The 230,686-nt window shown below is 44.3% G+C and carries 197 protein-coding genes, 6 tRNA genes, 1 other RNA gene and 1 pseudogene (1 of these 205 running past the window's edge); 102 read left to right on the top strand and 103 right to left on the bottom strand.

Annotation, left to right across the window (positions count from 1 at the left end; all coding sequences use genetic code 11):
* Positions 1-634, top strand: partial view of a restriction endonuclease subunit S gene (locus FKQ60_RS04075; RefSeq protein ID WP_170906043.1) — the 3' portion only. Its footprint begins 509 nt before the window's first position; the window shows 634 of its 1,143 coding nt (coding positions 510-1,143); the start codon falls outside the window, past its left edge; the stop codon is at positions 632-634.
* Positions 635-644: 10 nt separating this feature from the next.
* Positions 645-3,707: an HsdR family type I site-specific deoxyribonuclease gene (locus FKQ60_RS04070; RefSeq protein ID WP_025503339.1), complete on the top strand. Its 3,063-nt coding sequence runs from the start codon at positions 645-647 to the stop codon at positions 3,705-3,707.
* A 56-nt stretch (positions 3,708-3,763) separates the two neighbouring features.
* On the opposite strand, the gene FKQ60_RS04065 is transcribed toward FKQ60_RS04070, so the two are convergent.
* The 4 genes from FKQ60_RS04065 to smpB form a co-directional block, all read right to left on the bottom strand.
* Positions 3,764-5,419: a reverse transcriptase domain-containing protein gene (locus tag FKQ60_RS04065; RefSeq protein WP_025503338.1), complete on the bottom strand. Its 1,656-nt coding sequence runs from the start codon at positions 5,417-5,419 to the stop codon at positions 3,764-3,766.
* A 625-nt stretch (positions 5,420-6,044) separates the two neighbouring features.
* Positions 6,045-7,289: an integrase domain-containing protein gene (locus FKQ60_RS04060; RefSeq protein WP_170906074.1), complete on the bottom strand. Its 1,245-nt coding sequence runs from the start codon at positions 7,287-7,289 to the stop codon at positions 6,045-6,047.
* 165 nt (positions 7,290-7,454) lie between these two features.
* Positions 7,455-7,822: a transfer-messenger RNA gene (gene ssrA / locus FKQ60_RS04055) on the bottom strand.
* 68 nt (positions 7,823-7,890) lie between these two features.
* Positions 7,891-8,376, bottom strand: a complete 486-nt coding sequence (gene smpB / locus FKQ60_RS04050; protein WP_004395790.1) for an SsrA-binding protein SmpB — start codon at positions 8,374-8,376, stop codon at positions 7,891-7,893.
* A 281-nt stretch (positions 8,377-8,657) separates the two neighbouring features.
* On the opposite strand from smpB, the gene FKQ60_RS04045 reads away from it, so the two are divergent.
* Positions 8,658-9,092 (top strand): SRPBCC family protein, encoded by a 435-nt coding sequence (locus tag FKQ60_RS04045; RefSeq protein WP_004395789.1) that lies wholly within the window; start codon positions 8,658-8,660, stop codon positions 9,090-9,092.
* Positions 9,089-9,412 carry an RnfH family protein gene (locus tag FKQ60_RS04040; protein WP_040904612.1) on the top strand — a complete coding sequence of 108 codons (324 nt, stop codon included), beginning with the start codon at positions 9,089-9,091 and terminating at the stop codon, positions 9,410-9,412. Before FKQ60_RS04045 ends, FKQ60_RS04040 begins: the two co-directional genes overlap by 4 nt.
* A gap of 139 nt (positions 9,413-9,551) precedes the next feature.
* Here the strand turns inward: FKQ60_RS04040 and bamE are convergent, their stop codons facing one another.
* The 3 genes from bamE to nadK all read right to left on the bottom strand — a co-directional run bounded on the left by bamE (position 9,552) and on the right by nadK (position 12,728).
* On the bottom strand, positions 9,552-9,911 hold the full coding sequence (bamE, locus tag FKQ60_RS04035) for an outer membrane protein assembly factor BamE (RefSeq protein ID WP_040904610.1): 360 nt from the start codon (positions 9,909-9,911) through the stop codon (positions 9,552-9,554).
* A gap of 147 nt (positions 9,912-10,058) precedes the next feature.
* Positions 10,059-11,723, bottom strand: a complete 1,665-nt coding sequence (gene recN, locus FKQ60_RS04030) for a DNA repair protein RecN (protein WP_004395786.1) — start codon at positions 11,721-11,723, stop codon at positions 10,059-10,061.
* A 120-nt stretch (positions 11,724-11,843) separates the two neighbouring features.
* Positions 11,844-12,728, bottom strand: a complete 885-nt coding sequence (gene nadK / locus FKQ60_RS04025; RefSeq protein ID WP_154168844.1) for an NAD(+) kinase — start codon at positions 12,726-12,728, stop codon at positions 11,844-11,846.
* A 144-nt stretch (positions 12,729-12,872) separates the two neighbouring features.
* Between nadK and grpE the strand changes: the two genes are divergently transcribed.
* From grpE to FKQ60_RS04000, 5 genes are all read left to right on the top strand, one after another.
* Positions 12,873-13,472 (top strand): nucleotide exchange factor GrpE, encoded by a 600-nt coding sequence (gene grpE / locus FKQ60_RS04020; RefSeq protein ID WP_004395784.1) that lies wholly within the window; start codon positions 12,873-12,875, stop codon positions 13,470-13,472.
* A gap of 304 nt (positions 13,473-13,776) precedes the next feature.
* The gene (gene dnaK, locus FKQ60_RS04015; RefSeq protein ID WP_004395783.1) at positions 13,777-15,681 is read left to right on the top strand and encodes a molecular chaperone DnaK; all 1,905 of its coding nucleotides are present in this window, start codon (positions 13,777-13,779) and stop codon (positions 15,679-15,681) included.
* Positions 15,682-15,890: 209 nt separating this feature from the next.
* Positions 15,891-17,039 carry a molecular chaperone DnaJ gene (dnaJ, locus tag FKQ60_RS04010; protein WP_154168842.1) on the top strand — a complete coding sequence of 383 codons (1,149 nt, stop codon included), beginning with the start codon at positions 15,891-15,893 and terminating at the stop codon, positions 17,037-17,039.
* A gap of 269 nt (positions 17,040-17,308) precedes the next feature.
* Entirely contained in the window at positions 17,309-18,595 is a 1,287-nt protein-coding gene (locus tag FKQ60_RS04005) for a DEAD/DEAH box helicase (RefSeq protein ID WP_158138020.1), read from the top strand.
* Between the two features lie 141 nt (positions 18,596-18,736).
* Entirely contained in the window at positions 18,737-19,357 is a 621-nt protein-coding gene (locus FKQ60_RS04000; RefSeq protein ID WP_004395779.1) for a LysE family translocator, read from the top strand.
* Positions 19,358-19,394: 37 nt separating this feature from the next.
* Here the strand turns inward: FKQ60_RS04000 and FKQ60_RS03995 are convergent, their stop codons facing one another.
* Positions 19,395-19,844 carry a type IV pilin protein gene (locus tag FKQ60_RS03995; protein ID WP_170905330.1) on the bottom strand — a complete coding sequence of 150 codons (450 nt, stop codon included), beginning with the start codon at positions 19,842-19,844 and terminating at the stop codon, positions 19,395-19,397.
* Between the two features lie 97 nt (positions 19,845-19,941).
* Here FKQ60_RS03995 and FKQ60_RS03990 point away from each other — a divergent pair, with 97 nt between their 5' ends.
* The 5 genes from FKQ60_RS03990 to FKQ60_RS03970 all read left to right on the top strand — a co-directional run bounded on the left by FKQ60_RS03990 (position 19,942) and on the right by FKQ60_RS03970 (position 24,869).
* Complete coding sequence (locus FKQ60_RS03990; RefSeq protein ID WP_040904604.1) at positions 19,942-20,451, top strand: GspH/FimT family pseudopilin; 510 nt, start codon at positions 19,942-19,944, stop codon at positions 20,449-20,451.
* Entirely contained in the window at positions 20,432-21,037 is a 606-nt protein-coding gene (locus tag FKQ60_RS03985) for a hypothetical protein (RefSeq protein WP_040904601.1), read from the top strand. Before FKQ60_RS03990 ends, FKQ60_RS03985 begins: the two co-directional genes overlap by 20 nt.
* A complete protein-coding gene (locus FKQ60_RS03980; RefSeq protein WP_170906042.1) occupies positions 21,034-22,326 on the top strand; it encodes a hypothetical protein in 1,293 nt (430 codons plus the stop codon). Before FKQ60_RS03985 ends, FKQ60_RS03980 begins: the two co-directional genes overlap by 4 nt.
* The gene (locus tag FKQ60_RS03975) at positions 22,316-22,726 is read left to right on the top strand and encodes a prepilin-type N-terminal cleavage/methylation domain-containing protein (protein WP_158138030.1); all 411 of its coding nucleotides are present in this window, start codon (positions 22,316-22,318) and stop codon (positions 22,724-22,726) included. The genes FKQ60_RS03980 and FKQ60_RS03975 overlap by 11 nt, the downstream gene beginning before the upstream one ends.
* A 583-nt stretch (positions 22,727-23,309) precedes the next feature.
* The gene (locus FKQ60_RS03970) at positions 23,310-24,869 is read left to right on the top strand and encodes an AbgT family transporter (protein ID WP_004395776.1); all 1,560 of its coding nucleotides are present in this window, start codon (positions 23,310-23,312) and stop codon (positions 24,867-24,869) included.
* Positions 24,870-25,015: 146 nt separating this feature from the next.
* Here FKQ60_RS03970 and fghA read toward each other — a convergent pair whose 3' ends face one another.
* On the bottom strand, positions 25,016-25,861 hold the full coding sequence (gene fghA / locus FKQ60_RS03965; RefSeq protein ID WP_170905332.1) for an S-formylglutathione hydrolase: 846 nt from the start codon (positions 25,859-25,861) through the stop codon (positions 25,016-25,018).
* A 59-nt stretch (positions 25,862-25,920) separates the two neighbouring features.
* On the bottom strand, positions 25,921-27,066 hold the full coding sequence (locus FKQ60_RS03960; RefSeq protein WP_161425927.1) for an S-(hydroxymethyl)glutathione dehydrogenase/class III alcohol dehydrogenase: 1,146 nt from the start codon (positions 27,064-27,066) through the stop codon (positions 25,921-25,923).
* A 309-nt stretch (positions 27,067-27,375) separates the two neighbouring features.
* On the opposite strand from FKQ60_RS03960, the gene FKQ60_RS03955 reads away from it, so the two are divergent.
* Both FKQ60_RS03955 and tadA read left to right on the top strand, forming a co-directional pair.
* Positions 27,376-28,248, top strand: coding sequence for a LysR family transcriptional regulator (locus FKQ60_RS03955; RefSeq protein WP_158138036.1), 873 nt, complete (start codon positions 27,376-27,378; stop codon positions 28,246-28,248).
* A gap of 159 nt (positions 28,249-28,407) precedes the next feature.
* Complete coding sequence (gene tadA / locus FKQ60_RS03950; RefSeq protein WP_170905333.1) at positions 28,408-28,920, top strand: tRNA adenosine(34) deaminase TadA; 513 nt, start codon at positions 28,408-28,410, stop codon at positions 28,918-28,920.
* A 94-nt stretch (positions 28,921-29,014) separates the two neighbouring features.
* Here the strand turns inward: tadA and FKQ60_RS17740 are convergent, their stop codons facing one another.
* Both FKQ60_RS17740 and mltF read right to left on the bottom strand, forming a co-directional pair.
* Entirely contained in the window at positions 29,015-29,146 is a 132-nt protein-coding gene (locus tag FKQ60_RS17740; protein ID WP_004395771.1) for a hypothetical protein, read from the bottom strand.
* A 319-nt stretch (positions 29,147-29,465) separates the two neighbouring features.
* On the bottom strand, positions 29,466-30,974 hold the full coding sequence (gene mltF / locus FKQ60_RS03945) for a membrane-bound lytic murein transglycosylase MltF (protein ID WP_158144153.1): 1,509 nt from the start codon (positions 30,972-30,974) through the stop codon (positions 29,466-29,468).
* Between the two features lie 342 nt (positions 30,975-31,316).
* Here mltF and purL point away from each other — a divergent pair, with 342 nt between their 5' ends.
* On the top strand, positions 31,317-35,213 hold the full coding sequence (gene purL / locus FKQ60_RS03940; RefSeq protein WP_170905334.1) for a phosphoribosylformylglycinamidine synthase: 3,897 nt from the start codon (positions 31,317-31,319) through the stop codon (positions 35,211-35,213).
* A gap of 244 nt (positions 35,214-35,457) precedes the next feature.
* Complete coding sequence (locus FKQ60_RS03935; protein WP_158144151.1) at positions 35,458-35,709, top strand: DUF3622 domain-containing protein; 252 nt, start codon at positions 35,458-35,460, stop codon at positions 35,707-35,709.
* A gap of 108 nt (positions 35,710-35,817) precedes the next feature.
* Here the strand turns inward: FKQ60_RS03935 and FKQ60_RS03930 are convergent, their stop codons facing one another.
* From FKQ60_RS03930 to tsaA, 4 genes are all read right to left on the bottom strand, one after another.
* Positions 35,818-36,009, bottom strand: a complete 192-nt coding sequence (locus tag FKQ60_RS03930) for a DUF4250 domain-containing protein (RefSeq protein WP_040904594.1) — start codon at positions 36,007-36,009, stop codon at positions 35,818-35,820.
* Positions 36,010-36,011: 2 nt separating this feature from the next.
* Positions 36,012-36,215, bottom strand: coding sequence for a YaeP family protein (locus FKQ60_RS03925; protein WP_004395765.1), 204 nt, complete (start codon positions 36,213-36,215; stop codon positions 36,012-36,014).
* A gap of 262 nt (positions 36,216-36,477) precedes the next feature.
* Positions 36,478-38,199: a proline--tRNA ligase gene (locus FKQ60_RS03920; protein WP_170906041.1), complete on the bottom strand. Its 1,722-nt coding sequence runs from the start codon at positions 38,197-38,199 to the stop codon at positions 36,478-36,480.
* Between the two features lie 92 nt (positions 38,200-38,291).
* Positions 38,292-38,987 carry a tRNA (N6-threonylcarbamoyladenosine(37)-N6)-methyltransferase TrmO gene (gene tsaA / locus FKQ60_RS03915; protein WP_004395763.1) on the bottom strand — a complete coding sequence of 232 codons (696 nt, stop codon included), beginning with the start codon at positions 38,985-38,987 and terminating at the stop codon, positions 38,292-38,294.
* 118 nt (positions 38,988-39,105) lie between these two features.
* On the opposite strand from tsaA, the gene FKQ60_RS03910 reads away from it, so the two are divergent.
* The 3 genes from FKQ60_RS03910 (at position 39,106) to FKQ60_RS03900 (ending at position 41,337) form a co-directional block, all read left to right on the top strand.
* On the top strand, positions 39,106-39,360 hold the full coding sequence (locus tag FKQ60_RS03910; protein WP_040904590.1) for a type B 50S ribosomal protein L31: 255 nt from the start codon (positions 39,106-39,108) through the stop codon (positions 39,358-39,360).
* Positions 39,361-39,363: 3 nt separating this feature from the next.
* Positions 39,364-39,489: a type B 50S ribosomal protein L36 gene (gene ykgO, locus FKQ60_RS03905; protein WP_040904587.1), complete on the top strand. Its 126-nt coding sequence runs from the start codon at positions 39,364-39,366 to the stop codon at positions 39,487-39,489.
* 258 nt (positions 39,490-39,747) lie between these two features.
* Positions 39,748-41,337, top strand: a complete 1,590-nt coding sequence (locus tag FKQ60_RS03900; protein WP_040904584.1) for an AbgT family transporter — start codon at positions 39,748-39,750, stop codon at positions 41,335-41,337.
* Between the two features lie 122 nt (positions 41,338-41,459).
* On the opposite strand, the gene FKQ60_RS03895 is transcribed toward FKQ60_RS03900, so the two are convergent.
* Both FKQ60_RS03895 and FKQ60_RS03890 read right to left on the bottom strand, forming a co-directional pair.
* Positions 41,460-41,906: a YaiI/YqxD family protein gene (locus FKQ60_RS03895; protein ID WP_004395760.1), complete on the bottom strand. Its 447-nt coding sequence runs from the start codon at positions 41,904-41,906 to the stop codon at positions 41,460-41,462.
* Positions 41,903-42,205, bottom strand: a complete 303-nt coding sequence (locus tag FKQ60_RS03890) for a hypothetical protein (RefSeq protein WP_040904582.1) — start codon at positions 42,203-42,205, stop codon at positions 41,903-41,905. Before FKQ60_RS03890 ends, FKQ60_RS03895 begins: the two co-directional genes overlap by 4 nt.
* A gap of 999 nt (positions 42,206-43,204) precedes the next feature.
* Here FKQ60_RS03890 and FKQ60_RS03885 point away from each other — a divergent pair.
* Positions 43,205-43,717: a GNAT family N-acetyltransferase gene (locus tag FKQ60_RS03885; RefSeq protein WP_040904580.1), complete on the top strand. Its 513-nt coding sequence runs from the start codon at positions 43,205-43,207 to the stop codon at positions 43,715-43,717.
* 18 nt (positions 43,718-43,735) lie between these two features.
* Here the strand turns inward: FKQ60_RS03885 and FKQ60_RS03880 are convergent, their stop codons facing one another.
* Positions 43,736-44,038: a DUF3301 domain-containing protein gene (locus FKQ60_RS03880; RefSeq protein WP_040904577.1), complete on the bottom strand. Its 303-nt coding sequence runs from the start codon at positions 44,036-44,038 to the stop codon at positions 43,736-43,738.
* Between the two features lie 10 nt (positions 44,039-44,048).
* Positions 44,049-45,095 carry a DUF3549 family protein gene (locus tag FKQ60_RS03875; RefSeq protein WP_004395758.1) on the bottom strand — a complete coding sequence of 349 codons (1,047 nt, stop codon included), beginning with the start codon at positions 45,093-45,095 and terminating at the stop codon, positions 44,049-44,051.
* A gap of 82 nt (positions 45,096-45,177) precedes the next feature.
* On the opposite strand from FKQ60_RS03875, the gene FKQ60_RS03870 reads away from it, so the two are divergent.
* Together FKQ60_RS03870 and truC are read left to right on the top strand one after the other, a co-directional pair.
* Positions 45,178-45,492 carry a YqcC family protein gene (locus FKQ60_RS03870; protein ID WP_072668682.1) on the top strand — a complete coding sequence of 105 codons (315 nt, stop codon included), beginning with the start codon at positions 45,178-45,180 and terminating at the stop codon, positions 45,490-45,492.
* The gene (gene truC, locus FKQ60_RS03865; RefSeq protein ID WP_004395756.1) at positions 45,492-46,232 is read left to right on the top strand and encodes a tRNA pseudouridine(65) synthase TruC; all 741 of its coding nucleotides are present in this window, start codon (positions 45,492-45,494) and stop codon (positions 46,230-46,232) included. The genes FKQ60_RS03870 and truC overlap by 1 nt, the downstream gene beginning before the upstream one ends.
* Before the next feature lie 23 nt (positions 46,233-46,255).
* Here truC and dxs read toward each other — a convergent pair whose 3' ends face one another.
* The 3 genes from dxs to xseB are packed head-to-tail and all read right to left on the bottom strand — an operon-like array spanning position 46,256 to position 49,290.
* On the bottom strand, positions 46,256-48,121 hold the full coding sequence (dxs, locus tag FKQ60_RS03860; protein ID WP_115152704.1) for a 1-deoxy-D-xylulose-5-phosphate synthase: 1,866 nt from the start codon (positions 48,119-48,121) through the stop codon (positions 46,256-46,258).
* A 20-nt stretch (positions 48,122-48,141) separates the two neighbouring features.
* A complete protein-coding gene (gene ispA, locus FKQ60_RS03855; RefSeq protein WP_040904572.1) occupies positions 48,142-49,026 on the bottom strand; it encodes a (2E,6E)-farnesyl diphosphate synthase in 885 nt (294 codons plus the stop codon).
* Between the two features lie 21 nt (positions 49,027-49,047).
* Positions 49,048-49,290: an exodeoxyribonuclease VII small subunit gene (gene xseB / locus FKQ60_RS03850; protein WP_004395753.1), complete on the bottom strand. Its 243-nt coding sequence runs from the start codon at positions 49,288-49,290 to the stop codon at positions 49,048-49,050.
* A gap of 415 nt (positions 49,291-49,705) precedes the next feature.
* On the opposite strand from xseB, the gene pomA reads away from it, so the two are divergent.
* The 7 genes from pomA to rlmM all read left to right on the top strand — a co-directional run bounded on the left by pomA (position 49,706) and on the right by rlmM (position 56,573).
* Positions 49,706-50,470: a flagellar motor protein PomA gene (gene pomA / locus FKQ60_RS03845; RefSeq protein ID WP_004395752.1), complete on the top strand. Its 765-nt coding sequence runs from the start codon at positions 49,706-49,708 to the stop codon at positions 50,468-50,470.
* A 12-nt stretch (positions 50,471-50,482) separates the two neighbouring features.
* Complete coding sequence (locus FKQ60_RS03840; RefSeq protein ID WP_004395751.1) at positions 50,483-51,427, top strand: flagellar motor protein MotB; 945 nt, start codon at positions 50,483-50,485, stop codon at positions 51,425-51,427.
* A gap of 230 nt (positions 51,428-51,657) precedes the next feature.
* Positions 51,658-53,106 carry a tRNA uracil 4-sulfurtransferase ThiI gene (gene thiI, locus FKQ60_RS03835; RefSeq protein ID WP_004395750.1) on the top strand — a complete coding sequence of 483 codons (1,449 nt, stop codon included), beginning with the start codon at positions 51,658-51,660 and terminating at the stop codon, positions 53,104-53,106.
* A 421-nt stretch (positions 53,107-53,527) separates the two neighbouring features.
* Positions 53,528-54,454 carry a transcriptional regulator GcvA gene (locus FKQ60_RS03830; protein WP_004395749.1) on the top strand — a complete coding sequence of 309 codons (927 nt, stop codon included), beginning with the start codon at positions 53,528-53,530 and terminating at the stop codon, positions 54,452-54,454.
* Positions 54,429-55,091, top strand: a complete 663-nt coding sequence (locus FKQ60_RS03825) for an alpha/beta fold hydrolase (RefSeq protein WP_004395748.1) — start codon at positions 54,429-54,431, stop codon at positions 55,089-55,091. Before FKQ60_RS03830 ends, FKQ60_RS03825 begins: the two co-directional genes overlap by 26 nt.
* Positions 55,081-55,485, top strand: coding sequence for a DUF423 domain-containing protein (locus FKQ60_RS03820; RefSeq protein WP_040904888.1), 405 nt, complete (start codon positions 55,081-55,083; stop codon positions 55,483-55,485). Before FKQ60_RS03825 ends, FKQ60_RS03820 begins: the two co-directional genes overlap by 11 nt.
* Positions 55,482-56,573, top strand: a complete 1,092-nt coding sequence (rlmM, locus tag FKQ60_RS03815) for a 23S rRNA (cytidine(2498)-2'-O)-methyltransferase RlmM (protein ID WP_170906040.1) — start codon at positions 55,482-55,484, stop codon at positions 56,571-56,573. Before FKQ60_RS03820 ends, rlmM begins: the two co-directional genes overlap by 4 nt.
* Before the next feature lie 27 nt (positions 56,574-56,600).
* Here rlmM and xni read toward each other — a convergent pair whose 3' ends face one another.
* The 5 genes and pseudogenes from xni to queF form a co-directional block, all read right to left on the bottom strand.
* Positions 56,601-57,374, bottom strand: a complete 774-nt coding sequence (xni, locus tag FKQ60_RS03810) for a flap endonuclease Xni (protein ID WP_004395746.1) — start codon at positions 57,372-57,374, stop codon at positions 56,601-56,603.
* Between the two features lie 77 nt (positions 57,375-57,451).
* Entirely contained in the window at positions 57,452-58,810 is a 1,359-nt protein-coding gene (gene ppnN, locus FKQ60_RS03805) for a nucleotide 5'-monophosphate nucleosidase PpnN (RefSeq protein ID WP_004395745.1), read from the bottom strand.
* A 281-nt stretch (positions 58,811-59,091) separates the two neighbouring features.
* Positions 59,092-60,408: pseudogene (locus FKQ60_RS03800) on the bottom strand (diguanylate cyclase); the annotation flags it as partial.
* 125 nt (positions 60,409-60,533) lie between these two features.
* Positions 60,534-62,801, bottom strand: a complete 2,268-nt coding sequence (locus FKQ60_RS03795; RefSeq protein WP_004395743.1) for a hypothetical protein — start codon at positions 62,799-62,801, stop codon at positions 60,534-60,536.
* A gap of 16 nt (positions 62,802-62,817) precedes the next feature.
* Complete coding sequence (gene queF / locus FKQ60_RS03790) at positions 62,818-63,663, bottom strand: NADPH-dependent 7-cyano-7-deazaguanine reductase QueF (protein ID WP_004395742.1); 846 nt, start codon at positions 63,661-63,663, stop codon at positions 62,818-62,820.
* Positions 63,664-63,759: 96 nt separating this feature from the next.
* On the opposite strand from queF, the gene syd reads away from it, so the two are divergent.
* Positions 63,760-64,305, top strand: a complete 546-nt coding sequence (gene syd / locus FKQ60_RS03785; protein WP_040904570.1) for a SecY-interacting protein — start codon at positions 63,760-63,762, stop codon at positions 64,303-64,305.
* Between the two features lie 4 nt (positions 64,306-64,309).
* Positions 64,310-65,101, top strand: a complete 792-nt coding sequence (locus tag FKQ60_RS03780) for a Zn-ribbon-containing protein (RefSeq protein ID WP_004395741.1) — start codon at positions 64,310-64,312, stop codon at positions 65,099-65,101.
* 96 nt (positions 65,102-65,197) lie between these two features.
* Here FKQ60_RS03780 and FKQ60_RS03775 read toward each other — a convergent pair whose 3' ends face one another.
* Genes FKQ60_RS03775 through metN form a run of 3 tightly spaced genes read right to left on the bottom strand, consistent with a single transcriptional unit; the run spans position 65,198 to position 67,730 of the window.
* Complete coding sequence (locus FKQ60_RS03775; RefSeq protein WP_004395740.1) at positions 65,198-66,001, bottom strand: MetQ/NlpA family lipoprotein; 804 nt, start codon at positions 65,999-66,001, stop codon at positions 65,198-65,200.
* 27 nt (positions 66,002-66,028) lie between these two features.
* Entirely contained in the window at positions 66,029-66,706 is a 678-nt protein-coding gene (locus FKQ60_RS03770; protein ID WP_004395739.1) for a methionine ABC transporter permease, read from the bottom strand.
* Positions 66,696-67,730 (bottom strand): methionine ABC transporter ATP-binding protein MetN, encoded by a 1,035-nt coding sequence (gene metN / locus FKQ60_RS03765; protein WP_040904568.1) that lies wholly within the window; start codon positions 67,728-67,730, stop codon positions 66,696-66,698. The genes FKQ60_RS03770 and metN overlap by 11 nt, the downstream gene beginning before the upstream one ends.
* A gap of 265 nt (positions 67,731-67,995) precedes the next feature.
* On the opposite strand from metN, the gene gmhB reads away from it, so the two are divergent.
* From gmhB to treC, 4 genes are all read left to right on the top strand, one after another.
* Positions 67,996-68,568, top strand: a complete 573-nt coding sequence (gmhB, locus tag FKQ60_RS03760; protein ID WP_004395737.1) for a D-glycero-beta-D-manno-heptose 1,7-bisphosphate 7-phosphatase — start codon at positions 67,996-67,998, stop codon at positions 68,566-68,568.
* Complete coding sequence (gene treR / locus FKQ60_RS03755) at positions 68,568-69,521, top strand: trehalose operon repressor TreR (protein WP_004395736.1); 954 nt, start codon at positions 68,568-68,570, stop codon at positions 69,519-69,521. The genes gmhB and treR overlap by 1 nt, the downstream gene beginning before the upstream one ends.
* A gap of 343 nt (positions 69,522-69,864) precedes the next feature.
* Complete coding sequence (gene treB, locus FKQ60_RS03750) at positions 69,865-71,289, top strand: PTS trehalose transporter subunit IIBC (RefSeq protein WP_154168774.1); 1,425 nt, start codon at positions 69,865-69,867, stop codon at positions 71,287-71,289.
* A gap of 61 nt (positions 71,290-71,350) precedes the next feature.
* On the top strand, positions 71,351-73,036 hold the full coding sequence (gene treC / locus FKQ60_RS03745) for an alpha,alpha-phosphotrehalase (RefSeq protein WP_170906039.1): 1,686 nt from the start codon (positions 71,351-71,353) through the stop codon (positions 73,034-73,036).
* Positions 73,037-73,185: 149 nt separating this feature from the next.
* Here treC and FKQ60_RS03740 read toward each other — a convergent pair.
* The 4 genes from FKQ60_RS03740 to FKQ60_RS03725 form a co-directional block, all read right to left on the bottom strand.
* Positions 73,186-73,270, bottom strand: a tRNA-Tyr gene (locus FKQ60_RS03740).
* Between the two features lie 91 nt (positions 73,271-73,361).
* Positions 73,362-73,446 (bottom strand) — tRNA-Tyr (locus FKQ60_RS03735).
* 90 nt (positions 73,447-73,536) lie between these two features.
* Positions 73,537-73,621, bottom strand: a tRNA-Tyr gene (locus FKQ60_RS03730).
* Between the two features lie 90 nt (positions 73,622-73,711).
* Positions 73,712-73,796, bottom strand: a tRNA-Tyr gene (locus FKQ60_RS03725).
* A gap of 412 nt (positions 73,797-74,208) precedes the next feature.
* Between FKQ60_RS03725 and FKQ60_RS03720 the strand changes: the two genes are divergently transcribed.
* Together FKQ60_RS03720 and vexH are read left to right on the top strand one after the other, a co-directional pair.
* Entirely contained in the window at positions 74,209-75,255 is a 1,047-nt protein-coding gene (locus FKQ60_RS03720; RefSeq protein ID WP_170906038.1) for an efflux RND transporter periplasmic adaptor subunit, read from the top strand.
* The gene (gene vexH / locus FKQ60_RS03715) at positions 75,255-78,365 is read left to right on the top strand and encodes a vibriobactin export RND transporter permease subunit VexH (RefSeq protein ID WP_004395732.1); all 3,111 of its coding nucleotides are present in this window, start codon (positions 75,255-75,257) and stop codon (positions 78,363-78,365) included. The genes FKQ60_RS03720 and vexH overlap by 1 nt, the downstream gene beginning before the upstream one ends.
* Positions 78,366-78,456: 91 nt before the next feature.
* Here vexH and FKQ60_RS03710 read toward each other — a convergent pair whose 3' ends face one another.
* Entirely contained in the window at positions 78,457-79,059 is a 603-nt protein-coding gene (locus FKQ60_RS03710) for a YitT family protein (RefSeq protein ID WP_170906037.1), read from the bottom strand.
* A gap of 377 nt (positions 79,060-79,436) precedes the next feature.
* Between FKQ60_RS03710 and glyA the strand changes: the two genes are divergently transcribed.
* Entirely contained in the window at positions 79,437-80,687 is a 1,251-nt protein-coding gene (glyA, locus tag FKQ60_RS03705) for a serine hydroxymethyltransferase (RefSeq protein WP_154168768.1), read from the top strand.
* Between the two features lie 112 nt (positions 80,688-80,799).
* Here the strand turns inward: glyA and lipA are convergent, their stop codons facing one another.
* The 12 genes from lipA to leuS form a co-directional block, all read right to left on the bottom strand.
* Positions 80,800-81,765 carry a lipoyl synthase gene (gene lipA, locus FKQ60_RS03700; RefSeq protein ID WP_004395730.1) on the bottom strand — a complete coding sequence of 322 codons (966 nt, stop codon included), beginning with the start codon at positions 81,763-81,765 and terminating at the stop codon, positions 80,800-80,802.
* Positions 81,762-82,424, bottom strand: a complete 663-nt coding sequence (gene lipB, locus FKQ60_RS03695) for a lipoyl(octanoyl) transferase LipB (RefSeq protein ID WP_004395729.1) — start codon at positions 82,422-82,424, stop codon at positions 81,762-81,764. Before lipB ends, lipA begins: the two co-directional genes overlap by 4 nt.
* 204 nt (positions 82,425-82,628) lie before the next feature.
* Positions 82,629-82,907 (bottom strand): DUF493 family protein YbeD, encoded by a 279-nt coding sequence (ybeD, locus tag FKQ60_RS03690; protein ID WP_072668655.1) that lies wholly within the window; start codon positions 82,905-82,907, stop codon positions 82,629-82,631.
* 170 nt (positions 82,908-83,077) lie between these two features.
* Entirely contained in the window at positions 83,078-84,253 is a 1,176-nt protein-coding gene (locus tag FKQ60_RS03685; protein WP_040904560.1) for a serine hydrolase, read from the bottom strand.
* Positions 84,254-84,380: 127 nt separating this feature from the next.
* Positions 84,381-85,178 (bottom strand): septal ring lytic transglycosylase RlpA family protein, encoded by a 798-nt coding sequence (locus tag FKQ60_RS03680; RefSeq protein ID WP_170906036.1) that lies wholly within the window; start codon positions 85,176-85,178, stop codon positions 84,381-84,383.
* Positions 85,179-85,183: 5 nt separating this feature from the next.
* A complete protein-coding gene (rodA, locus tag FKQ60_RS03675; protein ID WP_158138080.1) occupies positions 85,184-86,305 on the bottom strand; it encodes a rod shape-determining protein RodA in 1,122 nt (373 codons plus the stop codon).
* Positions 86,305-88,188, bottom strand: coding sequence for a penicillin-binding protein 2 (gene mrdA / locus FKQ60_RS03670; protein WP_154168762.1), 1,884 nt, complete (start codon positions 88,186-88,188; stop codon positions 86,305-86,307). The genes rodA and mrdA overlap by 1 nt, the downstream gene beginning before the upstream one ends.
* 6 nt (positions 88,189-88,194) lie before the next feature.
* The gene (gene rlmH, locus FKQ60_RS03665) at positions 88,195-88,665 is read right to left on the bottom strand and encodes a 23S rRNA (pseudouridine(1915)-N(3))-methyltransferase RlmH (protein WP_170906035.1); all 471 of its coding nucleotides are present in this window, start codon (positions 88,663-88,665) and stop codon (positions 88,195-88,197) included.
* Between the two features lie 2 nt (positions 88,666-88,667).
* Positions 88,668-88,985, bottom strand: coding sequence for a ribosome silencing factor (rsfS, locus tag FKQ60_RS03660; RefSeq protein WP_004395723.1), 318 nt, complete (start codon positions 88,983-88,985; stop codon positions 88,668-88,670).
* Between the two features lie 85 nt (positions 88,986-89,070).
* Positions 89,071-90,096, bottom strand: a complete 1,026-nt coding sequence (gene holA, locus FKQ60_RS03655; RefSeq protein ID WP_170906034.1) for a DNA polymerase III subunit delta — start codon at positions 90,094-90,096, stop codon at positions 89,071-89,073.
* A gap of 8 nt (positions 90,097-90,104) precedes the next feature.
* Complete coding sequence (lptE, locus tag FKQ60_RS03650) at positions 90,105-90,698, bottom strand: LPS assembly lipoprotein LptE (protein WP_158138084.1); 594 nt, start codon at positions 90,696-90,698, stop codon at positions 90,105-90,107.
* A 222-nt stretch (positions 90,699-90,920) separates the two neighbouring features.
* Positions 90,921-93,497, bottom strand: a complete 2,577-nt coding sequence (leuS, locus tag FKQ60_RS03645) for a leucine--tRNA ligase (protein WP_170906073.1) — start codon at positions 93,495-93,497, stop codon at positions 90,921-90,923.
* Between the two features lie 121 nt (positions 93,498-93,618).
* Here leuS and FKQ60_RS03640 point away from each other — a divergent pair, with 121 nt between their 5' ends.
* Complete coding sequence (locus tag FKQ60_RS03640) at positions 93,619-94,089, top strand: zinc ribbon-containing protein (protein ID WP_170906033.1); 471 nt, start codon at positions 93,619-93,621, stop codon at positions 94,087-94,089.
* Between the two features lie 69 nt (positions 94,090-94,158).
* Here FKQ60_RS03640 and lnt read toward each other — a convergent pair whose 3' ends face one another.
* From lnt to miaB, 5 genes are all read right to left on the bottom strand, one after another.
* On the bottom strand, positions 94,159-95,670 hold the full coding sequence (lnt, locus tag FKQ60_RS03635) for an apolipoprotein N-acyltransferase (protein ID WP_170906032.1): 1,512 nt from the start codon (positions 95,668-95,670) through the stop codon (positions 94,159-94,161).
* A 160-nt stretch (positions 95,671-95,830) separates the two neighbouring features.
* On the bottom strand, positions 95,831-96,730 hold the full coding sequence (corC, locus tag FKQ60_RS03630) for a CNNM family magnesium/cobalt transport protein CorC (protein ID WP_004395717.1): 900 nt from the start codon (positions 96,728-96,730) through the stop codon (positions 95,831-95,833).
* A 153-nt stretch (positions 96,731-96,883) separates the two neighbouring features.
* Positions 96,884-97,348, bottom strand: coding sequence for an rRNA maturation RNase YbeY (gene ybeY, locus FKQ60_RS03625; RefSeq protein ID WP_170906031.1), 465 nt, complete (start codon positions 97,346-97,348; stop codon positions 96,884-96,886).
* A 2-nt stretch (positions 97,349-97,350) separates the two neighbouring features.
* Entirely contained in the window at positions 97,351-98,436 is a 1,086-nt protein-coding gene (locus FKQ60_RS03620; RefSeq protein WP_004395715.1) for a PhoH family protein, read from the bottom strand.
* A 117-nt stretch (positions 98,437-98,553) separates the two neighbouring features.
* Entirely contained in the window at positions 98,554-99,978 is a 1,425-nt protein-coding gene (gene miaB, locus FKQ60_RS03615; protein WP_170906030.1) for a tRNA (N6-isopentenyl adenosine(37)-C2)-methylthiotransferase MiaB, read from the bottom strand.
* A 232-nt stretch (positions 99,979-100,210) separates the two neighbouring features.
* On the opposite strand from miaB, the gene FKQ60_RS03610 reads away from it, so the two are divergent.
* Positions 100,211-101,365 carry a 2-octaprenyl-3-methyl-6-methoxy-1,4-benzoquinol hydroxylase gene (locus tag FKQ60_RS03610; protein ID WP_170906029.1) on the top strand — a complete coding sequence of 385 codons (1,155 nt, stop codon included), beginning with the start codon at positions 100,211-100,213 and terminating at the stop codon, positions 101,363-101,365.
* 90 nt (positions 101,366-101,455) lie between these two features.
* Here FKQ60_RS03610 and crr read toward each other — a convergent pair whose 3' ends face one another.
* The 5 genes from crr to cysZ form a co-directional block, all read right to left on the bottom strand.
* On the bottom strand, positions 101,456-101,965 hold the full coding sequence (gene crr / locus FKQ60_RS03605; RefSeq protein ID WP_004395712.1) for a PTS glucose transporter subunit IIA: 510 nt from the start codon (positions 101,963-101,965) through the stop codon (positions 101,456-101,458).
* A 129-nt stretch (positions 101,966-102,094) separates the two neighbouring features.
* Positions 102,095-103,819, bottom strand: coding sequence for a phosphoenolpyruvate-protein phosphotransferase PtsI (gene ptsI / locus FKQ60_RS03600; RefSeq protein WP_170906028.1), 1,725 nt, complete (start codon positions 103,817-103,819; stop codon positions 102,095-102,097).
* 146 nt (positions 103,820-103,965) lie between these two features.
* Positions 103,966-104,223 carry an HPr family phosphocarrier protein gene (locus FKQ60_RS03595; RefSeq protein WP_004395710.1) on the bottom strand — a complete coding sequence of 86 codons (258 nt, stop codon included), beginning with the start codon at positions 104,221-104,223 and terminating at the stop codon, positions 103,966-103,968.
* Positions 104,224-104,520: 297 nt separating this feature from the next.
* On the bottom strand, positions 104,521-105,489 hold the full coding sequence (cysK, locus tag FKQ60_RS03590; protein ID WP_004395708.1) for a cysteine synthase A: 969 nt from the start codon (positions 105,487-105,489) through the stop codon (positions 104,521-104,523).
* A gap of 188 nt (positions 105,490-105,677) precedes the next feature.
* On the bottom strand, positions 105,678-106,451 hold the full coding sequence (gene cysZ / locus FKQ60_RS03585) for a sulfate transporter CysZ (protein WP_004395707.1): 774 nt from the start codon (positions 106,449-106,451) through the stop codon (positions 105,678-105,680).
* A gap of 222 nt (positions 106,452-106,673) precedes the next feature.
* On the opposite strand from cysZ, the gene zipA reads away from it, so the two are divergent.
* The 5 genes from zipA to cueR all read left to right on the top strand — a co-directional run bounded on the left by zipA (position 106,674) and on the right by cueR (position 112,285).
* A complete protein-coding gene (gene zipA / locus FKQ60_RS03580) occupies positions 106,674-107,549 on the top strand; it encodes a cell division protein ZipA (protein ID WP_170906027.1) in 876 nt (291 codons plus the stop codon).
* Between the two features lie 56 nt (positions 107,550-107,605).
* On the top strand, positions 107,606-109,615 hold the full coding sequence (gene ligA / locus FKQ60_RS03575) for an NAD-dependent DNA ligase LigA (RefSeq protein ID WP_158138097.1): 2,010 nt from the start codon (positions 107,606-107,608) through the stop codon (positions 109,613-109,615).
* Positions 109,616-110,083: 468 nt separating this feature from the next.
* On the top strand, positions 110,084-111,157 hold the full coding sequence (locus tag FKQ60_RS03570) for a porin (RefSeq protein WP_154168738.1): 1,074 nt from the start codon (positions 110,084-110,086) through the stop codon (positions 111,155-111,157).
* A 70-nt stretch (positions 111,158-111,227) separates the two neighbouring features.
* Positions 111,228-111,860: a DUF2057 family protein gene (locus FKQ60_RS03565; RefSeq protein ID WP_158138099.1), complete on the top strand. Its 633-nt coding sequence runs from the start codon at positions 111,228-111,230 to the stop codon at positions 111,858-111,860.
* 11 nt (positions 111,861-111,871) lie between these two features.
* Positions 111,872-112,285, top strand: a complete 414-nt coding sequence (gene cueR / locus FKQ60_RS03560) for a Cu(I)-responsive transcriptional regulator (RefSeq protein ID WP_170906072.1) — start codon at positions 111,872-111,874, stop codon at positions 112,283-112,285.
* Between the two features lie 131 nt (positions 112,286-112,416).
* On the opposite strand, the gene FKQ60_RS03555 is transcribed toward cueR, so the two are convergent.
* The 5 genes from FKQ60_RS03555 to FKQ60_RS03535 all read right to left on the bottom strand — a co-directional run bounded on the left by FKQ60_RS03555 (position 112,417) and on the right by FKQ60_RS03535 (position 117,195).
* Complete coding sequence (locus FKQ60_RS03555; RefSeq protein WP_040904551.1) at positions 112,417-112,884, bottom strand: NfeD family protein; 468 nt, start codon at positions 112,882-112,884, stop codon at positions 112,417-112,419.
* A gap of 3 nt (positions 112,885-112,887) precedes the next feature.
* A complete protein-coding gene (locus tag FKQ60_RS03550) occupies positions 112,888-113,811 on the bottom strand; it encodes an SPFH domain-containing protein (RefSeq protein ID WP_004395700.1) in 924 nt (307 codons plus the stop codon).
* A 257-nt stretch (positions 113,812-114,068) separates the two neighbouring features.
* Positions 114,069-114,923 carry a co-chaperone YbbN gene (locus tag FKQ60_RS03545; protein ID WP_040904547.1) on the bottom strand — a complete coding sequence of 285 codons (855 nt, stop codon included), beginning with the start codon at positions 114,921-114,923 and terminating at the stop codon, positions 114,069-114,071.
* Positions 114,924-115,444: 521 nt separating this feature from the next.
* A complete protein-coding gene (locus FKQ60_RS03540) occupies positions 115,445-116,272 on the bottom strand; it encodes an SDR family oxidoreductase (protein WP_004395698.1) in 828 nt (275 codons plus the stop codon).
* Positions 116,273-116,283: 11 nt separating this feature from the next.
* Complete coding sequence (locus FKQ60_RS03535; protein WP_170906026.1) at positions 116,284-117,195, bottom strand: TIGR01777 family oxidoreductase; 912 nt, start codon at positions 117,193-117,195, stop codon at positions 116,284-116,286.
* Between the two features lie 277 nt (positions 117,196-117,472).
* Between FKQ60_RS03535 and yfcE the strand changes: the two genes are divergently transcribed.
* The gene (gene yfcE, locus FKQ60_RS03530) at positions 117,473-118,024 is read left to right on the top strand and encodes a phosphodiesterase (protein WP_040904544.1); all 552 of its coding nucleotides are present in this window, start codon (positions 117,473-117,475) and stop codon (positions 118,022-118,024) included.
* Between the two features lie 34 nt (positions 118,025-118,058).
* Here the strand turns inward: yfcE and FKQ60_RS03525 are convergent, their stop codons facing one another.
* Genes FKQ60_RS03525 through FKQ60_RS03515 form a run of 3 tightly spaced genes read right to left on the bottom strand, consistent with a single transcriptional unit; the run spans position 118,059 to position 119,770 of the window.
* The gene (locus tag FKQ60_RS03525; protein WP_040904541.1) at positions 118,059-118,334 is read right to left on the bottom strand and encodes a SelT/SelW/SelH family protein; all 276 of its coding nucleotides are present in this window, start codon (positions 118,332-118,334) and stop codon (positions 118,059-118,061) included.
* Positions 118,335-118,372: 38 nt separating this feature from the next.
* Positions 118,373-118,903, bottom strand: a complete 531-nt coding sequence (locus FKQ60_RS03520) for a regulatory protein ToxS (protein WP_040904539.1) — start codon at positions 118,901-118,903, stop codon at positions 118,373-118,375.
* Positions 118,904-118,912: 9 nt separating this feature from the next.
* Complete coding sequence (locus FKQ60_RS03515) at positions 118,913-119,770, bottom strand: transcriptional regulator (RefSeq protein ID WP_004395696.1); 858 nt, start codon at positions 119,768-119,770, stop codon at positions 118,913-118,915.
* 401 nt (positions 119,771-120,171) lie between these two features.
* On the opposite strand from FKQ60_RS03515, the gene htpG reads away from it, so the two are divergent.
* From htpG to hemH, 3 genes are all read left to right on the top strand, one after another.
* Positions 120,172-122,076, top strand: coding sequence for a molecular chaperone HtpG (gene htpG, locus FKQ60_RS03510; protein ID WP_004395695.1), 1,905 nt, complete (start codon positions 120,172-120,174; stop codon positions 122,074-122,076).
* A 312-nt stretch (positions 122,077-122,388) separates the two neighbouring features.
* The gene (gene adk, locus FKQ60_RS03505; RefSeq protein WP_004395694.1) at positions 122,389-123,033 is read left to right on the top strand and encodes an adenylate kinase; all 645 of its coding nucleotides are present in this window, start codon (positions 122,389-122,391) and stop codon (positions 123,031-123,033) included.
* Positions 123,034-123,167: 134 nt separating this feature from the next.
* On the top strand, positions 123,168-124,130 hold the full coding sequence (gene hemH / locus FKQ60_RS03500) for a ferrochelatase (RefSeq protein ID WP_004395693.1): 963 nt from the start codon (positions 123,168-123,170) through the stop codon (positions 124,128-124,130).
* A 183-nt stretch (positions 124,131-124,313) separates the two neighbouring features.
* Here hemH and dtpA read toward each other — a convergent pair whose 3' ends face one another.
* A complete protein-coding gene (gene dtpA, locus FKQ60_RS03495; protein WP_004395692.1) occupies positions 124,314-125,801 on the bottom strand; it encodes a dipeptide/tripeptide permease DtpA in 1,488 nt (495 codons plus the stop codon).
* Between the two features lie 741 nt (positions 125,802-126,542).
* Here dtpA and rfaH point away from each other — a divergent pair.
* Positions 126,543-127,052 carry a transcription/translation regulatory transformer protein RfaH gene (gene rfaH / locus FKQ60_RS03490; protein WP_154168708.1) on the top strand — a complete coding sequence of 170 codons (510 nt, stop codon included), beginning with the start codon at positions 126,543-126,545 and terminating at the stop codon, positions 127,050-127,052.
* 85 nt (positions 127,053-127,137) lie between these two features.
* On the opposite strand, the gene asnB is transcribed toward rfaH, so the two are convergent.
* The 3 genes from asnB to nagA all read right to left on the bottom strand — a co-directional run bounded on the left by asnB (position 127,138) and on the right by nagA (position 131,469).
* On the bottom strand, positions 127,138-128,802 hold the full coding sequence (asnB, locus tag FKQ60_RS03485; RefSeq protein WP_004395689.1) for an asparagine synthase B: 1,665 nt from the start codon (positions 128,800-128,802) through the stop codon (positions 127,138-127,140).
* A 313-nt stretch (positions 128,803-129,115) separates the two neighbouring features.
* Positions 129,116-130,330, bottom strand: a complete 1,215-nt coding sequence (locus FKQ60_RS03480; RefSeq protein ID WP_154168703.1) for an ROK family protein — start codon at positions 130,328-130,330, stop codon at positions 129,116-129,118.
* A gap of 2 nt (positions 130,331-130,332) precedes the next feature.
* Positions 130,333-131,469 carry an N-acetylglucosamine-6-phosphate deacetylase gene (gene nagA / locus FKQ60_RS03475; RefSeq protein ID WP_040904534.1) on the bottom strand — a complete coding sequence of 379 codons (1,137 nt, stop codon included), beginning with the start codon at positions 131,467-131,469 and terminating at the stop codon, positions 130,333-130,335.
* A gap of 568 nt (positions 131,470-132,037) precedes the next feature.
* On the opposite strand from nagA, the gene nagE reads away from it, so the two are divergent.
* From nagE to purF, 9 genes are all read left to right on the top strand, one after another.
* Positions 132,038-133,510: an N-acetylglucosamine-specific PTS transporter subunit IIBC gene (gene nagE / locus FKQ60_RS03470; protein ID WP_040904532.1), complete on the top strand. Its 1,473-nt coding sequence runs from the start codon at positions 132,038-132,040 to the stop codon at positions 133,508-133,510.
* Positions 133,511-133,831: 321 nt separating this feature from the next.
* A complete protein-coding gene (gene glnS / locus FKQ60_RS03465; RefSeq protein WP_004395685.1) occupies positions 133,832-135,502 on the top strand; it encodes a glutamine--tRNA ligase in 1,671 nt (556 codons plus the stop codon).
* A 425-nt stretch (positions 135,503-135,927) separates the two neighbouring features.
* The gene (locus FKQ60_RS03460; RefSeq protein WP_170906025.1) at positions 135,928-140,427 is read left to right on the top strand and encodes a FimV/HubP family polar landmark protein; all 4,500 of its coding nucleotides are present in this window, start codon (positions 135,928-135,930) and stop codon (positions 140,425-140,427) included.
* A 95-nt stretch (positions 140,428-140,522) separates the two neighbouring features.
* Positions 140,523-141,317, top strand: coding sequence for a tRNA pseudouridine(38-40) synthase TruA (gene truA / locus FKQ60_RS03455; RefSeq protein ID WP_004395683.1), 795 nt, complete (start codon positions 140,523-140,525; stop codon positions 141,315-141,317).
* Between the two features lie 169 nt (positions 141,318-141,486).
* The gene (gene accD, locus FKQ60_RS03450) at positions 141,487-142,413 is read left to right on the top strand and encodes an acetyl-CoA carboxylase, carboxyltransferase subunit beta (protein WP_040904527.1); all 927 of its coding nucleotides are present in this window, start codon (positions 141,487-141,489) and stop codon (positions 142,411-142,413) included.
* A gap of 44 nt (positions 142,414-142,457) precedes the next feature.
* Positions 142,458-143,723: a bifunctional tetrahydrofolate synthase/dihydrofolate synthase gene (gene folC, locus FKQ60_RS03445; protein ID WP_004395681.1), complete on the top strand. Its 1,266-nt coding sequence runs from the start codon at positions 142,458-142,460 to the stop codon at positions 143,721-143,723.
* Positions 143,724-144,269 (top strand): SPOR domain-containing protein, encoded by a 546-nt coding sequence (locus FKQ60_RS03440; protein ID WP_154168687.1) that lies wholly within the window; start codon positions 143,724-143,726, stop codon positions 144,267-144,269. It abuts the gene before it with no gap.
* A 62-nt stretch (positions 144,270-144,331) separates the two neighbouring features.
* Complete coding sequence (locus tag FKQ60_RS03435) at positions 144,332-144,823, top strand: CvpA family protein (RefSeq protein WP_170904675.1); 492 nt, start codon at positions 144,332-144,334, stop codon at positions 144,821-144,823.
* A gap of 34 nt (positions 144,824-144,857) precedes the next feature.
* Positions 144,858-146,372, top strand: a complete 1,515-nt coding sequence (gene purF, locus FKQ60_RS03430; protein WP_170904674.1) for an amidophosphoribosyltransferase — start codon at positions 144,858-144,860, stop codon at positions 146,370-146,372.
* Positions 146,373-146,458: 86 nt separating this feature from the next.
* Here purF and FKQ60_RS03425 read toward each other — a convergent pair whose 3' ends face one another.
* A complete protein-coding gene (locus FKQ60_RS03425; RefSeq protein ID WP_170906024.1) occupies positions 146,459-147,787 on the bottom strand; it encodes a Na+/H+ antiporter family protein in 1,329 nt (442 codons plus the stop codon).
* Positions 147,788-147,798: 11 nt separating this feature from the next.
* Positions 147,799-148,455 (bottom strand): ribonuclease T, encoded by a 657-nt coding sequence (rnt, locus tag FKQ60_RS03420; RefSeq protein ID WP_158138120.1) that lies wholly within the window; start codon positions 148,453-148,455, stop codon positions 147,799-147,801.
* A gap of 205 nt (positions 148,456-148,660) precedes the next feature.
* On the opposite strand from rnt, the gene FKQ60_RS03415 reads away from it, so the two are divergent.
* On the top strand, positions 148,661-149,545 hold the full coding sequence (locus FKQ60_RS03415; RefSeq protein WP_154168681.1) for an OmpA family protein: 885 nt from the start codon (positions 148,661-148,663) through the stop codon (positions 149,543-149,545).
* 105 nt (positions 149,546-149,650) lie between these two features.
* On the opposite strand, the gene gloA is transcribed toward FKQ60_RS03415, so the two are convergent.
* From gloA to rsxA, 8 genes are read right to left on the bottom strand one after another with little or no spacing between them, the layout of a single operon-like run.
* Positions 149,651-150,067, bottom strand: coding sequence for a lactoylglutathione lyase (gloA, locus tag FKQ60_RS03410; RefSeq protein WP_072668601.1), 417 nt, complete (start codon positions 150,065-150,067; stop codon positions 149,651-149,653).
* An 8-nt stretch (positions 150,068-150,075) separates the two neighbouring features.
* Positions 150,076-150,717, bottom strand: a complete 642-nt coding sequence (gene nth, locus FKQ60_RS03405; protein WP_170906023.1) for an endonuclease III — start codon at positions 150,715-150,717, stop codon at positions 150,076-150,078.
* A gap of 23 nt (positions 150,718-150,740) precedes the next feature.
* Complete coding sequence (locus FKQ60_RS03400; protein WP_004395672.1) at positions 150,741-151,433, bottom strand: electron transport complex subunit E; 693 nt, start codon at positions 151,431-151,433, stop codon at positions 150,741-150,743.
* Entirely contained in the window at positions 151,434-152,063 is a 630-nt protein-coding gene (gene rsxG / locus FKQ60_RS03395; protein WP_170906022.1) for an electron transport complex subunit RsxG, read from the bottom strand.
* A gap of 8 nt (positions 152,064-152,071) precedes the next feature.
* The gene (gene rsxD / locus FKQ60_RS03390; RefSeq protein WP_158138126.1) at positions 152,072-153,118 is read right to left on the bottom strand and encodes an electron transport complex subunit RsxD; all 1,047 of its coding nucleotides are present in this window, start codon (positions 153,116-153,118) and stop codon (positions 152,072-152,074) included.
* The gene (gene rsxC / locus FKQ60_RS03385; protein ID WP_170906021.1) at positions 153,118-155,322 is read right to left on the bottom strand and encodes an electron transport complex subunit RsxC; all 2,205 of its coding nucleotides are present in this window, start codon (positions 155,320-155,322) and stop codon (positions 153,118-153,120) included. The genes rsxD and rsxC overlap by 1 nt, the downstream gene beginning before the upstream one ends.
* Positions 155,323-155,330: 8 nt before the next feature.
* Positions 155,331-155,918 (bottom strand): electron transport complex subunit RsxB, encoded by a 588-nt coding sequence (rsxB, locus tag FKQ60_RS03380; protein ID WP_170906020.1) that lies wholly within the window; start codon positions 155,916-155,918, stop codon positions 155,331-155,333.
* Positions 155,919-156,497 (bottom strand): electron transport complex subunit RsxA, encoded by a 579-nt coding sequence (rsxA, locus tag FKQ60_RS03375; protein ID WP_004395667.1) that lies wholly within the window; start codon positions 156,495-156,497, stop codon positions 155,919-155,921.
* A 300-nt stretch (positions 156,498-156,797) separates the two neighbouring features.
* Here rsxA and FKQ60_RS03370 point away from each other — a divergent pair, with 300 nt between their 5' ends.
* The 5 genes from FKQ60_RS03370 (at position 156,798) to FKQ60_RS03350 (ending at position 162,190) form a co-directional block, all read left to right on the top strand.
* A complete protein-coding gene (locus FKQ60_RS03370; protein ID WP_170906019.1) occupies positions 156,798-157,157 on the top strand; it encodes a hypothetical protein in 360 nt (119 codons plus the stop codon).
* 61 nt (positions 157,158-157,218) lie between these two features.
* Positions 157,219-159,330, top strand: a complete 2,112-nt coding sequence (locus FKQ60_RS03365; RefSeq protein WP_170906018.1) for a protein-disulfide reductase DsbD domain-containing protein — start codon at positions 157,219-157,221, stop codon at positions 159,328-159,330.
* The gene (locus FKQ60_RS03360) at positions 159,327-159,845 is read left to right on the top strand and encodes a protein disulfide oxidoreductase (RefSeq protein ID WP_170906017.1); all 519 of its coding nucleotides are present in this window, start codon (positions 159,327-159,329) and stop codon (positions 159,843-159,845) included. Before FKQ60_RS03365 ends, FKQ60_RS03360 begins: the two co-directional genes overlap by 4 nt.
* 136 nt (positions 159,846-159,981) lie before the next feature.
* On the top strand, positions 159,982-160,698 hold the full coding sequence (locus FKQ60_RS03355) for a DsbA family protein (protein WP_170906016.1): 717 nt from the start codon (positions 159,982-159,984) through the stop codon (positions 160,696-160,698).
* A gap of 253 nt (positions 160,699-160,951) precedes the next feature.
* On the top strand, positions 160,952-162,190 hold the full coding sequence (locus FKQ60_RS03350) for a dicarboxylate/amino acid:cation symporter (RefSeq protein WP_212752375.1): 1,239 nt from the start codon (positions 160,952-160,954) through the stop codon (positions 162,188-162,190).
* 102 nt (positions 162,191-162,292) lie between these two features.
* Here FKQ60_RS03350 and FKQ60_RS03345 read toward each other — a convergent pair.
* Positions 162,293-162,368: transfer RNA gene (locus FKQ60_RS03345), tRNA-Asn, on the bottom strand.
* Between the two features lie 483 nt (positions 162,369-162,851).
* On the opposite strand from FKQ60_RS03345, the gene uvrB reads away from it, so the two are divergent.
* The 5 genes from uvrB (at position 162,852) to FKQ60_RS03320 (ending at position 169,251) form a co-directional block, all read left to right on the top strand.
* Positions 162,852-164,882 (top strand): excinuclease ABC subunit UvrB, encoded by a 2,031-nt coding sequence (gene uvrB / locus FKQ60_RS03340; protein WP_040904511.1) that lies wholly within the window; start codon positions 162,852-162,854, stop codon positions 164,880-164,882.
* Between the two features lie 143 nt (positions 164,883-165,025).
* Complete coding sequence (gene luxO, locus FKQ60_RS03335; protein ID WP_158139024.1) at positions 165,026-166,387, top strand: quorum-sensing sigma-54 dependent transcriptional regulator LuxO; 1,362 nt, start codon at positions 165,026-165,028, stop codon at positions 166,385-166,387.
* A 7-nt stretch (positions 166,388-166,394) separates the two neighbouring features.
* Positions 166,395-166,742 (top strand): quorum-sensing phosphorelay protein LuxU, encoded by a 348-nt coding sequence (gene luxU, locus FKQ60_RS03330; RefSeq protein ID WP_158144094.1) that lies wholly within the window; start codon positions 166,395-166,397, stop codon positions 166,740-166,742.
* A gap of 51 nt (positions 166,743-166,793) precedes the next feature.
* Positions 166,794-167,747 (top strand): LysR family transcriptional regulator, encoded by a 954-nt coding sequence (locus FKQ60_RS03325; RefSeq protein ID WP_170906015.1) that lies wholly within the window; start codon positions 166,794-166,796, stop codon positions 167,745-167,747.
* Between the two features lie 301 nt (positions 167,748-168,048).
* Positions 168,049-169,251: a NupC/NupG family nucleoside CNT transporter gene (locus FKQ60_RS03320; RefSeq protein ID WP_170906014.1), complete on the top strand. Its 1,203-nt coding sequence runs from the start codon at positions 168,049-168,051 to the stop codon at positions 169,249-169,251.
* Between the two features lie 91 nt (positions 169,252-169,342).
* On the opposite strand, the gene folD is transcribed toward FKQ60_RS03320, so the two are convergent.
* Positions 169,343-170,215 (bottom strand): bifunctional methylenetetrahydrofolate dehydrogenase/methenyltetrahydrofolate cyclohydrolase FolD, encoded by an 873-nt coding sequence (gene folD, locus FKQ60_RS03315; RefSeq protein WP_170906013.1) that lies wholly within the window; start codon positions 170,213-170,215, stop codon positions 169,343-169,345.
* Positions 170,216-170,548: 333 nt separating this feature from the next.
* Between folD and FKQ60_RS03310 the strand changes: the two genes are divergently transcribed.
* Positions 170,549-170,625, top strand: a tRNA-Arg gene (locus FKQ60_RS03310).
* A 44-nt stretch (positions 170,626-170,669) separates the two neighbouring features.
* Here FKQ60_RS03310 and FKQ60_RS03305 read toward each other — a convergent pair.
* Entirely contained in the window at positions 170,670-172,226 is a 1,557-nt protein-coding gene (locus tag FKQ60_RS03305) for a PAS domain-containing methyl-accepting chemotaxis protein (RefSeq protein WP_154168651.1), read from the bottom strand.
* A gap of 221 nt (positions 172,227-172,447) precedes the next feature.
* Here FKQ60_RS03305 and FKQ60_RS03300 point away from each other — a divergent pair, with 221 nt between their 5' ends.
* Positions 172,448-173,233: an EAL domain-containing protein gene (locus FKQ60_RS03300; protein ID WP_170906012.1), complete on the top strand. Its 786-nt coding sequence runs from the start codon at positions 172,448-172,450 to the stop codon at positions 173,231-173,233.
* A gap of 226 nt (positions 173,234-173,459) precedes the next feature.
* On the opposite strand, the gene FKQ60_RS03295 is transcribed toward FKQ60_RS03300, so the two are convergent.
* From FKQ60_RS03295 to FKQ60_RS03285, 3 genes are all read right to left on the bottom strand, one after another.
* Complete coding sequence (locus FKQ60_RS03295; RefSeq protein WP_040904507.1) at positions 173,460-174,725, bottom strand: SLC13 family permease; 1,266 nt, start codon at positions 174,723-174,725, stop codon at positions 173,460-173,462.
* 411 nt (positions 174,726-175,136) lie between these two features.
* Complete coding sequence (locus FKQ60_RS03290) at positions 175,137-175,568, bottom strand: acyl-CoA thioesterase (protein ID WP_004395652.1); 432 nt, start codon at positions 175,566-175,568, stop codon at positions 175,137-175,139.
* 185 nt (positions 175,569-175,753) lie between these two features.
* On the bottom strand, positions 175,754-177,286 hold the full coding sequence (locus tag FKQ60_RS03285; protein WP_004395651.1) for a bifunctional GNAT family N-acetyltransferase/carbon-nitrogen hydrolase family protein: 1,533 nt from the start codon (positions 177,284-177,286) through the stop codon (positions 175,754-175,756).
* A gap of 267 nt (positions 177,287-177,553) precedes the next feature.
* Between FKQ60_RS03285 and FKQ60_RS03280 the strand changes: the two genes are divergently transcribed.
* Positions 177,554-178,327, top strand: coding sequence for a hypothetical protein (locus tag FKQ60_RS03280; protein ID WP_004395650.1), 774 nt, complete (start codon positions 177,554-177,556; stop codon positions 178,325-178,327).
* 86 nt (positions 178,328-178,413) lie between these two features.
* Here the strand turns inward: FKQ60_RS03280 and FKQ60_RS03275 are convergent, their stop codons facing one another.
* Positions 178,414-179,781, bottom strand: a complete 1,368-nt coding sequence (locus tag FKQ60_RS03275) for an L-serine ammonia-lyase (RefSeq protein WP_040904503.1) — start codon at positions 179,779-179,781, stop codon at positions 178,414-178,416.
* Positions 179,782-180,119: 338 nt separating this feature from the next.
* Between FKQ60_RS03275 and FKQ60_RS03270 the strand changes: the two genes are divergently transcribed.
* From FKQ60_RS03270 to pyrF, 14 genes are all read left to right on the top strand, one after another.
* Entirely contained in the window at positions 180,120-181,589 is a 1,470-nt protein-coding gene (locus FKQ60_RS03270) for a protein adenylyltransferase SelO (protein ID WP_004395648.1), read from the top strand.
* A gap of 569 nt (positions 181,590-182,158) precedes the next feature.
* On the top strand, positions 182,159-183,460 hold the full coding sequence (tig, locus tag FKQ60_RS03265) for a trigger factor (RefSeq protein ID WP_004395647.1): 1,302 nt from the start codon (positions 182,159-182,161) through the stop codon (positions 183,458-183,460).
* A gap of 109 nt (positions 183,461-183,569) precedes the next feature.
* On the top strand, positions 183,570-184,196 hold the full coding sequence (gene clpP / locus FKQ60_RS03260; RefSeq protein WP_004395646.1) for an ATP-dependent Clp endopeptidase proteolytic subunit ClpP: 627 nt from the start codon (positions 183,570-183,572) through the stop codon (positions 184,194-184,196).
* 83 nt (positions 184,197-184,279) lie between these two features.
* On the top strand, positions 184,280-185,560 hold the full coding sequence (gene clpX / locus FKQ60_RS03255; RefSeq protein ID WP_004395645.1) for an ATP-dependent protease ATP-binding subunit ClpX: 1,281 nt from the start codon (positions 184,280-184,282) through the stop codon (positions 185,558-185,560).
* Between the two features lie 120 nt (positions 185,561-185,680).
* Positions 185,681-188,032, top strand: a complete 2,352-nt coding sequence (lon, locus tag FKQ60_RS03250) for an endopeptidase La (protein WP_004395644.1) — start codon at positions 185,681-185,683, stop codon at positions 188,030-188,032.
* A 194-nt stretch (positions 188,033-188,226) separates the two neighbouring features.
* Positions 188,227-188,499: an HU family DNA-binding protein gene (locus FKQ60_RS03245; protein ID WP_004395643.1), complete on the top strand. Its 273-nt coding sequence runs from the start codon at positions 188,227-188,229 to the stop codon at positions 188,497-188,499.
* Between the two features lie 152 nt (positions 188,500-188,651).
* A complete protein-coding gene (ppiD, locus tag FKQ60_RS03240; RefSeq protein ID WP_004395642.1) occupies positions 188,652-190,511 on the top strand; it encodes a peptidylprolyl isomerase in 1,860 nt (619 codons plus the stop codon).
* A gap of 235 nt (positions 190,512-190,746) precedes the next feature.
* Complete coding sequence (locus tag FKQ60_RS03235) at positions 190,747-191,040, top strand: helix-hairpin-helix domain-containing protein (protein ID WP_004395641.1); 294 nt, start codon at positions 190,747-190,749, stop codon at positions 191,038-191,040.
* Between the two features lie 156 nt (positions 191,041-191,196).
* On the top strand, positions 191,197-191,877 hold the full coding sequence (cmk, locus tag FKQ60_RS03230; RefSeq protein WP_040904501.1) for a (d)CMP kinase: 681 nt from the start codon (positions 191,197-191,199) through the stop codon (positions 191,875-191,877).
* 104 nt (positions 191,878-191,981) lie between these two features.
* On the top strand, positions 191,982-193,652 hold the full coding sequence (gene rpsA, locus FKQ60_RS03225) for a 30S ribosomal protein S1 (RefSeq protein ID WP_004395639.1): 1,671 nt from the start codon (positions 191,982-191,984) through the stop codon (positions 193,650-193,652).
* Positions 193,653-193,783: 131 nt separating this feature from the next.
* Positions 193,784-194,068, top strand: coding sequence for an integration host factor subunit beta (gene ihfB, locus FKQ60_RS03220; RefSeq protein WP_004395638.1), 285 nt, complete (start codon positions 193,784-193,786; stop codon positions 194,066-194,068).
* 158 nt (positions 194,069-194,226) lie between these two features.
* Entirely contained in the window at positions 194,227-194,511 is a 285-nt protein-coding gene (locus tag FKQ60_RS03215) for a lipopolysaccharide assembly protein LapA domain-containing protein (RefSeq protein WP_004395637.1), read from the top strand.
* A gap of 3 nt (positions 194,512-194,514) precedes the next feature.
* Entirely contained in the window at positions 194,515-195,684 is a 1,170-nt protein-coding gene (gene lapB / locus FKQ60_RS03210) for a lipopolysaccharide assembly protein LapB (RefSeq protein ID WP_004395636.1), read from the top strand.
* A 105-nt stretch (positions 195,685-195,789) separates the two neighbouring features.
* Positions 195,790-196,491: an orotidine-5'-phosphate decarboxylase gene (pyrF, locus tag FKQ60_RS03205; RefSeq protein WP_170906011.1), complete on the top strand. Its 702-nt coding sequence runs from the start codon at positions 195,790-195,792 to the stop codon at positions 196,489-196,491.
* A 17-nt stretch (positions 196,492-196,508) separates the two neighbouring features.
* Here pyrF and miaE read toward each other — a convergent pair whose 3' ends face one another.
* Both miaE and FKQ60_RS03195 read right to left on the bottom strand, forming a co-directional pair.
* Complete coding sequence (miaE, locus tag FKQ60_RS03200; RefSeq protein ID WP_170906070.1) at positions 196,509-197,276, bottom strand: tRNA isopentenyl-2-thiomethyl-A-37 hydroxylase MiaE; 768 nt, start codon at positions 197,274-197,276, stop codon at positions 196,509-196,511.
* 222 nt (positions 197,277-197,498) lie between these two features.
* On the bottom strand, positions 197,499-198,263 hold the full coding sequence (locus tag FKQ60_RS03195; RefSeq protein ID WP_170906010.1) for a DNA repair protein: 765 nt from the start codon (positions 198,261-198,263) through the stop codon (positions 197,499-197,501).
* Positions 198,264-198,502: 239 nt separating this feature from the next.
* Here FKQ60_RS03195 and FKQ60_RS03190 point away from each other — a divergent pair, with 239 nt between their 5' ends.
* On the top strand, positions 198,503-199,741 hold the full coding sequence (locus FKQ60_RS03190) for a methyltransferase (RefSeq protein ID WP_170906009.1): 1,239 nt from the start codon (positions 198,503-198,505) through the stop codon (positions 199,739-199,741).
* A gap of 66 nt (positions 199,742-199,807) precedes the next feature.
* Here FKQ60_RS03190 and ald read toward each other — a convergent pair whose 3' ends face one another.
* Positions 199,808-200,932, bottom strand: a complete 1,125-nt coding sequence (gene ald, locus FKQ60_RS03185; protein ID WP_170906008.1) for an alanine dehydrogenase — start codon at positions 200,930-200,932, stop codon at positions 199,808-199,810.
* A 155-nt stretch (positions 200,933-201,087) separates the two neighbouring features.
* Between ald and lrp the strand changes: the two genes are divergently transcribed.
* Both lrp and FKQ60_RS03175 read left to right on the top strand, forming a co-directional pair.
* Positions 201,088-201,582, top strand: coding sequence for a leucine-responsive transcriptional regulator Lrp (lrp, locus tag FKQ60_RS03180; protein ID WP_115152709.1), 495 nt, complete (start codon positions 201,088-201,090; stop codon positions 201,580-201,582).
* A 182-nt stretch (positions 201,583-201,764) separates the two neighbouring features.
* Complete coding sequence (locus tag FKQ60_RS03175) at positions 201,765-204,608, top strand: DNA translocase FtsK 4TM domain-containing protein (RefSeq protein ID WP_170904663.1); 2,844 nt, start codon at positions 201,765-201,767, stop codon at positions 204,606-204,608.
* Positions 204,609-204,680: 72 nt separating this feature from the next.
* On the opposite strand, the gene FKQ60_RS03170 is transcribed toward FKQ60_RS03175, so the two are convergent.
* From FKQ60_RS03170 to cyoA, 8 genes are read right to left on the bottom strand one after another with little or no spacing between them, the layout of a single operon-like run.
* On the bottom strand, positions 204,681-205,208 hold the full coding sequence (locus FKQ60_RS03170; RefSeq protein ID WP_346009387.1) for a hypothetical protein: 528 nt from the start codon (positions 205,206-205,208) through the stop codon (positions 204,681-204,683).
* An 18-nt stretch (positions 205,209-205,226) separates the two neighbouring features.
* Positions 205,227-205,763: a copper chaperone PCu(A)C gene (locus FKQ60_RS03165; protein WP_004395627.1), complete on the bottom strand. Its 537-nt coding sequence runs from the start codon at positions 205,761-205,763 to the stop codon at positions 205,227-205,229.
* Between the two features lie 2 nt (positions 205,764-205,765).
* Positions 205,766-206,392 carry an SCO family protein gene (locus FKQ60_RS03160; RefSeq protein ID WP_004395626.1) on the bottom strand — a complete coding sequence of 209 codons (627 nt, stop codon included), beginning with the start codon at positions 206,390-206,392 and terminating at the stop codon, positions 205,766-205,768.
* Positions 206,389-207,306: a heme o synthase gene (gene cyoE, locus FKQ60_RS03155; protein ID WP_004395625.1), complete on the bottom strand. Its 918-nt coding sequence runs from the start codon at positions 207,304-207,306 to the stop codon at positions 206,389-206,391. The genes FKQ60_RS03160 and cyoE overlap by 4 nt, the downstream gene beginning before the upstream one ends.
* A gap of 12 nt (positions 207,307-207,318) precedes the next feature.
* Complete coding sequence (cyoD, locus tag FKQ60_RS03150) at positions 207,319-207,657, bottom strand: cytochrome o ubiquinol oxidase subunit IV (protein ID WP_004395624.1); 339 nt, start codon at positions 207,655-207,657, stop codon at positions 207,319-207,321.
* On the bottom strand, positions 207,657-208,265 hold the full coding sequence (gene cyoC, locus FKQ60_RS03145; RefSeq protein ID WP_158138158.1) for a cytochrome o ubiquinol oxidase subunit III: 609 nt from the start codon (positions 208,263-208,265) through the stop codon (positions 207,657-207,659). The genes cyoD and cyoC overlap by 1 nt, the downstream gene beginning before the upstream one ends.
* A 16-nt stretch (positions 208,266-208,281) precedes the next feature.
* Positions 208,282-210,342: a cytochrome o ubiquinol oxidase subunit I gene (gene cyoB, locus FKQ60_RS03140; RefSeq protein ID WP_115152710.1), complete on the bottom strand. Its 2,061-nt coding sequence runs from the start codon at positions 210,340-210,342 to the stop codon at positions 208,282-208,284.
* A complete protein-coding gene (gene cyoA, locus FKQ60_RS03135) occupies positions 210,332-211,216 on the bottom strand; it encodes a ubiquinol oxidase subunit II (protein ID WP_158144077.1) in 885 nt (294 codons plus the stop codon). Before cyoA ends, cyoB begins: the two co-directional genes overlap by 11 nt.
* 963 nt (positions 211,217-212,179) lie before the next feature.
* Between cyoA and FKQ60_RS03130 the strand changes: the two genes are divergently transcribed.
* Positions 212,180-213,184, top strand: a complete 1,005-nt coding sequence (locus FKQ60_RS03130; RefSeq protein ID WP_170906007.1) for a carbohydrate porin — start codon at positions 212,180-212,182, stop codon at positions 213,182-213,184.
* 52 nt (positions 213,185-213,236) lie between these two features.
* On the opposite strand, the gene dsbB is transcribed toward FKQ60_RS03130, so the two are convergent.
* Together dsbB and nhaB are read right to left on the bottom strand one after the other, a co-directional pair.
* Positions 213,237-213,755, bottom strand: coding sequence for a disulfide bond formation protein DsbB (gene dsbB, locus FKQ60_RS03125; RefSeq protein WP_158138161.1), 519 nt, complete (start codon positions 213,753-213,755; stop codon positions 213,237-213,239).
* A gap of 97 nt (positions 213,756-213,852) precedes the next feature.
* Positions 213,853-215,439, bottom strand: a complete 1,587-nt coding sequence (nhaB, locus tag FKQ60_RS03120; RefSeq protein ID WP_158144075.1) for a Na(+)/H(+) antiporter NhaB — start codon at positions 215,437-215,439, stop codon at positions 213,853-213,855.
* Positions 215,440-215,779: 340 nt separating this feature from the next.
* Here nhaB and fadR point away from each other — a divergent pair, with 340 nt between their 5' ends.
* Entirely contained in the window at positions 215,780-216,619 is an 840-nt protein-coding gene (gene fadR / locus FKQ60_RS03115; protein WP_154168618.1) for a fatty acid metabolism transcriptional regulator FadR, read from the top strand.
* Between the two features lie 132 nt (positions 216,620-216,751).
* Here fadR and FKQ60_RS03110 read toward each other — a convergent pair whose 3' ends face one another.
* Both FKQ60_RS03110 and FKQ60_RS03105 read right to left on the bottom strand, forming a co-directional pair.
* Positions 216,752-217,912, bottom strand: a complete 1,161-nt coding sequence (locus FKQ60_RS03110; protein WP_154168616.1) for a DUF1887 family protein — start codon at positions 217,910-217,912, stop codon at positions 216,752-216,754.
* A 270-nt stretch (positions 217,913-218,182) separates the two neighbouring features.
* Entirely contained in the window at positions 218,183-220,174 is a 1,992-nt protein-coding gene (locus tag FKQ60_RS03105) for a methyl-accepting chemotaxis protein (RefSeq protein ID WP_170906006.1), read from the bottom strand.
* A gap of 362 nt (positions 220,175-220,536) precedes the next feature.
* On the opposite strand from FKQ60_RS03105, the gene hinT reads away from it, so the two are divergent.
* From hinT to FKQ60_RS03070, 7 genes are all read left to right on the top strand, one after another.
* On the top strand, positions 220,537-220,887 hold the full coding sequence (gene hinT / locus FKQ60_RS03100) for a purine nucleoside phosphoramidase (RefSeq protein ID WP_004395614.1): 351 nt from the start codon (positions 220,537-220,539) through the stop codon (positions 220,885-220,887).
* Positions 220,887-222,308: a hypothetical protein gene (locus tag FKQ60_RS03095; protein ID WP_249374269.1), complete on the top strand. Its 1,422-nt coding sequence runs from the start codon at positions 220,887-220,889 to the stop codon at positions 222,306-222,308. The genes hinT and FKQ60_RS03095 overlap by 1 nt, the downstream gene beginning before the upstream one ends.
* Positions 222,308-222,697 (top strand): YcfL family protein, encoded by a 390-nt coding sequence (locus tag FKQ60_RS03090; protein WP_040904485.1) that lies wholly within the window; start codon positions 222,308-222,310, stop codon positions 222,695-222,697. The genes FKQ60_RS03095 and FKQ60_RS03090 overlap by 1 nt, the downstream gene beginning before the upstream one ends.
* A 26-nt stretch (positions 222,698-222,723) precedes the next feature.
* The gene (gene lpoB / locus FKQ60_RS03085) at positions 222,724-223,314 is read left to right on the top strand and encodes a penicillin-binding protein activator LpoB (RefSeq protein WP_040904483.1); all 591 of its coding nucleotides are present in this window, start codon (positions 222,724-222,726) and stop codon (positions 223,312-223,314) included.
* A gap of 22 nt (positions 223,315-223,336) precedes the next feature.
* Complete coding sequence (locus FKQ60_RS03080; protein ID WP_158138167.1) at positions 223,337-224,206, top strand: phosphotransferase; 870 nt, start codon at positions 223,337-223,339, stop codon at positions 224,204-224,206.
* A gap of 87 nt (positions 224,207-224,293) precedes the next feature.
* Positions 224,294-224,833 carry an alpha/beta hydrolase YcfP gene (gene ycfP, locus FKQ60_RS03075; protein ID WP_040904480.1) on the top strand — a complete coding sequence of 180 codons (540 nt, stop codon included), beginning with the start codon at positions 224,294-224,296 and terminating at the stop codon, positions 224,831-224,833.
* Positions 224,834-225,103: 270 nt separating this feature from the next.
* The gene (locus FKQ60_RS03070) at positions 225,104-225,859 is read left to right on the top strand and encodes a DUF481 domain-containing protein (RefSeq protein WP_158138169.1); all 756 of its coding nucleotides are present in this window, start codon (positions 225,104-225,106) and stop codon (positions 225,857-225,859) included.
* 88 nt (positions 225,860-225,947) lie between these two features.
* Here FKQ60_RS03070 and rne read toward each other — a convergent pair whose 3' ends face one another.
* On the bottom strand, positions 225,948-229,091 hold the full coding sequence (gene rne / locus FKQ60_RS03065) for a ribonuclease E (RefSeq protein ID WP_199249803.1): 3,144 nt from the start codon (positions 229,089-229,091) through the stop codon (positions 225,948-225,950).
* A gap of 610 nt (positions 229,092-229,701) precedes the next feature.
* On the opposite strand from rne, the gene rluC reads away from it, so the two are divergent.
* The gene (gene rluC / locus FKQ60_RS03060; protein WP_170906004.1) at positions 229,702-230,649 is read left to right on the top strand and encodes a 23S rRNA pseudouridine(955/2504/2580) synthase RluC; all 948 of its coding nucleotides are present in this window, start codon (positions 229,702-229,704) and stop codon (positions 230,647-230,649) included.
* The last annotated feature ends 37 nt before the right edge of the window (positions 230,650-230,686 follow it).

The following is a 230,686-nucleotide window of genomic DNA, read 5'->3' as shown; positions in this document are numbered from 1 at the left end:
TAACAACGCAGAAAGGTTAGAAGATTTAATTCTGTTAGATGCAGTTCGAACTTTGCCCGCTGAACAGATTAAAAAAACTAAGCTTTCTGATATTTGCGAGCAAATAACTGTTGGAATCGTAAATAAGCCGGCTGATCTTTACTGTGAAAATGGTATTCCAGCATTGAGGTCTCAGAACGTCAAGCGTGGGCGCATCTCATTAGATAATCTAGTTTACATAACTCAAGAAGGACATGAAGCTAACAAGAAGTCACAAGTTCATCCTGGTGATGTGGTTGTTGTTAGGACAGGTTACCCAGGTACAGCAAGTGTTATTCCTGAAAGCTTAGAAGTTGCTAACTGTGTTGACATTCTTATTATCAGACCAAATACAACTTTGGTAAATCCTGAATATCTAAGTGCGTATATAAACAGTCCTTTAGGAAAAGGCCAGATATTGGAGGGGGCTGGAGGTTTAGCTCAGCAACATTTTAACGTAAAAGCCCTGAAAGAAATGCTCATTGACTTACCTTCTATTACTATGCAAGAAACAATTGCTAATAGTGTTAATGAAGTTGTCAAATTAGCTTCTAAGAATGAAGAAAATGCTGCGAAAAGAAAGAAGATGGTAGATGCGCTAAAGAGTAGCATCTAAGGAGCTTAAAATGTTTAACGAACAAACCGTCACTGAAAATGGAATTATTGACCGTTTACAAGGCTTAAGCGGAGTGAAGTGGAATTACTGCCATGGTGAGAGCTTACCCAAGCAAACACACGATATCTTCGTTGATACTTGGCTTAAAGACGCGCTTTGTTCGTTAAATCCTGATATTGGTAACAATCCTGATTATGCTGATGAGGTTATCTACAAACTTCGTGGCTTGATGTTGGAAGCTAAGCATACTGGTTTAGTCAAAGCCAACGAAAATTTTCATGAATGGTTAATGGCAGAGAAAAGCCTACCGTTTGGTGAGAACGGCGACCATATCACTATCAAGCTAATTGACTTTGATACCCCTGAAAACAACCACTTTGTTGTTTCTCAACAGGTTCACTTCATTGCCGCGACAGAGGCGTTTTTCGATATCGTTCTCTATGTAAACGGTATTCCGCTGGTGGTGGGGGAAGTAAAATCCGCTACTCGTCCAAGTGTCACTTGGCAAGATGGTGCTGCTGATTTTATGGGCGGCCAAAAGCACTACTGGAAAAATGTTGAGCCTTTCTTTGTGCCAAATCTTCTGTGCTTTGCTTCTGAAGGTCGCACCTTTGCTTACGGTGCAATTAATGCACGAGTGAAAGACTGGGGACCTTGGCATAAAACCGATCAGCGAGATGAGATTCCAGCTAGCTTAGCCACGGTGCTTGATAGTTGTGAAGGCTTATTGAACCCAGAAACCTTGCTACAAATGCTTGAGTCTTTCGCGCTGTTCTCTACTGTGAAAACAGGCAAAGACACCCCACCTAAACGCATTAAAATCTTACCGCGTTACCCTCAATTTGAAGCCGCAAAGCAAATTGTTGAGCGTGTAAAAAAAGGCTATCCGAAAAAAGGGCTTATCTGGCACTTCCAAGGTTCAGGTAAGTCACTGCTGATGCTTTATGCTGCTCGCATGCTTCGTGCGGATAATAAGTTGAAAAATCCAACCGTGCTGATTGTGGTTGACCGCCGAGATCTCGATAGCCAAATTAATGAAACCTTCGGTGGGGCCGATGTAAAAAACCTCATCAAAGTACAAAGCTGTAAAAAGCTTGGCGAGCATATAGAACAGGATAGTCGTGGCATTTTAATCACCACCGTCTTCAAATTTAAAGACGTCGAAATTGATGAGAGCAATGAAAACGGCCTAAACAGTCGTGACAACATTATTGTGCTGGTGGATGAAGCGCACCGCACTCAAGAGGGATCTCTTGGCGACAAAATGCGCTGGGCGCTACCTCATGCTCACTTCTATGGCTTAACAGGTACGCCGATTTCTGGTATTGACCGTAATACCTTCAAACTCTTTGGTGCCGAAGAGGATGAAGGGCGTTATATGAACCGCTACAGCTATAAGCAATCCATACGAGATAAAGCGACAAATGCAGTGAAGTTTGAGCCTCGTTTGGCCGAGCTTCGTGTGGATCGTGCCGCAATTGATGAAGCCTTTGAACAAATGGTCAAAGACAACGACCTAGACGATGACGAGAAAATGGCATTGTCAAAACGTGCTGGCCGCTTAGCGATTATGTTGAAGGCGCCAAAGCGCATGGCGGCGGTAAGTGAAGATATTGCCAACCACTTTGTAAGCCATGTAAAGCCAAAGCAGATGAAAGGCATGGTTGTGGTCTATGACCGAGACGCTTGTGTGCAGATGTATTACTTACTTGGTAAAAAACTAGGTTTTGATGCGGTAGAAGTGGTCATGAACGTCGACCAAGCACCGATCAAAGATGAAGACGCAAGTAAGAAAGGTAAGGTTAACAAGGACTGGCGTAAATGGAAGCAAGACCTTGAGCTTCCTATCCTCGAGTCAGACTTTGAACGCTGGCAAGAGATTGATGGAAATGACCAAAAGCAGAAGAGCTTGATTGAGGATTACAAAGATCCTAAACAACCACTTCAATTGCTGATTGTGACCGCAAAACTGTTAACTGGTTTTGATGCACCTATCTGTTACTGCATGTACCTAGATAAGCCATTACGTGACCATACCTTGTTGCAGGCAATGTGCCGTACTAACCGTTTGTACGAGACGGACAATGTTAGCAAGCAAATGGGCCTCATCATTGACTATCTTGGCGTGTTTGAAAATCTACGTACCGCACTCGCATATGATCCTGAAGAAATCGACGGTGTTGTAGAAGGTATCGAGGCCTTTAAAGAGCTACTGCCAGCTCAGCTAGATAAGTGTTTAAGCTTCTTCCCTAACGTCGACAGAACCATCGACGGCTTTGAAGGGATTATGGCAGCGCAAGCTTGCTTACCGACCAACGAGAAGCGTGATGAGTTTGCAGCTTCTTTCGGAGTGTTAGCTAAGTTATGGTCTGCGATTAACCCAGACGCTTTTCTTACGCCTTTCAGAGCTGATTATAAGTGGCTGGTACAAATCTATGAATCTGTCCGCCCTGTAGGGCAAACAGGCTCACTTGTATGGGCTGCGCTAGGCCCAGAAACCATTAAGATGATTCATGAACATACTGATATTAATCGCATTCGTGATGATATTGATGAGTTGGTTATGGATGAGCACGCTATCTTCACGTTGACTGAGAAAGAACAAGAAAAGCGCGCAAGCCAGTTAGAAATCGATCTAATGGGCCGCCTACGTGGTAGTGGCAATCCGAAGTTCATCGCTCTCGGTGAGCGCTTAGAGAAATTACGCCAAGATTATGAAGCAGGTGTAATCAAAGCAATCGACTGGTTAAAAGGATTGCTTGATACTGCCAAAGATACGGTGCAAGCGGAGCGTGAAACGGGCGACTCACCAGTAACCCAAGAAGATAATAAACAAGCACTAACCAAACTGTTCTTAGAAACTCGCCCCGAAAGCACCCCTAAGCTAATCGGCGATGTTGTCGAACAGATTGATATGATTGTCCGCTCTACGCGCTTTGAAGGGTGGCAGTCATCCAATAGTGGGCCAAGAGAGATTCAGAAGGCATTACTGCTAACGCTTGCGCAGTTTGGTTTAGGGAAAGATAAAGAACTGTTCGCCAAGGCGTATGGCTACATAGAAAAGCACTATTGATTAATTAGCTGAAGTGATACTTAGCGCTCACCTGAGCGCTAGGAGAAAGTGTAGTGTTATGGATCTATTTTAATTCTTTTAGAAATAGTCTTTATTTGAAAGTTTATTTCTTTTTGGTGTCTGCTTAATTGCTTTCTAATCGCTGGAGACTTCATTACTTTTGCTGAACGATAAGCATAAGTAGGGAAATTACTTTCTCCGACATGGCTGTATAGTTCACGTAATTTTTGGCGTTTAAGTGAGCCTGTTGGGTCATACTTTCTTTTTAGTTGGAGATGATACTTTATCCCTCGTTTCAGTTTTTTCTGGTATCTAGATATAGAAGAAGAGCGAATGGTTACGTTTTCCCCGTCAAACTTAAAACCGAGATATTGTAACCGAGAATAGATAAGGTCTGTTCCTGCTATCCTTGCACATGCGATTCTTGTTGTTAACTTCTCCCTATTTTTTTCTGTTTTGTTGGGATACTTTGCTTGAAGGATGTTATCAGGCATGAAAGCATATTTTTCGGTCTTCTTTTTATTAACATCAAGTTTGAATTCATAGGCTAAATCATATACAAAATTTTCAAGGTTTGACGCCGTTTGTATGATTTCTATGTGCTCGTTAATTGGTAAAATACAAAGTAAATCATCACAGTAACGATAGTATTTTCCGTTTAAAGATTCAGCATAATTTTTTAGTTTGATGTCAAAATCAATCATGTAAATATTTGAAAGTAGCCCACTCATCGGTGATCCTTGTGGGATCCCTTGGCTTTCACGGTTTTTCTTTATTATAAGTTCTTTGGTCTTGACGAGTGTTCTAAAGCTCTCAGCTGAACAGAGTCTAATTCGACGATTATTTTTTGTTATAGGACGTTTCGTTTCAGGTAGGGAGTTATACGCCATCTCTTTTATTATGTTTCGAGAGACGTTTTTAGGGTTGTTTTTAGATATCTTAAAGCAATCATAAACTTCATCTCTGTCGACATATGAATATGAGGTTATTGATTGATAAACGTTAAAGTGATCAGCAGGAAGCCTGTCGATATTTGATGATTGCTGTAATACTTGTAGCCATTTGTTTTTTAATATCTCATGATCGAGAATATCGAAAAAACTACTAACGTCAAATGCTAGAACGACACACTTTTCACTATTTTTAATGTCTTTAAATGCTTTATAACTATGATCAATGTTACATGCTTTAGATCTAGATTGGGACTTTCTAAAGGCAAGGACATTTTCATCAAGTTTTTTAGCAGCAAGTAGCTTTTCGTAGTTATAGCTAAGTAACTCTGAGTAGTAAGAATATATCAAGCTATCAAAATGGCTGGCATAGCATATTGGCCTCAATTTCCAAGTTGCATATTTATGCGGATTACCTTTTGTTGATATTAAAGCTTTAGATATTTCTGGGTCTGAATTAATAATGTCTTTTATATTTTTAGGTAGGTTATTTTTATTACTCAGACTAGGAGGTAAGGTTAGATCATGTTTTGATAAAAGATCAGAGAGTAACTTAATCTTCTCAGCCTTAGCTTTGTAGAAAATAAAAGGCCAAAAGGAATGCTTCTTAATATAGGAAGGTTTAAAAATTTTCTTGCAAGCAGTTGTAAGTTCAGGCTTTACATCAAAGTGTAGATAGTTGGATCTGTGCTTGCCCCTTGGGTTGCCACTGCATTCAGAAAATCTACCTTTCCAAGCTAGTTGTATATGTGATTTTTTCATAGGAGTGACGAAACTGGAGAGCGAGGTTTCGGAAATCTCATATCAAATGTGACAATACTAAGTATCGACTATAGTCAGTTATCATACAGTCGCCTTTCGTATGCTCTCCAGTCCAGTGACGGTGTTACATCCCTATGGCATGCATAGGGGAATGCGTCTTAAGTAATCAATAAAGTTACCCTAAGCACAGACTACCGCATCCACCCAGGGGTTAAGTTCATTCCTGGGGCCGAATATTAAGTCATTATTCCAGTATAATTATAAATACATAGAAGTATTTAAACTAGTAACAGTTAAGATTCTTCTGAACATAATACTAACAATAGGACTCACATTAGATATGAGCATCACTATCGATACATTACAAACAGTTATAGAATTCAGCCTGTCCCTCCAAGTCAGCGTAGTGATTACACTTAGCCTCAAAGTATTGGTTAGCCTTCTTCTGGTTGAATCTCTTAATGGCAAGTCACACGAAGTGAGACTTGACATTAACTGTCTCCTTAAGCGTCGATGCAAGCGAGCTTGCCCACCTTAAGTTCAGTATCCTAAGATACTGCGATAAGCAATGATATGCATTATCTATTTATAAGTCAATAATAAGTAAGTGGAATGATGTGGTCTTTTAGCTCCTTACAACCCTTAGTTGTTTTGCGCCTGTAACAGAAAGGCTTCCTTGAGATGCCTTCTCAATATGCTCACTCCACCAATTCATCATTGGACGGCGACGTTCTAGGTAATCCGTTCGGTTATAAGCACTACGCACCTGGTTATCGTCCACGTGTGCTAACGCTGCTTCAATTAAATCGCGATCAAAACCTTGTTCATTAAGTGTGGTACTTGCTAAGGAACGTAGGCCATGGCTCACGAGCCTGCCTGCAAACCCCATACGTTTTAGAGCCATATTTGCCGTTTGGCTGTTACATGGTTTCTTCGGATCGCGATCTGAAGGAAATATAAAATCACGATGGCCACTTATCGGCTTGATTACTTCTAATATTGTCAGCATGTGCTCTGTGAGCGGGATGCGGTGTTCTCTTCTTTTTTTCATCCGTTCAGCGGGAATCGTCCAAACTTTCTCTTCCCAGTCAATTTCGTCCCAACGCGCGCCAGAGGCTTCAGCAGGACGTGTCATGGTGTGAAGTTGCCACTCAATTAAACAACGAGTAGTACGCATTATACTGGCATTGGCGATAGCTCCCATGAGCTCTGGTAGCTCATCAGGTGCTAGTGCTGCCATATTTTCTTTCTTGGGCTTTTTGAAAGCCGCACGAATACCGGTCAACGGGTTGGCTTGGATAAGGCCACAGTTGGCAGAATAGTTCATTACCTCATTCAGTCTTTGAACTAAGCGTTTAACCGTTTCTAGGCTACCCTTGGCCTCTATTGGCTTAAGAAGGTCTATGACTTGTGGTGCAGTAATTTGTTTAACCGGTGTATCAGCAAGGGAGGGGAAAATGTGCAAATCAAGAGAACGCCAAATATCAACGGCATAGTCAGGAGTGATATCGTGCTTTTTGATTTCAAACCATTCTTTAGACACATTCAAAAATGTATGTTCATGAATCGCTTTGTGTTCCTGTAACTTTTGCTCTTTGTGTTCCTGAGGATCAATTCTTTGTGCGATCAACTCTCTTGCTTCTAGAGCACTTTTTCGTGCTTGTACAAGAGAAACATCTGGATAGCGTCCTAAGTTGAGATTTGCTCGTTTGCCATTTGTTGGTCTGTAGTAATTGAGTTGCCATTGTTTAGAGCCACTTGGTAAAACTCGTAGTTTTAGACCTTGGCCGTCAACAAGGCTGTACTCTTTTTCTTTGGGCTTCGCATTTTTGACTTCTGTTGCGGTGAGCGGTTTCGTTTGTCTAGGCATGTTAGGAACCAAAAATAAGGAACATAATACTAAGGTTCCTACAATGGTTACTAAAAGTCAAAGATGTAGTGAAACGTCCTGAGAAACCATGACACTCTAAGTTGTTGATTTTGCGTTATTGCAGATAAGAAAAAAGACGTCCTGAGACGTCTTTAAACTATGAATTGGTGGAGCTGGCGGGATTTGAACCCGCGTCCGAAAATCATTCATCATTGGTACTACATGCTTAGTCGATCTTTAATTTCACCGTCAAACTGCGAACCGACACGCTATCTAATGGCTATCCTGAATTTATTTTAATGCTTTGTCTCTCAGGAGGGAGACGCGGCACGAGCTTGTTTGGTTTTGACTCTCTGTTATTCCCCGTCTTACGAGCGGAAGCTAGGGCAGAAAGGCTCTCAGCAGGGTATTAAGCTGCTAGTGCGTAGTTTTCGTCGTTTGCGACTATTTTTTTGCGGTTTGTTAACGAGGCCTACCGCACCTCGGCATGCACCTCAGACTTCAAAATTCCCGTCGAATCCAGAATCAGCCCCAGAGGTAGTTGGTGCATAGTACCAGAATCAAAGATTCTGTCTAGCATCAAATGGTTAAGTGGTTACAATTAGCGCAATGAACTCTTCATCACACGTGCTTTTTCTCTTGCCCAGTCTTTTTCTTTGAGATCATCACGTTTATCGTGCAGTTTTTTACCTTTTGAAACGCCGACTTTGATTTTGACCCAAGAGCGTGACCAGTATAACGATAGTGCCGTTAACGTCATCCCTTCGCGATTAATGCGGCCAAACAGGTTATCGAGTTCACGGCGGGAAAGCAGTAATTTTCGAACACGAGTTGGGTTGGCAACCACGTGAGTTGAGGCTTGTTGTAATGGAGTAATCGTCATACCCGAGATAAAGGCTTCGCCGTCTCGCAAGAAAACATAGCTTTCAGCAATATTCGCTTTACCTTGACGGAGGGATTTTACTTCCCAGCCTTGAAGCTCTAAACCTGCTTCCACTTCATCTTCGATAAAGTATTCATGGCGAGCTTTTTTATTGAGCGCGATAGTGCTACTACCCGCTTTCTTCGTTGATTTTTTCTTTACCATAGTGGATGCATTTTACGGATTGGTTAAAAGTTAAGGAATGTTTTTTCTTGCTGTAGCATAAGGATATCCCTAAGTAACTTCAAGCAGTTCAAGGTGCAATCTGTCAGTAAAGCGAGTCGTGAGCGGTATTTTGCGCTTTATTGACCCCATTGATTGGCATTGGCTCATGTTTAGACGGTGCTAAACGTTAACTTTGGTCAGAAAGCGCACTGAGCTTGAGGTGAGCTAGGGATAAACGTACAATTCGGACTATCGTAATCGCTGAGATAAAAGAGGAAATAATGAAGCAAGTCTGTCGCTCGGCTTTAGTATCGTTTAGTGCTGAGCAGATGTTTCATTTAGTCAATGATGTGGCGAGCTATCCCGAATTTTTGCCGGGCTGTTCTGGCTCACGCATTTTAGAGTCTTCAGCAGATAAAATGATCGCCTCGGTCGATGTATCTAAAGCGGGGATCAGCAAAACGTTCACTACAGCCAATGAGCTGCGTCCTGCTGAGTCGATCATCATGCATTTGGTTGATGGCCCTTTTCAAACTTTGCGGGGAGGTTGGTATTTTACCCCATTGGATGAGCATGCCTGTAAGGTTGAGTTGAAGTTAGAGTTTGAATTTTCCAGCAAAATGATTGAACTCGCCTTTGGAAAAATTTTTACAGAGTTGACCAGTAATATGGTTAATGCGTTTACCCAACGAGCGAAGCAGGTGTACGCCTTATGAGTATTGAGTCAGATAGGATTCATGTGGAAGTGGTTTATGCATTGCCTCATGAACAGCGGGTGATGACGTTAGTTGTCAATCGCCATATGACGGTAGAAGAAATCATTCAAACATCGGGCATTTTAAGTCTTTACCCAGAGATCGATCTTAGTAAAAACAAAGTTGGCGTCTTTAGCCGTAATGTAAAACTGGATGCGACGGTACGAGATCATGACCGAATTGAAATTTACCGTCCTTTGTTAGCCGATCCTAAAGACATTCGCCGTAAGCGTGCTGAGCAAGCCAAATTAGCCAGTTCAAGCGCGACTAAGAAAGCCTAGTCATGGTTTGAGGTTGGGTTTGTGATCGCTCGGTGAGTGATTGTTCGCCTTAACGACTAAAAAGCCCATCCAGATTATGAACAACTGGATGGGCTTTTTGTATAGTAATCAGTCTGTTTCAGATCATCAGTGAGTTGCTTTAATTGAGGGTTTCAAAAAAGGTGTCGCTAGGCTGAAAATCACCAGACAGTTCAATCAGTTGACCTGCATCATTAAAGTTTACGATTAGGTTTTTTTGCACTGATGGATTGTGACCGGGAGTATGATGGTAGATGTAGTACCAAGTATTAGGAAAGCCATTTTCGATCAGCATCGGTGAACCTAAAACAAAACGGACTTGTTCTTTGGTCATGCCAAATTTGAGTTGTTCAACAGCTTGTTGCTCAACGTAATTTCCTTGGTTTATATCAATACGATACACCAAACGTTCTAAAACAGAGCAGCCGGATAACATCGTCACGGCAAGAGGGATGGCAACAAGCCATTTGGTTAACTGCATAGGTAATATTCTACTACTGGTAAGTGTCAAAACTAGGGTGATAATAAACAAGCCCAGAGCAGAAGTAAAAACTTCACGCCACTCTGAGCTTGTTCAGACTACAAATTTTGAATTAGGTTGCAAACCTTAGCAGAAAAAATGTTTTTATTAAGCTGCAATCAGTAATTCTTTGGCATTCGCTAAAGTCGATGGTGTGATTTGACTTCCACCGAGTAAGCGAGCGAGTTCAGCGATTCTTTGTTCTTCACTGAGTTTGACCATTTGCGTTTCGGTCTTGCCGCCTTTGGTCTGTTTGGCAACAAACAGTTGATGATGACCACAACCAGCGACCTGAGGTAGGTGAGTAACACAAAGGACTTGGGTCGATTCGCCTAACTTACGCAGCATTTTTCCAACCACCGCAGCGGTTGGCCCAGAAATACCGACATCGACTTCATCAAATATTAAGCTCGGAGTATCAATTTTTTGAGCGGTAATGACTTGAATCGCTAGCGAGATACGTGATAACTCACCTCCAGAGGCAACTTTGGCAATCGGTTGTAATGGTTGTCCTGGATTGGTTGAGACTAAAAACGTTACATGATCAAACCCAAGCGGAGAGGGTTGCCCTTGATGCTGAACCACATCAATTTTGAATTGCGCTTTTTCCATACTCAGTTCATGCATACTAAGACTGATCAGCTTATCTAACTCCTTGGCATAACGACTGCGTGATTTATGGAGCTTTTCTGCGCAGCTTGCAAAGGTTTGGTAGTGGACAGCGACGTCATTTTCCAGTTCTTGAATTTTTTCTTCGGAGCAATCGAGCAAGGCAATTTGCTGTAAAAGTGCTTGATGATGTTGATACAATTCTTCTGGCAGAACATGGTGCTTACGGGCGAGCGAGAGCACCCGAGAGTAACGCTCCTCAACGTAAGACATGCGTTCTGGGTCAACATCAATGTGATCCAAATAGGCGCGTAACTCGTTGTTGGTTTCTTCAAGTTGAATCATGGCTTCGTTGAGCATAGTCGGCAGCGTGTTCAACTGAGCGTCCATTTCGGCCAGTTCAATCAAGGTATGGCTGACGGTCTGCAATAAGTTCAACGCATTCACTTCTTCACTTTCATACAGTAAGTTAATCGCTTTTTGGCAGTTAATAGCCAGATCGCCACTGTTGGATAATCGTTTATGCTCTTGTTCTAATTCGATGAATTCTTCTTCACCTAGCGCCAGTTCATTGAGTTCTTTGATTTGATATTCAAGAAGCTGTAATTGAGCTTGGTTCTGTTGGCTGTTTTCACGTAACTGTTTTAAATGGTGGTTAACTTGACGCCACTGTTGGTAGGCCAGTCGAGTTTGCTTGAGTAGATCAAGATGTCCGGCATATTGATCGAGCATAGCCAGTTGCAATTCGGGTTTCATCAGTTGCTGATGGGCGTGTTGACCGTGAATATTGATCAGCAGTTGGCCTAGCGATTTTAGTTGCGAAAGAGGGACTGGACTGCCGTTAATAAAGGCCCTTGAACGCCCATCTTTACTGATGATTCTACGCAAAATGCACTCTTTACCATCCAGTAAATCATTGTCTTCTAACCATCGTGTGGCGTGCAAATTGTTATCAAGAATAAAAGCGGCGCTGACTTCCGTCTTTTCTTCATCTTGACGCACCATGCTGGCTTCGGCTCGCCCTCCTAAGCATAAACTGAGAGCATCAATCGCAATGGATTTACCCGCACCCGTTTCACCGGTGATGGTGGTCATACCTTTAGACAGTTCAAGTTGCAGTGATTTTACAATCGCAAAATTATTTACACTAAGATGAGCCAGCATTTGTGCACCTGTATAATTAAACAATACTGTATATAGCAACAGTATATACTGTTTCTTTATACAGTAAAGTTGTCCAGGAGGAAAAATTTAACTCAGATCACGGCTGGTCAGTGGTAAACATTAAAACAACTTACTTGACCAGCCTAATTTATTACGTAATACACGATAATAGCTGTAATCTTTGGGGTGAATCAGCCTGAGTACATTTGGGCTTTGGTAAATATGGACTTCATCACCGGGTGAAACAGGCAACGAAACCTGCCCGTCGCAGCTGACTTCTTGAATCCCTCGGTTATCTGGTGATACAACTAACTTAATGCGTCGATTGCCATCAACCACCAAAGGGCGACAGGATAAGGTATGTGGAAACATGGGGACTAAAGTAATCGCATTTAAACTGGGCGATAAAATCGGTCCGCCCCCTGATAATGAATAAGCGGTTGACCCAGTGGGCGTTGAGACAATTAAGCCATCAGAACGCTGTGAAAAGGCGAAGTTATCATCGATATACACCTCAAACTCGATCATATGTGCGATTTTTCCAGGGTGCAGGACCGCTTCATTGAGCGCTGCATTATGGCTTTTTACTTGGCCATGACGATGAATTTCTGCTTCGAGTAGAAAACGGGTTTCTTCAATATAATCGCCAGCTAATACGGCCGTTAATTGCTCTTCAAAGTCATCCGGATTGAGATCGGTTAAAAAACCAAGGTTGCCACGGTTGACCCCAATCACCGATATATCAAAACGTGATAGCACGCGCGCGGCACCAAGCATGTTGCCATCTCCTCCGACCACGATGGCTAAATCAGCCACCTTGCCAAGTTCTACTAAGCTGGCAAAATGCTCGCTAGGGATATCGGTTAAAATTTCACGCAAACGATCATCAATCAGTACTGACTTTCCCATCGAGGTGAGCCAAGCGTACAGTTCGTTATGTGTCTGAATTGCTTGTTTATTTCTTGGTTTACCTATGATCGCGATCACTGTAAATGGATTTTTCATACGTTTTCCAACTGAATTGGGCTTGAATCAGAATTCTTCATCCCCATAATAAGGGCAAGTGACGCTTTTATGCGAATGTTTGTGTCAAGAAACCAAGATAATGTGGTTCTTTTGCACAATCTTGATAGGAATTCTGGAGAGATCATGAGCCAAGAAGAGAAAAAAATCCAAGAAGAAGAACTGCAACAAGCAGTAGAAACCGAAGCTGACGTTGTGGGAACCGATGCCGATATTGATTGGAACCACGAGGTTGACTCAGAAGAAGGCCAAGAAACGAAAATTGCTCAATTAGAAGCGGCGTTACTGGCCAGTGAAGCTCGCGCTAAGGAAAATCATGAAGCGATGCTGCGTGCCTTGGCTGATGTCGAGAACATGCGCCGTCGCTCCGAGCAAGAAGTCGATAAAGCGCGCAAGTATGCTCTTGGCCGTTTTGTCGAAGAGTTACTGCCGGTGCTGGATAATATTGAGCGCGCGATTGACGCGGCAGATTGTGAAAACGAGGTGATTAAACCTTTCCTTGAAGGGGTTGAGCTAACGCATAAGAGTTTTGTCGATGCGGTGACGAAATTTGGCGTGTCGGTCATTAATCCTGAAGGTGAAACCTTTAATCCTGAGTTCCATCAAGCGATGTCGATTCAAGAGAGCGCTGATCATGCATCGAATACCGTGATGTTTGTGATGCAGAAAGGTTATGAACTCAACGGTCGCGTTGTTCGTCCGGCGATGGTGATGGTTGCTAAATAACGTCGTTGATTAACAACGGGTTATTGTTGTTGAAGCGAAGTCAGTTAGGCTTCGCTTCTTGTTTTTAGAGTGTGGGGTTATACCCAGTTGTCGACGCTATGGCAGATAACTCGGTATATCGTCATTAAAAATTAGATTTTTTTACTATTCCCCCTTGAAATGCATGGGCTCGCCCTTATCTATGGGGCATAAGAGAAGCAAACATTCACGTTTTTGTTTGTGATCGGGGTTGAATCCCGATTCTCCACCCCCACATAAGGGGTATAGCAAAAAACGAACATAGAATTATTTTGGAGATAGCCTGATGGGTAGAATCATTGGTATTGACTTAGGTACGACAAACTCATGTGTTGCTGTATTAGACGGTAACAAACCTCGTGTGATTGAAAACGCAGAGGGCGAGCGTACAACCCCTTCTGTTATTGCTTACACAGATGGTGAAACCTTGGTTGGTCAGCCAGCCAAACGTCAAGCGGTAACCAACCCTGAAAATACGCTATTTGCAATCAAGCGTCTGATCGGTCGCCGTTTTGAAGATGAAGAAGTTCAGCGTGATATTGAAATCATGCCTTATAAAATTGTCCGTGCTGATAATGGCGATGCGTGGGTTGAAGCTCGTGGCCAAAAAATGGCGGCACCACAAGTCTCTGCTGAAGTTCTGAAAAAAATGAAGAAAACAGCGGAAGACTTTCTTGGTGAGAAAGTCACTGGCGCTGTCATTACTGTACCTGCTTATTTTAACGATGCACAACGTCAAGCGACTAAAGACGCTGGCCGTATTGCGGGTCTAGAAGTTAAACGTATCATTAACGAACCAACCGCAGCGGCTCTCGCGTATGGTCTAGATAAGCAAGGTGGCGATCGCGTTATCGCGGTTTATGACCTCGGTGGTGGTACTTTCGATATTTCTATCATCGAAATTGACGAAGTTGAAGGCGAGAAAACCTTTGAAGTATTAGCAACCAACGGTGATACCCACCTTGGTGGTGAAGACTTCGATAACCGTATGATCAACTACTTGGTGGATGAGTTCAAGAAAGAGCAAGGCATCAACCTGAAAAGCGATCCACTCGCGATGCAGCGTTTGAAAGAAGCGGCAGAAAAAGCGAAAATCGAACTGTCTTCTGCTCAGCAAACTGACGTTAATCTGCCTTACATTACGGCTGATGCGACAGGTCCTAAACACATGAACATTAAAGTGACTCGTGCGAAACTTGAGTCATTAGTGGAAGACTTGGTACAACGCTCTCTTGAGCCATTAAAAGTTGCACTTGCGGATGCGGATTTGTCAGTAAAAGACATTACCGATGTTATCTTAGTAGGTGGTCAAACACGTATGCCAATGGTTCAGAAGAAAGTGGCTGAATTCTTTGGTAAAGAAGCTCGTAAAGACGTTAACCCAGATGAAGCGGTAGCTGTTGGTGCTGCAGTTCAAGGCGGTGTTCTTGCTGGTGAAGTGAAAGACGTTCTACTGCTTGACGTAACCCCTCTGTCTCTTGGTATTGAGACTATGGGTGGCGTAATGACTAAGTTGATTGAGAAAAATACGACCATTCCAACTAAAGCGAATCAAGTATTCTCAACAGCAGAAGATAACCAAAGTGCAGTAACGATTCATGTTCTACAAGGTGAGCGTAAGCAAGCGATGTATAACAAGTCGCTAGGTCAATTCAACCTAGAAGGCATTAATGCTGCGCCACGTGGTATGCCACAAATTGAAGTGACTTTCGATTTGGATGCTGACGGTATCTTGCATGTCTCTGCTAAAGATAAGCAAACCGGTAAAGAGCAAAACATCACTATCCAAGCGTCTGGTGGTTTGAGCGAAGCTGAAATCGAGAAAATGGTTCAAGAAGCGGAAGCAAACAAAGAAGCAGATAAGAAGTTTGAAGAGTTGGCAACCACTCGTAACCAAGCTGACCAAATGATCCACGCAACGCGTAAGCAAGTGGAAGAAGCGGGTGATGCGCTACCTGCTGATGAAAAAGAGAAAATTGAAGCGGCAATTAATGAGCTAGAAACAGCGAAGAAAGGCGAAGATAAAGCCGAGATCGATGCGAAAGTTCAAGCGCTGATGGCTGCTGCTCAAAAACTAATGGAAATTGCTCAGCAACAGGCTCAAGCACAAAATGCGGGCGCTGAACAGCAATCTACACAAGACGATGTTGTGGATGCTGAGTTTGAAGAAGTGAAAGACGACAAGAAATAAGCGTTCTTGACTCGGTAGCCTTGTCTACCGAGAGTCTGAAACGGTCTGATTGCGGGCGTTTGGGGGAACTCTAACGCCCGTAAATTTGTGGTGATATCCGTGTCTATAAAGATAAGGGAACCATCAATGATACCCTTAGCACCTTTATCTATATTGATACAAACACCGAGCGGTGAACCCGTTGGTAGTAATAATTGGTGATTTAAAACATGTCAAAACGTGATTTTTACGAAGTATTAGGCGTTAGCCGTGATGCCTCAGAGCGCGATATTAAAAAGGCCTATAAGCGCCTAGCAATGAAATTCCACCCCGATCGCAATCCGGGTGATGCCAGTGCTGCGGATAAGTTTAAAGAAGTAAAAGAAGCGTACGAAATTCTAACTGATCCGCAAAAGAAAGCGGCCTATGATCAATATGGTCATCGAGCTTTTGAACAAGGCGCTGGTGGCTTTGGCGGCGGCGGTTTTAGTGGTGGCGGTGCCGATTTTGGAGATATCTTCGGCGATGTCTTCGGTGATATTTTTGGCGGTGGTCGCCGTGGCGGTGGTGCTCCTCGTCCACAGCGTGGCGCAGATCTGCGTTACAATATGGAGTTGACCTTAGAAGAAGCGGTTCGTGGCTGCAGTAAAGAGATTGAGATCCCAACTCTGGTTCATTGTGACTCATGTGATGGATCCGGTGCCAAGAAAGGAACCTCAGCTCAAACCTGTGGAACGTGTCATGGTCACGGACAAGTGCAGATGCGTCAAGGCTTCTTTGCTGTTCAGCAGACCTGTCCTACCTGTCATGGTAAAGGCAAAATCATTAAAGATCCTTGTAATGTGTGTCATGGTCAAGGTCGCAAGCAGAAGACCAAAACCCTTAACGTCAAAATTCCTGCGGGAGTGGACACTGGGGATCGCATCCGTTTAGCTAACGAAGGTGAAGCGGGAGATATGGGCGCACCAGCCGGGGATTTATACGTACAAGTTCATGTTAAAGAACATCACATTTTTGAGCGTGATGGTAATAACTTGTACTGTGAAGTCCCGGTGAGTTTTGCTATGGCTGCTTTAGGTGGTGAAGTTGAAGTGCCGACACTCGATGGGCGAGTGAATCTCAAAGTACCAGAAGAAACTCAAACTGGACGTATGTTCCGCATGCGTGGTAAAGGTGTAAAGAGTGTTCGTGGTGGTGCCATCGGTGATTTAATTGTCAAATTGGTGGTGGAAACGCCGGTTAAACTCAGTGCTCGTCAAAAAGAGTTACTCCGTGAGCTTGAAGACTCTTGTGGTGGAGATGCGGCAAATAAGCATAAACCGAAATCAGAGGGCTTTTTCAACGGTGTTAAAAAGTTTTTTGACGATTTGACCAGTTAACTAGCGCTATTTTATGTAATAAGGCTGGAAAGATGGATTTCCAGCCTTAACTCCCTTTCTGAGCTATGTCACACGGTCCTCTATCGTTATCGGGATTCGTTCACTTCGGTTTTCCAACCTATTACTTTAGACATTGAGACTATGCTTGTTGGTAACAAGAAGAGAATTTATCCGTAGTTACGATAAATGTGAGATAAATCACCCTAAATCCGCTATAGTGCTCGGCTAATATCAAGAATCATCGGCTGTCTGTTTAAGGAACCCGTTAAATGTCATTTTTATCTCAAGGTTTTGCCCCTGAATTGGTTAAAGCGCTAACAGAATGTGGTTATGAAAAATTAACCCCGATTCAGCAACAAGCGATCCCCGAGGCTCGCAAAGGGCATGATATTTTTGCAACGGCACAAACCGGAACAGGCAAAACAGCCGCGTTTTCATTACCGGTTATCCAACGCTTATTAGATAGTGGTAAAAAACCTTCTCCGCATACCGCGCGAGCGTTGATCTTAGCGCCAACTCGTGAATTAGCCGCTCAAATTGCCCAAAATATTAAAGACTACGTTAAATATACTTCGCTGAGTGTTACCGCCGTTTACGGTGGCAATAAAATGTCTTCGCAAGTGCGTCAGCTCGAGAGTGGGGTTGATATTTTAGTGGCAACACCAGGCCGTTTAGAAGAGCATTTAAGTGAAGGTAATGTCTCGCTGGCCAATTTAGAGTTTTTAGTTTTTGATGAAGCGGATCGTATTTTAGACATGGGATTTATTAATCCGGTACGTAAGATCATGCTGGAAGTTGAAACGTCACCACAAATCATGATGTTCTCAGCGACGACGTCTGCTCAGCTCAATCAATTAGCGGGTGATATTTTACGCAAGCCTAAACGGATTAATGCCGATCGTGTTAATACGACAGCAAGTACGGTTGCGCATGTGGTTTACCCTGTTGATCAAGAACGTAAAACCGAATTACTTTCTGAGTTAATAGGCCGTAAAAACTGGCAGCAAGTTTTGGTGTTTGTGAATTACAAAGAAACCGCCAATCAAGTGGTTAAAGAGCTCAAATTAGATGGCATTAAAGCCGTGATCTGTCATGGTGATAAAGGACAAAGTGCCCGTCGCCGTGCATTGGATGAATTTAAAGAGGGCAAAGCCCGTGTGATGGTCGCTACGGATGTTGCTGCGCGTGGGCTCGATATTGTCGATCTGCCTCATGTCATTAACTATGATATGCCTTTTTTAGCAGAGGATTACGTGCATCGCATCGGTCGTACTGGCCGAGCGGGTAAGCAAGGTCATGCAGTATCGTTTGTCAGTCGTGAAGAAGAGTTAACGTTAATTCAGGTTGAGAATCTTATCCAGCAACGCATTCGCCGTGTCGAACAGCCTGGGTATGAGCCGAAAAAACGCGATGCTTACCTTGAAAAATTGCACACCAAAGCGGCTTTTAAAGATCGTCAAGGCCGTCGTAACAACCCTAATGAAGACAAGCCAGATCAAGCTTCTGCTGAACGTCGTTTATCAATGATGAACCGTTTAAAAAACCGCAACAAGTAATCGTACCATGATTGATAAAAAAGCTACTTTAGGTAGCTTTTTTGTTACTTGAAATACGCAAGACAACTGCGGTAGATTAAGGGGTCAATACCACGCTGTGGTTTCTCTTTTCTAACTCTCTCTTTTTCATTTGGATCGATCATGACGAGTGCGCTACTTTTGGCCTTTGTGCCGACGTTCTTTTTTGTCTCTATCACCCCTGGTATGTGTATGACATTAGCACTGAGCTTGGGGATGAGCATTGGTTATCGACGTACTTTATGGATGATGTTCGGTGAACTGATTGGTGTTGCTGTGGTGGCGATGGCGGCAGTATTGGGGATGGCATCCGTTATGCTCAATTATCCTTGGTTATTTGCGGTATTTAAAACATTGGGTGCGGCATATCTTGGTTATATCGGGGTTCAAATGTGGCGCTCAAAAGGTAAATTAGCGTTGAATCAAAATGTTGAAACCCCTATTGTTCGTAAAGATTGGGATTTGATTGTCCAAGGCTTTGTCACTGCGATTGCTAATCCCAAAGGGTGGGCATTTATGATTGCGCTATTGCCGCCTTTTATTAATAGCCAAGCTCCGATTGCACCACAATTGTTCTGGTTGATTTCAATCATCATGATTTCGGAGTTTGTCTGTATGACGATTTACGCAACGGGCGGTAAAGGCTTGAAACGTGCTTTAGGTCATACCAATAACGTTCGCTTGATGAACCGGATTTCGGCAACGCTAATGCTCGCAGTCGCAGTCTGGCTTTTGTTGGGGTAATCTTTGCTATAGCTGATCTACGCTTGGCTCGTCTCATTTACCAGCATGCCCGAGGCAGCGCTTCACCATTACTTTTCAGTTCTAATTGATCATATTGTTTTCCGCGACAGGTATCGGTGTTTTGTCCTCTTTGTAGCAGTGGCTTAGCGATGATGGTGTATTGCCTGTTATCATTAATAGATTTAATGGTAAGTTCAAATCGTTCATTATCGTAGTCACAAAATGAACATACGCTATTGTTGTCAAATATTTCGTCTATAGGATAGCCCTCACTATGGCGATAATTCTCTTCTAAATAGAGTTGTATTTTGGCCATATCAGCCATTACTTGGCGACGATGCCCCTCTTTCACATAGTGGCTGTAAGTTGGGTAAGCAATACTTGCCAGCACACCGACGATCACCACGGCAATCATTAATTCGATCAGTGTCATGCCGCCCATCTTTTTGTGCAATTCATTGCATTTATTTATTCGAATCATGTCCATTCGTTCTGTTAACCAATCCTTGCCTAGTGTTGATTACTGTTAATATCGAGGCAAGTTGATTTACGACTATCTCTATGTTTGCAAAGGATTTTGGGAAATGGTTCGCGGCTTTACTCTTTTAGAACTGTTAATTACGGTCAGTATTGTGACGCTGATGCTTGCCTTTGCTGCGCCGAGTTATCGTCAGGTAAATCAGCAAATTAAAATGACGGCACTGGCCAATGATTTACATGGCTTTTTTATGCAAGCCAAATCTGAGGCGGTGTTTCGTAATCAAGGGCTTTGGGTTCATATTGAAGGAATGCCATCAAGTACGGGAGAGTGGCAATTGCGGCTTTCTTCAGACGCTTTATTGCCAAGCAATGAAGAATCGAACATTTCAGTTTTTAGTGGCGCCCGATACCGTAATTTATCGGTAAACCATACCAGCTCCATTAACTCGGTGAGATTTGATCATGTCATGGGTAATCCGACTCAAAATGGCAGTATCACCATCAAAGCACACGTTGAAGATAGCCAAGGGATTCGGGTCATTTTGCACAATCGTGCCGGACGAATAAAAGTGTGCACCATAGAAGGAGACCAATATGGCTTTTCCAGTTGCTAAACACCAGCAAATTGGAGCGAGCTTGATTGAGTTTATGATTGCCAGTTTAGTTGGTGTGATGGCTTTAGCGATTATAGGTAGTGTCTTTATCTCTAATCAGCGCGTAGCGTTGCAGCGTAGTCAGGAAATTATGCTTCAGCAACAAATGAGCATGGTGATGCACCAATTGAAACGCGATGTGCTGCGTGCTGGATATAATTATTTAGACAGTTATTCACTGCAGTTTATCGATAAGCCCGATCTCATATCGGTGACAGATCACTCGATAGGTTATGTCTATTATATCCACAATCATTCAGCAGAAAAATTTAGCCATACTCTATATCGCTTAGATTCGAGTAGTTTGAAGTATTGTCAGGCTAATTATCTGATCCCCCAGTCTACGGCGAGTATGACTCGTTGTTTTAACTTATTTGATCCTAAGCAGGTGCGAGTGACCCAATTTTCAGTCAAGCGTTTCCCTATTAACGGTCAGGCGGTACAAAGTGCAGTCATTTCGATTGATGTTAGTGCTTCTTTAGTCGCTAACCCTGCGGTGGCCCATTCGATGCAATTGCACATTACGCAAAGGAATTGGCAATCATGAAGCGTCATCAACAAGGCATCGCGACATTACTGATCACGGCGGTATTACTCTCGATTACCTTAGTGATAACCCTTGGCTCGTATAAAAATTTGTTTTATCAAATTAAGCGAGCGCAAAATGAAGTGAGTGCTCGGCAAAGTTATTGGTTAGCCGAAGGCGGCGTTGAATGTTTGTATGCTTATATCGCACAAGACCCGACTAGAATTACTGGTTTATCAAAACAAGTTTCCGGTGAAGCCAATCATTGTAAACAGCAACTTCAGCTCGATGAATTGCAACTCATACCATTAGAAAATAGCGTGTATCGTATCTATGCACGTCAAGGATACGCACAGGTGAATAAGCAGATTTATTCATACACGACAGGCACTGGCGCAATTCAAACCAATGCTAATCTGCGCCTAGTGGGGGATTTTGATATTCGACCAGAAGCGGTAGGAGAGGCTGATGAAAACGGCTTTTATGACTGTGTTGCGGTGCGTTATAAGTATCAAGTTGTATTTCATTCTGAAGCTAGTTCCCAACAATCAACGGAAACTGAATCAGAACCGAAGAAACCAAAACCGGAAAATGGCTTAAGAGTATTAGATGCTCTCGCTGAGAATAACTCGGAGTTGAAGTGTAAAGCAGAGAGTAAAACCTCAATACCCCGTGGTCAAGGTAAAGATTTTAATACTCAAGACTCATCAGAATTTAAAGCCGATTTTGTGCAAGATACTAAATTTAAGCCGTTTGAGTCGTACTTCGGCCTTGCCTATAGCACAGAAAATTATCACAAAGTAAAAAGTCAGCATCATGTTATTACACTCAATGGCACAGAATCTAAAGACTGTGCTAAGAAATTGCATCAGGCATTTGTTATGGATAAGCATGAGAAAGTTTGGTTAAAAGGAGACTGCTTTATCAACGGCTCTTTTGATGCTCCTAGCGGTCGCTCTTTAGTGGTAGAAAACGGTTTATTTGCCACTTCTGGAGCTAATGTATTCGGTGGCGCATTTTTCCATATGATTGATACTTCTTTGCCTAAGTTTACTAATCCAGAGATGTTGTCGAATATTTGGGAACAAGCACCGTTTTACAAAGCTATAGAGCATTTATTAAGGGATAACAAAACGACTGTCTATCTTGATCGTGGTGCGTTCCATCCCAAAGGAGGGATGGTATTTGATGCCGATGGTATGGATGTGGTAATTAATGGGGCGCTTAATTTACAGTTCCAATCGAATAAGGAGTCACATCAGCGTTCGCAAACCATTTCATTACAACAGGGGAGCTGGCATGGTTATTAAACAAAGAGGCTTTAGCCTGATTGAAGTGATGATTGCTTTTGTGCTCATCGGCGTTGGTGCGTTAAGTTTGGTTAAGTTACAAACCTTTGTTGAGCAGCGTGCAGATTTTGCGCAGCACAGCATTACTGCACTCAACCTTGCTGAGCAAAAATTAGAATGGTTTCGCACCCGCGGTGCTTCAGCCGCGACGGCGAGTTTAGTTGCGAGTTATCCTCATGACTTTGTTGATGGTGAGGATAGTCGTCATCCTCTCTACCTGTTGCAATGGAGCGTACCTTCAACCCAGTTGTCCGGTGCATTAAAAACCATCGTTGTTCAAGCCACTTGGAAAGACCGATATGGAAAAGATCAATCTGTCCAACTCAAAACGATGATTTCCCAACACAGCGAGTTTGATTAGAGGTTTTATTGCTTCGGGTTTATAGAGATCCAATCAATATATTTTTACATTATCTACCCTTCTTACTTGAAGCTGCAGCGGTGTTGGCTACTACGTTTTTTCACCCCAATTGCATAGTTTGCCTATCCTCATGGGGATTCACTCACTTGCCGCCTACCTGCAACTCCAAGTCGTTTGGGTATCGACGTTACGATTTATCGCGAGCTTTATAGGTTGATCACTCAATTGTAAAGAGTGTTGTGGGTAGTTTGTTGATGCAATGTTGCTTTGATATAGCAAGGTTGGGCAAAGTGTCTCTGGATGTTTCAGTTGGTTTGGAATTTTGTGCTTCGCCTTGGCTTGTTTTATAGAATCTCATCATGGGCTATGACTCACAATAATTGAGCGCAGATATCGATAGGATGACGTCAATAAGATCAATCTATCAAAATGCACACTGTGACTCTAATTAATAAGCTATCTCCCTAAACACTTTGGTGTGCCCAGTTAGTGACGAACGAAGATCCATGAATAGGATTGGAAAGAGTTTTACCTCGTCATTAGTCAGGAAGGGGATAGGCACAACATGAACTAGGAACTACGGATGAGTAATCAAGCGGTAAACTCAGCACCTACGCAACCATTGAGTCGTATGGATCGTTTTTTAAATTTAATTGAGCGGGTGGGCAATAAAATCCCAGATCCTGCGATACTTTTTTTCTGGGCTCTCATTATCGTTTGGGTCGCTTCAGCTTTACTATCGCAGGCAAGCTTCGATTTAATCAATCCTCGTACTGGCGAAGCGCTGCAAGTGAATAATTTATTAACGGGCACCGAGCTAGCTAACTTTTTGGCCAATATGGTCACCACTTTCACCAGTTTTGCTCCATTAGGCATTGTACTTGTAGCGATGCTTGGTGTCGGTGTTGCTGATTCATCCGGTTTTATCACCACTGGCTTGAAAAAAATGCTCAATTTTACTCCGGCGCAGTTATTAACGCCGATGTTAATTCTGGTGGCAATCGTCTCTCATACTGCGGCGGATGCTGGCTATGTGCTGGTTATTCCATTAGGCGGCATTATTTTTCATGCGGCGGGGCGTCATCCACTGGCTGGTATTGCGGCGGCCTTTGCTGGGGTATCAGGTGGTTTTGCCGCGAACTTCGTGCCTTCAGGAATTGATCCGCTACTCGCGGGCTTTACCCAAACCGCGGCTCAAGTGCTGGATCCAACTTATCAAGTGAACCCGCTTTCAAATATATTTTTTACCGGATTATCGTCGATGCTGATTGTCGGTATTGGTTGGTATGTCACGGAAAAAATCATCGAACCTCGCCTCAATAGTATGCCGATTGACGAAGATGCAGAAACTGCCCCTGATTTAGGTTCATTTTCCGCCATTGAGTCTAAAGCGTTTCGTTATGCTGGTGGTGCAATGCTGCTTGGTATCGGTTTACTGGTTGCCGCACTATGGCCAGAAACATCGGCGCTACGTTCCCCTGAAGGAGAATTAACCGCTTTTTCTGCGCCCGTGATGCGCTCTATTGTCCCTTTGATTTTCATCTTATTTATTATTCCCGGCATTGTTTACGGACGAGTTTCAGGAACGTTTAAAACCAATAATGATGTGATTAAAGCCATGTCCGCCACTATGTCGACCATGGGGGCGTACATAGTGATGGCGTTTTTCTGTGCGCAATTTTTGGCGGCCTTTAGCCAATCAAACATCGGTACTATGCTGGCGCTGTATGGCGCGGAAGGGCTAAAAGCGATGAACTTACCCGGACAAGCAACCATTGTCGGGATGATTTTATTGACTGCGATGGTTAACTTGTTGATAGGCTCCGCATCTGCAAAATGGGCATTAATTGGTCCAATTTTAGTGCCGATGTTGATGGCGGTTGGCATTTCCCCTGAACTGTCGCAAGCGGCGTATCGAGTGGGTGATTCGGTGTCGAATATCATTTCACCTTTGATGGTCTTCTTCCCATTGGTGGTAGTGTATTGCCAGCGCTATGTGAAGGGGGCGGGTATTGGTACTCTGGCGTCATTAATGATGCCGTACTCGATTGCCATGCTGATTGGCTGGACGGTTTTCCTTTTAGCCTATTGGGCACTGGGTATTCCTCTGGGTATTCAAGCGCCTTATACCTACTCTTTATAAGTCAACTGATAGCTGAGGGTTTGCTGTTTCGGCCATGAATAAGAGTAAATGATAATTAAAGCCTGCTGATATAGCAGGCTTTTTTACTATTGTTTAAGCAGGGATGGGAGATGAGTGTTAGCCATGGATACCCGTTCAGTCGTTAACTAGCCTTTAAGATACTGTTCGTGAAACTCAAGATGATCGTTGATAAAACTCTGAATAAAGTAGTAGCTATGATCGTAACCAGCATGCAGGCGAAGGGTAAAATTTAACTCATTATTAATGGCTACGGCTTGTAAGGTTTCTGGTTTTAATTGTTCTTGTAAAAAGGGATCCGCTTCCCCTTGATCAACTAAGATAGGCAATGAAGTGCTTTGACGCTCAAGTAACGCAACGGCATCATAGTCTTGCCACGTTAGTTGATCCTCGCCAAGGTAGTGTCGAAACGCTTTTTGTCCCCAAGGACAATCGCTGGGATGACAAATCGGACTCAATGCCGAAATAGAGCAATAGCGCTGTGGATTTTTAATACCGATAGTTAAAGCGCCATGCCCTCCCATGCTATGTCCGGCGATAGATCGACGTTGATTCACCGGAAAGTGCTGCTCGATCAGTGCTGGTAGCTCATCAACAATATAGCTGTACATTTGATAATGCTGCTTCCACGGTTCTTGAGTGGCATTAACGTAAAACCCAGCCCCCAGTCCTAAATCGTAAGCACCTTGTGGATCATCCGCGACAGACTCACCTCGCGGACTAGTATCTGCCGCAACAATAGCAATACCAAGTTCAGCCGCTTTACGAAAAGCGGCGGCTTTTTGCATAAAGTTTTCATCACTGCACGTTAGCCCTGAAAGCCAGTACAACACCGGAACCGGAGTTTGAGGTGAAGCTTGTGGCGGCAGGTAAATCGCAAAACGCATCTCACAATTTAGTACCGATGAGGTATGTTGATACTGTTTATGCCAACCAGAAAATACTTTGGATTGACTGAGAGGGGTGAGGCTCATGAATACGGCTCCTAATTAGCGATGACTTAATGTCGCCAACGGAATGGCGACGACTAAGATTAAGCGGACGGTTGAGAGTGAAAATGCACCACGGAACGAATGCTTTCTCCGGAATGCATTAATTCAAAAGCTTCGTTGATCTTATCTAATGGCATGGTATGGGTAATAAATTCTTGTAAGCCAAATTCTCCGGCTAAGTATTGTTCGACGATAGCCGGTAATTGTGAGCGTCCTTTGACGCCGCCAAACGCACTGCCTCGCCATACTCGACCTGTTACTAACTGAAACGGACGTGTTGCGATCTCTTGCCCTGCACCCGCCACGCCAATGATCACTGATTCTCCCCAACCTTTATGGCAGCACTCTAAAGCTTGACGCATGACATTGACATTACCAATACACTCAAATGAGAAATCAACCCCGCCATCAGTCATTTCGACGATCACTTCCTGAATCGGTTTGGAAAACTGTTGCGGATTAATGCAGTCGGTCGCACCCAATTGCTGTGCTAAGGCAAACTTTTTCTCATTAATATCAATACCAATGATTCGACTGGCTCCTGCCATTCGAGCGCCAATAATCGCGGATAATCCGATCCCGCCAAGGCCAAAAATAGCGACGGTATCTCCTTGTTGAACTTTAGCCGTATTCAATACCGCGCCCATACCAGTTGTTACACCGCAGCCGAGTAGACACACTTCTTCCAATGGTGCTTGTTTATTGACTTTGGCAAGCGAGATTTCAGGCAGTACGGTGTATTCAGAAAAGGTAGAGCAGCCCATATAGTGGTAAATCGGTTGCCCATCTTTATAAAAGCGAGTCGTCCCATCGGGCATTAATCCTTTACCTTGTGTTGCGCGTACCGCTTGGCATAAGTTGGTTTTCCCTGAAGTACAGAATTTGCATTCGCCACATTCGGCAGTGTAGAGCGGGATCACGTGATCACCGACTTCTACGCTAGTCACACCTTCACCGACCATTTCGACAATTCCGCCTCCTTCATGGCCAAGAATAGTCGGAAAAACCCCTTCTGGGTCTTCACCGGAAAGGGTAAAAGCATCGGTATGACAAACACCAGTGGCAACAATTCGTACCAATACTTCGCCTTTACGAGGCAGCATCACATCGACTTCTTCGATGCTCAGTGGTTGATTCGGGCCCCAAGCAATGGCGGCGCGTGATTTGATAAATTTATCTTGTGACATAATCTATTCCTTGCGATATATCCTTCCTACTTGAAGCGGCAGCGGTGTTGGCTACGTTCGTTCACCCCCAATCACATAGTTTGCCTATGCTCATGGGGATTCACTCACTTGCCGCCTACCTGCAACTTCAAGTCGTTTGGTTATAGAGAAAAAGCTCAATGGTGAGATAGGGATTCAAGTGGTCACCACGAACTTAAGCCGTTAGGGGAGCCTTGCGGCTCACAACAAGGTCAGTATAGTGCTTTATTTTATTGCTATAATTAGCTCAAAATATGAATGACTTTTACAAATAAGTAATAATGGAGTGGTATGGCAAGTTGGGAAGGAGTGAATGAGTTTGTGGCGGTGGCAGAGGTTGGCAGCTTTACTCAGGCGGCTGAGCGCTTACACACCTCAGTGGCGAATATCAGTCGGCGGGTATTACAACTTGAGGAGAGGTTAGGGATAAAACTCTTGCTCAGGACGACACGTAAAGTCTCGTTAACGGAAGCGGGAATGCTGTATTACCAACAATGTAAAGTGTTGGTTGATGGTTTACTTCAGGCTGAGCAAGCGATAACGCAGATCCAACATACCCCAAGTGGCAAAATTAAAGTGACGGCTCCGGTGACGTATGGGGAGCAAAAAATAGCACCACTATTGCATGATTTTTTATTACTTTATCCGCAGCTTGAGTTGGAGTTGGTGTTAACCAATCAGAAATTAGATTTGATTGATCAAGGGATTGATTTAGCGATACGTTTAGGGCAATTGGAGGATTCCAGTTTTATCGCTCGTAAACTCAGTGATCGTCGTTTATATGTCTGTGCCAGTGAGGACTATTTAGCGCAATACGGTACCCCCTATGCGTTATCTGAATTAACGCGTCACTCTTGTTTGATTGGTACCCACGATCATTGGCGTTTTAAGGAACATCAACAATCCAGAAGCATCAAAGTGAGTGGTCGAATTCGCTGTAGTAGTGGCATGGTACTGCTGGATGCTGCCTTGAAAGGTATGGGACTGGCACAGTTACCCGATTATTATGTCACGGAACCTTTAGCTCAGGGCCGTTTAGTCGAGGTGTTAGCGACTTTTCGAGATGATCGTGAAGGAGTATGGGCGCTGTATCCACAAAATCGCCACTTATCAACCAAGGTTCGTCTGTTGGTTGACCATCTAACTCAGCATTTATCGCTTTAAGCTTACCGGATAAAGCGGTTAACGATATACTTTCTATCCCCCGCGACTTGAAGCGACAGCGGTGGTGGCCACGTTCTCACATCGTTTATCTATATGGATGGCGACTCACGTACCCTAACGCCAGGTTGTTTAGGTATATCATTTGTGTAAGAGGTTTTTATGAGCGACAGTCCTTCTTTGTTTTCCCAACAAGATGAAGTCTTTATGCGTCGTGCGATAGCGCTTGCTGCCAAGGCCGAAGCGGAAGGCGAGGTACCCGTCGGGGCGGTATTAGTCAAAGATGGTCAAGTGATCGCTGAGGGTTGGAATCGCTCGATTGGTGGGCATGATGCGACGGCTCATGCTGAGATCCAAGTGTTGCGTCAAGCTGGACAAGTGTTACAAAACTATCGTCTATTAGATACCACTTTATATGTCACCTTAGAACCATGTCCAATGTGTGCTGGCGCTTTGTTACACAGCCGAGTTGCACGGATTGTTTACGGCGCGCCAGATCTCAAAGCGGGAGCCGCAGGAACGGTGCTGAATTTGTTTGCGAGTCAAGCGGCTTACCATTACGCGGTCATTGAAAAGGGGTTATTAGAAGAGCAATGCCGTACTCAACTGCAAGCTTTTTTCAAACGTCGTCGGCAAGAAATTAAAGCTCAAAAAGAGCAACAAAAACAAAGGTAAGATAAAAATAGTGATGGGATGTGTTTCTGAGAAGGGGGCTGGCAAACATCTACAGCCTGATTGAGTCTTTGTGTAGATGTTTGCTGATATCCGATCAGTCTATCAGTTGCACGAAGGCACGATGACGTGCGAGCACTTTCTTCTTTGTGTTCGCCAGCATGCGACGGCGACGATTGGCTGATACTGCTTTGTTCAGGAGTTTTGATTGACGTTTTCGTTTCAACATAAACACCCTCCTATTATTATAAAAAATAATTAAACTTATCGATCCCTTACCACTGGAAGTTGCAGCCATGCGGATGGACTTTTTCATGGAGGCTGTAACTAGAAGTAGTTAGGGGGGATTCACTCACTTTCCGCCTACCTGCAACCTCAAGTCGTTTGGGTATAGCAAGGTAGGAGTAAAGTGTATCAATACTTTATTACCGTTAAATTTCACACTAGATATTTATGATTTTTAAGTATAAAAATCAAGATATTTTATTAGCGAACACCGAATTTTGTTGGGTAGATGATGAGACCGGTCGCTGTTCGCTAATCAGGATTTACTCGACGTCGACGTGATGGTCATTACTCTCATCCGCGCTCTCTTCTGGCTCGATAGTAATCACTAACAAGTCATCGATTCCGAGATCGGTATCGCTGCTGTGATGTGGATCCATATGGCCGATAATACTTTGATAATAGCGACGGATGTTTTCAACATAAGCGCGAGCTTCATCTCCACGAGCATAACCATAACGCGTTTGCGAGAAATAGCGTTGTTGACGCAAAAGAGGAAGACGATCTTTAACATCGGCCCAAGCATCTGGCGACCCACCTTGTTGGCGAGTTAGACGGCGAGCATCCATCATATGCCCATAGCCAATATTATACGAAGCCAATGCAAACCAGATTTTTTCATGCTGCGGAACACTGTCTGGAATGCGTGCAACCATTCTGCGTAGATACTCGACACCACCTTGAATCGATTGCTCTGCATCGAGTCGATTGGTCACTCCGACACTGCGCGCCGTTGGTAAGGTGAGCATCATCATTCCGCGAACGCCGGTTGGCGAGCGAGCAATCGGATTCCAGTGTGACTCTTGATAAGCCACCGCAGCAATTAAACGCCAGTCAAATTCTTCTGAATATTTTTGAAACAGCGGTGCCCATTTAGGTAAGCGAGTTTCCAAAGCACGGATAAAGGCGCGAGTATCCACATAGTCAAAGTTACCAACATGACCAATGTATTTCTCTTCTAAAGAGGCTAAGCTTCCAGATTGTTTGAGATTACCGAAAAACTCAATCATTAACGCATATAAGCTTTCATCATCTGAACGCCGCATAAACCACGAAATAGGCTGGTCTTCGGTCATTTCAAAGGCCATCGCGATATCTGGATAAATACGTTGTGAGAGTGAAATTTCTACTGAGTCTGCCATGGTAAACAGCAGCTCACCTTTAGAGACCTGTTTCAATAGCTCACTCACATCACTATTATTATCAATCACGTATTGAAAATCAGGATAACGCTCGGCAACGCTGGCTAATGTCGTAGTAAAATGAGAGTCGTTGACGATTTTAAAAATAGGCTGCTGATCATTATTTGCCAACAGTTCATCTTGTCTGGCGATTAACTGATTAATGTTACGAGGTCGCCATTGGCCAGGTTTATACACCACCTGTTGCGATACATAGTAATAGGCTGGCCCAGCGCGATACTCTTTTAAGCGCTGTTCTGATTGACTTAACCCAGCAGCAATAATATCTATCTCGCCATTTTTTAACGCTGGAAAGAGACTCGATGTACGATAGGCCGGTTTCATTTCTAACCGTACCCCTAGTTCACGAGCAAACTCTCTTGCTAATTCATAATCAAGACCCGCAGGACCATCTGGGCCAATGAAATAGGACAGCTGATTATTCAACGTACCGACTCGTAATACGCCTCTCTCGCGGATTTTTTCTAGCTCACTTTTCGGCTCAGAGTCAATTTGGCAGCCGCTGAGAACGAGCAGGGTTAATGCTAGCCATAGCGCACGATAGAAAAACGTGAAAGAAAATGGGGTCATTGATTAGCGATCTCTTACATCCGGTATGTCTTTATACCAAACCCGAGGCGTTGAAGGCAAAGTTTATACACCATCGCTCAGGAATAGGAACTTAACGACCTTATTTTTCTGAGCTTCTTGAACAACCTTGTCGAGCGAGCAATGAGGGCTGGTGCAAAATATACGAAAAAATGGCGCAAACGGTTGCTTTTAGTGTTACGTCACAAAAAGAAATCCTCTATAATGCCCTCGCAATAATGAGTCGACATTGGTATTTGTTTATTAATTCATACATAACTATTTGTAATGTAATGAACTTATTCCAATTTCATCTTAATCACTTGTATATAGAGACCTAAGCTCATGAGAATTTTGCGTGGCTCCCCAGCGCTTTCTGAATTTCGCATTCAAAAACTGCTCGAAACGTGTCGTCAACAAGACCTACCAGTTACTGGTATCTATGCTGAGTTTATGCATTTTGCTGCTCTTAATGCTGAGCTCGACAGCGCTGAACAGAGTAAATTGCAACAATTACTCACTTACGGCCCAACGATTCAAGAGCACCAACCGCAAGGTTTACTGTTGCTAGTCACGCCGCGTCCCGGCACCATCTCTCCTTGGTCTTCTAAAGCCAGTGACATTGCTCATAATTGCGGCTTAGGCAAAATTAAGCGCTTAGAGCGTGGCACGGCTTATTATATTGATAGTCAGAGCCCACTGACTGAGGCTCAAAAAAACGAACTAAGTCAATTACTTCATGATCGGATGATGGAAGTGGTATTCAGTGATTTAGAGTCGGCGAGCGCCTTGTTTACTGTCGCCGAACCTGCACCATTGTTACCGGTTGATATCCTCACCGGCGGCCGCGCTGCGCTTGAACAAGCAAACGTTTCCCTTGGTTTGGCATTAGCCGACGATGAAATTGACTACTTAGTCGAGAGTTTTACTCGTTTAGGTCGTAACCCTAATGACATTGAATTAATGATGTTTGCGCAAGCTAACTCTGAGCATTGTCGCCATAAAATCTTTAATGCCGATTGGACGATTGATGGCGTAGAGCAGAAAAAATCGCTGTTTAAGATGATCAAAAATACCTTTGAAGTCACCCCCGATCACGTCCTTTCTGCTTATAAAGATAACGCTGCCGTTATGACCGGTTCTAAAGTCGGCCGTTTCTTCCCGGATCCCGATTCTCGTCAATACACTTATCATCATGAAGATGCCCATATCTTAATGAAGGTAGAAACGCATAACCACCCAACGGCTATTTCACCATGGCCTGGTGCGGCAACGGGTTCGGGCGGTGAGATCCGTGATGAAGGCGCAACCGGTATCGGTGGTAAACCGAAGGCTGGATTAGTCGGTTTCAGCGTGTCTAACCTACGTATTCCTGGGTTTGTTCAACCGTGGGAAAGTGATTTTGGTAAGCCAAGCCGGATTGTCACCGCGTTAGACATTATGCTCGAAGGTCCACTAGGCGGCGCGGCGTTTAATAATGAGTTTGGTCGTCCTAACTTATTGGGTTATTTCCGAACCTATGAAGAGCAAGTGATCTCTCATGCGGGAGAAGAGGTGCGCGGCTATCATAAACCGATTATGATCGCTGGTGGGATGGGCAATATTCGCGCAGATCATGTGCAGAAAAAAGTGATCCCTGTTGGTGCGCAGTTAATTGTGCTGGGTGGCCCAGCGATGAATATTGGACTTGGTGGTGGTGCGGCATCGTCGATGGCATCGGGTCAATCAGCAGAAGATTTGGATTTTGCTTCTGTACAACGTGAAAATCCGGAAATGGAACGTCGCTGCCAAGAGGTTATCGACCGCTGTTGGCAAATGGGTGACGCTAACCCGATTGCCTTTATTCATGATGTTGGGGCGGGGGGTATTTCTAATGCCCTTCCTGAGTTAGTCAATGATGGTGATCGCGGCGGTAAATTCCAACTCCGTGATGTGCCCAACGATGAACCGGGCATGAGTCCACTAGAAATCTGGTGTAATGAATCTCAAGAACGTTATGTGCTAGCGGTTGCTCCAGAAAACATGCCAGTGTTTGAAGCGATTTGTAAACGTGAACGCGCCCCTTATGCGGTGGTTGGCGAAGCGACTCAAGAGCGCCATTTAACCCTTGAAGATAGCCATTTCGATAATACGCCGATTGATATGCCGATGGATATTTTGCTGGGTAAGCCACCGAAAATGCATCGTCAAGCCACTACGCAACAAGTACAAAGTCCGGCGTTAGACCGCTCTAATATTGAGATGAATGACGCTATTGATCGCGTCCTACGCTTGCCAGCCGTGGCCGAAAAAACCTTCTTAATTACCATTGGTGACCGCTCGGTAACTGGATTAGTGGCACGTGATCAGATGGTTGGGCCTTGGCAGGTGCCAGTAGCGAACTGTGCGGTAACCGCGGCCAGTTACGATACTTATCATGGCGAAGCGATGTCCATGGGCGAGCGTACGCCAGTTGCGTTGCTCGATTTTGCTGCTTCAGCACGCTTGGCGGTTGGTGAAGCGATCACCAACATTGCCGCCACGCATATTGGTGATATTAAACATATCAAGCTGTCTGCCAACTGGATGTCACCAGCAGGACACCCTGGGGAAGATGCTGGGCTTTATGCCGCAGTGAAAGCAGTTGGTGAAGAGCTTTGTCCGGCATTAGGGTTAACCATTCCCGTCGGTAAAGACTCCATGTCAATGAAAACCCAATGGCAAGATGATCAAGGGCAATCTCAATCGGTGACGTCACCATTATCACTGGTGATTACCGCTTTTGCTCGGGTGGAAGATGTGCGCAAAACCATCACTCCTCAGTTGAGAACCGATAAAGGTGAAACAAGCTTAGTTCTGATTGATTTGGGTAATGGTAAAAATCGCCTTGGTGCAACAGCGCTGGCTCAAGTTTATAAACAATTAGGCGATAAGCCAGCAGATGTTGATAATGCTGCGCAGTTAAAAGGTTTTTATAACGCGGTTCAAACGCTGGTCGCCCAGCAACAAGTGCTCGCTTATCACGATAAGGGCGATGGTGGTTTACTGGTTACGTTAGCAGAAATGGCCTTTGCTGGGCATTGTGGGATTGACGCTAATATTGCGCCATTGGGCGATGACCACTTAGCGATTCTGTTCAATGAAGAGCTTGGCGCTGTATTGCAGGTGCGCAACGAGGCGCTGACTTCAGTACTGGCTACCTTAGCGAATCATGGATTACAAGCCTGTTGCCATGTGATTGGTACGGTAACGGACTCGGATACGTTACGTATTACTTCAAATCAGCAAGTTGTGGTTGAACGTAACCGCACCCAGCTACGCACTATTTGGGCAGAAATGACCCATAAAATGCAGGCATTGCGTGATAACCCACGCTGCGCTGATCAAGAGTTTGCGGCTAAGCAAGATAACCTTGATCCGGGCTTGAATGCTCAGTTAACGTTTGATGTCCAGCAGGATATTGCCGCGCCGTATATTGCTAAGGGAAGCAAACCCAATATGGCTATCTTGCGTGAGCAAGGGGTCAACTCACACGTGGAAATGGCTGCTGCCTTCGATCGCGCTGGCTTTAATGCCGTCGATATTCACATGAGTGATATTTTAACGGGGCAAGTCGCTCTTGATGAGTACCATGGTTTGGTCGCTTGTGGCGGTTTCTCTTACGGAGATGTGCTCGGTGCTGGTGAGGGATGGGCGAAATCGGTCTTATTTAACCCCCAAGCTCGTGAGCAATTTGAGCGCTTTTTCCAACGCCAAGATACCTTTTCATTAGGGGTATGTAACGGTTGTCAAATGCTGTCTAATTTGAAAAGCTTGATTCCGGGCGCTGAGTTATGGCCACGGTTTGTGCGCAATGAATCTGAGCGTTTTGAAGCGCGCTTTAGTTTGGTGGAAATTCAACCGTCGCCGTCACTGTTTTTTAATCAGATGGCTGGTTCACGGATGCCGATTGCCGTTTCTCACGGTGAAGGCCGAGTGGAAGTGCGTGATAGCCGTCATTTAGACGCGATAGAGCAATCTGGTACGGTGGCGCTGCGTTTTGTGGATAACCATGGTCAAGCGACTCAACAATACCCGAACAACCCGAATGGCTCGCCAAATGCGATTACTGGCTTAACGACCCAAGATGGCCGAGTGACGATCATGATGCCGCATCCTGAGCGAGTATTCCGTACGGTTGCTAACTCATGGCATCCTGATCATTGGGGAGAAAATGGTCCTTGGATGCGTATGTTCCAAAATGCGCGTAAAAACCTCGGTTAAGTTTACTCTTTAACGGAGCGATGCTCGTGCTCTAATACCCCATCAAGCCGCGGTTCGTCTGCGGCTTGATGCTATCGGTTGAGCGTAAAATTTTGCAAAAAAAGCGGAAAAATAGTGAAATTTGTGCTCTAATGCCGCGCTTACCAAGGGATGGTGTTCAACATATTCAGCGGCTAAGCCAGTCGGCTCTAAGCGCGATTAACGTTGATGAGTAATCCCTTCTTCTTCCCTTAGGAAAATGAAAATGTCAGACAGTAAAAAATTCACGATTAAAGTGACCGAAAAGAATAATGGTTGGGCGGCAGAAATTGTTCGTCAAGTTACCTCCCGTCGCACCGTCGTTTCAAAGCGCGAAATGGGTTTTGAGAGCGAAGCACAGGCACAAGCTTGGGCTGAAAAAGAGTTGATTGGTTTTATTGAAAGCCAAGCTAAGCGTAATGAGCGCAAAGCCGTTGCAAGAAAAGAAAAACAAGAGAAACAAGAGAAACAAGACTAACGCGTTTCGTTTCGTCGACTTGTTGGATGATAAAAAACCCACGTCAATTTGTGGGTTTTTTACATTTATGGCCCATACCATCTTGTCTATCAAGTCGAGCTATGCGTATTAGCGAAACTGACCAACCTCAGGTAAAAACTCAAACCCCGCATTGGCCAAGCGTGCTTCTAATGCCTGACGATCGATAGCAAAATGATCACTCAACTTATCAAGGTCACCAGCAAACTCATCGCGCAGCTTCATATTAACGATACTCATCAGCATGATGGGATCCATATTCGCAAAATTGTCGAGCATCATGCTTAGTCCTCAAAATCAGAAATGAGCAAATTGGCAGCAGCGAAAGCGGCTTTTTCTTGAGTGTCTTTAGGCAGAGTCGGATCGGCAGCAATATCATTTAAGGTTTTTACTGCGCAGGAGATAGCTTTAGGGATATAGCCTTGATCGCCACTGCCAATTTGTGCGTACAGCTCGCGGACTAAATCACAACAATCGTAAACTCGCATCTGGGTTTCCTATTGATAGATGATAACGGCTCGCAATGATACACAGGGTATGTTCAGAAAACAAAATCATTCTCTCGTTTCCGACTTGAAGCGATAAGGGCTCTATACATTAATGGTGAATAGATAGTCTTGGAACCCACATGGGATAGAACTGATTTTTGCCGTTTTTAAGGTGGAGCTTTTAAGCAGCATCGATAAAAAAGGCTGCCATTCAGCAGCCTTCATTGAGAATGAGTGATGGATGATCATCCACTCACATCGTTTAGTTATCGCCCAATTGCTCGTGAATAAAGCTCACCATATTGGCCATGGGGACGGCAGACTTTTCACCACTGCGACGATGTTTGTACTCAAAGTTGCCTTCATCCATGCTGCGATCACCGATAATGATCGTATGCGGAATACCGATCAGTTCCATATCCGAGAACATCACGCCTGGGCGCTCTTTACGATCGTCAAACAAGACTTCAATACCGGCTGCGGTTAATTCCGCATAGAGTGTTTCCGCCGCTTGTTGAACTCGCTCAGATTTGTGCATGTTCATTGGTACAATCGCGACTTGGAAAGGGGCGAGTGCATCTGGCCAGATAATGCCGTACTTGTCATGGTTTTGCTCGATGGCTGAGGCCACAACACGAGAAACACCAATCCCATAACAACCCATTTCTAAAATAGTGTGTTTACCATTGGAATCGAGTACGCCACAGTTCATCTTTTCCGAGTAGTTAGTCCCTAACTGGAAGATATGACCCACTTCGATACCGCGTTTCAGCATCAAGGTTCCTTTACCGCATGGGCTTGGGTCGCCTTCAACGACGTTACGCAGATCTTCCACTTTTGCTAGCTCAACATCACGGCCCCAGTTAATACCGAAGTAGTGTTTGCCGTCAATATTGGCACCCGCGCCAAAGTCACTCATCACCGCTACAGTGCGATCAACGATAAATGGTAGCTGAAGGCCGACTGGCCCAAGAGAACCAGGACCTGCACCAATCAGCGCGCGAATTTCTTCTTCGCTGGCCATTTCTAATGGAGCGGCAACTTCAGCGAGTTTCTCTGCTTTGATTTCATTGAGTTCATGATCACCGCGGATGATCAGTGCCACGATAGGGGCATCGATCTCATCAGAGGCTTTGACAAACAGGGTTTTAACGGTTTTCTCGATCGGTAGACCGTGCTGCTCAACCAATTCAGCAATGGTTTTTGCGTTTGGTGTATCAACCAGCGTCATTTCTTGGGTTGGAGCTTGGCGCTCGATTGCTGGCGCTACCGCTTCCGCTTTTTCAATGTTGGCTGCGTAATCTGACTCAGTAGAGAAAGCAATAATGTCCTCACCACTTTCAGCCAGCACGTGGAATTCATGCGAACCGTTACCACCAATTGCACCGGTATCGGCTAATACGGGACGGTAATCAAGCCCCATACGATCGAAGGCTTTACAGTAAGCGTCGTGCATCGCTTGGTACGATTTTTCTAGACCGTCTTTGTCGATATCGAAGCTGTAAGCATCCATCATAGAAAATTCACGGGCACGCATCACACCAAAACGAGGGCGGCGTTCATCACGGAATTTGGTTTGAATTTGGTACAGGTTCAACGGCAATTGCTTGTAAGAGCTGACCTCGTTACGAACGAGGCTGGTTATTACTTCTTCAGCCGTTGGGCTAAGAACAAACGGACGAGTATGGCGGTCAGTAAAGCGAAGTAGTTCCGGGCCCATTTTTTCTGAGCGGCCGGTCTCTTCCCACAGTTCAAACGGCTGGACAACGGGCATCAAGGTTTCAATCGCACCGGCGTTATCGATCTCTTGACGAACGATGTTTTCGACTTTACGCAGTACACGTAGACCAGTAGGTAGCCAAGTATAAAGACCTGAAGCCAGCTTACGGATCATACCTGCACGTAACATGAGCTGGTGGCTCACGACTTCAGCGTCGTTTGGAGTCTCCTTCAGAGTAGAAAGAAGATATTGACTGGTACGCATTCTATGGTATCCGTTTCATCATGATTGAAAAGCCCCTCATCATTATGAGGGCGTAAAATTAAGCCTTGTATAATATCAGCCAATCGGCTTTGTCAAAAGCGTTCAATGCTCGTTACTGTCACTAACTTATCGCTAACGGTAAATTTCACATTCAAATTGAACAAATTGACCGCATATTCCTTATTGTCAAGTTGGTTTTTCTTGTAGGCGGGACGTGGATCTTGCGCTAAAACCTGCTCAATCACTTGTTGTTCATAGTGATGCCCCGTAAGTCTATTGAGCTGTGTTTGTGCTTGAGGGGAGAAAACCACAGGCAACCGCTCTGGTTCATGGTCAGCATAGCCTCCTGTCGCTTGAGGAATTGCATCGGAGTATGGAATATAAGGCTTAATATCAATCACCGGCGTGTGATTGACCAAATCAACACTGCCTAACTCAAGAAACAATTGCTCACCTTGTTTGGTTATCCCTTTTAGTTCAACGGCAGACATACCGATGCCATTTGGGCGAAAGGTTGAGCGGGAAGCAAAGACCCCAACCCGTTCATTGCCACCAAGGCGAGGTGGTCTTACTGTTGGTTTCCAGCCTGCGGCTAAGTTTTTATCGAACAAAAACAGTAGCCAGAGATGAGAAAATTGTTCAATGCCACGCACGGCTTCAGGAGTATTAGCCGTCCCGAGGAGTTTTAAACGTGCGGTTGCGGCGGGCACTAAGCGAGGTTGACGAGGGACGGCAAATTTTTCTTGATAGGGACTTTCAATAATACCAATAGGATCAATTGTATACATAACCTAACGCTGAATAATAAGAATGAGACATGCCAACATAGCACATTTTTTACTTGCATTTTCAGTTGATAATGATTATTAATTGATATGTTATAATGTATCAATTTTCGGAGGGTCTATGAAAGCAGGAATTCATCCTGAATATCGACCAGTGGTGTTTCATGATACCAGTGTTGATAAATATTTTATGATTGGTTCGACATTAAAAACCGATCGCACCATCGAGTGGCAAGATGGAAAAACTTACCCTTATTTTACGGTCGAAGTCTCAGCAGAATCGCACCCTTACTACACGGGTAAGCAGCGTGTGATTCAAAAAGAGGGACGTGTGGCTAACTTTAATCGTCGCTTTGCCCAATTTACCAAGGAATAAACCATGAAAGTCTTAAGTTCATTAAAAAGCGCAAAATTACGTCATCCAGATTGCCAAATTGTCAAAAGACGGGGACGTTTGTACGTGATTTGTAAAACCAATCCGCGCTTTAAAGCCGTGCAGCGTTAAAAAATTGGATTGGGCCATGAGTAGCTAGGGAGTGTTGCTTAGATTCGATCACAAAACACGTAACACAGTAATGACTCATCAGATGATTGATTTACCGATTAATCATCTGATTTTTTGTTTAAAAGTGGTTAAAAATAAGACTTATTTTTACATTTAGTAACATCTTCAATTTTTACTTATTCGTTTCCTCAAGTAACCTGCGCTCGCTTTTGACATTTCTGTCACATATGCATAGGAATAATAACAAGGAGGGAACAGATGAGTTCATCTGCTTCGATTAATCAACCAGCACCGAAAAAACCGCGCTTTACGCGATTTTTAGATGCTGTGGAATATTTAGGGAATTTATTACCTCATCCCATCACACTGTTTGCCATTTTTTGCGTGGCAATTTTAGTCGCCTCAGGTATTGCTGGTTATTTTGAAGTGTCGGTTGTCGATCCTCGACCTGAAGGTGCAAGAGGTCGTGCTGCCGATGGTATGATCCATGTGGTCAGCTTACTGAATGGCGATGGTTTACAGCGCATTGTGACCAATCTCGTCACTAACTTTACCGGTTTTGCTCCTTTGGGCACGGTGTTAGTTGCCATGCTAGGTGTCTCTATTGCTGAGCATTCTGGCCTGCTGTCTGCTGCGATCCGTGGCATGGTCATGGGCGCTTCAAAACGCATGGTTACGTTTACGGTTATTTTTGCCGGTATCATGTCTAACACGGCGGGTGAACTGGGTTATGTGGTGCTTATTCCACTTGCCGCCATGCTGTTCCATTCATTGGGGCGTCATCCTTTAGCAGGCTTAGCGGCTGCGTTTGCTGGTGTTTCTGGTGGTTATTCTGCCAACCTACTCATTGGTACGGTCGATCCGCTGCTTTCTGGGATTACGGAAACGGCGGCGCGAATTTTGGACCCAGAATACATCGTAGGCCCAGAAGTAAACTGGTACTTTATGGCGGTTTCCACCTTCTTTATTGCAATTGCTGGTGCTTGGGTAACGGAAAAAATTGTTGAGCCTAAACTCGGTAAGTATGATGTGGCTGAAGCGGGCGATGATTTATCACAAGATAAAATGGGCTTTTTGACCGATGTGGAAAAGAAAGGCTTAAAATACGCTGGATTCGCCACCGTCGTTGTCTGCGGACTGTTGGCTTGGACGATTGTGCCGGAAAATGGCGTATTACGTCACCCTGAAACCGGGCTGGTTGCTGGTTCGCCGTTCTTACGCAGTATCGTTGCTTTCATCTTTGTGTTCTTTGCTGTTCCTGGCTTTGTATACGGTAAAGTCGTAGGCACGATGAAAAATGACCGTGATGTGATTGATGCAATGGCAAAATCCATGTCCTCAATGGGCATGTATATTGTGTTGGTATTTTTTGCCGCTCAGTTTGTGGCATTTTTTAGCTGGACTAACTTTGGTCAAGTGTTTGCTGTCGGTGGTGCTTCCTTTTTGCAAACCATTGGTTTGACTGGACCAATGCTGTTTTTTGCTTTTATTCTGATGTGTGGATTTATTAACCTGATGATCGGTTCAGCTTCAGCACAATGGGCAGTCACGGCACCTATTTTTGTACCGATGTTGATGCTTGTTGGCTATGCACCGGAGACCATTCAAGCGGCGTACCGTATTGGTGACTCTGTGACCAATATCATTACCCCCATGATGAGTTATTTTGGTTTGATATTAGCGATTGCGAGTCGGTACATTAAAAATCTAGGCATTGGTACGCTGATTGCGGTCATGATCCCTTATACGATTGTCTTTACATTAGGTTGGAGTGTACTGTTCTTTGTATGGGTATTTGTGCTGGGAATGCCTGTCGGGCCGGGCGCTGCAACCTATTATATTCCTTAATCTTTTCTCTTTAACGAAAGAGTAAAAACAGGCTTAACGCCGCTGCGATGATGAAAATGGCAGCGGCGTTTTTTGATCGTAAACAGGGCGATCTCGACATGACCAAGATTATCTGACAACGTTTAGCGTCGGCGAGTCAACCAGCGATCGAGATGGTTGGCGAATTCACGTCGCTCGGTTTGGGATAATGCATTTGGGCCACCCGTTTGAATGCCACTTGAGCGCATAGTATCGAGAAAGTCTCGTATGTTCAGCCGAGCTTTAATGGTTTCAGAGGTAAACAGCTCTCCTCGTGAACTCAGTGCTAATGCACCTTTCGTGATCACTTCGTCGGCTAATGGGATGTCTGAGGTGATAACTAAATCTCCCTTTTCGACTCGCTTAACAATTTCATTGTCGGCAATATCAAACCCAGCAGGAACTTGCAATGCAATGATATTACTGCGTTTAGGGAGTGGGATTTGATGGTTAGCAACAAACGTACATTCTACTCCCGTACGTTCAGCGGCTCTGATCAGGGTTTCTCTGATCACCTTCGGACACGCGTCGGCATCGACCCAAATTTTCATCTTGATTCCTTCTGATTGGTCAGTTCGGCGGCTAACTGTTCGACTCTAGTACTGAGCATCGCGAGTTGCTGTTCAAGTTGGGTAATACGTTGTTGATCCGTCAGTGGAGTAACGCTATTGACCTCAACCTTTGGGACTCGTTGGGCTTGTTTCCAACTTGTTATTGCTGCAATAAGGACGGGGATTGGCAGCGAGGTGCTAAGGCGAGATTTCACCAGAGCCACCGTTGGCGCTTTTCCCTGTTGTTGTAATTGCGTGAAAATAGCCTGTAATTCATGCGATAGATCTTTACTGAGCATATTCTGTCCTTGTGTCATGGATAGTGCCTATCTTACCCATAAATGATGGCTTCGTGTTGAGTTTTCTCTTCTCTCAGTCTTTGTTCTTTTGGTAGCAAAAGAGGGCGTTGCGTGTAAGAGATCGCTTACCTGTGATGTGCGAGAAAAGCGCTACGTTATTGAAGTCTTAAGATATGAAAATTCTAATAGATTGTTTTATAAGTGATTAAATTTAATGTTGAACTATTTGAGTGATATAAAACTTGAACTTGGGATTGAATCGTGGCCAGAAGTGAGTAGATTAGTAGCTGTCGCAGCGGAAGTGACAAGGAATAGGAATGACACAAGGAGTGTTGCTTCAAGGATGAGACGGTGAATCGGAACATCGCCGCAAGGATTAGGACTCATTAAGGATATGACCATTGACATGAGGTTGATGGGCAAGGAAAGCAGGACCCTATGGAATAGGTCGGGATCCCTTCAGGATGAGGGTAGGACACCGCTCAAGGAACAAGTGAAGGAAACTAATCAGGATCGGTTAGTGTCATGGATGAATAGGACACCGCCAAGGTGGCGATGCATAGGATAAGGTCACTGGATTGTACCGCTACTATTAGGGACGATGCAGGGAGCACGAACAAGTAGCTGGATTGCTATAAGTAAGACTTAAGCCCCGATACCATGTGTGTCGGGGCTTTTCTTAGTTCGGATAGGGCAGTGAAAACATGATGTTGCTGCCGGTAATGTCGAACGGTTTGAGTATAATGATAATTATAATAATGTGATGTTGAGCAAATGACATCAAGATCAATACGTCATCGTTGGGATTGGTTTACTTTCGCCTACTTCTTCAAGAAAACTCCGCAGTGGCTTAGCGCTGTTTATACCGTGAGACGGTGAAGTGGCAAGGTTGTCGTGATACCAGCGCTATCATTATGATGGCTGCGGAGTACGACGATTTGTTTCTTTACTCGTTTTAGGTATTGAGATAATTGATATTGTTGAGAACAAGGATGGCCCGTGACGATAGTAACACGTAGAACGTTAATAGTGCCTTATACCGAGACGTTTGAATCTGATTTTTTGATGCTTAATTGCTGTGCTAAAAATCGTGCCCAAATGAATGGCCCGAAAACGGTGGCGGCCGCGAGACAGCAATTTCAACGCATTTTACATGACCCTCACTTACATGCGATGGCCGTGCTGGATAATTATAATCGTGAATACATGGGGCATTTGTACGTTGAAGTCGACGAGCAGAGCGCTGAGTTGGGCTTTGTGTTCGATAAAAGTTACTGGGGACAAGGGATCGCTAATGAGGCATTGCAGGCTTTTTTTCCTAAAATTTGTCAACGATTACACCTTGAGAAGGTGATGGCTAGGGTTAACGCTCAGCATGCGGCGGCTCAATCTATTTTGGATAAATTAGGTTTTATTTCGATAAGAACGGAAGACGACATTTTTGGCGTGTTTTATGAGTATCAATGGCAACGCCAAACCGAGTTATCCTCATTTGCCAGTTACTCTCTCTGAGCAGTAACGGCGTTAAGTTTAAAGCATTCGGTGCGGCGGCAGATGAAAGCCCGAGGGGGTAAAGCCGACCATCATCAGTTGTCCTTGATAGCAATCATCACCGAGCGCAGAGAATTCAAAATAATAGACCGTATGCCAACGCCAGCGATGAGCTGGCGTTTTCCATTTATGCTGTCCAAAAGAGACACTGAGTAGCTGTAAATCTAACGCTGCGCATTTACGTGCTATACACTGTTTGGCTATTTCTGATTGACGACGCTGCTGCCAAAATAGATAACAGACTAAGCTCAGTAGAATGATGCCAATAAGGTTATCAATCATTCGCTTTCCTTTATGGCGATGAAGGTTTGGTGGCACGCTGTAAATTGACCAGCGCTTGAGTGAGTTCTGATGAAGGGCTGCTATGGAGTAGCGGTAATAGCACGACTCGCAGCTCTGGTAGCATGACTAAATCAGCAAAAATTTGATTAAATAGCGTTTGATCACCACTTTGTGCTAAGCGTAGTAAAAATCGTTGAGCGCGCCCGGGATCCTTGAGCGCTGACCAACAACGACCGGCGATAGCAATCAGCACTTCTGGGTGACAAAAAGAACAGTCATCCAACACTTGATCAATCCATTGAGCTAGCTGCTCTGGCGTCCCTCCAGAGAGTGCTCGGATCAACGCTGCCAATAAAAATAGGTCACATTCAGGTTGCGTGATGCAAGCTCGTAATTTCTCATCGAGAGCCTGTGCTAGGTCATTGGGTAATGAGCTGTGTTCAAGTGAGCCGAGCAGAGCATAAAGGACAGGCGAAGGTAAATGAGCGAGTGCGTTGATGATTAACCGACCATTGTTGCTATCATTAAGACGCGCGCAGATATCGCTAATGCCTTGTAGACCAACAGTTTGCCAGTTATCCCATCCTAAATCACCTGTTAAGTAATGTTGAGCATGTTCATAGTATTGACTACTAGATAATGAAAGCTGCTGGCGAATTTGGCTATGAATGACCGCCATTTTTTCTTCGCTTGGTTTAAAGGTATAAGGATTATTAGCAAGCTTTTGTTGTTGAGCTTCGGTTAATTCGCCAGTGAGCCGCGAGCCCATTGCTTCAAGAACGTAACTAAGAAATTGGCCTATTTCTGCTTGAGCCAATAACCCGCGTTCATCAAGAGTAAATTTTACAAACCATATCCACGGTTGTTGGTTCTGATGCCAATAAACAATGGCGAGATGAGCTTGACGCTGCAACGGGTAAGGATACGGTTGTCTTGCTTGTTCAACATGGTGAAATTGTTGTGCATCGACGGGTTGGATGCGCCGTCCCAGATCAAAAATCTGATAGTGTACTTCACTCTGTTTAAGTAAATCGGTGAGGGTATGAATCGGCTGCATAAGGGATTATTTGTTCCTAACTTTCTTTGTTTAATAAATGGTATCATTTGGCGCAAATTCAAGGCCCAACAAATAAACATTGATGATCTATCCAACACGTTTACCGATTTTACTGCAACAACTAACCACAGAGCTCAAAGCGGCGGCTTTATGGCAAGAACATTGCCCAACGGAGGATAAGCTCCTCAGTCGAGAGCCGTTTGCTATTGATACATTACATCCACACGAATGGCTACAATGGATTTTTTTACCTCGAATGTGGCAATTACTCGACACGAAACAACCTTTGCCTAAAGGTTTTTTGTTAACGCCTTATTTTGTTGAAGCGTGGAAAGATCAATCTGGCTACCAGCCATTGATTGAAGTGTTAATTGAGATAGATAGAGTGGCACAATAATGTTAGAGATCATTTATCAAGACCCGTATCTGGTCGCGGTCAATAAGCCTGCGGGTATGCTTGTTCATCGCTCTTGGTTGGATAAGCATGAAACTCAATTTGTGATGCAAACCTTACGCGATCAAATTGGTCAACATGTTTTCCCTTTGCACCGCTTAGATAGACCGACATCTGGCGTACTCGTGTTTGCGTTATCCAGTGAAGTTGCTTCAATACTGATGCCAATGTTTGCTAGTCAACAAATGGAAAAAACTTACCATGCCGTGGTGCGAGGCTGGATTGAGCAAGCCGGTGTTTTGGATTATCCACTTAAACAAGAGCTGGATAAAATCGCCGATAAATTTGCTCAGCAAGATAAAGAGCCGCAATCGGCGATCACCGCTTATCAGCCGTTAGCCAACGTTGAAGTGCCTTTTTCTACCGGCAAGTTTGCCACCACCCGCTACAGTTTGATGGAATTGAAACCGAAGACCGGCCGTAAACATCAATTACGGCGCCATATGGCTCATTTACGTCATCCGATTGTTGGTGATACCACCCATGGTGATGGTAAACATAATCGCTTGTACCGTGAGCAGTATCAAGTGCAGCGTTTGATGCTTCACGCTAGCCAATTAAGCTTTATTCATCCTTATACAGAGCAAATGGTCACCTTAAACGCAGGGTTTGATGACGATTGGCAACGCTTGTTTAGCGCTTTTTCATGGCCAGACCCACAACAAAAAAGCCTTCTCGATTGAGAAGGCTTTCCTTTTCTCTTTGATTACTTGGCTAAGTAATCACGAATCGCAGCTTCAATGCCTGCGCCATCTAAACCTAATTCAGCATGCATCTCTTCTTGCGTCCCTTGAGCAATAAATTGATCCGGCAAGCCAAGATTTAAGGTCGGTTTGAGGAGTTTTTGCGCCATCAAATACTCAACCACAGCCGCGCCAGCACCGCCAGCAATAACATTTTCTTCTAACGTGACCAGTACGTCATGGCTATTGGCTAACTCAGTGATCAATGCTTCATCCAGCGGTTTCACAAAGCGCATATCCGCGACGGTGGCATTAAGCGCTTCGGCGGCTTGTAAGGCATTAGGTAATAAGGTGCCAAAACTGAGGATCGCCACTTTTTCACCTTGACGGATCAGGCGACCTTTGCCAATTGTCAGTGGGGTGAAATCGGTTTCAATCTGCACGCCCATGCCGGTACCACGAGGGTAGCGCACGGCACTTGGACCTTGATGCTGATGACCGGTATAGAGCATTTGCCGACATTCATTTTCATCTGCCGGAGCCATGATCAATAAATTGGGAATACAGCGTAAGAAGCTTAAATCAAATGCCCCTTGATGAGTTTGACCATCGGCACCCACTAATCCCGCGCGGTCAATGGCAAACATCACTGGTAGATTCATAATTGCCACATCGTGGATCAATTGGTCATAACCGCGCTGTAAAAAGGTTGAGTAAATCGCCACAATCGGGTGATAACCGCTGATTGCCATTCCTGTTGCGAGAGTGACGGCATGTTGCTCAGCAATCGCGACATCAAAATACTGACTAGGGTACTCTTTGGAGAAACGCACCATCCCCGAACCTTCACGCATTGCAGGGGTGATGGCCATTAATTTAGGATCTTGCGCGGCCATATCACATAAAAAATCACCAAAGATTTTTGAGTAAGTAGGCTTACTTTCAGCACTCTTCGGTAGGCTGGTATGGCTTAAATCAAATTTGGGTACGCCATGATAACCGATAGGATCTTTCTCTGCGGGCGCGTAGCCTTTGCCTTTTTTGGTCATGACATGCAAAAACTGCGGACCTTTGAGTTCACGCATGTTTTTGATGGTTTTAATCAGTTCTAAGACATCATGGCCGTCAATCGGACCGATATAATTAAAGCCGAATTCTTCAAATAGCGTCCCCGGTACGACCATACCTTTTAAATGCTCTTCGGTACGACGTACCAGCTCTTTAATCGGTGGAATGCCCGATAAAACTTTTTTGCCGCCTTCACGTATCGAAGTGTATAAACTGCCAGACAGTAATTGCGCCAAATGGTTATTGAGTGCGCCGACATTTTCTGAAATCGACATTTCATTATCATTTAAGATAACCAGCATATCGCTGTCGACATCGCCTGCGTGGTTCATGGCTTCAAATGCCATTCCCGCGGTGATGGCACCATCACCAATCACACTGACGACTTTACGTCCTTTGGCTTCTTTCGCGGCGCAAATAGCGACGCCGAGCGCAGCACTGATTGAGGTTGATGAGTGGCCAACAGAGAGGGTGTCATATTCGCTCTCTTCTCGCCAAGGAAAAGGATGCAGTCCATCTTTTTGACGAATGGTCGACATCTGCTCGCGGCGGCCAGTGAGGATTTTGTGAGGGTAAGCTTGATGGCCGACATCCCAAATCAGTTTATCAAAAGGGGTTTGGTAGACGTAATGCAAAGCGACGGTTAGTTCTACCGTGCCTAATCCAGAGGCCAAGTGACCGCTAGAGCGACTGACGGAATTCAGTAAATAGGTACGTAACTCATCACAAAGCTTAGGTAGCATTTCTTTGGGCATGCTACGCAGTTCGTCAGGGGTATTTGCTAGGGCCAGTGTTGGATATTTCGAAATATCAAGAGTCATAGTTATGCGCGCTTATCGTGTTAGTTTTTGCGCTCGATGACGTATCGGGCGAACTCTTCGAGATGCTCAGTATTATACGGAATCGCTTGTAATGCTTCGAGCGCTTCTGCAAGCAGAACTTGAGCTTTATTCATGGCACCTTCTAAGCCCAGTAGGGCTGGATAAGTGCTTTTATGCAGTTGTTGGTCTGAACCTTGCGGTTTACCTAATGTTTCAGTATCGCTGATGATGTCTAAAATATCATCTTGTACTTGAAAGGCGAGGCCTACCGCTGCCGCATAGCGATCCAGTTGCGGTAAAATAGCCAAGCCCTTTTGGCCTGCAGCCATGGCACCCATTCGGATGGCACAACGCATCAGTGCGCCCGTTTTATTGTGATGAATGGTTTCTAATTCATCTAACGTTATACGGCGATTTTCCGCGGCCAGATCTAACGCTTGGCCTAAACACATTCCCTGAGCGCCAGACGCTTCGGCTAAAGCTTGAACCATTTTGATCCGATTCGTTTCACCATGAGTGGAGAGTTGACCTTCCGCCAAAATAGTAAACGCGAGAGTTTGCAGAGCATCCCCGGTTAAAATCGCCGTTGCTTCATCAAATTTAATATGACAGGTTGGTTTTCCACGACGTAAGTCGTCGTCGTCCATGGCGGGCAAATCATCATGAATCAATGAATAAGCGTGGACACACTCGACAGCGCAAGCTGGAGTATCGAGATCAGTCAGTTGGCAGCCGAGCATTTGTCCGGTGATGTAGACCAAGTAAGGGCGAGCTCGTTTACCACCAAGCAATAAACCGTAACGCATAGCTTCAATCAAAGGAAGATGCGGATAAGGTAAACGATGTAACCACTCGTCTAGTTGCTGATTATTTCTCTGTTGAAAAGAGGAAAGCGCCTCGATCATAGGATATGTATTACTCTCTGGTTATTCGGGAACAGCGGTGAATTCAGCTAACGGTGCATCGTCCGAGTTATCAAGAAGAATGCGCACTCGTTGTTCTGCTTCATCGAGTTTGGCTTGCCCGCTGCGAGCTAAGGCGATACCCCGTTCAAATTTTTTTAATGCTTCATCGAGTGCAATATCGCCGCTTTCTAATTGTTCAACTAAGTTATCTAGCTCTTCGATTGTCGCTTCGAAGGACATATTCTCCGGTTTTTTGCTCGCCATAATCATTTTGCCTCAAAAAAGATGCACGAAAGTTACCTTAGGGCGTACAGATGGTCAAATTTAACCAAGCAAATTTGTTATAAATAAGGCGCTTTTTTATCAGACCGCTAAGCTTATCTAAAAATAGTCAAACATAACCATTAATTTTAGGAGGGCGATGATGGTCAAGACTTCAGGGGAACGTGTTGCTGCTGTAGCGTTGTTTGACTCAGTGATAAGGTCACTTATGCTGTGCTAATAATCTGAAGTTTATTGAAAGCAAAATGTTTTTTTGCGATAACGAGTCAAAGAGCGGCACTTGGGGATAGTGGGTTTTGCGTATAAACTTAACCATAATATAAGTTAAAGATTTTGCTCTTGTGCCGATAAGAAGAGTAATCTCAATAATGCAGATGACAAGCATGAGGAGCGCTTCGTGGATTTAGCAACGCTAGTAGGCCTAATTGGTGGTCTGGCTTTCGTTTTGATGGCAATGGTCGTTGGTGGTAGCCTTGTGATGTTTGTCGATGTCACATCGGTTCTGATCGTCGTCGGTGGTTCAACCTTCGTTGTGTTAGTCAAATTTACCATGGGGCAGTTTTTTGGTGCGGCCAAAATTGCCGCTAAAGCGTTTATGTTTAAAGCGGAAGAGCCTGAAGACTTAATTGCCAAAATCGTTGAGATGGCCGATGCAGCGCGTAAAGGTGGTTTCTTAGCGTTAGAAGAGATGGAAATCTCTAATTCATTTATGCAAAAAGGCATCGATTTATTGGTTGATGGGCACGATGCTGATGTCGTTCGCACCGCATTACAAAAAGACATCGTTTTAACCGATGAGCGCCATGAATTAGGGACGGGTGTTTTTCGTGCCTTTGGTGATGTAGCCCCTGCGATGGGGATGATCGGTACGTTGATAGGCTTAGTGGCCATGTTATCAAATATGGATGACCCGAAAGCTATCGGCCCAGCAATGGCGGTGGCGTTATTGACGACGTTGTATGGGGCGATCATGGCAAACATGATCTTCTTCCCGATTGCCGATAAATTGGCGTTACGCCGAGGACAAGAAACCTTAAATCGTCGTTTAATTATGGATGGTGTCTTAGCGATTCAAGATGGACAAAACCCGCGAGTGATCGATGGCTATTTGAAAAATTATCTTAATGAAGGTAAGCGAGTACTTGATGTCGATAATGAATAGCGGGGGGCCATCATGGAGGATCTAAAACGCAAATGCCCACCGCCGGGCCTGCCTGCCTATATGGGAACCTTTGCCGATTTGATGGCATTGTTGATGTGCTTTTTTGTACTGCTGCTGTCTTTTTCAGAGATGGACGTTCTTAAATTCAAACAGATCGCGGGTTCGATGAAGTTTGCGTTTGGGGTACAAAACCGTTTAGAAGTCAAAGATATACCTAAAGGGACCAGTGTGATTGCTCAAGAGTTTCGTCCAGGTCGTCCTGAGCCGACTCCTATTGACGTGATCATGCAGCAAACAATTGATATTACTCAGCAAACGTTAGAATTTCATGAAGGTGATTCTGATAGAGCCGGCGGTAATCAGCGCGATGATGGTCAGCTAACGGGCGGAGAATCTCCTGAAACCTCGACTGAAGATAGTCAAGATAATGAAGACGCTGAGCAGGAGCAAGAGCAATCTGAAGCCCTCTCTGAAGAGATGGAAATTGTTTTAGAGAACATCAAAAAAGCCTTAGATCGAGAAATTGAGCAAGGGGCTGTTGAGGTGGAAAACTTAGGCCAGCAAATTCTGATCCGTATTCGTGAGCGGGGGGCTTTTCCTGAAGGTTCCGCCTTTTTACAACCTCAATTTCGACCCTTGGTTCGGCAGATTGCCGAATTAGTCAAAGACGTTCCCGGTATTGTTCAGGTGACTGGGCATACTGATAATCAACGATTAGATTCTGAGCTTTATCGCTCAAATTGGGATCTTTCAGCGCAGCGAGCAGTGTCGGTTGCGCAAGAAATGGAAAGAGTGACCGGTTTTGACCACCGACGTTTAGAAGTCAGAGGATTGGCTGATACCGCGCCGGTTGGCCCGAACGATACCGAAGCGCAACGCTCTCGTAATCGACGAGTCGAGATCGGTATCATGCAAGGAAAACCGCTGTTAAGTGAGGAGATCCCTTCACTACAATAGCATCAATCGTTGTTCTAGGTTCTCGATCCCAGAACCTAGAACCCAAATCTCCCCACTTATCATGCCATTCGCTTTTAAGCGAAGAGTCGTCATAAACCTTGCCTTTTATGATGATTTTCCTAATTGAGTAGATCGTGTATAATCCTGCCCCTTTGCTGATCTCTATCCTGAGCGTCACTGCTTAGCATGAAGCTCAATGCTTGTTTTGAACCTAATTTGCGAATAGCCCCATGAAATTTATTGTTAAACCCCATCCAGAAATTTTTGTTAAAAGTGAATCAGTACGTAAGCGTTTTACCAAGATTCTTGAATCGAATATTCGCAATATTATTAAAAAGCGGACCACTGGCGTTGCGGTTTTTAACCGCCGCGATCATATTGAAGTCAGTGCCAATAGCGATCAGTTTTTTCAACAAACATTAGAGATTTTAACCACCACGCCAGGTATTCAACAGATACTACAAGTCAAGCAATCGACGTTTACCGATATGCATGACATTTATCTGCAAGTGTTAGAAAACAGTCGTGAACTGATTGAAAATAAAACCTTTGCTGTACGTGCCAAACGTCGTGGTAAGCATGATTTTTCATCGCTTGAATTAGAGCGTTATATTGGTGGTGGACTGAATCAAGCGGTTGCTTCAGCAAAAGTGAAATTAACTCGTCCTGATATTATTGTTCATATTGAAGTGGCGGATGAATTACTCAATCAGGTGATTGCTCGTTACAAAGGGTTAGGTGGTTTTCCACTCGGCACACAAGAGGACGTACTCAGCCTTATTTCAGGAGGTTACGATTCTGGCGTATCGAGTTATTTACACATTAAACGCGGTTCTAAAGTCCATTATTGCTTTTTCAATCTGGGCGGGCCTGCGCATGAAATCGGTGTTAAGCAAGTCGCGCACTATTTATGGAACAAGTACGGCTCGTCAGCCAAGGTACGCTTTATCTCTGTTGATTTTGAGCCGGTTGTTGCTGAGATTTTAGAGAAAATTGACGATGGTCAGATGGGCGTAGTGCTCAAACGTATGTTTATGCGGGTTGCTGGCCGTATTGCAGAGAAGTTTGGTATTCAGGCGTTGGTGACTGGCGAGGCGATTGGCCAAGTCTCCAGTCAGACCTTGACCAATTTGCGTCATATTGATGGTGTGACCGATCGTCTTATTCTTCGTCCACTGATCAACTGGGATAAAGGCGATATCATGGATCTTGCCCGTGATATTGGCACAGAAGATTTCGCGAAAACCATGCCAGAATATTGTGGTGTGATTTCTAAAAACCCAACCGTAAAAGCGGTAAAAGCTCTATTAGAAGAACAAGAAGCGAAATTCGATTTTACTATCTTAGATAAAGTGATTTATGACGCTCGTTTGATGGATATTCGTGATATCGAAAAAGAGAGTCAGCAGCAAGCGCCGGAAGTGGAACAGGTCGATGCGGTGCAAGAGGACGCTATTGTGCTCGATATTCGTAGCCCAGAAGAGGAAGATGACGCACCATTAGAGCTTGACGGTATTGAAGTGATGACCATTCCATTCTACAAGTTAGCCACCAAGTTCGGCGATCTTGATCAGTCCAAAACCTATTTGCTTTATTGTCAACGAGGCGTGATGAGTCGTTTACAAGCCTTATACTTAAAAGAGCAAGGTTTTGACAATGTTAAAGTCTACCGTCCTTAGTTAACTTTAATCCGTTGTTAAACTACGTTTTGCCCAGTTGATGCTGCTGGGCTTTTTATTATAGCCAAACAAGTTGGAGTCAACACTGCGGCGGCTTCAAGTAGGAAGTGGGTGGCGAATAGATAAAAAAACACCGCCAAAAGGCGGTGCTAAATATTTGACAGACAGGTCAAAAAATAAATACAGGAAGTATTTGTTTTGTTACAGGGGATAACTGTACAAAACAGGGTGGTAGAAACTACCGAACTCGAAAAACGAGTTTGCAAACACAACATCGCAACAGCAAACCAATTGATTCAAAAAGAATCAAGCCGTTCAGGCTTGCGTTACGGGGTGCAATATAGATTTTCTCTGGCTGGTTAGCAACGGACAATTTATAATGTTTCACATAAAAAAAACTAATCGGTTTTAGAGTGTCCCTATGTCCAGAAGATTACCACCGCTCAATTCATTAAAAGTCTTTGAAGCGGCTGCACGTCATTTAAGTTTTACCCGAGCGGCGGAAGAGTTATTTGTGACTCAAGCGGCGGTTAGCCACCAAATCAAGGCGTTAGAAGAATTCCTTGGCCTTAAGCTATTTCGTCGCCGTAATCGTTCTTTACTACTAACGGAAGAAGGGCAAGGCTATTTTCTCGATATTAAGGATATTTTTAGTGCGTTGGCGGAAGCTACTGACAAATTACTTGAGCGAAGTGAAAAAGGCGCATTGACCATCAGTCTGCCGCCCAGTTTTGCTATTCAGTGGTTGGTGCCTCGCCTGGCGGATTTTAATCATCAACAACCTGACATTGATGTGCGTATCAAAGCGGTGGATATGGAAGAAGGATCACTCACCGATGATGTCGATGTAGCGATTTACTATGGTCGAGGTAATTGGCCTGGCCTGCGGGCGGATAAATTGTACCAAGAGTTTTTGATCCCGCTTTGCTCACCTGCGCTGTTAGTCGGTCCGAAGCCTTTAGTCACCTTAAGTGATTTAGCACGACATACATTATTGCATGATACGTCACGCAAGGATTGGAAGCAGTTTGCTAAAGAAAATGGTTTAGATTCGCTGAATGTTAATCAAGGGCCTATTTTTAGTCATTCAACTATGGTGTTGCAGGCTGCCGCTCATGGACAAGGCGTCGCGTTAGGCAATAACGTGTTAGCACAACCGGAATTAGATGCTGGACGCTTGGTGGCCCCATTTGATGAAGTGTTGATGACCAAAAATGCGTTTTATGTTGTTTGTCATGAGAAGCAAGCGGACATGGGACGAATTGCGACTTTTCGAGATTGGATGTTGAAAAAAGCGCGTAAAGAACAAGAGGTAATATTAGATGACGCAAGCCATAACCCCTTATGAATCAGTGATTATCGATGAGCCGAGCTGCGATGAATCATCTGCTTTAGCGGCGACATTTATTTTTGCCCATGGGGCAGGAGCGGATAAAACCCATCCATTTATGCAGACGATTGCCAAGGGTTTGGCCGCTAAAGGGATTCGCGTGGTGCGTTTTGATTTTCCTTATATGGTTAAACGTCAGCAAGATGGCAAACGTCGTCCACCCGATCGCGCGCCTAAGTTACTCGAAGCTTACACAAAAGTGATTGAACAGTTCGCAAATCAACCACTGGTGATTGGTGGTAAATCCATGGGGGGCCGCATAGCATCACATCTGACAGAACACCCACAAGTACAAGCGGTCGCTTGTCTTGGCTTTCCATTCCATCCACCGGGCAAGCCGGAACGATACAAAGGGGAGCATTTAGCCTCACTGAGCAAGCCATGCCTGATCTTACAAGGGCAGCGTGATACTTTCGGCTCACAGGCGGAAGTCGAACAGTTTCCACTGAGTCGTTCGGTTTCAGTGCAGTATCTTCCGGATGGCGATCATAGTTTTGCACCAAGAAAATCATCGGGTTACCGCTTAGAAGATAACCTTGCTTGGGCAATTGAATCTTTGGCGCAGTTTATTGGTGAGGTTTATGATGAAAAGTAGTCAATCACTGACACTGATTGTGGGTGGGCTCGTCTGTGGTATCTCGGTCTCTTTAGGGGCGTTTGCCGCTCATGGTTTAAAAGCTCAACTGACGGAATATGCCTTAACGATTTTTCAAACCGCTGCTCATTATCAATTTATGCATGGTCTGGCGATCATTGCTTGCGGTTTAGCTCTTGGTTTACCGTTAATGGAAAAGTCGCGAAATTATTTTGGTCGTGCGGCGATTTGCTTTATCATCGGCATCTTTTGTTTCAGCGGTAGTCTTTACCTATTAGCGTTGACCGGAGTGTCGTGGATCGGCTTCGTAACGCCTATTGGTGGACTGCTGTTTTTATTAGGCTGGTGCATGTTCGTTCTAGCCGCGATTAATATCAAAGAGGTAAGAGTGTGAAACAAGTCATGCTGTACTGTCGTGCGGGCTTTGAAAAAGAGTGCGCCGGTGAAATTCAGGATAAAGCGACAAAGCTTGAAGTGTATGGTTTTCCTCGCCTTAAAAATAATACCGGTTATGTACTGTTTGAGTGTTATCAAGCGGAAGATGCCGACAAACTCATTAAAAACATTGATTTTCAAACGCTTATTTTTGCTCGACAAATGTTTGCAGTGACCGCTGAGTTTACTGAGTTACCGAAAGATGACCGAATCTCACCGATTTTGAGTTATTTTAAACAGGAACAAGCATTTCCACAGTGTGGTGATTTACGTATTGAAACGCCAGACACTAATGAAGCAAAAGAACTGCTTAAGTTTTGTCGTAAATTTACCGTGCCGCTGCGTCAAGCGCTGCGTAGCCATGGAGTACTATTGGCTAAAGAGAGTACTAAAAAACCGGTGTTGCATGTTTGTTTTACCGCTCCTGGACACTGTTATTTAGGCTATTCGTATAGCCATAATAACTCGCCATTTTTTATGGGGATTCCTCGTTTAAAATTCCCAGCAGATGCGCCAAGCCGCTCGACCTTAAAATTAGAAGAAGCCTTTCATGTCTTTATCCCTCGTGCGGAATGGGATACGCGTTTGGCATCCAGTATGTGGGCGGTGGATCTCGGTGCTTGCCCTGGTGGCTGGACTTATCAATTAGTTAAGCGTTCGATGTTTGTTCATGCCGTGGATAATGGCATGATGGCGCAAAGCTTAATGGACACCGGTCAGGTTAAACATCATATGGAAGATGGTTTTAAGTTTGAACCGCCGCGTAAGAACGTTACTTGGATTGTCTGCGATATGATTGAGAAGCCAGCGCGCGTTGCTCAGTTGATGGGGGAGTGGATCATCAGTGGTTGGGCTAAAGAGGCGATCTTTAATCTCAAATTACCGATGAAGGGGCGTTATGATGAGGTGTTACAAGATATTGAGAATCTGAAAGATTTTCTGAAACAGAATAAAGTTAAGTTTCGTTTACAAGCTAAGCATCTCTATCATGATCGAGAAGAGATCACCGTTCATGTCCAATCTTTATCGTCGATTTCTCCTTATTAAAGCGGAGTGATCTGGTCCGTTTTGAGCCTAGCTTTTCGGTTCAAAACGGATATCTTGCAAATTAAAACCGAGTTCAATGTCAGTTTTCAGGGTCGCAACTTGCTTGCAAATTCGTGCCATTTCAATCTCTTGATCGAGTTTTTTGCGATATTTACTGGCTAAGGCTTCACTGGCATAAGCGTGTTCAATGTCAGTAAATTGAGTGAGGATCGCTTGAGCTGCTTTAGGGCCGAGACCAGCGACACCTGGTACTTGGCTCGAACTCATGCCCGTTAGACCCCAATAGTCGGTCAATTGGCTTGGTTTGACGCCAAATTCTTGTTCAATAAATGGCGCATCTAGCCAGCGATGTTGAAAATAATCACGAATTTGTAAGGTTGGAGACAACAGCTGACAATAGCCTTTATCAGTGGAAATGATCGTTACTTTTTCACCATAACTCGCGACTTTGCAGGCAAGGGTTGCGACTAAATCATCCGCTTCATCACCTTCTGAAAGTAGTGAATCGATACCCAGTTCCCACCATGCTTGTTGAATTTGCTCCAAGCCGTTTTGCAAGCTGATGGGCATTGGCTTACGTCCTTGTTTATAGCTTGGCAGCAGTTCGGCACGCCAGCCACGATCTTGTAGCGTATGATCAAACACCGCAATCATGTGAGTCGGAGCGGATTCATTAATAATACGTTGTAAGGTGCGACAGGTGGTGTTGGCGGTGCGGGCGATATCGCTTTCATCGGGTTGAGCGGAATGCACTCTGCGGATCAGGTTTAACGCATCGATAATCACAAGATGAATAGACATAATCACCAAAAAATAAGGGCTGTTAGGCCCTTATTGTAATGAAATTAAAGCAGATTGCTATCCTTGCTGAGTGTCCACTAGGAGCTAATTCGATAGCAAGGCACATAAGCGGTTGAGCCAGGAAGCTTCATCCGATGTTGATTGACAAAGTCATTGAGTAATCGGTCCATTTTTTTCATTAATGCCGGTTCGCCATGCAGAGTAAACGGACCTTTCCGCTCAATCTCGCGGATCCCTTCCGCTTTGACATTACCAGCAACAATCCCAGAAAAAGCTTTGCGTAAGTTGGAAGCGAGAACTTCTGGGCGTTGATTAAGATGTAAATCCAAGCTCGCCATGCTGTCATGAGTCGGATCAAAGGGCAGTTGGAATTCTGGTTCAATTTTTAATGACCAGTTATAACTGTACGCATCGTCGTGATCTTTTCGATGCTGACGAACCAGTGGCATGGCATCTTTCATAATTCTTGCCGCTTGAACCGGATCATCAATCACAATCGTGTAGTGTTTGCGGGCTTCTTCACCCAGCGTACTACCAATAAATTGATCGATTGAGCGGAAATACGCTTCGCTCTCTTTTGGACCCGTCAATACAATCGGCATTGGTTGGTCTGCATTATCCGGGTGCATCATGATCCCGAGAATATACAGCAGCTCTTCTGCGGTTCCTGGGCCTCCAGGGAAAATGATGATTCCGTGTGCCATTCGGGCAAAGGCTTCAAGACGCTTTTCGATATCAGGCATAATCACCAATTGATTGACGATCGGGTTTGGTGGCTCGGCAGCAATGATTGACGGTTCAGTTAAGCCCAAGTAGCGCTGTTGCTGATAGCGTTGTTTGGCATGGCCAATAGCCGCGCCTTTCATTGGCCCTTCCATGGCTCCGGGCCCACATCCGGTACAGATATTGAGTTCTCTTAGCCCTAATTCATGGCCAACTTCACGGGTATATTGATATTCGGTCTCATTGATGGAATGCCCACCCCAACAGACGACAAGGTTAGGTTCTACCCCTGTCACCAAAGTGCCTGCATTGCGTAAGATACTGAATACTAAATTAGTGATATGGCTGGCATTGGTCAGGTTCAGTCTTTGATTTTCAGATAAGTGCATGTTGACGTAAACAATATCACGTAGCACAGCAAACAGATGTTCTTGAATCCCTTTGATGATTTGCCCATCGACAAATGCTTGTTCTGGCGGATTGGTGAGCTCGAGTTTAATGCCTCGCTCACGACGCAGTACGGTGATATCGAAGTTTTTGTACTGTTCGAGCATTTCTTTGGAGTTATCGGTATGGCTTCCGGAATTGAGTACTGCCAAGCTACAATTGCGATACAGCTGATAGAGATCACTGGATGCGGTTTTTTTGAGTCTTTCTACTTCAAGCTGCGACAGTAAATCCATACTGCCGGCTGGGCTAACTTGAGTGATCATCTTGACCTCCTTAACAATCGGGGGAGAAGTGCTATTTGTCCTATGCCACCAATGCACTCTTCAATCATAGTCGTTATTGATGGAGATAGAGTTTACACGGGTGACTTAGGGGGAACACTCTGTCGTATCGGGATGCCATTTTAGTTCGTTTAGATTCAACAGTCTGAAATGGCTTATTAATCTTGTGCGTAACAATGGTTTTGGAAAACATCGCTAGGCGCAAGATGTGAAATGAGTCACTAAGTTTACGGCAAATGGTTAAATGTTGTTCGTTTGGTGGCTTATTTCCAAGCCAGTTGATTAGGACCATAAGGCTTCATCTCCTGTAGGGAACGATGCAACCGTTCAAGAACAATTTCTGGTGTATCGGCTTCTTTAAAGTGGGTTGAAGCGGCACTAAGAGTGATGGTGATCTGTTTATCGCGAAATTTAAAAGGCAGTCTAGCCACATTACGCTGTATTTTTTGTATAACCTGATGGCACTCATTATCGGCGCGTTCTGGCAACAGTAAGATGAATTCTTCTCCTGAAAAACGCGCGGCGGTATCGGTTTTTTCCAGCTCTTTATGAATGGTTCGAGCAATCACTTTTAACGCTTTATCCCCAGCAAGATAACCAAAACTTTCATTAATCGCTTTAAAAGCATCAATATCTAAAATCACCAAACGCAAATTATGCTGCGTGCGAATCCAGCGCCGATACTCTAATTCTAATCGATCATTAAACGCAGTGCGGTTATACAATTTGGTCAGTGGATCTTGCAGTAGTCGCTGCGCTTGATCTTCTAATCGACGGCGATAATCTTGAGTCAGTTCTAGCAAGGTTTCCATTTGGTGCTGGGTATATTGCATACGTTCAATCAGCACTTGTTCTCGTTGTTCAGCATGAATCAAACGCTCGGATAAGGCTTCAATTTCACTAAATACCGCACTTACAGGCTTATTGGATTCGTTGGCTTGAGATGATAAAGCATGCTGGCCGCGGTTGACGAGGTGAAGGAGATCTTGATGCATATGTTGGCGATGCTGTTGATAATGGGTGCTTTGCTCAAGATTAACGCGGGTGCTTTGCAGATTTTTCGATAATGAACTATTGATTTGTTCGAGGAATTTCTCCGAGTTTTTACGCTCATATTGAGTACCATCGATGACTAATTTCAGCACTTGCAAAGCCAGCTCAAGTAACCCTTGGCTATTAACCCCAAGCAGCAGCTTGCTGCGGATATCCGTCAGTAAATCTCCAGCCTCACCTTCAAAATCCAGCTCGGTGATCAGGTGCTGTAGTTCATCACTGAGCTGAGTCAGGAGTGCTTTATCGCCGCAATGGGGAGCTTCTTGATGCCCGAGATTAGGATTATGAGCAAAAATTTTCATCGCACGTTGGTATAAATGTAATAGACGCAACGCTTGATCTTGCTGATTGATGGTGTGATTGGTGCTTAACAGTTGCTGAACATCGCGTTTCAGTTTGATGGGTAATCCCGGTAGATACAACAGGGTCTCTGCACACTGTTTCACTCGGACATCCATAGGGTGAGTTTGATGTTCATCGTTCGACGTTTGTGATTTCAACATGCGCTCCAGTACGGCTAAACCAGGAAAATTGAGCTAGTCTTTAACGGCCAATTTACAGTATCTCAAGGATGAGACGCTATTTATCAATCTGTCGATAATAACAAATAATTGGTGAAGGTCATTAGCTCAATCTGTTAACCGCATAGCATTTATCCATCTTTTAAGAACTTTTTAATCTGCTCTTCATCACGATAAGATGAGTGAACCTTAATCAGTCCTTGATTGATCGCTTGTTGACACGATTTTCGGATGTTACTTGAGGCGAAACTGGCCGCAGGGGCGTTATCAATCGCCTTAAAGTAGACCCAATGGCTGGTGTTGTCTTTTAGGCTCAGCTCTCTGGCGACCCCTGTAGCCATCAATAAAATATCCAACAATTCTTTATCATTAATGGCGGTGTAGGCTCTGGGTAAAAAAGGATAATCGGCAATTCCCAAGCGAATGGTTCGGTTTAAACGCCGCTCTGGTTGGAACTGATTGATTAAGTCTTGGACTTTATTAAACAGCTCTTCTGGTGGCCGATCTCTATCGATATTCGGTTCAATGTACAGTAAGTTTGCATCCGAGAAATGATAGAGCCGGGCTGGTTCTTCAAGATGGTCAGTTAAAAAACGCCCAAACGCATGTTCGAGCTCTACGCCTGCCGTATAGCCATGTTGTAAGTACATACTACGCAGAAAAGGGAGATCAATCATCGCGAAGCGTAAGCGATCATTTAACGGTTCATGAATCAATTCACCAATTAACCACTGCTCGTAATTATAGCTACTGCGTTGAAGAGAAGAGAGTAACTTCGCATTGAGCATTCTTAGGTTGGGTAAACGAGAGCGAGAATGCGTGAATAAATGGCTATTCAGTTCATCGATTTCGTCTTGTTGGTTTTGGATAATATAACCACGACGCATCAGGTAGAGAAACAACACAATGCTGGTTAAAAATAGCGTAAAAGCGATTTTTTGAAATTTGCTGTATTCACGTTGAGTCGCTTGTAGGGCTTTTTCTTGGCCAACTAAATGCAGTGTTTGTTCAACAAATTCTTTTTGCTGGCGAAAGGCATCTTCACTAATTTGGTTAAGCTGAGCTTGGCGAAGTTGAGTGATTTGGTGACTTTTTTTACTCCATTCTAACGCGGGTAAATACTGCTCTTTTTGCTCATAACCTAAGGAAAGAAGTTGATAGGCTTGCGCTTCAATGTCCATGTCGTGTAGCGTTTCATTAAACTTTAGTGCCTCTTGAGCGTAGTCAATCACTTGTTTATTGTTTTGCTGAGAGAGGGCTAACTGAGCACTAAGTAAGGCCGCTCGTGCTTGTAGATGTCGATTGTGGCTGTATTGCAGTAGTTCTTTCGCTACGGTTAGATACTGTTCGGCCAACGTATAGTTATAGAGCTGCCGATAAGTCGCGGATAAACTTAACCGAACATCAATCACACTGGCCAGATTGAGTTCACTGCTTTCATGATCGATAACATTAAAATAATGCACCAAGGCTAAATTATATTTACCTTGTTGAAAATAAACGTCACCCATCCGTTTAAGTACAGAAACAAGGATCGGCGATTTTTCATAGTTACCATAAAACTCGGCGGCTTGAGAGAGATGAACTAAAGCTTTATCCAGCACTCGCCGTTCATAAAACAGCTGTGCTAATAGGTTATTGGTTTTTGCTAATTCTGCGCTGGCATTGGTTTCTATCGCTCCCCAATAAGCCGTGAGTAGCTCAGATAAAGCTAAATTGTAGAGTTTATGGTGTAAATAGTGCTCTCCGACGATCACGTGATATTCAATCAAGGGTTTTTTGGCTTGCAATGATTCAAGGTAAGGTTTGGCTTCTGCAAACAGTTGATTAGCCAGAGTAAGCTCGTTATTTTGTGATGCAATTTCTGCGCTGAGCATGGTGATATGGTAATCAATCTGTTTAGAGAGGCGATGTTCTTCGAGCAAGAGAGGGTGCTGATTGGTGATCTCGCGCAGTTGTTGACGAGCGGCATCGGCATCGTGATTGTGTCGCCACTGTAAACGAATCGTCATAATATCTAGCTCTAACGCCAAATAAGGAAGCTCATGCTCTTGCGCGAGCTGTTTGGCTTCATCGAGCGTATCAAACGCCGTTTGTGTATTACCCAAGATAAACTCAGCAGTGGCTAAAATTTTTAGCGCATCAATGGTACTGCTTGGCGTTCGAATGCGGCTATCGGTTTCATCTCGACTAATATTGGACGGTGTTTTTTCGGTTTTATCCGCCAGCTTACGCTGCTCTAAATACTCTTCGACGAGATTTTTGGCCTGAATGGGAGAAATCTCCAATAAACCGTGTGCTTCGTTAAGTTGCGGCAAAGCGTAGACGGCGGCTTTTACCCAAGGAGAAATGCTCAGTAGGAGTAGGCAAACGTAAGGTATCCAGCGGAAAGAGGGCATTATAATGGGCGTCCTTTTATTGGCGAGCCATGCGCAAATTGTGCTCAGGTGAAGGCCGTTCGGTTGAGCGGAATGGATTGATGTCTAAGCCGCCTCGACGTGTGTAACGCGCCAATACAGTGAGTTGTTTAGGTTGGCAGTAACGACACAAATCGTGGAAAATTCGCTCAACGCATTGCTCGTGAAATTCATTATGCTCACGGAATGAGACAATATAACGCAATAATGCTTCGCGTTGTATTTTTGGCCCGTGATAGGTGATTTCAACACTGCCCCAATCGGGTTGATTGGTGATCAAGCAGTTTGATTTGAGTAAGTGGCTGTGCAGCGTTTCGGTGACGATTTCAGCATCCGTCGCTTGTTCCAATAAGCTCGCATCAAACTGATAGTGTTCGATTTCAATATCTTGCTGATCAATACATTCTCCTTGCATCGAAACAATCGGTTGATTGGTATAGTGATCCAGTGAGAATAACCGTACTTCAACGGTTTCACCGGCGCACGCCGACAGATCGTTAATTAAGTGAGTTTGTACCGTTTGCCAGTCTTGAAAACGAGATTGATTGAAGCTGTTTAAATACAGTTTGAACGATTTAGACTCAATTAAGTTAGCGCTGGTGGCTGGAATGCGCACTTCACCAATCGCCACTTGTGGTAGACCGTTACTGTTTAGCCAAGAGAGCTCATATAAAGTCCAAATGTCACAGCCTTGAAAGGGGAGTGTCTCACCAAGATCGAGATCGTTGCGGTTGAGGCTACGTGGCACTGGCTGCAACAAACTTGGGTCATATTGGCTGGCATAGGCAGTGGCTTTGCCAAGAGTTAAGCCAGATAGCTCTTTGGCATCAGAATATTTGCTCATCATTTATCATCAAATCGATTAGAATAATCAGAATTTTACGCAATACTGCTCACGCTGTCATTAGCGTTTGTTGTCAGTTTCGTTATGGAGAACCCTATGGCTCATTTGGTCGCCGCCGCGTTGCGTGATTTCTCGCAACGTTATCTTCAAGCTTATCAACAGAGACATCATCATCTGCCTAGTAGCGATGAGTTAAGCCATATGCCTTCCCCTTGCATTGAGCAGCAAAGTAACAATAGCGTTTATTGGCAGCCGGTGGAACGTGAGCACAGTGCTGATTTACAGGCGGTGGAGCAGGGAATTGAGCTGAGTTTACATAGTGATATTGCGCCATTTTATGGCAGCCAATACAGTGGCGATTTACCGGCAACGTGGCGCGGTCACTCGCTGACGTTATTGCAAGTCTGGAGTGATGACGATTATCTTCGTTTACAGGAAAATATTCTTGGCCACTTGGTGATGCAACGGCGTTTAAAACAAAAGCCCACCATTTTTATTGCGACCACAGACGATGAAATGGCGGTGGTGTCGATTTGTAATCTCACTGGGAATGTGATTAGAGAAACGTTAGGTACCGACGAGCGGGAAGTCTTGTGCGCCGATGTGGCGGATTTTTTAAACCAACTTGAGCCAGCGGTGTAGAACGATGTATGTAGTAGAGCTTGAGTTTGAATGTTTTGATAACACGACCATCAGTGCGGTAGATAAAGCGGTCAACGGTTTGATGGATGCCTTGCGCTATAACGGTCAAGTATTGGGTAGAGAGTTTCCGCTGGTGCTTGGTGATGGCGAGTTTTTCTTGCGCGCCGTGTGCCCAGAGCAAGATAGTTTGCACCCGAAATACCATTCAGATTTTGTCAAAGCTTGCTTGCATCGCTTATCGGAGGCTTGTTTACTGGCGCCTAAAGTGCGTTTGCTTGGCCGTGATATTAACTCAGAACAAGCAGCAGACTGCGAGCCACCGAGTTGGCAGGTGCTATACACCACTTATGTGCATACTTGCTCGCCACTTCGTAGCGGCGATACTCTATTGCCCATCCCTTTGTATCGTAATTCGCCTACTTTTAATGGTGACCATAAAGCGGTGATCAAATGGCAAACGGAATGGCAAGCTTGTGATGAAATTCAGATGGCAGGAGGCTGCAAAGCTGAACACGCCGCGCTGCATGAGCTGTGTGATATTGATAGCGATCTATTTCGTCGTGGTTGGGATTTACGGGGACGTATCGAGTATTTAACCAAGATCCCGACCTATTACTATCAGTACCGAGTGGGTGGAACGAGCTTAGCCGATGAGCAAGCTCGTCCTTGTCCTAAGTGTGGCGGCGCGTGGTTACTGGATGAGCCTATCCATGAGATTTTCCATTTTAAATGCGATGACTGCAAAATCGTTTCTAATCTCTCTTGGGATCATTTGAAAAATGAGCCCGTCGCTTGATCCTAATCGCGAGCATTGACTGATGACCGCGAATAAAAAAGAGACCAGCCAGTGGCGGTCTCTTTTTTGTCGTGCATTTTCAGTAGTGTTGGTCAATTACCAGCCTTTGACTGCGCCACCATGGAAAATTTCTGAGGCGGCTTTATACACGTCGTCAGTTTGATATGCTTTGAGGAAATTTTGTACGTTCTCAGCATTAACATTATCTTGACGAGCAACCAGTAGGTTCACGTAAGGTGAGTTTTTATCTTCGACAAAAATACCGTCTTTTTCAGGGGTAAGATTAATCGAGCTGGCGTAAGTGGTGTTAATGATGGCTAGTGCGACATCATCCAAAGCGCGAGGTAGCTGAGCGGCGTCCAGTTCCATAATGCGCAGGTTTTTCGGATTGTCAGTGATATCACGTACGGTCGCAAGTAGGCCAATATCATCACGTAAGGTGATTAAACCTTGTTGTTGTAGCAGCAATAAAGAGCGACCTAAGTTGGTTGGGTCATTGGGCACCGCGACTCGTGAACCGGTAGCTAATTCATCAAGAGTGGTGATTTGTTTTGAATAGCCAGCGATAGGATAAACAAAAGTGTTACCAACAATCGCTAGCTTATAGCCGCGATCGGCAATTTGGCGATCTAAATAAGGTTTATGTTGAAATGCGTTAGCATCAATCGAACCATCGTTAAGCGCAGCGTTTGGGGTCACATAGTCAGAAAATGTCACCAGTTGAACATCCAGATTGTAGCGCTCTTTGGCTACGCGAGCCGCCACTTCCGCCACTTGTTCTTCAGCACCGGCAATCACGCCAACTTTGATTTTGTTCATGTCGACCGCTTTTTCGCCGCATCCCGTTAATACAATAGCCGCGGCAGCAATCGCCAATAAACCTTTAAGTGAAAACTTCATTATTATCTCCTTGTTATATAAACATTATTATCTATGATCAACGCGGCGCACTAAGTGGTCACCAACCGATTGAATAATTTGTACCAAAATAATTAGCATGATGACGGTGACGGTCATGATGGTGACGTCGTAGCGATGAAAGCCATAACGAATCGCCACATCACCTAAACCGCCGCCTCCCACGGTGCCTGCCATGGCTGAGTAGCTGACTAAGGTCACCAAGGTGATGGTTACCGAGTTTAAAATGGTTGGCATAGCTTCAGGTAACAGGACTTTACGAATTATTTGTAAAGGCGTTGCGCCCATGGCTTGCGCCGCTTCAACCAGTCCGCTTGGCACTTCAATTAATGCTCCTTCAATTAAACGGGCAACAAAAGGAATCGCACCGATGGTTAAAGGGACAATTGCCGCAGTGGTGCCAATGAAAGTACCGACCAGCATTTTGGTGATCGGAATGATAGCCACCATCAACACCAAAAACGGAATCGAGCGGCCAATATTGACGATAGCGCCAAGGACACGGTTCAGTTTGGTATTTTCCAATAACCCGCCTTGTTTGGTGGTATGTAAAATAACCCCGAGTGGAATGCCGATTGCGAAGCCAATAATGCCAGCGACTGCCACCATATAAATGGTTTGCCAAGTGGCGCTGAGTAGTAAATCACCATTAAAAGCGATCCAGTCGATAATCGTATTAAAGGACATAACCAAGCACCTCAACTTTTACATTATTGTCGCGAAGATAGTCTATCGCCGCCGCAGCATTATCATCATCACCGAAAATTTCCGCCACCATCATGCCAAATTTCACCCCGCCAGCGTAATCAAGATCAGAGCTTAAGATACTGACGTCAATATTAAATTTACGGGCGATTTGTGACATTAATGGCGCGTCAACAGTGGCTCCTGTGAATTCCAAGCGCACTAACGGATAGCTTCCAGCCACACGAGTCGGTTGTAAGCGAGCCTGATAATCTTCAGGAATAGACAGATCTAACGTTGAGCGAATAAATTGATGGGCTAATTGGGTTTTAGGATGTGCGAAAATATCGCCTACCGTGCCTTTTTCCACCAATTCGCCATCACCGATGATCGCCACTTGGTGACAAATGCTTTTCACGACATCCATTTCATGGGTGATAAGTAAAATTGTGATATTCAGTTTGCGGTTAATTTCTTTCAGCAGCTCTAAAATTGATTGAGTTGTCGCCGGGTCAAGCGCACTGGTGGCTTCATCACATAACAGCACTTTGGGTTCGCAAGCCAGCGCGCGAGCAATCGCCACACGCTGCTTCTGGCCGCCACTTAAATTGGCAGGATAGGTATGACGTTTATCCGCTAAACCGACGAGTGTTAGTAGCTCGCTAACTTTGTGCTCAATATGCTCATGGGTATGATTAGCCAGCTCTAATGGTAGAGCAATATTATCGAACACGGTACGGGAAGAAAGCAGATTAAAGTGCTGGAAAATCATCCCAATATTGCGTCTGGCTTGGCCTAATTGCTGATTCGTTAACTGAGTTAAATCAATCCCATCAACAATCACACGTCCACTGGTCGGTTTTTCTAATAGGTTAACGCAACGGATGAGAGTACTTTTCCCCGCTCCCGATGCGCCGATGACACCAAAAATCGTTCCTTGGCTAATCTCTAGATCAATGTTTTTCAAAGCGTGAATAGCTTTATCACCCTGATGAAAGACTTTATTAACTTGATGAAGTTGAATCATAAACGAAACCCGTATCGAGATAGGCGCATACACCTGAACTGTCCTTTGATTTGATGCTATGAGTTCTCGCTTTTTAAGTCAATAGATATTTTTACGTCTAGACGTCTAAATTGCTGTGAAATAAAAGTAATCAACTTAACGACTCATTAAGGAAGGAATAGTTGAAGTGCTGACGTTACTGGCAGTGATGCAATACTTTTGCGTGTAGCATCTTGAGTATAGTTGAGTATAATTCTTAGCAAATACATCCTAAGAGAGCAATATTTTGGCGAAACCTGCTGTGTTTTTGGATCGTGATGGTGTGATTAATGTCGATCATGGTTATGTGCACGATGAGCACGATTTTCATTTCATCGAAGGGGTCTTCACTGCGGCAAAGCAGTTAAAAGAGATGGGTTACTTATTGGTACTGGTGACCAACCAATCAGGGATAGCTCGTGGATTGTTTAGTGAAGATCGTTTTCTCTCTTTAACGCAATGGATGGATTGGAACTTTGTCGATCATGGTGTCGAGCTGGATGGTATCTATTATTGTCCACATCATCCAGAACATGGCGTTGAGCCGTATCGTCAAGAGTGTGATTGTCGTAAGCCTAAGCCGGGAATGTTGTTTTCTGCACGCGACTTTCTAAAAATAGACATGGCGAACTCAGTGATGATTGGTGATAAAGCGGAAGATATGATGGCTGCTCAAGCGGCAGACGTTGGGCGGAAAATTTTAGTGCGTACTGGTAAAGCGATTACTCCACAAGGTGAAGCGTTGGCTGAGGTTGTGTTGGAGAGTATTGCCGATGTGCCTGCTTATTTGGCAGCTCAATCGTTGGTGGCAAAGGATTAATGGCTAAAAAACTGACCATAACCGACATAGCTCGCCTTTCAGGTGTCGGTAAATCGACGGTATCTCGGGTATTAACCAATGATCCGAAAGTAAAACCTGAAACTCGGCAACGAGTCGAGCAGGTGATTGCCGAGTGCGGTTATGTACCTTCGAAGTCCGCTCAGTCGATGCGTGGCGGCAGTCAAAAAGTGGTGGGGGTGATTATTTCCCGCTTAGATTCGCCATCAGAAAATCGTTCGATCAGCAGTATGTTACAGGTGCTGTATGCGCACGGTTATGATGTGGTGATCATGGAGAGCCAATTTAATCGTGATAAAACCCGTGAGCATCTCAACGTACTTGAAAAGCGTAATGTCGATGGTGTGATTGTCTTTGGTTTTACCGATATTGATTTAACGTCATTAGCAGAGTGGCAAGATAAAGCGGTGTTGGTTGCCATGGATCATGATTCCATTTCTTCGATTAATTACGACCATCAAGCTTTAATTGAAGCAGCCTTAACCCATCTTAAGCATAAAGGATTAACCAATATTGCGTTTATTGGCGTTAATCCAAAAGATAAAACAACCGGTTTAATGCGCTTACAAGCTTATCTGAATTGGTGCCAACAGCAGGGTATCGAAGCCAGATTTGAAACCGGTGAGCTACACCATGAAAGCGCTTATCAGTTGGTTGATAACGTTTTAAATGCTCATACTGAGGCCATTGTCTGTGCCAGTGATACTTTGGCTTTGGGCGTCATTAAGCGCTTACAAGAGCAGCAGCGTGATGACATTGTTGTAACGGGTGTCGGTGGTAATGAGCTGCTGTCTTTTTTATTTCCTAACATCTATAGCGTTGATCCGGGTTATCGTCAGGCTGGCAAGCAAGCCGCAGAGCTACTCATTAAACACTTATCTGGTGAGTTAACCGAACCGGTACATTTAACTCAACCCCCCGCTTATTTTAGATAACGCCATGAGTGTTGGGCTTTCTAGGTGATCTGAAAACTCTTCATAATTATCAGTGGGTTATTCTTCATTTTACGTTAACTCTGTATGGTCGGAGTTAACGTATTTTATCCCCACTTTCTTTTAACGCGACGACCTTTGTTAACCTAGCGACCACTGCAAATTCTTTGGATGTTGCGTATCTCTTTTACTATTGATGATTCGATTGTTTGTGATCGCTTTCAATTAATGGGATTGTTCCCATTTTGGTTTTTCATTCATTGTGCCATTATTCAATCAGATTTGGGATTGTTCCCATGGTAAGTTCAACTATTATAAGTAAAAACCAAATAGGGTGGATAAGGGTATGGGTAAGATAGTCAAACAAGACGTGGTACGTCTTATTGAGCTGATCGGCGGTAATGAAAATATTGCTAGTGTCAGCCACTGCTTAACTCGCTTACGTTTTGTATTAAATGATACTGAAAAAGCCGACATTAAGCAGATTGAAACCATTGGTATGGTCAAAGGTTGCTTTACTAATGCTGGGCAATTTCAAGTGGTGATTGGTACTGAGGTTGACGAGGTTTATAAAATCTTGCTGCAACTGACGGGTAAATCAGAAGCGTCAAAAGACGATGCCAAACTTGCCGCGCGTAAAAATATGAATGCGTTAGAGCGTGGTATTTCCCATTTAGCTGAAATCTTTGTCCCTCTATTACCAGCGATCATCACCGGTGGTTTGATTTTAGGTTTCCGCAATGTGATTGGCGACATCAAGATGTTTGATGGCCAAACATTAACTGAAATTAGCCAGTTTTGGGCCAGTGTCCATGCCTTTTTATGGTTAATTGGTGAAGCGATTTTCTTCTTCTTACCGGTCGGGGTGTGTTGGTCGACGGTCAAGAAACTCGGTGGGACACCGATTTTGGGGATTACCCTTGGGGTAACCTTGGTTTCTCCGCAATTGATGAACGCCTATCTGATCGGTACTCAAGTACCAGAAGTGTGGGATTTTGGCTGGTTTGCGATTGAAAAAGTCGGCTACCAAGCTCAGGTTATTCCTGCCATTCTTGCTGGGGTGGTGTTGGCCTTTATTGAAACCAATCTCAAACGCATTATTCCTGCTTATTTGTATTTAGTCGTTGTTCCTTTTGTATCGATTATTCTGGCGGTGATTTTAGCCCATGCATTCATTGGTCCATTTGGACGTGTGATTGGTGATGGGGTAGCGTTTGCGGCTAAAGCGGCGATGACGGGTGATTTTGCGGTGTTGGGCTCAATGGTGTTTGGCTTCCTCTATGCACCACTGGTGATCACCGGGATTCACCACACCACTAACGCGGTTGATTTGCAACTTATGCAGCAACTCGGTGGTACACCGATTTGGCCACTGATTGCTCTTTCTAATATTGCTCAAGCATCTGCTGTGGTTGGCATCATCATTATCAGTAAGAAACATGGTGAACGCGATATTTCAGTGCCAGCGGCAATTTCCGCTTATCTTGGTGTGACTGAACCTGCGATGTACGGTATTAACCTTAAGTATAAATTCCCAATGTTGAGCGCGATGATTGGTAGTGCACTGGCCGCGGCAATTTGTGGTAGTGCTGGCGTTATGGCTAATGGCATCGGCGTTGGTGGCTTGCCAGGTATTCTCTCCATTCAACCGCAATATTGGCTGACTTTCTTAGTCGCGATGGTGGTGGCGATTATCGTTCCGGCTGCCTTGACCTTAGTGATGTACAAGCGTGCGTTAGCCAAAGGCGAATTAGAAGTCAGTAAAGCGTAACTAGCATTTTTAGAGTGGCTGATTGGCCACTCTGTTGATTATTTTGGTAAGTGAGTAAGTTATGAGTGCAGTTAATCAAGATCCGTTATGGTGGAAAACCGCCACCATCTATCAAATTTATCCGAAAAGCTTTTGCGATAGTGGCAATAAAGGCACTGGCGATATTCCGGGTATTATTTCTAAGCTCGATTATTTGCAGAAATTAGGCATCGATGCCATCTGGTTAACGCCGGTTTATCAATCGCCGATGATCGATAATGGTTATGATATTGCCGATTATTACGCCATTAACCCCGATTTTGGCACCATGGCTGACTTTGATCAGCTATTAGAACAGGCGCATCAGCGTGGTATTCGTATCATTATGGATATCGTGGTTAACCATACCTCCACGGATCATGCATGGTTTCAATCGGCTCTGGGTGATAAAAATAGTCCTTATCGTGATTACTATATTTGGCATGATCCGGTCGAGGGTGGTGTCCCCAATAATTGGCAATCAAAGTTTGGCGGCAGTGCGTGGGCGCTCGATAAATCGACCAATCAATATTATCTCCACCTATTTGCTGAGCAGCAGGCGGATTTAAACTGGGAAAACCCTCAGGTTCGCCAAGAAGTCAAAGATGTGATTGCATTCTGGGCTGAAAAAGGCGTTGATGGCTTTCGCTTAGATGTGATTAATTTAATCTCTAAGCAGCAGGATTTTCCTAATGATCAACAAGGGGATGGTCGCCGTTTTTATACCGATGGTCCACGGGTTCATGAGTACCTGCAAGAGATCAGCCGCGATGTATTCCAGCGTTATGGCAGCGTAACGGTGGGTGAAATGTCATCAACGACTTTAGAGCATTGCCAGCAATACTCTTCGTTAGACGGTAAAGAGCTGTCGATGGTATTTAATTTCCATCACCTTAAAGCCGATTATCTCAATGGTGAAAAGTGGACTAAAGCGCCGTTTGATTTTCTGCAATTGAAGCAAATTTTCAATCATTGGCAGACGGGGTTAAATGGTCAAGGCTGGGGAGCGCTATTTTGGTGTAACCACGATCAACCGCGGGTGGTTAGCCGTTTGGGCAATGACAGCCAATATCGGGTTGAATCAGCGAAAATGTTGGCGGCCTCGATTCATATGATGCAAGGGACTCCTTATGTCTATCAAGGGGAAGAGATTGGCATGACTAACCCTGGTTACACTTCCATTGAGCAGTATCGCGATGTGGAAAGCACCAATATGTATGACATTATGGTTAATCAGCAAGGGGTTAGTGATCAAGAGATGTTGGCGATTTTGGCGCAAAAATCTCGTGATAATTCTCGCACGCCGATGCAGTGGAACAGTCAAGCCTACGCTGGGTTTAGCCAAGGTCAGCCTTGGCTAGAAGTGGCGAGTAATTATCCACAGATCAATGCTGAACAAGCGCTGGCCGATAAAAATTCGGTGTTTTACTTTTATCAACGTTTGATTGAATTACGTAAAACCGTACCAGTCATCACCCATGGTGATTATCGAGATCTCTTGCCGTCACATCCGGCAATTTTTGCCTATCAACGTCAAGATGATCAGCAAATCCTGTTGTGTATTAATAACTACTACGATCAAGAAGAAGAGTGGGTGTTACCGGATGAGTTACCATTAGAAAATGCTCGTTATCTATTAGGTAATTATGCCGGTATTAAGCAGCAATCGGTATTAGCACATCAAGTTCTCCGTCCTTACGAAACGCGAGTGATAGTGATTGATCGATAATCCTGATTGAGTCTGTTTTAAGATTCGATGTTTGGCTTCACGTTTAATAATGTGAAGCCTTTTTTATTATCTGAAAGTCTACCTGCTAGAGGGGATAGTATGGATTGAAGATACAAAAAAGCCTGCTCTCTGAGCAGGCTTAATCGATATGGTGGAGGGGGACGGATTCGAACCATCGAAGGCGGAGCCGGCAGATTTACAGTCTGCTCCCTTTGGCCACTCGGGAACCCCTCCAAGGGGGTTTACGGATAACGTATTCGTTATCACGTCACTTAACTGACGTTTTCCCAACGCATCAATCAAGGGTTTCTCTTGCGAGAGAATATGGTGGAGGGGGACGGATTCGAACCATCGAAGGCGGAGCCGGCAGATTTACAGTCTGCTCCCTTTGGCCACTCGGGAACCCCTCCAGGGGGTTTACGGATAACATATTCGTTATCACGTCACTCAACTGACGTTTTCCCAACGCATCAATCAAGGATTTCTCTTGCGAGAGAATATGGTGGAGGGGGACGGATTCGAACCATCGAAGGCGGAGCCGGCAGATTTACAGTCTGCTCCCTTTGGCCACTCGGGAACCCCTCCAGGGGGTTTACGGATAACGTATTCGTTATCACGTCACTCAACTGACGTTTTCCCAACGCATCAATCAAGGATTTCTCTTGCGAGAGAATATGGTGGAGGGGGACGGATTCGAACCATCGAAGGCGGAGCCGGCAGATTTACAGTCTGCTCCCTTTGGCCACTCGGGAACCCCTCCAAGGGTTTACGGATTAACTAGATTCAATCCGAGGCTGAATCGACGTTTTCCCAACGCATCGCTCAGCTGCGGAGCGCATATTATCAAACTCGGCCTTACTGTAAACCCTTTTTTGATGATTTTGAATTGAATGCTGGCTTTTTGGGCAGAACATGGCAGATATTAAGGTTTATCTTCATTATGCTTGGTTTGCTTATGTTGTGATGGTGTAAGCCATCATCTTGCTCTCAAAGCCTTTATTAATGATGTTTATCGTCAATCATCAAAGTATTGCGAACGTTAGCGCCTCTATTCTAAGTTTTACTCACACGAGTAAACTTACCGTTTTTAAAAGTATCTTTACGTTACTTGACGTTTATTGTTCTTAGAAACGGTTACAATGGAATCAGTAACTTATTACCTGAACCTGATCATGAAAAAAATATCGCTACTTGTTGCTTTGTTATTCATCTCATTGCCGACTTTTTCGACTATGGCTTCTGCCCCGATGGCGACGCCTGTGGTGATTGAGTCAGTACAAGTACATCAAATTTCTCAACGTTTATCGTTAATTGGTAAATTAGTGGCTGATCAATCGATAAGTATTTCGGCCGAGGCGGCTGGACGAATCGATAGCATCATGGTTAAAAGCAATCAGTTGGTTAAAAAAGATCAATTGCTGATGACATTACACGATGCTAAAGCTCAAGCCGCCGTCAGCGAAGCGCAAGCTTATTTGCGTGATGAACAGCGTAAACTCGCGGAATATGAGCGCTTAGTGCAACGTAATGCGATTACACAAACCGAGCTGGACGCTCAACGTTCGAGCGTTGATATTGCTCAAGCAAGACTAGCGGCTGCTCAAGCTCAGTTGGCTGATTTTCGTATTACAGCGCCGTTTGATGGCACGATTGGCTTTATTGATTTTAATCGTGGTCAGTTAGTGAGTGTCGGGAACGAACTCATGACATTGGATAACCTATCGGTGATGCGCTTAGACTTACATGTACCAGAGCGTTATTTATCGAGTTTATCACGCGGGATGACCGTATTAGCACAAACGACCGCTTGGCCTGATCAAGTCTTCACCGGTACAGTCGTTGCGATCGATTCACGGATTAATCCAGAAACATTAAATTTACGCGTGCGGATAGAATTTAAGAATCCTCAGCAACGTCTTAAACCAGGGATGCTTATCTCTGCGCGACTCGATTTTCCGCCCATTTCCGCTCCGATCATTCCGGTACAAGCTTTAGAATATTCAGGCACCAAACGCTATGTCTATGTAGTTGGTGATGATCATCGAGTGACTCGTACAGAGGTGCTATTGGGCACTCGAATCGACAATCAAGTGGTGATTGAACGAGGATTAGAGATTGGTCAACGCATTGTGGTTCAAGGAATTGTCAATATGCGTGACGGGTTAAGCGTGAGAGAAGTCACAGCCGACGGTCAACCGATTAAGAAAGGCGCACAATAATGTTGTTATCGGATATCTCAGTAAAACGCCCCGTTGCGGCGGTGGTGTTAAGCTTACTATTGTGTGTTTTTGGTTTGGTTTCTTTTTCTAAACTTTCTGTACGTGAAATGCCGGATATTGAAAGTCCAGTGGTATCAATTTCGACACGATACAGCGGTGCTTCTGCGACCATTATTGAAAGTCAAATCACTTCAGTACTTGAAGACCAATTGGCCGGGATCAGTGGGATTGATGAAATTAGCTCAACCACCCGTAATGGCATGTCCCGAATTACCGTCACCTTTAAGCTTGGTTACGATTTAAATGAAGGGGTGAGCGATATTCGTGATGCCGTTGCGCGGGCGAAACGATCACTACCAGAGCAAGCTGATGATCCGCAGGTGTTTAAGAGTAATGGTTCGGGTGAGGCCTCGGTATACATTAACTTAAGCTCATCCACGATGGATCGTACTCAGCTTACCGATTATATCGATCGCGTACTGGTTGATAGGTTTAGCTTGATCAGTGGCGTTAGCTCAGTGGATATTTCGGGCGGCTTATATAAAGTCATGTACGTTCGTCTTAATCCAGAACAAATGGCAGGGCGCGGTATCACCACCACCGATATTACCAATGCATTACGACGAGAAAATATTGAAAGCCCCGGCGGACAAGTTCGTAATGATTCTACGGTGATGTCAGTGCGCACGGCGAGAAGCTATCAAAGTGAAGAGGATTTTCAGTCATTAGTGATTAAACAAGCCAGTGATAATACGCCGATCTATTTGCGCGATGTGGCGGATGTCTTTATCGGGGCGGAAAATGAAAACTCGACCTTTAAAAGTGATGGAGTGGTCAATGTCAGTATGGGGATTATTCCTCAATCTGACGCTAATCCGCTTGAGGTAGCAGCTCGGATTCATCAGGAAGTCGATCGTGTTCAGCCGTTTTTGCCAGAAGGGACTCGATTAGCAATTGATTACGACTCAACGGTGTTTATTGAGCGTTCGATTGAAGAGGTCTATAGCACGCTCTTTATTACCGGTGGGCTGGTGGTACTGGTGCTGTATATTTTTATTGGTCAAGCGCGTGCGACCTTAATACCTGCGGTTACCGTACCGGTTTCATTAATATCGTCGTTGATTGCTGCCTATTATTTTGGTTTTTCGATTAACTTGATCACGTTAATGGCGTTAATTTTAGCTATCGGATTGGTGGTGGATGACGCGATTGTGGTGATGGAAAATATCTATCATCATATTGAACAAGGAGAGAAACCCTTGCTGGCGGCTTATAAAGGGGCGCAGGAAGTGGGGTTTGCGGTGATTGCCACGACACTGGTTTTAGTGATGGTTTTTTTACCGATCTCGTTTATGGATGGCATGGTAGGGTTACTCTTCACTGAGTTTTCGGTGCTGCTAGCAATGTCCGTGATTTTCTCTTCTTTAATCGCGTTAACCTTGACCCCGGTTCTCAGCAGCAAAATCTTACGCGCCAATGTTAAACCGAACCGTTTTAATCGTATGGTCGATAAACTGTTTGCTCGATTAGAAGCCAACTATCGCCGTGCTTTACAACTCGCTTTACGTGCAAAGTGGGCCGCTCCGCTAGTGATCATCGCCTGTGTTGGGGGCAGCTATGCGCTTAATCAACAGGTTCCCGCTCAGTTAACCCCTTCTGAAGATCGCGGCGTGATTTTTGCGTTTGTGCGTGGTGCTGATGCGACCAGTTATAATCGCATGGCAGCTAATATGGATTTGGTCGAATCACGGTTAATGCCATTACTCGGCCAAGGCTTTTTAAAATCCTTTAGTATCCAATCACCAGCTTTTGGTGGTAACGCAGGGGATCAAACTGGCTTTGTGATCATGATCCTCGATGATTGGAATGAGCGCGATATCACCGCTCAACAGGCTTTGAATCATGTACGACAAGCGCTGGCGGGTATTCCTGATGTGCGTGTGTTCCCATTTATGCCGGGGTTCAGAGGCGGCTCTAGTGAACCGGTGCAGTTTGTTCTTGGCGGATCTGATTATGAAGAGCTACAACAATGGACTGAGGTGCTTAAACAGCGTGCAACAGAATCACAGATGATGACTGGTGTTGACAGTAACTATTCAGAGAAAACGCCAGAACTGGTTGTTTCGGTTGATCGTCAGCGTGCCGCTGAACTCGGTATCAGTGTGCAAGAGATTTCCAATACCTTAGAAGTGATGCTCGGTGGACAAAAGGTCACAACCTTTGTCGAGCGAGGGGAAGAATACGATGTGTATTTACGTGGTGACGAAAATCGCTTCAATAACGCTTCGGATTTGAGCCAGATCTATTTGCGAACAGCATCAGGGGAGTTAGTGACCTTAGATACTTTGACCCATATTGAAGAGGTTGCATCATCGATTCGTTTAGCGCGTTACAATAAGCAAAAAGCGATCACTATGACGGCTAACCTTGCCGAGGGGTATACCTTAGGCCAAGCGCTCGACTTTTTGGATAAGACAGCTCAAGAGATATTACCGAGTGATATCACCGTCAGTTACTCGGGGGAATCAAAAGATTTTCGAGAAAATCAATCCAGCGTTGCGATTGTCTTTGCATTAGCTTTGCTAGTCGCCTATTTGGTATTGGCAGCGCAATTTGAAAGCTTCATCAATCCATTAGTGGTGATGTTCACTGTGCCTATGGGCGTGTTCGGTGGATTTGTAGGGCTATTTGTCATGGGGCAGGGAATGAACATTTATAGCCAAATTGGGATGATCATGCTGATCGGTATGGTGACGAAAAATGGTATTCTGATTGTTGAATTTGCCAACCAGTTGCGCGATCGAGGTTATGAATTCGAGAAAGCCATCATTGATGCTTCTGCGCGACGTTTACGGCCGATTCTGATGACGGCGTTCACCACACTGGCTGGAGCGATACCACTGATTTTATCGACAGGAGCTGGCTATGAAAGTCGAGTCTCGGTAGGGACAGTGATTTTCTTTGGGATGGCGTTTGCGTCATTGGTGACATTATTTGTTATTCCAGCGATGTATCGATTGATTTCACAAACGACGCGTTCACCGGGGCACGTGGCTGCTGAATTGGACAAAGCGATCAGTCATGATGTGAAATCACGTGCAACCCATTAATCAATAATGAGCGCTGTTTTGATTAGCGTATAAAGAAAAACGCCTTAAACCGATGTCGGCTTAAGGCGTTTTTCATGACTAGCACTTAGATTTAAGGTTGATAAGTAACGTTATAGCGAGTGGGTTTGTGATTCATACTCAGTACTAGATTCAAGATAATCGCCCCAAAAATGGATAACAACACAGTACTTGGACTGATAAAGAACAAAGAAGCACTCAGTATTAATCCGTCGATCCCCATCTGTACATGACCCGCAGGTATTGCATGCCTATCTTGTATCGCTAAACAGAGGACATTAAAACCGCCTAAACTCGCGCGATGACGAAAAAGAATCAGCATGCCGAGGCCCATTAATAGTCCGCCCGCCAGCGCACAGTAAAATGGATTTATCTCACTAAGGGTAATGAACATGGCCAAATGATCAGTAAAAACCGAGACTAATGCCCCGCATAAGGCGCTATTGATAGCAAATCGACCACCGAAACGACGCCAAGCTAATAAATAAAATGGACTATTAGCTATAAAATACAGCCAGCCAAATGACCAAGGCAAAAAGTGGGTCATCAGCAGTGCCAATCCAGCGGTTCCGCCAGTCAGTAGTTCTCCAGCTTGGAGAAAAAAGACGCCTTGCGCGACTAAGAACGTTCCAGTCAACATGGCGATTATATCTTCTTTGTGGGTGTGTTTATCCATTGCTACAGCTCAAAAGATCAATCGGATTAGAGGGAATAGTTGCGCGCTATAGTAATGAAAAGTCGCGATTTCCGGTAGCATACTAGGTGAAATTAAGGTAGATCTATGTCATTGGCGTTTTACAGGCTGTAAAGCGTAACATTGACACTTAAGCGATAGGTTCACGTTAAGCGGACTATTATCGTTAGTCATGATGAAAAAACTGCATGATATTTTATGTAATTTACACTTTATGAGACACGTTAAATTAGGTAGAATGCGCGTCTTTAGGGTGACGAAAACGTTTGCGTTGGGTCATTGTGTGGTTTTTATGCCCAAAAGATACTAAGTCGTTTGGGGATAGCTAATTTCAGATAAATCTGAGTCAGGAGATACAGATGCTTAAGCGTGATATGAATATCGCTGATTACGATGCGGAGTTATTCGCAGCAATCCAAGAAGAAACGCTTCGTCAAGAAGAACACATCGAGCTTATCGCTTCAGAAAACTACACTAGCCCACGGGTTATGGAAGCACAAGGCTCTCAGCTCACCAACAAATACGCTGAAGGTTACCCAGGCAAACGTTATTACGGCGGTTGTGAATACGTTGATAAAGCTGAAGCATTAGCGATTGATCGCGCTTGTCAGCTATTTGGTTGTGAGTACGCTAACGTTCAGCCACACTCTGGTTCTCAGGCTAACAGTGCCGTTTATATGGCGTTGCTTAACCCAGGCGATACTGTATTAGGCATGAGTCTGGCTCATGGTGGTCATTTAACTCATGGCTCTCCAGTTAACTTTTCTGGTAAGCACTACAATATTATCCCATACGGTATTGATGAAAGCGGTAAGATCAATTACGAAGAGATGGAAGCACTGGCTCTTGAGCACAAGCCGAAGATGATCATTGGTGGTTTCTCGGCTTATTCACAAATCGTTGATTGGAAACGGATGCGCGAAATTGCTGATAAAGTTGACGCTTACTTTTTTGTCGATATGGCACACGTCGCTGGTTTGATTGCTGCTGGAGTTTATCCAACGCCGCTCCCTTATGCGCATGTAGTGACGACGACGACCCATAAAACGTTAGCCGGCCCTCGTGGTGGTTTGATTTTGTCCAATGCGGGCGAAGAGATGTATAAAAAGCTTAACTCGGCGGTTTTTCCGGGTGGGCAAGGTGGTCCATTAATGCATGTTATTGCGGCTAAAGCGGTAGCATTTAAAGAAGCAATGGAGCCTGAGTTTAAAGAGTACCAAGCACGCGTAGTAAAAAATGCCAAAGCGATGGTGGCTCAATTCCAAGAGCGCGGTTACAAGATTGTTTCTAACAGCACCGAAAATCACCTATTCTTAGTCGATTTGATCGATAAAGGCATTACTGGTAAAGAAGCCGATGCCGCACTAGGGGCTGCGAATATCACCGTGAACAAGAACTCGGTACCCAACGATCCGCGTAGCCCATTTGTAACCTCGGGTATCCGTATTGGAACGCCAGCGATCACACGTCGTGGATTTACTGAGCAAGATGCACAAGATTTGGCAAACTGGATGTGTGACGTATTAGATAACGCTAACGATCAAGCGGTTATCGAAGCGACTAAACAGAAAGTGTTAGCGATTTGTCAACGCTTACCGGTTTACGCTTAATACTTTGTCATAGTAGATAAAATGGCCCGCTAAGCGGGCCATTTTTGTAACGTGATAACCATCAATCAGCAATATTGATTGATAGGCTGATAACCGTATAGATTTGATAGGGTTATTTGACTTCTAATCCCTTCGCTTGCAAATCCGCATGATAAGATGAGCGAACAAAAGGCCCACACGCAGCATGGGTAAAGCCAAGCTCAAGAGCGATCTCTTTTAGTTCATCAAATTCTTCAGGTGGCACGTAGCGCTCAACGGGTAGATGGTGACGACTTGGTGCCAAATACTGACCTAATGTTAGCATCGTCACGCCATGCTCTCGTAAATCTTTTAAGACTTGGATGATCTCTTCTTTAGTTTCACCTAAGCCCATCATGATCCCTGATTTTGTTGGTACATCAGGATGCTGCTCTTTAAACTTACGCAGCAATTCTAAAGACCATTTATAGTTTGCCCCAGGGCGCGCTTTACGGTACAGGCGTGGAGCCGTTTCTAGGTTATGGTTAAGCACATCTGGCGGATTGTCTTTGAGTTTTTCTAGCGCAATGTCCATGCGACCACGAAAATCAGGGACTAAGGTTTCGATACGGATCCCCGGATTGAGCGCGCGAATTTCGCGGTTGCAGTCTGCAAAATGTTCAGCGCCACCATCGCGTAAGTCATCACGGTCGACGGAAGTGATCACGACATACTTGAGCTTCATATCACGAATGGTTTCAGCGAGTTTTTTCGGCTCAGCGGCATCAACGGCATTCGGGCGTCCATGGGCTACGTCACAAAATGGACAACGTCGAGTACAGATAGCACCAAGGATCATAAACGTAGCGGTGCCATGATTAAAGCACTCCGCCAAGTTAGGGCAAGACGCTTCTTCACAGACAGAGTGAAGATTATTTTTACGCATCGCGGCTTTAATTTCTTGTATACGCTGGCTATCGGCAGGGAGTTTTATTTTCATCCACGATGGCTTACGTAGCACTTCTTTTTGCTCAACCGGCATGTTTTTCACCGGAATCAGTGCCATTTTATCGGCGTCACGGTATTTAACGCCTTTTTCCATTTGAATTGGTTTGCTCATGCTATTTTACCTATAAAAGGTGCTTCTGTGCTGAATTCGACTTGTTGATAACCGAATAAACGGACAAGCTCTTGGATCATTTGCTGTTCAATTTCTGCTAAGTTATCTGGCCCACCTAAGTCGCAGACTTGCACCATTTCCATGCCTTGATAACCACAAGGGTTAATGCGCAGAAAAGGAGAAAGATCCATATTGACGTTAAGGGCAAGACCGTGAAATGAACAGCCTTTACGAATACGTAAACCTAGTGAGCATATTTTCTTTCCATCGACATAGACACCTGGAGCATCTGGGCGAGCGGCAGAATTAATATGATAGGTTTTTAAAGTGTCGATCACGAGTTGTTCAATACCAGTGACCAATTCTCGAACGCCGAGCTTCTTGCGTCTTAAATTAATCAACACATAGACCACTAATTGACCTGGGCCATGATAAGTGACTTGACCACCACGATCACTCTGTACGACCGGGATATTTCCTGGATTGAGAAGATGCTCAGCTTTACCTGCTTGACCTTGGGTAAAAACGGGATGGTGTTCAACAAGCCATATTTCATCGGCCGTTTGTTCATCACGTTGATCGGTAAACTGATGCATGGCTTGCCAAACAGGCAAATAATCTTGTCGACCCAGTCGCCTGATAACAAGCGGATTATCCATTGTCGTTGTCCACCAGTGATATATAAAGTTTTTTGATTATAAACATCTTAGACGCTTTGAACTACTCATCTCGGGGATTTTTTTAACCTCATTTTTTTTATGAGTAATTTAAAGTGATGAAAAATAAAAAAAAGCAGCATAATGCTGCTTTAAAAATAATGTATAACAATTAAAATTTTTTTGATGTTTCGCTGCAACTCAGTGTTATAGAACCATACGGACGATCTCGATATCGCCTAGCTCTTTATACAGTGTTTCTACTTGCTCAATCGATGTCGCCGTAATGGTCACCGAAACCGAATGGTAGTTGCCTTTGCCACTTGGCTTAACTCGCGGACTATAGTCACCAGGAGCATGGCGCTGGATCACTTCTAACACAAGTTCTGGTAACTCAGGTTTCGCATGGCCCATAACTTTGTAAGTAAAAGAACAAGGAAACTCTAAAAGATCTTTTAATTTGGCATCAGAGTTAATGGTCATCATAGTGAAAGCTCCAAGATTTGCTTAAGCGGTGGCGGATAGTACCGTCAATTTAAAGATATCTCAAGTTGGCGATAGGCTAACGCGGCGATGAGTTTCGCTGAGCTAGCAAACGTACCCACATCGCAGCAAGTGTTAAAGGGGGGAGGCTACCACCCCTTTAACACTCGGAATTAGAACAAGCTTTTAAAGAGTAGTACTAAGTAATCCCATAGACGACTTAATAGACCACCTTCTTTGACATCTTCTAACGCCATCAGAGGATATTGAGCAATTTCATTACCTTGTACTTGGTAATAGAGGGTACCCACGACATCCCCTTTATTGATTGGTGCTTTGAGCTCTTTTTCTAAGACAAAGCTAGCCGTCAGATCTTTGGTTTGACCGCGTGGCAGCGTAACGTAAGTATCTTGTTTTACACCCAGTGCAACGGTTGGTTTGTCGCCCATCCAAATTGTTTCGTTAACAAAGGTTTCGCCTGCTTTGTGCGGAGCGACTGTTTCAAAAAAGCGGAAACCGTAACTGAGCAGCTTTTTACTTTCCGTTTTACGAGAATTAATATCTTTAGTCCCCATCACGACAGCAATCAAGCGCATATTGCCTTCGGTCGCTGAGCTGACCAAACTGTAACCAGCATTAGTCGTATGGCCAGTTTTAATGCCGTCGACGTTCATACTTTTATCCCAAAGTAATCCGTTACGATTGTATTGGGTTATGCCGTTGTAGGTGAATTTTTGCTCGGCGTAGAGAGCGTATTCATCTGGCACGTCTCGGATTAATGCTTGACCTAATAAGGCCATATCATAAGGCGTAGAGTAGAGTTCAGGGTGATCGAGTCCATGCACATTGGCAAAATGTGTGTTGGTCATGTTCAGTGAACTGGCCCAAGCATTCATGAGATCGACAAAAGCATCTTCTGAACCTGCGACATGTTCTGCCATCGCTACACAGGCATCGTTACCTGATTGAATAATAATCCCTTTATTCAGATCTCGGACTTTAACCGAAGTGCCTACCTCGATGAACATTTTTGATGAATCGGGGTAGTTTTTCGCCCACGCATTTTCGCTGATCACCACATCGTCATCGAGAGAAATATTGCCACGGTTAAGCTCTTGGCCGATAACATAGCTGGTCATCATCTTGGTGAGACTGGCTGGAGAGAGCTTTGTGTTCATCTCTTTCTCAGCGAGGATTTTCCCTGAATGGTAGTCCATCAGCACATAGCCTTTGGCGGCAATTTGTGGGGCATCTGGAATGACAGTCGGTGCAGCAAAAGAGGATGCTGAAAACGTAGCAGATAGCGCAAAAGATGTCGCTAAAACAGAAAATAGAGAGATTTTTTTCATAATAATATTAAAACTATTGGTTAGTTATCGAATAGCTTAACAGAAACGACCTTGCAAATCAGACCGCTCATTCCTCCATGTATCGTTGAGCGGATAAAGGAGAAGACCGATCTGCTTTGCATCGACGTTACGGTTTTGCGTGGTGTTTTCTCACAAAAGCGGTGTCGTAACCGAGCGATTTTACACGCTCAAGTATTTCTTGCGTCAGGGCATAGTCAGTAAACGGCCCTAGAAATAACCGATGCTGTTGATGGTTACTCTCGACAAAACTTGGGACCGTCAGTTGGTCACTCATCTCGGCGGATAACTGCTCTACTCGCTGTTGATGCTGGGAGGCAGCAACTTGAATAACATACTGGGCAAACGGTGTTTTAAGAGGACGATTGCTGTTTCTTTCTACGGTAATGACCGCAATGTCAACATTGGCTGTCCCCGTTTGAATGACGCCTAACTTATACGCGGCAGCGTAACTTAAATCAATAATCCGCCCTTCATGAAATGGACCACGATCATTGACTCTAACAATGGCTTCTCGGCCATTATCCAAATTGGTGACTTTGACATAGCTTGGCAGGGGCAGCGTTTTATGTGCAGCCGTCATTGAATACATGTCATAAATTTCGCCATTAGACGTTAGATGGCCATGAAATTTTTTCCCATACCACGACGCTTGGCCACGCTCAGTGAACCCTATGGGGTTACGAATGATCTGGTAGCTCTCACCGCGCAGTGTGTAATCGCGATTTCCCCCTAGGCTGTAGGGTTCGTATTGAGGATAGGCATCTTCAATATGTGCGACAGAAATCGGCGTATTAGGCGCTACGTCATTAAATAAAGCGTAACGCCCGGTTGGTTTACTGCTGCAACCGATGAGTAAAGCGCTACAAAGTAAGCTCAAGAGCAATGGATAGTGAGATGATTTCATACGGTTCAATTCGCCTTAGAAAACGCTTTACGATGGGTGTGAATCGACATCAAAATGCCAAATCCGGCCATGAGTGTCACCATCGATGTACCGCCATAGCTGATCAGGGGCAGCGGGACGCCAACAACGGGTAAAATACCACTCACCATGCCGATATTAACAAAGACATAGACAAAGAAACTTAAAACTATACTTCCTGCCATCATCCGACCAAAAGCGGTTTGAGCACTACCGGCAAGGTACAGCCCTCGACCAATAATAAATAAATAGGCTGCGAGCAGAGCAAGTACGCCAATCAACCCCCATTCCTCAGCAATGACGGCGAAGATAAAGTCGGTATGCCTTTCGGGTAAAAACTCTAAGTTAGACTGTGTACCATGTAACCAACCTTTACCTGATAAGCCTCCCGAACCAATCGCAATTTTACTTTGAATGATGTGATACCCCGCTCCCAGTGGATCGGATTCTGGATCAAACAAGGTACGTACGCGAGTTTTTTGATATTCGCGCATAAAGAAAAACCACATGACAGGGACAAACGCACCAACGGCGATCACGGCTGCCGAGATGATTTTCCAGCTAATACCGGCTAAGAAAATAACAAAAATACCGGAAGCTGCAATCAAAATGGAGGTCCCTAAGTCAGGCTGTTTGGCGATCAATATTGCTGGGAAAAAGACCATCATTAATGCGACGGCTAGGGTCATTAAATCTGCTGGAATAGGTCGTTGACCAATATATCGTGCCACCATTAGTGGTACAGCCAGTTTCAGCAGTTCTGACGGCTGAAAACGGATGAAACCGAGATTGAGCCAACGTTGTGCTCCTTTGGAGGATTCTCCAAAAAAGAGTACCCCCAGCAACAATATCACACCACAAAAAAACAACAGCGGCGCTAAACGTTCGTAGCTTCTCGGTGAGAGCTGTGCTAAGCCAACCATCACTAACAGCGCCATAACCATACGCATGGCTTGGCGCTCCATCATCGCTAAACTTTGTCCACCAGCACTGTACATCACGACCAAGCCAAATCCCATGACCACTAATAGAGCAAGTAATAAGGGCAGATCAATATGCAAACGTTCAAAAAAAGCCCGGTTTTGTCCGGTAGCGGGATCCATCTTCATTATGGTTTATCCTCTTGTGGCCTCAAGATCACATGATCAAAAATACGTCTCACGACGGGAGCCGCAACACCGGAACCACCACCTGCGTTTTCGAGTACTAAGCTGACGATCAGTTTCGGATGATCGATGGGCGCAAAACCAACGTAGAGTGCATGATTGCGTAAATGTTCAGCCAGTTCGTCGGCGTCATACTCTTGACCTTCTGCTAGACCAAAGACCTGCGCGGTTCCTGATTTACCGGCACTTTTGTATTTTAAGCCTTGAAAGGCACGTCGAGCGGTGCCTCGACTACCGTGGTTAACCAGATACATCCCTTGTATCGCAATATCCCAGTACTTGTCATCAATTTCATCAAGAGGAGGGAAGGTTACGTACTCAGTTTCTTTTTGAGTCGAAAAAGGTTGACCGTTTTTAATCGTAGAGCGCAGTAAATGCGGGGCAATCACTTTCCCTTTATTCGCCACCACCGAAGTCGCTTTCGCCAATTGCATCGGTGTTGCGGTCCAATAACCTTGACCAATTCCAACCGGGATAGTGTCACCTTTGTACCAAGGGGTACGATGACGAGCCATTTTCCATTCACGAGTGGGCATATTGGCTCGACTTTCTTCGAAAATATCGATGCCAGTTAAATCTCCAAACCCAAAACGCATCATCCAAGTCGATAAGTTATCAATTCCCATGTCGTAAGCAATTTGGTAGAAAAAGGTATCTACCGATTCTTCAATCGCTTTTAAGATATCAACCCGGCCATGCCCCCAGCGCAGCCAGTCTCGAAAAGGGCGCGTGTCGGAATTGGGGATTTGCCAAGAACCATGATCGTTACGTGTCGTTCTTGGCGTAATGATGCCATCGTGTAATGCTGCTGGAGCAATAAACGGCTTTACGGTTGAAGCTGGTGGATAAATCCCCAAGGTCGCTCGGTTAACTAAAGGACGGTTAATGTCATTCAGTAACTTATTATATTCGGTTGATGAAATGCCATGCACAAAAGGGTTCGGATCATAACTTGGGCTGGAGACCATCGCTAGTATGCCGTTATCTTCTGGATCTAAGACAATCGCCGAGCCGCGGCGACCGTCCAGTAATTGATGGATATAAAGCTGTAAGTCAATATCCAAGTTAAGAACAATATCTTTACCGGGAGACGGCGGCACGTATTTCAACGTCCGAATAATGCGTCCACGGCTATTAACTTCAACTTCTTGATAGCCAGCGGTGCCGTGTAACAGATCTTCGTAGTAACGCTCAATACCTAACTTACCAATATCGCGTGTTGCTTGATAGTTAGCGGCTTTACCTTCACGTTGTAGTCGTTCTACATCGCGATCGTTAATTCGTGATACGTAGCCAATTACATGAGTTAAGACTTCTCCATAAGGATAAAAACGCTTTAAATTCGCGCTCACCGATACCCCTGGGAAATTATGCTGATGCACGGAAAACTTCGCCACATCTTCATGACTGAGTTGTGTGAGTAGAGGAATGGCATTAAAGCGTCGAGTTTGGCGGCGATCTCTTTCGAACGCCGCAATTCGTTCTTCTGGAATGGTTAAAATTTGCTGCAGACGAGCGATGGTATCGTCCATATTGTTTACTTGTTCAGGAATAATTTCCAAGTTAAACACAGGACGATTTTCCGCCAGTAAATGACCATTGCGATCGTAAATTAACCCACGGTTGGGGGCAATCGGGACAATTTTAATGCGATTATCGTTGGAGCGGGTTTTGTAATCTTGGTACTGTTTCACCTGAATATGATAGAGGTTGGTGATCAGCACACCCATTGCCACGACAATTCCCATGAAAGCGACGATAGCTCGACGACGAAACAGTCGGGCTTCCGCTTGGTAATCTCTGATTGGACTTCGCTTACGCAGCATCGCTCATTACTCTCGATGGTAAGGATGATTGGCCGTGATACTCCATGCTCGATAGAGACTTTCAGCCATAACCACACGCACCAGTGGATGGGGCAGAGTTAAGGGTGATAATGACCAGCTTTGCTCAGCGGCCGCCTTGCAGCTTGGTGCCAGCCCTTCTGGTCCACCAATGAGAATGGACACATCTCGTGCATCGAGTTTCCAACTTTCTAATTGCTCTGCCAACTGCTCAGTATTCCAAGGTTTTCCGGGGATATCGAGCGTAATAATTCGATTTCCCTTGGGTACGGCGGCGAGCATGGCTTCGCCTTCTTTTTGTAAAATACGTGCAATGTCAGCATTTTTTCCACGTTTACCCGCCGCTATTTCGACTAATTCCAATGGTAAATCATGAGGAAAGCGTCGACGGTACTCTTGAAAGCCCTCTTCAACCCATTTCGGCATTTTGGTGCCGACGGCGATCAGTTGAATCTTCACACTTAGCCCCAGAGTTTTTCTAATTGATATAAAGCGCGATGCTCTTCTTGCATGACATGAAGCATCGTCGACCCCATATCTAATACGACCCATTCACCTTCTTTCTCGCCATCCATACCGAGAGGCTCTAAGCCAATTTTCTTTACCTCGTTGGCAATGTGATCGGCAATCGAGGCCACATGGCGTTTTGAGGTGCCAGTACAAATCACCATGTAGTCGGTCACACTTGATTTACCTTGGACATCAAGGGTAACGATATTAACGGCTTTCATGTCATCGGCTTTATCAGCAAGGAAATGGGTAAGTTGTTGTTGCTGCAATGGTGAATCCTCATAGTATGGTTCGTTGATGATGGTCATCAAAGGTTATTCTGCTGCTAAAAAAGCGCCGTAGTATAACACGCTTTTAAGTCGGTAAAGCGACGTTTGCTTTCGGTAGGCAGCATTGCAAGCTCAGTTGCTGCATCAGTGGCCAAATGGGTTGGCTATATTGAGTCTTAGCCAATAATTCACACTGAGCAAGTAGTTGCAGTAGATGACGAAGTTGCGGCACGGATAATCGCTGTAGAGCGGCAGAGTAAAGTGGCCGTTTGGTTTGCCAAATCCGGTATTGATTAAAAACGTTACCTATCGCTTGTGTCTCTATTGCCTGTCGCATCTGCAACAATTGAAACAGTTCTTTTTGTACGGTGCGGATTAAGATAATGACTTCAGTGTCCTCGGCAGCCAGTTGGCGCAAAATACGTTGCGCTCGGTTGGCCTTACCTTCGAGTAAGGCATCGATCCAGTGAAAAGCGGTAAACTGGTTGTGGCGACTGAGCGACTCTTCTAAACGTAATAATGTTAATTGCCCATCAGGATAAAGGAGCACTAATTTTTCTAGGCTTTGTACCAAAGCCAGTAGATTGCCTTCGTGCCATTGAGCGAGCATTTGAATCGCTTCGTTATCCGGTTTTAAACCTAGAGCTCGGCAGCGAGCCGCCACGAACTGAGGTAAACGAGAAAGTTCAGGCGTTAAGCAGTTAACCCAGCAAGCCTGTGCACTTAATGTTTTAAACCATGCGGTATTTTCCTGTGCTTTAGCCAGTTTTCCACCGATGATCACCAGTAAAACATCAGGACTCAGCGTTGCTGTTAAGCTGGCGAGCTCTTTACCTAATGCTGCGTTAAAGCCATTCTCTGCGACTTCTATTTCTACGATCTGGCGCTGAGAAAAGAGGCTCATGGATTGGCAACAATCATACACCTCGTTCCAATTGAGGGACGCATCGGCGTTAAAGCGGTATTTTTCAGTAAATCCTTGCTCTCGCGCTTTGCGTTCAATCGCTAAACGTGATTCTTGAATCAATAAGGGTTCATTACCCAAGATTAAATAGACAGCAGAGAGCGAGCGGTTGAGGGTTTCGCTGAGTTTGTCGGCGTACAATCGCATGGTTAACCCTATAACATATTAATGGTATTTGAGTTATCAAGCTCAGATTGAGTTTGGACGTTAGAGTCAGTCTCTTCAAAACTCCCATTAGGAATGCTGGCCTTTAGGCGTGCCATTTGGCGAATAATTTGGCTGGCCGCGAGTTTACGCATTTCATCGACAATCATTTCTCGTTCAGCAGATTTTGCTAACGCAGTCAGTGGGTTATCTAAGTAACTGCGAGTCACGCTGGTGGAAAACGTTCTTGTACCAACCTCTGGTATAGTGACGCGATAAGAAGTATTAAAGGTCAGCTCTTTTTCGGCGGCGCGAGTATTTTGATACAGCGATAAGGTTCGCTCACTCAAACTTTCACCATTGAGATGCAAATTAGCTACATTACTCGCCGGCTCAACGAGTTGGATCTCGTTCATGCGCAGTTGACCTTTGACCAGCCGTGTTAAGGTGCTGTATTGATCGTTACTGGTCAGAGACATCATGCTTAACTCTTCTGGAATGTCATAGTCTCCACGTAAATGGAAGCCGCAGCCAGCGATAAAAGTTGAAGCGATCAACAAAATAATCAACAAAGGTCGAGTTGTTACAGGCAATATAAAACGCATGGGGTATTCGTTCTCGTCAGTGAGTTTACTTATCTTAGCTTACCGCATTCGATAAACTGAGATAAGTAAACAGGGCGTAAGCCCTGTTTATGTGCTGATAACGAAAAGTTGTGGCTCGGTCTAATAAGGTGGTCATTCGATCGGTTTTTATATCGATGACCACCACAGACCATGAGCTGATAACTTAACGTTGCTTGGCTATACAGACAGTCAGCTTAGCGATTAGTTCGCCACGATGTTGAGCAGTTTGCCCGGTACATAAATGACTTTACGAATGGTTAAACCATCAGTAAATTTCTGTACGTTTTCATCTTGTAGGCCAAGCGCTTCAACCTGCTCTTTCGTTGCGTCAGCGGCAACAGTCAATTTACCACGTAATTTACCATTCACTTGCAAGACAACCAGTTTCTGATCTTCAACTAATGCGGTTTCGTCGTAAGTCGGCCACGTCGCTTGGTCAATATCGACTTCGCCGAGTGCTTGCCACATTTCAAAACAGATGTGTGGCGCGATAGGGTAAAGCATTAAGGTGATGGCTTTTGCCGCTTCATCCAAAATAGCTCGGTCTTGTTCAGACTCTTGTGGCGCTTTAGTGAGTTTATTCATCAGCTCCATGATCGCAGCAATCGCCGTGTTAAAGGTTTGACGACGAGCAATATCATCAGTCACTTTAGCAATGGTTTTATGCACATCGCGACGCAGCGCTTTTTGGTCGGCATTTAAGGTATCGCTTTGTACTGCAACCGCAGCGCCTTTAGCGGTATGTTCAGCGACGAGCTTCCATACCCGTCTTAGGAAGCGGTTCGCTCCTTCAACACCAGACTCTTGCCACTCCAATGTCATATCGGCAGGCGAAGCGAACATCATAAATAAACGTACTGTATCCGCACCGTATTTATCAACCATCTCTTGTGGGTCAATACCGTTATTTTTTGACTTAGACATTTTGATCATGCCTGAGTGTTCAACTTGACGACCTTGATGATCAACCGCTGAAATAATGCGGCCTTTCCCGTCACGTTCTACTTTAACGTCGGTAGGCGAAATCCACTCTTTAGTGCCTTTCTCATTGCTATGATAGAAAGCGTCAGCTAATACCATGCCTTGGCAAAGCAATTGTTTGAATGGCTCGTCGGAGGTGACATAACCAGCATCACGCAATAGTTTATGGAAAAAGCGTGAGTAGAGCAGATGCATACAAGCGTGTTCAATACCACCGATATATTGATCCACCGGTAGCCAGTAGTTGGCTTTAGCTGGGTCTAAAATATCGTCTGCTTGTGGTGAGCAGTAACGTGCGTAATACCAAGACGATTCCATAAAGGTATCAAAAGTATCGGTTTCACGTAGTGCAGGTTGACCATTAAATGTCGTTTCAGCCCATGTTTTATCGGCTTTAATCGGACTGGTTACACCATCCATAGTGACATCTTCAGGCAAGATCACTGGTAATTGGTCAGCAGGAACGGGATGAACTTGACCATCTTCAGTGGTGACCATTGGGATGGGGGCACCCCAGTAGCGCTGACGAGAAACGCCCCAGTCACGTAGACGGAAGTTAACGGTCTTTTTACCTTTACCTAGCGCTTCGAGTTTTGCTGAAATGGCATCAAAAGCCGCCTGGAAAGTTAGGCCATCGAATTCACCAGAATCAAACAGTACGCCTTTTTCTGTATAAGCTTGCTGGCTGATATCTAACTCGCTGCCATCTTCAGGCTTAATCACAGGGATGATATCTAAGCCGTATTTGGTGGCAAATTCGTAATCGCGTTGGTCGTGTGCAGGAACGGCCATTACCGCGCCAGTCCCGTAGTGCATTAGCACGAAGTTCGCGACATAGATAGGCACTTCTCGGCCATTTAAAGGATGAATAGCCGTCAGGCCCGTCGCCATGCCTTTTTTCTCCATCGTCGCGAGTTCGGCTTCGGCAACTTTGGTGTTTTTACACTCTTCAATAAAGGCCGCCAGTTGCGGATTATTGGCAGCGGCTTGAACCGCGAGCGGGTGCGCGGCAGCAATACCTACATAGGTAACCCCCATCAGCGTGTCTGGGCGAGTGGTATAGACTTCAAGATCTTGCACCTGATCTTTAACTTGGAAGCTCAGTTCTACCCCTTCAGAGCGGCCGATCCAATTGCGTTGCATGGTTTTAACCATTTCTGGCCAGCCGTCAAGGTTATCTAAATCATCAAGCAATTCTTGCGCGTAAGCGGTGATCTTAATAAACCACTGTGGGATCTCTTTTTGCTCAACAGGCGTATCACAACGCCAGCAGCAGCCATCTTCCACTTGTTCGTTAGCGAGTACGGTCTGGTCATTAGGACACCAGTTTACTGAGGAGGTTTTCTTATAAACCAACCCTTTTTCGTACAGTTTGGTGAAAAACTCTTGTTCCCAACGGTAGTATTCAGGACGGCAAGTAGCGAATTCACGGCTCCAGTCATAACCAAAGCCCAGTAATTTGAGCTGGTTTTTCATGTATTGGATATTTTCGTAAGTCCATGGTGCTGGCGCTGTTTTATTTTTAACTGCAGCATTCTCGGCCGGTAAGCCAAACGCATCCCAACCAATCGGTTGCATGACGTTTTTACCTTGTAAACGTTGGAAGCGAGAAACGACGTCACCAATCGTGTAGTTACGTACGTGGCCCATGTGCAGTCGACCGCTTGGATAAGGAAACATCGAAAGACAGTAGAATTTTTCTTTATTTGGGTCTTCACTTACAACAAAGGTTTTATTGTTGTCCCAGTGCTGTTGAACTTTCTGTTCAATATCTTGCGGGTTATATTGATCTTGCATCGATGACATCCGGTTATCTTGGAATTTGTGAGTTCGGTTCGAACAGGTACTAATAGATCAACATAGAATACCTAAAGCAGCACAGCACAACAATAGCCAATCCGACTGAACGAGGTGACTTATGCGAAAACAGAAAGCAGGTTATGAGGCGTTAGTAGAAGAAGTGCTCGAAACGTTGAAACAAAGTCCAGAAGAGTTAGAGCATATTTTAGACACGTCGGGTAAGGTCGTGGCAGCGGCCAATGACCTGACTCAAGATGAATTAGCGCTGATTTCGGCTTATGTTAAAGCTGATTTAAAAGCCTTTTCTGAACAATATGAGCAGAGTAAAACGGGGCCATTTTATTTAATGATTGCGAATTCTATCTGGCAAGGGCTGTTGGATATTACGGATAAAACTAAAGTAGAGTGGGTGGAGCTATTTCAAGATCTTCAGCACCAAGGTGTTTATCAAGCCGGGGAAATGATTGGCTTGGGGATCTTAGTTTGTGAAAGTTGCAATCATAAGGTTGAGTACAATCACCCGACAGAAATTGTTCCTTGTCTGCGCTGTGGCCACAAATTATTTAGCCGTCAGCCTTTGCAGCCTTAGCAAAAATCAAGAGGTCGAACCCCAAGCGCGATATGGCGCTTGAGGATAGAGTAATTGTTAATGCCGGTTTTAAGATCGACGAATCGTGACCATCCCTATGGCAAGGCTGACAATAACCCATAAATAGAGTGGCCAGCTCCCTAGTCGATGATAGGGCGTCTGTCCGCGAGTCGGAATGATCTCGGCTCTCAACACTGCCGTTTCGAATTGCGGGATTTGATGCGTGATTCGGCCATAATGATCGGTGATCGCGGTGACTCCGTTATTTGTCGAACGAATCAGAGGCTTACCAAGTTCTAAGGCGCGCATACGGGCAATTTCCATGTGCTGTAATGGGCCAATCGAGTGACCAAACCAAGCGTCATTCGATAAGGTCAGCAAAAAATCGGTTTGTTCGGTGACATTTACACGAAGTTGTTCATTAAAGATGATTTCGTAACACAGCGCGGGGGCGAAGGCGAATCCTTTAGCGATGATATTCGGTTGAATATAATCTCCCCGACTAAACGAAGACATGGGTAGATTAAACAGGGGTGCCAGTGGTCTTAGCCACTCTTCGAAGGGCACAAACTCACCAAATGGCAACAAGTGATGTTTGTGATAGCGTTGCGTCACATCGTAGCGATATTCTGTATGTTCCGTCTCACCTAACGCTAAAATACTATTAAAATAATGCCCCTGTTGATCATGGTTTAAGATACCGGTGATGACCGCGCTCTGGTTCATTTGTGCGGCTGAATCTAAATTGCTAAGAAATGACCCAATTTCTACTTCAAAAGCAGGGATGGCGGCTTCTGGCCAAATAATAATATCGGCATCCCAATTTTCACGGCTCAGATCGGTATATTTCATGATAGTGGGCCAGCGTTGGTTGGGGTGCCATTTTAAAGATTGTTGAACATTTCCTTGGATAATCGCTACGCTAGTGGCTCGTTCTGGTTGCGGTATCACCCATTGAACCGAACGAAGTGCGAAACCGATGATGAAAATACCGATAGGCAGCAGTAAGTAGCGCCAAGCTTTGTTTTGCCAAGCATAAGCGCATGAACCAGCACAGATCATCAGTAATAATGTTAATAGCTCAACACCCGCCAAAGGAGCGAAAGAGGCCAACGGCCCGTCGATCTGGCTATAGCCAAGCCATAGCCAGGGGAATCCGGTCATTACCCAGCCGCGTAACCAATCACTGATCAGCCACAGGGCGGGAACGGCGAAGAGAAAACGGGACCAATGAGTGGTTGAGAAAAAACGATTAAGAGCCCAAGCAAATAGGCCGTTATACAGGGCGAGATAGGCAACAAGTAACAACATCAGTAGCAAGCCAGCAATTTTCGGCATGCCTCCGAAGGTATCAATACTGACGTATACCCAACTGATCCCAACACCAAATTGGCCAAGTCCCCAGCCATAACCGAGCAATGCAGCTTGTTTGGGCGTTTTCTTCTCAATAAGCAGCAATAAAGCTAAAGGGCTGAGAATGGCGATCGGCCAGATCTGATAAGGGGCAAAGGCTAATGTGGTCAGCGCGCCAAAAAAAACAGCCAAGATAGGCTGTAAGCGGCGTGAAATAACATCTTTCATCCAGTCATGCTCTCATTAAGTGATTCGGGCAGAGATAGCCTGAGTCAGCATCGTTACCTTTAAGTTTGACGCGAATCGTCAGCGTTATGTTGATGATTCGCGTCAAGGTTCAATGGTAGTGATTCGATAATCACTGTGACTGGCGGTTCTCGATAACGAGCTACTCTTCCATGGTTTCTGGAAGTGCTTGTAAATCAGGAATGGTGACTTGCAGTTGGACGACTCTTCGACTGTCAGCGGCAGTGACTTTAAAGTTATAGCCGCCGATATCAATCACCTCTCCACGAGAAGGTAAATGGCCAAAGGCCGTCATCACCAAACCGCCAACCGTATCGACTTCTTCATCGCTAAACGAAGTACCAAACGTTTCGTTAAACGATTCTATGGTCGTTAACGCTTTCACGGCGTAGGTATGTTTACTTAATTTACGAATATCCAGTTGCTCTTCATCATCGAATTCATCCTCGATATCTCCGACAATTTCTTCGAGAATATCTTCAATCGTGACTAGACCGGATACACCGCCAAACTCATCTACGACAATCGCCATATGATAACGTTCCTCACGGAACTCTTTTAATAGGCGATCAACGCGTTTACTCTCAGGGACCACCACGGCAGGTCGAATGACTTCTTCGATATTAAATGGGGCGCTGCTTGAGCCTAAGTATTTGAGTAAGTCCTTCGCTAGAAGTATGCCTTCGACATGGTCTTTATCTTCACTGATAACAGGATAGCGGGAGTGTTGAGCATCGGTAATGATCGCAATCAGCGTATCCATATCATGGGTGCGTTCAACGGTCACCATCTGTGAGCGGGGGATCATGATATCCCGTACTCTCATCTCCGCAATTTCCATCACGCCTTCAAGCATGTCGCGTGTGTCGTGATCGATAAGGTCATTGATTTCTGAGTCTCTGATCACATCAACCAGGTCTTGACGGTCTTTAGGATCCGTTTGAAACAGTTGACCTAGGCGTTCAAAGAAGGACTTTCTACTCGGACCTTCAGATTTTTCTTTTTTTCCTTCGGTCGAATAGGGCGAGTTATCGTCGTTCATTATTTCTCTTATTGGTAACGCTATCAGATGTGTGATAGCTCACATGTAAGCTTATACGCGATGAATCGGTTCCCGACTAACCAAGCGGTGCAGTGGTTGTTACCTTAATGCTAATGGTTAACCTACAGCGCTGAGTTAATGGGGCGTATTGGCTTAGTTTTTCTCCGCTAAATATGGGTCATCAAAGCCCATGTTTAGCATGATTTCTGTCTCAAGGGCTTCCATCTCGTCCGCTTCTTGATCATCAATATGGTCATAACCTAGCAGATGAAGAGTGCCATGTACAACCATATGCGCCCAATGAGCCATCAAAGGCTTCTCTTGTTCAAGCGCTTCTTGCTCAACGACTTGTCGACAAATGACTAAATCACCCAGTAGATCCAGCTCAATTTCCGCTGGGGCTTCAAATGGAAAAGATAGCACATTCGTCGGTTTATCTTTGCCACGGTAGTTTAAATTTAGCTGATGACTCTCCGCTTGATCAACAATACGAATGGTGACTTCGGCTTGAGATTGAAAAGGCGTTACTGCGGCGCTAAACCAGATCAGGAAATCGTCAAAGCTAGGCAGGCCTTGCTCATCTTCAACTGCAATTTGTAAGTCTAGTTCGATAGACATGACTAATGAGATTCCTCAATGTTCGATGTTGCTGCTGGCGTCATATTCGTGTGTTCACGTTCTTCACGACGACGTTGCTCATTGATTTTACGCTGTTTTTGGTCTTCAGCTTCCCATTTTTCATAAGCATTAACGATACGAGCAACGACTGGATGACGAACCACATCGTCAGCTAAGAAAAAGTTAAAGCTAATTTCATCAACCTCATTGAGTACTTCAATCGCATGGCGTAATCCAGAGCGAGCACCACGGGGTAAATCTATTTGTGTTACGTCACCAGTGATCACCGCGCGTGAGTTAAAACCGATGCGGGTCAGGAACATTTTCATCTGTTCTACGGTGGTGTTCTGGCTTTCATCAAGGATGATAAATGCATCATTTAGCGTGCGTCCACGCATATACGCCAGTGGCGCGACTTCGATAACATTACGCTCAATGAGTTTTTCAACGCGTTCAAAACCGAGCATTTCAAACAGAGCGTCATAGAGTGGACGTAAGTAGGGATCAACTTTTTGACTTAAATCACCGGGTAAAAAGCCCAGTTTTTCCCCCGCTTCTACCGCTGGTCGGGTGAGAAGGATGCGTCGCACTTCTTGTCGTTCTAGAGCATCAACCGCGGCAGCTACCGCCAAATAGGTTTTACCCGTACCCGCTGGACCAATCCCAAAGGTAATGTCGTGGGTGACCATATTCACTAAATACTGAGCCTGGTTTGGTGTCCGAGGCTTAATCACGCCTTTTTTGGTTTTAATGAACACTTCTTTACCATAAGCGATGGAAGATTCGTGATTTTGTTCGAGTACGCCTGCTTCTTTGATCGCAAGATGAATACGCTCAGGTTCAATATCAGCAATGTTGCCCTGCAGAGGGGCTGTGTCTACGTATAACGTTTTGATGATTTCTAAGGCGGCAGCGGCGGTATGAGGTTTACCGACAATAGTAAAAAAATTGCTACGATGGTTGATTTCTACACCGAGACGGCGCTCAAGATGCTTGATGTTGTCATCAAAAGGACCGCAAAGGCTGGCTAAGCGGCGATTGTCGGAAGGGTCGAGAGTGATCTCTAAGGTAACGATTTTATTGCTCAAATTGGCCTCTCAATAAATCATGATGGCGTAGCCGATGGTGACCGGCTAGCCATGGAATGTTGTGACCAAAAGCGTCAATCTTCCTCACACGTCATTATGAGGGGGATTTACCCCATATTATGGCGTGAAAGAAGTAACGCCTAAGGCATCTTCTCGGCGCGTTCTTGCCATCATTTGTGAAGGCGAAATAACGACGCGTAGGTTCATTTCCGACTCAGTACGGATCAGTTCACCACGTAGGGAGTTGGAGAAGACGTCAACAATCTTCACATCAACGAATTGACCAATCAGATCGGGTGAGCCTTCAAAGTTGACAACACGGTTATTCTCAGTGCGTCCGCGCAGTTCCATCAAGTTTTTCTTTGATGGGCCTTCGACTAAAATACGCTGTTCAGTATCAAGCATCAAACGAGAATAGCGCATCGCTTGGCTATTAATTTGTTGCTGAAGTTCATATAGGCGCTCTTTTTTCGTCTCTTCCGATACATCACAAGGGTAATCGGCGGCTGGCGTACCAGGGCGAGGTGAGAAAATAAAGCTAAAGCTCATATCAAAATCAACGTCTCTGATCAGTTTCATCGTGGCTTGGAAATCATTGTCCGATTCGCCTGGGAAACCAACAATAAAGTCAGAGCTGATTTGAATGTCCGGACGAGCTTTACGCAGTTTACGGATGATCGATTTATATTCGATCGCCGTGTGTGGGCGCTTCATCATGGTTAAGATGCGATCACTGCCACTTTGTACTGGAAGATGCAGGAAGCTCACTAGCTCCGGCGTATCTTCGTATACCGCGATGATGTCATCAGTAAATTCTAGCGGGTGACTGGTCGTAAAGCGAATACGGTCAATACCATCGATTGAAGCCACTAAACGTAATAGTTCAGCAAATGAGCAGATGGTCCCATCGTGCATTGGTCCACGATAAGCATTGACGTTTTGCCCTAGTAGGTTGACTTCACGCACACCTTGATCGGCCAATTGTGCTATTTCATATAACACATCATCCATCGGACGGCTCACTTCCTCACCACGCGTATAAGGTACGACGCAGTAAGTACAATATTTTGAGCAGCCTTCCATGATGGAGACAAAAGCGGTAGGGCCTTCTGCTTTAGGTTCAGGTAAGCGATCGAATTTCTCGATTTCAGGGAAAGAGATATCCATCACTGGTGCATCAGTCGATTGTGATTGCTTGATCATTTCAGGCAAGCGGTGCAAGGTTTGTGGGCCAAAAATCACATCAACAAACGGGGCGCGCTCACGAATATGATCGCCTTCTTGGGTTGCCACACAGCCGCCGACACCAATCACGACACCTGGTTTTTTGTCTTTAAGATTTTTCCAACGCCCGAGTTGATGGAAGACCTTCTCTTGGGCTTTTTCCCGGATTGAACAGGTATTAAGTAGAAGTACGTCTGCTTCCTCTGGCTCTTCAGTTAGCTCATAACCATTTGCCGCGTTGAGCAAATCGGCCATTTTCGATGAATCGTATTCGTTCATCTGACAGCCCCAGGTTTTAATTAGCAGTTTCTTACTCATCTCACTTTCGCTCGTTCAATAGTTTGTTCAAATAAGGATCCGCCATCACGACGGTAGCGGCGTATTGTACTGCTTTCGTTTGTGACTGACTAGGGTTAGAAATAAATTATAACCGTTGCTGTTACTGGGTTTTTACCCTGTTTTATACAAGGTTTTAGGACAAATATGTTCGCAAAAAAAAACTCACTCCGTACAATGGACCCAGAAAGAGAGTAACCCAAAAGGGTCAAGCATGAATAATTTTGATGTTGTTGTGGTCGGTGGTGGAATGGTCGGTGCCGCCGCTGCTTTAGGCTTTGCAAAACAAGGGCGACGAGTGGCGCTAGTCGAAGGCTATGCTCCGCAGCCATTTTCGCCAGAGCAACCGATGGATGTGCGTATTTCGGCCATCTCGCAAACCTCTGTTGATTTATTACAATCCTTAGGCGCTTGGTCGGCAATTGCAGAAATGCGTCTCTGTCCTTATCGTCGTTTAGAAACTTGGGAGCACCCAGAGTGTCGCACTCGTTTTTCGAGTGACTCTTTAGGATTAGCGCAACTGGGTTTTATGGTTGAAAATCGAATCCTTCAATTGGGGTTATGGGAGCAGTTTGCACTGTATCCAAATCTGACGCTATTTTGCCCCGATCAACTCAATTATATTGATTTTAGTACTGAACTCAAAACGATCACTTTGCAATCGGGTGAGGTTTTGCATAGCCAATGGATTATTGGTGCGGATGGCGCTCAGTCACAAGTGAGAAAAATGGCACAAATTGGCATCACGGCTTGGGATTATCGCCAACACTGTATGTTGATCAATGTTGTGACGGAAAAACCACAACAAGACATTACTTGGCAACAGTTTTTTCCTTCTGGACCCCGATCGTTTTTACCGTTAACCGGTCATCAGGCTTCATTGGTATGGTATGACTCACCACAGCGAATTAAGCAACTGGCGAGTTTATCATTAAGTCAACTTAGAGAAGAGATCCTTAACCATTTTCCACAAGAGCTTGGTGATATTGAGGTGTTGCAGCATGGTCATTTTCCATTAACTCGTCGTCATGCTCAGTGTTATGTCAAGCAGGGGTGTATTTTAGTCGGCGATGCCGCGCACACGATTAACCCTCTTGCAGGGCAGGGGGTTAATCTCGGTTTTAAGGATGTCTCAGTATTATTAGCGGTGACAAAAGAAGCCTCATTGTTCACTGCAGCGCATTTTGCTCAGTATCAGCGTCAACGTCGCCCTGATAACTTATTGATGCAAACTGGCATGGATGTATTTTATAAAACATTCAGTAACGATAAATTACCTTTAAAAGTAATGCGCAATGCTTTATTGAAAGGGGCGGATTATACGGGACCGATTAAGCAGCAGGTATTACGCTACGCGCTTGGTTTGTAAGTGAGTTAGATGGCGAGCGATAAAACAAAAACGCTGCCATGATGGCAGCGTTTCGTTTCAAGTCTTGAGTGTAAGTTAGCGATAAGTCGCTTATTTAGTTACACGAAGAACGGGAGTTTCACCAACCGTCACAGAACCTGACAACTTGCTCAGTTCTTTAATCTCATCCATGTTAGAGATAACAACCGGAGTCAGTGTTGATTTGGCTTTTTCTTCTAGCAAAGCAAGATCGAATTCAATAATTGTGTCACCCACTTTTACTGATTGGCCTTCCTGAGCGATACGCTTAAAGCCTTCGCCTTTCAATTCAACGGTATCAATACCGAAGTGAACAAACAGCTCAACGCCATCGTCAGATTCAATAGAGAATGCGTGATTCGTTTCGAAGATTTTACCGATAGTCCCGTTTACTGGAGCAACCATTTTGTTACCAGTAGGTTTAATCGCAATACCATCACCAACGATTTTCTCGGCAAACACGACATCTGGCACATCTTCAATGTTTACAATTTCACCAGAAAGCGGTGCAATAATTTCAATTGCACTTGCGTCAGCGCTGTCATCAGAGACTAGCTTTTTAAGTTTGTCAAACAGACCCATTGTGTCATGCTCCTAACGTTTCAAATTTATTCTATACCAGTATAGTATACCAATCCCAAACAATAGACGACTATTTTTATATCCTTCAAGGAGTTTGCTGATCGTCACCTATTGTAGGGGGCTGATGGCTTATTGGCACTTCTCTGCGATGAATTTTTCTACACACGCTTCAATTTCAGCGGCGGTCGGTAATGACAACGCATGTTCTGCCATGGCTTTGACTTCTGCAAAATTGGTGTTACGAATCACTTTTTTTACTTTAGGGATAGAAATACCACTCATCGAGAATTCATCTAATCCCATACCCAGTAATAGTAGTGTTGCGCGCTCATCTCCTGCAAGCTCACCACACATTCCGGTCCATTTTCCTGCAGCGTGAGAAGCATCAATCACTTGTTTAATCACTGTTAAAACCGCTGGTGATAATGGGTTATACAAGTGAGAAATCATTTCGTTACCGCGGTCTACCGCTAGGGTATATTGGGTCAAGTCGTTGGTGCCAATCGAGAAGAAGGCCACTTCTTTCGCTAAATGATGAGCGATCGCTGCTGCTGCTGGTGTCTCCACCATCACACCAATTTCGATGTTTTCATCGAATGCTAGCCTTTCGCTGCGTAGCTCAGCTTTGTACTCTTCAATGGCATTTTTCAGTTCACGAATTTCTTCAACTGAAATGATCATTGGGAACATGATGCGCAATGTGCCGTGTGCCGATGCACGTAAAATACCACGCAACTGATCGCGCAGAATATCACGGCGATCTAAGCTAATACGGATTGCACGCCAACCCAAAAATGGGTTCATTTCTTTTGGTAAATCCATGTAAGGTAAATCTTTGTCACCACCAATATCCATAGTACGGATAATGACCGATTGGCCTTTCATCGCTTCGGCAACTTGCCTATAAGCTTGATACTGCTCTTCTTCGGTCGGAAGGGCGTCACGGTCCATAAATAAGAACTCGGTACGATACAGACCAACACCTTCTCCGCCGTTACGAATGATGCCATCGCAATCTTTTACGGTACCAATGTTACCGCACACTTCAACACTATGCCCATCAAGGGTTTGTGCTGGAAGATCTTTTAATTTGGCAAGTTCTTCTTTTTCAGCAAAGAAGTCGCGCTGTACTTGTTTGGCTTGCTCAAGTTCAGCTTCGGTTGGATTAACAAAAATTTTGTTATTAATTGCGTCGATGACCAGCATGTCACCATTTTTTACTTGTTTGGTAATGTCATTAGTACCAACAATCGCAGGCAGTTCTAGCGAGCGAGCCATGATTGAGGTATGTGAGGTGCGGCCACCAATGTCACAAGCAAAGCCAAGCACATAATCAAGGTTGATTTGTGCTGTTTCTGAAGGCGTTAGATCGTAAGCAACCAAGATAACTTTTTGATTAATATCACTGAGTGATACGATATTAATGCCTAATGCATTTTTTACAAAGCGGGTGCCGATATCACGAATATCCGTTGCACGCTCTTTCAAATATTCATCATCGAGCGATTCAAGGGCAGCGGCTTGCTCTTCAATCACCGTATAAATCGCGTTATCTGCTGATAATTTATCATTTTTGATGAGGGCTAAAATTTCGTCTTCTAGCTCTTCATCTTCCAGTAGCATGATATGGCCTTCGAAGATGGCCTCTTTCTCTTCACCAAAGGTCTCAAGCGCTTTTTGTTTAATGACAGTGAGCTGCGCGGATGATTTTGCGCGTGCGTCGTAAAAACGCTCAATTTCTGCTGCTACATCTGCGTCTGAGATGGTGTTTGTGTTTAGGACTATTTCATCTTCTTGAAGTAGTAGTGCTTTACCGATAGCAATACCTGGAGATGCTAGGATGCCTGAAATCATAGCCTTACCTTAAATTGGTCAACTGTAAACGGGAGAATATGGACGATGTGCCAACAATAACATTTAGCTTATTGTTGGTCATATTTCAAATAAGGCCACTTTGTCGTTTAAACAAAATGACCTTTATCTAAAATAGAGAGCGTCGATTAGTGAAGTTGGTCCATTAGGGCAACTAGATGGTCAACGGCTTCTTTCGCTTGAGGGCCTTCAGCCGAGATAGAGACCACTGTGCCTTTAACTAGGCCAAGGGTTTGTAGTTTAAATAAGCTTTTAGCACTGGCGCTTTTACCGTTTGAAGTGACAGTAATATCTGCATCGAACGCTTTTGCTTCTTTAACAAACTGTGCAGCTGGACGAGTATGAAGACCGTTTTCTGCAGTGATTTCTACTTGCTTCTCGTACATGTGTTATACCCCAATTAATGTAGTTTTTGTAAGTTGTTCACTTAGATAAGCTTAACCTTAACTGCCCATTTCTGCTAGCGGAGTAACGGGATTTTCGTGGTAGCGCTTATTTCAGTTTAAAACAATCAATGGCTGAGGTAGAGTTTTACCAAAAATCAGCCTTGACTTTAATCTTGCCTGCTTCTTTATTTTGAAGCTAGAAATAAAACATCCCGATATTACCAAAGGTGGGGCAAGGATCAACAAAAAAGCCCCTGTATGGGGCTTTTTTAAACGAAAATTTGATTTAATCACCTATTACTGTTGGTTTTCTTTCTCAGTAAAAATACCGGCAAAGAGCGCTGTACTTAGGTAACGTTCACCTGAGCTTGGCAGCACAGTGACAATGGTTTTTCCAGCAAATTCAGGAAGTTCAGCGAGGCGATTAGCGGCGACAACCGCAGCGCCTGAAGATATTCCGGCTAAAATCCCTTCTTCTTCCATTAAGCGGCGAGCCATATCGATGGCTTCATCAGACGTCACGGTTTCTACACGGTCAATCAGTTCTAAATCTAGGTTGCCTGGAATAAAACCTGCTCCAATACCCTGAATTTTGTGTGGCGCAGGTTTTATTTCTTCTCCTGCCAAAGCTTGGCTGATCACTGGCGATTCTGCTGGTTCTACGGCAACAGAAATGATCGCTTTACCTTTTTCACCCTTAATATAACGGCTTGTTCCGGTGAGAGTACCACCAGTGCCCACCCCAGCAACGAAGACATCAATTTGGCCATCGGTGGCTTCCCAGATCTCAGGGCCTGTGGTTTTTTCGTGAATAGCAGGGTTGGCTGGGTTATCGAATTGCTGAAGCAGTAAGTATTTACTTGGGTTGCTGGCGACGATTTCTTCTGCTTTGGCAATAGCGCCTTTCATGCCTTTTGCTGCTTCAGTCAATTCAAGGTTAGCACCAAGCGCTTTGAGTAGTTTACGACGCTCAAGACTCATCGACTCTGGCATAGTTAAGGTCAGTTTATAACCACGGGCTGCAGCCACAAAGGCCAAAGCGACGCCAGTATTGCCACTGGTTGGCTCGACTAGCTCAATTCCTTCTTTTAGCTTGCCTTGCTTTTCTGCTTCCCAAATCATGTTAGCGCCAATACGACATTTAACACTGAAGCTTGGGTTACGTGCTTCTATTTTGGCTAACACACGGCCGTTACTGACTTTGTTTAGGCGAACCAGAGGAGTGTTACCGATAGTCAGAGAGTTGTCTTCGTAAATTTTACTCATTGTGCTGTCCCTTTATTACGCATAGATCAATCGTTGATGCGTTGCTACAAATTGGTTGATACTGGTCAAGAATAGAGATTCAATAGAAAAGTAAAAGGATTAAAAAGTTATAACTTATTAGCGATTTATTAGATGGCTTTATTCTCTTCGCTTATAGACTGATGTGATTCATTACCTAGGTAGCTGAGCTACTTAGCGGACATCGTCTTGCTGGCAGATGCCGAGTGATTGGTGTGGGAATATTTAAACTCACCAACCCACATGGCGGTGGCTCCGCATACTGCAATTGGCATAATAAAAAGATTAACGACAGGAATCGTGGTTAACAGCGCGACTATCATGCCAAAGCCGTAAGTTTTACCTGGTTTTTGTTTTAACTGGTTTCGCATCACTTTAAAGTCAACTTTATGGTTATCAAAGGAATAATCACAATATTGGATGGCGAGTATCCAAGCGGTGAATAAAAACCAGACGATGGGCCCTAGTGTTTGCCCCAGGCCGGGGATGAGTAACAGTAGAAATAATCCTAGTGCTCGGGGAATAACGTAAAAAAGCTTTTGTCCCTCACGAAGAAGAATGCGTGGCGTATCCTTGAGTACAGAGAATAAGCTGAGATCGCTTTCGATTTTCCCGGTTATTTTTTGCTCGACTTTTTCGGCCAATAGGCCATGAAAAGGCGAAGCAATAAAATTAGCTAGCGTGCTGAAAAAATAGGAAAAGGTACCGAGGATGGTGATAGTGAGCAATGGCCAAAGCAGATAATATAGCCAAGATAAAAAACTAGGTAGAGCGTCAAGCCACTGGGTTATCCAATCGTTAAGATGGGTGAAAAGATAATACAAAGCCGTTCCAATCAGTAGCACGTTGATCATCAAAGGAAGTAAAGTAAAACGACGGATGCCTGGTGAAAAAGCCAGATGAACACCATCAAAAAAATAATCTAATCCAGAGCGTGTGGGCATGGTCTCTTCCGAAATGAACGCAAAAAAACAGAATTTAGAGTGTAACTGAAGCTTACAATAATAAAAATGCGCCTGTAGACGTAACTTCTAACATTAAGTTGTTCTAAATCAGGGGTAACTTTTGGTAAAGTAACCTTATAGTTTGATACACCCCACCTTGGCAGACGTTCAACATAGGCGTTAGAGCTCGGAACATCAACACCGAAACACTGAGAGTTTAAGATGCAGGAATTGCGATTCGTACTCATTATTGTTGGCGGGCTAGCGATAGCCGCTTTATTGTTTCATGGTCTTTGGACCAGTAAAAAAGAAGGTAAGTCGAAGTTCGGCGATAAGCCGCTCGGGCGTATCAATGTTGAACATCAAGATAAGAAGGCCGCAAAAGAGGCGAAGTTGGCGTCAACTGACGAAGTGACTCGCCCTGATCGTCGAGAGCCTGATTTTGGTTTAACTGGTCATGATATTGACCCTCTAATTGCTGATTATGATTTGCAAGACAGTGGCGATGCAACACAACAAATCGTTCCTAAACATGATCTCGATACAGCAGCGCCAGAACCGAGCGTTAAATTAAAGGCTGACGCTATTTCAGAAGAAAGTCGTATCGAAACGTCGATGGTTGAACCGCAACCTGAATCTATTACTCCGGCTCAAACTGAAACACCTGAAGAAGAGCCTGAAATGCAGGTGATTGTGCTTAATGTACACTGTGCAGGTGCTGAGCCTTTTGTTGGTAGCAAGTTATTTGACAGCTTTCAGCAAAATGGGTTGTTGTATGGTGAACTGGATATCTACCATCGTCATGCTGATTTATCAGGAACGGGTAAAGTGTTATTTAGCGTGGCTAATATGTTACAGCCGGGGACATTAAAACATGACGATCCCGCTGAATTTACCACCAAAGGTATCTCTTTCTTTATGACCTTGCCTTGTTACGGTGACGCTGAGCAGAATTTCAAGTTGATGCTTAAAACGGCTCAACAAATTGCCGATGATATGGGCGCTAATGTTTTGGATGATGCACGTAACCTGATGACACCCAATCGGCTAGCTGAGTATCGTAAGCAAATTCAACAGTTCAAACTTAAACAGCAGTAATTAACACCTCATAAGGCTCCGACCGGAGCCTTTTTTCATGATCCGAGAGAATACCAATGCAACACGTAGAGCAAAGATTACAAGAGTTACGGCAAATCCTGAATGAACATGCGATACGTTATTACGTGGAAGACGCCCCGACCATCCCTGATGCTGAATACGATCGGTTGATGCGGGAGTTATTAGAAATTGAAGCGCAATATCCACAATGGGTAAGTGAAGATTCGCCTAGTCAGCGTGTTGGTGGGGCACCATTATCGAGTTTCGAATCAGTCACTCATGAACGACCGATGTTATCGTTAGATAATGCCTTTGCTGATAGTGAGTTGGATAGCTTCTTTCGTCGTATCGGTGAGCGAGTTGCTGCCACTCAGCATGCTCGTTTTTGTTGTGAGCCTAAATTGGATGGGTTAGCAGTTAGTCTGTTGTATGTGGATGGTCGATTAACTCAAGCTGCGACCCGTGGCGATGGTACGACAGGTGAGAATATCACTGAAAATGTACGTACCATCAAATCGATCCCTCTCAAACTCTCTGGAACTGGATGGCCTTCAAGGATTGAAGTTCGAGGTGAAGTGTTTATGCCCAAAGAGGGTTTTGAGCGAATGAACGCTCAAGCACTGAAAAAAGGTCAAAAGGTGTTTGTTAACCCACGTAATGCGGCCGCTGGAAGTTTGCGTCAACTTGATTCTCGTATTACGGCTAAGCGTCCTTTAGCGTTTTATGCTTATAGTGTCGGAGTGGTCGAAGGTGCTGAGTTATCGACCAGTCATTATGACCGTTTTTTACAGTTAAAAAGCTGGGGGCTTCCAGTTAGCCCTGAGACGCAGCGCGTAGAAAACGCTCAGCAAGTTAAAGATTACTATCAAACGATTATGGCAAAACGAGCTGACTTGCCTTACGAAATTGATGGTGTGGTGATTAAAGTTGATGATATTGCACTGCAAGAGAAATTAGGATTTGTCGCTCGTGCTCCTCGCTGGGCGATTGCTTATAAGTTCCCTGCTCAAGAGGAAATGACTCGTTTAAATGAGGTTGAATTTCAAGTAGGAAGAACCGGAGCCATCACGCCTGTTGCTAAGTTAGAACCGATATTTGTTGGTGGTGTGACGGTGAGCAATGCGACGTTACATAACGCGGATGAGATCGAGCGATTAGGCGTAATGGTTGGCGATACGGTAATTATTCGCCGTGCTGGTGATGTTATCCCACAAATTGTTTCCGTGGTGTTGGAACGTCGTCCTCAAGAGGCTCAACCGATAATTTTCCCGAGTCACTGTCCAGTTTGTCAATCTGATGTGGAACGCGTCGAGGGCGAAGCGGTTGCTCGCTGTACTGGCGGCTTAGTGTGTCAAGCGCAACGCAAAGAAGCGTTAAAGCACTTTGTATCACGTAAAGCAATGGATGTAGACGGTTTAGGCGATAAAGTTATTGAGCAGCTCGTAGAGCGAGAAATGGTCGAAACGCCAGCCGACTTATTTAAACTCCGAGCGGGTGAGTTAACCGTATTAGATAGAATGGGCCCTAAATCGGCTCAAAATATCACTCAGGCACTGATTAACGCTAAGCATACGACCTTAGCCCGATTCTTATATGCCCTAGGTATCCGTGAAGTTGGCGAAGCAACAGCGATGAATCTGGCTCAACATTTTTGTACTTTGGAAGCAATTAGCCAAGCCTCTATTGAGCAGCTGATTGAAGTTCAAGATGTAGGAATGATTGTGGCGAGTCATGTGCATGCTTTCTTTAGTCAGGAAAAGAACCAACGTGTTGTGCAAGAATTAAGAGACTTAGGCGTAACGTGGCCTGATATTGAACCTCAAGATGTTGCAAAGCCACAGCCACTGGCCGGAAAAACAGTGGTATTGACGGGCTCTCTGATTCAATTATCACGTAGTGAAGCTAAAGCGGCTTTACAAAGCTTAGGGGCAAAGGTGACTGGTAGTGTATCAAAAAATACCGATATGCTGTTTGCGGGCGAGGCGGCAGGATCTAAATTAGTTAAGGCTCAAGAGCTGGGAATCGAAATATTTTCTGAGCAAGATTTGTTGGATCTTCTCACCTAACGATTTTAAATGCTAACCAAAACCCTTAACCATTGATCAATGGTTAAGGGTTTTTTATTGTCAAAAATAACTTAATTTAGAATAAGAAATTAGTGAGATAGACTGTAACTATTTTGTCACTTTCTATTTTTGATCAATGCGACCGACTTCAATTATTCAATTATTTTTATTTTTAAGCTGTTGTTAATTAAGTTGTTTTTTTTATTTATTGTTTAATGTGTTAATTATTCGATCTTGATCACTTACTCACTTAAAATTTGTTATGGCTCATATTTTTTTAGTTAAAAATTAAGATCTGATTGATGTTTTACCCTATCCAGATAGTCTTAATGCATGGATACACAATGTGTATGCAGATAGTGATGAGAGATAGTACTTATTCTCATACAAGGAAAAGCTTTCTCCCTTCGGCGGCCAACTTTTGGGGGAAAACATAAAAACAGCTATATCCATTTTTAGGAGTTTTCCATGGACAAATATTTTAAACCTTCCTTAGTCGGTGCAGCCGTTGCAACAATGCTTGCATCTGGTATTGCATTCAATGTTTCAGCAGCAGATAACTACGAGGTTTATGGTGTTATCGCATTACAAGCCGCTTACCGAGATTACGATGCTGGTAATAAAGAAACCGATGATAAGTTAGGAGGCTCTCAGCTTAATAATGAATCTCGAATTGGTTTCCGTGGCGAGAAAGACTTCAAAAACATTGAATCAACTTTTATTTGGCAAATTGAAGCTGGATATGTTGACCCATCCTTCTCTGATCCTGGTTCTGAACTAGGTGCTCGTGATACGTTTGTAGGTTTTAAACACGATAGTTATGGCACTGTTCGTTTAGGTCGAGTCTTGTCACCCCTTTATGAATTGGTGGATTGGCCAGCATCTAACCCTGGTTTAGGTGATGTATACGACTGGGGTGGTGCTATCGGTGGAACTAAGCATCAAGACCGTGCTTCAAATACGATTCGTTGGGATACACCAACATTTGCAGATAGCCTATCTTTTAATCTAGCGTATGGCATGGCTGGTAAAGATGGAGCGCAGAAAGGTGATGGTAAAGATTATTGGATAGGTGCCGCTGCGCATTATAAAGTTTCTGTTTTCCAATTTGATTTAGCTTATGAAGGTAACCGTGACGTAGCTAAAGAGAGCACTGAATGGGATAATGACGCCTATCTATTTGGTGTTCAAGGATGGTTTGATAATGGACTTTCCTTCTATGCACAATATAAGATGATGGAAGCAAAACCTGTCGCTGGTGATAAAGAGAAACAAAATGCGTATTCAGCAGGTTTGGCTTATACGACTGGTGATTGGCAGTTTAAGTTAGGTTATGCTAAAAATGATGAGCTTAAAGTTGGTGGTAGTAAGCTAAAAGGTTCGGATGATGATGTACTGTCTATACAAGCGCTGTATTTTGTAGATCCATCAGCGGTGCTTTATGCCCGTGCTCGTACTCTTGATTTTGGTGATTCATACAAAGGTCGCTGGAAATCAGCAGATTATGATGAGTACTCTGTCGGTGTAGAATATTATTTCTAAACGAAGTTAGACTATTGAGTTGTAGAGTAAAGGCGAGCTTCGGCTCGCCATTTCATTTTAAGGACGTTCTATGAAAGTTTTACCTATCAGTTTACTTATTTCATTATTGAGTATTTCGTTTAGTGGATATGCGGTGATTAATGTTAACTTTGACCGTGATATTCAATTGTTAGCGGTGAATGGTGAATCGGAAGGTGTTAATTTTGGACATCGTTCCGAATTGACTTTAGATCCGGGTGAACACCAGTTACTTGTACGAACTGAGCGAATTATTCAGATGTCTGGTAAGCAAAATAAATATAAATCCCCACTGATAGTATTAAAAGTCTCTGGTGATTCTGGTGTTGTCAACTTAACGTCGGCAATGACTATTCGCGATGAAAGTAATGCCAGAGAATTTGATCGTCGTCCCAGCTTAAATATAGAGGTTACTCAAGGTAATCTTGTTATTGACCAAGATTTTATTCCTGGTCGTTCATTTGCTTTCATGGGAGATTACACTAAACAACTTCGTCAATTTAATCGAACGGAGAGTAAAGCTGCGATAAATGAGGTATCAATGCACAGCTTTACTACACATCCTACAGCGTTGGTAAAAGACGTGCCAATTGATAGAGATAAATTAAAAGCGATTCAAAAAATTTATCTTGAGCTGGATGAAAACCAGCAGAAATCTTTCTTATCATGGGCAGTAAGCCAATAATTAAAAATATGATGAATATTAGCCAAATTGCTAAATTAACAGGATTAAGTGCTAAATCGATTCGTTTATATGAAGAGAAAGGTCTAATCACTGTGCCATTACGCTCTACAAGTGGTTACCGAACTTACACACCACAGCATATCGATGATTTGTTATTAATTGCTCGCTGTCGGCGAGTCGGTTTTAGTTTGGATGAGTGTAAAGCCATGCTCACACTGGCCAATGATCCACAGCGCACGCGCGCAGCGGTGCGTGCGCGAGCACAAGAAAAGTTACAGGAAGTCTCAAGTAAACTGACCGAACTTACCTTGATTAAGCAGCAGCTTGAAGAGTGGATTGCATCTTGCCCCGGTGATGAAGGGCATGATTGTCCGATCATTAAAGAATTGAAGGGTTGTTGTAAAGATGTAGACGATAAGGCCTGATAGATTCTCATCGTTTTTCTACTGTCTACTTCTGACTGAAGCTACAGCAGCGTTAGTTACGTAGATTTACCTTAATCATACATTCATAGAGTGAGTGAGAGCTATCCTTCACTCTCACTCAAGGCAAGTGCTTATTTTTCTAAAGGTTGATAAGGTTTAATTTTAAGCGTAATCCCATCAAGCGCGATAACCTCTACCATAGATTCAGCGGCAATATCTTGATCACTGATCGCTGACCACGTGCTATCCCCCAGTTGTAATCGAGTGACGACTTGCGCTTTTACGGGTTCAGTGAGCAATAGTCGCCGTCCAATTAACTGTTTCTCTTTCTGATTTAGCGAGCGTTGAGCATCGTCATATCGATCCGATTTAAATTGGCGACGCCACCAGAGCCAAGTTGTTAATAGTACAAAGCTGGCAAACGCCATCCACTGCAACTGCCATCCCATTGGGATGAGCAGCATAATCAGACCAACTAAAAGAGCAGATAGGCCAAGCCATAAGAAGTAGCCTGCAGTTCCTAACAGTTCAACGGCTAATAAGGCCAGCCCGAAGGCTAACCAATGCCAGTAATTAAATTGAGCGAGCCATTCAATCAAGCGTTATCCCTTTTTATCTGCTGAATGTTTGAACATTTCTGCGACCCCAGCAATAGAACCCATCAAGCCCGTTGCTTCAAGTGGCAGCATAATGATTTTGCTGTTTTCTGCTTGGCCGATAGATTTTAAAGCGTCGGTATAGCCTTGAGCAATAAAATAGTTAACGGCTTGCATATCCCCTTTAGCAATGGCTTCAGAAACCATGCTAGTGGCCTTAGCTTCCGCTTCTGCGGCGCGTTCACGAGCCTCTGCTTGTAAAATTGCCGCTTGCTTATCACCTTCGGCTTTAAGGATCTCGGACTGTTTTTGGCCTTCAGCACGTAAAATTTGTGCTTGGCGAACGCCTTCCGCTTCCAAGACTTCTGCGCGTTTATTCCGCTCGGCTTTCATCTGCGCATTCATCGCAGCCGTCAGATCGGCAGGGGGTTGAACGTCTTTGATTTCAATACGAGTGATTTTTACGCCCCAAGGATTGGTCGCTTGGTCAAGGATGGTCAGTAATTTTGTGTTGATCATATCCCGTTGACTGAGCATTTCATCCAGCTCCATTGAGCCAAGCACTGTACGCATATTGGTTAATGTCAGGTTACGAATGGCGTGTTCCAAATCCGTGACTTCATAAGCGGCTTTCGCCGCGTCAATGACTTGCACAAAACACACCGCATCGATGACGACGCTGGCATTGTCTTTGCTGATCACTTCTTGCGCGGGAATATCAAGCACCCGTTCCATCATATTGATACGGCTTCCAACTTTATCAACAAATGGAACAATGATGTTTAAGCCGGGGCGGAGTGTGTGGGTGTAACGACCGAAACGTTCTACCGTCCAGTTGTTACCTTGAGTGACGGTTTTTACTGCCGACATAATAAATACAATGGCGACGAAGACAAACACGCCGATTGTAATCAATGAATCAATAGCCATGACGTTCCCTTTGAGTAATAGACCTTATGACAACGCTTTACGTTGTTTAGGTACCAATAAAAAATCCAAAAATCATTGTGTATCAGAACGCCTGAATAGGCAATCATCAGCATGAAAAACTGAGGGCTAATGAGAATTTATCGTTGAATAATGACAGGGAAAAAAATGAAGGGTAATACGCAGGACAAAAGAGAGAAACCACATCACAAATTCAACGCTACCTTTTAGCTAAGATAGCGTTGTGAGTCAGTTGGAGATTAATAGAGCTGAGAGTAAAGTTGTCGGCGATAACGCGCGGCGATAGGATTCCCCTGACCTAATGCGCTTAAAATATCCATAAACGTTTTTTTCATTTCTCCATCTAATAGCGTTAGATCATCCTGTAGAAAGCGCCAGAGTAGTTCTAGGGCATCTTCATCACGTTGCACTTGATGGTATTGAGAGGCCAATTCATTAGCAATAGTCGCATTGGTACTATCTTGCGCTAACGCTTCTTCTAGCTCTTTAATCGCTGGGCTTTCTGCGGCTTGTTCATACAATTCAATTTGTGCCAACAAACGTTTGTAATCGCTTTGCTGATATTGCATAGGTACGGTATCTAACAGCGTTTTGGCTTCGGCAAAACGACGAGTGGCAATAAAGCAGTCCGCTAATGCTAGCTTAACTTCACCTTGGCTTTGCCAAGTTTCACTGAGCTCAAGGAGTAACGGTAACGCCTGCGTATAGTCTTGCTGCTTAACGAGTTGTAATGCAGTTTGAACGGTACGCTCTTCTTGGCTAGGTAAGTGTTTATCGAGCATATCGATGATGGTACTGAGTGGTTGCGGCCCACCTAATCCATCCACCGGTTGACCATTAATAAATAATGCAATGGTTGGTAATGCCTGAATACCAAACTGAGCAGCGAGAGCTTGCTCTTGTTGACAATTTAACGTCGCTAATTGAAAGGCACCAGCGTATTGCTGAGCGAGTTGTTGCAATTCAGGAAGTAGTTGAGCACTTTCATCACTGATGGGGGCCCAAAAGTAAAACAGCACGGGTTGCTGAGCTGAGTTGGCCAATATTTCCTGAAAATTGTGTTGAGACACATCACTATGATGAGTTGGGTGCATGATCATTCCTTATTGCATTGAGGCATTGTTACACAAATGGGGGATAAAAAAGCAAAACTCAAGGCTGATTGATGACTTGAAAGAGAAAGCGTCTCTCACACACGCATAAAAAAACCACCGAAGTGGTTTTTCCGTTAAAGCAAGCAAAGGTGCTAAAAAAGGATCAGCAGTGCCAAAACAACCGTGACACCGAGCCAATTCCATTGATTTAATGTCATTTGGGTCATACTCAATGCCTTCCTTGGATGATGGCAGCAGAGAGTACCAGCCTATCACCTAGGATATATTTAGAAGGATATATCCCTTCCTACTTGAAGCCGCTGGGGTGTTGGCTATGTTTGTTCACCCCAATCATAGAGTCTATCTATGCTCATGGGGACTCACTCACTTGCCACCTACCTGCAACTCCAAGTTGTTTGGGTATACCCAGTGTTTGGTGTTGTACCATGATTGATATCTTATTTCGTGATATCACCTGAGCATGATCAGTATGGCAAACCAATATGACGAATCAATGACAGCTACGCCGCTTTGCTGAGCAATTTATCTAATACTCGTCCAGGTAAGAGTCTTTTCAAGAGTGCAAACACTTTCGTTGGTACGGTCACTCGGTAGCGAAGCTTGGGGTGTTTGGCTTCTAAAGCATGCAATATCGGCGCTAAACACGCTTCAGCAGGCAGAGCAAAAGGATGGTTTGATTGTGCATTTTTCAAGCGGGCTAACTGAGTTTGATAAGCTTGGTGGTGAAGAGAATGCTCAATGTTGATCCAGCGTTTAAAGGCGGTTAATGCATTAGCTCGAAACTCAGTGTTAATCGGCCCTGGTTCAAGCAAACTAATATGAATATTGCTCGCTTGGAGCTCTAAACGCAACGTATCTGTCCATCCTTCAATCGCAAATTTAGACGCATTGTAAGCACCACGATATTTCATCGCAGCAAAGCCTAAAATGGAGCTGTTTTGAATGATTCGTCCATACCCTTGTTGACGAAAGTGCGGAAGCAATAAGGTTGTTAATGTATGCCAGCCAAAAAAATTAGTTTCAAATTGAGCGCGTAATGCTGCGGTTGATAAGTCTTCTAGCGCGCCAGGTTGCCCATAAGCGCCATTATTAAATAGAGCGTAAAGTTGATGATTTGAAAGCTCGAGCGCCTCGTTTACTCCCTGATGAATACTCCGTTCATCGCTGAGATCCAACTGAATACAAGTCAACCCTTCTTGCTGTAAGCGCTTGACATCATCGATGTGCCGGCAAGAAGCAATGACATGATAGCCGCGTTGTTTTAGGGCTAGTGCTGCCATATAGCCAATACCTGTTGAGCAACCTGTGATAAGGATCGAGCGAGTCATAATGAATCCAATTAATGGTGATGTGATAATAGCTGTTTTAACGCCGGTTCAAGTCGTGAAAAATTAAATTGAAAGCCTAACTCTGTCAATTTCTTTGGTTTCGCACGCAAGCTATCAAACAGTAATTCACTCGCCTCACCAAGCAGCAGTTTGATCGCCCATCGTGGAGTGGTTAATAAATGAGGCTTTCGGAGGCTCGCGGCGAGAGTTTGACTAAAGGCCGCATTGGTAACGGGGTGTGGAGCACACATATTGAAAGCGCCTTGAGCATGTTCGGTTTCCAACAGAAAAATGATTGCCCGTACCATATCACTAATATGGATCCATGGCATATATTGGGTACCACGGCCAATCGGCCCACCTAATCCTAGGCGATAGGGAGGGAGCATTTTCTTTAATGCACCGCCTTCAGGCGATAAGACGATTCCTGTTCGCATCAAGCAAACTCGCGTTCTGGATGATTGAGCGCGCATCGCTGTTTGTTCCCAAACGGCACAAATGTGATGAGAAAATTGTTGGCTTTGCACTTGCAAACTTTCGTCGAAGGGATGCTCGTGTTGATCGCCATAATACCCCACTGCAGAGCCACTAAGAAAAAGTGTTGGCGGTGTGGTACTCGCATGGATCAATTCAACCAACTGCTCGGTTAACTGCCAACGACTTTGGCAAATGCGCTGCTTTTGTTTGCCAGTCCAGCGTTTATCGGCGATGGGTTCTCCTGCTAAATTAATCACCGCATCGAAGCGATTAAGATCATGCAATTGATTAATATCACTAATGAACGAGATTTTAGTGTTAGCGTGGGCAAGTTTCCGCTGTGCCTTAGCGATATCTCGTGTGAGGATGACGATATCGTGAGTGATTAATTGTTTGATCAGCTCACGACCAATTAAACCAGTGGCACCAGTGATAAAAATGTTCATTTTGCCTCCTTGCATGGGTAATGTATTAAGCAAACAAACGCTTAATCAGCTTATGTGTATCTCTCTTGGTGTTCAAGCTTTTCTCTTGTCTGTGGTCATTCCCTGGAGGAAGTGTCACTCTCAACACCAAGATTGACGAAGATGACGTAGGTTATGAAAAAACGTACAATAAAATTTTTTACACAATCAATAGGCCGTCGTCATTTACGAGTCGACATTGACAAAGGACGGTATGTTTGTCGTTACGGACGACCGGATTTGAGAGAGGGGAGAGATAATGAAACTGTTCTTTGCTTCAGACTTACATGGCGCTTTGCCTGCAGCTGAAAAAATGTTACAGCAATTTACCCAGTCTGGAGCGAATGCGCTGATTTTATTGGGTGATTTATTAAATCATGGTCCGAGAAACCCTATTCCTGAAGGGTATAACCCTCCCGCGGTAGCCGAAAAATTAAATGACTACGCTAAACAAATTATTGCGGTGCGGGGGAATTGCGATAGCGAAGTGGATCAAATGTTATTGGATTTTCCAATCATGAGTGACTTTGCGTGGGTATTATTGCCCTCAGGACAGCGATTGTTTCTTACTCATGGCCATCTCTATGATGAGCAGAATCTGCCGCCTTTATCGATGGGTGATATTGTTGTTCATGGTCATACTCATCTTGCACGAGCAGAACGATGCGGTAATCATTTTGTATTAAACCCAGGTTCAGTGACGTTCCCTCGATCTCAGAGCGTCGCCAGTTTTGCTGTCTTAGACGGATTTTGTTTCACCGTCTATGGCTTTGAGGGGGAAATCTTAGCATCGCTTGATCTTTCGCTATAATGCTCTCTTTCTCGGTCATATTGAGCGCTATTCGTTAGCGGTCAATATGACCTAAATCGCGTTGTGGATCGATAATATCTCTTACCCGTTGTTTCAATATTTTGGCTTCTGGGAAGCCATTATCCCTTTTTCGTTCCCAAATTGAGCGTTGGTTGCAAAAGATCTCAAAACGTCCACCGGTATCTGGATGTAAAGAGACCATGTCAATCTCTTCACTGAATGTCTGCAAGAGCTCTTGGCTTAGCCAAGACGCTCTTAACATCCACTGGCATTGCCGGCAATAATAAATATCAATGTTTACTTTGTTCATAGGCAACTAATGGGCAACTCATGATGTAGAAGTGGTGACTATCCATTACCAAACAGTACCGTTGAACCATGGCTCAAGCTAGTGAGTAGTAAGGTTTTCTTGTTAATGATATCAATCCTTCGGCTCTGTTGAGCGTCCATCTTAAACAGTTGAGTGATTAACTGCAGTTGCTTGGGCGTAAAATCTTTACTGTAAGAAGATGAGATATCTTTAAATTCCGTCGGTGATACGAGAAGGTAGTTATCACTGATGCTCCATTCTCCAGACTCAGAGATATTAATAATGTTATCAGGTCGGTCGGCTGATAACGGTTCAATCGAATACAGTTTCACTCTCGATACCCGCAAGTAAGTACCATTCGGCAGATATTTTACGTTTGAAGAGACGTCAACGCGATGCAGAGGTCCCACCGCATCATTAGGTTGAGTGGTTTCGATTAAGGTCACCATTTTTGATTGCCACTCACGAGACATCAACACATTGTCTAGCTTCGTTTCATTCGTCCAATAGATCCAACTACTGACAACTGTTGAGATAAGCAATAAAAATGCAGAGATTTGTTTGGTCATCGTTGTTCCTTACTGGCACACTTTATCGGTGTCATCTGGGTTAGCAAAAATCCGCAAAGTAATATTTTCCCCAGAAAACTGAGGTAAATGAATATAGTTCAGGATCAGTTGACCATTATCACCACCTGTCGCGATCACTTCTTTCAGGATCATATCATCAGAGCGCATCGAGTGATGCTTTTTGATGCACGATTTGATCAGAGGTAGCCATGTGCTCAGGTCTGGGTGATTGATGGGCGAACTGATCACGACATCATTGACCACGGCCAGTTGACGAAATTGTGAGGAAGACGGTGAACTAAAAAAGAGCACCATGATCGGTAATAAGATGGCACACATTAACATTGCCAATGAGCAAAGATCCGATAAGCGTTTCGCGGAAACCGTATCTTTTGTGCCCATGAATGTATCGTTAGATTTGCCAGTGAGATCAGTATGGCTATCTCCTGAAAAGGCGCTCTCGTCTTGGTTAGCGGCGCTATTTTCTAACGCGATCTCTGGCTCAGCAATGACCGGTTCGGGCGGCACAATGGGCTCAACGCTAGCAATAAACTGATAACCACGTTTAGGCACCGTTTTAATAAACAGAGGGAGTTTTGTTGAGTCCTTAAGCATTTTTCTTAGCGTAGAAATTGCTTGAGTCAAGCTAGAATCGTCGACTTCAAAGCCTTGTTCTCGCCACACATAATTGTGTAGGTCATCACGAGAAATAATTTGGTTAGGATGTTGAACAAACATAGAGAGAATACGACTCTCATTGCTGCCGAGACGCGTCTCTTCTTCTCCGGTTTGATCGACCAATAAGTTTGATGTCGAGTCAAAAATAAACCGATTGGCAAGAATGAATTTGCTAGCTAAATTGCTCATTGAGTTCTTCTTTTTAATGGTTGTTACTCAAAATGGCCAAGTTCTGTCGCGCTTGGGGTTTTACTGCCCTAGTTTCGTATTATTCGATCATATTTGTCGTCAGCTACACGATCATTATCGATGAAACAACAATATTTTACTGTTGTTTATCACTGCGAACTCATCGTGTTAACGGTTTTGAGAGGTATCAATGACAGACTTTTTTCATTACCCTGATCGAAATTCTTAAGGGTGAAACCTAAAACCAGTAGAGAATAATCAAAAAAAATCCAAAAAACAGTGTTTTTATGTTTTTTGACCTTGAATTTACATTGCCAAGCCACATGTTAATAGCAAATCTATGTTCTTCCTACCCATTTTAGTGTGATGGATGGGGTTTGATATGATGTTACGGAGCTAAAATGAGCGAGACGACAACCAACAACAAAGAAACACGTGGTTTTCAATCTGAAGTAAAGCAATTGCTTCATTTGATGATTCATTCTTTATACTCCAACAAAGAGATCTTCCTACGCGAGTTGATTTCTAACGCCTCTGATGCGGCCGATAAACTGCGTTTCCAAGCGTTATCCAACCCTGATTGGTATCAAGGTGATGCAGAATTAGGGGTCAAACTGTCGTTTGATGCCAAAGCCAATACCTTGACCATTTCAGACAACGGTATCGGTATGAGTCGCGACGACGTTATTGAGCATTTGGGAACCATTGCTAAGTCAGGCACGGCAGAGTTTTTCTCTAAACTTTCTCAAGAGCAGTCTAAAGACTCACAATTAATCGGTCAGTTTGGTGTTGGTTTCTACTCTGCGTTTATCGTCGCTGATGCAGTGACAGTGCGGACTCGCGCAGCAGGATTGGCGGCTGATCAAGCGGTACAATGGCACTCACAAGGAGAAGGTGAGTATACGGTTGAAACGATAGAGAAAGCTTCTCGTGGTACCGATATTGTTTTGCACATGCGTGACGAGGGTAAAGAGTTCTTATCTGAGTGGCGTTTACGAGAAATTATTTCTAAATACTCTGATCATATTGGCATTCCAGTTTACATTCAAACATCGATACGTGATGAGGAAGGGAAAGAGACGGGAGAGGTTAAGTGGGAGCAAATTAACAAGGCTCAAGCCCTATGGACTCGCTCTAAATCTGACGTCAGTGATGAGGAGTATCAAGAGTTTTACAAGCATGTCTCCCATGATTTTGCCGACCCGTTGACTTGGAGCCATAACAAAGTTGAAGGGAAAAACGACTACACCAGCTTACTGTATATTCCGGCTAAAGCTCCTTGGGATATGTACAACCGTGACCATAAACATGGTTTGAAATTGTACGTACAACGTGTCTTTATCATGGATGATGCTGAGCAGTTCATGCCGTCGTACTTGCGTTTTGTCCGTGGGTTAATCGACTCCAACGATTTACCGCTCAACGTCTCGCGAGAAATCTTACAAGATAATAAAGTGACTCAATCGCTGCGTAATGCTTGTACCAAGCGAGTGTTGACCATGCTTGAGCGTCTTGCCTCGAACGACAGTGAGAAGTACCAAACGTTTTGGAAAGAGTTTGGTCTCGTGATGAAAGAGGGGCCTGCTGAGGATTTTGCTAATCGTGAAAAAATCGCTGGATTACTGCGTTTTGCTTCAACTCATGAAGAGTCAGCACAACAGAACGTGAGCTTAGCAGCGTATGTTGAGCGAATGAAAGAAGGTCAAGAGGTGATTTACTACTTGACGGCGGATAGCTATCTGGCAGCGAAAAACAGCCCTCACTTGGAGCAATTCAAGGCTAAAGGTATTGAAGTCATTCTGATGTACGATCGAATAGATGAGTGGTTGATGAACTACTTAACCGAATTTGATGGTAAATCTTTCCAATCTATCACCAAAGCTGGTTTGGATTTGAGCAAGTTTGACGATGAAGCTGAGAAAGAGAAGCACAAAGAAACGGAACAAGAGTTTCAAACGGTAGTTGAGCGTATCAAAACTTATTTAGGTTCAAGAGTGAAAGACGTTCGTACCACGTTTAAGCTTGCTTCAACGCCTGCCGTTGTGGTTACCGATGATGGTGAAATGGGCACGCAAATGGCTAAACTATTAGCCGCTGCGGGACAAGCCGTACCGGAAGTGAAATACATTTTTGAGATCAACCCAGAGCATAGCATGGTCAAACGTATGGCTGATGAAGCCGATGAGCAAGCGTTTGGTCAATGGGTGGAAGTCTTATTAGGGCAAGCGATGCTGGCTGAGCGCGGAGCAATGGAAGATCCGACTCAATATGTTAAAGCGGTCAATGAGTTATTAACTCACGCATAACTCTATTGTCTTAAACGATAAGACCAAACTCGCCATCGTGCGAGTTTGGTCTTTATGAAGCTGACTGATTCAGCCAGTACTCAGGGCGATACATTTATTCTGTTCGTACTATGAAGAGGCGTGATTCTTTAGTCTTACTCTGCTCTTTTTAGTGGATTTTATGTTAGAATCACTCGCTTAAATGATTTGGCCATCTTGAGTGATCTCTACTTTAATGACCAGTTTTTATCTTATTATACCGAAACTTACCGTCTCTCAATTCCGTTAGGCTGTGAGCTTCGGTATAACACAATTTTCAAAAGAGGATTAAACATGCGCATCATTCTTCTCGGCGCTCCGGGTGCAGGTAAAGGCACACAGGCTCAATTCATCATGGAAAAATATGGTATTCCACAAATTTCTACTGGTGATATGCTACGTGCCGCTATCAAAGCGGGCACTGAGCTTGGTAAAAAAGCGAAATCAGTGATTGACGCTGGTCAGCTTGTTTCTGATGACATTATTTTAGGTCTGATTAAAGAGCGTATTGCTCAAGCTGATTGTGAAAAAGGTTTTTTACTGGATGGTTTTCCTCGCACAATTCCGCAAGCCGATGGCCTTAAGGCGATGGGAATTAACGTGGATTATGTGATTGAATTTGATGTTGCTGATGACGTGATTGTTGAGCGTATGGCGGGTCGTCGAGCACATCTTCCTTCTGGTCGTACTTATCATGCTATCTATAATCCACCTAAAGTCGCTGGTAAAGATGATGTTACGGGTGAAGATTTAGTAGTGCGTGATGATGATAAAGAAGAGACAGTACGTGCTCGTCTTAGTGTTTATCATGACCAAACGGCACCTTTGATCGAATACTACGGCAAAGAAGCGGCGGCTGGACATACTCAATATTTAAAATTTGATGGTACCAAGCAGGTTGCTGAAGTTAGTGCTGATATTGAAAAAGCGTTGGCATAATGTCACCTAGTTTTCAATTTGTTTAGGTTAACTAACGCATTGATCATAAAAGCGACCTTGACGGTCGCTTTTTTTAAACTTTTTGGTTGTTGTGACGTACTTACTATTCTCTGTGGACTGAATCAATGGAAGTTATGCAAACGAAAAAAAAACTTGGTGTATTGCTGGCTAATTTAGGCACGCCAGATGAACCGACGCCTAAAGCCGTCAAACGATTTTTAAGTCAGTTTTTACATGATCATCGTGTGGTTGATTTGACGCGTTGGATATGGTGTCCATTACTCCATGGTGTCATTTTACCGTTACGCTCTCCTCGAGTCGCTAAGTTGTATCAATCGGTTTGGATGGATGAAGGCTCGCCGTTATTGGTTTATTCAAAGCGGCAACAAGAGAAACTTCAACAGCGCCTTGATTATCCGGTTGAACTAGGAATGACCTATGGAAACCCAAGTTTACTGAGTGGTATGCAAGCGTTACGAGATCAAGGCGTTGAAAAAATAATAGTGTTACCGCTCTATCCACAATATTCAGCAACCACGACAGCAGCGGTGTTTGATGGTTTAGCCAAAGCAATGAAAACGCAAAGGGTTATACCGGAAATCGATTTTATTACCGATTATCATGACCATCCGTTATACATTCGTGCTTTAGCGGACAAAGTTCGCAGTTCGTGGAGTGAAAAAGGGCAAGGTGATGTACTGATTTGCTCTTATCATGGCATACCTAAACGCTACGCTGATAATGGTGATATTTATCCTCAACACTGCCGGAAAACGACCCATTTACTCGCACAAGAATTAGGTTTGAGTGATCAACAAGTCATGATGACTTACCAATCGCAGTTTGGTAAAGAAGAGTGGTTACAGCCCTACACCGATAAAACTATGCAGGCTTTACCTTCGCAGGGGATGAAAAAGATCGATATTATTTGCCCAGCATTTTCGGTTGATTGTTTAGAAACGTTGGAAGAAATTAGCGAAGAGAATAAACATCTTTTTCTTGAGGCTGGAGGGGAAGCATTTAACTATATTGCCTGTCTTAATGATTCTGATCTGCACATTGAGATGATGGTTGATTTAATCCATGCTCGTTATTAGGGCCGTTGTTTTGCTGTGATAATGTTTCCGCTGGTGGTTAGCAATGCAACCAAAGCCGTGCTGCTGTTGACTCCAAAAAACCGTTAACGCTGCAGCAAATAATAAAAAAGCCAAACGGTGATGTTTGGCTTTTTAAATGGAGGTGACCGCTACAGCAAAGAGAGGCCGTATCGATTAAGCGATTTATGCTTCAACGGGAGTTAGCGTTTCAATCTCGGTAGTGCTTTGACAAATTTTGCTCAGCATTGGCGCGATTAAAAAGGTTAAGATAGTGATTCCTGCTGTGACATAACCAATTTTTCCAAACACGTCACCGTAAATAGCCAGTGATTCTTGCGCTGTGGTAATGTGTTCAGGGACAGAGGTTAAGCTAGCTACCCATCCTGCGGCAACAGCTGCTGCAGCCGAGGTTAAAAACCACATACCCATAGCAAACCCCATCATACGTTGTGGGACTAGTTGTGCCACCATCGCCAAGCCAAGTCCTGATACCAATAATTCACCGATCGACTGGAATAGATAGCTCATGACTAACCAGTTTGAACTGATGATCCCTTGAGTGTTCGCAAAACTTGTCGACCAAGAAAGTACCAAGAAAGAAAGCGCGCATAATCCCATGCCAATGGCAAATTTAAACGGCATCGCTAAACGCTCACCTAACTTACCGTATAACATCGCCAGTAGCGGACTTGCTAGCATGATCCAGAATGGGTTAAGTGCCTGGAACTGTTCTGGTTCAACTTGGAAACCGAACAGGCTTGGGCTAACGTTATGAATGGCAAAAAAGTTTAATGAAGTCGGCATCTGGAAGTAGAGTACGAAAAAAACCACGCCTTGCAGCATAAGAGCAAAGGCGACGAGCATCTTTCTACGTTCTAAGCCAGTCATTGAAAAGGTTTCTTTAAAATAGCAACCCAGAATGGTTAAGCCAGCTATGACCAAAATCATATGGGCTAAGAAGAGGTTTTGTAATAGATAGCTAGAAATAAAGCTAGCGAGTACAGAGCCTAGGATAACCACCATTAATGAGCGACGATTAACAGGATTCAGATCGGCAGGTGAACCAACTTTTTTGAGCATTTTTAAGCACATCATAAAGTTGACTACCGTGATCGCTAGGCCAATCGCACTCACACCAAATGCCATACCATATCCCGCACGTTCAGCGACTATCGGGGTGATGATCATCGAAAAGAAGGAGCCAAGGTTGATGGCCATATAGTACATCGTAAAGGCACCATCGAGTCGAGGATCGTTATCGGCATAAACCTTGGAGAGTAAACTTGATGGATTGGCTTTAAATAAACCATTACCGACAGTGATGAATCCCATCGCAATGTAAATTAGCGTTGGCCCTCCCCAATGGCCATCCGTTGTGGATAAACCTAATAACAGATAACCGACCATTAAGATGATTGCACCAAGCGTGATGGCACGTTTTGTACCAATAATCTTATCGCCAATCCAGCCGCCAGCGGCAACAAATCCATAAACTAAAGCAGAGAATGCACCAAATAGAACAAATGAAGTTGACTCACTCATACCTAAGATTTTGACCATATATACCGTCAAAATCGCTTGCATTCCGTAGAAGCCAAATCGTTCCCAAAACTCAATTGAAAAAATCAAATAAAATGATTTAGGTTGCTTGAATATATTCAAGTCAGACATACCGCTCTTCCTGTAAGTGCCTCTCTGTTTGTCTTACCACTCTTGCAGATCGTTATTGTTAATCCTATCTGAGATGGTGGTAGCGCAGAGATTATTAATGTAATTATTGTTATTCCCGAATAGCAACGGAAGCGTGTATACCCTTCCTACTTCAAGATGCAGCGGTGTTGGCTACGTTCGTGTATCCCAATCACATCATTTGGCTATGTTCATGGGGAGTCACTCACTTGCCGCCTACCTGCAACTCCAAGTCGTTTGGTTATAGCAACGGAAGCCATTATCGAACCTCAGTTGTTGACGCTAAATATCCAGTTGTTTGGGTTATAAATTTAGTAATAATTTGTTTCGTTGACCGATACGTATACCGCTAAGCGTATAGTGCTGCAAGACATAAAATGAAAACAAAGAAATCGCTAAAAATGTAGTGTTTTGAAAAATAAAATATTTCTAACGTTTTTTACTCTTGATGTTGTGTGAAAACTAAGTTTTCACATTTGGTTACATTTTTGGCGTGGATGGATTGTTGGATTAATTATTGTTGTCGTTTGTTATTAAGCCGCGCTGAGTAAACGATCATCTGCATAAAGTGACGGGATGGCGTCTAATGAATATTAGCTTCGAGCCCTATTGATGATCAGAGTGTTTATCCTCTTCCCACTTCAAGTAGTTTAGGTATACTTTCTCTATTGCCAAATGCATAAGTGGCGTAAATAAAGCATAATAAGAAGGTTGGCTAAGGTTATGAAAGGTTGGTATCTGCTTTATTGTAAGCGAGGTGAACAAGCAAGGGCAAAGAGCCATCTTGAAAATCAAGGGGTTGAATGTTTTTATCCGCAAATGGAAGTTGAGAAAATTCTTCGCGGTAAAAGAAAAAAAGTACAAGAGCCCGTTTTCCCGTCTTATATTTTCGTGTGTTTTGATTATAAGCAAGGACCAACGTTTACGACGGTCCGTTCAACACGTGGTGTTGTCGATTTTGTTCGTTTTGGCCCTGAACCTAAAGAATTATCGGAAGCATTAGTCACTGAACTAAAAAAACTGGAATATCTACCCGATCACGAGCAACTGGGGTTACCTGCGGTAGGGCAAGAGATAGAAGTCAAAGGCGGTCAGTTTTGTGGTATTCGGGCTTTATATCAAGAACCTGATGGCGACGCGCGTTCTATGATGTTGGTACAGATGATCAATCAGCCGGTGGTGATCAGTATTGATAATAAAGATTTGGATCTTAAGCATTGCTTAGACAATTGAGCTTGCGTTGTCGAGAACGTTTGATGATTAAGTAGAAAAACTCAAGGCGCCATAGAGGCGCCTTGATTATTTATATCGAACGTTATTAATAAGCTTCATTATGTACGGCTTTCACGGCTCGACCTGAAGGGTCAATGCAGTTTTTGAAAGACTCATCCCATTCTACAGCTTTGGCGGATGAGCAGGCGACGGATGGACCACCAGGTACACAGCGTGCTGCAGACTCTAATGGGAACAGCTCTTCAAAGATTTCTCGATACACATAGCCTTCTTTGGTTGTTGGCGTATTGTATGGAAAGCGGAATTTAGCCGTTGCCATTTGTTGATCGCTAACTTTCGCTTCTGCGGTTGATTTCAAGGTGTCTATCCAGTTATAGCCGACACCATCGGAAAATTGCTCTTTTTGACGCCAAGCAATGGAATCCGGTAAATAGTCTTGAAAGCATTCGCGTAAGATGTGTTTTTCCATCTTACCATTACCACACATTTTGTCGGCAGGGTTGAGACGCATCGCGACATCAATAAACTCTTTGTCCAAGAACGGTACTCGTCCTTCAACGCCCCACGCCGCGAGTGATTTATTCGCTCGAGCACAATCAAATAGGTTTAATGCGAGCAGCTTACGGACGGTTTCTTCATGAAACTCTTGCGCATTCGGCGCTTTATGAAAGTAAAGATACCCGCCAAATATTTCGTCAGCGCCTTCACCCGATAGCACCATTTTTATGCCCATCGCTTTAATTTTTCGTCCGAGTAAAAACATCGGTGTTGAAGCGCGAATGGTCGTCACATCATAAGTTTCAATGTGATAAATCACATCACGAATCGCATCCAGCCCTTCTTGAATGGTATAGGTCATTTCATGATGTATTGTGCCGATTTTTTCAGCCACTTCACGAGCGGCTTTTAAATCAGGTGCGCCTTCTAGACCAATGGCAAACGAGTGCAGTTGAGGCCACCACGCAGCCGATTGTTCATCATCTTCAATACGCATCGCGGCGTAACGTTTGGCAATGGCTGAGGTGATAGAAGAATCTAACCCGCCAGATAATAATACGCCATAAGGTACATCGGTCATTAACTGGCGTTTGACCGCCGCTTCTAACGCTTCCGTGAGTTCTTCTTTACTCGATATATTCCCTTTTACAGCATCATATTCAGTCCAATCGCGTAGGTAATAGCGGTAAGGTTCTGGATCGGTTGAACGAAAGTAACTGCCAGGAGGGAATTCACTGATCGATTTACAAACCGGCACTAATGCTTTCATTTCTGAGGCGACATAGTAGTTGCCATGCTCATCGTGACCTTGATAGAGCGGGATGATGCCAATATGGTCGCGGCCAATTAGGAATTGATCTTTTTCCTGGTCATAAAGAGCAAAAGCAAAGATACCATTGAGTTCTTCGAGTAATTCAGCGCCTTTATCTTGGTAGAGGGCTAAAATGACTTCACAATCGGAATCGGTTTGAAAGTCGTATTTATCTTGATAGCGGGCACGAATTTCTTTGTGGTTATAAATTTCACCATTAACGGCAAGAATAAGTTTTTTATCAGGGCTATACAGTGGCTGAGCACCGCTGTTTAGACCGACAATCGCTAAGCGCTCATGAGCAAGAATAGCGCGCTCAGAGGTGTAAATACCAGACCAGTCGGGGCCACGATGACGTAGTTTTTTAGACATTTCTAAGGCAATTGTCCGTAATGCACTGGCGTCGCTTTTGATGTCTAAGATACCAAAGATAGAACACATACCGCTTCCTTAATTAGATGATGTTTAATCAGATGACTTTAATTTGCCATTTTGGTTAAAAAAGGCAACACTTCTTTGTTTAAATAATTAATCATTGCTTGTTATGGTGAATTTTTTCTAATTTAAATTGCTTTTCAGTGAATGAGTTCTAATTTGCGTCTAATAAATCAGCAATGAAGGTGTGAGAAAGGATAACTAGAAAGGCGATATCCCCAATCGTGTTAATGGCAACGTTCATGGGGAGAGAAAGGGAATCGCTGATCTGACTGGATTAATGTGGCGAGTTGAGCACAACAACGAGGCTCAATAGACCTTAGTCTTCGAGCAATTTCTGGAGTAAAACGCCATTAAGCATGGCTCGTTTTATCATAGCAAAAGCCCCAATCGTGGGTCGCTTGTCAATCGTTGATGCCACAATAGGTAACTGACGATGAAAAGCCTGTAACGACTGATTTTCAACATTACGTAAAATAGCTGGAAAAATAACCTCTTGAGCCGCAGTAATATCACCCGCGATGATGACTTTCTGAGGGTTAAATAAGTTAATCGTCATGGCTATTGCTTTACCAAGTTGATTACCGACTTGCACTAGGGCTTGCTTCGCTAGCTCATCATCTTGCAAAGCGTGTTGACAGATATCGTCAATGGTTACTTTAGGCAGATCAGATAAACTTGATTTGTAACCTTGAGCAAGCCGTTTCTTGACACGAGCGACGATGGCTGGATTGCTGGCGACGGTTTCTAAGCAACCGAAATTTCCACATTGACACTGTTCACCAAGAGGATCGATTTGGATATGGCCGATTTCGCCAACGTTGCGGTTAGTTCCTAGAAAAACGTGTCCATTGACAATGATTCCAGCTCCTGTACCACGATGCACGCTGACTAAAATAGAATCTTGGCAGTCTTGGCTCGCGCCAAAGTAGTGTTCTGCCAGCGCCATGCCACGCACATCATTACCGACAAAACACTCAACATGAAAGTGGTCTCGAATAATATCGCCAAGCCCAAGCGCATCAATTTCAATATTGGGCATATATTCAACAACGCCGAGCTCAGGGTTAACGAGACCGGGTAAAGCAATACCAATCGCAATTAATTGTTTAATATTACTTTGTTGTTGGGCAAGAAAGGCTTTTAAATGATGAATTAACCCTTCGATTAGCTGAGGTTGATGAGCGTAATGAAACTCATAGGAAGAGCAAGCCAGTTCTTGGCCTCCCAAATTATACAGGCCCAGCTGAATATAATCGCGACCTAATCTGACGGCGATAGAATGAAATGGTTCGACTTCCGTGGTTAAAGAGATCGCACGTCGTCCACCGGTCGAGGCTTGCTGTGCGACTTCTTTAATCAACCCTCTTTCTAGGAGTTGGCGGGTTATTTTTGTCACACTTGCTGGTGCAAGTTGACTGACATCGGCAACTTGGATGCGCGAAATTGGCCCCTGTTGGTCGATTAAGCGATAAACAGCTGCGCTATTGAGCTGCTTAACGAGATCTACATTACCTATTTGTCCGCCATTCATGATTACTTTTGCTCGTATTGTCCATTCACTACTGTCGCTTTTACATTGAAGTCACGGTCAAAAATGGTCAGGTTAGCAATATAGCCTGGTTTAATGCGACCTAACGTCTTATCAACACCGATGGCTTTCGCTGGATATAAGCTGGCCATCCGCAATGCTTCATCTAAAGCGATTCCGACATGCTCAACCGTATTTTGGACTGCTTCAATCATCGTTAAGGCTGAGCCGCCAAGTGTACCGTGTTCATCAACACACTTGCCGTCTCGGTAATATACTTTCTTACCGACAAAAATAAAGTAATCCATTTCAGCGCCTGCAGGAGCTGTGGCATCGGTCACTAATACGAGCTTATCGCCTTTTATTTTGTGAGCAATACGGATGTTAGCGTAATCAACATGAAAACCATCAGCGATGACTCCCGTATAGACTTCGGGTGTGTCATAAATGGCACCAACAACGCCGGGTTCACGACCAGCCATCGGTGTCATTGCATTGAAAAGATGGGTTGCGAAAGAGATTCCTGCAGCAAAGCTTTTACGAGCTTCTGCATAAGTGGCATTGCTGTGGCCGATAGAAACAATAATGCCCGCGTCAACGAGTTGCTCAATATGTCGCAAGTCATTATTTTCTGGTGCTAAGGTGACTTTAGTTACGACATCGTTATTTTGACAAATGAAGTCAATCATCGCTTGATCTGACTGACGAATGAAATCAACACTATGAATGCCTTTTTTCATTACATTCAAGTAAGGCCCTTCTAAATGCAGACCGAGAGATTGATGTGGGTATTTTTTTTGGTACTCACGTTGTGCGCTGATGGCTTGTTGAATATCGTGATCTGACGAAGTAATCAATGTCGGGAGAAAACTAGTACAACCGGATTTTAAGTTCGCCTGATGCATCACTTGGATGGTATCTGCTGAGATTTGATCATTAAACATCACGCCACCACAGCCATTGAGTTGCAAATCAATAAATCCAGGACAGAGATTGGCACCATTGAGATCAAAATGATTGATCGCCGATGGAAGTTGATTTATCGGACAGATAGCTTGAATGATGTCGTTATCCACGATAACGGCATGATCAGTTAACTTATCACTACCAGTGTAGATTTTGCAGTTTGTGAGCGCATACATAATCAGTTAATCCTTATCTATCGGGGGAGCTTCATTGTGTTGATATCCTTGCGACTTGAAGTCTGCGTACTGTTACTCAAAACGATGAGAGCCATGGTGATTTAGCAGGAGGTTATCGAGGCCAGCCAATAAGTAAATATAGTGGTATGGCCTACTTTTTCTCCCAGTAAGTCGGGCATCTCAACTTCAATTAGTTCGCGAAATATCTATCAATCGTGTGCTTACCAAAATCGTAAGCAAAAATAAGTTTTTGAACACCTTGTTATATAAAGAAATCATCGCTGAATAGGTTATCGATTTAGTCAATAATCTATCTTTGACTGGTGCTTTATAAGCTATCTTCTTGGTTAAGGATAGCGGCAAAGGTTTGTTTTTTTATATAGTAAAATAAGTTTTATGATCCTGCTAGCAAAATTGCTCAATTTCGCTGCTTTCTGGTGATTATGATCACAATTGATAAGGTTTTAATTTGCGGAGCAAAATTAATGGCATAAACTGACAGTGACTAAATTGGGCGATCAAAATAAGTAGCTCAACATATACAAAAATCCTATAGGGGGAACTTAAGGTGAATATTCTTGGATATTTTCAAAAAGTAGGTAAGGCCCTGATGGTGCCTGTCGCGACATTACCTGCGGCAGCCATTTTGATGGGGGTTGGCTACTGGATTGACCCAACGGGTTGGGGTGCAAACTCCGCCTTAGCGGCATTCCTAATTAAAGCGGGTGCAGCGATTATTGACAATATGTCAGTACTGTTTGCTATTGGTGTCGCATTCGGGATGTCAAAAGATAAAGATGGCTCAGCAGCCTTGGCGGGCTTCGTTGGCTTTTTGGTGGTGACAACCCTGCTGTCGCCTGGATCGGTAGCACAGATTCAAGGTATTGATTTAGCCGCTGTTCCTGCAGCTTTTGGAAAAATTAATAACCAATTTGTCGGCATTCTGGTCGGGATTGTTTCGGCAGAAATTTATAATCGCTATTCAACGGTTGAGTTACATAAAGCGCTCGCCTTTTTCTCTGGTAAGCGTTTAGTGCCCATTTTAACCTCATTTGCCGGTATTCTTATCGCCTTCGTACTAATGTACGTTTGGCCTGCCGTTTATGGTGGTTTGGTTTCTTTTGGCGAATCTATCCAAGGTTTAGGTGCGACGGGTGCGGGTATCTACGCATTCTTCAACCGTCTATTGATCCCTGTGGGTTTACACCATGCTCTTAACTCTGTGTTTTGGTTTGATGTTGCAGGTATTAATGATATTCCGAACTTCCTTGGTGGTGCAAAATCGATTGCTGAAGGCGTGGCTATTCCTGGCGTAACAGGTATGTACCAAGCGGGTTTCTTCCCGATCATGATGTTTGGTTTACCCGGTGCAGCGCTGGCTATTTATCATACATCTACGGCTAAGAATAAAGAAAAAGTAGCAGGCATTATGATTGCGGCAGGTTTTGCCTCTTTCTTTACTGGGGTGACAGAGCCGCTAGAGTTTTCGTTCATGTTCCTTGCTCCTCTACTGTACCTCTTGCACGCGGTACTCACTGGTTTGTCGGTATTTATTGCTGCTTCAATGCAGTGGATCGCTGGCTTTGGTTTCTCCGCTGGTTTGGTCGATATGGTATTATCTTCACGTAACCCGCTAGCCGTACAGTGGTACATGCTGATTGTTCAAGGTTTAGTATTCTTTGTTATCTACTATGTGGTTTTCCGTACCGTAATTTTGAAGTTTGGTTTAAAAACTCCGGGTCGTGAAGATGATGACGAAGCCGTGAGCTCGGTTAAAGGTTCACAAGAGTCTTCTGAATTAGCAAAACAGTACTTAGAAGTACTTGGTGGCCATGAAAACTTATCGAATATTGATGCTTGTATTACTCGTTTACGTTTAACCGTAAAAGATATGTCAATCATTGATGAGAAACAGTTAAAAGCATTAGGCGCAATGGGCGTGGTTAAACTAGGGACCAATAATTTACAAGTCATTCTTGGTCCTTTAGCGGAAATCATTGCTGGTGAAATGAAATCGATAGATTCCAAATCACAACAATAATCTCTCAATCGCAGAGCGAGCTTGATCACTACGGTGAGCGGCCTCAATGGCTGGTGATTATTCTGAAGCCTTCACATTAGTGAAGGCTTTTGTTTTGCTTGCGAAAAGATCCTGATTGACATCGTTAGGGTATAAAACGATAGATTAGGTCACTTATACCGCCAGTTCTGGTAAATATTCGTCTGAAAACCGCAGTTTTTATTGTGAAATAGGGCGGAATTGTGGATGATTGGTGGTAATACCTATGTTGAGTTGGAGATCGCCAACTCATAACGTAGAAAATCATTTCTGACAATACTAATAAATTTTGAGGTGCTATAGATGAGTGAAGCTGAGGCTCGTCCATCGAATTTCATTCGCCAAATTATTGATAAAGATTTAGCGGATGGTAAACACACTAGCGTACAGACTCGTTTTCCGCCAGAACCGAACGGTTATCTACACATTGGGCATGCGAAGTCGATTTGTCTGAATTTTGGTATTGCTCAAGACTATCAAGGCCAGTGTAATCTGCGTTTTGATGACACCAACCCAGAAAAAGAAGATCTTGAATACGTTGAATCAATTAAGAAAGACGTTAATTGGCTAGGCTTTGAGTGGTCTGGTAATGTTCGTTATTCATCCGATTACTTCGACCAACTGTATTTGTACGCAGTAGAACTGATTAATAAAGGGTTGGCTTATGTTGAAGAGCTGACTCCTGAGCAAATTCGTGAATACCGTGGAACATTAACTCAAGCGGGTAAAAATAGCCCATATCGTGATCGTCCGATTGAAGAAAACCTGGCTTTATTTGAAAAAATGCGTGCTGGTGAGTTTGCAGAGGGCCAAGCTTGTCTTCGTGCAAAAATTGATATGGCGTCTTCATTTATGGTGATGCGTGATCCGGTGTTATACCGCGTGCGTTTTGCAGAGCATCACCAAACCGGCGATAAATGGTGCATTTATCCGATGTATGATTTTACGCACTGTATCTCTGATGCGCTCGAAGGCATTACTCACTCATTGTGTACTCTGGAATTTCAAGACAACCGCCGTTTGTACGACTGGGTATTAGACAACATCACCATCGATTGTCATCCAAGACAGTATGAATTCAGCCGTCTAAATCTAGAATACACGGTGATGTCAAAACGTAAGCTCAATCAGTTGGTGGTTGAAAAGCTGGTCGAAGGGTGGGATGACCCACGCATGCCGACCATCTCTGGTCTGCGCCGTCGTGGTTTTACTCCTGCTTCTATTCGTGAGTTTTGTAAGCGTATTGGGGTCACTAAGCAAGACAATATGATCGAGTTTAGCTCTCTTGAGTCTTGTATCCGTGACGATCTCAATGAGAATGCACCTCGTGCTATGGCTGTACTTGATCCAGTGAAAATTGTCATTGAAAATTTTGCTGAAAATAGTGTTGAGCTGCTTACGGTCGCCAATCATCCTAATAAACCAGAGATGGGTGAGCGAGAAGTGCCTTTCACGCGTGAAATTTGGATTGAACGTGAAGATTTTCGTGAAGAAGGCAACAAAAAATATAAGCGTTTGGTCTTAGGTAAAGAAGTGCGCCTACGTGGTGCTTATATCATTAAAGCTGAGCGTATTGAGAAAGATCAACAAGGTAACATAACAACCATTTACTGCACTTATGATCCAGACACGCTGGGCAAAAATCCAGCCGATGGACGTAAAGTCAAAGGGGTTATTCATTGGGTTTCAGCAGATAAAGCCTTGCCTGCTCAATTCCGTTTATACGATCGCTTATTTACGGTGGCAAATCCTGCCGCGGCAGATAACTTTGCGGCAACAATTAACCCTGACTCATTGATCACCATGCATGGTTTTGTCGAACCAAGCTTGAAGGATGCTCAGCCTGAATTTGGTTATCAGTTTGAACGTATGGGATATTTCTGCGCAGATATCAAAGACTCGCGACCTGATTCACTAGTTTTTAACCGTACGGTTGGTTTGCGTGATACTTGGGCAAAAATAGACCAAGAGTAAGCCGCTTTACGTCTATCTACGATGATTTACACCAAGCCAACCGACTTTTAGGTTGGCTTTTTTATTGGTTTTCTTTCTCATGTGATGCTTCGAGGGGGATGTCTGCTTGCTCCTATCGGAATCTTCAAGTAGCTTAGAATCAGGGGTAAGGTAAGAAAAAGAGCGGGTCTGCCAGATATTTGTGTGAGATTCCTGCGATTATTGTAGGTAAGGCACATTTTTTGTATTAGTCCCTATAGTTTTACTGGGGTAATCCGATATATTTAACAGATCGTTGTATTCCCATCTTACTTAACGTTGCAGCGGTGTTAGGCTGTATTAGTTTGGTTTGTTTATGTTCACGGAGATTCACGCACTTGCCGTCTACCTGCATTGTTAAGTTGTTTAGGTCATATTCATTTTTAAAGCACAGAGCTGAGCCTTTTATGCGTCAATTTTTTAAGCGATGGCTGTTGCCATTAACGATCGTCGCCGTGACTCAGACTTCTATCGTTAGTGCAGAAGTCATTCGTCTCATCGGCCCAAACGGTGAAGTGCAATCTGCTCCGCGTTTTAGTCGTGATATGGGACAAAATACCACCAACAATTCTGAGCCTTCACGCTTTTTCGGCCCCACATCGGCCCAAGACACATTGTGGTCTATTGCAACGCAATTAAGGCCATCAGCCAATGTTTCAGTTCAGCAAACGTTATTAGCCATTTATCGTTTAAACCCTCAAGCGTTTGAAAATCAAAATATTCATAGTTTATTGCCCGGAAGCACTCTGCGGATACCATCGATAGAACAGATTAATCGTGCGTCAACGCAAGAAGCGATCACGATTATGACGGCTCATCAAGCGCGTTTAACGGGAGCACCAGAACCAGCGGTCGCGGCTGTCCCAACGCCTGCACGTCCTCCAGTCGCACCACCCGTTACGGAAGCATCACCGCTGGTTGAACAACCGGCGCCAAGCGTTGCTCCTGATCCAATCCCTGCACCTGCGCCACTCACTGACGTTGCGCAAGCCGAACTTCTCGCTTTAGAAGAAAAAAATCATCAGTTACGACTTCTACTAGCACAAATGCAATCTGAGGTGAGTGAGTTAAAGCATGAATTGGGTGATGACAATCGAATCCGCGCTGAAGTTGAACGCTTATTAAATGAAGACCGACGCAATAATCAACAAGTTCAGCAAGGCCCTTCTACGTGGGAGCAATTATTATCCAGTACTTGGTTTGTCGCGCTATTAGCACTGATACCCGGTTTACTGATTGCGGGTATAGTCATGCTTCTATTGAGTCGCCGCTCGAAAGCCGATCAGCCAGAGCCGGTTCAATCATCAACAGAAGAGAAAGTCGCTCCGCCACCAGTTGCTCCAGTTTTACCTGAAGAGGGAGAAGAGCTAGGAGACGATGATCTTTTACTTGATGATGATCTCTTCGGTGAATCTGACAGTAGCGAAATATTGTACGGCGATGATATGGCTGAAGAAGAGGATGTCTTTGCTTCTCTTGATGAAGGCGACATGGATTTAAATCTTGACGAAGATGATGATCCTTTCGCTGGTATTGATGACGATGGTGATTTGGATACCAATTTTGCCGATTTAGCGGAAAATCAGCCATCAAGTGATGAACTTGATGAAGAAGACTTTGATCTCGCAGAAGAAGACCCACTGTCTCAAGACGCGATGGATGCTTTATTAGCCGGTGACGAGGATGAGCTTTTATCAGGCAATGAAGTTGATCAAGCGTTACTTGATGAGTTACTCATGGAAGCTGAGGTCGATGATGCGGAGCTTGACTTAGATAGTCAACTTGATGAGCTTAAAGCAGACAGTATTGATAGTGGGCCAGAGCTTACCTCAGATGAAGAGTTGGACTCGCTTTTAGACAGCATTCAATCACAAACGACAGAGCCAGATCAAGCAGATGAAGTATTAGACGACTTATTAGATGGTTTGGTTGGGGACGATCTGGATCTTTCCTTGGACGATGATAGTACCGAATTACTCGATGAATTATTGGTGAGTGATGAGTTATCGGAACAAGATTTAGATACCGCTGTTGATAAATTACTTGATGAACTACTCGATGAATCTGACGTTGATGAAGCGCTGTCATTTGATCACGACAGCCCGACATTATTAGATGAATGGATTGATGAGCAAGAGCCAAAAGTAGAGAGCAATGAGTCCGTCGAATCTGATCTACAAGAAGCGATCAATGTATCATTGGATGATGGAACTGAGTTTCTCGATGAACTACTCGAAATTGAGCAGCAGGCTGAAGTTGAAGATAGTGAGTTCGATAGCAATAACTTTATCGATGATCTGATCAGTAATGCTCCAGCACAAGATCCGTTACTTGATGATATTCATCTTGAGGATAAGGATGAATCAACGCTTAACCAGCCAGTTGAGGAGGAGGAATTTGATTTTGATCCTCAGATTGAAGGGGGAGAAGCGGCTAGCGCGAGTGATCCAGAACCGCTAGCGAATGAATTTGGTGTTCCACAAGATGAAGATTGGTTGGTTGATGATGAAGATCCCGAACCGATAGAACCTTTAGATGCACCATCGCCGAGTATCGATGAAGCCAAACAAGAGGTCTCTGCGCTTGATGGTGAAGTCAGCGAACCTTCTACCAAAACAGATACACCTGAAGAAATACTAGAGGTTGAAGAAGGGGAGAAAACAGATGTTGAATCGAGCTTTGAAAGTGAAGATCAAGCCTCTATTGCCACCGATGGTGAGCCACAAGCTGCGCAAAGTGACCCTACTGAGTCAGAGAATGAACCGTTAATCGAGCAAACCGAGGTTAGCGATGTTGCTCATTTAATCGATGAAGAGCCTGATGCGCCAGTTTTACCAGAAACAGAAGGGCCGCTAAGCATTGATGAGAGTGAGCTTGCCGAGTATACCGAGCAAGACGCCTTGGCGGATTTAGACGATGATATTGAGCAACTCGATACTGACTCGGTGACAGAGCCATCGAGCGTTACTACTGATACTGAAGACGCCGATGAGAATGATGCTGTTCAACCGGAACAGCACGTACCAAGTGAAGAAGAGTCATTATCCGTTGATAGCGATGAGTTAGAGAATGATGACTCAGATCCAGAGCCGGAAAGCAGTCTTGTCAATCAGGTAGCAGATCAAGATACGCTTGAAGAGCAACCAGAAACGCAAGTAGATCAAGCGCCGTCATTTGATTTGGATTCGATGTTAGAAAGTGTCGATGACGATGATCGGCTGAGTGATATTGAGCAGCTTGAACCCCAGCAGTCTGATTCTGATAGTGAGGATATCGCCTTTGATGCCGCTCTAGAGACCATTGAGGATCAAGACCCTGAATCGATTGATGAGAATGGTCAGCATGCTGAACCGTCGGAAGATGGTCCATTAAATATTGATGAAAGTCAGCTTGCCGAGTATACCGAACAAGACGCTTTGGCGGATTTAGACGATGATGTTGAGGAAGTCGATGCGGACTCGGTGACAGAGCCCTCGACGGTTGCTACTGATACTGATAGCCAAGGTGCCGATGAGAGTAACGAGGCTGTTCAAGTAGAGCAGCCCATGCCAAGCGAAGAAGAATTATTATCCCTCAATGAAGATGAGTCTGAGAGTGATGATTTAGACTCTGAACCAGAGCCTGAAAGCAGTCTTGTCAATCAGGTAGCTGAACAAGAAACGCTTGAACAGCAACCAGACACGCAACAAGAGCAAGCGTCATCGTTAGATGCGGATGTGGCGGTAGAAAGTGACCACGTTGATAAAGTGTTAACTGAATCCGTCGAACCGGCTGAACTTGCTCAGCCGGACAGTAAAGCTCCATCCAGTGATGTTTCTTTAGAATCGATAGGCAATGATGTCGATGACGCCATTGTCGAGCCCGATAATAGCCAACCTGATGACTCAGCCCTTGAGCCATCTTCAGAGCAGGAAGACGGTCCATTAAGTTTTGATGAGAGTGAGCTTGCTGAATATACCGAGCAAGATGCCTTAGCCGATACGGAATTTGAAACCGAATCAGAGGTTATTTTTGATGGTGATGAAGATGCTGCTGAACTTAATGACATCATGGCTAACTTTGATCAACAAGAGGAGTTACAGACACCACATCAGGTTGCTGAACACTCAGACTTGACGGATCAGCAAGACACCGCTTCAATCCCTGCAGAGCCAGAGCCAGAGCCAGAGCCAGAGCCAGAGCCAGAGCCAGAGCCAGAGCCAGAGCCAGAGCCAGAGCCAGAGCCAGAGCCAGAGCCAGAGGATAAAAATGATGAGCCGATTGATTTCGCTACGTTATCCAGTAAAGCGTACAATGAGCAACAATTTACGGATTTATTGAATGACCCAATGGCTCGTCCAATGGATCTGTTTAATTCGCCGTTAGATGCTAAAACCATTGACAGTGCAGGCATGGATATTGATGCCATGTTACAAATGGGTGGAGAAGACTGGAATGGTTTTAGTTTAACCGAGGATCAAAAAGCCGTTATCCCTGATGAGATACCGGAAGAAGATCAAGCGATCTGGCAAGAGGAAATACAAAATCAGCAACCTGAAGTTGAAGTGGAAAATTGGGAAAATCAGGAAGATGTAGTTGATTTTTCACCTGAAAAGCGTGAGTTCATGACCGTTGATGAGTTGATGGCTCAAGTAGAAAGGGATGAAGGCTCGATAAATCCTGATGATGAAGCGCTTAAGCTGGATGTCGGTTTAGATGAATTTCCTGATGTGCTTGGAGATATCACTGATTTTGATGTTGACAATAATGCCGAAGCGGCCGGTAAGCTTGATTTAGCGAAAATTTACTTGGAAATGAATGACAGTAAAGGAGCAATCAAGTTACTGGAAGAAGCGATCGTTGATGGTGATGATGAAATTCGTCGCCAGGCAAAATACCTTATTGATAGGATCAATGGTCGACAATAGCCTGTAAAGATGGATGACTTTCGCGGCGTAGGTGTCTTCACGTTGTTTGGCGATCAGTATATACTGCCCGCCCCATTTTCAATGAGAAACAGAACATGAGAATTGCTCTGGGTATTGAGTACGATGGTACCCATTACTTTGGCTGGCAACGGCAACGAGACGTCATTAGCGTACAGGAAAAGCTTGAAAAAGCTCTGTCGATTATCGCGAATCATCCGGTAGAGGTTCAATGTGCTGGACGTACCGATGCAGGAGTGCATGGTACAGGGCAGGTTGTCCACTTTGATACGACAGCTGAACGTAACATGGCTGCATGGACGATGGGTGCTAACGCTAACTTACCGAAGGATATCGCTGTTCGATGGGCGAAAGTGGTTGCCGACGATTTTCATGCTCGTTTTAGTGCGACGGCGCGTCGTTATCGATACGTTATCTATAATCATGCTTATCGCCCGGGGATCCTATCTTCGGGAGTAAGTCATTATCATCCAGAATTAGACGTTCAGCGAATGCAGCTGGCAGGTCAATATTTATTGGGTGAAAATGATTTTACTTCTTTTCGAGCGGTACATTGCCAGTCTCGTAGTCCTTGGCGTAATATTATGCACCTGAATGTTTCTCGCCATGAGCGTTATGTTGTCGTTGATATAAAAGCGAATGCTTTTGTTCATCATATGGTGCGTAATATTGTCGGTAGTTTGATTGAAGTCGGACGTGGAGAGAAAGAACCACAATGGATAGAGTGGTTATTGGCAGCCAAAGATCGCAAATTAGCTGCCGCAACGGCCAAGGCTGAAGGCTTGTATCTCGTTGCTGTCGATTATCCTGCGCAGTTTGAATTACCCAAAGCGCCACTGGGGCCGCTATTTTTAGCAGAGAATTTGAACTAACTGGAGCAAATAGCTTCCAATACACAGATGCATATTGATTGGGCAAAGAAATAGGTACAACCAGTTTTTTGTCTACAGTTGCGGTTTTGTATGCTTTAATCCCACGCGTTTATGTCTAATTTATATCTTTCGCACTAGCGCGGGAGATGAGAAAGTAAAAAGGTCTTGCATGAGTTGGCTTGAAAAGATTTTAGAAAAAAGCAACATTGTCAGTTCACGTAGAGCGTCTATTCCTGAAGGGGTATGGACTAAATGTACCTCTTGTGAAGAAGTGCTGTACTACGCTGAGTTGGAACGCAATTTAGAGGTTTGCCCTAAATGTAACCATCATATGCGCATGAAAGGGCGTCGTCGTCTAGAGACCTTTTTAGACGAAGATAACCGCGAGGAAATCGCTCAAGAGCTTGAGCCACAAGATAAGCTTAAGTTTAAAGATACTAAGCGTTACAAAGAACGTTTAGCGGCTGCGCAAAAAAGCAGTGGCGAGAAAGATGCACTCATCGTGATGAAAGGGCAGGTGATCGGTGTTCCGGTTGTTGCTTGTGCGTTTGAATTCTCCTTTATGGGCGGATCAATGGGTTCCGTTGTTGGTGCACGTTTCGTGCGTGCAGTGGATGCGGCGATTGAAAATAATTGCGGGTTAGTCTGCTTTTCCGCCAGTGGTGGAGCGCGTATGCAAGAGGCCTTAATGTCATTAATGCAAATGGCCAAGACCAGTGCGGCGCTGCAGCGTTTAACAGAAAAAGGCTTACCTTATATTTCGGTGATGACTGACCCAACGATGGGTGGTGTATCTGCGAGTTTGGCGATGTTAGGTGATATTAATATTGGTGAACCGAAAGCCTTGATTGGTTTTGCTGGACGCCGCGTGATCGAGCAAACTGTGCGTGAAGATTTACCTGAAGGTTTTCAGCGCAGTGAGTTTTTGCTTGAACATGGCGCAATAGATATGATCGTCGATCGTCGTGAAATGCGTCAACGTGTGGCGGGATTGTTAGCCAAAATGACCAATCATGCTTCTCCTCTGGTGGTTTCTGTGAACGCAGCGCCAAACGAAGAAACATATTCTGTACCAGAAGCGGATAAAAAAGGGTAAAGTAACCACTAACAAAGCCAAGCATAACTATGGTTCTACGTTAGATGACTCAATACTCTATTCCTCAAGCCACATCGCCACTTACGGTGTGGCTTGATTATTTATCTCATATCCATACCTCGGCCATTGATCTCGGCTTAGAACGTGTTCAAACGGTTGCCGAGAAAGCGCAACTCACCAGACCATCTGCTACTGTCATTACGGTAGCGGGCACGAATGGTAAAGGCTCAACATGCGCCTTAATGGAAAGTATTCTTCTCCAAGCTGGCTACTCGGTTGGCGTGTACAGTTCCCCTCATCTTATTCGTTACAACGAGCGTGTACGGATTAACGGTCACGAACTTCCGGATTCAAAACATACCGAGGCCTTTGCTTACATAGAAACTCAGCGTGGTAATACTACATTGAGCCTATTTGAGTTTGGCACTCTAGCCGCGCTGCGTCTTTTTCAAACTGAGCAGGTCGAGGTGATTTTGCTTGAGGTTGGATTAGGTGGACGATTAGATGCAACCAATGTGGTCGAGCATGATGTCTCGGTGATCACGAGCTTAGCGATTGATCATGTGGATTGGCTCGGTGATGACATCAACGTGATTGGTTTTGAAAAAGCGGGTATTTTCCGTTCAGGGAAACCAGCGATTTGCGGGCAACCTTCTCCACCTGCAACGGTGGCGGCTCATGCTGATGATATTAGTGCGACATTCTATCAGGTGGGTATTCAATATCACTATGAGACGTTATCGAGTTCATCATGGCGTTGGCGCAGTGGATCATTTGAACTCAGTGATTTACCGATTCCGACATTGCCTCTTGCCAATGCCGCCACAGCCTTGATGGCATTAGGCTGCTCTGGCCTTGATATTAGTGATATTGATGTGAGCGAAGGATTACGTAAAGCCAATTTGGCCGGACGTATGCAAGTATTACAGACTCAACCGACGATTTTGTTGGATGTGGCACACAACCCACATTCGGCTCACTATCTTGTCTCGCAATTAGAACAGCGTTATCCACAGCAAAAAGTGCATATGGTACTCGGAATGTTGCATGACAAAGACATTAAATCCACTATCGAAGCACTGACTCCAGTCGTGAAAGCTTGGTATCCCGCCTCTCTTTCTGGTCCTCGCGCAGCGAGTTCACAGGAGTTAGTCCGTTATCTGCCCCCAACGCAAAGTGAATATTTGTGTCCAGTGGATGCTTTTGAAGCCGCGCTGACAAAGGCACAAAGCAATGATGTCATCGTGGTTGCTGGATCCTTCCATACCGTGGGTGAAGTCCTTGAGCATTGGCAAGGTAAAGGAGAGTAAATGGCCAGTAAATTTCAAAGCCGCTTAGTCGGTACGATCATTTTGGTTGCGATTGGTGTGATCGTATTACCCGATCTCTTGGACGGTAAAAAAATGCACTATCAAGAAGACGTTGCTAGCATTCCGCTAAGGCCTGAACTCGATAGTGATATTGAACGGTTTGAGATTCTTGATCCCATAGAAGATCAGGTGGCTTTGCCCGACTCTCCAGTCACCGTCACTGAATCGCCTACAGCAATACCGAAAGAGGCAAGTCATCAAACCGTAACGACGACCACACGTCCTGTGATTGAAAAAAATGATTATCAAGATAGCGCTTGGATCATTCAATTGATGGCACTGAGAAATGCAGAAAATGCTAAAAATGTGGTTGCTGACTTACAACGACGTGGTTATCAGGCACACACAAAACAAGAAAACGATTTTACGCGTGTCATTATTGGGCCTGATGTTTCAAAAAGTAAGTTAGAAAATCAGTTAGTGGAATTAGAGAAAATAACTGGCGCTAAAGGTCAGTTACTTAAATTTAAGCCATTAAATCCTTAAGAAAACGTTTGCGTTGCGCATTTTTCTGTTAAAATGCGCGCCAACTTAGAATGTAAGAACTCATGAATTGGTTAGATATTGTCATTTTAAGTGTGATCGGCCTGTCTGCGTTGATCAGCTTACTTCGTGGCTTTGCGAAAGAAGCGTTGTCATTGGTTATTTGGTTTGCCGCGTTTTATATCGCTTCAGAATACTACGCAAAGTTAGCCGTGTACTTTAGTAACATTAAAGATGAGATGTTTCGTAATGGCTCGGCAATTGCGGTGCTATTTATAGCCACCTTGATTGTTGGAGCGATGGTTAACTACGTCATTTCACAGTTAGTTGATAAGACAGGGTTATCTGGAACCGATAGGATCCTCGGTGTGGTTTTCGGTGCATTACGAGGTGTTTTGATTGTCGCAGCAGCTTTATTTTTTATGGATGCGTTCACCGCATCACCAAACGCAGAGTGGTGGAAAGGGTCGCAACTGGTGCCAGAATTCAGTCGCCTGATTGCTCCCTTCTTCGAACACTTACAAGCAACATCCAGTTTTCTTTCTGGCGCTCACTAAGCGCCAGTTATTGTTGAAAGTCGAGGGTTAAGACATGTGTGGTATTGTTGGAATCGTGGGTACAACGCTGGTGAACCAGTCAATTTATGACGCGTTAACGGTATTACAGCACCGTGGCCAAGATGCCGCGGGTATTTGTACCATAGAAAGCAATCGTTTTCGTCTGAGAAAAGCGAACGGTTTAGTTAAAGATGTCTTTGAAGCTAAACATATGCAACGCTTGCAAGGAACGGTTGGGATCGGCCATGTGCGTTACCCAACAGCAGGCAGTTCGAGTGCATCGGAAGCGCAGCCTTTTTATGTCAATTCGCCTTTTGGTATCACGCTGGCCCATAACGGTAATTTGACCAATGCGGCAGAGGTGCGCCAAAAGCTGTTTGAAAAAGATCGCCGCCATATCAACACCACCTCAGATTCAGAAGTGTTACTGAATGTCCTTGCCCATGAAATAGACTCTGTTGAAAGCGAAGTGACGCCGGAAGAAGTCTTTCGTGCTGTCGCCAATGTACATCGTACAATACGTGGCGCTTATGCTGTCGCGGCAATGATCATTGGTCATGGCATGGTTGCTTTTCGTGATCCGAATGGGATTCGCCCGCTTTGTTTAGGTAAGCGTCAAGTGGCTGATCGCACAGAATATATGGTTGCTTCTGAGTCCGTTGCCTTAGATGCCGTTGGTTTTAGCTTTATGCGTGATATCGCTCCCGGTGAAGCAATTTATGCCACCTTTGATGGCCAACTTTTTACTCAGCAGTGCGCTCAAAACCCAGTACTTAATCCGTGCATTTTTGAATACGTTTACTTTGCCCGTCCAGACTCTTTCATTGATAAGATTTCGGTCTACAGCGCACGAGTCGAAATGGGTAAAAAATTAGGCGAGCGAATCAAAGAAAGTTTTAGCGATTTGGAGATTGATGTAGTGATCCCTATTCCTGAAACGTCTTGTGATATTGCACTACAAATTGCCCAAGCGATTGATATTCCTTATCGACAAGGATTTGTCAAAAACCGTTATGTCGGTCGAACTTTTATTATGCCTGGCCAGCAGCAGCGTAAAAAATCGGTGCGTCGTAAGTTAAACGCGATTCGCTCCGAGTTTAAAGATAAAAATGTATTACTGGTCGATGACTCGATCGTTCGTGGTACGACTTCTGAACAAATCATTGAAATGGCCCGTGACTCTGGTGCTAAGAAAGTCTACCTAGTGTCGGCGGCACCAGAAATCCGTTTCCCTAATGTTTACGGAATTGATATGCCAAGTGCCAATGAGCTGATTGCCCATGGTCGCGATAACGAAGCTATCTGTAAACAAATTGGTGCTGACGGTTTAATTTTTCAAACACTACCCGATTTGATTGAAGCGGTGCGTCTCGGTAATCCTGATATTGCTAAGTTTGAAACGTCAGTCTTTAACGGTGAATATGTGACGGGTGATATTGATCAGCAGTACCTTGATTTTCTCGAATCGATGCGCGGAGATGATGCGAAAACGCTAGCGGAAATTCAACAAGATTTAGCGAACTTAGAGCTGCATAACGAAGGCGCTTAACTGCTTTTATTTGATGAGTTTACCGAATGGATAAAAAAGAGCGCCTAAATTGAGCGCTCTTTTTTATAGTCAAATCTGATACAGCTCTAGAGCACCATCGCCGCTAACCAACCGAAGGCAATCAGGGGCAGGTTATAGTGAATAAAGGTCGGTACGACCGTTTCCCAAATATGTTCGTGTTGGCCATCAGCATTCAAACCAGACGTTGGACCTAAAGTTGAATCAGAGGCTGGAGAGCCGGCATCACCTAGCGCAGCAGCGGTACCAACTAAAGCGATAGTCGCCATGGGGGAAAAACCAAAAGCCAAGCAGAGTGGTACATAAATCGTCGCAATAATCGGAATAGTAGAGAAAGACGATCCTATCCCCATGGTGACAAGGAGACCGACGACCAACATCAATAGAGCTGCGAGTGGTTTATTATCGCCAATGCTGGTTGAAAGAGCGGTAACCAGTGACTCGACACCACCAGTGGCTTTCATCACGGCAGCAAAGCCTGCAGCAGAGATCATGATAAAACCAATCATCGCCATCATGTGCACTCCTTTGGTAAACACATCATGGGTTTCTTTCCAAGCAATCACCCCGCCAAAGGTAAAAATCATAAAGCCAGCTAAAGCACCGATGATCATTGACCCAGTAGCGAGTTGCACCGCCAATGCCGCCACAATACCCAGTGTTGCGGTAAGTAAGTGCTTACGATTGATATGACTGTTTTCTTGGTGCTGAATGGTGGTCAATTCGGTTGCTTGGTATTCACGTGGTTTACGGTAAGTAAAAAAGACCGCAATCAACAAACCGACCAGCATACCAAGGCCGGGGAGTAGCATTGCCATGGGTACTTGACTGGCGGTAACGTTTTGTAGGCCATTATCATGCAGGTTTTTGAGTAAGATATTATTGAGGAAAATCCCCCCAAAACCGACCGGCAGGATCATGTATGGGGTAATTAAACCAAAAGTCAGCACACAGGCTATCATTCGGCGGTCGATTTTGAGACGAGCAAATACCGCCAATAAGGGCGGGATCAGGATCGGAATAAAAGCGATATGCACCGGGATCACGTTTTGCGACGACATCGCCATCAGCAGTAAAGCCACGAGCACTGCATACTTTAATCCCGTTGTCGCCGCATGATTTTGTTTACCATGGAGACGTTTAATCACGCTTTGGGCAAGGACATCAGTAATACCGGAGCGAGAAATTGCCACCGCGAAAGTGCCTAACATGGCATAGCTCAGAGCAATCGTCGCGCCGCCACCTAAACCACTTTCAAACGCAGCGACAGACTCATTTAAACTCATACCAGCAACAAGGCCACCGACCATCGCACTGAACGTGAGGGCGACGACCACATTAATGCGCATCAATGCTAAAATCAGCATGACGCACACAGATATAACAACAGGGTTCATAAATATCTCAATTAGTCAGTTGTGTTTGTTTGGGGAGCTAACGGCCAGCCACCCAGTGCTTTCCATTTATTAATAATTCCGCAAAATAGTGCTGCGGTTTGTTGAGTATCGTAAAGTGCGGAATGCGCTTCACGATTATCAAATTCCATCCCTGCGGCTTTGCAAGCCTTAGCTAACACTGTTTGTCCATAAGCTAACCCACTGAGTGCGGCAGTATCGAAAGTCGCGAAGGGGTGAAAAGGGACTCGTTTTAATTTACAACGTTCATTGGCTGCCATGACAAAACCGTGATCAAATGATGCGTTATGGGCAACGATGATCGCTCGGCTACAGTCTGCCGCCTTTTGTTCTTTACGCACCTGTTTATAAATTTCTTTTAGGGCATATTCTTCGGTGACTGCGCCTCGCAATGCACTGAAGGGATCATGAATCCCATTAAATTCTAAAGCGGCTTTTTCAATATTTGCCCCTTCAAATGGCTCAATATGAAAATGAAGGGTTGAAGCAGGATGCAAATCTCCTTGTTCATCCATGCATAAGGTAATGGCGCAGATCTCAAGTAAGGCATCCGTTTGTGGATTAAATCCAGCGGTTTCAACATCAATAACTACTGGGAAATAGCCTCTAAAGCGTTTATTTAACGCAAATGCTTCATTAATAACAGTCATGTGAGCCTAAATTAAGTGACAAGAACAACATTATTACAGATTATCTGCTTGAGAAAAACCAAATCCCAGCAATAAAATCATCAAAAGCTTGTTGTTGTGGCGAGTTTTTTGCATGTTTTACGGACCCTTCACGCAGATTGCGTTATTTGCCTTCGTTGCGGCAAGTTATCGCCTTAGTGCTTATTATTGTGGTAAGAGACAGATTATGAATAAATGGCTAATGACAGGTCTTTATGTAGCAGGTTGTCTTGGCACTGTGAATGCATTCGCTTCTGGTAAGCAATACGTTGCCTCGCCACAGCAGTCTACTTGGCAAATGGTGGTCAATACACCATTAGAGTGCCAGTTAGTGCATCCCATTCCTAATTATGGCGATGCTGTTTTTACTTCTCATGCCAGCAAACAGATTAATCTTGATTTTGAACTAAAAATGCGCAGACCGATGGGTGAGACTCGTAACGTAAGCTTAGTCTCTATGCCGCCGAGGTGGCGTCCGGGCGAGCGTGCTGATCGCATCTCTAATATCCAGTTTTTTAAACAATTTGATGGTTATATTGGTGGTCAAACGGCTTGGGCACTCTTGAGTGAATTAGAACAAGGGCGTTATCCAACCTTTAGTTATCAAGATTGGCAAAGCCGTGATCAACGCATTGAAGTGATGCTCTCATCGGTACTGTTTCAGCCTCAGTACAACGTGTTTAGTGATTGTATCGCTAATCTTTTGCCATACAGTTTTGAAGATATCGCGTTCACTATTTTGCATTACGACCGAGGAAATAGCGTCGAGCTTAATAAAGCATCGCAGAAGCGTTTAGCACAAATCGCGGATTATATTCGATATAATCAAGATATAGATCTGGTATTAGTGGCGACTTACACCGATACCAGTGAAGGCCGCAATGAGAGTCAAAGTTTATCAGAGCGCCGTGCAGAATCGTTACAACGCTATTTTCGCACCTTAGGACTGCCAGAAGATCGTATTCAAGTTCAAGGTTATGGGCAACGTCGGCCGATTGCTGACAATGCTTCGCCGATTGGACGAGATAAAAACCGCCGAGTGGTGATTTCGTTAGGACGAACTCAGGTTTGATGGAACGCTGATAAAAACGCACAGACCGTCGTATTTCATCCCCTCAGAGACAACAAAACCGCTCACTAGAGCGGTTTTGTATATCGGCATTAAACGTTAAGCTGATTAGCCTTCAAGCCCAGCACTGGCTTGTTTGTTTTGGATCAGTTCAACCATATAACCATCCGGATCTTTAATAAAGGCGATATGTGTACTGCCACCTTTAACAGGACCGGGTTCACGGGTCACATTACCGCCTGCTGCTTTGATGGTGTCACAGGTGGTGTAGATATCATCGACACCAATCGCAATGTGTCCATAAGCGTTGCCCATCTCGTAGTCAGCGACTCCCCAGTTATAAGTGAGCTCGATGACCGCACCTTCAGATTCATCGCCATAACCTAAAAAGGCAAGGGTATATTTATATTCGGTGTTTTCATTTTTACGCAGTAGTTTCATGCCCATGACTTGGGTATAAAATTCGATAGAACGATCTAAATCTCCAACACGTAGCATGGTATGAAGAATACGACTATTTGACATAATGACTCCTAGCTTTCTGGGTAGACTTTCTCTTTGTATTCACACAAGTCTTCAATAATGCAACTCCCACAACGGGGTTTGCGTGCGATACAAGTATAACGACCATGAAGGATTAACCAATGGTGAACATCGACTTTGAATGCTTTGGGGACGACTTTAAGCAGTTTTTGCTCGACTTCATCGACATTCTTACCGATAGCAAACTTAGTCCGATTTGAGACGCGGAAAATATGCGTGTCAACGGCAATCGTTGGCCAACCAAAGGCGGTATTAAGAACCACGTTGGCGGTCTTTCGACCCACGCCGGGCAGTGACTCTAAAGCGGCTCGATCTTCTGGAATTTCGCCGCCGTACTGATCAAGCAGTATTCGGCAGGTCTTAATCACATTCTCGGCTTTAGAATTGAATAGTCCAATGGTTTTTATGTATTGCTTCACGCCATCGACACCTAAATCCCATATGGCTTGTGGGGTGTTGGCGACGGCGTAGAGTTTATCCGTGGCTTTATTGACACTCACATCGGTAGCTTGAGCCGATAGTAAAACGGCAATCAGCAGCTCAAATGGCGTATTCCAGTTGAGTTCAGTTTGTGGGTTAGGGTTGTTGGCTCTCAAGCGCTCAAGGATTGCTAACCGCTTTACGTTATTCATAATCAAATACCCAGTCAATCGAGTTATACATTGGTGACGCGCGCGCGCTCAATGGCCTGTTTTTCAGGTTTAGGTTGACGCTGAGCAATCTGCTTATCAATCACGTTTTTGGCGGCAATCAGAAAGCCGACACCAATGAAAGCGCCTGGTGGTAGTAGTGCGAGTAGGAAACTATTGTCTAAATGCAGAAGATCGATACGCAGTATTGATGCCCAATCACCCAGTAGCAAATCAGCACCGTCGAATAAAGTACCATTACCCAGAATTTCTCGTAGAGCGCCTAAGACGACCAGAACGGCAGTCATGCCTAATCCCATCCAGAAGCCATCTTGAGCGGCAGGAAGCACTTGATTTTTTGAGGCGAATGCTTCGGCGCGACCAATAATGATGCAATTGGTGACAATCAAGGGAATAAAGATGCCTAAAGAGAGGTAAAGTCCGTAAGCATAGGCTTTCATTAGTAACTGCACACAAGTCACTAAAGCGGCAATGATCATGACAAAAATCGGAATCCGTACTTCTTTGGGAACATAATCGCGCACTAAAGAGACGGTCACATTCGAACCGACCAATACCAATAAGGTCGCTAGACCTAAACCAAGCGCGTTAGTGACGGTGGACGAGACGGCTAATAGCGGACACAGACCTAGTAACTGCACTAAAGCTGGGTTGTTATCCCATAAGCCATTTTTGATCAGTGTTTTATGGTCACTCATCTATTGTCCTCCACAGTTCAAGGGTTGATTAACGATCTGTTCGCGATGTAAATTCACATACTCGACCGTTTGTTTAACTGCTTTTACGACCGCTCTCGGCGTAATGGTCGCTCCGGTAAATTGATCAAATTGCCCACCATCTTTGCGTACTTGCCACTGTTTTTGATTGTCATCATTGACTTGACGGCCAGTAAAACTGAGTATCCAATCGCTGATCCGTAAATCAATTTTATCGCCAAGACCGGGGGTTTCTTGATGAGATAAAACACGTGTGCCGAGTATATTTCCTTGTTGATCAATACCAACAATGATTTTGATCGCTCCGCTATAGCCATCAGGTGCAATCGCCTCAATAGCCAATGCGGTGTGCTCTCCATTCAGAGTGGCCAGATAAACAGGCATGGCTTTTGAGCTACCGAGTAAGGGATCGCTTACTAGTGTGCATGCGGCTGACAGTTGATTATCATGCCATTCAGGTGGGATCACCTGATTTAACACTGATAATAATTGTGCAGTTTCTTGAGCTTTGATTTGGCTGGCGGTCAAATATTGGGTTAACGCGACGACACCAGTGGAAGCGCAAGCAAAGATAGCCAAAATTAACCCATTTTTACGGATGGCAGTAAACATAATGCTCCTTAATGCCCGTAAGTACGAGGTTTGGTGTAATAGTCGATTAAGGGGACACACATGTTGGCGAGTAATACCGCAAAGGCGACACCGTCAGGAAAGCCTCCCCAACTACGAATCATCACCACTAAACTCCCAATAAACAGGCCATAGATAATCCGGCCTTTATTGGTAGTAGAAGCGGTAACGGGATCGGTAGCAATAAAAAATGCCCCAAGCATCGTCGCCCCAGAAAGTAAATGAATAATCGGCGAAGCGGTCGTGCCCGGAGCCAGCAGCATCAACAGTAAACTAGAGACAATCACCCCAGAGAGAAAAGCGACCGGTATATGCCAATTAATCACCCGTAGCTTAATCAGTAATAAGCCGCCTGCTAGATAAGCGAGATTCACCCAATCCCAACCAATCCCCGCTAAACCACTGAATGGGGGTAAGGAAAGCGCTTGTGATAGTGTATTGCCAGCATGCAACGCCGTTTTTAAAGCATCCAATGGGGTCGCCATGGTCATGCCATCAATCCCTGTGCGGATCTGCTGTAGCGATAACCCATCTTGATTAAAGCCAGTAAAAATCAGTGATAAAGAATCAACAAACGACACGGATTCTGGGGCTAATTGATGTGGTGCCAACCAACTGGTCATTTGTACTGGAAATGAGATTAACAGGACAACATAAGCCACCATCGCTGGGTTAAATGGATTTTGACCGAGTCCGCCATACAAATGTTTACCGACCACAATGGCAAAAACTAAACCGATGATCACTATCCACCAAGGTGAGAGTGGGGGAATAGCAATAGCAAGCAACCAAGCGGTGACAAGGGCACTATAATCTCGTAAAGCTAAACGTGGTGAGCGTTTGCGCAGTAACATCACTATGGCTTCTAAACCTAAGGCAACGGTTATCGCCAGTATCAATTGGATTAATGTTCCCCAACCAAAAAAATAGCTTTGTGCAACCAATCCGGGTAGGGCACAAATCGCGACCCATTTCATCAACTCAGCGGTGCTGCGCTTGCTATGCGCGTGTGGCGAACTAGCAATAAAAAAGGCCACTATTTTTTCTCCTCAGCGTTATTGGCTTGGTGATTGGTTTGCAGGGCGGCTTTACGCGCTTTAGCACGAGCAATGGCCGCGGCGACAGCGCCTTTTTTGTCATCATTGGGCGCAGAGGCTATCGGTTTAGGCGCTGGAATGGTTGCTGGAGACGAGTCAGCAGCAGAGGTCTCTTGCTGGGCGGCTTTACGCGCTTTAGCACGAGCAATAGCTGCGGCGACAGCGTCTTTTTTATCATTGTTAGATGCTGCGACGGTAGGCTCCGGCGCTGGGCTGGTTGCTGGAGACGAGTCAGCAGCAGAGGTCTCTTGCTGGGCTGCTTTACGCGCTTTAGCGCGAGCAATGGCTGCGGCGACAGCGTCTTTTTTGTCATCATTGGGCGCAGAGGCTATCGGTTTAGGCGCTGGGCTGGTTGCTGGAGACGAGTCATCAGTAGAAGCCTCTTGCTGGGCGGCTTTACGCGCTTTAGCGCGAGCAATAGCCGCGGCGACGGCGTCTTTTTTATCATTGTTAGATGCTGCGACGGTAGGCTCCGGCGCTGTACTCGTAGCTGAAGAGATTTCTTCGACTGGCGACTCTACGGATTGTCTCGCTTCAGCTTGTTTGGCTTTCGCGCGGGCAATGGCAGCAGCAACCGCTGGTTTCACTGCTTTCTCATTACTATCCTCTTGCTGCTTTTGCGCTTTGACTCTCGCAATAGCGGCGGCGATCGCATCATCACTGCCACTATTTTGCATCTCTTTGCGGCGATCTTCGGCAGCTTGTTTAAAGCGCTGTTCTCGTTCGGCTTTATCACGCTCCATGCGGGCTTTTTTCTCTTCAAAGCGCTGTTTCGCACGCTCAGCCGCTTCGGCTTCACGTTTGCGGGTGCGAATTTCCGCTTTCGCTTGACGATAATATTGCACCAAAGGAATTTCACTTGGGCAAACATAAGCGCAAGCGCCACACTCAATGCAATCTTTTAGATTCAGCTCTTCGCATTTATCATATTCTTCAGCTTTGGCGTGCCATTGTAACTGCTGCGGGAGTAGCGACGCGGGGCAGGCGTCGGCACATAAACCACAGCGAATACAGGCCATTTCTGCTTGCGGTGCACTAATTTCTTTGCTGGTCGGCGCTAAGATGCAGTTGCTGGTTTTGGTAATTGGCACCTGAGCATGAGGTAGGGTAAAGCCCATCATCGGCCCGCCCATGATCAAACGCGGTAATTTTTTGTCGGCTTGGTAAGCAAACTTCTCTAGCAGATGCGCAACTGGCGTGCCGAGCAGCGTCCATACATTGGTTGGTTGTTTAAAGGTATTACCGGTTAAGGTAACTACACGTTGAATCAGGGGTTCGCCATCGATGACTGCACGTTTAATCGCATGTATTGAGCCGATATTTTGCATCATCAAACCAATATCCGCCGGAATGCCATTATTAGGCACCTCAAGGTTGGTCAAAATTTTGATCAACTGTTTTTCACCGCCAGAAGGATATTTAGTCGGGATCACTCGGATCAGCAAATCTTTTTCTTTTGCCGCTTGCTCTAATGCTTGGATGGCTTCTGGTTTGTTATCTTCAATGCCGATAATCGTCAGCTTAGGGCGCAATATATGCTCGACAATACTGATCCCTTTAATGATCTCGTCGGCATGGAAGCGCATCAGTGCATCATCGGCTGTAATGTAAGGCTCACATTCAGCCGCGTTAATGATCAATATTTCGGTACGTGATAGCCCAGTTTGAATTTTTTTTGCGGTTGGGAATCCCGCACCGCCCATTCCTGAAATGCCGGCGTTGCGGATGATTTCAATCAGTTGTTCGGCTGAATACTGAGTAAAATCGGCGATTGATTGGCGCTCTATCCACGATTCTTGACCATCTGGACGCAGCACAATGCACATTTCTGGCAATCCTGAAGGATGAGCGGTTGTGCGTGGTTCTATTGCGATGATTTCTCCAGACGTCGGCGCATGCACTGGCAGCATAAATGTCGTTGTATATTTGGTGAGCGCTTGACCTTTGAGCACTCGCTGCCCGACCTCAACCAGTAGATCGCCCGCTTTACCTATGTGCTGCTTTATTGGCAGAACAAGTTCATGAGCAATGGGAGCATGAGCGATAGCGGTTTGTGTTGATTGCTGTTTATTTTCAGGTGGATGAATGCCACCGGGGAAATCCCAAAGACGACCAGCTTGGATTTGTTCAATTAATGACAACATACCTATCCTTAATGCGCACTTTTTTGCGAATTAGACGCAGGTTCAACGATATTCACGACTGGGATAGCATTCATTTGCCATTTCCACGTTTCGGGAGTGGTCTCTAATGGGATCATCTCGATACAGTCAGTTGGGCAAGGGGCAACACACAAATCACAACCAGTACACTCGTCTTTTATTACGGTATGTAAGGCTTTGGTGCCTCCGACGATAGCATCGACAGGGCAAGCTTGGATGCACTTGGTACAGCCAATACACATATCTTCGTAAATAAAAGCAACGGTTTTGACCTTATTATCCAAATCATGGGCGGATTCTTGAACTTCAACACCCATTAAATCAGCTAACTTTTCAATCGTCGCTTGGCCACCTGGTGGGCATTTATTAATCGTATCACCATTGGCGATCGCTTCAGCATAAGGTCGACAGCCCGGATAGCCACATTGACCACATTGCGTTTGCGGTAAAATGGCATCGATTTGATCAACAATCGGATCGCCTTCGACTTTGAAGCGAACAGAAGCAAACCCCAAAATAGCCCCAAACACGGCAGCCAGTGCCGCCAGCGCAAGAATGGCGATCAGTAACGTACTCATTTATTTCACCAAACCGGTAAAGCCCATAAAGGCCAAAGACATTAAACCTGCGGTGATCATGGCAATGGAAGCACCTTTAAACGGAGCGGGAACATCGGCGACCTGAATGCGCTCACGCATCGCCGCAAAAAGAATTAGCACCAGAGAAAAGCCAACCGCTGCCCCAAAACCATAAATAATCGATTGGATAAAGTTATGATTTTCATTGATATTGAGCAGCGCTACGCCAAGCACTGCGCAGTTGGTGGTAATTAAGGGTAAGAAAATACCTAATAAACGGTATAAAGTGGGGCTGGTTTTATGAACGACCATCTCCGTAAACTGCACCACCACTGCAATCACCAAAATAAAACTCATGGTGCGCAAATACTCAATACCAAGTGGCGCGAGAATGTAACTTTCAACAAGATAGGCACATACAGAGGCAAGGGTTAGGACGAACGTCGTCGCTAACCCCATACCAATCGCAGTTTCGAGTTTTTTCGACACACCCATAAAAGGGCATAAGCCTAAGAATTTTACCAGTACAAAGTTGTTAACCAGAACAGTGCCGATTAACAGCAAAAAATAGTCGGTCATAGTGATCGTTGTCTTAAATTCCGAGCTGGGCATTATCCTGCTTTGCGCAGTCAATAACAACCGAGTAAAACAAAGGTTTTAGTATGTTGACTACAAAGTATACGTAATAATTGCGGTTAGAGAGTAAATCCTTTGATTGGCAACCTGATGCGAAGAGGAATTTGAACCATTAAGCTAAGATTGTGCTGAACTTTATTGATTGTGCTCGGTCATATTCGCCATAGGTTGTATCCCCTTCCTACCTGTAACTCCAAGTGGTTTGGGTAGAGTTTGTCGATTTATGTTACTCAGGATTGTTGATTGGATTATTTACGTCGCCCTCGTTACCGATTATTAGCCTTACTGTTGATCAGTTGGGTGATGGTGCTGTGTCTGGCGAAAAATAGCGGCGTGTTAAGTTTTTGCCCTGAGGCGTCCTCGGTGCTCGCTGATCTGGTGTCGGCCGATAACGATACCTTGAGTGAGCCCTGCCATTTAACAGAAAAACTGCTGAGTCATCATTTACAACAATTAGTTGAGCTATTTAGCCCATTATTGTGGTTAACGGTTGCGATCATCGTCAGTCAACGGCTGATGAGTCGTTTACCTTTTACCATTTTTCGCGAACCGAGAGTTCCCAAGCGGCGACCCCATCTTCAACTGTGTGTTTTCCATGAATAAAACCAGCATGTATTGGCATTAAAGCTACAAACCTGTTGGTGTTTATTAATAAGGAAAAACCATGTTCCCTGTATTTAGAATCTTCTTAACACGTTTAGTGCGTGTCTGTTTGTTATTAAGCTTATTTAGCTCGTTCTTGGCGCAGGCTGAAGTCGTTGCTACCGATTGGTTGACCGATGCTTATCATCCACCTGTTGCGGTACGTTTGGTGTTAACTGGCCAAAGCGATCCGCAAAGCGGAGAGGCTGCTGGTTATCTGGAGGTAAAGTTAGATAAGGGATGGAAAACCTATTGGCGATCTCCCGGAGAAGGCGGTGTTGCCCCAGAAATTGACTGGTCTGCATCTGAAAATGTGAGTGACTTTCAGTGGCATTGGCCGTTTCCTAGCCGTTTTTCGCTGCTCGGTATTGAAACGATCGGTTATCAAGGTGATACGCTCTTTCCGATCACGCTTAAAATACAAGACCGGCAACAGCCAGTCCTGTTTAAGGCGCGCTTACGGCTCTCATCCTGTTCGACCGTTTGTGTGATCACTGACTATCCCGTTGAGCTGAGCTTTGTTCCTGATCAGTTGATGCCTGGTAGTAATGAAGTGGCGCAATATGCACAGGCGATTAGTCGGGTACCGCAAAAAACGCAGCAATTATTGACATTAGGCGCTGTCTGGGATGAGGCTCAGCAACGTTTACAAATCACCGCACACAACCTACAAGGTTGGCAGCAGCCGGATCTCTTACTTGATGGTCAAAGTGATAAAGTCGCAGAAAGTAGCTTTACTCAACCACGAATTCAGGTTGATGGGCAAAACTTGACGGCGACATTTACTGTTTCTAGTTGGCTCGGTAAAGCAGATTTGAGTGGTGAATCCGTACAAGTTACTTTTGCTGATCAGTCGCTATTGGTTGAACAAACCGTGGCGATTGAATCTGGTCTGATTCAATCCACAACCTCAGGTTGGGGACTGATGCTGATGTTTGCTAGTGCGTTACTGGGTGGTTTGATTTTAAATGTCATGCCGTGTGTGTTACCGGTATTAGGCATGAAGTTAACGTCAGTGTTGACCTTGGATAAACCACTGCGTCGTAGTGTCCGCTTGCAGTTTCTCACTTCGGCCGCAGGAATACTCAGTGCTTTTTGGTTGATAGCCATAGGATTATTGGCACTGAAATGGAGTGGTCAGGCAATCGGCTGGGGTATTCAATTTCAAAGTGCCAGCTTTATTGTCCTAATGCTGCTGATCACCACCTTATTTGGCGCCAATATGCTCGGCTTATTCGAGTTACGTTTGCCAGTGAGTGCTTCGACATGGATGGCAACGCGCGGCTCCGATCAGCGTTATTTGGGTCATTATTTACAAGGTATGTTCGCAACTTTATTAGCAACGCCTTGTTCGGCGCCTTTTTTAGGCACGGCGGTCGCTTTCGCACTGGGCGCAGACACGCTCACCCTATGGTTTATTTTTACCGGCTTGGGTATAGGTATGGCGCTACCTTGGTTATTGGTGGCACTGTTTCCTCTGCTTGCACTCCGGCTGCCGAAACCGGGTGCGTGGATGAACCGTATAAAAATCCTTTTTGGGTTGATGTTATTGGCTACCTCATTGTGGTTATTAACCTTACTCGCTGCCCATTGGCCGCTGTGGGCAATACTGCTTTATCTGTTATCTACTCTAGCACTGTGTGTTTGGCAAGGATGGAGACACTACGGCGCTCAGCGTATCGTTCTCTTCGTGCTCATTACCGTATTGTCTTTTGGCGCGGGTCTATGGCTGGCCAAACTCAGTACCACTCATGGACTCACTCAGCTTAGTGACGATTTACCCTGGCAGCCACTGGTAGCAGAGCAAATTGCTCAGCATGTAGAGCAAGGTAAAGTGGTGTTGGTTGATGTTACAGCTGACTGGTGCATTACTTGTAAGGTCAATAAAATGAACGTGTTATTACAAAATCCGGTGCATAAAGCTCTACAGCAAGAAGAGGTGGTTCTGATACGCGGTGATTGGACGCTCCCCAGTGAGTTGGTTACTCGTTTTTTGCAAAGCCATGGCCGATTTGGCGTGCCGTTTAATATAGTGTATGGCCCTCAAGCTCCACAAGGCATTGCTCTGCCCGTGTTATTAACCGATCGTGCGGTGATGGATGCCTTGCGTCAGGCAAAAGGAGAAGCACGATGAAGAAAAAGCGCTTATTACATCTAGGACGTGAGTGGTTGATGATTGGTTTGCTACTGAGCATCGTTTCTGTGGCTATCGATCAATGGCGTAGCCAACAGATGCCAGAGCGTAATCAATTCAGTTTACAGGCGGTGGATCTCCAAGGTCAGTCAATCGATATTCAAGCCATGAGTGCAGAGAAACCCATGGTGATCTATTTTTGGGCCAGTTGGTGCAATATATGTCGTTTTGTCACCCCAACAGTCAATTGGCTCAGTCAATACTACCCAACGTTAGGTATTGCGCTCTCTTCTGGTAGCGATGAGCAGATACGACGTTATTTGGCTTATCATGACATTGAATTTCCTCAGCTTAACGATCCTCGCAGTCAAATAGGACAGGATTGGCATATACGTTACACGCCAACAATCATGATTGTGCATCAAGGGAAAATTGAATTTATTACCAGCGGTTTGACCACTCCATGGGGATTATTGGCTCGTTTGTGGCTAGCAAGTTATCCCCTTGCTACTTGAAGCTGCAGGGGGTGTTGGCCACGTTCGTTCCCCCCAATCACATAGCCTATCTATGCTCATGGGGACTTACTCACTTGCTGCCTACCTGCAACTCCAAGTTGTTTGGGTATAGTCATTATTAAATAAAGGATAAAACATGAAAATTTACAGAATTGTGCTGATCGGCTTATTAGCCACCTTTTCACTGAGTAGTGCTGCTGCATTGACGGTAGAGCAAACCAAACAGTTGGCGGATATTGAACAAATTTTACAACGTAATCCGCAAGTGATTGACAATCTGCACAGCACGTTACGTATGTACGAGCAACAAGCCAATCGTTTTGAGCAGGTATTAAAGGATAATCAAGCCTATTTATACAACAACCCTGATCACCCGAGTTTTGGTGCTCAAGACCCTGAATTAACGCTGATTTTTTTCACCGATTACAGCTGCCCGTGGTGTAAAAAACTCGATCCGGTATTGCATGAGTTGGTCAAACGTTACCCGACGATCAAAGTGGTGAGTGTGCTGGTGCCGCTGAAAGAACTCGATAGTCCAGTTAATTCGGCCAGCTATGCATTAAACCTATGGCAGACGGATCAACAAAAATTTACTCAAGCGGATGAATTGTTGGTCAAAAAACCGGGCGCGCATAATCCACAGTCGTTACTGCAAGTCGCTCAAAAAACCGATACCAGCCAAGCGCTGAATACACAGGAAAAAACCCAACAACAATTGGCGAAAAACTATCAGCTATTTAGTGAATTAGGGCTAAACGGTACGCCAGCGCTGTTAATTGGTCAGCAAATCATCCCCGGTTATCTACCGCTAGATAAGTTAGAGCCATTAATTCGTGAAAAACTTGCGAAATAATTTTTCACTATTCAAGTGGCTTTCTATTTGTTGAGGAAATGCAATAGGTGTCGATCTATTTTTTGTTTTTATTATGTAAGAATTTGCAAGTAAAAATGACATTTCCTTAACATTGTGCTCACGTTGACAGAACAAAAATTGACTTTAGGCCAATACCTCTCTGCTAATCTGCTGCTCACCTCGCTTTCCGCAGGAATAACATCTGCTACGACACGCAGCTAATTGAAGCTGTATACATGGAGTGATCATTGAGATGAATAGGTTAACGAGAGCTATTATTATTGCTATGTTGCTGGGTATTGCTACCGGACAAGGTATTCGTTGGTATACCCCTGTTCAGCCAGAAGAGTTTGCCAATAACATAACCCTAATCACGGATGTGTTTTTACGGCTGATCAACATGATTATTGCCCCTTTAGTGTTTACCACGTTAACCGTCGGCATTGCTAAAATGGGAGATACGACAACGGTTGGGCGTATAGGAATTAAAACCTTAATGTGGTTTATGATGGCGTCAATGATGTCATTAATTCTTGGCTTGGTGATGGTGACCATTCTGTCCCCAGGTGTTGGTTTACATTTAGATATTCCTTCCAGTTCCCTAGCCAGTGGTGTTGATGCACAAGCACTAAGCTTCCGGGACTTTGTTATTCACGCTGTACCAAGAAGCGTGATTGAAGCCATGGCCAGTAATCAAATTCTACAAATTGTGGTGTTTTCTCTATTTTTTGGTCTAGCTGCTGCCGCTATTGGTGCTCCAGCTTACCCAGTAATTGATATGCTAAAAAGTGTGTCAGAGATCATGCTGAAGGTAACCGCTTATGTGATGAACTTTGCTCCATTTGCTGTCTTTGCGGCAATCAGTGCCATGGTGGCTAAAGAGGGAATGGGGATTTTGAGTACCTATGGTACGTTCATGGGGCAATTTTATCTCTCACTTAGTATATTGTGGGGCGTATTATTGTTGATGGGAGCCTTGGTGCTCGGACGACGCGTGTTTACCCTGTTTCGCATGATACGCGAGCCAATACTATTAGCATTTTCAACGGCAAGTTCAGAATCTGCTTATCCCAAAACGCTAGAAAGTTTAAGTGCTTTTGGTACTCCTAAGCGAATTTCTAGTTTTGTATTACCGATGGGCTACTCATTTAATCTTGATGGTTCGATGATGTACTGCACCTTTGCCGTTATGTTTATCGCTCAAGCTTATGGGATTGAGTTAACCATGGCACAACAAGTGACCATGTTACTCATTTTAATGGTCACTTCTAAAGGTATGGCAGGAGTGCCTCGTGCGTCATTGGTGGTGATCGCCGCCACGCTTCATCAATTTCACATCCCTGATGCGGGCATATTGTTACTGCTCGGCATTGATCACTTCCTAGATATGGGACGTTCAGCGACCAATGTATTGGGTAATGCGATTGCTGCTGGTGTCGTGGCGAAAAGTGAAGAGGGTAATGAAACCCCGCTTGAAGAAAATGTGGCTTAACCGCTAGGTTAATCGAGTTATGTTGTTGCCTTCTCAGTTGTGAGAAATATAAATAGACTAAAAGCAAAAAAGACGTCCTAGGACGTCTTTTTTTCTGGAATTTGGCTCCCCCTGCGGGACTCGAACCTGCGACATACGGATTAACAGTCCGCCGTTCTACCAACTGAACTAAGGGGGAATGGTTTTGCGGCGAGAATACTACTTATCCGCTCTTTTTCTGTCAATATCTACCCCTTAAAAAATCATAGATATTTTTGATGATAGAGACTTTACTTTTCTGTACTCCTTATCAGGCATGCGTTGCATTTACTTATCCACCAATTTTGTGGATAAGTGTATAAGGGGATTTGTAAAATTAGCCGTAGTTCCAATTGTTATCATACCCCCGCCAGTGTAATCGATTGCTTTTTATGGCTAGTATTTTGACTTTATAGGATTTTTTAGTTTTACCCACAGATTGTTCAGGTGTGGTTGTCAGATTCATGATTATTGCAGTGATGCGAGGTCGAGAGTCTTTTTGTGGATAAGTAATGGGATGTTTTTTGTACCAAAGGGATAATCGTTACGCGTTTTTAGTGTTAACCCCTAAACTACTTGCGAGTTTGCAGCGCTGACCGGACAATAGTCATTCAAAGCAATGAATGCAGCAGGATAATGGGTAATGAGCAAAACGTTTGAGCTGGTCTCTGAATACCAACCCTCTGGCGATCAGCCGGAGGCAATTGAACGATTATTGGCAGGCATTGATGCGGGATTGGCGCACCAAACCTTATTGGGAGTAACGGGATCGGGAAAAACCTTCACGTTAGCGAATGTGATAGCTCAAGCCCAACGCCCAACCATTTTATTAGCACCGAATAAAACATTAGCGGCCCAGCTTTATGGTGAGATGAAAAGTTTTTTTCCTCACAATGCGGTGGAGTATTTTGTCTCATACTATGATTACTATCAGCCGGAAGCGTATGTTCCAACTACCGATACCTTTATCGAAAAAGATGCTTCGGTTAACTCTCATATTGAACAGATGCGCCTATCGGCGACCAAAGCGCTATTAGAGCGTAAAGATGCGATCATCGTCGCTTCGGTATCGGCAATTTATGGCTTGGGCGACCCCGATTCTTACCTAAAAATGATGTTGCATCTAAGACGCGGCGATGTGCTTAACCAACGTGACATGTTACGGCGCTTAGCAGAGTTGCAATACAGCCGTAATGATGTTGCTTTTGAGCGCGGTCAGTTTCGGGTTCGTGGTGAGGTGATTGATATTTTCCCAGCCGAATCGGAGCAAGAAGCGGTTCGGGTTGAAATGTTCGACGATGAAATTGAGTGCATCAGTCTGTTTGACCCATTAACGGGTGTCATTCGCCAGCGTGATTTGGCGCGTTTTACCGTTTACCCCAAAACCCACTATGTAACACCTCGCGAGCGGATTCTTGATGCGATTGAACAGATCAAACAAGAGTTACAACTTCGGCGTCAAACCCTGTTAGATAATAATAAGTTATTGGAAGAGCAGCGCATCTCACAACGGACACAATTTGATATCGAAATGATGAATGAACTGGGTTTTTGTTCAGGCATTGAAAACTATTCTCGATATTTAAGTGGTCGTAGCGCCGGTGAACCGCCACCGACCTTATTTGATTACTTGCCTCACGATGGTTTATTGGTAATTGATGAATCACACGTGACGGTGCCGCAAATTGGCGCCATGTATAAAGGCGACCGCTCACGCAAAGAAACCTTGGTTGAATTTGGCTTTCGTTTGCCTTCAGCGTTGGATAACCGACCTTTAAAATTTGAAGAGTTTGAAGCCTTAGCACCGCAAACGATTTTTGTATCTGCAACGCCGAGTGCCTACGAATTAGAGAAATCCGCAGGTGATGTGGTTGAGCAGGTCGTCCGGCCAACGGGGTTACTCGACCCTGAGATTGAAGTACGTCCCGTAGCCACTCAAGTTGATGACCTATTATCAGAAATACGCATTCGGGCCGCCAAAGAGGAACGAGTGCTCGTAACGACACTGACTAAGCGTATGGCGGAAGACTTGACCGAGTATTTACACGAGCACGGGGTAAAAGTGCGCTATTTACACTCGGATATTGATACCGTTGAACGGGTGGAGATTATTCGTGATTTACGACTAGGAGTGTTTGATGTCTTAGTTGGGATCAACTTATTACGCGAAGGGCTGGATATGCCTGAAGTATCCTTAGTCGCGATTTTAGATGCTGATAAAGAAGGTTTTTTACGTTCAGAGCGCTCATTGATCCAGACTATAGGTCGCGCTGCGCGTCATTTGCGTGGTAAGGCGATTTTGTACGGGGACAACATTACCAAGTCAATGCGTAAAGCGATTGATGAAACCGAGCGTCGCCGTGAGAAGCAGCAAGCGTATAACCAACAGCGGGGAATAGAACCTCAAGCGCTAAGACGCAGCATTAAAGATATTATGGAATTAGGCGATGCGACGAAGCCGAAACAGCAGAAAGCGAGCAAAGTTGTGCCACTTGCTAAGGTTGCTGAACCCGGTGCGAGTTATGACTTACTCACTCCCCAGCAGTTAGAAAAGCAGATCATGAAGCTCGAAGCTGAAATGTACAAACACGCACAAGATCTCGAATTTGAATTGGCGGCTCAAAAGCGCGATCAAATTACGCAGTTACGTCAGCAGTTTATCGCTAATAGCTAGAGTATATAAGAGTTGCATACGGGATAATGGTAATAAGGAGTTTGCAAAATGCGACTCTTGATGCAACAATTAAGCAAAATGCAAAAATAAAATGGCTGGGTAGGCAATTGAGCGAAAATAACGTTAAAACCAAGTATCTATTGATGGTTGAGGATACGGCTTCTGTGGCAGCATTGTACCGATCCTATCTGACTCCGCTAGAGATTGACATTAATATCGTCAGCACCGGGCGCGATGCGATAGAGAGCCTTAACCGACGAACGCCCGACTTAATCCTGTTAGATTTACGTTTGCCTGATATGACAGGAATGGATGTGCTTGCCGCTGTAAAAAAACAATCTCCCGATGTGCCGATCATCTTTATGACCGCACATGGTTCGATCGATACTGCGGTCGAGGCGATGCGTCAAGGTGCGCAAGACTTTCTGATTAAGCCGTGTGAGGCGGATCGGCTACGTATTACCGTCAATAATGCGATGCGCAAAGCGAATAAGCTTAAAAGCGAAAATTACGATCCAAATAATCAAAACTATCAAGGTTTTATTGGCAGTAGCCAAACGATGCAGGCGGTATATCGCACGATTGATTCCGCAGCGAGCAGTAAAGCCAGCATTTTTATTACCGGCGAGAGTGGTACTGGTAAAGAAGTGTGCGCCGAAGCGATTCATGCCGCCAGTAAGCGAGGCGACAAACCGTTTATCGCCATCAACTGTGCTGCGATTCCAAAAGACTTAATTGAAAGTGAACTTTTTGGTCACGTCAAAGGTGCCTTTACCGGAGCCGCCTCAGATAGACAGGGCGCTGCGGAGTTGGCTGATGGTGGAACGCTCTTTTTGGATGAGCTGTGCGAGATGGATCTTGATCTGCAAACCAAATTATTGCGTTTTATCCAGACTGGTACTTTTCAAAAAGTCGGCTCTTCTAAGCTACACAGTGTCGATGTGCGCTTTGTTTGTGCGACGAACCGTGATCCCTGGAAAGAAGTTCAACAAGGCCGTTTTCGCGAAGACTTATATTACCGTTTATACGTGATTCCATTACATTTACCGCCACTACGAGAACGGGGCGATGATGTGATTGAAATTGCTTATTCATTATTAGGTCATATGGCGAAAGAGGAAGGCAAAGGATTTGTTCGCCTCTCTTCAGAAGTGACAGAGCGTTTTAAGCATTATGAATGGCCAGGTAATGTGCGTCAGTTACAAAACGTACTGCGTAATGTCGTGGTATTGAATGATGGACAAGAAATTACCTTATCGATGCTGCCTCCGCCACTCAATGCGCCAAGAATGGCAGAGCCTACCTTTTTGTCTCAGGATGAGAAGGTGCTTTCTGTGCATGATATTTTTCCGTTATGGCTAACGGAAAAGCAAGCGATAGAAAAAGCCATTGAAGTGTGTGATGGCAATATTCCAAGAGCGGCGAGTTATTTAGATGTCAGTCCCTCAACGATTTATCGCAAACTGCAAACCTGGAATGAAAAAGAGCAGGAAAAGGAGCGTTAGAGACGTTATGCAGTGGATGAATACCGAAAAAATTGATGCATTGGCTCAAGAGATTGGCAAAGAGAATATTCCTATCTTAATGGATATTTTTTTAGGTGAACTTCGCCTTTATCATCAGCAGCTCACTCAAGGGGCTGATGGCGGCAATATGACTTACTTAATTGAAATTAGTCATGCTCTTAAAAGCAGTGCCGCCAGTTTTGGTGCCGATAAGCTGTGTGCTTTTGCGACACAAATCGATAGCAATGCCAAGCAGGGGATTGCAATGAATGAAGAAACAGAAACGGCTAAGATGCTAGAGATACTCAGCGAAACCGCCCAGTGTTATGCTCAGTTACAAAGCGCGGTGCATTAACCGCTTCAAACCTGTCTTATAATAAGGCGCATTTTACTGGAAGGAAAATCAGTGTTAGCGGAACGAGCTGGGCAAATGGTGATTTTTGCTACTTTGGTGCAGCAAAAAGGCTTTACCGCTGCCGCCAAGCAATTGGGGGTATCGGTCTCTCATGTCAGTAAACAGTTGGCTTTACTTGAAGCGTCTTTGGGAATTAAGTTGGTACAACGTACAACGCGGAGTGTCACGATTACCGAAGCGGGGCAAGGTTTTTATCGGCATTGTGCCGAGTTACTTCGTTTGGTCGATGAGGCGCAAGCTGAAGTTGAAAGTCAGCGTGATGAAGTCGCTGGGCTGCTGCGTTTGGGTTTATCGCAATCTTTTGGAACTTTACATGTTTTACCTGCGTTAGAATCGTTGCGTCAACGTTATCCTGAGCTACAAGTCGAGGTTCACCTGTTTGATCATCGTGTTGACATGTTACAAGAGGGGCTCGATTTATGGATAACCAGCAATGAGCATATACCTCAGGGATACATTGCTCAGCGTCTAGCGGATAGCCGTTTTGTTGTGGTCGCCTCACCGGACTATTTACTCCACCATGGTACGCCGCATACTCCGGAAGCGTTATCAGAGCACAATTGTTTGATTTATCGAAGTTGGGATCGTGACTATACCCGTTGGTCTTTTGCAAAATTGGATCACAAGTTGACCATACAAGTTTCGGGTAACTACTCGGTTGATTTAGCGGAAGCGGTACGTGATGCTGCAGTGGCTGGATGGGGGGTAGCGTATCTAGCGACGTATCTGCTTAAAGATGAATTTCGTCACGGACAATTGATTCAATTATTGCCAGATTGGCACGCCAACCAAAATATGCCGTTTTATGCGGTTTATCCTAGCCGCCAGCATATGCCTAAGAAAACGTCGGCGGTGATCAACTTTATCAAAGACAAATTAGCGAGCCCTTGTTACTGGGACAGCCGCTTAGAGCCTTATGTGCGCTTCGCATCGACAGGATGCTAAGTCTGCCACCCATTTAATGTTTCAATCTCCCCCTGTTTTCCTCGTCTGGCAACATTGGTCGTCTATGCATGAGTTTGTTCTTTTTTCTTAAGTGATTCTTTCCATGACTAGAAACATTATTTCCATATGGAAATAGCATCAAAAAGCAAACGTTTGTTTTGTTGAAATTCAATGGCTTAAATAGTCAGTGATCGCGTGGATTATTTTTGATCTACTCCGTTAACATTTGCTACTTGCGTATCTACTTTTGCGCTATAGAATGCCTCGCCTTGCATTATTAGTAACTTTTCGGATTGGATTTATGATCTCATTGCTTGGTGTGATAGCCATTTTAAGCGTTGCTTGGCTATTTTCTGCAGATAGAAAAAATATTCGACTTAGAACGGTCGGTTTGGCTTTTTTGTTGCAAGTAGGTTTCGCCCTGTTGGTGCTCTATGTGCCAGCCGGTAAAGATATACTCAATGGGGTGACAGGCGCCGTTGCTCATTTGATCGATTATGGCCAAGAAGGGATCAGCTTTATCTTTGGTGGGTTAGCCAGTGAGAAAGTAGGCTTTGTATTTGCCATTCATGTCCTTGGTATCATTATCTTTTTTTCTGCGTTAATTTCCGGGTTATACCATATTGGTTTGATGCCGAAAGTGATTAATTTGATTGGCGGAGCGCTACAAAAATTACTGGGTACTGGCCGAGCAGAATCGCTGTCAGCAACCGCCAATATTTTTGTGGGTATGATTGAAGCTCCCCTTGTGGTTAAGCCTTATTTAAAGCAGATGAGTGATTCACAGTTTTTTGCGGTGATGACTTGTGGTTTGGCATCGGTTGCCGGAGGCACCTTGGTCGGTTATGCGTCATTGGGCGTCAATTTGAACTATTTGATTGCCGCCGCGTTTATGTCTGCGCCTGCCGGTTTATTAATGGCAAAAATGTTGTTTCCAGAAACGGAAACCTACCAACAAAAGGCCGAAATCGATATTGATATTCCAAAGGCAACCAATGTCGTCGAAGCGATGGCTGATGGGGCGATGTCGGGACTACGAATTGCGGTTGCGGTTGGCGCGACACTGCTGGCTTTTGTTAGCGTGATTGCCTTACTCAATGGTCTATTAAGCTGGGTAGGGGACGGGATCGGCATTACATTAAGTTTTGAGCTGATACTGGGGTATTTATTTGCACCAATAGCATGGTTATTGGGCATTCCATGGCATGAGGCGATTACCGCCGGGTCGCTGATTGGTAATAAAATCGTCATCAATGAATTTGTCGCTTTTATTCAATTCATCAACGTACAATCACAATTGAGTGAACATTCGCAAGCGATCATAACGTTTGCTTTATGTGGTTTTGCTAATATTTCGACGATGGCGGTCTTGATCGGTGGCTTGGGGAGTTTAGTACCAGAGCGGCGCAGTTTTATCTCTCAATATGGTTTTAGAGCGATTGGAGCTGGCGTTTTGGCTAATTTAATGAGCGCTGCATTGGCTGGTGTGATCTTATCACTATAAATATAAAAGGGGCGAGAGAGATTATTACTCGCCCCTTTTTTGTCTCACATGTTACTTCTCATTGTTAATCAGAGATAATTAATGCGAGTGATTAAAGTTGCGTTTTATCTTGAGTATGGAACTGTTCGCACGCCATCATGGTGTTTTCAATTAAACTTGCTACCGTCATCGGGCCAACCCCACCAGGAACCGGAGTGATAAAACTGGCTCGTGTGCGTGCAACTTCAAAATCGATATCACCAATCAATTGTCCAGAAGCAAGACGGTTGATACCGACATCAATCACTATGGCTCCTTCTTTCACCCAAGATCCGGGAATAAAATTAGGCTTACCGACCGCGACGACTAAAATGTCGGCTTGACGAACATGGTGTTCAAGATCTTTAGTGAAACGATGGCAGGTTGTCGTTGTGCATCCCGCTAGCAGTAATTCCAGACTCATTGGACGCCCTACAATATTCGATGCACCAACGACAACGGCATGTTTACTCCGCAATTCGATATTGTAACGTTCTAATAAGGTAATGATCCCCTTAGGGGTGCAAGAGCGCAGTTTAGGGATACGCTGAGCTAAGCGACCGAGATTGTAAGGATGAAATCCATCGACATCTTTATCTGGTACAATACGTTCTAGTACTTGGGTCGTATCAATGCCAGCAGGTAGAGGAAGTTGAACAAGAATACCGTCAATAGTGTCGTCTTGATTCAACGTATCGATTAACGCTAAGAGCTCCGCTTCGCCCGTTGTTGCCGGCAGATCATAAGATTTCGAGATAAATCCGACTTCTTCACAGGCGCGGCGTTTACTGCCGACATAGACTTGCGAAGCCGGATCTTCGCCGACAAGAACAACCGCAAGTCCAGGAGCCCGTAGTCCCAAATCGGTGCGGGCTTTTACTCGTGCTGCGACTTCAGATCGCACCGTTTGCGAGATTAATTTTCCATCAATATATTGAGCCGTCATAACATTCCTTACTTACACTGCAAAGCACAAAATTTTGCGCGCATTGTGGCAGATGACAAGCAAAATATCCATAAGCAAACGTTTGCTATTTGATTTTTAATGTTTGTGCGGATTTTTCTGTTTCAAATTCGGTAAAGATGATCCGCTAAATAGTGATGAGTCATGCTATTTTAGTAAGACGTTATGTGGTTGGCTGACGACGACATCGTGAGTTATGTACTCGTTAACCCGTTTTAAAATAGTACTTTTGCTTTATATTTAGGCACTTGATAGAAAATAACGGTCAAAAGCGTTGATTTACGCGCTTGAACTCGTATAATCCTTTCCCGTAACGCGCCCTTAGCTCAGCTGGATAGAGCACCTGCCTTCTAAGCAGGTGGTCACAGGTTCGAATCCTGTAGGGCGTGCCATATTTTAAGCCCCAGTACTTGTACTGGGGCTTTTTGATCGGCGCTTATTGTTTGAAGCGCACGACAAGTTCATGCAAATCGTCCGAGACCTTATCGACATCATTAATACAGTCATTCAACTGATTTGCACTCCGTTGGGTGGATGCCGCTAAGTTTGAAATATTGACGATTTGTTGATTAACGTCCTCTGCTACATGAGCTTGCTGCTCAACCGCAGTAGCAATTTGTGCTGACATATCAGCAATCTGCTCAACGGCCTGTGAAATACCTTCCAATACTTCACTACTTTTTAAGACGTATCCTAGTCCTTCTTCAGCATTTTGCACGCCTACTTTGGATACGTTTACTGCTTGCTGAGCTCGACCGGTCAGCTCAGAAATAATATTGTGGATATCTTGCGTTGATTGCTGAGTTCGAGTCGCTAATACGCGTACCTCATCAGCGACGACAGCAAAACCTCGTCCTTGCTCTCCGGCTCTTGCCGCTTCGATAGCCGCATTAAGTGCTAATAGATTTGTTTGTTCAGCAATATTTTCAATGATTTGGGCGACTTGAGCAATTTTTGTGGTCTGCTCAGAAACACTTTCAACAGAGTGACCAATCTGCTGCACCGTTTGTTTGAGCTTTTCAATTGAATCTCGAGTAATGTGGGCCGTTGTGACGCCGTTTTGAGTCAACGTATTGGCTGTTGATGCTTGCCCCGCCGTATTATTAACATGCTCGGAAACATCATTGATTGAAGTGCTCATTTGGTTCATCGCCGCAGCGACAGTCTCGGTTTCGGCTTGCTGGCGTATGATTTCTTTACGGGCGCTTTGAGTTAAGCTTTGCCCACGCTTCATGCCCGATGAAACGTCACTGGCCGCGTTTTCAATTCGCGCCAAAATGGTACTGAGATGAGCGGCTTGACTGTGGAGGGAGACTTTAATCGTTCCTAGATCGCCACTATCGTCTGTATAAGTGCTGACCGCTAACGGGTGACTAAATGAGTTTTTCAGTAGTGCGCTGAGTGATGCAAACATTTTCTTGCGTGAGTATGAGATCCAAGCCGAGAAGATAACAACACTCAATAGAAAAAAGCGCTCAGAGAGTTGAGAGTAACCGATATTCCATAAAACGATGGCGAACAAGAAAGCGATACTTAACAATAGATATTCAGGGTGCGCGAGCAAAGCTAGTGACTTTGTTGATTTTCCAGACTTAATTCGTTGATAAAACTTTTCTGCACGAGCAACTGCTTGTCTCTCTGGACAAGAACGGACAGACTCATAACCCACGACTTTTCCATTTTTAGTAATTGGAGTGGCATAAGCATCTACCCAATAGAAATCGCCGTTCTTACAACGGTTTTTCACCAACCCCATCCAAGGCTTTCCTGCTTTTAGATATTGCCACATTACCTCAAATGCTTCAGCGGGCATGTCGGGATGGCGTACGATATTATGCGGTTGACCAATCAGCTCGTTCTTGCTGAAACCACTGATGTCGACGAAGGCATCGTTACATTCCAAAATAATACCTTGGGTGTCGGTCACCGTAATTAATTTGGTTTTTGGGTCAAAGGTTTTTTCTTTATTGGTCGTTGGTTGGTTATTACGCATAACGATATCCTAAGCAAGGGGATGCAGTGAATCAAATCCTTTCCATTAATAAGAGTAATACAAATTTGATAATCGGCTATGGCGTAATAGGGTAAATCCACTTGCTTATTTAAAAATAGGATCAGAATCGGTTCGGTTTACTTTTAAAGAATCGCAGGTTTTGCTTGATTATTATGCTACTATTTTCTGGTGTATAAGTTTGTTTGATAAGGCTCGTTGTTATGACTTCTTGCTCTGATCCTGTTTCTCGTGTGAGTTGTGCTCACTGCCAATCTCATGATGGACTGGAATTTTCATTTACGATGGCTTTTCAGCCGATCATTGATGTTAAAAATCGGACGATTTTTGGCTATGAAGCATTGGTGAGAGGCGAGCAGGAGCAGTCTGCTTACTCAATAATTTCTCAAATTAATGAGCATAACCGTTATTTGTTTGATCAAACTTGCCGAGTGAAGGCGATTCAGCTCGCTAGCCAATTAGGGTTAGATTCGATGTTGAGTATCAATTTTTTACCGAATGCGATTTATCAACCAGAACGCTGTTTGCGGACAACGATAGAAGCTGCTCAACGCTATGATTTTCCTATCTCCCGGATTTTATTTGAATTTACTGAAGTTGAAAAATTTGAAGATACGACACATGTCAAACGGGTGGTGGAGTATTATAAATCGTTGGGCTTTTTAACCGCGATTGATGATTTCGGTTCTGGTTATTCTGGATTGAATCTCTTGGCTGATTTTCAAACCAATATCGTTAAATTAGACATGCAGTTAATTCGTGGTATTGATGTGGATCTGACCCGACAAAGCATAGTGCGTAATTGTTTAACTATGTTTAAAGATCTGAATATTACACCGTTGGCTGAAGGGGTTGAAACGCTAGCGGAGTTGGGTTGTTTAATGACACTGGGTGTTCCATTAATTCAAGGTTATGTCTTTGCTAAACCTGGTTTTGAGTGTTTACCTAAACCGGATATTGACCACATATTGAATACCCTTCCTACTTGAAGCTGCAGCGGTGTTGGCTACGTTCGTTCACCCCAATCATATAGTTTGCCTGTGCTCATGGGGATTTACTCACTTGCCGCCTACCTGCAACTTCAACTCGTTTGGGTATAGTCTATAGTGGTGAATATGAAATCGTATTGCATAAAAAACGCTAAGTAACAGGGTTACTTAGCGTTTTTTCTTATTATCTTATGCGATGTTTCAGCATGAGAGGAGTCTATTAGGTTTAGATAATGACAACAATCGCCAATAACACCAATAATCCCCCCAAAATAGAAGGGCGTTGGAAGCGGTTCGCCGCTTTTAGCTCTGAACCAGGGACAACGGGCACGGTGGTTGAAAGAGCAGCAACGGGACCCCCTGTTAAGAAGTACTGCATAACCGCACAACCACCAGCAGCAGCAGCAGCGGCAGCGAGTGGAGAAACATCGTATTTCAGAACAATGGTTAAAAATGGTAATACAATGGCCGCTGATGCTGCGTTTGATTGAGTGATCAAACCAGCAATCGCTGACACTAACAACATTACCACGATCGGTGCGTAGTTCAGCGCAGGATCAAACCAGTTGGCGACCATGTCCACAACACCAACATTACGAATGACAGTCGACATAAATAAAAAGCCGATAGTCGCAATGAGTGGGATAGCGACTCGTTGCACGCCTTCAAGCATCATTGATTCAGCTTGTCCTAGTGGTGTTTTGGCTAAAATGGCGACTAACAAAGCAGAGAACACGCCGACTAGAAACACTGGATAACCAATAGCAAAACCAATCACCAAGGCAATAAAAGGTAAAATAGCGATTAAAAAGCTTTTATCTTCATATTTATCTTTAATGTCTTGCAATATGGCATTGATTTGCTCTTGAGTATAAGTAATACCACTACGTTTTTGCTCAACGCGTAGACGCCAAAAGCTGATCGCAATAATTGATAAAGCGGTCACCGCACCAATGACGTTGATCATACCAAAGCCAATACCAGCAGTGGCGATGACAGCAAGTAGGGTTGGGTGAGTGAATCCACCAAAGTTACCTAAGTGACCGGCATGCGCTTGTAATCCTGCGACTTTATCTGGATTAACACCGAGTTTAATCGCGGCAGGACCAGTAATGACCGCAGTAATAGCGGGTTGGGTAAAACCAGTCAGACCACCAATCACGCCAGCAGCGACGGTTCCTGCACTGGCAATGCCAGGGCCTCCTCCAAAGCGGCTACCCAACAAAATGATGCGTTGAATAATCACGTTGAGGAAGCCGGTTTTTTCCATGACACCAATAAAAAGTAATACACCCGCCATATCAGCAATCACGGGGTGTAAACTGCCGTTGACCATTTTCAAAACAGTAATATCCGCACCGCCGGTGACGGGGAAACCAGCCAGTAAAGCGGCCAATGTCGAGCCGATAATCGCGGTCATATACAGTGGCGTTCGACCACTGATCATTAATATCAGGGTAAGCCCGATAACTAATTGTGCAATAAGTAACATAGTACCTCTCTTAATTTAGTAATTGATGATCCCTTCTCACTTGCCGTTGCCGAGGTATTGAATGTATCAATGACACTTAATCATAATGTTACCAATCTTAAGGCCACGGATTCACTGACCACCGACTCGCTATCTCATGTTGTCTGGGCATCGAAGATGTTGATGATGAACCATTTTGAGCAGAGAATATCACCACTTCAGAGTTAGATAATGAGTATAAAGTGTTATAAAAAGTAATTACCTAGTGTTTCAGTCTGTAAGATGAGGAAACTATACCGAATTAAAGGGGGTTAATGATGACAATGATCATGGTTGTTGCCGAAAAGAGACGGCCTTTCTCGGAGAAAGGCCGTTTTGTCTAATAGCTCTCAAAATCATCTTAAAGCGATGTCAGGGAGAAGGTGGTTGGAATCACGATGTTGCTTCAATCGTATTAATGGCGTGGATCAGTTTGTCGGATAGGTGAGCTTTTTGTCCGTTTTTGAAGTTAAACATGACTACGGTCGCCGAGCCTGTCGTGGTCACTTTGCCCATTTTTTTACTGACCGCTTGATATTCCATAGTAAAACGATCGCTTTGAATATCAACTACACGTGAACCAATCAGTAAGGTATCAGGAAAGGTGACCGGAATTTTGTAACGGCATTGGGTTTCACTTAGCACTGGGCCGATACCTGTACTTTGCGTTTCTTCCATCAGGGCAACTTGTTTGAAATAGTCGATACGCGCGGTTTCAAAATAACGAAAGTAAACCACATTGTTCACATGCTGTAGCGCATCCATTTCTCCCCAAGCCACAGGGATTTCAGTAATAACCGGAAAATCAGCGAGTAAATGTTCCATAAAAGTTAGTTCCTATGTGCGTGTGACAGGGTATTCTAACGTGAACGGAATGAATGATGGTGAGTTTGGTAACATTAATTTAACGTTTTGAGGGGTGAGTAGCAAAGTTAAAGACAACCTACGGTGAATAATTTCATTTTTAACAGTAGGTTGTCTTGAGTGCGTGTCATTTTGTTAAGAGAAGGTTAGTTTTTGGGGTGAGTAAATCCACCGTACAGATCCATACGACGATGGCGTAAATTAGTCACTGAGCCTTCAGTATTGAGCTGCTTCAGTTTATCGAGATCAACATCGGCAAAAATGATCATTTCGGTGTTAGGACTTGCTTCAGTGATCGTTGCATCGTGTGGGAAAAAAACATCGGACGGTGAAAATACAGCCGATTGCGCATATTGAATATCGACATTATCAACCCGTGGCAGGTTACCGACGCTTCCCCCGATAGCTACATAACACTCATTTTCAATCGCTCTGGCTTGCGAGCAAAGCCGCACACGTTGATAGCCATTTTTGGTATCTGTCCAAAATGGCACAAAAATAATTTGCACATCTTGCTCTGCTAACATCCTTCCTAGTTCTGGAAATTCACTATCATAACAAATTAAAATCCCCACTCGTCCGGCATCGGTTTCAAATACGCGGACTTGATTGCCTCCATCAATTACCCAGTCACGTTTTTCATGGGGAGTAATGTGTATTTTGTATTGTTCGTCGATAGAACCATCACGATGCAGCAAATACGCTACGTTATACAATTGACCATTTTCTAACACTGGCATGCTGCCAGCAATAATATTGATGTTGTAAGTAACGGCCAGCTTTGAGAAATGATGTTTGATTTGTTCACTAAAAGAAGCAAGAAAACGAATCGCTTCGACGCTGTTTTGTTCACGTTTTAATCCCATCAGTGGCGCATTAAAAAACTCCGGGAACAGGGCAAAGTCGGCTTGATATTTGGCTAATGAATCAATGAAAAACTCAGCTTGATCGAGCAAATCCTCTACGCCATCAACGGCGCGCATTTGCCACTGGATGATACCAATACGAACCAGCGTTTTTTCAACGTCGTGTACCGACTGAATATCTGCCTCATAGAAAAAATTATCCCATTCTAATAATGTTGCGTAGCCTTTTGAGTGGTCATCTTCTGGAAGATAATGGCGCATGATGCGCTTAACATCAAAATCGTTCGCTAATTGAAAAGAGAGGATCGGGTCGTGTAACTCACGGCGTTTTACTTTTTCAATATAGTCAGCAACGGGCATTTGATCGGCGTGTTGAGCATAGCCTGGTATACGTCCACCCGCTAAAATCGCCTTAAGGTTATTACTGCGGCATAACTCTTTTCTCGCCGCGTACAACCGTCGCCCTAAACGTAAACCACGATAATCAGGATGGACAAACACATCCAAGCCATAGAGAGCATCACCGCTGGTTTTATGCTGAATGACATTATGTTCACTGATAATGTCAGTGTAGACATGCGGTAGAGAGAATCGGTTGTAATCGACTTTGATGGTGAGAGCGGCACCGATGATTTTACCATCGTCTTCGATACAAATCTGACCATCGGGAAATTGATGAATGAGATCCATGATCGTCATTCGTGGCCAAGCTCCCCCAACATCGTGGAAAACGAGATCCATCAGTGCGGCTAACTCAGGATAATCGTTCTTTTCAATCACACGCAGAGTTAAGCGTGGCGCGATATTACTCATACTTTATGAACTCCTTTTTTAACCATACTGGCTAATTTATTGGCGCGATTCAAGGTTAAAGATAGTGAGCTATCTATTCGTTACCGCATTAGGTGGTGTCGATAGGGTTAATTTTATAACAGAAATGTCATTAACTTGTCGCACAACCTGGATGCTTGTCACGCGATTGCCGCTGAAAAAATAGTCACCATGGTCCATAGTACTAGCTTATTTTTCGTCAACCGATAGATGACATTTATCGGTTTACCATACATTGAGGTAACACTCATGAAGTCCTGTCCATTACCGCTTTTATATACTTTAGTCAGCGCGGCTCAGCTGATTAAACGTCAATGGCGGAAATTTTTATGGCTCTCTTGGCCACATTTAGTGATCACTCAGTTAGGGGGATGGCTTCTTTCCAATCCGTTTTTCTCTGAGCAAATGCCTTTGGTATTCCTAACGGGGGTAGTGATGATTGGTGTGACGGCTTGGGTTACCGTCAGAATGCACAGAGCTATTTTACTCGATCATTCATTCGAGATGAAGAATCCACAACCCGTCTCTGGGCTAAGGGAATTGAGAGTCATCGGTTATTGGTTATTGCTATTTTCGGGATTATTGGTACTTATTTTTCTATTAACTTTCTCAGTCATGATTCTATTTGAACTCTCTTTCTTTGGTTTAGCGTTGCTGTTTTTGCTATTGGCTGTACCGGTTATTTGGTTATTTTCTCGCTGCCTATTAGTGATCCCTGCGGTATCGATCGACGATGAACCACGCGGGCTCATTACCGCATGGCGTTTGTCTCAGCCTTATCAGATATCGCTGTTTTTGCTCGTTGGTGTGTTACCACTAGGGGTTGGATTCATGGTGTATCAGTCAGCCCAATGGCATCAAAGTGTCAGTTTTTCATTGTTGGTGAATATATTGGGTTATGCATTTTGGATCTACGAGCTGTGTCTATTGTCGCTCAGTTATCGATGGATTAAACAGCGTAAACAGATCGATAACATGCTTGATACCTCGTCAAATAAACCGTCTTTACTGATTAAAGAATAATGTTGGTATGGGTAGAAGCGTCATTCATATAGATAAGAGCCATCCTTGGTTCGCATCTGCATCTATCTATCGTGTCAGGGTAAGCATTATTCGCAAGGGGGGGCTAAGTGAATTAACGCTAAACCTCCCAACGCCGTTTCACGATATTTTTTATTCATGTCTTTCCCTGTTTGGAACATGGTTTCAATCACTTTATCTAAAGAGATTAAGCACTTACTTGTGCGTTTCAGTGCCATGCGAGAGGCATTAATCGCTTTAACGGCGCCCATCGCATTACGTTCAATACAAGGAACTTGCACTAAGCCGCCAATTGGGTCACATGTCATTCCTAATGAATGTTCCATGGCAATTTCTGCTGCCATACAAATTTGTTCATTACTGCCGCCACGTAATGACGTTAATCCTGCCGCCGCCATGGAAGAGGATACGCCGATTTCTCCTTGGCAACCGACTTCGGCTCCTGAAATGGAGGCATTCATTTTATATAGCATACCAATTGCCCCTGCGACGGCGAGAAAATCTTTAATTTGTTTAAGATCCAAAGGGCGAATAAAGCGATGATAGTACATCAGTACTGCGGGAATAACTCCGGCTGCGCCATTGGTTGGGGAAGTGACGACCTGACCTCCAGCCGCATTTTCTTCACTGACAGCAAAAGCAAATAAGTTAATCCAATCCATGACTTCTAATGGGTCTTGTTCTGTGGACGCATTGGCTTCGAGTTTTTTCAAGAGCGCAGGTGCTCGGCGAGTCACATTAAGTCCGCCTTCTAAAATCCCTTCGGTTTCAAACCCTCGTTCCATGCAAGAGGACATCACTTGCCAAATCTGTTCTGATTTTCGATCGATCTCTTGCCCATCACGCAAAGCAAGTTCATTGCGAAGAACGAGACCGGCGAGACTAAGCCCATTACGTTGCGCTTTGTTGAGCAAGTCATCGGCACAGGTAAAAGGAAATTCAACGTTAATGGGTGAAGCGGCATGACCATGTTCAAGTTGCGCAGCGGTAGCAATAAATCCACCACCAATTGAGTAGTAAGTTTCAAAAGCGACAAGGCGATATTGCTGATCAAACGCGCTAAACGTTAGGCCATTTTCATGTAAAGGTAAGCTCTGTGGATGAAAAAGGAGATCATCTTGATGAGAAAAAGGGATGTTTTTTTTACCTGCTAAATTTAACGTAGCGGTTTGTTGAATGGTGTGTAAATCCATCTTCGCTTGTGTGATATTAATAGTATCTGGCTGATTACCGAGTAGTCCGAGCAATACCGCGCGATCGGTATGGTGACCTTTTCCGGTCAATGCTAATGAGCCATACAAATCAATCTGGATTCTGGTCACCAGCGATATATCCTCAATCAAGGATAAAAATTGAAAGCCAGCGATCATCGGTCCGTTGGTATGAGAGCTGGATGGCCCAACACCAACTTTAAAAATATCAAATATTGACAACATAATGTTTCCCTTATTGGTGTAATGCACTCGGCTACGTTTAGTGAGTATATACCCTTCCAACTTGAAGCTGCAGCGGTGTGAGCGGCGTTTGTTTATCTCTATCACATCGTGTCTATATTCATCGGGCTTCACTCACTTGCCACTTCGCTGCGACTTCTCGTTATTCGGGGATAGCGCTCTTTTTCTTGTCATACTGAAAGCGACGCTGCGTTCAGCGCAAGGTTGTTTTGATGAGTGTTATCCATCGAAAACCGAGTGTGCAGAGGATAATATAAAACCTAGTATTTTACTCAAGTATTTGCTATTTTTCGCAAAATACCACCAAAAGAGCAGCATTGATGTCTATCTGGCAAACCACGACACTGACCAATCGTTACCATGCGTTACCCAAGGTTTTTTATCGAGAAGTAATGCCTCAACCGCTCGATAATCCACAATGGATAGCATGGAATGCGGAATTCGCTACTCAGTTCGGTTTACCCGATCAACCCGATCAAGAACTGCTTGTTTGTTTCTCTGGGCTACAGATGCCGGAGAGTTTTAAACCATTGGCAATGAAATACGCGGGTCATCAATTCGGGGTTTATAATCCAGATTTAGGCGATGGGCGAGGTGTGCTATTAGCCGAAATAACCAGTCTCTCAGGGGAAGTCTTTGATCTGCATTTAAAAGGTGCTGGGCTTACCCCTTATTCACGGATGGGGGATGGGCGTGCGGTCTTACGTTCGACAATCCGTGAGTATTTATGTAGCGAGGCGATGGCGGGATTAGGCATTGCCACCACTCGAGCGCTGGGGATGATGGTTAGTGATACGCTAGTCTATCGTGAGCAAGCAGAAAAAGGCGCTTTATTAGTCAGGATGAGCCAAAGCCACGTGCGTTTTGGTCACTTTGAGCATTTCTTTTATACTAATCAAATCAATGAGCTACGTTTGTTGGCCGATAAGGTTATCGAGTGGCATTATCCGCAATGTCTGCAAGCGGATAACCCTTATGCTGATTGGTTTGCACAGGTTGTTGAGCGAACCGCAAAGATGATTGCTCAATGGCAAGCGGTCGGTTTCGCTCATGGGGTGATGAATACGGATAATATGTCTATTCTTGGACAAACGTTTGATTATGGTCCTTTTGGGTTTTTAGATGATTATGACTCAAGTTTTATTTGTAACCACTCGGATTATCAAGGCCGTTATGCGTTTAATCAGCAACCAAGAATCGGTTTATGGAATCTGTCTGCTTTAGCACACGCTTTATCACCACTTATTGACCGCGGAGATTTAGAACAAGCATTGAGCCGTTATGAACCGCTACTTAATCAATATTTTAGCGAGCTAATGCGTCAGAAACTAGGCTTATTGACCCAGCAGCCTGGGGACAGTGAGTTATTCGACCAGCTATTTACGTTACTCGCTAAACATCGAGTCGACTACACGCGTTTTATGCGTCAGTTATCGTGTTTAGATCATGCTGATGAACAAAGCGTTATCGATCTCGTTGCTGATAGAGACGCTGGTCAGCGGTGGCTAGAGCATTATCTGCAGCGTTGTCAGCAAGAGAAAGACGCTCAAGGCCATTTAGTCTCGGTCTCTCAACGTTGTGCCACGATGCGTAAGCATAATCCGAAATACATTTTACGAAATTACTTGGCACAGATCGCAATTGAACGCGCTGAGCAGGGGGACTATCGTGAACTGGAGCGGTTAACCAACGTATTACGTGACCCTTTTTCTGAACAAGTCGAGAACGAGCATTATGCTCAATTGCCGCCAGATTGGGGAAAGACGCTGTCGATAAGCTGCTCTTCTTAGCTTATGAGCTCTTGCACCTCGAGGTTACTATCGGTCTTTTTTAAGTAGGACCTTCATCCTATTCTCATCTCGACGATGCCTTGTTGACTATAGACTCGTCATTACGGTGGGACCGCCGAGTGTCGAATTTTTTAAAGTATAAAAGTAAGAGCAAGATCTCTTTTTATCGATTTGGATAAAAAAAGACCTCGATTCTCTTGAAAAAGCCTTTATTGTCCCCATTTCGATTACAGCGTGTTGAAACGAGGTGATGGATTTTTTAGCACTTAGGCGAGTTTTTATCAGATTGACGGGTTCCGGCTTGGGGTTTAACTCGACAGCAAAAGCTTGGGTCGGTAGAATGTCGCGTCTAAATTTTTGTCCTGAGACTAATCAGAGATACCTTTATTCGGCGCAAATCGGCAAAGATATCACTCATTAGTCCGGCGTGAAGGTGAGTTAACTGGATACGCCGATGCTCAATGTTTTATCGCTAAGTGTTCAATCGAGCACCACACAAGGATGCAGCCAGTCAACGTATTGGCTCATGATGCTCAGTAATACTGAGCCAGTTTTGAGGTTTATAAATAATGCAAGTTACTGTTGAAACGCTAGAAGGCCTAGAGCGCCGTCTCAATATTACTGTTCCAGCTGCAAACATCGAAGATGCGGTGACAGCGGAACTACGCAACATCGCGAAAAACCGTCGTTTTGATGGTTTCCGTAAAGGCAAAGTGCCAATGAAGATGGTTGCTAAGATGTACGGCAAAGCAGTACGTCAAGATATGCTTGGTGAAGTGATGCAGCGTCACTTTATCGAAGCTATCGTAAAAGAAAAAATCAACCCAGCGGGCGCACCAACGTTTGCTCCTGTTTCAATGGAAGAAGGCCAAGATTTGGTATTCACCGCTACTTTTGAAGTTTATCCAGAAGTTGAGTTGAAAGGTTTAGAAAACATTACGGTAGAAAAACCAGCAGCAGAAGTGACCGACGCCGACGTCGCTGAAATGCTAGAAACGCTTCGTAAGCAGCAAGCGACTTGGGTAGAAGTGGATGAAGCGGCTGAAGAAGGTAAGCGTGTTTCTATCGACTTCATCGGTTCGATTGACGGTGAAGAGTTTGAAGGTGGCAAAGCTGAAAACTTCCCACTAGAAATGGGTGCAGGCCGTATGATCCCTGGTTTTGAAGACGGTATTGCTGGAAAAACCAAAGGCATGGAATTTGAAATCGACGTAACTTTCCCAGAAGATTACCATGCGGAAAATCTAAAAGGTAAAGCGGCTAAGTTTGCTATCAAAGTAAACAAAGTTGAGGCTCGCGAGCTGCCAGAGTTGAACGATGAATTTGTTGCTAAATTTGGCGTTGCAGACGGTGGTCTTGAAGGTCTTAAAGCTGAAGTTCGCAAAAACATGGAACGTGAGCTAAAGCAAGCCATCAAAGCACGCGTTAAAGAGCAAGCGATTGAAGGCTTAGTAAAAGAGAACGAACTACTGGTTCCTTCTGCTTTGGTTGACCAAGAAATCAACGTACTACGTCAGCAAGCAGCCCAACGTTTTGGTGGTAACACTGAAGCGGCTAACCAACTTCCACGTGAGCTATTTGAAGAACAAGCGAAACGCCGTGTTGTTGTTGGCCTACTACTTGGTGAAGTGATCCGTACTCAAGAGCTGAAAGCGGATGAAGAGAAAGTAAAAGCGATCATCGAAGAGATGGCCACCGCTTATGAAGATCCAAGTGAAGTGATTGCTTACTACCAGCAAAATGAGCAAATGATGAACAACATGCGCAATGTAGCTCTAGAAGAGCAAGCGATTGATGCCATCATTGCCAAAGCACAAGTAACGGAAAAAACCGTTAGCTTTAATGAGCTAATGAACCCAGAAGCGGCTTAATTTTAGTCGGTGATCAGCAAGAAGGGTTGACGAAACCTCGACTCTTCTGCTAACAATGGTCCGTGTGATGCCCATCATTCGGGCCATTTATTTTAGGGATATTAAGACTATGAGCTACCAAGAAAAAAATGCAATGTCGCCAATTATTGACGCGCTAGTACCCATGGTGGTGGAACAAACTTCTCGTGGTGAGCGCTCATACGACATCTATTCTCGCTTATTGAAAGACCGTGTTATTTTCCTAACGGGTCAAGTAGAAGATCACATGGCAAATCTTGTCGTGGCTCAACTGCTTTTCTTAGAATCTGAAAATCCAGATAAAGATATTTTTCTATACATCAACTCACCCGGTGGCAGCGTAACCGCAGGTATGTCGATTTATGACACGATGCAGTTTATTAAACCGAATGTAAGTACCCTGTGTGTTGGACAAGCTTGCTCTATGGGTGCTTTTTTATTGGCAGGTGGTGCTCCTGGCAAACGTTACGTTCTGCCTAACTCACGTGTCATGATTCACCAACCACTCGGTGGATTCCAAGGGCAGGCATCGGATATTCAGATCCATGCGCAAGAAATTTTGAGCATCAAGAATAAATTAAATACGCTACTTGCAGAGCATACCGGACAGCCACTAGATGTCATTGAACGCGATACTGACCGAGATAACTTTATGTCAGCGCAGCAAGCAGTCGATTACGGTATTGTTGATGCGATACTTACCCATCGCGGTGAATAACAATCGTAATAATTGATTAACGCAATTTGGGGTAAATTGTTATACACTCAAATTATCAAGAGTAAAGGCTAAGAGGTTAGCGAATGACAGATAAAAGCAAAGAGGGTAGTAGCAGTAAGCTACTGTACTGCTCTTTCTGTGGCAAAAGCCAGCACGAAGTTCGCAAGCTAATCGCAGGTCCTTCAGTCTACATTTGTGATGAATGTGTCGATCTTTGTAACGATATTATTCGTGAAGAGATCAAAGATGTTTTACCGAAGAAAGAGTCGTCGGCGTTACCAACACCGCGTGAAATTCGTGAACATCTTGATGACTATGTGATTGGCCAAGAACACGCGAAAAAAGTGCTCGCTGTTGCGGTATATAACCACTATAAGCGTTTACGTAACGGTGATACGACCAGTGATGGTGTGGAGCTCGGTAAAAGTAATATTTTGCTGATCGGTCCAACCGGTAGCGGTAAAACACTGTTGGCAGAAACGTTAGCTCGCTTTTTGGATGTGCCATTTACCATGGCCGATGCTACGACCCTGACGGAAGCGGGTTATGTGGGCGAAGATGTTGAAAATATCATCCAAAAATTGCTACAGAAATGCGATTACGACGTTGCAAAAGCGGAGCGCGGAATCGTGTATATTGATGAAATCGATAAGATTTCACGCAAAGCAGAAAATCCGTCGATCACTCGAGATGTCTCTGGTGAAGGCGTTCAACAAGCACTGCTTAAATTGGTTGAAGGTACCGTTGCTTCTGTTCCGCCACAAGGTGGACGTAAGCATCCTCAGCAAGAGTTTTTACAGGTTGATACCTCCAAAATCCTCTTCATTTGTGGTGGTGCTTTCTCTGGTTTGGATAAGGTGATTGAGCAACGCGTTGCTAAAGGCACTGGGATTGGTTTTGGTGCTGAAGTTCGTTCAAAAGACAACAGTAAGTCATTGAGTGAATTATTCACCCAAGTTGAGCCAGAAGATTTGGTTAAATACGGTCTGATTCCTGAGTTTATTGGTCGTTTACCAGTGACCGCAACGTTGACGGAGTTGGATGAAAAAGCGTTAATTCAAATCTTGTGTGAGCCTAAAAACGCGCTGACTAAACAGTACGCTGCTCTTTTCGAGTTAGAGAAAGCAGAACTTGAATTTCGTGAAGATGCCTTGCGTGCTATCGCTGCTAAAGCGATGAAACGCAAAACAGGAGCACGTGGTTTACGTTCAATTCTCGAAAATGTTCTGTTAGAAACCATGTACGAGCTCCCTTCAATGGCAGACGTTGAAAAAGTCGTGATTGACGAATCCGTCATTAATGGTGAGTCAGAGCCGCTACTTATTTATTCTGGAAATGAGAGTCAGGCAGCAGGCGCTGAGTAAAAAGTGTTCAACCATTTTTAAAAGGAGGTAGTGATACCTCCTTTTTTTAATTCCGTCATTGAATCCAGTCAGTTAGGCCCCATATACTCCGATATACATAAAAGCGGAAGAGAGAATAATATGAACTTGGAACGTTCCGAGCGTATCGAGATCCCAGTACTACCTCTGCGCGATGTGGTGGTATACCCACATATGGTCATTCCTCTGTTTGTTGGCCGTGAAAAATCCATCCAATGCTTAGAAGCAGCGATGGATAACAACAAACAAGTGCTCTTGGTTGCTCAAAAACAAGCTGAAACCGATGAGCCGAAAGTTTCCGATCTATTTGCAGTAGGAACGGTAGCGACCATTCTTCAACTATTAAAACTGCCAGACGGTACGGTCAAGGTTTTGGTTGAAGGTCAGCAGCGCGCGAAAATTAATCAATTTCATGAGGGTGATTTCTTTTCAGCAGAGGCGGAATATCTGCTGACACCAGAGTTGGATGAAAAAGAACAAGAAGTGATTGTCCGCAGTGCGATCAATCAATTTGAAGGCTTTATCAAACTGAATAAGAAAATCCCACCTGAAGTACTTACTTCACTGAATGGGATTGATGAAGCCGCTCGCTTAGCTGATACCATCGCCGCTCACATGCCTTTAAAATTGGTGGATAAGCAAAAAGTATTAGAGATTTTAGACATTTCTGAGCGTTTAGAATTTTTAATGGGGCAAATGGAGTCGGAAATCGATCTGTTACAAGTTGAGAAGCGTATTCGCACTCGAGTGAAAAAACAGATGGAGAAATCTCAGCGTGAGTATTATTTGAATGAGCAAATGAAAGCTATTCAAAAAGAGCTCGGTGAGATGGACGACACGCCTGATGAATTCGAGACTCTGCAAAAGAAAATCGATGATTCAAAAATGCCCAAAGAAGCTCGCGATAAAACTCAGCAAGAGCTACACAAACTCAAAATGATGTCACCGATGTCAGCAGAAGCAACCGTGGTGCGTAGCTACATCGATTGGATGGTCAGCGTGCCTTGGACGAAGCGTTCGAAGGTTAAAAAAGATCTCGCGAAAGCGGAAGAAATCCTTAACGCTGATCATTACGGTTTGAAACGAGTTAAAGAGCGCATCTTAGAGTATCTTGCGGTGCAAACTCGGATCAATAAACTCAAAGGCCCTATCCTATGTTTGGTTGGACCTCCAGGGGTTGGTAAAACGTCATTAGGTCGTTCTATTGCATCAGCAACGGGTCGCCAGTATGTGCGTATGGCACTAGGTGGGGTACGTGATGAGGCGGAGATTCGTGGTCACCGTCGGACTTATATTGGCTCACTGCCTGGAAAATTAATTCAGAAAATGGCTAAGGTTGGGGTAAAAAACCCACTTTTCCTGTTGGACGAAATTGATAAAATGTCTTCAGACATGCGTGGCGATCCTGCTTCAGCGCTGTTAGAAGTTTTGGATCCAGAACAGAACAATTCGTTTAACGACCATTACTTGGAAGTGGATTACGATTTATCTGATGTGATGTTCGTTGCAACATCAAACTCGATGAATATTCCGGGGCCACTGTTGGATCGTATGGAAGTGATTCGTTTATCTGGGTATACCGAAGATGAAAAGCTCAATATTGCTAAGCGCCATTTGGTGAATAAGCAGATTGAGCGTAATGGACTAAAGCCCAGTGAAATCATCATCGAAGATTCAGCGATCACCGGCATTATTCGCTATTACACGCGTGAAGCTGGTGTACGTGGACTGGAACGCGAAATTTCGAAAATTTGTCGTAAAGCGGTGAAGAAGATCCTGCTCAATGCCTCAGTGAAAACGGTAACGGTCAACCAAGAAAACTTAAAAGAGTTTTTAGGGGTACAGCGTTTTGATTACGGTAAAGCCGATGATAGTAATCGAATTGGTCAAGTAACGGGGTTAGCGTGGACAGAAGTTGGTGGTGACTTACTGACGATTGAGACTCAATCGATGCCAGGTAAAGGTAAGTTAACCCAAACGGGTTCACTTGGCGATGTGATGCAAGAGTCTATTCAGGCCGCCATGACCGTCGTTCGTTCTCGTGCCGATAAATTAGGCATCAATAGCGATTTTTACGAGAAAAAAGACATCCATGTCCACGTTCCTGAAGGTGCAACTCCGAAGGATGGGCCAAGCGCTGGTATTGCAATGTGTACGGCACTGGTATCTAGCTTAACGGGTAACCCTGTTAAAGCTGAAGTCGCAATGACGGGAGAAATCACGTTACGTGGTGAAGTGCTCCCTATCGGTGGCTTAAAAGAGAAGTTGTTAGCAGCGCATCGTGGCGGCATAAAAATGGTATTAATTCCAAAAGACAATGAACGTGATTTGGAAGAGATCCCAGATAATGTCATCGCGGATCTGCAAGTGATCCCTGTCCAGTGGATCGATGAAGTATTACAGCTTGCCTTAGAAAATGACCCTGCTGGGGTTAGTTTTGCTGTTGTAAAATAGTGATGTGTAGCAAAAATAACTAAAAGATTACGCTGATAGGTCGAAAAAGGCTTGTCAGCGTTTTTTTTGGGAGCTAACGTTACCAACTATGGCTTAAGCCCTGTTGTAATAAGGCATTAAGCCTGTTTTTAATCTTAATGGAACGAAATCGGCACCGAACAAAACAATAACTTGGTGACCAAAGGGGAATTACAGTGAATAAGACACAACTAGTAGAAAAAATCGCAGAAAATGCGGATATTTCAAAAGCATCCGCAGGTCGCGCACTGGATGCATTTATCGAAGCAGTGACCGATACACTTCAATCTGGTGATCAAGTAGCGTTAGTAGGTTTTGGTACTTTCTCTGTCCGCTCACGCGCAGCTCGTACTGGCCGTAACCCAAAAACGGGTGAAGAGATCCAAATTGCTGAAGCTAAAGTACCCGCGTTTAAGGCTGGCAAAGCTTTAAAAGACGCTTGTAACTAATACAGGGTGTTTTTTGCCGTTTTAACGCAAAAATAATTCGAACCTTTTGAAATTATGCGCATCCTACTGATGCGCATTTCTTTTTCTGATATTATCGCGCTATTCAATTTTGGCTGAAGCATTTAGCTTCAAACCCGGAGAGCAGTACAACTATGATGGAACGATTACGCGAAGGCGTGAACAGCATCGCGGTGAAAATTATCCTAGGACTCATCATCCTATCGTTTATCTTTGCAGGCGTGGGTAACTATATCGTTGGCGGCGGCAATAATGCAGCGGCCAAAGTCGGCAAGACAGAGATCAGTCGTGGGGAATTTGAACAGGCGTATCAAAATGAACGTAATCGCATGCAGTCACAACTTGGCGATTACTTTTCTACATTACTAGCAGACCCAACTTATGTCGCTTCACTACGACGTTCAGTGCTTGATAGCATGATCAATGATATTTTAATTGAGCAGCATGCACAGTCGCTCGGTTTACGTGTGAGTGATAATCAAGTTCGTCAAGCCATTATTGCCATGCCAGAGTTCCAATCGGCAGGTCAATTTGATCAAAATATCTATCAATCTGCTCTGCGTCGTGCAGGGTTTACCCCCGATGCTTTTGCCGAGTATATGCGTCGTAGCCTGGTCCGTGATCAACTGGTTGCGGCTTTACAGACCAGCGAGTTTACTTTACCTGGTGAAGTCGAAGGGTTGAGTGCGTTAGTGGCTCAAGCTAGAGATGTGCGCACCATCACGCTACCGACCACTGATTTCGCAAAAGACGTTCAGCTAACAGATCAAGAGATTGAGCAGTATTATCAACAAAATGATGATCGATATACTCGTCCTGAACAGATGAGAATTTCTTATATTGAGTTGGCTGCGCAGCAGTTGAAAGAAGCTATCACGATTACGGATGAGCAGACCAAAGCATTCTATGACGCGCATCAAGATAAATATGCTTCTAAAGAACAGCGTAAAGTAAGCCACATCATGATTCAAGGTGATGATGAACAAGCAGCTCAAGCGATTTTAGATCAATTACACAACGGGGCGGACTTTGCTCAATTGGCGAAAGAGAAATCACAAGACATCGGTAGTTCACAAGAGGGTGGTGAGCTAGGTTGGATTGAACCTGATACGATGGACGCGGCTTTTGAAAGTGCGGCTTTTGCTCTTCAACAAGTGGGTGAGATCAGTGGACTGGTTAAATCAGATTTTGGTTACCACGTCATTAAACTTGATGAACTTAAGGCTCCAGTGATTAAGCCTTATGAGCAAGTTGCTGTTGAGATAAAAGCAGAGTTACAAGATCAGCAAGCGGTTGATCGGTTTTATCAGTTACAAACTGAGCTAGAACGCATCGCTTTTGAATCACCAGACTCTTTAGACGAAGCCGCTAAGGCGATTGGCGCAGACATTCAACACACGGATTTTATTTCGGTTGCAGAATTACCAGCTATATTGAGTGCTCCAGCGGTTATACAAGCGCTACGACAGCCAGAAGTGAAAGAAGATCAACTGAACTCGGATGCGATTGAAATTGCCCCTGAACATGTTGTGGTTGTCCGTGTTGAGCAAACCCGCCCAGAAATTATTTTGCCATTAGCTGAGGTACGTGAGCAAATCGTTGCGACGTTATCGCGTTTAAAAGCGGAACAGCAAGCATTGCAGTTGGCGAATGATTTAGTTACGGGTTTAAACGCTGGCGATAATAGTTTATTAGACACTCATCAATTAGCCTTTAGTGAGATTCAGCGTATGGATAGAAGTTCTCCATTGGCTGAAATCGTCTTCTCTATGCCGAAGCCAGAAGGTGAGCATCATGTTTATGCACATGGCAAAGATGCACAAGGCAATGTTGTTGTTATCGCTTTGGCCGCTGTGACGACTGAGGTTGACCCACAATTGAATCAGCAAATTGGCGCTCAGTTATCTCGCATTGGACTACAACAAAATGTTGAGGGTATTTTGGGTGTATTACGTCAAAATACGAAAATCCAATATTATGGTTTAGAACAATAACGGCCTGTTATGTAAATAACATGTTTATCATTTTGGGCTGCATTTGCAGCCCATTTTATTTTCTTGTTTTGTTCAAATAGTCGATGTGAGTAATCCTTTATTATCGTTTTGTCTACCCCTGTGCTATGAGAATATACAACGTTGTTGTTCACCAAGCTCCAGCTTGTTTGGCCGGTGATTCTTGTTCTATCTGATGGTGTAGGGATGCGATAAACACTTAAACAAGGAAGGAACAATGGTTAAGAATTATTTACTTGCCCTGCTGTTGGGCTTAAGCCTGCCTGTTAGCCAAGCGATGAGCGAAGAAACGGTCAGCGTTAATCAGGGCTTTGAGATCACAGTGAATGTTAATACCGCCTCTGCAGAAGAGATCGCGACTTTGTTACAAGGTATTGGCTTGCAAAAAGCTCAGGCGATTGTTGAATACCGTGAGATAAATGGTCAGTTTTTAACAAAAGAAGATCTAACTAAAGTGAAGGGAATTGGGCCAGCAATCGTGGCAAGAAACGATAAACGTATTTTACTGTAATGTGAACCACCCGCGAACAAGAAACTCAGGCTTAGCCCTGAGTTTTTTATGAGGGGAACTCCTCGCCTGAAACTCGCATCTTATTGCCAGTTCAGTATATAATTCATCGTTGACCAATCACGCGATGAGTCGTGAACCAAACGAATGGAGTAAAGCATGTCCTTGCAAACAACGGTAATTACCGTGGATGGACCTAGTGGTGCTGGTAAAGGCACACTGTGTATGTTGTTGGCGAAAAAGCTCGGTTTTCAACTGTTAGATTCGGGCGCAATCTATCGCGTACTTGCCTTAGCCGCGATTCATCATGGTGTTGACCCTGACTCTGAAGAGGCATTAGTTCCTCTAGCCACACACCTTGATGTTGAGTTCATTGCTGAAGGCGACTTGGTTAAAGTGATTTTAGAAGGTGAAGATGTTTCTAAGGCCTTGCGTAAAGAAGAAACGGGTATGGCCGCCTCAAAAATTGCTGCCTTACCTCGTGTCCGTGAGGCGTTATTGCGTAGACAGCGCGCGTTCGAGCAAGGTAAAGGCTTAGTGGCCGATGGGCGAGACATGGGAACAGTGGTCTTTCCTGAAGCTGCGGTGAAAATTTTCCTTGATGCAAGTGCAGAAGAGCGTGCGCGTAGACGCTATAAGCAGTTGCAACTGAAGGGCCTTGATGTTAAATTTGACGCCCTTTTAAGCGAAATTCAAGAACGTGACGATAGAGATCGTAATCGTTCAGTGGCGCCACTGCGTCCAGCGGAAGGTTCGCTATTATTAGATTCAACGACTTTGTCTATCGACGAGGTTGTGGCTCAAGCATTACAATACATCGAATCGAAGTTAGCGGAATAAACCACGTTAGCTAAGAACGTTGGTCGCAAGGATGATGACTGGCGATTTTAACAACCCCATGCGGTAGGATACCCGTGGACGTTTAATTATTGAAGATTAAATACATGACTGAATCTTTTGCTCAACTCTTTGAAGAGTTTCTAAACGAAACCCAATTTCAACAAGGTACTATCGTTAAAGGTACTGTAGTTGCGATTGAAAATGGCTATGTACTTGTTGATGCAGGCCTTAAGTCTGAGTCTGCTATTCCAGCAGAACAGTTCAAAAACGCTGCGGGCGAACTAGAAGTAGAAGTTGGTTCAGAAGTTGACGTAGCACTTGACGCTGTTGAAGACGGTTTCGGTGAAACTCAACTTTCTCGTGAGAAAGCTAAGCGTCACGAAGCTTGGATCGTTCTTGAGAAAGCTTACGAAGAAGCTGAAACGGTTATCGGTATCATCAATGGTAAAGTTAAAGGTGGCTTCACTGTTGAATTGAACGGTATTCGTGCATTCCTTCCAGGCTCTCTAGTTGACGTACGTCCTATCCGTGACACTGCTCACCTAGAAAACAAAGAGCTAGAGTTCAAAGTTATCAAGCTAGACCAGAAGCGTAACAACGTTGTTGTTTCTCGTCGTGCTGTTATCGAATCAGAAAGCAGTGTTGAGCGTGACGAACTTCTTGAAACTCTACAAGAAGGTACTGAAGTTAAAGGTATCGTTAAGAACCTTACTGATTACGGTGCATTCGTTGATCTTGGCGGTGTTGATGGTCTACTACATATCACTGATATGGCGTGGAAACGTGTTAAGCACCCATCAGAGATCGTTAACGTTGGTGACGAAATCCTAGTTAAAGTTCTTAAGTTTGACCGTGACCGCACTCGTGTATCACTAGGTCTAAAACAGCTAGGCGAAGATCCATGGGTAGCTATCGCTAAGCGTTACCCAGAAGGTCACCGACTAACTGGTCGTGTTACTAACCTAACAGATTACGGCTGCTTCGTAGAAATCGAAGAAGGCGTTGAAGGTCTAGTACACGTTTCAGAAATGGATTGGACTAACAAGAACATCCACCCATCTAAAGTTGTTAATGTTGGCGACGAAGTAGATGTGATGGTTCTTGATATCGATGAAGAGCGTCGTCGTATTTCTCTAGGTCTAAAACAGTGTAAAGCTAACCCTTGGCAGTCATTCGCTGAAGCGCAAGCTAAAGGCGACAAAGTAACTGGTAAGATCAAGTCTATCACTGATTTCGGTATCTTTATCGGTCTTGACGGTGGTATCGATGGTCTTGTTCACCTATCTGATATCTCTTGGAATGTTCCTGGAGAAGAAGCGGTACGTGATTACAAGAAAGGCGATGAGATCTCAGCAGTTGTTCTAGCAGTAGATGCAGAGCGTGAGCGCATCTCTCTAGGCGTTAAGCAAATGGAAAATGACCCATTCAATGCTTACGTTGCAGACAACAAGAAAGGCACTCTAGTTAACGGTACAGTAACAGCCGTTGATGCTAAAGGCGCAACGATCACTCTTGAAGATGGCGTAGAAGGTTATATCCGCGCTTCTGAAATTGCTCGTGACCGCATTGAAGATGCCTCTCTTCTTCTAAGCGTTGGTGATAAAGTTGAAGCGAAATTTACTGGTGTTGACCGTAAAAACCGCGTAATCAACCTATCTATCAAAGCGAAAGATGAAGCTGATGAGCAAGAAGCAATGGCAACTATCAACAAGCAAGATGAAGCTGCTTTTGGTAATGCAATGGCTGATGCTTTCAAAGCTGCTAAAGGCGAATAAGTTAAATTCGTAAATAGAAAGGAACCTGCATAGGTTCCTTTTTTTTGCCTTTTCTCTACAAAATTAAGCAAGTGTTTGTTGGAACTGCTATTACTGACTATAATCAAGGTAAAAACTCAATGAGGGAAACTATGACTAAGTCTGAATTGATAGAAAGGCTGTGTGCAGTACAAACGCATCTGTCAGCCAAAGAAATTGAAGATGCCGTAAAAGATGTTCTTGAACACATGTCCAAAACGTTAGAAGACGGAGAGAGAATCGAAATTCGTGGTTTCGGCAGTTTCTCTTTACACTATCGTGAGCCTCGCATTGGACGTAATCCGAAGACTGGCGAAAAAGTAGAGTTAGAGGGAAAATATGTACCTCACTTTAAGCCGGGTAAAGAACTACGTGAGCGGGTTAACCAGAACATTTAGTAATACGACAAGTACACCAGCGGCATGCTTTTTCAGTATGCCGCTTTTTTGTGTCTCAAAAGTCACTGGATTATTAGATTGAGCATGGTTTGTCAGACGAATTTACTGCATAATCAGCAAGCGAATTGGTGAATATGAACCTAAATAGGATAGGTATTATGAAAATAATAAAAATTATCGTGTTATTGGCCTTATTTCTTATCGCGTTAGCGTTAGGTGCTCAAAATCAAGCGATCGTGACGTTTAATTATCTGCTTGCCCAAGGTGAGTTTCACTTATCAACATTATTGGGCGGCGTGTTTGTGACTGGTTTTTTAGTGGCTTGGATTTTATTTGGTGGTTTGTATCTTAAAGCGAAGCTTGAGATACGTAAGCTTAATCGTAAAATAGCCAAGCAAGTCGTGCCGCAAACGCCAATCAAGCCAAAAGCTAATCTGGAATAATTAATGTTAGAACTTCTCTTCTTGCTCTTGCCTATTGCTGCCGCTTACGGATGGTATATGGGCAATCGTAGCGCCCAGCAAGACAAGCAGAAGCACTCTCACCAAATCTCCCGCCAATACGTTACGGGGTTAAACTTATTACTTTCTGATCAATCTGATAAAGCAGTTGACCATTTTATTGAACTGCTTCAAGTTGATAATGAAACGATTGATACTCATCTCGCGTTAGGTAATCTGTTTCGTTCCCGTGGTGAAGTCGATCGCGCCATTCGCATCCACCAGAATCTTATTTCTCGATCAGGTTTAACGATTGATCAAAAAAATCTTGCACTGCAACAGCTTGCTAAAGACTATATGGTGGCTGGTTTTCTCGATCGCGCCGAAAAAATATTTGAACAATTGATCGATGAACCGGAGCACCGAGAATCCGCTTTGCAACAATTAACGGCGATTTACCAACAAACACGCGAATGGCATAAAGCGATTGAGTGTGCACAGGCGTTAGTGAAGTTGGGGCGTAAGCGGATGAAAAATAGTATCGCTCATTTTTGGTGTGAGTTGGCAATGCTAGAGCAATCTGACGGGCAAGATAATAAAGCGATGCAGTTTTTTAAACGTGCATTGCATGAAGATCCTAAATGTGTCCGCGCCAGTATTTCGCTGGGTAAGCTGTGTCTCGCGAATCAGCAATATCAGCAGACGATCAGTCATTTAGAGCGTGTCTTAAGCCAAGATATTGACTTCATTGGTGAAGTGTTACCAACCTTGGCTGAATGTTATCATCATCTTGGTCAAGAAGATGCTCTGGTTGAGTTTTTGCGCCAATGTATTGATAACAATGCCGGAGTTTCTGCGGAGTTAATGCTTGCGCAGTTGGTCGCTCAACATGATGGTGTGGCAAGTGCTCAGGAGCTGTTAACTCGTCAATTAGTTAAAAACCCGACCATGAAAGGTTTTTATCGCTTAATTGGTTATCACATCGCAGAAGCGGAAGAAGGCAGAGCGAAAGCCAGCCTTTCTACCTTACAAAAATTGGTTGGAGAACAGCTAAAAGCCAAACCTCACTATCGCTGTCGTCATTGCGGATTCTCGACTCACTCGTTGTATTGGCATTGCCCCTCTTGTAAGGGGTGGGGGACAATTAAGCCGATCCGCGGTTTAGATGGTGAGTAATTCCCTCATGCATGTTTAACCAGAAATAGACCGAGCATCCATCGGTACGTATTGAATGGAACAAATGTTAAGTATCAAAACGATAGGTCATTATTAGGAGTAAAAATGAACGACCAAAAAGTCATTGTTGCCTTGGATTATGAAAAACGAGCAGAGGCGCTTGCCTTCGTCGATAAGATTGACCCATCGAGCTGTCGATTAAAAGTGGGTAAGGAAATGTTTACCCTATTTGGCCCGGAGTTGATACGTGAATTGCATCGCCGTGACTTCTCTGTCTTTCTTGACTTAAAGTTTCATGATATTCCGAATACTTGTGCGAAAGCGGTTCGCGCTGCAGCAGAGCTTGGCGTATGGATGGTAAATGTCCATGCTAGTGGCGGTGAGCGAATGATGGTGGCCGCTCGTGAAATACTCGAACCTTATGGTAACGAGCGTCCGTTACTGATAGCGGTGACCGTATTAACCAGTATGGAGCAGGTCGATTTGGCAGGGATAGGGATTAACCTTGCGCCAGAGCAGCATGTACTACGCTTAGCGACCTTAACTAAAAATGCTGGCTTAGATGGCGTGGTCTGCTCTGCTCAAGAAGCCTCTGCATTAAAACAGCATTTAGGCTCATCGTTTAAGTTGGTTACACCGGGGATTCGTCCGGTTGGAGCTGATGTTGGTGACCAAAAACGGATTATGACGCCGATTCAAGCCCTAGAAGCGGGCTCGGACTATTTAGTGATTGGACGGCCTATCACTCAAGCTAATCATCCCGCTCAAGTCTTAGCCGAGATTAATGCTTCACTGATAGTTGTTTAGCATTGAGAGTGCGCCAATTAAATTGGCGCACCGCTATGAAATTTAAAATCATCATCTGGACTCTGGATGAGCTCAGCTTCAATAGCAGCAAAATAGTCGATACGTTGACGGATATCGTTTACTGCAATGTGTTCAGCTAATGCTAGATAATCTTGATAGTGCCGAGCCTCAGAACGCAATAATGAGAGATAGAATCGTCCAATCTCTTCCGGTAAGTGAGGAGCTAACTTAGCAAATCGTTCGCAAGAGCGAGCTTCGATAAACGCACCGATGATCAATTTATCAATCAATGCATCCGGTTCGAAGGTTTTAACGTGCTTAAGCATGCCTTTGGCATAGCGACTCGCATTGATTGGATGATACTCTAACTTTTGGCGTTCAATAATTTCTGCTACTTGATAAAAATGATGCAACTCTTCTTTGATCAATAAAACCATTTTCTCAATCATCGCTTCGCCATAGTCACAGTCGCTTCTCGCGTGAATCGATTTCGACAACTGACTGGTTCCTTTGAGAGAAAGCAAATCGCCTTGGCATTGATAAGCAAAACGTTCATAGGGTTGAATTAAGGCTGTCAATTGCTGAGCGGCTTCATCGGTTAGCACATAGCGTTTGAGTAAAAAAATGGCGCTTTGCGCCGCCTTCAGCTCACATAATAAATGATCTCGTAAAATGACGTTTAAATTCTCAGGTCGTTTGGCTTGAACTATCCAAGAATCGGGTGTCGGGCAGAGTAGGAATTGCTCAATTGGAGCGAGTAATGGTTGAATGGCGGTTTGTATCATGGTCATTAAAAAGTATCGGCCTAAGCTATCAGTTGAGTCAGTAGTGATAGGATGAACTTGACGTGGAGCCCCAATCATACCATTGGTCGATATTCATGGGGAACAATGGTAACGTCCTATACGGTCACTTGTCTCGGGATAAAAGACGGTGAATGGTGAACTGTCGTCTGTCTGGCATTTGATGATGGAGGATGGCGATGGGAAAAGTCTCGAGTTGTCCCTTTACCACTTTTTCTTCTCACCAAATAATGCTTCCATATCACTGTTGCGCTCTTTGTCTTCCATTTGTTGGACATCAGAAGCACTTTTAGTTTGACGGCGTTGTTCAATGTCATCATGCATGGTTTGTAGCTTTTCTCTTGCTTGAGTGGAATAGCTGTCGTTTTTGGTATTCAGCACATCAATGCCTTTGCGGAGAAGTTGCAGTGCGGTTCCCGGTTGTCCGCGAACAATCGAATCATTGGCACGTTTAATCACGTTTTCAATATTAATTCGAATTTGAATGGTTTCCAGCCGAGCGTTTTCTGCGACGAAGGCTTGGGTATCAAAACGACCTTTGTTGTGTTCACTGCGTACCGTATCTCGGAGTCGTTTAACCAGTTTGAGCATAACAATGGCTTGCTTATCGCTACTTGGAACTTTAAACGGCGTACTTTCTCCACCGGGATGGTTTTCTTTTAGGTGTTTAATTTGTGCCTGCATATTTTCGACGCGCTGTGCCAATTGCTTATTTTTGGGATCTAAATCAAGCATGTTTTGCAGAGCATCAAGAATTCGGTTATTTAAACAAACCAGCAAATCTTTACTAAATGGCATATGATGCGCATTACCGATTAAATCTTCGGTAGCATCAATAATGGTTAGATAACGTGCAGATTCTTGTTTCTTGGCCGTTTCTATTTTTAATCGATACTGCAACATAATGTTGTAGCCTAAGATCAAAACCAGAAGCACGACTCCGAGAGCGATAAGTAAACCTATATTCATAAAATCCGTATCTTTTTTAGAGCCCGATAATAAAGGATACACTATCCTACCTGTATCGACATCACCAACAAATAGACAATCTTAATTATTTATGTGTTAAGCATAAAAAAGTGTAACCGAGCCGTCATTTTAGATGAGGATAGGCGATCTATTGGCAGTATAGTACGATTTTTTTGCCAATGGTCTTCTTTCTTCCTCGTTAACTTGACCCTAAAATAGCGCTTTAGTTAGGGGGCATAATGCAGACACTTTTTACTCAGCTAGATACATTTCTTTCTCAAACCGCGTTATTTTGGCGTTTTGAGCCCTTTCATCATAGTGTGGATGATGCTGATCATTGGCATGGGGTTAACTCTGAACTGGATGGTTGGCTTAACTCGCTCTCTCCACAGCAGATAGCTCAACTGAAACAGCAACCGGATGTTTTGCTTTGCCATCTATCTATATATATTGAAGGACTTGCTGAGATCCTTGCCAGCACTCATGATTTTCTTGTAAAGCAGCCATTACTCACGGTATTGCCTACTGACGAGAATACGCAAAGGCTACATTCGCTCTATACGGGTATTCCTGGACGAAAAATTCAACAAATCAAGCGATTGGGACAACAATTGGTCGCTCGGCATCAAGGTCAATCATGGTTAGAGTGGTGTGCAGGTAAAGGGTATCTGGGGCGTTTTTTAGCCACTTATTCTGATAGTCCAGTGCTCAGTTTTGAATATCAAGAGGCTTTATGTTTACAAGGACAAGCTGAAGCGGATAAGCGCCAATTAGCGATGACCTTTGTACAAGGTGATGCTTTTCAGCTCGGTAACCAAAGATTATTTAAATCATGTCAACATGCGGTAGCTTTGCACGCTTGTGGTGATTTACATGTGCGCTTAATGCAATACGCTGCGCAAGCTTCGGTGTCTGCAGTGAGTGTTGCGCCTTGTTGTTATCATCTTATCGAAGCGGATCACTATCAACCATTATCGAGCTTAGGGCAGCAGTCTGGGTTGAATCTTACTCGCCAAGAGTTACGCATTCCTGTTCAAGAGACGGTTACTGGAGGTGAGCGAGTGAAACGTCATCGTCAACAAGAAATGAGTTATCGCTTAGCTTGGGATGAGTTACTTAAAGCGGAATTAGGTTTAATGGACTATCAACCGACAGCAAGCATTAAGAAATCGCAGCTCTCTGAAGGGTTTAAAGCATTTTGTCTTTGGGCTGCAGAGCAAAAAGGCTTTTTGTTGGCGTTAGATAAGATTAATTTTGAGCACTATGAACAGCAAGGGTTAGCCCGTTATTGGCGTATGGAAAAATTGAGCCTTGTTCAACAAGGCTTTAGACGCTTATTAGAAATGTGGCTCGTTTGTGATAAGGCGCTGTTCTTAGAAGAGCAAGGCTATCAAGTGTCAGTCAATGAATTTTGTCCACGAGAGGTAACACCAAGAAACTTGCTCATTCATGCCAAGCAGGCTTCTTTACCGGGGTAAAGTGTGGTCGTATCAAGTCGGCACTATCGTTCGTTACGTGCAGCCAGTTTTAGCACCGACTTAAACTCAATGCGTAGATTTTAGCGCCTCTATCGCTTTGATATAAGGTAAATTAAAGCTGTCTGCGACTTCTTTACAAGTTACTTGTCCTTTGAGGATGTTCAGCCCCGCCAATAATCCTTTGTCCTCGATCAACGCTTGTCGATAACCCAGATTGGCAAGTTTTACAATGTAGGGAAGGGTGGCGTTATTAAGAGCAAAAGTGGAGGTTCGCGCCACGGCTCCCGGCATATTCGCGACACAGTAGTGAACCACATCATGCACGATATAACTGGGTTGATCGTGGGTCGTGGGATGAGAAGTCGCAAAGCATCCCCCCTGATCGATAGCGACATCGACGACCACCGATCCGGGTTTCATGCGTTTAATGTGCTGTTCATTGACCAATTTTGGGGCGCTGGCTCCAGGGATCAACACTGCACCAATCACTAGATCGGCGTGAGTAATTTGTTGTTCAATGACGTCAGCGGTGGAGTAGAGCAGTGTCGCTCGACCTTGGAACTCTTCATCTAATCTGCGTAAGGTTTCTAGATTACGATCGAGTAGGATGACATTCGCACGTAAGCCAATGGCGATTCTTGCGGCACTCGCGCCGACTACCCCGCCCCCTAATATTAATACATTGGCTGGCGCGACACCGGGCACGCCGCCGAGTAGGATTCCCATTCCTTTGTGAGATTTTTCCAACATCCGAGCCCCGGCTTGTATGGACATTCTGCCAGCCACCTCAGACATTGGTGCTAGTAGTGGTAATCGACCCATACTATCTGTTACAGTTTCATAGGCAATACAGACAGCATTACTCTTGATAAGTGCTTCAGTTTGTGGAAAATCTGGAGCAAGATGCAAATAGGCAAATAAAATTTGCCCTTCTTTGAGCATAGCGCGTTCTGTGGCTTGAGGTTCTTTGACCTTAACGATCATTTCGGCTTGCGAGTATACGTTTGCTGCATTAGGAACAATGGATGCCCCTGCAGCGATATAATCATCGTCTGAAAAGCCGATACCGGATCCTGCTTCGGTTTCGACAATCACTTGGTGGCCATGTAAAGTGAGCTCTCTTACACTGGCGGGTATCATTCCCACGCGATATTCGTGGTTTTTGATCTCTTTAGGTACACCAATAATCATTCTAACTCCTTACATGAATCATTCATGTTGGGCTTTTGTTGGAATTTTGTGTCGAGTTTATGACTAGTATAGTTGTGCGTATATAAAGTTTGATGCTGAATATGAAGAAATTGTAATATATTTTTTTGCAAGGAAGTAATAAGGTGGAATAAAAAATGGCAGACAACTATAAAAGGCCCTCCAAGGATCTTGACCGTATTGATCGCAATATCTTAAATGAGTTGCAAAAAGATGGTCGTATTTCGAATGTAGAATTATCCAAACGGGTTGGTCTCTCGCCAACCCCTTGTTTGGAGCGGGTAAGACGACTTGAGCGTCAAGGATACATTACTGGGTATACTGCCCTGTTAAATCCCCAGTATCTTGATGCCTCACTGCTCGTGTTTGTGGAGATTACCCTTAATCGGGGGGCACCAGATGTTTTTGAGCAATTTAATGTTGCTGTGCAAAAACTCGATGACATCCAAGAGTGTCATCTCGTTTCTGGGGATTTCGATTATTTATTGAAAACACGAGTATCCGATATGGGAGCCTACCGTAAACTATTGGGTGATACCTTGTTGCGGTTACCTGGCGTTAACGATACGCGCACCTACGTGGTCATGGAAGAAGTGAAACAAACCAATCAACTGGTGATAAAAACTCGTTAAGCTTGATGATGTGAATAAGAGACTTCTTACCGCATTCTGACGTTGATACATTGGGTTTTTAACCGTGATATGGTTAAATCTACCAACAGTCTGAGCGGCCATCGCCGCTCAGACTGTTTTCTCCTCTCCAATATGGGTTATAGTATTTTTTATACTGGCCATTATCATAGTCAAGTTGGTATATGTTCAAACACAGTAACAATAAAGTTGAAACGATCATCAAAACCTCTGAGCAGTTGCCTCCCTCACGTTTAAATGGCAAGCAGCGTTTAAAAGAGTGTGGGCTTATCTTGGCGGTTCTCTGCTCCGTGTTACTGGCGGTAGCTTTACTGACCTTTCACCCAGCGGATCCTTCTTGGTCACAAACCGCGTGGGGTTCTGACATTCAAAATGCTGGTGGTATCGTCGGCGCTTGGGTTGCTGACACACTCTTTTTTGTTTTTGGCTCGCTGGCTTATCTATTGCCGATTATTTTTACTGTCACGGCATGGATAACGTTACGCCGCCGTGAGGAGCAAGAAAGCATTGATTTGATGCTGTGGGGGACCCGTTTACTCGGCTTAGTTATTTTGATCCTCACCAGTTGTGGGTTAGCTGATATCAATTTTGATGATATTTGGTATTTTTCGTCCGGTGGGGTGATTGGTGATGTTCTCACTAGCTTAGCATTACCGACCCTGAACTTACTTGGTACGACCTTAGTGCTGCTCTTTTTATGGGGAGCGGGGCTAACGTTATTAACCGGAATCTCTTGGTTAACGATTGTCGAGTGGCTCGGCAGTAACGGTATCCGAGGCGGTCAGTGGTTGATTAACCGTGTCCGTGGTGACAAAGACGAGCTTATCCAGCCACAGAGTATTGATCTTGAGCCGATGTCTCCCGATGTCGCGCCTGACAATACCTCATCCGTCAATTCGATCTCTGAGCGTATTTTGGAGACGAATAATAAGATTGTTGAACGCCAGTCAACAACAACAGAGCAAGCACCGCGACGCTTCAATATTCATATTCCGGATAACCAAAATACAGAGAAACCGGAGCGGAAAGTCTCGCTTAATGCGACGATAGAAGAGTTAGAACAGCAAGCTCGTCAATACGACGACTTTGCTGAAGAACAGGATTTCACTCCCTCTGTTCAAGAAAATCCTGTTCAGCCAGTCGAATCTATAGGATCGGTGACGCTGAGCGAAGCGAACGTGGATGATGAACCTGTATTTAATCCTCAAACGTTAGAGGAAACGGAATGGGACGATCCCATGACTCAACCTGCGATATCTCGCTTAGATGTTGTTGAAGACGAGTCATCGTCGCCCACATTAAGCCACTCGCCATCATCGGATCCGAGACTGACTGCTGATCATGAGCAGAATATTGAGATGAGTGATGACGACGATGAGAGTATTGAAGATGAGTCATTGCCATTGGACGCTGATGTTCAGGCATTTCAAAGCATGGTGTCTGATGCGCAAGCCAATATGGCGGCGACCCAAAATCCATTTTTGATGCAGCAAAATGTCAATTTGCCCAAACCTGCTGAGCCAATGCCCACTTTAGAGCTACTGTATCATCCTGAGAAACGTGAAAACTTCATAGATCGCGTAGCGTTAGAAGAGATTGCCCGTTTAGTAGAATCAAAATTGGCTGATTATAAAATTCAAGCTCAAGTGGTGGGGATTTTTCCTGGGCCGGTGATTACGCGTTTTGAATTGGATTTAGCGCCTGGAGTCAAGGTCAGTCGAATATCGAGTTTATCGATGGATTTAGCTCGCTCCTTATCGGCGATGGCGGTACGAGTCGTGGAAGTTATTCCTGGTAAGCCTTATGTTGGCTTAGAGCTACCGAATATGAGTCGACAAACGGTGTACTTGTCGGATGTCGTCAGTAGTGCGCAATTTAAAGAGGCGAAGTCACCAACGACCATGGTTCTTGGGCAAGATATTGCTGGTGAAGCCGTGGTTGTCGATTTATCAAAGATGCCACACGTGTTAGTGGCAGGAACCACAGGTTCCGGTAAATCGGTTGGGGTTAACGTGATGATCCTCAGTATGCTTTACAAATCGACGCCAGAAGATGTGCGATTTATCATGATTGATCCTAAAATGCTCGAATTATCGGTATATGAAGGCATCCCACATTTATTGTCTGAGGTTGTCACCGATATGAAAGATGCGTCCAATGCATTGCGTTGGTGTGTCGGCGAAATGGAGCGTCGTTATAAATTAATGTCAGTATTGGGCGTGCGTAACATCAAAGGGTTTAACGATAAACTCAAAATGGCAGCGGAGGCTGGGCATCCGATTCACGATCCACTTTGGAAAGAAGGGGATAGCATGGATACCGCTCCCCCGCGTTTGGAAAAGCTGCCCTATATTGTTGTCGTCGTCGATGAGTTTGCAGACTTAATGATGGTGGTTGGTAAAAAAGTAGAAGAGTTGATCGCGCGCTTGGCGCAAAAAGCCCGAGCGGCGGGTATACACCTTATTCTTGCTACTCAACGCCCTTCAGTGGATGTGATCACCGGCTTAATTAAAGCAAATATTCCAACTCGCGTGGCGTTTACCGTATCAACCAAAACGGATTCTCGAACTATTCTTGATCAGAGTGGCGCAGAGTCATTACTGGGAATGGGGGATATGCTCTATCTCCCTCCGGGGTCGAGCCATACTATTCGCGTTCATGGAGCGTTTGCGTCTGATGATGATGTCCATGCGGTGGTCAATAACTGGAAAGCTCGCGGTAAGCCTAACTATATCAGTGATATTATCGCTGGTGATCAAGGGCCAGAGTCGCTGCTGCCAGGTGAGAAAATGGACGATGATGAGGAAATGGACCCGCTATTCGATCAAGTCGTTGAACATGTTGTAGAAACTCGCCGAGGTTCGGTCTCTGGTGTCCAACGTCGGTTTAAAATTGGCTACAATCGTGCGGCAAGAATCGTTGAGCAGCTTGAGGCGCAAGGTATTGTCAGTGCACCAGGCCATAATGGTAATCGCGAAGTACTAGCGCCTTCCTCTAACCGAGAGTAGCCTTTAAAATTAATCTATACATAAAAAGGCCCTGTGTTCAACAGGGCCTTTTTTCATCATTAAACGCGTAGGTTATTGGCTAGCTGGTTTTATCACTTGATAGCGAGTTGTAACTAAGCAAACTGCGGGGGTTTGATCGGTCAGAAAAGCTTGTTTACCAGCGATACGATCGCTAGTAAGAACCATAGTTTCTTGATTCAGTTTACCTTGAAATGTCCACTTACTGAACGCTTCGTGCCTTGCGTCAGCACAATTGGTTTGTAACAAGTAACTTTCGATCGCCGTTGCCTGACATTGGCCCGCGGCATTTTCTACGGCATGAAAAGTGATATGGCTCGCTCTGTCTCGATAATCGGTGACCGTGAAGGCATGAAACAACTGATCATGGCTAATAGGGGTTATCTGCTCTAGCATGCGGTGTGGATTGAGTTTCAGTACTTCTGCCGAAAATTCAGTGAGCATGCTCTCGCAGGGCAGTGCTTGCTGCTCGGCAATAATATCCATTGAGGTTGTGGGTCTTGTCGGAGACTCAGCCATGACACTGCAAGAGATGGTACTGGTGAGTGCAATCAAAGACAGTTTTTTCGCGGAGGTAAGCACTTTTTTCTCCCGAGGTGATTAATGGGCGTGAGTGTGGTTGTTACTCATATCCAGTACCGGTAGCTCAACAGGATAAACATTTTGCGCATCATCGATCAATTCGACAACAACAGTTTGCCCAGCGACGAAGGGCGTTGCAATATCCATAAACATAATATGATAGCCACCTGGAGTAAGATCAAACTGACCATGAGCTGGCACCGTGATGCTCTCGACTTGACGCATCGACATACGGCTATTTTCCATCACCATATGATGTAACTCAGTATGTGTTGCGGCATCGCTACGTGCAGCGATGAAAACAATATCAGAGTCAGACTGGTTGACCAATGAGAGGTATCCGGCACTGACTTTGGTTCCTGGAATGGTGGCTTTCGCTTTAGGCTCTGCAATCGATAAGCCTTTACCGATAGCAATCAGTTGTTCATCTTGTAAAGAATGATGAGCATGATGATGACTAGAGGCGGCATCGCTTTCAGCCGTGAAATGACGAACGATGGTTGCTAATACGAGTAGCAAAATGACGCCAATAAAGAGTTGGACAATACGATTCATGATTAACCTTGTTTAGTTTCTTGGTAGCGTTGTAGTGTGCGTTCGATACGGGCAGCCAGTTCTGTCGGTGTTGTACTGTAGCTCATCGACGTAACAAACTGTCCATTAGGGGCGATAACAAAGAATCGGGAGACATGATCAACGGTGTAGCTCAATGCGGAATTTTGCATATTAACCATGTCATAATAGACACCATATTGGTTTGTGATTTTATTAATGTCTTCTGCAGTGCCAGTTGCGCCTTTAATTCTGGGATCAAAATGCTGCGCAAATTGATGCAGTGATGTCAGATCATCGCGCGAGGGGTCGACACTGATAAACAAGCCTTGTACCTCATCACCGACTTCGGCAGGTAGCATGCGAAAAGCCGCCGACATGACGCCCATTGACGCCGGACAGACCTCGGCACAGCTCAGATAACCAAAGTAAAGTACCACTACTTTCCCTTGATAATCATCCAAATTAATGTCACCCAGTGCGGTATGAAGACTAAAGTTACCACCGATTTGATTGGGTTGTACTGGTCGCTCCCCGATGGGGACGGTTGAATATTTAACATACAAACTAATAACAATGGCGATCAAAATCGCCCCAGTTATTAAGGTGTATTTAATCGCTTTTGAACTCATGACGATAGGCCTTCTAAACTGAACGTTGGCAGTGCCGCTTGAATATCGTTATGTACTGCTACATGAGCGAAATCAACTGAAATCAATAAGCAGAACAGCATGATACAAGCAATAGATAACAACATTAATTGTTTGCCCCACTGCTCGGTCGGCATCTTTTGAAAGCCAACCTTGGCGATATATAACCAATAAAGGCTAATCAATCCCATACCTAAAGCGAACCAGCTTCCCGCATATCCATGGTAAGTGAGTGCCCAACATGCCACAGCAAAGGCAATAATATAACCAATGATATGGTAGCGAGCCTTAGCGATACCTTCTTGAATAGGAAGAACAGGAATGTTAGCCGCTTTATAATCATTAAATCGATAAATGGCAATCGCATAAGAGTGGGGGATTTGCCAAATACAGAACGTTAAAAATAAAATGGCGCCACCAATATCAAGTTGATGAGTGACGGCAAAGTAACCAATGACAGGAGGACAAGCACCAGATAAACCACCAATTAAAGTACCATGCACAGAATGGCGTTTATAATAGAGGCTGTAAAAGCCGACATAAACGACAAAACCCAGTACACCGAAGCCAAAGGCAAGTTTTGAGGTGAAAAAATACAAAATGGCAAAGCCAGCAAGCCCAAGTAAGCAAGCTTGCATCAGCGCGTGTGAAACGGGAACGATTTTTTGTACCAGTTCACGGTTACGTGTACGCTGCATTTTTGCATCTATGTCTATGTCAATATAGTTATTAAAGACACAGCCAGAGGCTACGACCAAACTGGTGCCAAGGCAAACAGCAATAAAAAGTTGCCAGTCAATCTGACCTTGTGAGGCCAGAAAGAAACCACCCGCCGCGGCAACGAGGTTGCCGCGGATGATGCCTGGTTTAGTAAGTTGTAAATAGTGCTTGAACATCATTACTTCCAGTTAGTGTCCCATCAGCATATTGTGGTTAAGATGCTGCATGATCCACATAGAGCCGACTAAGACGATAGCGACAATTACCACAGAAAAGACGGCGGTAATCACATTCCAAGCTTGCTCTGATGAGGTGTTCATATGTAGAAAGAACACAAGTTGTACTAGGATCTGAGCCACGGCACAGATCAGAATGACCACAACTTTGGTGGTTGGCGAGCCAATGTCTGCCATCACCATCGCAAATGGGATTAACGTCAGGAGTACTGAATACAAGAAACCCAGTAAGTACTCTTTCACGCTACCATGCGCTTGACCACCATGGGTCTGTTCATAAGAGTGTTCCATTACATTACCCCCATTAAGTACACTACGCTGAATACACAGATCCAGATAATATCTAAGAAGTGCCAGAACAAGCTGAGTAGTGCTAAGCGGGTCTTATTCGCTGTGGTGAAACCATCACGTTTAAAATGGAAGAATAAGACGATCATCCAAATTAAACCAGCAAAGACGTGCAGACCGTGAGTCGCCACCAATGCGTAGAAAGATGACCAATAGGCACTGGTGCTAAAAGTAGCCCCAGCGAGGCTAAGATGATGGAACTCATAGAGCTCCATGATCAAGAAGCCAAAGCCTAGCGCGAAAGTAATGCCTAGCCAAGTCGCCATGCCTTTCATATCATGGGCATTTTGCTTTAGCATTGCCATACCGAAGGTTAAGCTACTTAGCAATAGTAAAGCCGTTGTGCCAGCAACAAACCAAAGGTCAAACAGAGCGCTTGGTTCAACCATTCCAGCAAAGCTGTTAGAAAAAACCGCAAAAACAGCGAACAGGGTACCGAACAATAAACAGTCACTTAGGATATAAACCCAAAAGCCAAAGAGATCGTCACCGGCGGTATCATGATGATCATGATCATCATGTAAGTCATTAGTTTGAGTATGTGTGCTCATTATTACTCCTCAATCCTCATACCGTTTGTTTAGAGCCAGAAAGCTCTGGTTGAGAGTTGAAATGCGGGTGGTCTTGATAAACGCGCTCTAGATGCGGAGTTTCAATCGCTTCAACCTCCGATACTGGAACATAGTAATCTTTGTTGCGGTCGAAGCTGTAAGCAATCCACGCACCAATCATACCAACGAAGCCAACAATCACCATCCACCAGATATGCCAAACAAAAGCAAATCCAAATACCAATGAGAAAGCACTGATTACGACGCCAGCCCAAGTATTTTTTGGCATATGGATCTGTTTGTAACGCTCAGGTTTCACGTATGCCATACCATGTTCTTTACGGTAGTGATGCTCATCACGATCGTGAATTTTTGGCAATGTCGCAAAGTTATAGAATGGTGGTGGTGACGATGTCGCCCACTCAAGAGTGCGGCCATTCCATGGGTCACCTGTGGTATCTAAGTTATCTTTGCGATCACGGATACTGATGAAGATTTGCCATACTTGCGCAGCCACGCCAAGAGCGACGAGACCAACACCCGCAGCAGCAATCCACAACAGCGGTGCCCATTCTGGGTTTTCTATGCTCGATAAGCGACGAGTCATGCCGTTAAAGCCCAATACATAGACAGGCATAAAGGCAACAAAGAAGCCGACACTCCATAGGACACAAGAGATCTTGCCCCATTTTTCGTTGAGCTTAAAGCCGGTTGCTTTCGGGAACCAGTAGGTTAAACCTGCAAAGTAGCCGAACAGCGCACCACCAATAATCACGTTATGGAAGTGGGCGATAACGAATAAGCTATTGTGTAGGACAAAGTTAGCCGCAGGAACGGCCAGCATAACCCCCGTCATACCACCGATAGTGAAGGTGATAAGGAAGGAGAAAGTCCACCACATACTGGCTGAGAACTCGACCCGTCCTTTGTACATGGTAAATAGCCAGTTGAATATTTTCACCCCGGTTGGAATGGAAATAATCATGGTTGCAATACCAAAGAAGGCATTGACGCTCGCTCCCGCCCCCATGGTGAAGAAATGGTGTAACCAAACCACAAAAGAAAGCAGCATGATCACAGCGGTAGCAAGAACTAACGATGTATAACCGAAAAGACGTTTGCGTGAGAACGTCGCCACCACTTCTGAGAAAATACCAAATGCAGGTAAAATCAAGATATAAACTTCAGGGTGACCCCAAGCCCAAATCAAGTTTACGTACATCATTGGGTTACCACCCATGTCACTCGTAAAGAAGTGAGTACCGATATAACGGTCAAGGGTGAGTAGGGTAATAGTGACGGTTAGAATCGGGAATGCAACGACAATTAAGGCGTTGGCGCAGAGCGATGTCCAAGTAAATACTGGCATCTGCATGAGTTTCATTCCAGGCGCTCGCATGCGCAATATCGTCGCGATGAAGTTAACCCCAGTTAACAAGGTACCTATCCCGGATATCTGCAGCGCCCACAGCCAGTAATCGACCCCGACCCAAGGGTTATATTCACTCCCTGAAAGAGGAGGATAAGCCAACCAACCCGTTGCTGCAAACTCACCGACAAACAATGAGATATTGACAAGAATTGCCCCTGCCACGAATAACCAAAAACTCAAAGAGTTAAGGAAAGGGAAGGCGACATCTCGAGCCCCGATTTGCAGCGGAACAATGATATTCATTAAGCCGACGATAAAGGGCATCGCAACAAAGAAAATCATGATCACGCCGTGAGCGGTAAAGACTTGGTCGTAATGCTCTGGTGGAAGGTATCCAAGACCGACGCTCTCTGCAGCTTGATGCGAACGCATCATGACAGCATCAGCAAATCCACGAAACATCATCACACCTGCGACGATGATGTACATCAGACCTATCTTCTTATGGTCGACAGAGGTAAACCATTCGTGCCATAAGTAAGCCCATTTTTTTGCGTAAGTGATATAACCGAGCAGTGCTAAACCGCCGAGAACAACCGCAAGCATGACGGGTAAAATAACCGGGTCATGATACGGGATAACGTCCCAGTTCAGTTTACCGAAGACTGCATTCGGCTCGGCATGAACATCGCCTTTATAAGCCATTTTGGACTCCTGAATATTTCTCAATGATGTCTTTAAATTGCAGTGGATTAACCGTAGAGAAGTAGGTAATCGGGTGCTGAGTTCGAATTTGCTCGTGGGAATTATCCACTAGCGCTTGATAGCTATAGTCATCAAGCACGTTGCCTGAACTTTTTACTTGGTTAACCCATTGCTCAAATTGCTCATCAGTGACGGCATGAGCTTTAAAATGCATATTGGAAAAACCTAATCCACTGTAGTTCGCTGACATGCCACGATAAACACCTTCTTCAGAAGCCATTAAACTCAAACGGTTTTCCATCCCTGCCATCGCATAGATTTGACTACCTAATTGAGGGATAAAGAAAGAGTTCATCGTTGTATCTGAAGTCACCAGAAATTGCACTGGGCGATCAACGGGAAATGAAATTTCGTTGATGGTGGCGATTCCTTTCTCTGGGTAGATGAATAGCCATTTCCAGTTCATCGCGACGACCTGAATAGTCAACGGTGGCTTATCTGACTCTATTGCTTGCCTCGGATCGAGTGAAAAAGCAGTAAGATAAGTGATGCGGCCCAACGCGAGAATAATCAAACATGGAATCGCCCAAACGACGATTTCAATCTTCGTTGAGTGTTCCCACTTGGGTTTGTACTCAGCCTTAGTGTTGCTATGACGGTACTTGTAAGGAAAGTAAATCGCCATGAACAATACCGGGATAATGATAATTGCCATGAGTAGCACGGAGGTAATGATCAGTGATTTTTGCGCTTCACCAATCGGTCCTTTGGGATCAAACAACACCATATCAGTGCTGAAGATAGCGCCAATAAGACCTAAAACCGCAACCCCTAACAATATCAAAGTAACTTTAATGTTACTTTTGGTTTTCATTTTTCCTCCCAGGAAACCATAGAGTCTTATGTAATGGATAAATAAACGTCAAAACTAAGTCAGTGATGAGGGATTATCTATCAACTAGTTTGCTTCGGCACATTATTCTAAAGAAAACAAAGCAGTCTGCAACACATTATACACGTATGTTACAACTAAGTAGCCATTTGGCATTCTACGTCACAACAAAGCTACCGAGTTCACTGCAGTTTTTCATTTTGTCAACAAAGAAAAGTGCTAAAACGATTAATTCGCTGTCAGTTAAGCTCGTTTACGGATACTGAGAGTGGTTCGATCATTGGCATATTTATATTTGTTTTTCGCATTGACATGGCGCGCTATTTTTATGGCTGCTAGAGGAAGGTTTGCCATGACCAATTCGGTAAGTCGACCGTAACAGGTCCAATGATGGTGAGGCTTGATTGACGATAAGCTAAATCATGGCGAGGTGAAAGCAAGATTATTTTCAGACCAAGAGAAGGGAGCTATTATTTAACCTCTAACGATATCATGCACACATAAGTAATATCATTCTCGTCTCCGCCATTCATCATTTTATCCATGCCTATGCCCACATATTTTATCAAGCTAATAACATTCTTGGGTTTAATGTTAATTTTTTCAGCAAAAAAATTAACATTAAAAATCATGCCAGTAATTAATTTCGTATCCAAATTAATTTAATAAGCGTGACGAAACGGAAATAATTCATAATTTATTAATTGGGAACGGTTTTCATTGTGATCAGATTCATGGTTTCTATCTATTTGGTGAATGTACACTCAGCTCGTCAGCGGCACGAAGGGATTCTCATGCACAGTGGTCACTGACCTCGGACTTCAAAACGATAACCACATGAAAACGATGTACCCCCTAATCGCACACTTGGGGTCTGGGTAAAGCTAAGGACAGCACTAAACTAATAAAATCAACACAATGACCTTAAGGTCAATGGAGATAATAATGAAATTTAATACCTTTGGTAAACTTTCGCTTGCTTCTGTTTTGGTCTCTGCTGCACTGGCTGCAAATGCAGGGATCAGCGTTGAAAATGAACAGGGTTTATTTACGATTGGCGGTGATGTTGAGTATGATCTTAACTTCGTCGATAAAGACAGAAACAATCAAGGTACTCAAGACTTTAGTCAAAGTGGCCGTATTTTGGTGCAGATCGCAGCAGAACGTGAAGTCGCGAATGATCACTATTTAAGAGTTCAAGTTCAGCCGCTACTAAAATCCAGCGGTGATGTGGATCTGGATGATGCTTTCTTCGCTATTGGTCGCCAAGCCGATTGGGAATTAAAAATTGGTCGCTTTGAAGGCTTTGATATGTTCCCTGTTGGCCAAGATACGATGCTCGATTTTGCTCGTACTAATGCCGCTGGCGATGTTATTGAACCTTACCGTATGAAAGACGCTCGTGGCCGTGGTGACTATGGTCAAGTGAGCTATGCAAAATCGATCGATAGTCTCTACTTTGAATTAGGTTCGCTGTTTAAGCAAAATGATGGCGCTGACAAAAACGCAGTTTTTGTTCGCCCTGTGGTCGCTTTCCAAGCTACAGATAACTTACGTTTTGCTGTAGCATTAGAAGCAAACCTAACGGCAGATAAAGCCGATGCGGCTAATGATTATCTTGGTTATGGTGCAACGGTTAACTACTCAGTACAAGACTTTAGTCTGGATTTGAGTTACGCCTACCGTGATTTTGATGTCACTGGTACTGAAAAAGATACTTCCATTGGTGCAGTGATTCAGTATAAGCGCTTTGGTTTAGGCCATATCTATTCACAAGCAGATACTGGCAGCAAAGAGAAAATGAATACGACTTGGGCATCTTATGAAATTGCTAACGTAATGGATGTACAAGATTTCTCTATCTACTTGGGTTCTTACTTCTCGAAAGTTGACAACGCTGCCGATGATCAAGATGTAGGTGTTCGCGTTCGTTTCAAATACTTCTTTTAAGTAATTAATTGCACTGCTGATTTTGCCCACCACATCATGGTGGGCATTTTTATCATTTCTGTTTTACAAACTGTACGGCCACCATCACGCTCAGCGCGAGTAAATTACCTGCAAAAATTACCACCAACCATTGCGGCATCGATAGATTGAATAATTGCCAAGAGATTTGGCTACAATCGCCATACGCTTCAAACATCCACGGCATCCATTGATTAAGTGGTGCCCAACTCGGAAAAGTAACAAACAGATCGCAAGTATTAAATGGAGATGGGTTCAGTTGATAATCGACATGTTGGAGTGAAAGGCTTAGGCCTTGATAAGCGCTGTAACCCCAACCGGCAAAACCAAGCCATCGCAACAGAGCGCGTTGGGGGTTAATTAAGCCGATACCTGCGGCACCGACAATGCCGAGCATAGCGATACGTTCATAAACACACATCACGCAGGGAGCAAGCAGCATGACATGCTGGAAGTAAAGTGCGCAAAGTTCAAAAAAAATCACTAAGCCAAGCAGTAAAGCCCATGATAGACGAGAGCGGGAAAAGCGTTGAAGTTGAAAGATAAAGTTCACATGACTGTCCTTGCTAAATTAACATGACGACGAAATAGTCATTTCGTCGTCGATTAGAGCTTTTTAGCTTGGATTGGTTTCTTATTCAATACAATTTTTAATGGCTGCTGAGCATGGCTCCCGCTTTGAGGCTATGATGGGTTATCCAGCCAAGATCATAAAAATACCCAGTCATCGGTTCTAGGAAGACGATCACACCGACTAATCCCACTAAGGTCATGACAATGGTATAGGGTAGCGCCATAAACACCATGCGCCCATACGACAAGCGAATTAATGGCGCTAGCGCTGAAGTGAGTAAAAATAAGAAAGCGGCTTGGCCATTAGGCGTTGCTACAGAGGGGAGGTTGGTCCCGGTATTTATTGCCACTGCAAGAAGATCGAATTGATCTCTTGAGATAATGCCGTGTGTTAACGCCGCTTGAACCTCGCTAATGTAGACCGTACCGACAAATACGTTGTCAGAAACCATCGATAGCAAGCCATTAGCAACATAAAACAGAGCCAGTTGACTGCCCTTATCATCAATATGCAGAACCGCATCGATAATAGGTGTAAACAGTTGTTGATCGATGATCACGGCGACAATCGAGAAAAAAACCGCCAGTAACGCGGTAAAGGGCAGCGCTTCTTCAAAAGCTTTACCCATCGCATGTTCTTCAACGATACCAGAAAAGCTGGTGGCGAGAATGATCACTGATAAACCGATCAGACCAACTGCAGCAAGGTGTAAAGCTAAGCCAATAATCAGCCAAACGGCAATCAAGGCCTGAACCCAAAGTTTGGCAATATCTTGTTTTGTTCGGTTGCGGCGAGCTTGGCTATCAAAGTCCATGAGTATTTGTCGTACATTGATAGGCAGTGGAGCGCCATAACCAAATATCTGAAATTTTTCTATCACCACACAAGTTAAAATACCGCAAAGCAACACAGGAATAGTAATGGGGGCCATACGGATGAAAAATTCACCAAAAAGCCAACCCGCGTGATCGGCAATGATAAGATTCTGCGGCTCACCAACCATGGTCATCACGCCCCCTAAAGCGGTACCGACGCCTGCGTGCATTAATAGTGAGCGTAGAAAAGCGCGATAGTCTTCTAAGTCATTACGAGTCAGTTCAGAGATTTGCTCATCGTGAGTATGATCGTGCGTAGCGAGAATGGGCTGCCCAGAAGCCACTTTATGATAAATGGCATAGAATCCGACCGCGACACTGATGATCACGGCGATGACGGTTAACGCATCAAGGAAAGCGGAAAGAAAGGCGGCAGTCAGACAAAAGGCGACAGATAACAGTATTTTGGAGCGGATGCCGAGTAAGATTTTGGTGAAAATGAACAGGAGCAAGTTCTTCATAAAGTAGATCCCTGCGACCATAAACATCAATAAAAGTAGAACTTCAATGTTGGCGACTAACTCGTGTTTGACCTGTTCTGGACTGGTCATGCCTATCGCAATCGCTTCAATCGCCAGTAATCCACCGGGCTGGAGAGGATAACACTTCAGCGCCATAGCTAAAGTGAAAATGAATTCCGCGACTAACAACCATCCGGCAACAAAAGGATCGATGAAAAAGAAGACGATAGGATTGATAATAAGGAAGGTAATAATGGCAACTTTGTACCAATCAGGCGCTTTGCCTAAAAAGTTTTTAATAAAGGCACTTCCGAGTGACATCGGCATGGTTATTTCTCTCAGTTAGTTAGCGACCTTGATGACATGAGATGAGCCGCAGCTCTGCTACTGGCTTCCTCAGTCGTTGAGGATAGAGACGGATAAGAGTAGAGGATGAGGATTGGAGAGTAAATATAGTAGCACGGCTTTTAACGCTTTGTTTTTGGTAAGTTACATTGAAAAAATCGTAGTTATATGACGAGACTAATAAAACCTTGTCAAAAAATAGAGTAATTACTCCAACAAAAAGCTCACATAACTTTACTGAGGGTTTGTTTCCGCTGAATGACAACTGGTGGTATGATGAGTACTATTCGACGCAAATCAACAGACACTGGATAAGTAGTTAATGGTTATCAAGGCAAAAAGCCCAGCGGGTTTTGCAGAAAAATACATCATCGAAAGCATTTGGAATGGCCGCTTTGCTCCTGGGTCAATTTTACCCGCAGAACGTGAATTATCAGAACTTATCGGCGTTACTCGAACCACTTTACGTGAAGTATTACAGCGTCTGGCTCGTGATGGATGGTTAACCATTCAACATGGCAAGCCGACCAAAGTGAATCAATTTATGGAAACCTCAGGTTTGCATATATTAGACACCTTGATGACATTGGATGCCGAAAATGCCACCAGTATCGTTGAGGATCTGTTAGCGGCACGGACTAATATCAGCCCAATCTTTATGCGTTACGCATTTAAAAACAATCAAGAGAGCTCGGCAAGAACGATCAGTAATGTGATTGAGTGCAGTGAAGCACTGCTGAATGCTGAAAGTTGGGATGCGTTTATCGCTTCTTCACCTTATGCCGAAAAAATCAAACAGCATATCAAAGAAGATGGTGAGAAAGATGAAGAAAAACGTCAAGATGCCTTGATCGCTAAAACGTTCAACTTCTATGATTACATGCTTTTTCAACGTTTAGCTTTCCACTCGGGCAACCAAATTTATGGCTTGATCTTTAATGGGGTTAAGAAGCTCTATGACCGTGTTGGTAGCTACTATTTTTCTAATCCTGAGGCTCGTCAACTGGCCCTTGCGTTTTATCGTCAGTTGCTGGATGTGTGTCAGACCGAAAATTTTGAGCAATTGCCTCATGTGATCCGCCACTATGGTATTGCTAGTGCGCAGATTTGGAATCAAATGAAGATGACGTTGCCATCGAACTTTACCGAGGATGATCACTAGCTATTAGCTACCCTTTTCCTCGTTCAATCGTTCAATCGTTCATGACGCGCTATTGAACGAGGAATGCTTATCTTGCTGAGCGCTGATGAACCTGATGGTTCACTGGAATCTCACGCTTGTTGGTCGTAAAGATTATACCGCCTCTCCACCTCCTGCTGCTTTAAACCAATGAGTAAGATGAGTTTTGAGATCTTTTAACTCATCGGGTCCAATCAGGGCCAAGCCTAGATCCTCTGCTCGAGTTATATCATTGTGGCGGAGTGGACGAAAACTCACCAACATTGCTCTCGCTTGTAAGCCACCAAGTAAATCACGCAAAGATTCAAGCTTATAGAGGGTGTCATCGCCATCGTCGCGCATGCCTTTCGTCTTGCATTCAATGATGTGCAGTTTGTTGTTGACTACGGTGGCGACGTCCAGCTCATTACGAACCTCTCGCTCACCAAGCTGACGATAGACTTGTACATTAAGAGAGCAGTCTTGAATGGTCGGTAGATCGTGTTGGATCTGTTTTACTGTACTATGGACTAAGGTTTCTAACCATTCGCCATTGGCAAAGCGGCGTGCATCTTCATTGACAAAGGTCAGTATCCCTTGTTGATAAGTGGCAATTCCACTGTCAACCAAATCATCGAGCAATAAATTTAACTCTCGATAGCCTTGCTGCTTTTCTGATAATTCAACCTCTAAACGTTGCTCTTTTCGGCACGTGGTCGCCAGATAGTTGAGCGTAGCCAGACCGGGACCGAGTTCCAGTGCGTGACTTGCCCAACGCTGTCCTAGAGCGTGGAGTTTGAGATCGAGCTGAGGCGATAAATGGTATTCACTGAACTCACCCCGAGCGCCAAAGATAGTCAGATAATCGGCAATGGTGATGTTATCTTGCAGTTGTGTGTCGCCAGCATCCTCTGGATAGAGCCAGCAAAGTCTGTCGCTGCTGGGTTCAACGACAAAAATAGGCCAATGATGAGTACGAAATACCTCATACACACTCAGTAAGCGATGACGAAGGCCACAGCTGGCATTCAATTTCACCTCTTCTTTACGATTTTTGAGTTTTTCTGCCAGTTGTCGAATTGCGGCTTTTATTTTGGCTATCTCAGCGCCAGCAGGGATTTCAAAAAATTCTGACGTGATCTTACGCCGATCCAGAACGGTACTTAAGCGAGAAAACAGACTGCGCTGAGAGTCGTCACCAATAAACACAATGTGCCGACTGATGGTCCGATTGTCGAGTAGGGGGGTGACTAAACGCACGGGGTCTTGGTCAATAATGCCAACATGAACGGCCATAGATAATCCTCATGTGTGGCTTGCAAAGTGGAGAGGGGAAATAGAAAGTGTGCAAGCCTTTGTGTTGATATAACGGTGAGGCCGTGAAAAAACAACCAGAAGAGCGAATAAAAGTACCAGAGCAGCGCAGTTTTGACACAGAGCTAACCCAATGCTGGAGAACAATACGCTTAGCTGGGGGGATGAGTAAGCGCCCCATTCACAATATGTATCTATGATCATGGGGCTGGGTGTGGTTCCTAAAAACTCAGGACATAATGGTTGGATAAATTACAAGGTGAAGCGGTGTACCAATTGCCCTTGTTGCTCGGCGAGACGAGTTAAATTTGCACTGGTTTGGGCGATTTCACTCATCGCTTGATAGCTTTGATCGGCAATATGATTAATGTCTTCAATACTGCGAGCCATTGAGCTAGTGGTTTCACTCTGTTCGAGTGCCGCTTGGGAAATATGGGTACTCATTTGGCTAATCTCGATGATCAGAGCTTGGATCTCCTCCATGGCACTATTGGCCGTTGAAGCTTTTTCGACCGATTGATCCATCTCTTGCATGCAGCTCTCTATCACTTTACTGGCCGTATTTGAGCTAGATTGTAAGTTACTGATCATGGTTTCGATTTCAGACGTCGATTGCGTAGTACGCTGCGCTAATACACGCACTTCATCTGCGACAACCGCAAAGCCTCGTCCTTGTTCTCCTGCGCGTGCCGCTTCGATAGCCGCATTTAGTGCGAGCAGATTCGTTTGCTCGGCGATATTGCGAATTACATCCAAAATCGAGCCAATTTTACTGCTCATTTTGTGTAGTTCACTGACGGCACTGACGGAATCGGTCAGGCGCGATTCAAGTTGATTGATGGTGGTGATGTTGTCATTCATGATCCGTCGTCCAGATTCTGACGCGCTTTCTACTTGTTGGACCATATGCAAAGAGTTTTGCGCATTATTCGCCACTTCTTGTACCGAATGAGCCATTTCGGTCATTGCTGTCGCAACATTCGCGGTTTGCTCACGCTGGCTATTGAGTTTATTTTGCGCATGTTGTGATGTTGATTGGTTAGTATTCGCGGTCAGAGTGAGATCATCGGATGCGGTGTTCAGCTTCATTAGAATATCATGCAGATTATCGGCTAAAGAGTTAATGTGCGAACTCACTCGAGCAAATTCATTATGATGACGAACTTCAATACGTTTGGTCATGTCGCCTTGGGTTAAACTTTCTAAGGTGGTGAGTATGTGCTTAAGGGGGCTTCTTACACTATGAGCAATATGATAGCCAATCCCCGCTGCTAATAGAGTGACCAATAAACCGATCGCAATCGCTCGATAGACGCCAGAATCATACACTTCTCCCGCATCATACAACGCGTGATTTAAATCTTGCGTTGCTGCTTGGTTAAAGGAATCTAAAATAACCATTGCGTTATCGACATCCTTCGCTAGGTTGGCAATATTATCATACAGAGCATAGCGGGCTTGTAGATACTCATTATGTTGATCAAGCACGCCACCTTTATGACCTACATCTAGAGTGAACTGCTGAATAGATTCACTAAAATTTCGGTTAAGTTCAGGTAATTGAGCTGCTAAGCCTCTGAATGCATCATTGAGTTGAGAGACTGCCCGCCGATTTCTGGCGAGAGATTTATCGACAAACTCTCGATCTGAACTTGCTAGGGCATCAGAGGTGATTAGCTCGGCATCCCTTAGGCGCATAAAATAACCATTCGCCATCATCTTTATCGATACGCTGGTTTGTTGATCAACCAGTTCCCTCATACCAACACTGAGTGATGAATGCAGGCGTTGAAAGTCACGAGTTGATTGCTGCACTTTAGCCTGCGCATCAAACATCGCTTGATAGTTGGTCATCGCTAAATAGGCTTCATTGAAGTAGCGTTGTTCTAGTTCTCGTAAAGCGCTGATCCGCTCTTCGAGTACCGAATGTTGAGCGCTCGCTGCGGCTAGTTTATCAATCAAGAGCTGGAATTCACTTTGTGCTTGAGTAAATTCCTGACGGCGTTGATTCATCAGCTCAACATTTTGGGTGGTCAAAAAATCTTTAAACGATTTATCCGCAGAAAGGAGCTGGACACTGGTTTGATTAGATAACGAGACCAGTGGTAATACCGAACTCGTTACACCTTCGAAATTTTGGTGGATCTGACGCATGCTGTCCATCATGATGGTCACGGTAATGGCGAACATGATAATGATCAGTGTAAAGCCTGCGTACATTCGTCGAATAACAGAACCTTGCATATTTCTCTCCATGAAGTACTTTGTAGCAAAATGACTCAACAAGATTCATCCCATTTAAGATTGTACTCTTCGTCAGACTCGCAGCCCCTTAGTATGATTGAACGTTGTCAATCGGGTGACGTTTCTAGTGTTTGACGTGCAACAATAAATGGTGTGAATGGCAGTCATAAAAAATTAACAAATTAGTCAGTATTGTATTGATAATGACACACGCATTTCATGATCCGGGCAGCAAAACGTCGGTTGCGTAAGTAGTTGAAAGCCATTCTGTTAAGTGGGCCGTGTTTTGTATTGAGCTTTATCGTCCCTTGTCGCATACTCAACGGAAACGATTTTATTCATCCCTATTAATGGAGTATGTCATGGCTGAAGAAACCCTATTTAGCAAAATCATCCGTAAAGAAATCCCTGCTGATATTCTTTATCAAGACGAACTGGTTACCGCATTTCGCGATATTAATCCACGTGCACCAAGCCATATTTTAATTATCCCTAACCGATTGATTGCGACTGTGAATGATGTGACCGATGAGGATGAATTAGCCTTAGGACGTCTTTTTACCGTGGCTAAAAAAATAGCTAAGCAAGAAGGAATTGCAGCCGATGGCTATCGTCTGATCGTCAACTGTAATGCCCACGGTGGTCAAGAGGTTTACCATATTCACATGCATTTGGTTGGTGGCCGACCTTTAGGTCCGTTGTTGATGAGTTGATGCTGGCTTTGCGGGGGAGAAAACACCGAGTGAACGTTTATCTGCTGCGCAGCGGTTTACTTTCGGTCTGTGTATTACTGAGCGCTTGTGCTAGTTTTACCGCTGGTAACTTATTTAGCCATTACAGTGCGCAAAATGCTCGATTACATCAGACCATAAAAGAGGGCGATTATGCTCAAGCTAGTGCAACGTTATCGGATTATGTCGCTGGTGATATTTTAGATAATCTCGAAAAAGGGCGGGTTTATTTACTTGCTGAGCAATTTGAACAGAGTCGTTCGGCATTCGCCTTATCTGATGCGGCTGTTCAACGTCAGCAAGATCAAGCCGTTATTTCATTAAGTGCGACAGCAAGCAGTGCTGGTGCATTGGCTATCAATGATAACTTGCAAGAATATACGCCTGCTGATTATGAGCTCGGTTTTTTACACCTTTATTTGGGCTTGAACTACCTGCATAGTAATCAATTAGAAAGTGCATTGGTTGAAATGCGTCGCGCGAATCAGGTACAAGAGCAAGCTCGTAAAAACCGTCAAGCGCAATTAGAAAAAGCACAGAAAGAGTTACGAGCAAGCGGTATTACTCCCAATATTGGCAGTATTTTAGCGCAATACCCGGATGCAGGAGAGACACTACAAGCAGTACAGAGTGGTTATCTGTTGTACGTGTCGGCGTTGTTGTATGAAGCCGCTGATGACCTAAACAGCGCTTATGTTGATTATCGGCGAGCATTAGCGGTGGTGCCATCCAATCGTGCCGTGATTGATGGTACGATGCGGGTCGCGAAGCGTTTAGGTATGAATGAGCATTTATCTCAACTGACGCAACGCTATGGTGAAAGAACAGCGCTGCATGCTCAGCAAGGTCAAGTGATTATTATTGAGGAGCAGGGGGTTGTTGATGCGAGACAGAATTGGCGTTTGACACTCCCTCTCTCGGATCGGCGGGGGAATACGGTATTATACTCTTTGGCGTTACCTTATTATCCAACAGCCGCACCGACGCGTTTTTCTCCACTATTCTTAAATCAACAAGTGTTACCAAGTGATTTACTGACCGATGTTAATTTGATGGCAAGGCATGACCTCTCCGAACGTATGCCGAGTATGGTGGTTCGTCAAGCTTTGCGGGTGGTTGCCAAAGATCAAATCCGTAAAGAGAGTACACAGGGTGATGGGGTGAGTAGCCTTTTGCTGAATGTGTTTAATACGTTAACCGAGCAACCGGACACTCGAAGTTGGATAACTTTGCCCGGTCGTGTTTATGTGGCGCATCATAGTGTAAAATCAGGTGAGCAAACTCTGACTTCTGATGGTCTAAGCTATACCTTTAATGTGCCAGAAGGCGGTACGACTTTGGTGTGGGTTTCTCGGCAAGGAAGTAAAGCCACCATCTGGCACCGACAACTAGGAAGGTTATGATGAAAACAATCATAGTAAGTGTATTGGCGCTCTTTTTTCTAACGGCTTGTGCCAGTAATACCGCCGGTATGCGAGTTGATGGTATGAGTCAACGGGTGTTATTTGCTGATAATGTGCTGGCGGGAAGAGTACAAATAGAAGAGATTAAAACCGTTCAAGCTCATGGTCATACTCGAGGCGTAGTACAAGTACTCAGTCGTTATCGCGGTGATCAACATCTTCAATATCGTTTTTATTGGTATGATGATAATGGGCTTGAAGTTAATCCACAGCCGGGAACTTGGCAGGCACTGATGTTACGTGGCGGTGAACAACGCACCATGTCAGAAGTGTCAGTTAATCCGCAAGGAACGCAGTTTCGATTACAAATCCGTGAGTTAAATAATTAATTGATCAGATGAATTGAGGAAACAACATGAGAAAGAGTGTAATTGCACTGCTTGGTGTCGCGGTTTTATTGGGCGGATGTTCGAACCGAGTCAGTTATGGTGATGCACAAGCGGTGGAAACAGTAACTGTCGACTTTGGTTCTACGGATTTACAAAAAATCGCGGCAGAGATGGTCGATAGCATGATGATGTCGGGCTCCGTAGCAGCGATCACTCGCGATGCACGTCCTATCGTCTTTGTGGAACGGATTAAGAATAAAACCAGTGAGCATATTGATACTGAATCGATCACTGACACTGTTAGTACCAAAATGCTCAATTCAGGTAAATTCCGGTTTGTCGATATGGATCGGGTTGAAGCGGTACGTAAGCAACTGAATTTCCAAAATACCGATGAGTTGGTTGACCAACGTTCCGCGATTCAATTTGGACAAATGGTCGGTGCGCAATACATGCTGTACGGTAACTTATCAAGCATTGTTAAAAGTGCCGGTAATGATAAAGATGTCTATTACAAAATGACCATGCGCTTAATGGACTTGAGAACGGGTTTGATTGAGTGGGCTGATGAAACAGAAATACGTAAACAGCAGTCTAGAAGCTTATTTGGTTGGTAAGTATACAGTAATGAGGTGAGTGATGGCGAAAATGTCGTGGCGTGAAGCATGTCGACTGGATACGACGTTAGCGTCATTAACTCACTTTTTTCCTTCTCCTCCAGAATATGCACAAACCCTAGTCGGTGGTCTAACCAATCGCTGTTGGCGGATTGAACACTCTGCTGATGAGCACTATGTGTGGCGGCCCGTTACCACAATCACTAAAGCGTTCGCTATTTCTCGTTTTCAAGAATATCAAATTCTAAAAGCGATAGAGCAAACACAGCTCGGACCTAAAGCCATCACCATTAATGATCAAGGATTATTGGTTGAATGGGTAGCGGGTAAAGCGTTGATGGAAGGCTTGCCCGGTGACTCATTAATTCCGTTGCTCGCCAAGATCCATCAAACCTCGGTAACTCGTCTACCCGTAGCCCCTTTTAATTACACCGCACGTGTCGATCACTATTGGTTGCAGCTATCCGATAAATTGAAGAGTGCCGAGTATGAAGCCCTCTATCATCAATGGCGATCAGCACCGAGTTGCTCGTCAATACCTGCGAGTTTGTGTCATTTCGATTTTGCTGGTTACAACATTATTCAAACCCATATAGGCTACCGAGTGATCGATTGGGAGTACGCCACTCTTGCTGATCCTCGTTTGGATCTTGCTTTGATGATTGAAGCGACTGAGCTGCCATTATTGGAATCTGTATTTCGTTATTGCCACTATCGTCAGATCGATCAGGTTGATGAATGGATTGCTGGTGTAAAAATGTGGCAACCTCGCTGCCAATTGATGGCGATGTTGTGGTATTTACTCGCATTTCAGCTTTGGGGCGATGACTCTTATTTGCAGCAAGCGGTTAAATTACAACAAACGTTAGCGGTTTTTTCTCAGCAAGCTTGAGTTGAAGTCATGAATAATGCAGTAGATAACATTTTAATCCCTAGCTTTCGTGGTAGATTAAACATTCAAAGCAGTGGGGGGAAGCGTATGATTATTTATTTACATGGATTTGATTCAACCAGTCCGGGCAATCACGAGAAAATTTTACAACTGCAATTTATTGATGATGATGTGCACTTTATCAGCTATAGCACACAACATCCTAAGCATGATATGCAGCATTTATTGAAAGAAGTGCATCGCGCGATTGAACGTTCAGATGATCCCCATCCACTGATTTGCGGTGTTGGATTAGGCGGATATTGGGCTGAGCGAATAGGTTTTCTGTGTGGTATTAAGCAAGTAATGTTTAACCCCAACTTGCACCCAGAACGCAATATGCAAGGCAAAATTGACAGGCCAGAAGAGTATGAAGATATTGCCACGAAATGTGTTGAGCAGTATCGCATGAAAAATAAAGGCCGCTGCCTAGTTTTCTTATCACGACAGGATGCAGTTTTAGATAACCAGCAAACGGAACAGCAGTTACAAGCCTATTATTCGATTGTATGGGATGAAGAGCAACCACACAAATTCAAAAAAATCTCTCAGCATTTACAGGCTATCAAAGCGTTCAAAAACGCTTAATGATTCTCGATGAACCTTGATTTCAGCAGCCAGTTATATGGCTGCTTTTTTATGTAATCAATTTTGATGGTGATCTGAAATTATCCTTCATACGCTCAAGAGATAGCGATAGAGCAGCGTATTTACCATCAAGAGAATGACGCATGTAAAACAATAATGATCTATGTTAAGTCGATGAATATAGAAAGATTTTAACATAATTCTTACTTAGGTATTCAATAGGTTTGTTAGAGTGACCGTTTATTTCGATTAATGAACGGATAAACGCTGATGATGAAACACACGATTCCATTTTCATTGAGTACACTCTGGATCGGATTATTGACTTCTAGTTTTGCTGTAGCAGACGTTACCGATACAAAAAGCCCATGGAGTGGTGATGCTAAGCTTGGGTTTATTTATTCTAAAAATAGTGCATCAACACTGTCGGTAAACTCAGGTGCGCTGGTTAAATATCAACAGGGGCAATGGCGACAGCAGTTAGCATTAGCGACCTTTTATTCCTATAAATCTGACAGTAATGATGATGGTACGAACAAGTATCGTCTTATTTACGATATTAAACATGATGTTAGCCGGCACTTGTTCGTATTTGGTAATAGTAAGTATGAGCATGATCAGTATGCGACCTATCGTCATCAAGCTTTAGCAGTTGGAGGACTTGGGGCGACATTACTGGATACAGAAACCACTAAAGTGGATCTAGGTTTAGGTCCAGGTTTTCGTCATTCGGTACGTCAGCCTTCTTCGACGGTGCAGGGTTCACGTAGTGATAATGAATGGATTGCGAATGCATTTGTACAAGCGCAAAGTGCGATTAGCCAAAATTTAGCGATTGGTGCGTCAGCGCGAGTCGATTATGGTGATAGCAATACAACGACGAGCATAAAAGGCTCATTATCCAATAAATTGGCTGAACGTTTAGCTTTGGTTTTTGATACGGAGTACATCAATAACAGCACGGTTGCTAAAGGAAAGAGCCGCGATGAAATTTATAGTACGCTTAGTTTAAGTTATGCTTTTTAGTTTGTCACAGAGATTGATTGACGAGTGGTTAGTTAACGAATAAAAAAGGCGTCCTTAATAAGGACGCCTTTTTAATCGGTATAACGAGTTAGAAAGACTGAGGTTTAGTCATGCCTGCCGCTGCTTGTGTACGTGCAGCTTGGCTACCAGCACCTTGAGGCTGATAACGTTGGTCACGGACTGGAGCTGCCACGACATTGATCTCTTTTAAGTCTGCTGAACCCGGGGCTTTTGCCATTGGAGCAAACGCATAACCTTGTTTGCGCGCATGATTGGTTAACGTAGGGGCGTTAATGACAATCGGTGCTTCTTCAGGTAATAAGTCATCGGTTTCAACAATCACAGGTTCAATATCCGTATCGCTGATCACCAATGGCTCTTGTAGATCTTCAACGGTCTCATTTTGTGTCTCTGATTGTGGAGCACACTGTTCTATGCTCTCAACAGAGGTCTCTATTGACTCGCTAGCGACGATAATCTGCACTTCTGCATCAGGCGTTGCTTCACTTGTTATAGGCTGCTCAACAACGCTTTGCTGACTATCGACGGTCGTGACTAGCGCATCTTGTGATACAACGTCTGTTTCAGTACGACGAATGATCACTTTACCCATGGCCATTTCTGGGAAAGCAAATCCACCGAGCACGACAGTTGGTGTCACTGGCGAAGCCTCAGTATTGAGATCAACAGACGGTTGATGGGTCGTTACCTCTGTTGGCGTTGCTACTGCTTGATGCTGTTGTCCATGTGGTTTAGCAAGGTCATAACGCGGCATGACTTTACCCATTGCCATTTCAGGCGATGCCACTCCTCCTTTACGTAGGCGGAAAGGATTTGGACGGCGATCACGACCACGACGGCGACGTTGTCCACTGGCACGTAAGTGGCGAGGTGAACGGCGATTACGGCGTTGTTTCTGTTCGTCTTGATCTTGAGCATCAGCATGACTGGTTTGCTCTTGGTCGACTGGGCTTTCAATAGCTGCTAATGGTGTGGTGTCAACCAGTGTTGGTATTGCTTGTTCCGCATCAGGCGATAACACTATCGGCTCATCAACGACAGGATTTGAAGTTTGTTGATCCTTAACGCGAATCGACTTCTCCAACTTACGACGTTGACGGCGTTCTTTCACAACCGCTGGTTTTACTTCTTGAATGTCTGGCGTGATGGCTTTGTCGGCACGAGGGGATGGAACGGCCTCTTTTTGTGCTTCTTCAGCCAGTTGACGACCTTGCTCTTGAAGTTTGAGCGATTGGTTGTTGTCTCGTTGTGGTTTATTACGACGAGGCTGCTCAGGACGCTCTTGGGCAGGTTTGCGATCTTGTTGTTTACGTGGTGCAGGCGTTGCTGATTCTTTGTCTGCCTTTTCAACCACGTCATCCGCTTTGCGTTTATTGTGCTTATCACGCGGATTACGGCGACGTTCATTACGCTCACGACGAGGTTGTGCGGGTTTCGTTTCTATTTGAGCGGGCACAACGGGTTCTTTCACTTCTTCAGACGTTGAGCTGAATAGCGTTGATAGTGCTTTAAAGAAACGGCTGACCAGTGTCGGCTGCTTTTCTGTTACTGGTTCTGCTGGCGCTGTTTCTACTTGAACCCTCGGTGTCGGTGCATTTTGGGCTGGAGAAGCAAAACCTTTCAGTACTGGCTCTTCAATACGCTTAGGTTTAATTTCAGCGTCAGTCAGTTCTTTCCCTTCGGCTTCTCTCATTGCTTCCAGTTTATTTGGGATCAAGTAAGAGAGAATCTCTTGCTCTTCGCCTTCACGAATACGTAGCACTTCAAAATGTGGCGTTTCCATATCCGAGTTAGGGACAATGGTGATTTTCACTTCTTGATTACGTTCAATATGGTTAATCGAGCGGCGCTTTTCATTCAGCAAATAAGACGCGATTGAAACAGGTACCACGGCAAGAACTTGAACCGTATTGTCTTTTAGTGCTTCTTCTTCGATAAGGCGCAGTACAGATAATGCCAGTGATTCATTGTCACGAATAACTCCAGTGCCTGAGCAGCGAGGACAAATGTGATGACTGGCTTCTGCTAGAGAAGGACTTAAACGTTGACGAGACATTTCCAACAAACCAAAGCGAGAGATACGCCCGATTTGTACGCGAGCGCGATCTAAACGCACGGCTTCACGTAAACGGTTTTCAACTTCACGTTGATGGCGAACTGGTGTCATATCGATAAAGTCGATCACCACTAGGCCGCCTAAGTCGCGAAGACGCAATTGACGGGCAATTTCATCCGCAGCTTCTAAGTTGGTATTTAAGGCAGTCTCTTCGATATCACTGCCTTTGGTTGCACGAGCCGAGTTGATATCGATCGACGTTAAGGCTTCGGTTGGGTCAATAACAATCGAGCCACCAGAAGGCAGGCGAACTTCACGTTGGAAGGCCGATTCAATTTGGCTTTCAATCTGGAAGTGACTGAATAGCGGAACCTCACCGTCGTATTTCTTTACGCGACTGGCAAAGTCTGGGCGAATAAGACGGATATGCTCAAGCGCTCGTTCGTAAATGGTATTGCTATCAATGAGGATTTCGCCAATATCACGACGTAAATAGTCACGGATCGCACGAACAATGACGTTACTCTCTTGGTGAATGAGAAAAGGCGCTGGGTTGGACTCAGAGGCTTGCTTAATGGCACTCCAATGATTGAGGAGAACATTCAGATCCCACTCCAGTTCTTCAGCACTTTTTCCGACTCCCGCAGTACGGACGATAAGTCCCATACCTTGTGGTAAGACCAAGGTGCTTAATGCTGTTTTTAGATCGGTACGCTCATCGCCTTCGATACGGCGAGAAATTCCGCCAGCACGAGGGTTGTTGGGCATAAGAACTAAATAACTTCCGGCTAATGAAATAAAGGTGGTTAAGGCTGCGCCTTTACTGCCACGCTCTTCTTTCTCAACTTGAACAATTACTTCTTGGCCTTCACGCAGCACTTCTTTAATGCTTGGACGACCTTGGTAAGTGTAACCTTCAGGAAAATAATCGCGGGAAATTTCTTTAAGAGGGAGGAAACCGTGTCTTTCTGCACCATAGTCAACGAATGCAGCTTCGAGACTAGGTTCAATACGAGTGATACGGCCTTTGTAGATATTGGCTTTTTTGGACTCATGTCCAGGACTTTCAATATCTAAATCAAACAGTCGCTGGCCATCAACCAAAGCGACACGCAACTCTTCTTTTTGAGTTGCGTTAATTAACATTCTTTTCATTTAAAATCTCGTTATCTTTTCTTTGTTTTGATTATTATTCTTGTTGTTGTATTTCGTTTTCACGGTGCCAGATCCCATGGCTTATTGATTACAGCCTCCCGGCTGGAGGGGATGCTCTGAGGGCACTTCAGTTATCACAAGCATACGTTTGCTTGTGAACCGCGCGGTGGCGGTAGGTACTCAACATGAAAAGGCGAGGAGTAGAACAACAAGAAAACCGCTATCAATCGTGTCTTACGCCATATGCTGCACATCGATAGTCAGAGAACTACTCACATTTTTGCAAGGAATAAAAGGCTAAACAACATGCCAAACCTTTCATACTTTGCAGCTGTGAACTATAGCAGTGACTGCTAAACTCAGCAATCGGCATTGTAAGAAACTCCTTATTTTTTTAACGGTCTGTACAAAAAGATCACAGTTCGCGAGGTCTACGTCACGAAAAACGTCAATAACTTTGTGATTCTTTGATTCACTGTCATAGGTGTTTCAAGGTGTAACGAAGATTTGCTGTTATTTTCGCCAGTTTGAAGTGGCATTTATCGTAAACGTAGTTTTTTCCTGTGAAGAAAAAGGTGATTTTCCGCCAATTAAGGTTAAAATGGCGGTTATGAGCGAAATTAAAACCCAAGTCCAGTTCGTCGATATCGATGAAGATATGGCTGGTCAACGCATTGATAATTTTTTGCGTAACCAATTAAAAAATATTCCTAAGAGCGTGGTTTATCGAATCTTGCGCAAAGGAGAAGTGCGAGTTAATAAAAAGCGCGTTAAGGCTGAGTATAAACTGGCCGCAGGCGATAGCATCCGTATTCCTCCGGTGACGATGGAGGTCAATGACTCAGAACCGGCCGCACCCAGTATCAAGCTTAATCGCGTTGCTGAACTAGAAGCGTGTATCGTCTATGAAGACGATCATCTTTTGATTCTCAATAAACCTTCTGGAACGGCAGTACATGGTGGTAGTGGTTTAAAATTTGGTGCAATTGAAGCTTTGCGAGCATTGCGTCCACAGGCACGTTTTTTAGAACTCGTCCATCGTATTGACCGAGACACGTCTGGTATTCTATTGGTCGCTAAGAAGCGCTCGGCCTTACGTCATTTACAAGCGCAATTTCGTGAGAAAACGGTACAAAAATACTATTTTGCATTGGTGATGGGGCGTTGGCCTGCGAATGTTAAAGTGGTCAATGCACCATTATTAAAAAATGAGGTTAATAGTATTGTTCGGGTAAACCCTAATGGTAAACCATCAGAAACTCGTTTTAGAGTGCTCGAACAGTTTGCCCAGGCAACTTTGCTTCAAGCAAGCCCGATTACAGGGCGAACGCACCAGATACGTGTACACACTCAATATACGGGTCATCCCATCGCTTGGGATGACCGATATGGTGATCGCCGATTTGACGCCTACGTGAGTCAATTTTCCATTAATCGACTGTTTTTACATGCTGCCAATATTCAATTTATGCATCCCGCAACAGGAGATAAAATGGATATCAGTGCATCATTGGACGCGTCCTTAGAACGTGCATTAGGACAAATGCGCCAAGCTTGATGGTTTTTTGGGGATGAATCTCGCCTCGGTGTGTATT

Origin of the sequence: Vibrio sp. A11 (assembly GCF_013048705.1) — a bacterium.
Lineage (GTDB): Bacteria > Pseudomonadota > Gammaproteobacteria > Enterobacterales > Vibrionaceae > Vibrio > Vibrio metschnikovii.
This window is presented reverse-complemented; position numbering and strand designations above follow the sequence as displayed.

What these genes read in the sequence shown, in the direction of transcription:
- FKQ60_RS03595 (WP_004395710.1), bottom strand. Translation starts at nt 104,223, where the DNA reads ATGTACGAGAAGCAAGTAGAAATCACTGCAGAAAACGGTCTTCATACT.
- nhaB (WP_158144075.1), bottom strand. Translation starts at nt 215,439, where the DNA reads ATGCCGATGTCACTCGGAAGTGCCTTTATTAAAAACTTTTTAGGCAAA.
- lon (WP_004395644.1), top strand. Translation starts at nt 185,681, where the DNA reads ATGAACTTGGAACGTTCCGAGCGTATCGAGATCCCAGTACTACCTCTG.
- FKQ60_RS03830 (WP_004395749.1), top strand. Translation starts at nt 53,528, where the DNA reads ATGTCCAGAAGATTACCACCGCTCAATTCATTAAAAGTCTTTGAAGCG.
- FKQ60_RS03525 (WP_040904541.1), bottom strand. Translation starts at nt 118,334, where the DNA reads ATGAACAAAGTAAACATTGATATTTATTATTGCCGGCAATGCCAGTGG.
- FKQ60_RS03955 (WP_158138036.1), top strand. Translation starts at nt 27,376, where the DNA reads ATGGCAAGTTGGGAAGGAGTGAATGAGTTTGTGGCGGTGGCAGAGGTT.
- FKQ60_RS03960 (WP_161425927.1), bottom strand. Translation starts at nt 27,066, where the DNA reads ATGTCACAAGATAAATTTATCAAATCACGCGCCGCCATTGCTTGGGGC.
- FKQ60_RS03285 (WP_004395651.1), bottom strand. Translation starts at nt 177,286, where the DNA reads ATGAGTAATATCGCGCCACGCTTAACTCTGCGTGTGATTGAAAAGAAC.
- rne (WP_199249803.1), bottom strand. Translation starts at nt 229,091, where the DNA reads ATGAAAAGAATGTTAATTAACGCAACTCAAAAAGAAGAGTTGCGTGTC.
- FKQ60_RS03545 (WP_040904547.1), bottom strand. Translation starts at nt 114,923, where the DNA reads ATGCACCCAACTCATCATAGTGATGTGTCTCAACACAATTTTCAGGAA.
- FKQ60_RS03540 (WP_004395698.1), bottom strand. Translation starts at nt 116,272, where the DNA reads ATGACTCGCTCGATCCTTATCACAGGTTGCTCAACAGGTATTGGCTAT.
- cysK (WP_004395708.1), bottom strand. Translation starts at nt 105,489, where the DNA reads ATGAGTAAAATTTACGAAGACAACTCTCTGACTATCGGTAACACTCCT.
- uvrB (WP_040904511.1), top strand. Translation starts at nt 162,852, where the DNA reads ATGAGCAAAACGTTTGAGCTGGTCTCTGAATACCAACCCTCTGGCGAT.
- FKQ60_RS03570 (WP_154168738.1), top strand. Translation starts at nt 110,084, where the DNA reads ATGGACAAATATTTTAAACCTTCCTTAGTCGGTGCAGCCGTTGCAACA.
- FKQ60_RS03720 (WP_170906038.1), top strand. Translation starts at nt 74,209, where the DNA reads ATGAAAAAAATATCGCTACTTGTTGCTTTGTTATTCATCTCATTGCCG.
- purF (WP_170904674.1), top strand. Translation starts at nt 144,858, where the DNA reads ATGTGTGGTATTGTTGGAATCGTGGGTACAACGCTGGTGAACCAGTCA.
- vexH (WP_004395732.1), top strand. Translation starts at nt 75,255, where the DNA reads ATGTTGTTATCGGATATCTCAGTAAAACGCCCCGTTGCGGCGGTGGTG.
- xni (WP_004395746.1), bottom strand. Translation starts at nt 57,374, where the DNA reads ATGTCTATTCATCTTGTGATTATCGATGCGTTAAACCTGATCCGCAGA.
- lpoB (WP_040904483.1), top strand. Translation starts at nt 222,724, where the DNA reads ATGAGAAAGAGTGTAATTGCACTGCTTGGTGTCGCGGTTTTATTGGGC.
- FKQ60_RS03130 (WP_170906007.1), top strand. Translation starts at nt 212,180, where the DNA reads ATGAAATTTAATACCTTTGGTAAACTTTCGCTTGCTTCTGTTTTGGTC.
- htpG (WP_004395695.1), top strand. Translation starts at nt 120,172, where the DNA reads ATGAGCGAGACGACAACCAACAACAAAGAAACACGTGGTTTTCAATCT.
- accD (WP_040904527.1), top strand. Translation starts at nt 141,487, where the DNA reads ATGAGTTGGCTTGAAAAGATTTTAGAAAAAAGCAACATTGTCAGTTCA.
- rsxG (WP_170906022.1), bottom strand. Translation starts at nt 152,063, where the DNA reads ATGTTTACTGCCATCCGTAAAAATGGGTTAATTTTGGCTATCTTTGCT.
- FKQ60_RS03930 (WP_040904594.1), bottom strand. Translation starts at nt 36,009, where the DNA reads ATGATGCTCGACAATTTTGCGAATATGGATCCCATCATGCTGATGAGT.
- FKQ60_RS03320 (WP_170906014.1), top strand. Translation starts at nt 168,049, where the DNA reads ATGATCTCATTGCTTGGTGTGATAGCCATTTTAAGCGTTGCTTGGCTA.
- rluC (WP_170906004.1), top strand. Translation starts at nt 229,702, where the DNA reads ATGAGCGAAATTAAAACCCAAGTCCAGTTCGTCGATATCGATGAAGAT.
- ihfB (WP_004395638.1), top strand. Translation starts at nt 193,784, where the DNA reads ATGACTAAGTCTGAATTGATAGAAAGGCTGTGTGCAGTACAAACGCAT.
- FKQ60_RS03480 (WP_154168703.1), bottom strand. Translation starts at nt 130,330, where the DNA reads ATGAATGGCGGACAAATAGGTAATGTAGATCTCGTTAAGCAGCTCAAT.
- corC (WP_004395717.1), bottom strand. Translation starts at nt 96,730, where the DNA reads ATGAACGACGATAACTCGCCCTATTCGACCGAAGGAAAAAAAGAAAAA.
- nagA (WP_040904534.1), bottom strand. Translation starts at nt 131,469, where the DNA reads ATGTATGCGCTCACAAACTGCAAAATCTACACTGGTAGTGATAAGTTA.
- FKQ60_RS03270 (WP_004395648.1), top strand. Translation starts at nt 180,120, where the DNA reads ATGTCTATCTGGCAAACCACGACACTGACCAATCGTTACCATGCGTTA.
- FKQ60_RS04005 (WP_158138020.1), top strand. Translation starts at nt 17,309, where the DNA reads ATGTCATTTTTATCTCAAGGTTTTGCCCCTGAATTGGTTAAAGCGCTA.
- FKQ60_RS03360 (WP_170906017.1), top strand. Translation starts at nt 159,327, where the DNA reads ATGAAGAAAAAGCGCTTATTACATCTAGGACGTGAGTGGTTGATGATT.
- syd (WP_040904570.1), top strand. Translation starts at nt 63,760, where the DNA reads ATGGCTCATTTGGTCGCCGCCGCGTTGCGTGATTTCTCGCAACGTTAT.
- FKQ60_RS04070 (WP_025503339.1), top strand. Translation starts at nt 645, where the DNA reads ATGTTTAACGAACAAACCGTCACTGAAAATGGAATTATTGACCGTTTA.
- lrp (WP_115152709.1), top strand. Translation starts at nt 201,088, where the DNA reads ATGGCAGACAACTATAAAAGGCCCTCCAAGGATCTTGACCGTATTGAT.
- FKQ60_RS03515 (WP_004395696.1), bottom strand. Translation starts at nt 119,770, where the DNA reads ATGAGCAATTTAGCTAGCAAATTCATTCTTGCCAATCGGTTTATTTTT.
- FKQ60_RS04065 (WP_025503338.1), bottom strand. Translation starts at nt 5,419, where the DNA reads ATGAAAAAATCACATATACAACTAGCTTGGAAAGGTAGATTTTCTGAA.
- FKQ60_RS17740 (WP_004395771.1), bottom strand. Translation starts at nt 29,146, where the DNA reads ATGTTGAAACGAAAACGTCAATCAAAACTCCTGAACAAAGCAGTATCA.
- FKQ60_RS03980 (WP_170906042.1), top strand. Translation starts at nt 21,034, where the DNA reads ATGAAGCGTCATCAACAAGGCATCGCGACATTACTGATCACGGCGGTA.
- rsxB (WP_170906020.1), bottom strand. Translation starts at nt 155,918, where the DNA reads ATGAGTACGTTACTGATCGCCATTCTTGCGCTGGCGGCACTGGCTGCC.
- bamE (WP_040904610.1), bottom strand. Translation starts at nt 9,911, where the DNA reads ATGCAGTTAACCAAATGGCTTGTTGCCATCCCTCTTGCCGTGACGATG.
- FKQ60_RS03350 (WP_212752375.1), top strand. Translation starts at nt 160,952, where the DNA reads ATGAATAGGTTAACGAGAGCTATTATTATTGCTATGTTGCTGGGTATT.
- ppiD (WP_004395642.1), top strand. Translation starts at nt 188,652, where the DNA reads ATGATGGAACGATTACGCGAAGGCGTGAACAGCATCGCGGTGAAAATT.
- FKQ60_RS03975 (WP_158138030.1), top strand. Translation starts at nt 22,316, where the DNA reads ATGGTTATTAAACAAAGAGGCTTTAGCCTGATTGAAGTGATGATTGCT.
- leuS (WP_170906073.1), bottom strand. Translation starts at nt 93,497, where the DNA reads ATGCAAGATCAATATAACCCGCAAGATATTGAACAGAAAGTTCAACAG.
- ykgO (WP_040904587.1), top strand. Translation starts at nt 39,364, where the DNA reads ATGAAAGTCTTAAGTTCATTAAAAAGCGCAAAATTACGTCATCCAGAT.
- rodA (WP_158138080.1), bottom strand. Translation starts at nt 86,305, where the DNA reads ATGAAGATGGATCCCGCTACCGGACAAAACCGGGCTTTTTTTGAACGT.
- FKQ60_RS03925 (WP_004395765.1), bottom strand. Translation starts at nt 36,215, where the DNA reads ATGCGAGTTTACGATTGTTGTGATTTAGTCCGCGAGCTGTACGCACAA.
- FKQ60_RS03900 (WP_040904584.1), top strand. Translation starts at nt 39,748, where the DNA reads ATGAGTTCATCTGCTTCGATTAATCAACCAGCACCGAAAAAACCGCGC.
- FKQ60_RS04060 (WP_170906074.1), bottom strand. Translation starts at nt 7,289, where the DNA reads ATGCCTAGACAAACGAAACCGCTCACCGCAACAGAAGTCAAAAATGCG.
- miaB (WP_170906030.1), bottom strand. Translation starts at nt 99,978, where the DNA reads ATGAGTAAGAAACTGCTAATTAAAACCTGGGGCTGTCAGATGAACGAA.
- FKQ60_RS03195 (WP_170906010.1), bottom strand. Translation starts at nt 198,263, where the DNA reads ATGAATATAGGTTTACTTATCGCTCTCGGAGTCGTGCTTCTGGTTTTG.
- FKQ60_RS03795 (WP_004395743.1), bottom strand. Translation starts at nt 62,801, where the DNA reads ATGCCCTCTTTCCGCTGGATACCTTACGTTTGCCTACTCCTACTGAGC.
- FKQ60_RS03910 (WP_040904590.1), top strand. Translation starts at nt 39,106, where the DNA reads ATGAAAGCAGGAATTCATCCTGAATATCGACCAGTGGTGTTTCATGAT.
- FKQ60_RS03095 (WP_249374269.1), top strand. Translation starts at nt 220,887, where the DNA reads ATGCTGGCTTTGCGGGGGAGAAAACACCGAGTGAACGTTTATCTGCTG.
- FKQ60_RS03280 (WP_004395650.1), top strand. Translation starts at nt 177,554, where the DNA reads ATGAAGTCCTGTCCATTACCGCTTTTATATACTTTAGTCAGCGCGGCT.
- FKQ60_RS03290 (WP_004395652.1), bottom strand. Translation starts at nt 175,568, where the DNA reads ATGGAACATTTACTCGCTGATTTTCCGGTTATTACTGAAATCCCTGTG.
- mltF (WP_158144153.1), bottom strand. Translation starts at nt 30,974, where the DNA reads ATGACCCCATTTTCTTTCACGTTTTTCTATCGTGCGCTATGGCTAGCA.
- dtpA (WP_004395692.1), bottom strand. Translation starts at nt 125,801, where the DNA reads ATGTCTGACTTGAATATATTCAAGCAACCTAAATCATTTTATTTGATT.
- luxU (WP_158144094.1), top strand. Translation starts at nt 166,395, where the DNA reads ATGCAGTGGATGAATACCGAAAAAATTGATGCATTGGCTCAAGAGATT.
- FKQ60_RS03780 (WP_004395741.1), top strand. Translation starts at nt 64,310, where the DNA reads ATGTATGTAGTAGAGCTTGAGTTTGAATGTTTTGATAACACGACCATC.
- ispA (WP_040904572.1), bottom strand. Translation starts at nt 49,026, where the DNA reads ATGATCGAGGCGCTTTCCTCTTTTCAACAGAGAAATAATCAGCAACTA.
- FKQ60_RS03110 (WP_154168616.1), bottom strand. Translation starts at nt 217,912, where the DNA reads ATGGCCGTTCATGTTGGCATTATTGACCAAGACCCCGTGCGTTTAGTC.
- purL (WP_170905334.1), top strand. Translation starts at nt 31,317, where the DNA reads ATGAGAATTTTGCGTGGCTCCCCAGCGCTTTCTGAATTTCGCATTCAA.
- ybeD (WP_072668655.1), bottom strand. Translation starts at nt 82,907, where the DNA reads ATGATGACCATTAACTCTGATGCCAAATTAAAAGATCTTTTAGAGTTT.
- FKQ60_RS03090 (WP_040904485.1), top strand. Translation starts at nt 222,308, where the DNA reads ATGAAAACAATCATAGTAAGTGTATTGGCGCTCTTTTTTCTAACGGCT.
- lipB (WP_004395729.1), bottom strand. Translation starts at nt 82,424, where the DNA reads ATGGATAATCCGCTTGTTATCAGGCGACTGGGTCGACAAGATTATTTG.
- cyoD (WP_004395624.1), bottom strand. Translation starts at nt 207,657, where the DNA reads ATGGAACACTCTTATGAACAGACCCATGGTGGTCAAGCGCATGGTAGC.
- FKQ60_RS03520 (WP_040904539.1), bottom strand. Translation starts at nt 118,903, where the DNA reads ATGACCAAACAAATCTCTGCATTTTTATTGCTTATCTCAACAGTTGTC.
- FKQ60_RS03895 (WP_004395760.1), bottom strand. Translation starts at nt 41,906, where the DNA reads ATGAAAATTTGGGTCGATGCCGACGCGTGTCCGAAGGTGATCAGAGAA.
- queF (WP_004395742.1), bottom strand. Translation starts at nt 63,663, where the DNA reads ATGAGCAAATATTCTGATGCCAAAGAGCTATCTGGCTTAACTCTTGGC.
- lptE (WP_158138084.1), bottom strand. Translation starts at nt 90,698, where the DNA reads ATGCGTTTTATATTGCCTGTAACAACTCGACCTTTGTTGATTATTTTG.
- FKQ60_RS03610 (WP_170906029.1), top strand. Translation starts at nt 100,211, where the DNA reads ATGAATAATTTTGATGTTGTTGTGGTCGGTGGTGGAATGGTCGGTGCC.
- FKQ60_RS03920 (WP_170906041.1), bottom strand. Translation starts at nt 38,199, where the DNA reads ATGCGTACCAGTCAATATCTTCTTTCTACTCTGAAGGAGACTCCAAAC.
- grpE (WP_004395784.1), top strand. Translation starts at nt 12,873, where the DNA reads ATGAGCCAAGAAGAGAAAAAAATCCAAGAAGAAGAACTGCAACAAGCA.
- folC (WP_004395681.1), top strand. Translation starts at nt 142,458, where the DNA reads ATGACTCAATACTCTATTCCTCAAGCCACATCGCCACTTACGGTGTGG.
- treB (WP_154168774.1), top strand. Translation starts at nt 69,865, where the DNA reads ATGGGTAAGATAGTCAAACAAGACGTGGTACGTCTTATTGAGCTGATC.
- ybeY (WP_170906031.1), bottom strand. Translation starts at nt 97,348, where the DNA reads ATGTCTATCGAACTAGACTTACAAATTGCAGTTGAAGATGAGCAAGGC.
- FKQ60_RS03435 (WP_170904675.1), top strand. Translation starts at nt 144,332, where the DNA reads ATGAATTGGTTAGATATTGTCATTTTAAGTGTGATCGGCCTGTCTGCG.
- ald (WP_170906008.1), bottom strand. Translation starts at nt 200,932, where the DNA reads ATGATTATTGGTGTACCTAAAGAGATCAAAAACCACGAATATCGCGTG.
- miaE (WP_170906070.1), bottom strand. Translation starts at nt 197,276, where the DNA reads ATGATACAAACCGCCATTCAACCATTACTCGCTCCAATTGAGCAATTC.
- tsaA (WP_004395763.1), bottom strand. Translation starts at nt 38,987, where the DNA reads ATGTATACAATTGATCCTATTGGTATTATTGAAAGTCCCTATCAAGAA.
- FKQ60_RS03175 (WP_170904663.1), top strand. Translation starts at nt 201,765, where the DNA reads ATGTTCAAACACAGTAACAATAAAGTTGAAACGATCATCAAAACCTCT.
- FKQ60_RS03685 (WP_040904560.1), bottom strand. Translation starts at nt 84,253, where the DNA reads ATGAAAAAAATCTCTCTATTTTCTGTTTTAGCGACATCTTTTGCGCTA.
- holA (WP_170906034.1), bottom strand. Translation starts at nt 90,096, where the DNA reads ATGCGATTGTACGCCGACAAACTCAGCGAAACCCTCAACCGCTCGCTC.
- FKQ60_RS03295 (WP_040904507.1), bottom strand. Translation starts at nt 174,725, where the DNA reads ATGTTACTTATTGCACAATTAGTTATCGGGCTTACCCTGATATTAATG.
- thiI (WP_004395750.1), top strand. Translation starts at nt 51,658, where the DNA reads ATGAAATTTATTGTTAAACCCCATCCAGAAATTTTTGTTAAAAGTGAA.
- rsxA (WP_004395667.1), bottom strand. Translation starts at nt 156,497, where the DNA reads ATGACCGACTATTTTTTGCTGTTAATCGGCACTGTTCTGGTTAACAAC.
- gloA (WP_072668601.1), bottom strand. Translation starts at nt 150,067, where the DNA reads ATGTCAAATAGTCGTATTCTTCATACCATGCTACGTGTTGGAGATTTA.
- rfaH (WP_154168708.1), top strand. Translation starts at nt 126,543, where the DNA reads ATGAAAGGTTGGTATCTGCTTTATTGTAAGCGAGGTGAACAAGCAAGG.
- FKQ60_RS03535 (WP_170906026.1), bottom strand. Translation starts at nt 117,195, where the DNA reads ATGAACATTTTTATCACTGGTGCCACTGGTTTAATTGGTCGTGAGCTG.
- adk (WP_004395694.1), top strand. Translation starts at nt 122,389, where the DNA reads ATGCGCATCATTCTTCTCGGCGCTCCGGGTGCAGGTAAAGGCACACAG.
- FKQ60_RS03825 (WP_004395748.1), top strand. Translation starts at nt 54,429, where the DNA reads ATGACGCAAGCCATAACCCCTTATGAATCAGTGATTATCGATGAGCCG.
- FKQ60_RS03880 (WP_040904577.1), bottom strand. Translation starts at nt 44,038, where the DNA reads ATGATTGATAACCTTATTGGCATCATTCTACTGAGCTTAGTCTGTTAT.
- FKQ60_RS03355 (WP_170906016.1), top strand. Translation starts at nt 159,982, where the DNA reads ATGAAAATTTACAGAATTGTGCTGATCGGCTTATTAGCCACCTTTTCA.
- FKQ60_RS03870 (WP_072668682.1), top strand. Translation starts at nt 45,178, where the DNA reads ATGATCTATCCAACACGTTTACCGATTTTACTGCAACAACTAACCACA.
- FKQ60_RS03305 (WP_154168651.1), bottom strand. Translation starts at nt 172,226, where the DNA reads ATGCGTAATAACCAACCAACGACCAATAAAGAAAAAACCTTTGACCCA.
- yfcE (WP_040904544.1), top strand. Translation starts at nt 117,473, where the DNA reads ATGAAACTGTTCTTTGCTTCAGACTTACATGGCGCTTTGCCTGCAGCT.
- FKQ60_RS03440 (WP_154168687.1), top strand. Translation starts at nt 143,724, where the DNA reads ATGGCCAGTAAATTTCAAAGCCGCTTAGTCGGTACGATCATTTTGGTT.
- asnB (WP_004395689.1), bottom strand. Translation starts at nt 128,802, where the DNA reads ATGTGTTCTATCTTTGGTATCTTAGACATCAAAAGCGACGCCAGTGCA.
- rsxC (WP_170906021.1), bottom strand. Translation starts at nt 155,322, where the DNA reads ATGTTGTCATTAATTGAACAAATCCAAGCTGGTCGTCTTTGGGATTTC.
- cyoB (WP_115152710.1), bottom strand. Translation starts at nt 210,342, where the DNA reads ATGGCTTATAAAGGCGATGTTCATGCCGAGCCGAATGCAGTCTTCGGT.
- treC (WP_170906039.1), top strand. Translation starts at nt 71,351, where the DNA reads ATGAGTGCAGTTAATCAAGATCCGTTATGGTGGAAAACCGCCACCATC.
- tig (WP_004395647.1), top strand. Translation starts at nt 182,159, where the DNA reads ATGCAAGTTACTGTTGAAACGCTAGAAGGCCTAGAGCGCCGTCTCAAT.
- FKQ60_RS03190 (WP_170906009.1), top strand. Translation starts at nt 198,503, where the DNA reads ATGCAGACACTTTTTACTCAGCTAGATACATTTCTTTCTCAAACCGCG.
- metN (WP_040904568.1), bottom strand. Translation starts at nt 67,730, where the DNA reads ATGATTCAACTTCATCAAGTTAATAAAGTCTTTCATCAGGGTGATAAA.
- hinT (WP_004395614.1), top strand. Translation starts at nt 220,537, where the DNA reads ATGGCTGAAGAAACCCTATTTAGCAAAATCATCCGTAAAGAAATCCCT.
- cyoA (WP_158144077.1), bottom strand. Translation starts at nt 211,216, where the DNA reads ATGAAAACCAAAAGTAACATTAAAGTTACTTTGATATTGTTAGGGGTT.
- FKQ60_RS03300 (WP_170906012.1), top strand. Translation starts at nt 172,448, where the DNA reads ATGACTTCTTGCTCTGATCCTGTTTCTCGTGTGAGTTGTGCTCACTGC.
- FKQ60_RS03275 (WP_040904503.1), bottom strand. Translation starts at nt 179,781, where the DNA reads ATGTTGTCAATATTTGATATTTTTAAAGTTGGTGTTGGGCCATCCAGC.
- FKQ60_RS03935 (WP_158144151.1), top strand. Translation starts at nt 35,458, where the DNA reads ATGTCAGACAGTAAAAAATTCACGATTAAAGTGACCGAAAAGAATAAT.
- FKQ60_RS03970 (WP_004395776.1), top strand. Translation starts at nt 23,310, where the DNA reads ATGAGTAATCAAGCGGTAAACTCAGCACCTACGCAACCATTGAGTCGT.
- FKQ60_RS03710 (WP_170906037.1), bottom strand. Translation starts at nt 79,059, where the DNA reads ATGGATAAACACACCCACAAAGAAGATATAATCGCCATGTTGACTGGA.
- rnt (WP_158138120.1), bottom strand. Translation starts at nt 148,455, where the DNA reads ATGACTGTTATTAATGAAGCATTTGCGTTAAATAAACGCTTTAGAGGC.
- lipA (WP_004395730.1), bottom strand. Translation starts at nt 81,765, where the DNA reads ATGAGCAAACCAATTCAAATGGAAAAAGGCGTTAAATACCGTGACGCC.
- cyoE (WP_004395625.1), bottom strand. Translation starts at nt 207,306, where the DNA reads ATGTTCAAGCACTATTTACAACTTACTAAACCAGGCATCATCCGCGGC.
- nadK (WP_154168844.1), bottom strand. Translation starts at nt 12,728, where the DNA reads ATGAAAAATCCATTTACAGTGATCGCGATCATAGGTAAACCAAGAAAT.
- truA (WP_004395683.1), top strand. Translation starts at nt 140,523, where the DNA reads ATGAGAATTGCTCTGGGTATTGAGTACGATGGTACCCATTACTTTGGC.
- crr (WP_004395712.1), bottom strand. Translation starts at nt 101,965, where the DNA reads ATGGGTCTGTTTGACAAACTTAAAAAGCTAGTCTCTGATGACAGCGCT.
- FKQ60_RS03105 (WP_170906006.1), bottom strand. Translation starts at nt 220,174, where the DNA reads ATGCAAGGTTCTGTTATTCGACGAATGTACGCAGGCTTTACACTGATC.
- hemH (WP_004395693.1), top strand. Translation starts at nt 123,168, where the DNA reads ATGCAAACGAAAAAAAAACTTGGTGTATTGCTGGCTAATTTAGGCACG.
- FKQ60_RS03680 (WP_170906036.1), bottom strand. Translation starts at nt 85,178, where the DNA reads ATGAAATCATCTCACTATCCATTGCTCTTGAGCTTACTTTGTAGCGCT.
- FKQ60_RS03890 (WP_040904582.1), bottom strand. Translation starts at nt 42,205, where the DNA reads ATGCTCAGTAAAGATCTATCGCATGAATTACAGGCTATTTTCACGCAA.
- FKQ60_RS03365 (WP_170906018.1), top strand. Translation starts at nt 157,219, where the DNA reads ATGTTCCCTGTATTTAGAATCTTCTTAACACGTTTAGTGCGTGTCTGT.
- FKQ60_RS03460 (WP_170906025.1), top strand. Translation starts at nt 135,928, where the DNA reads ATGCGTCAATTTTTTAAGCGATGGCTGTTGCCATTAACGATCGTCGCC.
- FKQ60_RS03770 (WP_004395739.1), bottom strand. Translation starts at nt 66,706, where the DNA reads ATGTCCTTTAATACGATTATCGACTGGATCGCTTTTAATGGTGATTTA.
- fghA (WP_170905332.1), bottom strand. Translation starts at nt 25,861, where the DNA reads ATGAGCCTCACCCCTCTCAGTCAATCCAAAGTATTTTCTGGTTGGCAT.
- FKQ60_RS03565 (WP_158138099.1), top strand. Translation starts at nt 111,228, where the DNA reads ATGAAAGTTTTACCTATCAGTTTACTTATTTCATTATTGAGTATTTCG.
- glnS (WP_004395685.1), top strand. Translation starts at nt 133,832, where the DNA reads ATGAGTGAAGCTGAGGCTCGTCCATCGAATTTCATTCGCCAAATTATT.
- FKQ60_RS04040 (WP_040904612.1), top strand. Translation starts at nt 9,089, where the DNA reads ATGAGTATTGAGTCAGATAGGATTCATGTGGAAGTGGTTTATGCATTG.
- FKQ60_RS03425 (WP_170906024.1), bottom strand. Translation starts at nt 147,787, where the DNA reads ATGAACCCTGTTGTTATATCTGTGTGCGTCATGCTGATTTTAGCATTG.
- FKQ60_RS03400 (WP_004395672.1), bottom strand. Translation starts at nt 151,433, where the DNA reads ATGAGTGACCATAAAACACTGATCAAAAATGGCTTATGGGATAACAAC.
- glyA (WP_154168768.1), top strand. Translation starts at nt 79,437, where the DNA reads ATGCTTAAGCGTGATATGAATATCGCTGATTACGATGCGGAGTTATTC.
- FKQ60_RS03775 (WP_004395740.1), bottom strand. Translation starts at nt 66,001, where the DNA reads ATGAAGTTTTCACTTAAAGGTTTATTGGCGATTGCTGCCGCGGCTATT.
- FKQ60_RS04045 (WP_004395789.1), top strand. Translation starts at nt 8,658, where the DNA reads ATGAAGCAAGTCTGTCGCTCGGCTTTAGTATCGTTTAGTGCTGAGCAG.
- cyoC (WP_158138158.1), bottom strand. Translation starts at nt 208,265, where the DNA reads ATGAGCACACATACTCAAACTAATGACTTACATGATGATCATGATCAT.
- FKQ60_RS03985 (WP_040904601.1), top strand. Translation starts at nt 20,432, where the DNA reads ATGGCTTTTCCAGTTGCTAAACACCAGCAAATTGGAGCGAGCTTGATT.
- FKQ60_RS03840 (WP_004395751.1), top strand. Translation starts at nt 50,483, where the DNA reads ATGGAGGATCTAAAACGCAAATGCCCACCGCCGGGCCTGCCTGCCTAT.
- luxO (WP_158139024.1), top strand. Translation starts at nt 165,026, where the DNA reads ATGGTTGAGGATACGGCTTCTGTGGCAGCATTGTACCGATCCTATCTG.
- FKQ60_RS03215 (WP_004395637.1), top strand. Translation starts at nt 194,227, where the DNA reads ATGAAAATAATAAAAATTATCGTGTTATTGGCCTTATTTCTTATCGCG.
- treR (WP_004395736.1), top strand. Translation starts at nt 68,568, where the DNA reads ATGGCTAAAAAACTGACCATAACCGACATAGCTCGCCTTTCAGGTGTC.
- ligA (WP_158138097.1), top strand. Translation starts at nt 107,606, where the DNA reads ATGCAACACGTAGAGCAAAGATTACAAGAGTTACGGCAAATCCTGAAT.
- dxs (WP_115152704.1), bottom strand. Translation starts at nt 48,121, where the DNA reads ATGACTCTTGATATTTCGAAATATCCAACACTGGCCCTAGCAAATACC.
- truC (WP_004395756.1), top strand. Translation starts at nt 45,492, where the DNA reads ATGTTAGAGATCATTTATCAAGACCCGTATCTGGTCGCGGTCAATAAG.
- FKQ60_RS03235 (WP_004395641.1), top strand. Translation starts at nt 190,747, where the DNA reads ATGGTTAAGAATTATTTACTTGCCCTGCTGTTGGGCTTAAGCCTGCCT.
- FKQ60_RS03995 (WP_170905330.1), bottom strand. Translation starts at nt 19,844, where the DNA reads ATGGACATGATTCGAATAAATAAATGCAATGAATTGCACAAAAAGATG.
- FKQ60_RS03415 (WP_154168681.1), top strand. Translation starts at nt 148,661, where the DNA reads ATGAATAAATGGCTAATGACAGGTCTTTATGTAGCAGGTTGTCTTGGC.
- clpP (WP_004395646.1), top strand. Translation starts at nt 183,570, where the DNA reads ATGAGCTACCAAGAAAAAAATGCAATGTCGCCAATTATTGACGCGCTA.
- pyrF (WP_170906011.1), top strand. Translation starts at nt 195,790, where the DNA reads ATGAACGACCAAAAAGTCATTGTTGCCTTGGATTATGAAAAACGAGCA.
- FKQ60_RS03550 (WP_004395700.1), bottom strand. Translation starts at nt 113,811, where the DNA reads ATGGCTATTGATTCATTGATTACAATCGGCGTGTTTGTCTTCGTCGCC.
- recN (WP_004395786.1), bottom strand. Translation starts at nt 11,723, where the DNA reads ATGCTGGCTCATCTTAGTGTAAATAATTTTGCGATTGTAAAATCACTG.
- xseB (WP_004395753.1), bottom strand. Translation starts at nt 49,290, where the DNA reads ATGGCGAGCAAAAAACCGGAGAATATGTCCTTCGAAGCGACAATCGAA.
- ppnN (WP_004395745.1), bottom strand. Translation starts at nt 58,810, where the DNA reads ATGATCACTCAAGTTAGCCCAGCCGGCAGTATGGATTTACTGTCGCAG.
- zipA (WP_170906027.1), top strand. Translation starts at nt 106,674, where the DNA reads ATGCAGGAATTGCGATTCGTACTCATTATTGTTGGCGGGCTAGCGATA.
- smpB (WP_004395790.1), bottom strand. Translation starts at nt 8,376, where the DNA reads ATGGTAAAGAAAAAATCAACGAAGAAAGCGGGTAGTAGCACTATCGCG.
- cmk (WP_040904501.1), top strand. Translation starts at nt 191,197, where the DNA reads ATGTCCTTGCAAACAACGGTAATTACCGTGGATGGACCTAGTGGTGCT.
- FKQ60_RS04000 (WP_004395779.1), top strand. Translation starts at nt 18,737, where the DNA reads ATGACGAGTGCGCTACTTTTGGCCTTTGTGCCGACGTTCTTTTTTGTC.
- FKQ60_RS03165 (WP_004395627.1), bottom strand. Translation starts at nt 205,763, where the DNA reads ATGAATCGTATTGTCCAACTCTTTATTGGCGTCATTTTGCTACTCGTA.
- FKQ60_RS03080 (WP_158138167.1), top strand. Translation starts at nt 223,337, where the DNA reads ATGGCGAAAATGTCGTGGCGTGAAGCATGTCGACTGGATACGACGTTA.
- FKQ60_RS03160 (WP_004395626.1), bottom strand. Translation starts at nt 206,392, where the DNA reads ATGAGTTCAAAAGCGATTAAATACACCTTAATAACTGGGGCGATTTTG.
- nth (WP_170906023.1), bottom strand. Translation starts at nt 150,717, where the DNA reads ATGAATAACGTAAAGCGGTTAGCAATCCTTGAGCGCTTGAGAGCCAAC.
- FKQ60_RS03640 (WP_170906033.1), top strand. Translation starts at nt 93,619, where the DNA reads ATGCGAAAACAGAAAGCAGGTTATGAGGCGTTAGTAGAAGAAGTGCTC.
- ptsI (WP_170906028.1), bottom strand. Translation starts at nt 103,819, where the DNA reads ATGATTTCAGGCATCCTAGCATCTCCAGGTATTGCTATCGGTAAAGCA.
- fadR (WP_154168618.1), top strand. Translation starts at nt 215,780, where the DNA reads ATGGTTATCAAGGCAAAAAGCCCAGCGGGTTTTGCAGAAAAATACATC.
- dnaK (WP_004395783.1), top strand. Translation starts at nt 13,777, where the DNA reads ATGGGTAGAATCATTGGTATTGACTTAGGTACGACAAACTCATGTGTT.
- ycfP (WP_040904480.1), top strand. Translation starts at nt 224,294, where the DNA reads ATGATTATTTATTTACATGGATTTGATTCAACCAGTCCGGGCAATCAC.
- rpsA (WP_004395639.1), top strand. Translation starts at nt 191,982, where the DNA reads ATGACTGAATCTTTTGCTCAACTCTTTGAAGAGTTTCTAAACGAAACC.
- cysZ (WP_004395707.1), bottom strand. Translation starts at nt 106,451, where the DNA reads ATGCCCACACGCTCTGGATTAGATTATTTTTTTGATGGTGTTCATCTG.
- lnt (WP_170906032.1), bottom strand. Translation starts at nt 95,670, where the DNA reads ATGAAAGATGTTATTTCACGCCGCTTACAGCCTATCTTGGCTGTTTTT.
- FKQ60_RS03875 (WP_004395758.1), bottom strand. Translation starts at nt 45,095, where the DNA reads ATGCAGCCGATTCATACCCTCACCGATTTACTTAAACAGAGTGAAGTA.
- FKQ60_RS03990 (WP_040904604.1), top strand. Translation starts at nt 19,942, where the DNA reads ATGGTTCGCGGCTTTACTCTTTTAGAACTGTTAATTACGGTCAGTATT.
- FKQ60_RS03070 (WP_158138169.1), top strand. Translation starts at nt 225,104, where the DNA reads ATGATGAAACACACGATTCCATTTTCATTGAGTACACTCTGGATCGGA.
- lapB (WP_004395636.1), top strand. Translation starts at nt 194,515, where the DNA reads ATGTTAGAACTTCTCTTCTTGCTCTTGCCTATTGCTGCCGCTTACGGA.
- dnaJ (WP_154168842.1), top strand. Translation starts at nt 15,891, where the DNA reads ATGTCAAAACGTGATTTTTACGAAGTATTAGGCGTTAGCCGTGATGCC.
- mrdA (WP_154168762.1), bottom strand. Translation starts at nt 88,188, where the DNA reads ATGCTGCGTAAGCGAAGTCCAATCAGAGATTACCAAGCGGAAGCCCGA.
- tadA (WP_170905333.1), top strand. Translation starts at nt 28,408, where the DNA reads ATGAGCGACAGTCCTTCTTTGTTTTCCCAACAAGATGAAGTCTTTATG.
- cueR (WP_170906072.1), top strand. Translation starts at nt 111,872, where the DNA reads ATGAATATTAGCCAAATTGCTAAATTAACAGGATTAAGTGCTAAATCG.
- folD (WP_170906013.1), bottom strand. Translation starts at nt 170,215, where the DNA reads ATGACGGCTCAATATATTGATGGAAAATTAATCTCGCAAACGGTGCGA.
- FKQ60_RS03820 (WP_040904888.1), top strand. Translation starts at nt 55,081, where the DNA reads ATGAAAAGTAGTCAATCACTGACACTGATTGTGGGTGGGCTCGTCTGT.
- clpX (WP_004395645.1), top strand. Translation starts at nt 184,280, where the DNA reads ATGACAGATAAAAGCAAAGAGGGTAGTAGCAGTAAGCTACTGTACTGC.